This window comes from Agrobacterium sp. ST15.16.055, from assembly GCF_027956555.1.
Classification (GTDB): Bacteria; Pseudomonadota; Alphaproteobacteria; order Rhizobiales; family Rhizobiaceae; genus Agrobacterium; species Agrobacterium salinitolerans.
The window spans coordinates 1-230,139 of the sequence record NZ_JAQKGN010000005.1 but is presented as its reverse complement, the minus strand read 5'-3'; the positions used below and the strand labels follow the sequence as shown (position 1 = coordinate 230,139).

Annotated in this window: 211 protein-coding genes, 3 tRNA genes, 1 pseudogene and 1 riboswitch; of the genes and pseudogenes, 91 read left to right on the top strand and 124 right to left on the bottom strand. The window is 59.7% G+C overall.

The window, feature by feature from the left end; all coding sequences use genetic code 11:
• Positions 1-96: 96 nt before the first annotated feature.
• The 18 genes from PL599_RS10815 to PL599_RS10730 all read left to right on the top strand — a co-directional run bounded on the left by PL599_RS10815 (position 97) and on the right by PL599_RS10730 (position 29,567).
• The gene (locus PL599_RS10815; RefSeq protein ID WP_269823938.1) at positions 97-1,398 is read left to right on the top strand and encodes an MFS transporter; all 1,302 of its coding nucleotides are present in this window, start codon (positions 97-99) and stop codon (positions 1,396-1,398) included.
• Positions 1,399-1,663: 265 nt separating this feature from the next.
• Entirely contained in the window at positions 1,664-2,743 is a 1,080-nt protein-coding gene (locus tag PL599_RS10810; RefSeq protein WP_269823939.1) for an efflux RND transporter periplasmic adaptor subunit, read from the top strand.
• Positions 2,740-5,862: an efflux RND transporter permease subunit gene (locus PL599_RS10805; RefSeq protein ID WP_271359055.1), complete on the top strand. Its 3,123-nt coding sequence runs from the start codon at positions 2,740-2,742 to the stop codon at positions 5,860-5,862. The genes PL599_RS10810 and PL599_RS10805 overlap by 4 nt, the downstream gene beginning before the upstream one ends.
• Positions 5,862-6,623, top strand: coding sequence for a 4'-phosphopantetheinyl transferase family protein (locus PL599_RS10800; RefSeq protein ID WP_191218290.1), 762 nt, complete (start codon positions 5,862-5,864; stop codon positions 6,621-6,623). Before PL599_RS10805 ends, PL599_RS10800 begins: the two co-directional genes overlap by 1 nt.
• Before the next feature lie 23 nt (positions 6,624-6,646).
• On the top strand, positions 6,647-7,426 hold the full coding sequence (locus PL599_RS10795) for an amidohydrolase (protein ID WP_137410295.1): 780 nt from the start codon (positions 6,647-6,649) through the stop codon (positions 7,424-7,426).
• Positions 7,427-7,562: 136 nt separating this feature from the next.
• Entirely contained in the window at positions 7,563-8,222 is a 660-nt protein-coding gene (locus PL599_RS10790; protein WP_269823941.1) for a TetR/AcrR family transcriptional regulator, read from the top strand.
• A 405-nt stretch (positions 8,223-8,627) separates the two neighbouring features.
• Positions 8,628-15,749 (top strand): type I polyketide synthase, encoded by a 7,122-nt coding sequence (locus PL599_RS10785; protein WP_271359054.1) that lies wholly within the window; start codon positions 8,628-8,630, stop codon positions 15,747-15,749.
• A gap of 142 nt (positions 15,750-15,891) precedes the next feature.
• A complete protein-coding gene (locus tag PL599_RS10780; protein WP_269823943.1) occupies positions 15,892-20,055 on the top strand; it encodes a hotdog fold thioesterase in 4,164 nt (1,387 codons plus the stop codon).
• Positions 20,052-21,716, top strand: a complete 1,665-nt coding sequence (locus tag PL599_RS10775) for a PfaD family polyunsaturated fatty acid/polyketide biosynthesis protein (protein ID WP_269823944.1) — start codon at positions 20,052-20,054, stop codon at positions 21,714-21,716. Before PL599_RS10780 ends, PL599_RS10775 begins: the two co-directional genes overlap by 4 nt.
• Positions 21,717-21,742: 26 nt before the next feature.
• Positions 21,743-23,107 (top strand): aspartate aminotransferase family protein, encoded by a 1,365-nt coding sequence (locus PL599_RS10770; protein ID WP_217004753.1) that lies wholly within the window; start codon positions 21,743-21,745, stop codon positions 23,105-23,107.
• Positions 23,104-23,871: an SDR family NAD(P)-dependent oxidoreductase gene (locus tag PL599_RS10765; protein WP_269823945.1), complete on the top strand. Its 768-nt coding sequence runs from the start codon at positions 23,104-23,106 to the stop codon at positions 23,869-23,871. The genes PL599_RS10770 and PL599_RS10765 overlap by 4 nt, the downstream gene beginning before the upstream one ends.
• 13 nt (positions 23,872-23,884) lie before the next feature.
• Entirely contained in the window at positions 23,885-25,114 is a 1,230-nt protein-coding gene (locus PL599_RS10760; RefSeq protein WP_269823946.1) for a thioester reductase domain-containing protein, read from the top strand.
• A gap of 102 nt (positions 25,115-25,216) precedes the next feature.
• Positions 25,217-25,570 (top strand): ArsR/SmtB family transcription factor, encoded by a 354-nt coding sequence (locus tag PL599_RS10755; protein WP_269823947.1) that lies wholly within the window; start codon positions 25,217-25,219, stop codon positions 25,568-25,570.
• An 83-nt stretch (positions 25,571-25,653) separates the two neighbouring features.
• Entirely contained in the window at positions 25,654-26,181 is a 528-nt protein-coding gene (locus PL599_RS10750) for an arsenate reductase ArsC (RefSeq protein WP_077982309.1), read from the top strand.
• Positions 26,181-27,239 (top strand): ACR3 family arsenite efflux transporter, encoded by a 1,059-nt coding sequence (arsB, locus tag PL599_RS10745; RefSeq protein ID WP_269823948.1) that lies wholly within the window; start codon positions 26,181-26,183, stop codon positions 27,237-27,239. Before PL599_RS10750 ends, arsB begins: the two co-directional genes overlap by 1 nt.
• 2 nt (positions 27,240-27,241) lie before the next feature.
• A complete protein-coding gene (gene arsC / locus PL599_RS10740; RefSeq protein WP_142912211.1) occupies positions 27,242-27,664 on the top strand; it encodes an arsenate reductase (glutaredoxin) in 423 nt (140 codons plus the stop codon).
• Complete coding sequence (gene arsH / locus PL599_RS10735) at positions 27,621-28,367, top strand: arsenical resistance protein ArsH (RefSeq protein ID WP_269823949.1); 747 nt, start codon at positions 27,621-27,623, stop codon at positions 28,365-28,367. Before arsC ends, arsH begins: the two co-directional genes overlap by 44 nt.
• A gap of 189 nt (positions 28,368-28,556) precedes the next feature.
• Positions 28,557-29,567 (top strand): IS30 family transposase, encoded by a 1,011-nt coding sequence (locus PL599_RS10730; RefSeq protein ID WP_269823950.1) that lies wholly within the window; start codon positions 28,557-28,559, stop codon positions 29,565-29,567.
• A gap of 98 nt (positions 29,568-29,665) precedes the next feature.
• Here the strand turns inward: PL599_RS10730 and PL599_RS10725 are convergent, their stop codons facing one another.
• Entirely contained in the window at positions 29,666-30,118 is a 453-nt protein-coding gene (locus PL599_RS10725) for a DUF5680 domain-containing protein (RefSeq protein WP_269823951.1), read from the bottom strand.
• Positions 30,119-30,284: 166 nt separating this feature from the next.
• Between PL599_RS10725 and PL599_RS10720 the strand changes: the two genes are divergently transcribed.
• Genes PL599_RS10720 through fghA form a run of 3 tightly spaced genes read left to right on the top strand, consistent with a single transcriptional unit; the run spans position 30,285 to position 32,289 of the window.
• Positions 30,285-30,740 (top strand): YaiI/YqxD family protein, encoded by a 456-nt coding sequence (locus PL599_RS10720; RefSeq protein WP_077982316.1) that lies wholly within the window; start codon positions 30,285-30,287, stop codon positions 30,738-30,740.
• 25 nt (positions 30,741-30,765) lie between these two features.
• Positions 30,766-31,425 (top strand): DUF1345 domain-containing protein, encoded by a 660-nt coding sequence (locus tag PL599_RS10715; protein WP_077982317.1) that lies wholly within the window; start codon positions 30,766-30,768, stop codon positions 31,423-31,425.
• Between the two features lie 30 nt (positions 31,426-31,455).
• The gene (gene fghA, locus PL599_RS10710) at positions 31,456-32,289 is read left to right on the top strand and encodes an S-formylglutathione hydrolase (RefSeq protein ID WP_269823952.1); all 834 of its coding nucleotides are present in this window, start codon (positions 31,456-31,458) and stop codon (positions 32,287-32,289) included.
• Between the two features lie 59 nt (positions 32,290-32,348).
• Here the strand turns inward: fghA and PL599_RS10705 are convergent, their stop codons facing one another.
• The 6 genes from PL599_RS10705 to crcB form a co-directional block, all read right to left on the bottom strand.
• On the bottom strand, positions 32,349-32,738 hold the full coding sequence (locus PL599_RS10705) for a RidA family protein (protein ID WP_142912207.1): 390 nt from the start codon (positions 32,736-32,738) through the stop codon (positions 32,349-32,351).
• Positions 32,739-32,987: 249 nt separating this feature from the next.
• Entirely contained in the window at positions 32,988-33,476 is a 489-nt protein-coding gene (locus PL599_RS10700) for a hypothetical protein (protein WP_269823953.1), read from the bottom strand.
• A 60-nt stretch (positions 33,477-33,536) separates the two neighbouring features.
• Positions 33,537-34,331 (bottom strand): ATP12 family chaperone protein, encoded by a 795-nt coding sequence (locus PL599_RS10695; RefSeq protein WP_269823954.1) that lies wholly within the window; start codon positions 34,329-34,331, stop codon positions 33,537-33,539.
• Positions 34,332-34,360: 29 nt separating this feature from the next.
• A complete protein-coding gene (locus PL599_RS10690) occupies positions 34,361-35,029 on the bottom strand; it encodes an HAD family hydrolase (RefSeq protein WP_077982321.1) in 669 nt (222 codons plus the stop codon).
• Positions 35,030-35,035: 6 nt separating this feature from the next.
• A complete protein-coding gene (locus PL599_RS10685) occupies positions 35,036-36,025 on the bottom strand; it encodes an RluA family pseudouridine synthase (RefSeq protein WP_269823955.1) in 990 nt (329 codons plus the stop codon).
• A 66-nt stretch (positions 36,026-36,091) separates the two neighbouring features.
• Positions 36,092-36,469, bottom strand: a complete 378-nt coding sequence (gene crcB / locus PL599_RS10680; RefSeq protein ID WP_269823956.1) for a fluoride efflux transporter CrcB — start codon at positions 36,467-36,469, stop codon at positions 36,092-36,094.
• A gap of 197 nt (positions 36,470-36,666) precedes the next feature.
• Between crcB and PL599_RS10675 the strand changes: the two genes are divergently transcribed.
• Positions 36,667-36,957: a hypothetical protein gene (locus PL599_RS10675; protein ID WP_269823957.1), complete on the top strand. Its 291-nt coding sequence runs from the start codon at positions 36,667-36,669 to the stop codon at positions 36,955-36,957.
• 143 nt (positions 36,958-37,100) lie between these two features.
• On the top strand, positions 37,101-37,529 hold the full coding sequence (locus tag PL599_RS10670) for a plastocyanin/azurin family copper-binding protein (RefSeq protein ID WP_269823958.1): 429 nt from the start codon (positions 37,101-37,103) through the stop codon (positions 37,527-37,529).
• 61 nt (positions 37,530-37,590) lie between these two features.
• Here the strand turns inward: PL599_RS10670 and PL599_RS10665 are convergent, their stop codons facing one another.
• Together PL599_RS10665 and PL599_RS10660 are read right to left on the bottom strand one after the other, a co-directional pair.
• Entirely contained in the window at positions 37,591-38,577 is a 987-nt protein-coding gene (locus tag PL599_RS10665) for a copper chaperone PCu(A)C (RefSeq protein WP_269823959.1), read from the bottom strand.
• An 87-nt stretch (positions 38,578-38,664) separates the two neighbouring features.
• A complete protein-coding gene (locus PL599_RS10660) occupies positions 38,665-39,045 on the bottom strand; it encodes a hypothetical protein (protein WP_269823960.1) in 381 nt (126 codons plus the stop codon).
• Between the two features lie 172 nt (positions 39,046-39,217).
• Between PL599_RS10660 and PL599_RS10655 the strand changes: the two genes are divergently transcribed.
• The 5 genes from PL599_RS10655 to PL599_RS10635 all read left to right on the top strand — a co-directional run bounded on the left by PL599_RS10655 (position 39,218) and on the right by PL599_RS10635 (position 45,157).
• Entirely contained in the window at positions 39,218-39,403 is a 186-nt protein-coding gene (locus tag PL599_RS10655) for a DUF3008 family protein (protein WP_269823961.1), read from the top strand.
• A gap of 159 nt (positions 39,404-39,562) precedes the next feature.
• Positions 39,563-39,650, top strand: a riboswitch (glycine riboswitch).
• Positions 39,651-39,801: 151 nt separating this feature from the next.
• A complete protein-coding gene (gene gcvT, locus PL599_RS10650; RefSeq protein ID WP_269823962.1) occupies positions 39,802-40,941 on the top strand; it encodes a glycine cleavage system aminomethyltransferase GcvT in 1,140 nt (379 codons plus the stop codon).
• A 28-nt stretch (positions 40,942-40,969) separates the two neighbouring features.
• Entirely contained in the window at positions 40,970-41,332 is a 363-nt protein-coding gene (gene gcvH / locus PL599_RS10645) for a glycine cleavage system protein GcvH (protein WP_144574422.1), read from the top strand.
• Positions 41,332-44,196, top strand: coding sequence for an aminomethyl-transferring glycine dehydrogenase (gcvP, locus tag PL599_RS10640; protein WP_269823963.1), 2,865 nt, complete (start codon positions 41,332-41,334; stop codon positions 44,194-44,196). Before gcvH ends, gcvP begins: the two co-directional genes overlap by 1 nt.
• A gap of 154 nt (positions 44,197-44,350) precedes the next feature.
• A complete protein-coding gene (locus PL599_RS10635; RefSeq protein WP_269823964.1) occupies positions 44,351-45,157 on the top strand; it encodes an endonuclease/exonuclease/phosphatase family protein in 807 nt (268 codons plus the stop codon).
• A 38-nt stretch (positions 45,158-45,195) separates the two neighbouring features.
• Here the strand turns inward: PL599_RS10635 and PL599_RS10630 are convergent, their stop codons facing one another.
• On the bottom strand, positions 45,196-45,651 hold the full coding sequence (locus PL599_RS10630; RefSeq protein WP_416172488.1) for a hypothetical protein: 456 nt from the start codon (positions 45,649-45,651) through the stop codon (positions 45,196-45,198).
• Here PL599_RS10630 and PL599_RS10625 point away from each other — a divergent pair.
• Positions 45,650-45,814 carry a hypothetical protein gene (locus PL599_RS10625; RefSeq protein WP_162520359.1) on the top strand — a complete coding sequence of 55 codons (165 nt, stop codon included), beginning with the start codon at positions 45,650-45,652 and terminating at the stop codon, positions 45,812-45,814. The genes PL599_RS10630 and PL599_RS10625 overlap by 2 nt on opposite strands.
• Before the next feature lie 58 nt (positions 45,815-45,872).
• On the opposite strand, the gene PL599_RS10620 is transcribed toward PL599_RS10625, so the two are convergent.
• From PL599_RS10620 to cysG, 5 genes are all read right to left on the bottom strand, one after another.
• Positions 45,873-46,685, bottom strand: a complete 813-nt coding sequence (locus tag PL599_RS10620; RefSeq protein ID WP_137410277.1) for a ferredoxin--NADP reductase — start codon at positions 46,683-46,685, stop codon at positions 45,873-45,875.
• A gap of 146 nt (positions 46,686-46,831) precedes the next feature.
• A complete protein-coding gene (locus PL599_RS10615; protein WP_077982933.1) occupies positions 46,832-47,338 on the bottom strand; it encodes a DUF934 domain-containing protein in 507 nt (168 codons plus the stop codon).
• A gap of 10 nt (positions 47,339-47,348) precedes the next feature.
• The gene (locus PL599_RS10610) at positions 47,349-49,019 is read right to left on the bottom strand and encodes a nitrite/sulfite reductase (protein ID WP_269823965.1); all 1,671 of its coding nucleotides are present in this window, start codon (positions 49,017-49,019) and stop codon (positions 47,349-47,351) included.
• Positions 49,020-49,027: 8 nt separating this feature from the next.
• Complete coding sequence (locus PL599_RS10605; RefSeq protein ID WP_077982333.1) at positions 49,028-49,342, bottom strand: DUF2849 domain-containing protein; 315 nt, start codon at positions 49,340-49,342, stop codon at positions 49,028-49,030.
• Complete coding sequence (gene cysG, locus PL599_RS10600; RefSeq protein WP_269823966.1) at positions 49,335-50,798, bottom strand: siroheme synthase CysG; 1,464 nt, start codon at positions 50,796-50,798, stop codon at positions 49,335-49,337. The genes PL599_RS10605 and cysG overlap by 8 nt, the downstream gene beginning before the upstream one ends.
• A gap of 218 nt (positions 50,799-51,016) precedes the next feature.
• On the opposite strand from cysG, the gene PL599_RS10595 reads away from it, so the two are divergent.
• The gene (locus tag PL599_RS10595; RefSeq protein WP_373692757.1) at positions 51,017-51,649 is read left to right on the top strand and encodes a deaminase; all 633 of its coding nucleotides are present in this window, start codon (positions 51,017-51,019) and stop codon (positions 51,647-51,649) included.
• A gap of 77 nt (positions 51,650-51,726) precedes the next feature.
• On the top strand, positions 51,727-52,572 hold the full coding sequence (gene mazG / locus PL599_RS10590; protein ID WP_137410271.1) for a nucleoside triphosphate pyrophosphohydrolase: 846 nt from the start codon (positions 51,727-51,729) through the stop codon (positions 52,570-52,572).
• 229 nt (positions 52,573-52,801) lie between these two features.
• Here the strand turns inward: mazG and hflX are convergent, their stop codons facing one another.
• The 8 genes from hflX to dusB all read right to left on the bottom strand — a co-directional run bounded on the left by hflX (position 52,802) and on the right by dusB (position 63,558).
• Positions 52,802-54,238 (bottom strand): GTPase HflX, encoded by a 1,437-nt coding sequence (hflX, locus tag PL599_RS10585; RefSeq protein WP_173989050.1) that lies wholly within the window; start codon positions 54,236-54,238, stop codon positions 52,802-52,804.
• A gap of 92 nt (positions 54,239-54,330) precedes the next feature.
• Complete coding sequence (gene hfq, locus PL599_RS10580; RefSeq protein ID WP_003496145.1) at positions 54,331-54,573, bottom strand: RNA chaperone Hfq; 243 nt, start codon at positions 54,571-54,573, stop codon at positions 54,331-54,333.
• A 184-nt stretch (positions 54,574-54,757) separates the two neighbouring features.
• Positions 54,758-56,134, bottom strand: a complete 1,377-nt coding sequence (gene trkA / locus PL599_RS10575; RefSeq protein WP_077982336.1) for a Trk system potassium transporter TrkA — start codon at positions 56,132-56,134, stop codon at positions 54,758-54,760.
• A 48-nt stretch (positions 56,135-56,182) separates the two neighbouring features.
• The gene (ntrX, locus tag PL599_RS10570) at positions 56,183-57,547 is read right to left on the bottom strand and encodes a nitrogen assimilation response regulator NtrX (protein WP_003521348.1); all 1,365 of its coding nucleotides are present in this window, start codon (positions 57,545-57,547) and stop codon (positions 56,183-56,185) included.
• Positions 57,537-59,798 (bottom strand): sensor histidine kinase NtrY-like, encoded by a 2,262-nt coding sequence (locus PL599_RS10565; RefSeq protein WP_271359053.1) that lies wholly within the window; start codon positions 59,796-59,798, stop codon positions 57,537-57,539. Before PL599_RS10565 ends, ntrX begins: the two co-directional genes overlap by 11 nt.
• Before the next feature lie 150 nt (positions 59,799-59,948).
• Entirely contained in the window at positions 59,949-61,400 is a 1,452-nt protein-coding gene (gene ntrC, locus PL599_RS10560) for a nitrogen regulation protein NR(I) (RefSeq protein WP_077982338.1), read from the bottom strand.
• Positions 61,397-62,545, bottom strand: coding sequence for a two-component system sensor histidine kinase NtrB (locus PL599_RS10555; protein WP_077982339.1), 1,149 nt, complete (start codon positions 62,543-62,545; stop codon positions 61,397-61,399). The genes ntrC and PL599_RS10555 overlap by 4 nt, the downstream gene beginning before the upstream one ends.
• On the bottom strand, positions 62,542-63,558 hold the full coding sequence (gene dusB / locus PL599_RS10550) for a tRNA dihydrouridine synthase DusB (protein WP_269823967.1): 1,017 nt from the start codon (positions 63,556-63,558) through the stop codon (positions 62,542-62,544). Before dusB ends, PL599_RS10555 begins: the two co-directional genes overlap by 4 nt.
• A 276-nt stretch (positions 63,559-63,834) precedes the next feature.
• On the opposite strand from dusB, the gene PL599_RS10545 reads away from it, so the two are divergent.
• Entirely contained in the window at positions 63,835-65,022 is a 1,188-nt protein-coding gene (locus PL599_RS10545) for a bifunctional 2-C-methyl-D-erythritol 4-phosphate cytidylyltransferase/2-C-methyl-D-erythritol 2,4-cyclodiphosphate synthase (protein ID WP_269823968.1), read from the top strand.
• The gene (locus PL599_RS10540; RefSeq protein ID WP_269823969.1) at positions 65,019-65,528 is read left to right on the top strand and encodes a CinA family protein; all 510 of its coding nucleotides are present in this window, start codon (positions 65,019-65,021) and stop codon (positions 65,526-65,528) included. Before PL599_RS10545 ends, PL599_RS10540 begins: the two co-directional genes overlap by 4 nt.
• Here PL599_RS10540 and PL599_RS10535 read toward each other — a convergent pair.
• Both PL599_RS10535 and PL599_RS10530 read right to left on the bottom strand, forming a co-directional pair.
• Complete coding sequence (locus PL599_RS10535; RefSeq protein WP_269823970.1) at positions 65,510-65,965, bottom strand: type II toxin-antitoxin system RatA family toxin; 456 nt, start codon at positions 65,963-65,965, stop codon at positions 65,510-65,512. The genes PL599_RS10540 and PL599_RS10535 overlap by 19 nt on opposite strands.
• A gap of 9 nt (positions 65,966-65,974) precedes the next feature.
• Positions 65,975-66,544, bottom strand: a complete 570-nt coding sequence (locus tag PL599_RS10530) for an AAA family ATPase (RefSeq protein WP_137410264.1) — start codon at positions 66,542-66,544, stop codon at positions 65,975-65,977.
• A 240-nt stretch (positions 66,545-66,784) separates the two neighbouring features.
• On the opposite strand from PL599_RS10530, the gene PL599_RS10525 reads away from it, so the two are divergent.
• From PL599_RS10525 to PL599_RS10515, 3 genes are all read left to right on the top strand, one after another.
• Positions 66,785-66,961: a hypothetical protein gene (locus PL599_RS10525; RefSeq protein WP_003496171.1), complete on the top strand. Its 177-nt coding sequence runs from the start codon at positions 66,785-66,787 to the stop codon at positions 66,959-66,961.
• A gap of 126 nt (positions 66,962-67,087) precedes the next feature.
• Positions 67,088-67,822 (top strand): helix-turn-helix transcriptional regulator, encoded by a 735-nt coding sequence (locus tag PL599_RS10520; protein WP_269823971.1) that lies wholly within the window; start codon positions 67,088-67,090, stop codon positions 67,820-67,822.
• A gap of 94 nt (positions 67,823-67,916) precedes the next feature.
• Positions 67,917-68,846, top strand: a complete 930-nt coding sequence (locus PL599_RS10515) for a DMT family transporter (protein ID WP_269823972.1) — start codon at positions 67,917-67,919, stop codon at positions 68,844-68,846.
• A 181-nt stretch (positions 68,847-69,027) separates the two neighbouring features.
• Here the strand turns inward: PL599_RS10515 and lipA are convergent, their stop codons facing one another.
• The 11 genes from lipA to PL599_RS10460 all read right to left on the bottom strand — a co-directional run bounded on the left by lipA (position 69,028) and on the right by PL599_RS10460 (position 80,410).
• Positions 69,028-69,999, bottom strand: coding sequence for a lipoyl synthase (gene lipA, locus PL599_RS10510; protein WP_142912188.1), 972 nt, complete (start codon positions 69,997-69,999; stop codon positions 69,028-69,030).
• Positions 70,000-70,101: 102 nt separating this feature from the next.
• On the bottom strand, positions 70,102-70,350 hold the full coding sequence (locus tag PL599_RS10505; protein WP_063949028.1) for a GlsB/YeaQ/YmgE family stress response membrane protein: 249 nt from the start codon (positions 70,348-70,350) through the stop codon (positions 70,102-70,104).
• A gap of 95 nt (positions 70,351-70,445) precedes the next feature.
• A complete protein-coding gene (gene lpdA / locus PL599_RS10500) occupies positions 70,446-71,891 on the bottom strand; it encodes a dihydrolipoyl dehydrogenase (RefSeq protein ID WP_022556103.1) in 1,446 nt (481 codons plus the stop codon).
• Positions 71,892-71,948: 57 nt separating this feature from the next.
• A complete protein-coding gene (locus PL599_RS10495; RefSeq protein ID WP_142912187.1) occupies positions 71,949-72,593 on the bottom strand; it encodes an SGNH/GDSL hydrolase family protein in 645 nt (214 codons plus the stop codon).
• A gap of 12 nt (positions 72,594-72,605) precedes the next feature.
• A complete protein-coding gene (locus PL599_RS10490) occupies positions 72,606-73,967 on the bottom strand; it encodes a pyruvate dehydrogenase complex dihydrolipoamide acetyltransferase (protein ID WP_269823973.1) in 1,362 nt (453 codons plus the stop codon).
• A 14-nt stretch (positions 73,968-73,981) separates the two neighbouring features.
• Positions 73,982-75,403: a pyruvate dehydrogenase complex E1 component subunit beta gene (locus PL599_RS10485; RefSeq protein ID WP_269823974.1), complete on the bottom strand. Its 1,422-nt coding sequence runs from the start codon at positions 75,401-75,403 to the stop codon at positions 73,982-73,984.
• Between the two features lie 17 nt (positions 75,404-75,420).
• On the bottom strand, positions 75,421-76,464 hold the full coding sequence (gene pdhA, locus PL599_RS10480) for a pyruvate dehydrogenase (acetyl-transferring) E1 component subunit alpha (protein WP_077982350.1): 1,044 nt from the start codon (positions 76,462-76,464) through the stop codon (positions 75,421-75,423).
• A 153-nt stretch (positions 76,465-76,617) separates the two neighbouring features.
• Positions 76,618-76,935 (bottom strand): FtsB family cell division protein, encoded by a 318-nt coding sequence (locus PL599_RS10475; RefSeq protein WP_077982351.1) that lies wholly within the window; start codon positions 76,933-76,935, stop codon positions 76,618-76,620.
• A gap of 313 nt (positions 76,936-77,248) precedes the next feature.
• Positions 77,249-78,523 carry a phosphopyruvate hydratase gene (gene eno, locus PL599_RS10470; RefSeq protein WP_077982352.1) on the bottom strand — a complete coding sequence of 425 codons (1,275 nt, stop codon included), beginning with the start codon at positions 78,521-78,523 and terminating at the stop codon, positions 77,249-77,251.
• Between the two features lie 136 nt (positions 78,524-78,659).
• Positions 78,660-79,505 carry a 3-deoxy-8-phosphooctulonate synthase gene (gene kdsA, locus PL599_RS10465; protein ID WP_269823975.1) on the bottom strand — a complete coding sequence of 282 codons (846 nt, stop codon included), beginning with the start codon at positions 79,503-79,505 and terminating at the stop codon, positions 78,660-78,662.
• Positions 79,505-80,410: a VOC family protein gene (locus tag PL599_RS10460; RefSeq protein WP_271359059.1), complete on the bottom strand. Its 906-nt coding sequence runs from the start codon at positions 80,408-80,410 to the stop codon at positions 79,505-79,507. Before PL599_RS10460 ends, kdsA begins: the two co-directional genes overlap by 1 nt.
• A 242-nt stretch (positions 80,411-80,652) precedes the next feature.
• On the opposite strand from PL599_RS10460, the gene PL599_RS10455 reads away from it, so the two are divergent.
• Positions 80,653-81,132: a MarR family winged helix-turn-helix transcriptional regulator gene (locus PL599_RS10455; protein WP_137410256.1), complete on the top strand. Its 480-nt coding sequence runs from the start codon at positions 80,653-80,655 to the stop codon at positions 81,130-81,132.
• The gene (locus PL599_RS10450) at positions 81,122-81,997 is read left to right on the top strand and encodes an amidohydrolase family protein (RefSeq protein WP_077982354.1); all 876 of its coding nucleotides are present in this window, start codon (positions 81,122-81,124) and stop codon (positions 81,995-81,997) included. Before PL599_RS10455 ends, PL599_RS10450 begins: the two co-directional genes overlap by 11 nt.
• 287 nt (positions 81,998-82,284) lie before the next feature.
• On the opposite strand, the gene ligM is transcribed toward PL599_RS10450, so the two are convergent.
• Positions 82,285-83,700 carry a vanillate/3-O-methylgallate O-demethylase gene (gene ligM, locus PL599_RS10445; protein WP_217004722.1) on the bottom strand — a complete coding sequence of 472 codons (1,416 nt, stop codon included), beginning with the start codon at positions 83,698-83,700 and terminating at the stop codon, positions 82,285-82,287.
• 156 nt (positions 83,701-83,856) lie between these two features.
• Positions 83,857-84,591 carry a GntR family transcriptional regulator gene (locus PL599_RS10440; protein WP_077982356.1) on the bottom strand — a complete coding sequence of 245 codons (735 nt, stop codon included), beginning with the start codon at positions 84,589-84,591 and terminating at the stop codon, positions 83,857-83,859.
• 284 nt (positions 84,592-84,875) lie between these two features.
• Between PL599_RS10440 and PL599_RS10435 the strand changes: the two genes are divergently transcribed.
• Entirely contained in the window at positions 84,876-85,796 is a 921-nt protein-coding gene (locus PL599_RS10435) for a methylenetetrahydrofolate reductase (protein ID WP_269823976.1), read from the top strand.
• Positions 85,797-85,854: 58 nt separating this feature from the next.
• Here the strand turns inward: PL599_RS10435 and PL599_RS10430 are convergent, their stop codons facing one another.
• A complete protein-coding gene (locus PL599_RS10430) occupies positions 85,855-86,652 on the bottom strand; it encodes a crotonase/enoyl-CoA hydratase family protein (RefSeq protein WP_142912178.1) in 798 nt (265 codons plus the stop codon).
• Positions 86,653-86,795: 143 nt separating this feature from the next.
• On the opposite strand from PL599_RS10430, the gene PL599_RS10425 reads away from it, so the two are divergent.
• The 9 genes from PL599_RS10425 (at position 86,796) to PL599_RS10385 (ending at position 97,831) form a co-directional block, all read left to right on the top strand.
• Entirely contained in the window at positions 86,796-88,631 is a 1,836-nt protein-coding gene (locus PL599_RS10425) for a feruloyl-CoA synthase (protein WP_269823977.1), read from the top strand.
• Positions 88,628-89,389, top strand: a complete 762-nt coding sequence (locus PL599_RS10420) for an SDR family oxidoreductase (protein WP_142912176.1) — start codon at positions 88,628-88,630, stop codon at positions 89,387-89,389. Before PL599_RS10425 ends, PL599_RS10420 begins: the two co-directional genes overlap by 4 nt.
• Before the next feature lie 4 nt (positions 89,390-89,393).
• Entirely contained in the window at positions 89,394-90,986 is a 1,593-nt protein-coding gene (locus tag PL599_RS10415; RefSeq protein ID WP_142912175.1) for an acyl-CoA dehydrogenase family protein, read from the top strand.
• Positions 90,987-91,053: 67 nt separating this feature from the next.
• A complete protein-coding gene (locus tag PL599_RS10410; protein WP_269823978.1) occupies positions 91,054-92,202 on the top strand; it encodes an ABC transporter substrate-binding protein in 1,149 nt (382 codons plus the stop codon).
• A 150-nt stretch (positions 92,203-92,352) separates the two neighbouring features.
• Positions 92,353-93,387 carry a branched-chain amino acid ABC transporter permease gene (locus PL599_RS10405; RefSeq protein WP_269823979.1) on the top strand — a complete coding sequence of 345 codons (1,035 nt, stop codon included), beginning with the start codon at positions 92,353-92,355 and terminating at the stop codon, positions 93,385-93,387.
• A 1-nt stretch (position 93,388) separates the two neighbouring features.
• Positions 93,389-95,161: a branched-chain amino acid ABC transporter ATP-binding protein/permease gene (locus PL599_RS10400; RefSeq protein WP_269823980.1), complete on the top strand. Its 1,773-nt coding sequence runs from the start codon at positions 93,389-93,391 to the stop codon at positions 95,159-95,161.
• The gene (locus tag PL599_RS10395; RefSeq protein ID WP_269823981.1) at positions 95,158-95,880 is read left to right on the top strand and encodes an ABC transporter ATP-binding protein; all 723 of its coding nucleotides are present in this window, start codon (positions 95,158-95,160) and stop codon (positions 95,878-95,880) included. The genes PL599_RS10400 and PL599_RS10395 overlap by 4 nt, the downstream gene beginning before the upstream one ends.
• A 298-nt stretch (positions 95,881-96,178) precedes the next feature.
• Positions 96,179-96,901: a transcriptional repressor LexA gene (gene lexA / locus PL599_RS10390; RefSeq protein WP_077982364.1), complete on the top strand. Its 723-nt coding sequence runs from the start codon at positions 96,179-96,181 to the stop codon at positions 96,899-96,901.
• Between the two features lie 252 nt (positions 96,902-97,153).
• Positions 97,154-97,831, top strand: a complete 678-nt coding sequence (locus tag PL599_RS10385) for a glutathione S-transferase family protein (protein ID WP_142912172.1) — start codon at positions 97,154-97,156, stop codon at positions 97,829-97,831.
• Positions 97,832-97,850: 19 nt separating this feature from the next.
• On the opposite strand, the gene PL599_RS10380 is transcribed toward PL599_RS10385, so the two are convergent.
• Positions 97,851-100,280 (bottom strand): ComEC/Rec2 family competence protein, encoded by a 2,430-nt coding sequence (locus PL599_RS10380; RefSeq protein WP_269824031.1) that lies wholly within the window; start codon positions 100,278-100,280, stop codon positions 97,851-97,853.
• Positions 100,281-100,587: 307 nt separating this feature from the next.
• Between PL599_RS10380 and gltA the strand changes: the two genes are divergently transcribed.
• Complete coding sequence (gene gltA / locus PL599_RS10375; protein ID WP_003502585.1) at positions 100,588-101,877, top strand: citrate synthase; 1,290 nt, start codon at positions 100,588-100,590, stop codon at positions 101,875-101,877.
• Between the two features lie 77 nt (positions 101,878-101,954).
• Here the strand turns inward: gltA and PL599_RS10370 are convergent, their stop codons facing one another.
• The 19 genes from PL599_RS10370 to PL599_RS10280 form a co-directional block, all read right to left on the bottom strand.
• The gene (locus tag PL599_RS10370; RefSeq protein WP_269823982.1) at positions 101,955-102,689 is read right to left on the bottom strand and encodes an amino acid ABC transporter ATP-binding protein; all 735 of its coding nucleotides are present in this window, start codon (positions 102,687-102,689) and stop codon (positions 101,955-101,957) included.
• Positions 102,667-103,326: an amino acid ABC transporter permease gene (locus tag PL599_RS10365; protein WP_003521390.1), complete on the bottom strand. Its 660-nt coding sequence runs from the start codon at positions 103,324-103,326 to the stop codon at positions 102,667-102,669. The genes PL599_RS10370 and PL599_RS10365 overlap by 23 nt, the downstream gene beginning before the upstream one ends.
• The gene (locus tag PL599_RS10360) at positions 103,323-103,994 is read right to left on the bottom strand and encodes an amino acid ABC transporter permease (protein ID WP_269823983.1); all 672 of its coding nucleotides are present in this window, start codon (positions 103,992-103,994) and stop codon (positions 103,323-103,325) included. Before PL599_RS10360 ends, PL599_RS10365 begins: the two co-directional genes overlap by 4 nt.
• An 80-nt stretch (positions 103,995-104,074) precedes the next feature.
• Positions 104,075-104,860, bottom strand: coding sequence for a transporter substrate-binding domain-containing protein (locus tag PL599_RS10355; RefSeq protein ID WP_269823984.1), 786 nt, complete (start codon positions 104,858-104,860; stop codon positions 104,075-104,077).
• A 6-nt stretch (positions 104,861-104,866) separates the two neighbouring features.
• Positions 104,867-105,577, bottom strand: coding sequence for a GntR family transcriptional regulator (locus tag PL599_RS10350; protein WP_077982370.1), 711 nt, complete (start codon positions 105,575-105,577; stop codon positions 104,867-104,869).
• 192 nt (positions 105,578-105,769) lie between these two features.
• Entirely contained in the window at positions 105,770-106,954 is a 1,185-nt protein-coding gene (gene lpxB, locus PL599_RS10345) for a lipid-A-disaccharide synthase (RefSeq protein ID WP_269823985.1), read from the bottom strand.
• Positions 106,955-106,958: 4 nt separating this feature from the next.
• Entirely contained in the window at positions 106,959-107,831 is an 873-nt protein-coding gene (locus PL599_RS10340; protein WP_269823986.1) for an LpxI family protein, read from the bottom strand.
• Between the two features lie 3 nt (positions 107,832-107,834).
• Positions 107,835-108,650: an acyl-ACP--UDP-N-acetylglucosamine O-acyltransferase gene (gene lpxA / locus PL599_RS10335; protein ID WP_269823987.1), complete on the bottom strand. Its 816-nt coding sequence runs from the start codon at positions 108,648-108,650 to the stop codon at positions 107,835-107,837.
• Complete coding sequence (gene fabZ, locus PL599_RS10330) at positions 108,647-109,114, bottom strand: 3-hydroxyacyl-ACP dehydratase FabZ (protein WP_065653924.1); 468 nt, start codon at positions 109,112-109,114, stop codon at positions 108,647-108,649. The genes lpxA and fabZ overlap by 4 nt, the downstream gene beginning before the upstream one ends.
• A complete protein-coding gene (gene lpxD, locus PL599_RS10325; protein WP_269823988.1) occupies positions 109,107-110,174 on the bottom strand; it encodes a UDP-3-O-(3-hydroxymyristoyl)glucosamine N-acyltransferase in 1,068 nt (355 codons plus the stop codon). Before lpxD ends, fabZ begins: the two co-directional genes overlap by 8 nt.
• A gap of 49 nt (positions 110,175-110,223) precedes the next feature.
• Positions 110,224-112,548, bottom strand: coding sequence for an outer membrane protein assembly factor BamA (bamA, locus tag PL599_RS10320; protein ID WP_269823989.1), 2,325 nt, complete (start codon positions 112,546-112,548; stop codon positions 110,224-110,226).
• Between the two features lie 199 nt (positions 112,549-112,747).
• Positions 112,748-113,869, bottom strand: a complete 1,122-nt coding sequence (rseP, locus tag PL599_RS10315) for an RIP metalloprotease RseP (protein ID WP_165691200.1) — start codon at positions 113,867-113,869, stop codon at positions 112,748-112,750.
• Positions 113,870-113,918: 49 nt separating this feature from the next.
• Entirely contained in the window at positions 113,919-114,752 is an 834-nt protein-coding gene (locus PL599_RS10310) for a phosphatidate cytidylyltransferase (RefSeq protein ID WP_077982376.1), read from the bottom strand.
• Positions 114,752-115,495 (bottom strand): isoprenyl transferase, encoded by a 744-nt coding sequence (locus tag PL599_RS10305; RefSeq protein WP_077982377.1) that lies wholly within the window; start codon positions 115,493-115,495, stop codon positions 114,752-114,754. Before PL599_RS10305 ends, PL599_RS10310 begins: the two co-directional genes overlap by 1 nt.
• Before the next feature lie 65 nt (positions 115,496-115,560).
• On the bottom strand, positions 115,561-116,118 hold the full coding sequence (gene frr, locus PL599_RS10300) for a ribosome recycling factor (protein WP_004441558.1): 558 nt from the start codon (positions 116,116-116,118) through the stop codon (positions 115,561-115,563).
• 61 nt (positions 116,119-116,179) lie between these two features.
• Positions 116,180-116,902, bottom strand: coding sequence for a UMP kinase (pyrH, locus tag PL599_RS10295; protein ID WP_077982942.1), 723 nt, complete (start codon positions 116,900-116,902; stop codon positions 116,180-116,182).
• Between the two features lie 97 nt (positions 116,903-116,999).
• Complete coding sequence (gene tsf, locus PL599_RS10290; protein ID WP_077982378.1) at positions 117,000-117,926, bottom strand: translation elongation factor Ts; 927 nt, start codon at positions 117,924-117,926, stop codon at positions 117,000-117,002.
• 358 nt (positions 117,927-118,284) lie between these two features.
• Positions 118,285-119,052 carry a 30S ribosomal protein S2 gene (gene rpsB / locus PL599_RS10285; RefSeq protein ID WP_003496241.1) on the bottom strand — a complete coding sequence of 256 codons (768 nt, stop codon included), beginning with the start codon at positions 119,050-119,052 and terminating at the stop codon, positions 118,285-118,287.
• 193 nt (positions 119,053-119,245) lie between these two features.
• On the bottom strand, positions 119,246-120,088 hold the full coding sequence (locus PL599_RS10280; RefSeq protein WP_269823990.1) for a cell envelope integrity EipB family protein: 843 nt from the start codon (positions 120,086-120,088) through the stop codon (positions 119,246-119,248).
• Between the two features lie 116 nt (positions 120,089-120,204).
• Here PL599_RS10280 and PL599_RS10275 point away from each other — a divergent pair, with 116 nt between their 5' ends.
• From PL599_RS10275 to PL599_RS10260, 4 genes are read left to right on the top strand one after another with little or no spacing between them, the layout of a single operon-like run.
• A complete protein-coding gene (locus PL599_RS10275) occupies positions 120,205-120,675 on the top strand; it encodes a RidA family protein (protein ID WP_137410241.1) in 471 nt (156 codons plus the stop codon).
• A complete protein-coding gene (locus PL599_RS10270; protein WP_269823991.1) occupies positions 120,672-121,412 on the top strand; it encodes a glycerophosphodiester phosphodiesterase in 741 nt (246 codons plus the stop codon). The genes PL599_RS10275 and PL599_RS10270 overlap by 4 nt, the downstream gene beginning before the upstream one ends.
• Positions 121,409-122,602, top strand: coding sequence for a GNAT family N-acetyltransferase (locus PL599_RS10265; protein WP_269823992.1), 1,194 nt, complete (start codon positions 121,409-121,411; stop codon positions 122,600-122,602). Before PL599_RS10270 ends, PL599_RS10265 begins: the two co-directional genes overlap by 4 nt.
• A 22-nt stretch (positions 122,603-122,624) precedes the next feature.
• On the top strand, positions 122,625-123,056 hold the full coding sequence (locus PL599_RS10260; protein ID WP_077982382.1) for an HIT family protein: 432 nt from the start codon (positions 122,625-122,627) through the stop codon (positions 123,054-123,056).
• 125 nt (positions 123,057-123,181) lie between these two features.
• On the opposite strand, the gene PL599_RS10255 is transcribed toward PL599_RS10260, so the two are convergent.
• Complete coding sequence (locus PL599_RS10255) at positions 123,182-124,033, bottom strand: urea carboxylase-associated family protein (RefSeq protein ID WP_269823993.1); 852 nt, start codon at positions 124,031-124,033, stop codon at positions 123,182-123,184.
• Between the two features lie 110 nt (positions 124,034-124,143).
• Between PL599_RS10255 and PL599_RS10250 the strand changes: the two genes are divergently transcribed.
• A complete protein-coding gene (locus PL599_RS10250; RefSeq protein ID WP_271359052.1) occupies positions 124,144-125,007 on the top strand; it encodes a LysR substrate-binding domain-containing protein in 864 nt (287 codons plus the stop codon).
• A 12-nt stretch (positions 125,008-125,019) separates the two neighbouring features.
• Here the strand turns inward: PL599_RS10250 and PL599_RS10245 are convergent, their stop codons facing one another.
• The 5 genes from PL599_RS10245 to cckA form a co-directional block, all read right to left on the bottom strand.
• A complete protein-coding gene (locus PL599_RS10245; protein WP_020810566.1) occupies positions 125,020-125,364 on the bottom strand; it encodes an AzlD domain-containing protein in 345 nt (114 codons plus the stop codon).
• A complete protein-coding gene (locus tag PL599_RS10240) occupies positions 125,361-126,119 on the bottom strand; it encodes an AzlC family ABC transporter permease (RefSeq protein ID WP_269823995.1) in 759 nt (252 codons plus the stop codon). The genes PL599_RS10245 and PL599_RS10240 overlap by 4 nt, the downstream gene beginning before the upstream one ends.
• 167 nt (positions 126,120-126,286) lie before the next feature.
• Positions 126,287-128,800: an ATP-dependent Clp protease ATP-binding subunit ClpA gene (gene clpA, locus PL599_RS10235; RefSeq protein WP_142912160.1), complete on the bottom strand. Its 2,514-nt coding sequence runs from the start codon at positions 128,798-128,800 to the stop codon at positions 126,287-126,289.
• A gap of 10 nt (positions 128,801-128,810) precedes the next feature.
• On the bottom strand, positions 128,811-129,167 hold the full coding sequence (gene clpS / locus PL599_RS10230; protein WP_003502541.1) for an ATP-dependent Clp protease adapter ClpS: 357 nt from the start codon (positions 129,165-129,167) through the stop codon (positions 128,811-128,813).
• A gap of 283 nt (positions 129,168-129,450) precedes the next feature.
• Positions 129,451-132,039 carry a cell cycle histidine kinase CckA gene (gene cckA, locus PL599_RS10225; protein ID WP_269823996.1) on the bottom strand — a complete coding sequence of 863 codons (2,589 nt, stop codon included), beginning with the start codon at positions 132,037-132,039 and terminating at the stop codon, positions 129,451-129,453.
• A 687-nt stretch (positions 132,040-132,726) separates the two neighbouring features.
• Between cckA and PL599_RS10220 the strand changes: the two genes are divergently transcribed.
• Positions 132,727-133,974 (top strand): flagellar biosynthetic protein FliO, encoded by a 1,248-nt coding sequence (locus PL599_RS10220; protein WP_269823998.1) that lies wholly within the window; start codon positions 132,727-132,729, stop codon positions 133,972-133,974.
• A gap of 111 nt (positions 133,975-134,085) precedes the next feature.
• On the opposite strand, the gene dksA is transcribed toward PL599_RS10220, so the two are convergent.
• A complete protein-coding gene (gene dksA / locus PL599_RS10215) occupies positions 134,086-134,505 on the bottom strand; it encodes an RNA polymerase-binding protein DksA (RefSeq protein ID WP_003496274.1) in 420 nt (139 codons plus the stop codon).
• A gap of 302 nt (positions 134,506-134,807) precedes the next feature.
• On the opposite strand from dksA, the gene PL599_RS10210 reads away from it, so the two are divergent.
• From PL599_RS10210 to PL599_RS10195, 4 genes are all read left to right on the top strand, one after another.
• Positions 134,808-135,284, top strand: coding sequence for a SixA phosphatase family protein (locus PL599_RS10210; protein WP_269824032.1), 477 nt, complete (start codon positions 134,808-134,810; stop codon positions 135,282-135,284).
• Between the two features lie 128 nt (positions 135,285-135,412).
• Positions 135,413-136,891, top strand: coding sequence for a YcjX family protein (locus tag PL599_RS10205; protein WP_269823999.1), 1,479 nt, complete (start codon positions 135,413-135,415; stop codon positions 136,889-136,891).
• Positions 136,888-137,967, top strand: coding sequence for a YcjF family protein (locus PL599_RS10200; protein ID WP_269824000.1), 1,080 nt, complete (start codon positions 136,888-136,890; stop codon positions 137,965-137,967). The genes PL599_RS10205 and PL599_RS10200 overlap by 4 nt, the downstream gene beginning before the upstream one ends.
• Before the next feature lie 129 nt (positions 137,968-138,096).
• Positions 138,097-138,657, top strand: a complete 561-nt coding sequence (locus PL599_RS10195) for a hypothetical protein (protein WP_077982391.1) — start codon at positions 138,097-138,099, stop codon at positions 138,655-138,657.
• A gap of 15 nt (positions 138,658-138,672) precedes the next feature.
• On the opposite strand, the gene folK is transcribed toward PL599_RS10195, so the two are convergent.
• From folK to folP, 3 genes are all read right to left on the bottom strand, one after another.
• The gene (gene folK / locus PL599_RS10190) at positions 138,673-139,188 is read right to left on the bottom strand and encodes a 2-amino-4-hydroxy-6-hydroxymethyldihydropteridine diphosphokinase (RefSeq protein WP_170985571.1); all 516 of its coding nucleotides are present in this window, start codon (positions 139,186-139,188) and stop codon (positions 138,673-138,675) included.
• A 4-nt stretch (positions 139,189-139,192) separates the two neighbouring features.
• Positions 139,193-139,558, bottom strand: a complete 366-nt coding sequence (gene folB / locus PL599_RS10185; RefSeq protein ID WP_063951134.1) for a dihydroneopterin aldolase — start codon at positions 139,556-139,558, stop codon at positions 139,193-139,195.
• A 75-nt stretch (positions 139,559-139,633) separates the two neighbouring features.
• The gene (folP, locus tag PL599_RS10180) at positions 139,634-140,419 is read right to left on the bottom strand and encodes a dihydropteroate synthase (protein ID WP_269824001.1); all 786 of its coding nucleotides are present in this window, start codon (positions 140,417-140,419) and stop codon (positions 139,634-139,636) included.
• Positions 140,420-140,598: 179 nt separating this feature from the next.
• On the opposite strand from folP, the gene PL599_RS10175 reads away from it, so the two are divergent.
• Positions 140,599-141,225 carry a DUF922 domain-containing Zn-dependent protease gene (locus PL599_RS10175; RefSeq protein ID WP_269824002.1) on the top strand — a complete coding sequence of 209 codons (627 nt, stop codon included), beginning with the start codon at positions 140,599-140,601 and terminating at the stop codon, positions 141,223-141,225.
• 302 nt (positions 141,226-141,527) lie between these two features.
• On the opposite strand, the gene PL599_RS10170 is transcribed toward PL599_RS10175, so the two are convergent.
• Both PL599_RS10170 and PL599_RS10165 read right to left on the bottom strand, forming a co-directional pair.
• Positions 141,528-141,848: a 2Fe-2S iron-sulfur cluster-binding protein gene (locus PL599_RS10170; protein ID WP_003502527.1), complete on the bottom strand. Its 321-nt coding sequence runs from the start codon at positions 141,846-141,848 to the stop codon at positions 141,528-141,530.
• Positions 141,849-141,978: 130 nt separating this feature from the next.
• Positions 141,979-142,347 carry an Hpt domain-containing protein gene (locus PL599_RS10165; protein WP_142912154.1) on the bottom strand — a complete coding sequence of 123 codons (369 nt, stop codon included), beginning with the start codon at positions 142,345-142,347 and terminating at the stop codon, positions 141,979-141,981.
• A 477-nt stretch (positions 142,348-142,824) separates the two neighbouring features.
• On the opposite strand from PL599_RS10165, the gene PL599_RS10160 reads away from it, so the two are divergent.
• Positions 142,825-149,157 carry a hypothetical protein gene (locus PL599_RS10160; protein ID WP_269824003.1) on the top strand — a complete coding sequence of 2,111 codons (6,333 nt, stop codon included), beginning with the start codon at positions 142,825-142,827 and terminating at the stop codon, positions 149,155-149,157.
• Between the two features lie 113 nt (positions 149,158-149,270).
• Here PL599_RS10160 and PL599_RS10155 read toward each other — a convergent pair whose 3' ends face one another.
• Complete coding sequence (locus PL599_RS10155) at positions 149,271-150,188, bottom strand: PhzF family phenazine biosynthesis protein (RefSeq protein WP_077982947.1); 918 nt, start codon at positions 150,186-150,188, stop codon at positions 149,271-149,273.
• 304 nt (positions 150,189-150,492) lie between these two features.
• On the opposite strand from PL599_RS10155, the gene PL599_RS10150 reads away from it, so the two are divergent.
• Both PL599_RS10150 and PL599_RS10145 read left to right on the top strand, forming a co-directional pair.
• On the top strand, positions 150,493-151,266 hold the full coding sequence (locus tag PL599_RS10150; protein ID WP_271359051.1) for an NAD kinase: 774 nt from the start codon (positions 150,493-150,495) through the stop codon (positions 151,264-151,266).
• A 21-nt stretch (positions 151,267-151,287) separates the two neighbouring features.
• Positions 151,288-151,788, top strand: coding sequence for a hypothetical protein (locus tag PL599_RS10145; RefSeq protein ID WP_137410228.1), 501 nt, complete (start codon positions 151,288-151,290; stop codon positions 151,786-151,788).
• 27 nt (positions 151,789-151,815) lie between these two features.
• Here the strand turns inward: PL599_RS10145 and PL599_RS10140 are convergent, their stop codons facing one another.
• The 4 genes from PL599_RS10140 to PL599_RS10125 all read right to left on the bottom strand — a co-directional run bounded on the left by PL599_RS10140 (position 151,816) and on the right by PL599_RS10125 (position 157,625).
• Positions 151,816-152,286 (bottom strand): cysteine hydrolase family protein, encoded by a 471-nt coding sequence (locus PL599_RS10140; RefSeq protein ID WP_077982399.1) that lies wholly within the window; start codon positions 152,284-152,286, stop codon positions 151,816-151,818.
• Positions 152,287-152,360: 74 nt separating this feature from the next.
• Positions 152,361-153,492 (bottom strand): peptide chain release factor 2 gene (gene prfB, locus PL599_RS10135; RefSeq protein ID WP_162520364.1). Its coding sequence is split into 2 segments (ribosomal slippage): positions 152,361-153,422 and positions 153,424-153,492, totalling 1,131 coding nucleotides; the frame shifts between segments, so codons are not numbered across the junction.
• Positions 153,493-153,590: 98 nt separating this feature from the next.
• A complete protein-coding gene (locus PL599_RS10130) occupies positions 153,591-156,038 on the bottom strand; it encodes a penicillin-binding protein 1A (RefSeq protein WP_077982401.1) in 2,448 nt (815 codons plus the stop codon).
• 327 nt (positions 156,039-156,365) lie between these two features.
• The gene (locus PL599_RS10125) at positions 156,366-157,625 is read right to left on the bottom strand and encodes an N-acetylmuramoyl-L-alanine amidase (RefSeq protein ID WP_077982949.1); all 1,260 of its coding nucleotides are present in this window, start codon (positions 157,623-157,625) and stop codon (positions 156,366-156,368) included.
• Positions 157,626-158,270: 645 nt separating this feature from the next.
• Between PL599_RS10125 and PL599_RS10120 the strand changes: the two genes are divergently transcribed.
• Positions 158,271-161,159, top strand: a complete 2,889-nt coding sequence (locus tag PL599_RS10120) for an Rne/Rng family ribonuclease (RefSeq protein WP_269824004.1) — start codon at positions 158,271-158,273, stop codon at positions 161,157-161,159.
• Positions 161,160-161,298: 139 nt separating this feature from the next.
• Here the strand turns inward: PL599_RS10120 and PL599_RS10115 are convergent, their stop codons facing one another.
• From PL599_RS10115 to PL599_RS10105, 3 genes are all read right to left on the bottom strand, one after another.
• On the bottom strand, positions 161,299-162,003 hold the full coding sequence (locus PL599_RS10115; RefSeq protein WP_077982403.1) for an SDR family oxidoreductase: 705 nt from the start codon (positions 162,001-162,003) through the stop codon (positions 161,299-161,301).
• 131 nt (positions 162,004-162,134) lie between these two features.
• Complete coding sequence (locus PL599_RS10110; protein WP_077982404.1) at positions 162,135-162,494, bottom strand: antibiotic biosynthesis monooxygenase family protein; 360 nt, start codon at positions 162,492-162,494, stop codon at positions 162,135-162,137.
• Complete coding sequence (locus PL599_RS10105) at positions 162,491-162,817, bottom strand: NIPSNAP family protein (RefSeq protein ID WP_003521451.1); 327 nt, start codon at positions 162,815-162,817, stop codon at positions 162,491-162,493. Before PL599_RS10105 ends, PL599_RS10110 begins: the two co-directional genes overlap by 4 nt.
• A 74-nt stretch (positions 162,818-162,891) precedes the next feature.
• On the opposite strand from PL599_RS10105, the gene PL599_RS10100 reads away from it, so the two are divergent.
• Positions 162,892-163,575 carry an ArsR/SmtB family transcription factor gene (locus PL599_RS10100; protein WP_269824005.1) on the top strand — a complete coding sequence of 228 codons (684 nt, stop codon included), beginning with the start codon at positions 162,892-162,894 and terminating at the stop codon, positions 163,573-163,575.
• A 24-nt stretch (positions 163,576-163,599) separates the two neighbouring features.
• Here PL599_RS10100 and PL599_RS10095 read toward each other — a convergent pair whose 3' ends face one another.
• A complete protein-coding gene (locus PL599_RS10095; protein WP_269824033.1) occupies positions 163,600-164,757 on the bottom strand; it encodes a pyridoxal phosphate-dependent aminotransferase in 1,158 nt (385 codons plus the stop codon).
• A 173-nt stretch (positions 164,758-164,930) separates the two neighbouring features.
• Here PL599_RS10095 and PL599_RS10090 point away from each other — a divergent pair, with 173 nt between their 5' ends.
• The 5 genes from PL599_RS10090 (at position 164,931) to aat (ending at position 168,758) form a co-directional block, all read left to right on the top strand.
• Positions 164,931-165,698: a DsbA family protein gene (locus PL599_RS10090; RefSeq protein WP_269824006.1), complete on the top strand. Its 768-nt coding sequence runs from the start codon at positions 164,931-164,933 to the stop codon at positions 165,696-165,698.
• 125 nt (positions 165,699-165,823) lie between these two features.
• Positions 165,824-166,261 carry a type II 3-dehydroquinate dehydratase gene (gene aroQ / locus PL599_RS10085; protein ID WP_077982408.1) on the top strand — a complete coding sequence of 146 codons (438 nt, stop codon included), beginning with the start codon at positions 165,824-165,826 and terminating at the stop codon, positions 166,259-166,261.
• Between the two features lie 25 nt (positions 166,262-166,286).
• Positions 166,287-166,778, top strand: coding sequence for an acetyl-CoA carboxylase biotin carboxyl carrier protein (gene accB, locus PL599_RS10080; RefSeq protein ID WP_269824007.1), 492 nt, complete (start codon positions 166,287-166,289; stop codon positions 166,776-166,778).
• Between the two features lie 12 nt (positions 166,779-166,790).
• The gene (gene accC, locus PL599_RS10075) at positions 166,791-168,137 is read left to right on the top strand and encodes an acetyl-CoA carboxylase biotin carboxylase subunit (protein WP_077982410.1); all 1,347 of its coding nucleotides are present in this window, start codon (positions 166,791-166,793) and stop codon (positions 168,135-168,137) included.
• A 6-nt stretch (positions 168,138-168,143) separates the two neighbouring features.
• On the top strand, positions 168,144-168,758 hold the full coding sequence (gene aat / locus PL599_RS10070) for a leucyl/phenylalanyl-tRNA--protein transferase (RefSeq protein ID WP_173988968.1): 615 nt from the start codon (positions 168,144-168,146) through the stop codon (positions 168,756-168,758).
• Positions 168,759-168,773: 15 nt separating this feature from the next.
• On the opposite strand, the gene PL599_RS10065 is transcribed toward aat, so the two are convergent.
• The 5 genes from PL599_RS10065 to gatB all read right to left on the bottom strand — a co-directional run bounded on the left by PL599_RS10065 (position 168,774) and on the right by gatB (position 172,533).
• Positions 168,774-169,211, bottom strand: coding sequence for a DUF2155 domain-containing protein (locus tag PL599_RS10065; RefSeq protein WP_269824008.1), 438 nt, complete (start codon positions 169,209-169,211; stop codon positions 168,774-168,776).
• A gap of 132 nt (positions 169,212-169,343) precedes the next feature.
• Positions 169,344-169,742 carry an NADH:ubiquinone oxidoreductase subunit NDUFA12 gene (locus PL599_RS10060; RefSeq protein ID WP_269824009.1) on the bottom strand — a complete coding sequence of 133 codons (399 nt, stop codon included), beginning with the start codon at positions 169,740-169,742 and terminating at the stop codon, positions 169,344-169,346.
• Positions 169,743-169,851: 109 nt separating this feature from the next.
• Positions 169,852-170,325, bottom strand: a complete 474-nt coding sequence (locus PL599_RS10055) for a GNAT family N-acetyltransferase (protein ID WP_269824010.1) — start codon at positions 170,323-170,325, stop codon at positions 169,852-169,854.
• On the bottom strand, positions 170,322-170,819 hold the full coding sequence (locus PL599_RS10050) for a GNAT family N-acetyltransferase (protein ID WP_137410219.1): 498 nt from the start codon (positions 170,817-170,819) through the stop codon (positions 170,322-170,324). Before PL599_RS10050 ends, PL599_RS10055 begins: the two co-directional genes overlap by 4 nt.
• 208 nt (positions 170,820-171,027) lie before the next feature.
• Positions 171,028-172,533, bottom strand: coding sequence for an Asp-tRNA(Asn)/Glu-tRNA(Gln) amidotransferase subunit GatB (gatB, locus tag PL599_RS10045; protein ID WP_191217642.1), 1,506 nt, complete (start codon positions 172,531-172,533; stop codon positions 171,028-171,030).
• A 151-nt stretch (positions 172,534-172,684) separates the two neighbouring features.
• On the opposite strand from gatB, the gene PL599_RS10040 reads away from it, so the two are divergent.
• The gene (locus tag PL599_RS10040) at positions 172,685-173,017 is read left to right on the top strand and encodes a DUF1294 domain-containing protein (protein ID WP_077982417.1); all 333 of its coding nucleotides are present in this window, start codon (positions 172,685-172,687) and stop codon (positions 173,015-173,017) included.
• Here PL599_RS10040 and PL599_RS10035 read toward each other — a convergent pair.
• Positions 172,999-173,508: a GNAT family N-acetyltransferase gene (locus tag PL599_RS10035; protein ID WP_173988957.1), complete on the bottom strand. Its 510-nt coding sequence runs from the start codon at positions 173,506-173,508 to the stop codon at positions 172,999-173,001. The two genes, PL599_RS10040 and PL599_RS10035, sit on opposite strands and share 19 nt — an antisense overlap.
• A 275-nt stretch (positions 173,509-173,783) precedes the next feature.
• Here PL599_RS10035 and PL599_RS10030 point away from each other — a divergent pair, with 275 nt between their 5' ends.
• Positions 173,784-174,041, top strand: coding sequence for a YjhX family toxin (locus PL599_RS10030; RefSeq protein WP_142912140.1), 258 nt, complete (start codon positions 173,784-173,786; stop codon positions 174,039-174,041).
• A 58-nt stretch (positions 174,042-174,099) separates the two neighbouring features.
• Here PL599_RS10030 and gatA read toward each other — a convergent pair whose 3' ends face one another.
• The 3 genes from gatA to PL599_RS10015 all read right to left on the bottom strand — a co-directional run bounded on the left by gatA (position 174,100) and on the right by PL599_RS10015 (position 176,755).
• On the bottom strand, positions 174,100-175,581 hold the full coding sequence (gene gatA, locus PL599_RS10025) for an Asp-tRNA(Asn)/Glu-tRNA(Gln) amidotransferase subunit GatA (protein ID WP_137410216.1): 1,482 nt from the start codon (positions 175,579-175,581) through the stop codon (positions 174,100-174,102).
• A 56-nt stretch (positions 175,582-175,637) separates the two neighbouring features.
• Positions 175,638-175,925, bottom strand: a complete 288-nt coding sequence (gatC, locus tag PL599_RS10020) for an Asp-tRNA(Asn)/Glu-tRNA(Gln) amidotransferase subunit GatC (RefSeq protein WP_077982421.1) — start codon at positions 175,923-175,925, stop codon at positions 175,638-175,640.
• 125 nt (positions 175,926-176,050) lie between these two features.
• The gene (locus PL599_RS10015) at positions 176,051-176,755 is read right to left on the bottom strand and encodes a metal-dependent hydrolase (RefSeq protein ID WP_269824011.1); all 705 of its coding nucleotides are present in this window, start codon (positions 176,753-176,755) and stop codon (positions 176,051-176,053) included.
• Positions 176,756-176,839: 84 nt separating this feature from the next.
• Here PL599_RS10015 and PL599_RS10010 point away from each other — a divergent pair, with 84 nt between their 5' ends.
• Both PL599_RS10010 and ruvX read left to right on the top strand, forming a co-directional pair.
• A complete protein-coding gene (locus PL599_RS10010) occupies positions 176,840-177,142 on the top strand; it encodes an alkylphosphonate utilization protein (protein WP_269824012.1) in 303 nt (100 codons plus the stop codon).
• Positions 177,143-177,156: 14 nt separating this feature from the next.
• The gene (gene ruvX / locus PL599_RS10005) at positions 177,157-177,636 is read left to right on the top strand and encodes a Holliday junction resolvase RuvX (RefSeq protein WP_269824013.1); all 480 of its coding nucleotides are present in this window, start codon (positions 177,157-177,159) and stop codon (positions 177,634-177,636) included.
• Here ruvX and PL599_RS10000 read toward each other — a convergent pair.
• From PL599_RS10000 to PL599_RS09970, 7 genes are all read right to left on the bottom strand, one after another.
• Positions 177,588-177,905: a DUF6105 family protein gene (locus PL599_RS10000; protein WP_003521478.1), complete on the bottom strand. Its 318-nt coding sequence runs from the start codon at positions 177,903-177,905 to the stop codon at positions 177,588-177,590. The two genes, ruvX and PL599_RS10000, sit on opposite strands and share 49 nt — an antisense overlap.
• A complete protein-coding gene (locus PL599_RS09995; RefSeq protein ID WP_269834315.1) occupies positions 177,902-178,036 on the bottom strand; it encodes a hypothetical protein in 135 nt (44 codons plus the stop codon). The genes PL599_RS10000 and PL599_RS09995 overlap by 4 nt, the downstream gene beginning before the upstream one ends.
• A gap of 276 nt (positions 178,037-178,312) precedes the next feature.
• Positions 178,313-178,957 (bottom strand): TetR/AcrR family transcriptional regulator, encoded by a 645-nt coding sequence (locus tag PL599_RS09990; protein ID WP_269824014.1) that lies wholly within the window; start codon positions 178,955-178,957, stop codon positions 178,313-178,315.
• A gap of 154 nt (positions 178,958-179,111) precedes the next feature.
• Positions 179,112-179,483 (bottom strand): type II toxin-antitoxin system RelE/ParE family toxin, encoded by a 372-nt coding sequence (locus tag PL599_RS09985; protein WP_269824015.1) that lies wholly within the window; start codon positions 179,481-179,483, stop codon positions 179,112-179,114.
• Entirely contained in the window at positions 179,480-179,776 is a 297-nt protein-coding gene (locus PL599_RS09980) for a type II toxin-antitoxin system ParD family antitoxin (protein WP_137410213.1), read from the bottom strand. The genes PL599_RS09985 and PL599_RS09980 overlap by 4 nt, the downstream gene beginning before the upstream one ends.
• Positions 179,777-179,839: 63 nt before the next feature.
• Positions 179,840-180,451, bottom strand: a complete 612-nt coding sequence (locus PL599_RS09975; protein ID WP_269824016.1) for a GNAT family N-acetyltransferase — start codon at positions 180,449-180,451, stop codon at positions 179,840-179,842.
• A 137-nt stretch (positions 180,452-180,588) separates the two neighbouring features.
• On the bottom strand, positions 180,589-182,241 hold the full coding sequence (locus PL599_RS09970; RefSeq protein WP_077982425.1) for an acyl-CoA dehydrogenase family protein: 1,653 nt from the start codon (positions 182,239-182,241) through the stop codon (positions 180,589-180,591).
• A gap of 336 nt (positions 182,242-182,577) precedes the next feature.
• On the opposite strand from PL599_RS09970, the gene PL599_RS09965 reads away from it, so the two are divergent.
• The 5 genes from PL599_RS09965 (at position 182,578) to dprA (ending at position 187,308) form a co-directional block, all read left to right on the top strand.
• Positions 182,578-183,009 carry a DUF4440 domain-containing protein gene (locus PL599_RS09965; RefSeq protein ID WP_077982426.1) on the top strand — a complete coding sequence of 144 codons (432 nt, stop codon included), beginning with the start codon at positions 182,578-182,580 and terminating at the stop codon, positions 183,007-183,009.
• A 238-nt stretch (positions 183,010-183,247) separates the two neighbouring features.
• Positions 183,248-184,189 (top strand): aspartate carbamoyltransferase catalytic subunit, encoded by a 942-nt coding sequence (locus tag PL599_RS09960; protein ID WP_173986855.1) that lies wholly within the window; start codon positions 183,248-183,250, stop codon positions 184,187-184,189.
• Positions 184,186-185,478 carry a dihydroorotase gene (locus tag PL599_RS09955; RefSeq protein WP_173988940.1) on the top strand — a complete coding sequence of 431 codons (1,293 nt, stop codon included), beginning with the start codon at positions 184,186-184,188 and terminating at the stop codon, positions 185,476-185,478. The genes PL599_RS09960 and PL599_RS09955 overlap by 4 nt, the downstream gene beginning before the upstream one ends.
• A 48-nt stretch (positions 185,479-185,526) precedes the next feature.
• Positions 185,527-186,144: a glycerol-3-phosphate 1-O-acyltransferase PlsY gene (gene plsY, locus PL599_RS09950; protein WP_269824018.1), complete on the top strand. Its 618-nt coding sequence runs from the start codon at positions 185,527-185,529 to the stop codon at positions 186,142-186,144.
• Between the two features lie 21 nt (positions 186,145-186,165).
• Complete coding sequence (dprA, locus tag PL599_RS09945) at positions 186,166-187,308, top strand: DNA-processing protein DprA (RefSeq protein WP_191217650.1); 1,143 nt, start codon at positions 186,166-186,168, stop codon at positions 187,306-187,308.
• Here the strand turns inward: dprA and PL599_RS09940 are convergent.
• The gene (locus PL599_RS09940; protein ID WP_142912129.1) at positions 187,261-187,494 is read right to left on the bottom strand and encodes a hypothetical protein; all 234 of its coding nucleotides are present in this window, start codon (positions 187,492-187,494) and stop codon (positions 187,261-187,263) included. The genes dprA and PL599_RS09940 overlap by 48 nt on opposite strands.
• Before the next feature lie 259 nt (positions 187,495-187,753).
• Here PL599_RS09940 and topA point away from each other — a divergent pair, with 259 nt between their 5' ends.
• The 6 genes from topA (at position 187,754) to rpmG (ending at position 195,405) form a co-directional block, all read left to right on the top strand.
• Positions 187,754-190,438, top strand: coding sequence for a type I DNA topoisomerase (topA, locus tag PL599_RS09935; protein WP_269824019.1), 2,685 nt, complete (start codon positions 187,754-187,756; stop codon positions 190,436-190,438).
• Positions 190,435-192,789 (top strand): ribonuclease R, encoded by a 2,355-nt coding sequence (rnr, locus tag PL599_RS09930; RefSeq protein WP_269824020.1) that lies wholly within the window; start codon positions 190,435-190,437, stop codon positions 192,787-192,789. Before topA ends, rnr begins: the two co-directional genes overlap by 4 nt.
• Before the next feature lie 42 nt (positions 192,790-192,831).
• Positions 192,832-193,275: a DUF983 domain-containing protein gene (locus PL599_RS09925; protein WP_269824021.1), complete on the top strand. Its 444-nt coding sequence runs from the start codon at positions 192,832-192,834 to the stop codon at positions 193,273-193,275.
• Between the two features lie 62 nt (positions 193,276-193,337).
• Positions 193,338-193,964: an NUDIX hydrolase gene (locus PL599_RS09920; RefSeq protein ID WP_077982953.1), complete on the top strand. Its 627-nt coding sequence runs from the start codon at positions 193,338-193,340 to the stop codon at positions 193,962-193,964.
• Positions 193,965-193,981: 17 nt separating this feature from the next.
• Positions 193,982-195,148, top strand: a complete 1,167-nt coding sequence (locus PL599_RS09915; RefSeq protein ID WP_162520391.1) for an MFS transporter — start codon at positions 193,982-193,984, stop codon at positions 195,146-195,148.
• A gap of 89 nt (positions 195,149-195,237) precedes the next feature.
• Complete coding sequence (gene rpmG / locus PL599_RS09910) at positions 195,238-195,405, top strand: 50S ribosomal protein L33 (RefSeq protein WP_003496403.1); 168 nt, start codon at positions 195,238-195,240, stop codon at positions 195,403-195,405.
• Positions 195,406-196,299: 894 nt separating this feature from the next.
• Here rpmG and PL599_RS09905 read toward each other — a convergent pair.
• Both PL599_RS09905 and PL599_RS09900 read right to left on the bottom strand, forming a co-directional pair.
• Complete coding sequence (locus PL599_RS09905; protein WP_142912124.1) at positions 196,300-197,670, bottom strand: PleD family two-component system response regulator; 1,371 nt, start codon at positions 197,668-197,670, stop codon at positions 196,300-196,302.
• 18 nt (positions 197,671-197,688) lie between these two features.
• Positions 197,689-198,060, bottom strand: coding sequence for a response regulator (locus tag PL599_RS09900; RefSeq protein ID WP_003521498.1), 372 nt, complete (start codon positions 198,058-198,060; stop codon positions 197,689-197,691).
• A gap of 131 nt (positions 198,061-198,191) precedes the next feature.
• On the opposite strand from PL599_RS09900, the gene PL599_RS09895 reads away from it, so the two are divergent.
• From PL599_RS09895 to PL599_RS09885, 3 genes are all read left to right on the top strand, one after another.
• Complete coding sequence (locus tag PL599_RS09895) at positions 198,192-198,500, top strand: DUF3572 domain-containing protein (RefSeq protein WP_077982437.1); 309 nt, start codon at positions 198,192-198,194, stop codon at positions 198,498-198,500.
• 69 nt (positions 198,501-198,569) lie between these two features.
• A complete protein-coding gene (locus tag PL599_RS09890) occupies positions 198,570-199,853 on the top strand; it encodes a DNA polymerase IV (protein WP_269824022.1) in 1,284 nt (427 codons plus the stop codon).
• A 167-nt stretch (positions 199,854-200,020) separates the two neighbouring features.
• On the top strand, positions 200,021-201,259 hold the full coding sequence (locus PL599_RS09885; RefSeq protein ID WP_137410199.1) for a L,D-transpeptidase family protein: 1,239 nt from the start codon (positions 200,021-200,023) through the stop codon (positions 201,257-201,259).
• 22 nt (positions 201,260-201,281) lie between these two features.
• Here the strand turns inward: PL599_RS09885 and dnaE are convergent, their stop codons facing one another.
• The 25 genes from dnaE to PL599_RS09760 form a co-directional block, all read right to left on the bottom strand.
• On the bottom strand, positions 201,282-204,782 hold the full coding sequence (dnaE, locus tag PL599_RS09880) for a DNA polymerase III subunit alpha (RefSeq protein WP_269824023.1): 3,501 nt from the start codon (positions 204,780-204,782) through the stop codon (positions 201,282-201,284).
• 433 nt (positions 204,783-205,215) lie between these two features.
• Positions 205,216-205,899: an ABC transporter ATP-binding protein gene (locus PL599_RS09875; RefSeq protein WP_077982441.1), complete on the bottom strand. Its 684-nt coding sequence runs from the start codon at positions 205,897-205,899 to the stop codon at positions 205,216-205,218.
• A gap of 15 nt (positions 205,900-205,914) precedes the next feature.
• Positions 205,915-207,222 carry a lipoprotein-releasing ABC transporter permease subunit gene (locus tag PL599_RS09870; protein ID WP_077982442.1) on the bottom strand — a complete coding sequence of 436 codons (1,308 nt, stop codon included), beginning with the start codon at positions 207,220-207,222 and terminating at the stop codon, positions 205,915-205,917.
• A gap of 125 nt (positions 207,223-207,347) precedes the next feature.
• Entirely contained in the window at positions 207,348-208,670 is a 1,323-nt protein-coding gene (gene proS, locus PL599_RS09865) for a proline--tRNA ligase (protein ID WP_137410197.1), read from the bottom strand.
• A 636-nt stretch (positions 208,671-209,306) separates the two neighbouring features.
• Entirely contained in the window at positions 209,307-209,612 is a 306-nt protein-coding gene (locus PL599_RS09860) for a DUF1467 family protein (protein ID WP_162520361.1), read from the bottom strand.
• Between the two features lie 131 nt (positions 209,613-209,743).
• Complete coding sequence (locus tag PL599_RS09855; RefSeq protein ID WP_142912119.1) at positions 209,744-211,411, bottom strand: ribonuclease J; 1,668 nt, start codon at positions 211,409-211,411, stop codon at positions 209,744-209,746.
• Positions 211,412-211,614: 203 nt separating this feature from the next.
• Entirely contained in the window at positions 211,615-212,355 is a 741-nt protein-coding gene (locus PL599_RS09850) for a biotin--[acetyl-CoA-carboxylase] ligase (RefSeq protein ID WP_165691158.1), read from the bottom strand.
• A gap of 26 nt (positions 212,356-212,381) precedes the next feature.
• On the bottom strand, positions 212,382-213,824 hold the full coding sequence (nuoN, locus tag PL599_RS09845; protein WP_271359050.1) for an NADH-quinone oxidoreductase subunit NuoN: 1,443 nt from the start codon (positions 213,822-213,824) through the stop codon (positions 212,382-212,384).
• 18 nt (positions 213,825-213,842) lie between these two features.
• The gene (locus tag PL599_RS09840; RefSeq protein WP_063951192.1) at positions 213,843-215,354 is read right to left on the bottom strand and encodes an NADH-quinone oxidoreductase subunit M; all 1,512 of its coding nucleotides are present in this window, start codon (positions 215,352-215,354) and stop codon (positions 213,843-213,845) included.
• Positions 215,354-217,351: an NADH-quinone oxidoreductase subunit L gene (gene nuoL, locus PL599_RS09835; protein WP_142912116.1), complete on the bottom strand. Its 1,998-nt coding sequence runs from the start codon at positions 217,349-217,351 to the stop codon at positions 215,354-215,356. Before nuoL ends, PL599_RS09840 begins: the two co-directional genes overlap by 1 nt.
• 7 nt (positions 217,352-217,358) lie before the next feature.
• The gene (gene nuoK, locus PL599_RS09830) at positions 217,359-217,667 is read right to left on the bottom strand and encodes an NADH-quinone oxidoreductase subunit NuoK (RefSeq protein WP_003521516.1); all 309 of its coding nucleotides are present in this window, start codon (positions 217,665-217,667) and stop codon (positions 217,359-217,361) included.
• Positions 217,668-217,694: 27 nt separating this feature from the next.
• Entirely contained in the window at positions 217,695-218,309 is a 615-nt protein-coding gene (locus PL599_RS09825) for an NADH-quinone oxidoreductase subunit J (protein ID WP_003521517.1), read from the bottom strand.
• Positions 218,310-218,445: 136 nt separating this feature from the next.
• The gene (gene nuoI, locus PL599_RS09820) at positions 218,446-218,937 is read right to left on the bottom strand and encodes an NADH-quinone oxidoreductase subunit NuoI (RefSeq protein ID WP_077982447.1); all 492 of its coding nucleotides are present in this window, start codon (positions 218,935-218,937) and stop codon (positions 218,446-218,448) included.
• 36 nt (positions 218,938-218,973) lie between these two features.
• Positions 218,974-220,020: an NADH-quinone oxidoreductase subunit NuoH gene (gene nuoH, locus PL599_RS09815; protein WP_077982448.1), complete on the bottom strand. Its 1,047-nt coding sequence runs from the start codon at positions 220,018-220,020 to the stop codon at positions 218,974-218,976.
• A gap of 13 nt (positions 220,021-220,033) precedes the next feature.
• Complete coding sequence (gene nuoG, locus PL599_RS09810) at positions 220,034-222,115, bottom strand: NADH-quinone oxidoreductase subunit NuoG (protein ID WP_142912115.1); 2,082 nt, start codon at positions 222,113-222,115, stop codon at positions 220,034-220,036.
• A gap of 148 nt (positions 222,116-222,263) precedes the next feature.
• Complete coding sequence (nuoF, locus tag PL599_RS09805) at positions 222,264-223,568, bottom strand: NADH-quinone oxidoreductase subunit NuoF (RefSeq protein WP_077982450.1); 1,305 nt, start codon at positions 223,566-223,568, stop codon at positions 222,264-222,266.
• 10 nt (positions 223,569-223,578) lie between these two features.
• Positions 223,579-224,676, bottom strand: a complete 1,098-nt coding sequence (locus PL599_RS09800; RefSeq protein WP_269824024.1) for an NADH-quinone oxidoreductase subunit E — start codon at positions 224,674-224,676, stop codon at positions 223,579-223,581.
• A 16-nt stretch (positions 224,677-224,692) separates the two neighbouring features.
• The gene (locus tag PL599_RS09795; RefSeq protein WP_142912113.1) at positions 224,693-224,953 is read right to left on the bottom strand and encodes a hypothetical protein; all 261 of its coding nucleotides are present in this window, start codon (positions 224,951-224,953) and stop codon (positions 224,693-224,695) included.
• Positions 224,953-226,143, bottom strand: coding sequence for an NADH-quinone oxidoreductase subunit D (locus PL599_RS09790; RefSeq protein WP_006312711.1), 1,191 nt, complete (start codon positions 226,141-226,143; stop codon positions 224,953-224,955). Before PL599_RS09790 ends, PL599_RS09795 begins: the two co-directional genes overlap by 1 nt.
• Position 226,144: 1 nt before the next feature.
• The gene (locus PL599_RS09785; protein ID WP_142912112.1) at positions 226,145-226,573 is read right to left on the bottom strand and encodes a GFA family protein; all 429 of its coding nucleotides are present in this window, start codon (positions 226,571-226,573) and stop codon (positions 226,145-226,147) included.
• The gene (locus PL599_RS09780) at positions 226,570-227,172 is read right to left on the bottom strand and encodes an NADH-quinone oxidoreductase subunit C (protein WP_003496465.1); all 603 of its coding nucleotides are present in this window, start codon (positions 227,170-227,172) and stop codon (positions 226,570-226,572) included. The genes PL599_RS09785 and PL599_RS09780 overlap by 4 nt, the downstream gene beginning before the upstream one ends.
• Positions 227,173-227,193: 21 nt before the next feature.
• Complete coding sequence (locus tag PL599_RS09775; RefSeq protein ID WP_271359049.1) at positions 227,194-227,778, bottom strand: NuoB/complex I 20 kDa subunit family protein; 585 nt, start codon at positions 227,776-227,778, stop codon at positions 227,194-227,196.
• On the bottom strand, positions 227,769-228,134 hold the full coding sequence (locus PL599_RS09770; protein ID WP_003496469.1) for an NADH-quinone oxidoreductase subunit A: 366 nt from the start codon (positions 228,132-228,134) through the stop codon (positions 227,769-227,771). The genes PL599_RS09775 and PL599_RS09770 overlap by 10 nt, the downstream gene beginning before the upstream one ends.
• Positions 228,135-228,568: 434 nt before the next feature.
• Positions 228,569-228,645 (bottom strand) — tRNA-Asp (locus tag PL599_RS09765).
• Positions 228,646-228,686: 41 nt separating this feature from the next.
• Positions 228,687-228,763, bottom strand: a tRNA-Asp gene (locus PL599_RS09760).
• Between the two features lie 153 nt (positions 228,764-228,916).
• Between PL599_RS09760 and PL599_RS09755 the strand changes: the two genes are divergently transcribed.
• From PL599_RS09755 to PL599_RS09745, 3 genes and pseudogenes are all read left to right on the top strand, one after another.
• A complete protein-coding gene (locus PL599_RS09755; RefSeq protein WP_271359048.1) occupies positions 228,917-229,195 on the top strand; it encodes a hypothetical protein in 279 nt (92 codons plus the stop codon).
• 15 nt (positions 229,196-229,210) lie between these two features.
• Positions 229,211-229,286, top strand: a tRNA-Val gene (locus tag PL599_RS09750).
• A gap of 677 nt (positions 229,287-229,963) precedes the next feature.
• A pseudogene (locus PL599_RS09745) lies at positions 229,964-230,139 on the top strand (IS5/IS1182 family transposase); the annotation flags it as partial.

Sequence of the window (230,139 nt, the reverse complement as noted above, 5' to 3'; positions counted from 1 at the left end):
CGCACCCGTCCGGTCCCGAAGCTCGAGTGGCCAGATATTTTTGACTGCCTTCATTCTTATCTGCAGCACGGGAGCCGATGAAACTTGGAGAAAACGATGCCTTCAAAAAGCAGCACGGTTGGGACGACGCCTTTTGCGGCGCCCTGCGGCGAACTCGAAATGGTTTCGGAGCCCGGGTTTCGCGGGCTCGGTCTTCCGCATCGCCGTGCGCCGCTTTATGGCGTCATCGTTGCCGGGGGGCTGTCGCTTTTCGGCAATGCGGTGGCGGCCGTTGCGCTGCCCTGGATCGTGCTGTCCCTGACCGGCAATGCCGCATGGACGGGGATAGCGGCGGCGGCGGGCATGATACCGCTGGTTATCGGCGCTTTCTGCGGCGGCCCCGTCGTCGACCGTTTCGGTTCGCGCATCGTTGCGGTAACCGCCGATCTCGCTAGCGCCCTGAGCGTCGCGGCCATTCCCTTTCTCATGATGACCGGGCAGATGGATATAGGCCTGCTACTCTGCCTGATCGTGGTCGGGGCGCTGCTCGACGGTCCGGGTATGATCGCCCATGATGCAAGGGTGCCGGAACTTGCTCGCATCGCCCGGATGCCGATCGAGCGGGTCACCTCGATAGATGAGTTGCTTGATAATGCGGCGATGATTTTCGGCCCGCCGGTCGCGGGGATCGCCATTGCCGCTTTCGGGATGGAATATGCCTTGATGATCACGGCGGCCTGTTCGCTGCTCGCTGCCGTGATCGGCGCGATCTGTTTGCCGCGTCATAGGCGCAAGTCCGTCGATGCGGATCGCGGCGATGCGACTTTTGCGGGTCTGCGCTTTCTGCTCACGGAGCCGATCCTGCGTCTTCTGCTCATCGTCGCCATGGTGATGCTGGCGGTTTTCGGGGCGCTCAACGCCGTTGTCCTGCCGGTGCTGTTCAAGGCCAGCGGAGCGGATGCCCTCGATCTGGGGCTGTTTCTCTCGGTTTCCGGGGCGGGGGCGGCTTTGTCGGCGGTGGTTTTCGCCATTCGCGGCCACTCCTGGAACGGCCGGGCCGTCCTGCTCGCAGGCATATCCGGCGCGACGCTCTCCATCGGCCTCGTCGCTTTCCTTCAGAGCGGTCCCTTGCTGCTCATCGCGGCGGCCCTGGTCGGTCTTTCCACCGGGGCGCTCGGCCCGCTCGCCAATGCGATATTTCTGAAACGCGCGCCGGCTGCAATCCGCGGCAGCGTGCTTGGAACCACGGCGGCGATTGCGATGACGGCGACGCCGCTTGCCGTGCTGATCGCCGGTTTCGGCCTTGAGGCCGCCGGCGCTGCCCGGTTCTTGTGGGGGCTCAGCGCCACGCTCTGTCTGCTGCTGCTCTGGGTTTTCCTCAACCCGGTCGCGCGCGCGCTGAAGAAATCGCCGCCATGATCGGGCCTCCACCTTTTTTGCGATGCAATCAAACCATCCGTGCGCCGCAGTTTTTGCCACACCCGATGTTCGAACCCGGACCCGTCCTGCCATGAACGACCTGAATTCCTCTTTCCCAAACCACCAGCCCACAAATCCTCGGCCATTGCTCGGAGAAACGACAGGACGACGGCCTTCCAGACGCCTGCTCTGGTGGACGCTGCTAGCCATTGGACTTGCAGGCGGTGCTACCTGGCTGATATCGCCGGTTGAGGAGGCGCCCGCCGTGAGTCAGACCATGACGCCTGTCAAGGTACGGCCGCATGTGTCCGTCGTCACCGCAGCGCCTTATGGTTTCAACGCCGGGCAGGATGTTGCCGGGCTTCTCGCCGCCCGCAACGATATTTCCATCGGTACGGCCGTCACTGGCCAGCGCATCGTCGAGGTTTTCGTCGATGTCGGCGATACGGTTGCGGCCGGGCAATTGCTGGCGCGGCTGGAAAGCAAGACACTCGCGGCCCAGGTTGAACAGACAGAAGCAACCGTCGCCCGCGCCCGCGCCGCACTTGCCGAGGCCGAGGCGGCTGAGATAGAGGCGAGCGAGAATCTGCGCCGCGCCGAAGGGCTTTCCGGCTCCAGCGTCAGCAAGGAACAGCTTGGCCAGCGCCGCGCCGCCGCGGCCATGGCGCAGGCAAAGATCGAGGGCGCCCGTGCCGAACTGGCGGGTGCGCAGGCGCAACTGACCCAGCACCGTCTCGAGCTGGAGCGGACCGAGATTCTTTCGCCGAAACCCGGCCTCATCACACAGCGCCATGCACGTATCGGCGCGATGCCCGATGGTACGGAGCCGCTGTTTCGCCTGTTGCAGGATGGCGAACTGGAGTTTCTGGCCGAAGCGCCGGAACGGGTGCTGCCGTCCCTGCAGACCGGCCAATCCGTAGCGATCGCGGTCAATGGCGTCGGCCGCGCCATTCAGGGGACCATCCGGGTCGTCGAACCGGCGGTCAACACACAAAGCCGTCTCGGCATCGTGCGCATCGCCGTTCGACCGGCCGCCGATCTGAGGGCAGGTGCCTTCGCGCGCGGCAAGGTCGATCTCGGCGAGCGCCGCTTCCTCGTCTCCGTTCCTGAAGCAGCATTGCGGCTGCGCCGCGAAGGTGCGGCCCAGCTTGTGGTGGTCGATGGTGAGAACAAGGTGGCGCGCCGTGCCGTTCGTGTGGGGCAGGCGCAGAACGGCGTCGTTGAAATCCTTGAAGGGTTGAGCGCGGGCGAGCGCATCGTGGAAAGCGCCAGCGCCTTCCTGCGCGACGGCGATGAGATCGTCGGCATCAGCGAAATCGCACAGAAAGAAGAGGGGCGCCGATGACCAATATTTCCTCATGGGCCATCCGCCGTCCCATCCCCACCATCGTCCTTTTCCTGCTTCTGACGCTTATCGGCATCCAGTCCTTCATGAAGCTGCCGGTCAACGCCAATCCGCGCGTCGATTTTCCGATTGTCACGGTCTCCATCGTTCAGGCGGGCGCGGCCCCGGCGGAGCTTGAAACGCAGGTGACGCGGCGGGTCGAAGGTGCGATTTCGGGCCTTGCCGGCATAAGGCATATCCAGTCGACCATCGGTGACGGGCTTTCCACCACGACGGTGGAATTCCAGCTCGGCATCGATACGGCCCGCGCCACCAACGATGTGCGTCAGGCCGTCTCGCAGATCCGCTCCGAAATGCCGCGCGATATCGAGGAACCGACAATCGCCAGCCTCGATGTCGAGGGTGGCGCGATCCTTTATTTTGCGGTTCGCGCCCCGCAAATTTCGCCCGTCGATCTCTCCTGGTTCGTTGACGAGGCCATCGGCCGCGAATTGCTGACGACCAAGGGCGTGCAGCGGGTGCAGCGCATTGCCGGCGTCAGCCGTGAAATTACCGTCCAGCTCGATCCAGACCAACTCACCGCTTTCGGCATCAATGCCGAGGATATCAACAATCAGGTTCAGGCCTTCAACACCAATGTGCCCGGCGGCAGAAGCCGGCTCAACGAGAAGGAACAGTCGATCCGCGCCGTCGGCGGCGCGATCAGCGCCAGCGAGCTGGCGGAGCGGCCGATCAGCCTGCCGAACGGCCAATGGACGACGCTCGCCACGCTCGGAAAGGTGACGGATGGCGCGGCTGAGCCGCGTGAACTGTCACGCCTCGACGGTGAGCCGGTGGTCGGCTTTTCGGTGTTCCGCGCCAAGGGGTCGAGCGACACGGCAGTCGAAGACGCCGTCAATGCCACGATTGCCCGGTTGGTCGCCATCTATCCCGGCGTCGAGATCAACCGGGTGCTTTCGACCGTCGATTATACCCGGGCGAGTTATCAGGTCGCTATGGAGACACTGATCGAAGGTGCTGCGCTGACCGTCGTCGTTGTCTTCCTCTTCCTGCGCGACTGGCGGGCGACGCTGATTGCGGCCGTGGCCATGCCGCTTTCGATCCTGCCCACCTTCACGGTAATGTTGTGGTTCGATTTCACTCTCAACAGCATCACCCTCCTGGCGCTGACGTTGGTGATCGGCATTCTCGTGGATGATGCGATTGTCGAGGTGGAAAATATCGACCGGCATCTGCATATGGGCAAGCGGCCGTTTCAGGCATCCATCGATGCGGCCGATCAGATCGGTTTTGCGGTTCTTGCCATCACCGCCACCATCGTCGCGGTGTTTCTGCCGGTCAGCTTCATCGGCGGCGTCATTGGCCAATATTTCAAGCAGTTCGACCTGACCGTGTCGGTTGCCGTGCTCGCCAGCATGCTGGTGGCGCGTCTCGTGACGCCGCTGATGGCCGCCTATATTCTCGTACCGAAGGCGGTGAAGCACGAAGAACGCGGTGCGCCGAAGTCCCGCATGGGCCGGGGTTACGTAGCGCTTCTGGAACTTGCCCTTCGCCATCGGCTGAAAACCTGCGGCATCGGCGTTCTGGTGCTCGTCGGTTCCTTTCTGCTGGTGCCGCTTCTGCCCTCAGGCTTCCTGCCGAGCGACGACCGCAGCCTGTCGCGTATCCTGATCGAGCTGCCGCCGGATTCGACGCTGCGCGATACCGACAGTGCCGTGCAGTCGGTAACGACGGCGCTCCGGGAAATGCCGGAGGTTAAAAGCGTCTTCGCCTCCATCGGCAGGACGGATGACGGCCCCGACGTTGCCCGCGCCTCCCTGCTGGTCAATCTCGTGCCGGCCTCCGAGCGTACGCTTTCCCAGCGTCAGTTCGAGCTTGGTGCAGCAGACCTGATTGCTCGCACACCCAATATCCGCTTCGCTTTCCAGAATGAAAATGCGGCGCGCGATATTTCCGTCATCCTCGTCGGCGACGAGCCGGAGAAGCTGGCCACTGCGGCTCTTGCCGTGGAAACCGGCATGCGCGGCATCGAGGGAATTGCCAATGTGCAGACCGCCGAACCCCTGCCGCGGGCGGAATTGCAGGTCAGGCCGCGTTTTGACGAGGCGGCTCGGCTTGGCGTTTCCACGCAATCCATCGCCGCCGTCACGCGTATTGCCACAACTGGCGATACGGACGCCAATTCCGCCAAGTTCAATATCGGCGACCGACAGGTGCCGATCCGCGTGATGATCGACCGGCGCGCGCAGAGCAATCTCGATACGCTCGGCATGCTCAGGGTGTCGGTGGCGGATGGCAGCCTGCCGCTGTTATCGGTGGCCGATCTTTCGGTCTCGGAAGGGCCGGGGCAGCTCAACCGCTTCGACCGCATGCGCCGGGTGACCGTCAGCGCCGATCTCGCGGGCATTCCGCTTGGCGTCGCGCTGGAGCGCATCAATGCGCTCGACGCCGTGACCTCGCTTCCGGCCGGCGTGCGGCAGGTGCAATATGGCGATGCCGAATATATCGGTGAGATGTTCCAGAGTTTCAGCGCCGCCATGCTGTTCGGCCTCATGATGGTGCTGGCCGTGCTGATCGTTCTCTTCAAGGATTTTCTTCAGCCGATCACCATCCTCGTGGCATTGCCGCTTTCGGTGGGCGGCGCAATTGTCGGTCTGCTGCTTTATGGCGGCGCGCTCGATCTGCCGGCGGTCATCGGCTTGCTGATGCTGATGGGCATTGTCACCAAGAACTCCATTCTGCTGGTGGAATTCGCCATCGAGAAGCGCAAGGGCGGGCTCAGCCGCCAACGGGCGCTGGTGGAATCCGGCGTCGAGCGCGCCCGTCCGATCATCATGACCACGCTTGCCATGGTTGCTGGCATGATGCCGGCGGCGCTGGGGGTGGGGGCGGATGCCGGTTTCCGCGCGCCCATGGCGATTGCCGTGATCGGCGGCCTCATTACGTCCACCCTGCTGAGCCTCGTCTTCGTGCCCGTCGTCTTCACCTATATGGACGATCTGCGCGGCTGGCTCAGCCGCAGGCTGCAACGTCTCACCTCCGTGACCGCCGCAGACCGGGCAGCGGCGGAGCGCCGGATAGCCGCTGGCGTGGCTGAAACTGCGCAGGGGCATGGATGATGACAGACGCTCCGGTCTCAGGCCTGACGGCGACCGCCATACACGAGCATATCGCCGCCGCCGGGCGATCCGAGGGGTTTCTGTCCGGCCCGGTTTTTCTCGATACCGGATCGGAAGACGTCATCGCGCTCGAGGTGCAATATCACCTGCCATTCTACCGGATGGCCCTGTTCGACCGGCTGGACGTGGCGATGCCGAAACTGCTGGCGGAAGCGGTTCCCAAGCGGCAGGCGGAGTTTCTCGCGGGCCGTTTTCTGGGGCAGGCGGCGCTCACGCTTTTCGGGCATGACCCTCAGCCGATCGGCATCGGCAACAGGCGCGAGCCGGTATGGCCTTCAGGCATAAGCGGCTCGATCAGCCATTCCCACGGCATCTGCGTGTGCATGGTAACGCAGGAGCACGATGTCAGGGTCGGTGTCGATATAGAAAAGATTGAGCCAGGGGCGGTAACGGAGATCATCCTGAAGCGCGCCCTGGCGCCGCTGGAGCGCAGGCTGATTGCCGAACTGGAGGAATGTGACGCAAGCATACTGCCTTTTCTGGTGTTTTCCGCCAAGGAGACGCTGTTCAAGGCGCTTTATCCGGTGGTTGGACGCCATTTCGATTTCCAGGCGGCGCGTCTTTTCGAAAAACCCGGTCGCGATGAACTGCGGCTGGAACTGACGCGCCCGCTACATCGCTCACTTCCGGCGGGACGCCGTTTTTCCATACGCTTTTCGGTGGCGGGCAGTTTTGTCCGCACCTGGCTTGTTTGTCGTTAAACCCATATTTCAGGGAGATATAGATGAGTGACAGGGATCTTCGCGTAACGCTTGTGCAGGCCGATCTGGCCTGGGAAAACATCGAGCGGAATTTGCAGCAGTTCGACCGGCATCTCAATGAGATCGAGACGACGGATCTGATCGTCCTGCCGGAGATGTTCACCACAGGTTTCAGCATGAACCCGAAGGCCGTGGCGGAACCCATGGACGGGCAGGCAGTAAATTGGTTGCTGGAAACTGCACGCCGGCATGACGCGGATATCGTCGGCAGCGTGGCGATTGCCGAAGACGGCCGCTATTTCAATCGGCTGATCTGGGCGCGTCCCGACGGCACGCTCATTCATTACGACAAGCGGCATCTGTTCACCTATGCAGGCGAGCACGAGCATTATACGCCGGGGCAGGCGCAGCAGTTGATCGAGCTAAAGGGCTGGAGCATCGCGCCTTTCATCTGTTTCGATCTGCGCTTCCCGGTCTGGTCGCGCAATCGCGGCCAATATGATGCTGCGATCTATATAGCGAGCTGGCCCGCCCGGCGGGCCTCCCACTGGAAAACGCTGCTGCCGGCCCGGGCCATCGAAAACCAGTCCTATGTCATCGGCGTCAACCGCATCGGTATCGACGGCAATGATCTCTCCTATGACGGCGACAGCATGGTCATCGACCCCCTGGGCGAGACATGTTTTCACGCCAATGTGAACGCAACCGTGCATCAGCAGCGGCTCTCCCGTCAATTGCTGGATGAAACCCGGACGAAACTGCCTTTTTTGCGCGAATGCGAACGCTTTGAATTGACCGCCTGATGCCGCTGGCAACCGAAATTCGGTCGGGGCGGGTGCTCCTCCGCCCTCCATTCGCCTCTTACGGGTAAGAGCGGGTTGACAAGGGGCCGCGATATAATTAATGGACTAAGCGCTCAATTAATTTATGGGAGCAATCATGGCCCGCAAGCTGGATCCAGCCAAGCATGAAGCCAAGCGGCAGCAGATTCTTGAAGCCGCCATTACCTGCTTCGCGCAAAACGGCTTTCACCAGACCACCACGGCGCAGATTTGCGCGGCGGTTGGCATGAGCTCCGGCAATCTCTTCCACTATTTCGACAGCAAGGAAGCGATCATTGAAACGATCGTTGCCGAAGAACGTCGGGAAACCGCTGACTATTTTGCCGAACTCGGCGCGGCGGACGATCAGTTCGGTGCGATTTTGGGTTTCGTCGACGCCTCGCTGGAGCTTGCGACCGATCCGACCTATGCCCGGCTGGTGCTGGAAATCGCTTCCGAAGCCATTCGCAACCCAGCCATTCATGCGCTTGTACGCACCGCAGATCAGGAAATTCGCGCGGGCATCGCCGATCTCGTGCGCAAGGGAATGGAACGGGGACAGATCGACACCAACCTCGACGCCGAGCGGGCCGCCACCTGGATCGCGGCGTTGATAGACGGTGTTTTCTCGCGTCTGGCGGTCGATCCCGATTTCCAGCCACTTAAAGAAGCTGAGATGATGCATCTGATCGTCGGCCGCTTCCTATCGGCACGGCGATATTCCAAAGCAGCGGATGAAACCTGCCAATGTGCGATGCCGGCAACGGCTGGGGCATAGGCCCGTACCGAATAGTCCTGGAAAACCGGACTGCGGTTTTCATTTTATGTCTCCGGCAGCCGCCGACATGCGGCGGCAGGCTCGCTTGTATCTATGAGAAATCCGATCGTTGATGCGTGGATTTTGACAGCCAGTTTTCACCAACTCAACTAAAGATGTCTGAATTATGAAATTTCAACGTAAAGTATATTAATGCTTTTCAATTGAATGAATATGTGTTTTATACGGTATCAGACACTTAAGTTCGAAATTAACTTACGAATATACTTAATAAATATTCCGATAGCGGAGTATTGATTTCGCCTATTTACGCGCTAAGACGCGATTATTTCGAATTACATCCTGATTTTTCTTGTCTCTGACGGGAGCGTTGCTTTCCGTCCCCAGGGAAGGACTATTATTGTGATGCTGCAGAACCACACACCTACACCGCCCCCTCTGGATATCGCGATCGTCGGCATGGCCAGCCATTTTCCCGATGCGGCCGATCTTTATGATTTCTGGTCCAATATCGTGAACGGTCACGACGCGATCCGCGACGTCGAAACGGTCGATCCGGTGGAATATTGGAAACCGGAGGATTATTACGATCCCGATCCACGCGCTGCCGACAAAGTCTATGGCCGCAAGGCCGGCTTTGTGCCACCGATCAATTTCGATCCGGTCGGTTTCAAGTTGCCGCCGCTGATGCTGCAATCGATCAGCACGGCGCAGCTTTTCGCGCTGCATGTTGCGAAACAGGCCATGGCGGATGCTGGTCTCCTGGGGCCGGGGGCCGACAAGGTCGACCGCGACCGGATCGGCGTCATTCTGGGCGGCTCCGGCAACGGCAATACGGCGTTTTCACTGGCGGTGCGTCAGCAAATCCCGTTCCTGCGTAATATCCTCCTCAATAGCGGTTTGTCCGCGGAGGTGGCGGAAGACACGGTCGAGCGATTGCAGGGCCTGTCGCTGGAATGGAACGAGGATAGTTTTCCCGGCTTTCTCGGCAATGTGGCCTGTGGCCGCATCGCCAGCTATTTCGATCTCGGCGGCACGTCCTACATGGTCGACGCCGCCTGCGCGAGCAGTCTCGCCGCCATCAAGGCCGCTATCGGTGAATTGACGGATGGCAGCTGCGACGCCGTGCTGACCGGCGGCGTCAATCTCGAAAATTCGATTTTCTCTTTCCTGTGCTTCAGCAAAACGCCGGCTTTATCGAAAAGCAACCGATCGCGGCCCTTCGACAAGAAATCGGACGGCATGATGCTGGGCGATGGCGTCGGTTATCTGGTGCTGAAGCGGCTTTCGGACGCCGAGCGTGACGGCGACCGCATCTATGCGGTGATCCGGGCGCTCGGCGCTTCCAGTGACGGCCGCGCCAAGAGCATTTTCGCGCCGCGTTCGGAAGGTCAGGTAAAGGCGCTGAAGCGCGCCTATGCCCAGGCGGGATTGACGCTGGCCGACATTCAGTTGATCGAAGCGCATGGCACCGGCACGGAATCCGGCGACGAGACCGAGATCAAGAGCCTCATCAGGCTGTCCGAGGAGCAGGGTATCGATGGGAGCCATTCCATCGCCATCGGCAGCATCAAATCGCAGATCGGCCATACGCGTTGCGCGGCCGGCGCGGTGGCGATGATGAAAGTGGCGCTCGGCCTTTATCACAAGGTTCTGCCGCCGACGATCAATGTGGAGGAACCGACAGAGGCTCTGACCCGGCCGTTATACATCAATACGCTGGCGCGCCCGTGGATGCGCCCGCCGGGCGGCGAATTGCGGCGCGGGGCGCTCAGCGCCTTCGGTTTCGGCGGCACCAATTTCCACGTCATTCTGGAAGAATATGAAGCGGAAACGCGCGAAGAGGCCTACAGGCTGAGCCGGTCGGCGCAGGTTCTGGCGTTTCATGCGCCGACACCCGCCTTGCTGAAGGCGACGTGCCTAGGCGCTCTTTCGCAGCTTTCCGGGGAGGCGAAGGCTGCCTTTTTCGAGGCACATCTGGCGGATGGCGGCAGGCTCGCCCCTGCGCCATCCTCCGCCCGTCTCGCTTTCGCGGCAGCGACGCCGGAAGAAGCGCATGAACTTCTGGCGCAGGCCGTGCCCCTGCTGCAATCCGGGTCTGACAAGGCGTTCGAACATCCGGCTGGCATCTATTACCGGCCCGAGGCGGCGCCGGTTGCAGGCCGTATCGTTGCGCTTTTCCCGGGGCAGGGCGCGCAATATGTCAATATGGGCGCGGGCGTGACCCTTGATTATCCTGAGCTGCGTCAGGCGGTGGAGGAGGCCGATGCCGTGGCGCTCGCTGCCGGCTTTCCGCCTTTGTCGGCTGTCATTTACCCCCAGCCGGCCTTTTCCGATGAGGAAACTCTCGCGCAGGCCCGCGAGCTGACCCGCACCGCCAATGCGCAACCGGCCATCGGTGCGGTGAGCGCCGGCTACTTCCGGCTGCTGCGACGTCTCGGCTTTGCGCCTGATTTTGTCGCCGGGCACAGCTATGGCGAGTTGACCGCGCTCTGGGCGGCGGGCGTGCTTTCGGATGCGGATTTTCACCGTGCCTCGATAGCGCGCGGCCGCGCCGTCGAGATGCCGAGCGGCTTTGCCGATCCGGGTGCGATGCTCGCCGCGCAGATGCGTCAAGAGGAGGCAGGAGAATTGCTAGCCGCCGTCCCGGATATCGTGATCGCCAATGACAATGCACCGGAACAGCTTGTTTTCGGCGGTTCCACGGAAGCCATTGCGCGCGCTCATGCCTGGCTTTCGCAGCGTGGCCGCCGCAGCCAGACCCTGCCCGTTTCGACAGCCTTCCACACGTCCTATGTCAGCCATGCGGCCGATCCCTACCGGGAAGGTATTGCCGGCGTCGAATTCACAAGACCGCGCTGTGCGCTTTATTCCAGCGCGACGGCCGAACCCTATGGCGATGACCCCGCGCAATATCGCGATGCGCTGGTCGGGCAGCTTGTGCAGCCCGTGCGTTTCCGCGAAATGATCGAGCGGCTCTACGCCGATGGCGGTTATCTGTTCGTCGAGGTCGGTCCCAAGGGCATTCTCGGCAAACTGACCGCCGACATTCTAAAGGGCAAGCCGCATGCGGTGGTTTCGCTCAATCCAAGCGCCAATGGCGAAGAAGCAGTGCAATTGCACAGGGCGCTGGCGAAGCTGGTGGTGGAGGGCGTGCCCCTTTCCGCGGCTGACCCTTACGCCCGCAAGCGTTCGCCGGAGGAGCGGCCGGCCAGGCAGGCTTCCAGCTTTACCCTTCAGGGCGGTTTTTACCTGACCGAGAAGAACCGCAAGCGGCGCGAACATGCGTTGCGCCACGATACGCGCGTGGTGGAGAAATTCCTCGCCGAGCGCACCGCACGAAACACGCCCGGCCCGGCTGTTTATCCGGACCCTGAGGCCGGACCTCAGCCCGTACAGAACGCTCCCGCACTGGTTGCAGAGCCCGTCTCCCCCCATTTGTCCTCCTCCACTCAGCCCTCCCATGCCACTGACAGGATCGAGATAACAATGACGCGCCAATCCGAGAATATTCCGAAGCCGGACCAGATGGACAGGCAGATCGAAAGCCAGAATTTGCTCAGCCAGCTTCACCAGCAGTTCCAGACCAACCAGAAAGATTATATCGACATGCTGGGGTCTCTGGTCAGCAAGCAGCACAGCCTGCTGGAGAAGTTCCATGGCCATCCGCAGATGGAGAGCATGACCGCAAGTCTGGCCCGTAGCCTGCAATTGCTGGAGCGCAATCAGGAACTCTACCATTCCAACCATGAGCGATATTTCGACAACCAGATGTCGCTGATGAGCGGCGAGGCGGTCCGCAGCCGTGCGCCTGTGCCGGCCCTTTTGCCGAACACGCTGGAGATGCCGAATCCGGCGGAACCGCTGGCATTGCCGCATCATCAGAGTTTGGCGCCCGCGCCGCAGACGGAGACAAAGCCCGCCATTGTGTCGGCTACGCAGCCGTCCGCTGCCCCGGTTACGGCCATTGTCGCTCCGAAACCGCTTGTGCCGACAATGTCCGTTCCTCAGTCAATGCCGGTGGCTGCTCAGGCTCCGCTTCTCAGCGCCGAGGATCAGTCGCGAATCGCAGTCCTTGAAGCCATAACCGAAGAGCGGCTGATCCGCGAATTGACGGAAATCGTCAGCGAGCGCACGGGATATCCGGTCGACATGATCGGCGATCAGATGGATCTCGAGGCTGATCTCGGTATCGATTCCATCAAGCGTCTGGAGATTTTCGGGGCGATGTTCGACCGTCTGTCGAATGGCACCCGGCTTCTGGAAGATGCGGACAAGAACCGCAACGACGAGAATTTCGATATCGAAACCATGAGCAATATCGCCAAGATGACGCAGTTCTTCCTGCGCACGGTCGAAGAATTGCTCGCCGGCATCAAAGGCTCGTCGCCCGCCGTCACACCCGCCGCAGAAGTCGTAACGCCGTTAGCGGTGGCGGCTCGGACTCTCAGCCCCGAGGATCAGGCGAGAATTGCGATGCTTGAAGGGATCACCGAGGAGCGGCTGGTGCGTGAATTGACGGAAATCGTCAGCGAGCGCACGGGCTATCCGATCGATATGATCGGCGACCAGATGGATTTGGAGGCCGATCTCGGCATAGACTCCATCAAGCGTCTGGAAATTTTCGGCGCGATGTTCGACCGTCTGTCGAATGGCACGCGGCTTCTGGACGATGCGGACAAGAACCGCAACGACGAGAATTTCGATATCGAAACCATGAGCAATATCGCCAAGATGACGCAGTTCTTCCTGCGCACCATCGGCGAATTGCTGGCCGATATCAAAGGCGTGTCACCCGTGACCGCCGTTACGGAAACGCCGAAGCCTGCCGCCCCCGCCAGCGCGTCTGCCGCGGTCGGTGCTTCCGTCGTTACCCTCCAGCGTCTAGGCGTGGTGACATCCACGAAGCTCTCCGGCACGGGCGACGAGGAGGACTCCCAACCAAAAAAAGCTTTGGCTGAGCAGGATGCATTCGCGCCTCTTGCTCAGCCGGTTATCGCCGCCCCTGTCGTCTATCGTCACCTTGTGGTGCGTCAGGACCTTTCGCGGCCTGACAGAATGCCGCTGGCGCTCGCCGCCGGCCGCATCTGGCTTATCGTCGATGACGGCAAGGGATTGAGCGAGATATTGGCCGCGCGCCTGATGGGGCAGGGGCAGAAAGTCACCCGTATTCAATTGTCCGCGCCGGCAAAACCGGCAAAGGGCAAAAGAACCGCAAAGCAGCAAGCTGCCAGAACGGCCGTGGAAGGTGTGAGAGATTACAGTCTCCAGGACCGAGGCAAAGCGGCCATCGAGACTTTGATCGCCGAAATCGAACAGGCAGAAGGTCCGATTGGCGGCTTCATCCATCTGCAACCTGCAACTGGAGCGGCATCGCTCGGTGAAGTCTTTGCCGAGGTCGGTTATGACGCCGCCGAGACGCTATTCACCATGGCCGGCGTCCTGCAACCGCGACTGACGCATGCAGAGGGGCGCAGCACCTTCTTTGCCGTCAGCCAATATGACGGTGGGCTGGGAACGGCGGGCAGGGGCCTCTTCAACGCGGCCGGCGCGAGTGTCGGCGGATTGGCGAAATCGCTCGCCGTCGAATGGGAAGACGTCTTTTGCCGCTGGGTGGATATTGATCCGGACCTCACGGCTGAAGAAGCGGCCGACCTCATCATCGAGGAACTGGAAGACCCGCAGACGGCGCTGGTGGAGGTTGGACGCGGTTCTGAAGGATCCCGTATGACCCTGACAGGCCGCGCCGAACCGGTGACAACCCAGCAGGAGACCGGGCTCAATGCGGACAGCGTGCTGCTCGTCAGCGGCGGAGCGCGCGGAATTACCGCCGATTGCGTGATTGCATTGGCCGAACGTCACCCGGTCCGTTTCGCCCTGCTGGGACGCACGGATATCGATGCGCCGCTGCCCGAATGGGCCGAGGGCATCGAGGGCGATGAGGCCCTCAAGGCGGCGGCGATTGCGGCCATGCAGGCCGAAGGCGAACAGCCGACGCCGGTAAAAGTGGAAAAAATGCTGAATGGCCTGCGCCATGCGGCACAAATCCGCCAGACCTTGGTCAGGATCGAAGAACTGGGCGGCAAGGCGGCTTATTTCGCCTGCGATATCGCCAACGCGAATGATGTCGAGCGCACGGTCGTCGCCGTCGAGGAAACCCTCGGCAAGGTTACTGGCATCATCCATGGCGCTGGCCTTTTGGCCGACAAGCGTATCGAGAAAAAGACCGCTGAGGATTTCACCGCGGTTTTCGATACCAAGGTGCGCGGCCTGCAAAACCTCATGCAGGCGCTCCGGCCGGAGGCAATAAGGCATCTGGTGCTGTTTTCGTCCGTCTCAGGTTTCTTCGGCAATGCCGGGCAAACCGACTACGCCATGGCGAACGAGGCGCTGAACAAGTTCGCGCATAGGTTCAAGGCGAACTATCCCGATGCTTTCGTCCGCAGCATCGGCTGGGGTCCGTGGGATAGCGGCATGGTCAATGACGTGCTCAAGAAGGCGTATAGTGAGCGCGGGCTGGCGATCATTCCGGTGGAAACGGGTAGCAGGTTCTTCGCCGACGAGTTCGGCTCCGGCGAGGCTGCGCAGATCCTGGTGGGCGGCGACAGCTACAAGGTGGCGTACACAGTCAAGACGATAACGGCCTCGCGCATTGTCGAACGCGTCGTCAATCTCGATACCGCGCCCTTCCTCGCCGACCATGTGGTCGACGGGCGGTTCGTCCTGCCGGCGACGGCGGCAGCGAGCTGGCTGGTGAAGCTAGCGGAAGACATGTTGCCCGGCTACCGTTTCGAGACCCTGCTCGGCTTCAAGGTTATCAAGGGCGTTGCTTTGCATAGCGGGGAAACCTGCCTTCTGGAGGCGCAGATCGAACCGGCGGTGGCGACCCATGGCCTGGCTGCCGGCGACCGGCATGCGCTGACGATCTCGGTTTTCAGCGGGTCGGGTTCCGAACGTCACAACCGCTATATCGGCACCGTGGTCCTGAGCCGTGAAATGAGCCTTCGCCCGCGCCTCGGTTCCTTCGATCTGCGCAAAGATGATGAGCCGCTGGGTTATCCGCTCTATGGCACGCCGCAGGAAGGCCCGCTGCTGTTCCACGGTCCAAGTTTCCGGGGGCTGCGGGAGGTGCTGAATGGCGGCGACCATGGCCTGACGCTCGCCTGTAAACTCACGCCGGTGGAAGAAGCGATGCAGGGGCGGTTCCGCACCACATCCTTCAACGCCTATATCGGTGACGTCTTCATGCAGGCGCCGTGGCTGTGGTTGATCCTCGGCAGCGACTATGCCGGATTGCCTTCCGCCATCGGCCGTGTCGACCGGTTCGCCACGCTCGGTTTCGGTGAGCCGTTCTTCCTCTCCATGACGATCAAATCCCTCACACAGGCAAGCCTGCTGGTGGATATCGCCGTGCATGACGAGGTGGGGCAGCTTCATTTCCGGCTGTCGGATGTCCAGTTCACCATTTCCCGGCAATTGCGCGCGCGGCTGGTGGGACGTGAAGAAAAGGTCGAGGCGGCTGAATAGCCGCCCGACAATTCTTCGGAAAAGCGAAGGCTTTCCGGGGCACCCGTAACAACAGGCAGAGAGACGCATTCCACATTCCGCTTCTGGTCGTTCAGGCCGGGAACGCTCTCTTCTGCGCGCAATTTGACGAAGGACTATGGCGATGGGACAGATAGCAATCACGGGGCTCGGATGCGTTTTCCCAGGAGCGGATTCGCCGGACCGTTACTGGCGCAATCTGGTCGAGGGCAGGGACTGCACCTCCCCGCTTTCCGCCGTCGAACTGGGCGTCGATCCCGCCCTTTATCATCATCCCGAGCCGGGAACGCCAGACCACATCTGCTATACTAGCAATGGACATGTGCGTGACTTCCGTTTCGATGCCGAGGGTTACCGGCTGCCGGCCAATGAGCTTCGCGCGCTCGATCCGCTGTTTCACTGGACGATGCATGCCGCACGTCAGGCGCTAGAGGATAGCGCCGCGTTGCCGAAGCGCTGCGGCCTGATCGCCGGCAATATCGGCATGCCGACCCATTCGGGCAAACGCCTGATGTCGGGTTTCTATCATCGCATTCTCGAACCCTATCTGCGCGAATTGCTCGACAGGCCGGATTTTTCCTTTGCTTCCTATTGGGATGCCTCGGGGCTTTCCGGTCTCAACCTCATGACCGGCAGCCACAATGCCACCATCGCGGCTCTGGCGCTCGGCCTGTCCGGCCCGACCTATGCCATCGATGCGGCCTGCTCCTCGGCGCTTTATGCGATCCGCGTCGCGAGTTCCTACCTTCTCGACGGCAGCGCCGACATGATGCTGGCCGGGGCGGTCTGCCATGCCGATCATATTTATCTCGACCACGGCTTCAACGTGTTGCAGGCGTTTCCGTCCGATGGGCGTTCCGTTCCCTTCGACCGCGCTTCGCAGGGGCTGAAGGCCGGGGAGGGCGCTGGCATCGTGGCGCTGAAACGTTACGAGGATGCACTCCGTGACGGCGACCGGATTTACGGCGTCATCGAGGCGATCGGCATTTCCAACGATGGCGGCGCCAAACATATGCTGCTGCCGGACCCGCATGGGCAGATGCTGGCGCTGCAGCGCGCCTATGCCGGCATTTCGCCCGACATCGACTATCTGGAATGTCATGCGACCGGCACGCCGGCCGGCGATCAGGTGGAGCTTTCCACCATCGAGCGTTTCTTCGGCGAAACCAAGCTGCCGCTTCTTGGCGCAAACAAGGCCAATAACGGCCACAGCCTCACCGCATCCGGCATGGCTAGCCTTCTGAAAGTGCTTCTGGCCATGCGCCATGATCTGATACCGGCGACGCTGGATATCGAGAACCTCGTCGCCACGCCGAAGGGCCTCGTCAACCGCGACCATATCGTGCGGGAAAACCACCCCTGGGCAAAGGGGGGAAAACCACGCCGCGCCGGCATCAACGCCTTCGGTTTCGGCGGCGTGAACGGCCATATGGTGCTGCGCGAACATGTTGCCGATGGGGCTGTTCCGGTCGCCGCGAGCACGCGGGTCGTGGCTACGGCAGAACTGGATATTGTCGGCATCGCCATGGCCCTACCGGGAACTGACAATGTGGAAATCTTCCGCGAGACCATCACCACCGGACGCCAATGGTTCCAGCCCCTGCCGCGCACGCGCTGGCTCGGCCTCGAGCAGCGCCGCGATATTCTCGCCATCGGCGGCATGGATGAAGCGCCGGAGGGCGGTTATATCGAGAGCTTCGATTTCGATTGCCGCCATTTCAAGCTGCCGCCCAAGGTCATCGGCAATCATCTTCTCGCCCATGCCTTCTTGTTGCCAGTGGCCGAGCGGGCTTTTCTCGATGCGGGTTATGCGCTCGACGGGCAGAGACGTAATATTGCGGTGATCGTCGCAAGGGATGTCGATCATAGTTGCCTGCGCTATCAGGCGCGCAACGAGATCGGTTGGCAATTGCGCGATAGCCTCGATCGGTGCGGCATTACGCTTTCCGCCGAGCAGATGCAGGCGCTGCAGGGGATCGTCAAAGACAGCCTGTTTCCGGAACCCTTCCCCGAAGGGATCACCGGCGGGGTCGGCAATATTGCGGCAAGCCGTGTCGCAGCGCATCTGCGGCTCGACGGTCCGGCCTTCGCACTCTGCTCGCATGAAAGCTCGGCTTTCAAGGGGCTGCAACTGGCACGCTACATGCTCTCCGAACATATGGTCGACGCCGTCATTCTGGCCAGCAGCGCCTGCGATGGCGGGCTGGAAAACATGGTCTATGCCACACCCCATCGCAGCCAGCCGGTGGGCGAGGGCTGCGGCGTCCTGATGCTGGAAAAGGCTGGGAGCGGGGCGGCGGGCCGGGCCTATGCACGTCTGCGCGCGCTTGAAATACAGCATGACACGACCCCCGGCGTGAGCTTCCTGCCATCGGCGGATGCGGTGGCCCGTACGGCGCAGGCCTGCCTGCAAAAAGCGGGCATCGCACCTGCGGATATCAGCTATATCGAGCGCTACAGCATGGCGCAGGTCGCGGAGGCGCGCGTCGAGGCGGATGGGCTGGAAAAGGTCTATGGCACGTCGGTTCCGGTTGGAAGTTCCAAGAATAATTACGGACATCTCGGTGCGGCGTCCGGCATGCTCAGCCTGATCAACACGGCGCTGGCTCTACATTACGGCCTGTCGCCGCGATCCACCAACGGGCGGCAGCTGGCGGCCGTCAGCGGCATGGGTGTCGACCGGGCCTATGCGCATATCGTGCTCGAAAGTCCGGCCTTGGCGCGGCCGCATGCCACGGGTCCATCGGTGAAGGCGCCGGCGGCCGATCCGCTGCTGGTCAGGGTTTTCACCGGACGGGAACGCACCATCCCCGAGGTCATTCTCGATCCCGCCAATATCGCCCTCTTTCAAAAATCACGGTTCGGGACGCCGCATCGGCCGTCCCCGGCGGTGGTGGCCGAATCTTTCCCCAAACCGGTTACCGACTGCCTCCAACGCCTGCCGCTGGACTGGCAGCAGAGGCAGGCGGTCCGCAATGCCCGCACAAATCTGCGCTTCATGCAAACGGAACAGGTGTTCTATCGTCGCCTGCGCCATATGATAGCCAGCGAAACGGTCGTGCCTTCGCGCCCCGTGCTGTTCGACGAAGCGCAACTGGTCGAGCTGACGGACGGTTCGGTGAGCCGCGTGCTCGGGCCGGATTATGCACTGGCCGATAGCTACGCGATCCGCACACGTATGCCGTCACCGCCCTATATGTTCGCGTCCCGCATCACCGATACGACCGCAAAAGCAGGAGCGCTGGAGCCGTGCCGCATCGAATGGGAACTCGATCTGCCTGACGACGCCTGGTTCATGTGCGAGGACAAGGTTCCGGCGTTCGTGGCGCTGGAATCCTCGCATGCGATGATCGTCGCCTTCACGCTCATCGGCTGCGACCAGCTCTTCAGGGGCGAGTTGCGCTATCGGGCGGTGGACAGCCGCACCTTCGTTTACGGCGAAATGCCGCGCACCGGCGAATTGCTGCGTGGGCGGGTGGATATCAAATCCTTCCTCAAGGTCGGCCGCAATATTCTGGTCTCCTATGAATATTGGTGCCTTGCGGATGAGCGGCCCGTCTTCCGTCTGGAGGCGAATTCCGGCTTCTTCCTGCCGCGCGATCTGGAACGGTCCAAGGGCGTGGATCCAGCGCCTTTCCTCAAGAATGACGGCCCGGTGCGAAACCCGTTCACGCCGCTTCTCACCTGCGCGAAACAGCATTTCGGCAATGCCGAGATCGAGGCGCTGGGCGCTGGCGATCCCGTCGGCTGCTTCGGACCCGACTATCGAACCGACGCCGTTCCGCCAAAGCTCTGGACGCCAATGGCGCGGATGCTCGACCGGGTCGTCTCCGTCGACCCGAAAGGCGGGGCGTTTGGCCTCGGCTTGGTGGTGGGCGAGCGCAATATCGATCCCGACCATTGGGCTTTCAGGGCGCATTTCAAGAACGACCCCTGCCTGCCCGGAACGCTTCTGGTGGAAGGCTGCGAACAGCTCCTCAAATTCTACCTTGCCTATCTCGGGCTTTATTCGGCTCCCGGCCTCCATGGCCACACGCTGACCGATCACCAATACAGCGCCAAGTTCCGCGGCGAGGTGAAGCCGCAGCGCGATATGCTGCGCTACCGGCTGACCTGCAAATCGATCGACGTCGCCTATGGCGAGGATGGCGTCACGCTGGAGGCCGCATCCTTCGTTTTCGTCGCCGAGATCATCCACAAGGACAATGTCATCGGCATTTGCGACAATCTCGGCGCCGGTTTTTCCCGTCGCCGCAACGACCAATCATCATGGGTGGCCGCAGCATGAACGAGAACCTGCACATGAATTCCAAACCGCTTCTGCGGGCATGGCGAAAACAGGCCGGTAGCCCCGCTTCCATCGAGACGACCGGCGGGCTTCTCGCCGATCTCGGCCGCCGGCTCTATGTGGTGAATGCCGGCGACCGGCTGTCGCTTGAAACGACATGCAACGACGCGCAGGCGTGCAAGGGCATGGTGCCGGCGCTGGAACCGCAGCAGCTCGGCGATCCAGCCTTCCTTCACGATTACGGCGTGCGCATGGCCTATTACGCCGGCGCAATGGCGAATGGCATCAATTCCGAGGACATGGTGATTGCGCTAGGCCGGCAGGGGCTTCTCGGCTTTCTCGGTGCGGGCGGGCTCGGCCGCGAGCGTGTCGCATCGGCGCTGGCGCGCATCGGCGCGGCTCTCCCACATGGCCCCTGGGGCGTGAATCTTCTTCACAATCCCGGCGATGCCGAATGGGAGATGGACGTGGTGCGCCTGTGCATCCGCCACGGCGTCAGGGTTGTGGAAGCATCAGCCTATATGAACCTGTCGCCGGCCGTTGTTTACTGGCGTGCGTCCGGGCTTGCCCAAAATGGGCAGGACGGCATCGACATCCGCCACCGCATCATCGCCAAGGTTTCGCGGCGCGAGGTGGCGCAGCATTTCATCCATCCGGCCCCGGAAAAAATATTGGCGAGGCTGGTGGAGGACGGCCTGATATCTGCCGATCAGGCGGAGATGGCGGGCGAGGTGCCGATGGCAGACGATATCACCGTCGAGGCCAATTCCGGCGGCCATACCGATAATGGCGTGCTGAGCTGCGCCTTTCCTTCCATTGCGGCGTTGCGTGACGACATCGTCGAAACCCGCGGCGAGGCGTTCCGCGTCCGTATCGGTGCGGCGGGCGGTATCGGCAATCCGCAGGCGGTTTACGCCGCTTTCGCCATGGGCGCGGCCTATGTCTGCACCGGTTCGATCAACCAGGCCTGCATCGAGGCAGGCACCTCGCCACAGGTGAAAGCGCTGCTCGGACGCGCCAAAATGGACGATGTGGCGATGGCGCCATCCGCCGACATGTTCGAGATCGGCTCCAAGGTGCAGGTGCTGAAGGGGGGCACCATGTATGCCATGCGTGCGCAGAAACTCTATAATCTCTACAAGCAATATGACGGCCTCGAAGATATTCCGGCCGCCGAGATCGCCGGTCTGGAGAGCGTGATTTTCCAGAAATCGCTGCCGCAGGTCTGGGAGGAGACACGGCAGTTTTTCAAGGCGCGCGGCAATCCCAAAATTCTCGAAGCGGCGGAAGCGCATCCGAAGAAACGTATGGCGCTGGTCTTCCAGTGGTATCTCGGCCAATCCTCCCGCTGGGCGATTTCCGGGGCGAAAGCCCGCGCGGTCGACTACCAGATATGGTGCGGCCCGGCCATGGGCGCGATCAACGAGTGGCTGCGCGGCAGCCCCTATGAGGCGGTTGAAAGCCGCTCAGTCTTCACAATCGCTGATCTTATGATGCGCAATGCGGCCTATCTGGCGCGGCTTGCCGCCCTTAAACATGCGGGCATGCCGGTGCCGGAAGCGCTTTATCGTTACCGGCCTTGGGCGGGCCATTCCGCGCCGCACCTCATGCCGTCCTCACCAAACTCCTCCCTGCCAATCGGAACCGTCCCGGCAGCATAGCCGGCCCAACTGGAGAAAGCACAGCCATGATCACAGATACAGACAGCAAGCTGACGCTGAAGATTTCGCGCGATTTCTACAAGCGGCTCTGGGAACTGATGCCGGGCGGCACCCACTATAATTTCGGCGATGCCGAGCGCGCCTTCGTCGTGCCCTTCAACAAGGGCCGCAATTCCCGCGTATGGGATCTGGATGGCAACGAACATCTGGATTTGTTCTGCAAATTCGGCGCGCTTTTCGTCGGTCACCACAACGAGGCCTATAATGAGGCGCTGATCCACTACATGGAAAAGGTCACGTCCGTCGATACCTGCGATCTGGAGATCGAGGTGGCGGAGTTGATGATCAAGCACATCCCCTGCGCCGAGATGGTGCGCTTTTGCCTCAGCGGCACGGAGGCGGTGCAGAATGCGCTGCGGCTGGCGCGCGGTTTTACCGGCAAGAACCGTTTCATCCGCTTCCATGGCCATTATCACGGTAATGCCGACAACGTCATGGGTTTCCGCAAGAAGGACAATCTCGATTTTCCCGTGCCGGAGAAATACCAGGGCGACATGCTCGATACGCTCGGCCGTGCGGAAGGTGTGCTTGAAAGCCAGAGCTTCATGCTGCCGTGGAACGATATCGATGCGCTGGAAGCCACCATCCGCCGTTACGGTAATGAGATCGCGGCCGTGCTGATGGAGCCGATCTGCATCAATGGCGGCGGTATCTTCCCGGTCGAAGGTTATCTGGAGCGGACGAAGGAACTGTGCGAAGAGAATAATATCGTTCTGATCTTCGACGAGATCATTACCGGCGTGCGCCTCGGCCTCGGCGGTGCGCAGGATATTCTCGGTGTGACGCCGCATCTCGCCACCTTCGGCAAGGCGCTCGGCGGCGGTTCGATGCCGATTTCCGCCATCGCCGGCCGGCGCGACATCATGGACCTCTATACGCGCGGCAAGGTCATCCATGCCGGCACGTTCAACGGTTATCCGCTGGGTCTCGCTGCGATCAAGGCGACTTTCGACATCGTTGAAAAGGATCCCGGTTGCTACGACCGGATGCGCCGCTACACCGAGCAGATCTCGGGCGTCTTTACAAGGGCGGCGAAGGCTGCCGGCATGCCGCTCGTCATTCAGGGCATGCCGACGGCGCTGGTCTATCACTCGCAGGAAGAGCCGGTGGATCGTTCCGAGGGCTATTCGCACAAGGTGAAATTCTGCGACATCATCATCCGCGAGGTGAGCAAGCGCCACGGCATCCAGTTCTCGCCGCTTTCGCGCATCTATTCCAACCTCCTGATGAACCAGGACGATGTGCATTTCTTCGAGGAACGCATTTCCGATGCGCTCGTCAATGCGCGCAAGGTCATGGAAATCGCCTTCAAGGACGAGGAAGTCGCGTGAGCCAGCAAATTGCGGTCGTGACAGGTGCTTCCGGGGGCTTCGGCGCCGCCATTACCCTCTCATTGCTGGAGGTGGGTTATGCTGTGGCGGCAACGGATATCGACGTCGCCGCGCTGCAACGCCTTGCGCGGGAGGCCGGCAATCCCGAGCGGCTCGGCATTTTCGCCATGGATGTGACGAACCATGGCAGCGTCGAGCAGGCGTCGGGCGCTATTGCCGATAAAATGGGACTGCCGGTGACCGTGCTGGTCAATAATGCCGGCATTCTCGACCGCACCTATTGCGTCAATGATCGCAGCCAGACGCAGTCCCGCAAGGTCATCGACGTCAACCTTGCGGGCGCGTTCAACTGCACCGGCGTATTCACGCGCTCCATGGTGCGCCAGCGTTACGGGCGCGTCATCAATATTGCATCGATTGCGGGCATCTGGGGGGCAGGGGGCGGGGCGGCTTATGCCGCCTCCAAGGCTGGCCTCATCAAGGCTTCGGAATCCTGGGCGCAGGAGCTTGGCCAGTTCAACATCAGCGTCACGGCGATTGCGCCGGGTATCTGCAAGACCAACATGTCGAAGCCTTTCGAACAGGAAGGCATCAACGACACGGTGGCCGATGAACGTCTGGTGCGCTCCATCGTGCCGGTCGGGCGCTGGGGCACGCCTGAGGATGTGGCGGAAGTCGTGACTTTCCTTGCCACCTGCAAAACCAATTATCTCAATGCCGCGGTGATCCCCATGGATGGCGGCATGCGGGTCGGAACGCTGTGAACGGAGATCGGCGATGACATATGGGAACGATGTGGAAAACATCCTGCTGACCGGCGCCACCGGCGTGATGGGCGGCCGTTTGCTGCAGGAACTATTGAGCGCGACGAAAGTGACGATTTATTGCCTTGTACGCGCGGCCGATGCGGCAGAGGCAAAAAGCAAGATTGAAAGCGTTTTGTTCTGCTACGATGAGGAGCGAAGCCTGAAGCAGGAGGCCGACGCGCGCATCGTGCCGGTTCTCGGCGATGTTTCCCGGTCCAACCTAGGCTTGCAACGGCAGGTGTGGCGCGATCTTGCCGCCAGGATCGACCTTGCGCTGCATTGCGCGGCCAATGTCAATCTGATCGCCTCCTATAGCAGGATTGCGCCGGTCAATGTCGGCGGTTCGGCTAACATGGTGGAGCTGTGCCTCGAGGGGAAAATTCCCCTTTTGCACACATCGAGCTTCAGCGTCATTGGCGACAAGATCTATGAGGATTTCACGCTTTATGAGGATGCGCTCGATGTCGGTCAGCGTTTTCCCGACATGGATTATGAACGCTCCAAATTCGAGTCGGAAAAGCTGATGCATGCCGCCGGGCAAAAGGGCCTCGATTTCATTATCGTGCGGCCGGGCAATATCTGGGGCGACAGCCGCACCGGGCGTTATCCGTTGACGCAGACCAAGGTGAAGGGCATTTATTACGAAGCCGTGCGCGCCATCGTGGAAACCGGCTTCACCTTCGCGTCTGATGAGGATTTCGACATCACGCCGGTCGATTATGTGGCGCGGGCAAGCCTTCACCTCGCCATGAACTGGCGTGCGCATAACCACCGCACCTTCAATCTCGTCAACCCGAAGCCCATCGACTGGAATACGTTGGTGGAACAGGTGCGCGATTGCGGCTACGTGATCCGCGAACTCTCGCGCGACAATTATTTCGATGCGCTCAATCAGGGCCGGATGCTGCGGGAGGGCAAGGCATACAGCTCGGTCTTCACCGATCTGCTGTCAATGCTGGGAAATGGCGACTATGTACGCGACAGCGGCAAATACGATACTGCCAACACCCGGAAGGCGCTCGCGGGAAGCGGTATAAGCTGCCATGAATGCGATGTCATGCTGATGATGCGCTATCTCGACTATGCCTTCGAAAAAGGTTTTCTGCCGCTCGCCGGTAGCGGCTTTCCGCTGGCCGAAATTTCCAGGACCGTCGTGCCGCGCGGTTTCATGGAACGGCTTTACGACGCGAAGCTGGTTTAAGCGCGTGCAGGGGCAGGGCGAGGGGGGATTCCTTCGCCCAACCTGTCGACCATGACGATATTCGGTACTTGACACATTCAATATATCCATTATTCTGGATTTATGGATAACAGTAGTGCAATCACCGCGCTTGGCGCGCTCGCCCAATCTACCCGACTGGAGACCTTCCGGCTTCTCGTGCGCCACGAGCCGGATGGCATTCCGGCCGGTGAGCTTGCGCGTCTTCTCGACGTTCCCCAGAACACGATGTCGGCGCATCTCGCCACGCTTTCCCGGGCCGGTCTGGTCAAGAGCGAGCGGCAAAGCCGGTCTGTCATCTATCGTGCCGATCTTGACGGGTTGCGCCTGCTGACCCTGTTTCTGCTGAAGGATTGCTGCGGTGGTTCGACCGAGCTTTGCGCGCCGTTGATTGCCGAGCTGACGCCCTGCTGCAGCCTGCAGGCGACGCCGTCATGAACGCCGCCTGGCTGGTGTCCACCATCTCTTCTGCTTCGATCGCGGGGCTTGCCAGGCCACCGATCTAACCACGGACCGAAACCATGACCGATAAGATCTATAACGTGCTCTTTTTGTGCACGGGCAATTCCGCTCGCTCCATTCTTGCCGAATCCATTCTCGCCAAGGAAGGTGAGGGGAGGTTCAATGCCTATTCGGCCGGTAGCCAGCCGAAGGGAGAGGTAAATCCTCACGCCCTGAGGGAACTGGCCGTGCTGGGTTATCCGACCAGCGGGTTCACCTCGAAAAGCTGGGACGTGTTTGCCGGACCTGATGCGCCACGGATGGATTTCATCTTCACGGTGTGCGACAGCGCCGCCGGCGAAGCCTGTCCGGTCTGGATCGGCCATCCGATGACTGCCCATTGGGGGATAGAGGATCCCGCCGCTACGGTCGGCTCTGAGATCGAGGTTCAGCGCGCCTTCGCGCAGGCCGCTCGTTTCCTCAAGAACAGGATCGCGGCTTTCGTCAGCCTGCCGCTGCAATCCATCGATCGTATGGCGCTGGAGACCCGGCTTCGACAGATCGGTGCATTGGATGGAACCACCAATCCTGAAGGAAAGTCGGCCTGATGTCCCTGTTCGAACGTTATCTGACCGTCTGGGTGTTTCTGTGCATTGTCGCCGGTGTGGCGCTCGGCCATCTGATGCCCGGTGTCTTTCAGCTCATTGCTGCGGCCGAGATCGCCAAAGTGAACATTCCGGTTGCGATCCTGATCTGGCTGATGATCATTCCGATGCTGCTGAAGATCGATTTCCGGTCTCTTTCGCAGGTCGGCATGTTCTGGCGCGGCATTGGCGTGACCTTGTTCATCAACTGGGCCGTCAAGCCGTTCTCGATGGCGCTGCTCGGCTGGTTTTTCATCGGCTGGCTGTTCCGCCCTTATCTTCCGGCCGGTGAGATCGATTCCTACATTGCCGGGTTGATCATCCTTGCCGCGGCTCCTTGTACGGCCATGGTCTTCGTCTGGAGCAACCTTACGCGGGGTGAGCCGCTGTTCACGTTGTCGCAGGTCGCGCTCAACGATGCGATTATGGTCGTGGCTTTTGCTCCCGTGGTCGGCCTGCTGCTCGGTCTTTCCGCCATTACAGTGCCGTGGGCTACGCTTCTTCTTTCCGTTGCGCTTTATATTGTCGTTCCGGTCATCCTCGCGCAACTGGTCAGGCGCCGGCTCATGGCTGACGGAACCTCACGGACGCTGGATTACGTTCTCGCGAAATTGCAGCCGATTTCGCTGGCGGCGCTGCTTGCGACACTGGTTCTTCTCTTCGCTTTTCAGGGCGAGCAGATCATTGCCCAGCCGGCCGTCATCGGCCTCCTCGCCATCCCCATCCTCATTCAGGTCTATCTGAATTCGGGGCTCGCCTACGTCCTGAACCGCATGACGGGTGAGCGCCATTGCGTCGCTGGGCCTTCCGCACTCATTGGCGCCAGCAACTTCTTCGAACTCGCGGTCGCGGCCGCCATCAGCCTGTTCGGGTTTCAGTCGGGTGCGGCGCTGGCAACCGTTGTCGGCGTCCTCATAGAAGTTCCGGTCATGCTTTCGGTCGTCTGGATCGTGAACCGCTCGAAGGACTGGTATGAGGCTGCACCCGCCGTTTCCCGAATGATAACGACCGAAAGGCAATGACCATGGACGCCACCATCTATCACAACCCGTCCTGCGGGACGTCGCGCAACACGCTGGCGCTGATCCGCGCGGCAGGGATCGAGCCGACCGTGATCGAATATCTGCGGGAACCGCCGACACGCGAGCAGCTTGCACGCATGATTGCGAATGCGGGGCTGACGGTGCGCGAAGCCATGCGCGAAAAAGGGACGCCTTATGCCGAGCTCGGTCTCGACAATCCGGACCTGACTGACGATCAGTTGCTCAATGCGATGATGGAAACGCCGATCCTCATCAATCGTCCCTTTGTCGTAACGCCACTCGGCACCAGGCTCGCCCGTCCTTCAGAGGTCGTGCTGGATATTCTGCCGAACACATTCAAAGGGCCGTTCTTCAAGGAGGATGGCGAGCAGGTCTTCGACAGTGAAGGAAAGCGCGTTGCCTGATAGTTTTCCCGCGTTGCAGGGGCATCACCTGCACAGCATCGACCCGGTGGCTCTGCGTCCGGCGTTTTCGACCCATAAACCACGCATCCTGATCCTTTACGGCTCGCTGCGCGAAGTCTCCTATAGCCGTCTGCTGGCATTCGAGGCCGGGCGGCTGCTCGAACGGCTCGGTTGCGAGGTTCGGATATTCGATCCGAAGGGCTTGCCTTTGCCCGATGAAGCGCCGGTCAGCCACGCCAAGGTGCAGGAATTGCGTGAACTTTCAGAATGGTCGGAAGGACAGGTCTGGGTAAGCCCCGAACGCCATGGCGCGATGACCGGCATCATGAAGTCGCAGATCGACTGGATTCCTCTTGCAATCGGTTCTGTACGGCCGACGCAGGGCAAGACACTCGCCGTCATGGAAGTGTCTGGCGGCAGCCAGTCCTTCAATGCCGTGAACCAGATGCGAATTCTCGGCCGATGGATGCGGATGATTACCATTCCAAACCAATCCTCGGTGGCAAAGGCCTATCAGGAATTCGACGCGGAAGGCCGGATGAAGCCGTCATCTTATTATGATCGGGTCGTCGACGTCTGTGAGGAACTGGTGAAATTCACGCTGCTGACGCGTGACGCTTCCAGCTATCTCACAGACCGATATAGCGAACGCAAAGAGTTGACAGATGAACTTGAGAAACGTGTTTCGCTAAAATCAATCTGACGGGCTGGGTTCGGTTCAACGTTTCGTGCTTTTCAATCGTGGTTGAATGCGGCTGAAATCCAGAGCCACAGCATCAAATAAGTTCCATAATCTATCTTATGCGATTAACAGCCTGGCTGAGGGTGGGTTCAAGGATGAAGTGCGACTTGCGAATGATACCAATGGGTTGTCACTCGCAAGGAACCTGCAATGAAACGCACCTACTCCCATATCGACATGGATGAAAGACGCAAGATCGCCCGCTGGCGTACGGCTGGCCTGACTGTTGACATCATCGCCGAGAAGCTTGGACGCCATCGCTCGACAATTTTCCGCGAGATCCGGCGCAATATGTTCATCGATGACGCGATCTCCAATCTGAACGGCTATTATTGTGTCACGGCGCATGACATGGCTTGCGAACGGCGGACCAAACTGCGCAAGCTGATGCGCTTCTCGCATGTCCGGCAATCTGTCATCGACCGGATCATGCACGGCTGGTCGCCACAGCAGATCGCTGGCCGGATGCGCCTTGAGCGGCATCCAGTGTCGGTTAGCCACGAAACCATCTACAAGTTTGCATACTCACCTGACGGCCAAGCGATCAAGCTGTGGCGGCACCTGCCGGAGCATCGAGCTCGGCGGCGACCGCGACATGCCAGACGCAAGCATGGCCAACGGTTTAGTCCGGAACTCAACATCCTGCGCCGCCCGGATGTGGTCGCCGATCGCAAGCAGTTCGGGCATTGGGAGTGTGACCTGATCCAGTTCCGAAAGAAGTTTGGAAAGGCCAACGTCACATCACTCGTTGAACGGGTCAGTCGCTTTGCAATCTTTCTGCGCAACAATGATCGGCAGTCTCGACCGGTCATGAACGGCCTTGTGCAAGCACTTCAGACCCTGCCCCACCTCGCCCGTCGTTCCATCACGTTCGACCGTGGCACGGAGTTCACCGACTGGCCTTACCTACAGGCGAGCATTGGCACCCAGACCTGGTTCTGCGACCCTCAATCGCCGTGGCAAAAAGGAACCGTCGAAAATACCAACAGGCGGGTACGGAAATGGCTTTCGAGAGAGGTCGATCCCTTATCCGTAACCGACGCGGATCTGATCGCGATCTGCAATCAGCTCAACGAGACGCCTCGTAAATGCCTCGGCTATCGGACACCAGCAGAGGTCTTCCGCAAGAAGCTGCTCGCACAACTAAGGCATACCGGATAGCTTCGTCCTGCCCGCAAGTCGCGCTTCAGCATGAACTCACATGATTTGAAGCCTGGAGATGGAGCGTTGAAACATCATCGTCCCATCCTTCGCCTCTTTCACGGCTTTATCATTCCGCCATGATAATCGAGCCGGTATGTCTCGACGTGTCCCCGGTAAATGCGCTCCAAGCCGGTGAAGGACTGGAACTCTCCGGCATTCGTGTCGACATAGACCAAATTCTCCACCGGGTGGGTGAAGCCGCCGAGAAAGCGGCCCTCACGATAGAGCGTGGAAAGCGACCTCTGGATGACCCTGCCGGCCGTGGCGCCATCGATCATGTCGGGCCGGAGGATGCGGCCGTAATAACTCATCGCCCACACCGCCGTTCCCTGATGCCAAACGACCTCCTGACCTATGAAATCGGTTCCCCCGAAATAGCTGTCGATATAGTGCCAGTCGCCGTTCCTATAACCGAGATCGTGCGATCCCTTGCGAGTGGGCGTCGCGGAGTTGTTGCCGCCGCCAACATACGTCGCGGACTTGGCCTGCACGATGAAATCTTCCAGCATGGGAAACCTTTGGGAAATAAGAACATAAAGTGAACATAGGTGATTTTTGGGATGTTCGCAAGTGCGCCCCTGCCCTGTGTCGAACCCGCATTTCAACAATGGCGGGCTTGGTAATCGCGGCGTTTGCGCTTAGAAGCATGGCAGGAATTATCCGAAAAGAGTGTCCATGCCGCAAAACCCGCAGATCTATGTCGATGCCGATGCCTGCCCCGTGAAGCCGGAGATTCTCAAGGTGGCGGAGCGGCATGGGCTGGAAGTGACCTTCGTTGCCAATTCCGGCCTGCGTCCGTCGCGCGATCCTATGGTAAAAAACGTCATCGTATCCGCCGGTTTCGACGCGGCGGACGACTGGATCGCCGATCATGCAGCCGAAAACGACATCGTCATCACCGCCGATGTGCCGCTGGCCGGCCGCTGTGTCGCCAAGGGTGCGCTGGTGACCGGGCCGACGGGCCGCGTTTTTGACCAGTCGAACATCGGGATGGCGACGGCGATGCGCGATTTTGGCGCGCATCTGCGCGAAACCGGTGAAAGCAAGGGATATAACGCGGCTTTTTCACCGCGCGACCGCTCGGCTTTTCTGGAGACGCTTGACCGTTTCTGCCGCCGTGTCAAAAAATGACGGCGACAACGGAGAGGCGCCACCCATGAACCCGGCCGCTATGAAAAGCAACAGCTATCGTCGCCATCAACCTTTCGTCATTGCTTTTTTGGTCGGCGCCGTGAGCCTTGGCCTGGCGCTGGTTTTTGCGCCGCCGCTGGCGATCGAGATCGCGGCCGTTCTGTTCTTCCTGACCTATCTCACCTTGATTGCATTTCGCCTGTCGGGGTTGACGGCGCAACATCTGAAGGCCCATGCCGATAGCGATGATCTGCCTGCGGTCGCCATCATCGCCGTCACGCTGCTTGCCGTTGCCGTCGCGGTGGTATCGCTGTTTCAGGCCCTCAATCATACGGGCGAAACGGTCTGGGCGCTGCTCATCGCCTTCGCCTCGGTGATCTTCGGCTGGCTGACCATACACACCATGACCGCCCTGCACTACGCTCATCTTTACTGGCGGCCGGCGATGGCCGACGGCAAGCCCCAGCATCGCGGCGGCATGGATTTTCCGGGGACGAAGGAACCCTGCGGCTACGACTTTCTCTATTTCGCCGTGGTGATCGGCATGACGGCGCAGACGTCGGATGTGGGCGTAACCACGACCGCCATGCGTAAGGTCACGTTGCTGCACTCCATCGTTTCTTTCTTTTTCAATACGGTTCTGGTAGCGGCGGCGGTGAATGCCGCCGTCTCGCTTGCGGGCTGAACCGATTTTCTTTTCAAGAGGACTGTCTTCATGAATATTATTTCGCAAAATACGGCCTTTGGCGGCATGCAGGGCGTGTTTTCGCATACATCGGAAACCCTGAAATCTGAGATGACCTTTGCGGTTTATGTGCCGCCGAAGGCGATCCATGAGCCCTGCCCGGTTGTCTGGTATCTCTCGGGCCTCACCTGCACCCACGCCAATGTCATGGAGAAGGGCGAATATCGCCGCATGGCGTCTGAACTCGAACTTATCATCGTCTGCCCGGATACCAGCCCGCGCGGCAATGACGTGCCGGATGAGCTGACCAACTGGCAGATGGGCAAGGGCGCCGGTTTTTATCTCGACGCCACGGAGGAGCCGTGGTCGGAGCACTACCAGATGTACAGCTATGTGACGGAAGAGCTGCCTGCCCTAATCGGCCAGCATTTCCGCGCGGATATGAGCCGCCAGGCCATTTTCGGTCATTCGATGGGCGGTCATGGCGCGATGACCATTGCGCTGAAAAACCCCGAGCGTTTCAAGAGCTGCTCGGCTTTTGCACCCATCGTTGCCCCCTCTTCCGCAGACTGGTCGGAACCGGCGCTGGAAAAATATCTCGGTGCTGACAGGACCGCATGGCGTCGCTATGACGCCTGCTCGCTGGTCGAGGATGGCGCACGGTTTCCCGAATTTCTGATCGATCAGGGCAAAGCCGATAGTTTCCTGGAAAAAGGCCTGCGCCCCTGGCTGTTCGAAGAGGCGATCAGGGGCACGGATATCGGCCTGACGCTGCGCATGCACGATCGTTACGACCACTCCTATTATTTTATCTCCACTTTCATGGATGACCATTTGAAGTGGCATGCGGAGCGGCTGGGGTAAGGATAGAAAGAAGGTTGGCGGCGCCCTTTAAGCGCCGCCGCTTCATATCTAACCTGACATTACGGGATACGGGCAATGACCTTGATCTCGAAATCGAAGCCGGCAAGCCAGTTGACGCCGACGGCGGTCCAGTTCGGGTAAGGCTTTTGGCTGAAAATCTCCTGCTTGACGGTCATGATCGTGCCGAACTGGTTTTCCGGATCCGTGTGGAACGTCGTCACATCCACAATGTCGTCGAAGGTGCAGCCCGCCGCCTCAAGCGTTGCCTTGAGATTTTCGAAGGCCAGCCGGACCTGTCGCCCAAAATCAGGTTCAGGCGTTCCATCGGCACGGCTGCCGACCTGGCCGGAAACGAAAAGAAGGTCACCGGATCGGATAGCTGCGGAATAGCCATGCTCCTCGTAAAGCGCATGCCTGTTAGCGGGGAAAATTGCTTCGCGTGCGGTCATTGTGAATCTCTCTTTTGGCTGGAGTGGTCATGGACGCGAGAAGCGTTGCTCTTATTCAAAGAAGGCTTCGGACGTCCATTTACATACGTTACGTATGCCAGATAATTACATACGCGTCGCATGTCAATTATATATACGCGACGTATGTGAGCTTAGAGGCACAGAAGATGCGCCCGATTGAAGCTTGAGATATTTCTGAAGCTGAGATGCGGACGAATAGCCGTCACGCCCTCGCCTTTTGTGTCCTGCTTATGGAAACAGAGCCGTCGCAAGCGTCGTCGGAGCGCGCCGGTTCAGCCTGAATTCGCGGATCACGCGTTCGGCGACGCCATAGGCAAGTTCCTGCTCTATTGACTGATCGTCGAAGCTGACGACGGTGGCGGTGAATTTGGCTTCTGCAATTACCTCTCCCGTCGCAACGGCGGCGGCGCGGACGATAATCTTGGCTGACGCCCTTTCCCCGAACAGGAAGGGACCGCGTGTAACGGATGCAAGTCGGATGGTCAGCACCACGCGCGGCCTTGTTTCTCCACGCGCCGTGGTTTTGATCGCATTTTGCACCTGCGCATGGATGGACTGCATCAGCGCCGGGGCGACATCCGGGCGTGCCGCGACGAACGCGCCGCGCACGTCATAAAGCAGCCGGTCGGTATTAGTCGCTTCCGGTTCCAGCCTGAAAGACATGAGCACGAAACACGCCAGCACAAGAATGCCAAGGCGTTTTAGCGTGGTAATCATGATCAGCGGCTCCCCTAACGTGAGGTAGCCACATGTTCGACGATCAGGGTTAGAAAAGCGTTAAGAGGCGCTCTTCAGCGACTCCAGAACATTGAGGGCCGCGCGCATGTCGACAAGCCTGACGGCGCGGCGCTCCAGCGCCTCCTCGTCCTCGCCCCATTGCTCGGCGGTCCAGTCCTCGTCCAGATGGGCGAGCGCCCATGTTTCTTCCAGCTTCAGCTGCCCTTCCGCGAGCGCCAGCGCCAAAATGGCTGAGCCGGTCAGAGACGTCATGGTGTGTAGAGCGGCAAGCGCAATCGGTGTGTCGTATTTCTTCAGCGTTACCGCAAAAGCGGCGATGGCTTCGCGCGGCTGGTCCTGATGCATCACGCCTTCTACGAGAAGGAAACGCGCGCCGAGCACATTGGCCGCCCAGTCCAGCACGGGATCCCAGTGGTCCGCCTGCCGCGCAACCAGCGCTTCCGGGTCGCCGGCCCTGTAGCAGAGGAGATCGGAAGAAGAAAAACGAAGTACGTCCTCAAAAACCGCCTGCGTGTCGTTGGCGACGCCATCAATGGCCGTGTTCACATGCCGAGAGACGGGCATGACCACCGGATTGACCACGTCTTTCTGGGCGTCCCATTCATCGCGAAGCAGTTCCGCCAGCGCACGCGTCGGGACGGTCAGCGGCTTCTTGGCTGGAGTGCGCAGCGGCTTGCCATCGAGAAGGATGGTAAAACCGCCCTCCTCCGCCCCGCCGAAGGTGACATCCTTGTAGAACCGCTTCGGCAGAGGCTTCTGCATCTGGATCTGCGCGCGCAGGATCGGGTCGGGATGGCTCAGGCCCTCCGAAAGGTCGTTCAGGAGATCACGCATGGCACGTCCTCGTCAGTCGGATAGAAAGGTTATTCAAGAATATCGGCCGGAACATAGGCCTGAATTTCGCGCGGGTGGTTGACCACCGCATCGGCGCCCGCCTTCCAGAGATCGTCGACCGAGGCATAGCCCCAGGCGACGCCGATTGCTTTTGCGCCCGCAGCCTTGGCCATCTGCATGTCGTAAATCGCATCGCCTATTACGACAGTATCGGCCGGAACCATGCCGGTTTCATGGCAGCATTCCATCACCATGGCCGGATGCGGCTTGGAGGGGCAATCATCCGCCGTACGCGAAACGATGAAGTGATCGGCAAGGCCGTGGGTCTGCAGTATATGGGTAAGACCGCGCCGGCCCTTGCCGGTCACCGCCCCGATCAGCACATCGTCACGTTTCGAAAGCGCATCGATCAGCGGGGCGATACCGTCGAAAAGCGGCACGGTCATTTCCGAGCGCTCCCGCAGGGGATGATAGATTTCCCTGTAGCGTTCTGTCATCGCCTGCGCCTCGTCATCCACATGTGTCTTGCCGAGCATGCGGGCGATGGCAATATCGAGCGTCAGTCCGATGATCGCCTTGGTTTCGGAGATATCGGGGCGCGGCTTGCCGAAATCAGCGAAAGTGTCTGCCATGACGGCATGGATCAGGCCGGCGCTATCCACCAGCGTTCCGTCGCAATCGAAAAGAACCAGTTTCATGGGCTGTCAGTCTTCCCTATCGCCATCGGCCACGTCGAGACCGAGCAGGTTCCAGGTTTGCACCATATGCGGCGGCAGGGGTGCGCTGACCCGAAGCCGGCCGCCATTCGGATGCGGAATATCGATGTGGCGCGCATGCAGATGTAGGCGCTTCTGGATGCCGCCCGGAAAATCCCAGTTCGGATCGTCGATGTAATATTTGGGATCGCCGATGATCGGGTGGCCCATATGCAGCGCGTGCACGCGAAGCTGATGGGTGCGGCCGGTATAGGGTTCCATTTCCAGCCAGGCGAGATTCTGCGCGGCGGTATCGATGACGCGGTAATAGGAGACGGCGTGATCGGCCCCCTCCTCGCCATGGATGGCGATACGCATACGGTCGCCATCCATCGTCTGTTCCTTGACGAGCCAGGTGGATATCTTGTCCTGATGTTTGCGGGGCACGCCCTTGACCAGTGCCCAATAGGTCTTCTTGGTGTCGCGCTCGCGGAAGGCGGCGGTCAGCTTCTGCGCAGCGCCGCGGGTGCGGGCAACCACCAGCACGCCCGACGTGTCGCGGTCCAGGCGGTGTACCAGACGCGGCTTTTCGCCCTTCTGGTTGGTCCAGGCTTCCAGCAGCCCGTCAATATGGCGAGTGACGCCGGAGCCGCCCTGCACGGCGATGCCGGCCGGCTTGTTGAAAACGAAGACCTTGTCGTCTTCATGCAGCAGCATGCGCGCGAGAAGCTCCCCATCTTCGGAATGTTTGAGATCCTTCGATCCGATCGGGCCGCTTTTGACCTTGAGATCGGAATCGACCGGCGGAACGCGCACCATCTGTCCCGGCTGCACGCGCGCATCCGTCTTCACCCGGCCGCCGTCCACACGCACCTGGCCGGAGCGCAGAAGCTTCTGCAGCTGCCCGAAACCAAGTCCCGGATAATGAATCTTGAACCAGCGATCGAGGCGCATACCGGCCTCGTCGGCCCCGACCTTGATGTGCTCGATACCTGCCATGAAATTTCCAGTCTTTCTGTCCTGATCGCGCGCCCTGTTCGCCAGCGCGCCGTTTGGACCAAGCCTTTAGAACAAACTGCGGCCCAAGGCCAGCCCGGCGAAAACCGCAGCGATGGAAACCACAAGGCTTGCAAGCACGTAAACGGCGGAAAGCCCGAGTGTGCCGCGTTCGAACAGCGAGACCGCATCGAGCGAAAACGACGAGAACGTCGTAAAGCCGCCGAGCACGCCGGTGACGAGAAACAGGCGCATTTCCATTGACGCGTTCAGCCGTCGCGCCACCAGCTCCACCAGAAAGCCGATCATGAAAGAACCTGCCACGTTGACAGCCAGCGTTCCCCACGGGAAGTGCGCTCCCGCCAGCCGAACGCTCCAGACGCCGACGAGATAACGGAAGACGGAACCGATTGCGCCGCCTGCTGCGACAAGAGCGATATTGATCATGGGATGATGTCTCCGGGAGTTGCCGGACCGGGCAGTCCGACGCATTTCTAGACCAAGGCAACCGCTGGCGAAACCCCCTCGTCGGCTGCTTTCATCGATTAAAATACGATTAAATTGCAGTGTCGCGATTTAGCCTTCCAACAAGATGCGAGTGCTAATATTCGGTTTTCAGGGTCGCCAAGATGACCGGGGGTTGGATGACACAGGTTCTTTCTGTTTCTGCGAATACGGCAGCCTACGCGCTGGAAGCCGTGAAGCCGTCGCAGCGCGCTCCGCGCAAAACCGAAATCGAAGACGCCATTCACGAATTGGCACGCAAGGCCGAACGTGGAGAGGACTTCCAGCTTCGCGGCATGATGACGGCAATCAAGCCGCCGGCCTTGGCACTCTATTTCCTGACGGTTGCCAGCCAGCGCCAGGAGCAACAGGCAACGCTGGAACAGGCCCAGCAGGCATATGAGGATAATGAAGGAAATAAATTTATTTAATATCACGTGTTTATAATAATTTCCGTATCCATTTTATGATAAATTTCCGTATCCATTTTATGATATATGTCAGTTTGATTTCACGCGTTCAGGTTGCCGTCAGTTAGATTTCCTAATCCTCCGACATCCACTGGAGGAACATCATGACATCATTGATCCGTTACGCCACCGTCTTCGCAGCAGTGCTGACAGTCTCTGCGCCGGCTTTTGCTGCCACCACCATCAAGGTAACCGAAGGCGGTGAAGGCGGAGGTCCCATGACGCTCGTCTTGGACCAGAAGACGGTCAAGGCAGGGGACGCGGTATTCCAGGTCCATAATGACGCAATGAGCGAACAGCACGAGATGATCCTCGTAAAGCTGAAGTCGGCCGATGAGAAAATCCCTCTCAACACAGCCAAACATCGCGTCGATGAAAAGCAGTTGAAGAGCCTTGGCGAGGTGGCAGACCTCAAGCCCGGTGGCGATGGGCAGTTGAAGGCGAAGCTGACGCCCGGGGCCTATCTTCTCTTCTGCAACATCAAGGGTCACTACGAAGCAGGCATGCAGGCCAGGCTAACCGTTACAAAATAAGAATGGCCGACTAACTGAGGCTGCCGGATGGGTATTGCGTTCCGGCAGCCTCTTTTTATCGTCAGTTGTGCTGGTGTTCGCCCTTGGCCTCACCGCCCTTGGCTGCGCCCGTCGAGAGGGTAATCTCGACTTTACCGGCCTTCTCAAAGACCAACGTCACCGGCACCTTGTCGCCTTCGGCAAAGGGTTTCTTCACATCGAAGAACATCATGTGCAGGCCGCCGGGCTTCAGTTCCACCGTCTGGCCGGCGGGAATGACGATGCCGTCATCCAGCTTGCGCATTTTCATGACGTCGTTGACCATGGCCATCTCGTGGATTTCAGCGCGACCGGCGGAAGAGGATTCGACCCCAACCAGCTTGTCGTCGCTGTCGCCGGTGTTCTTGATGGTGACGTAACCGCCTCCGACCGGCTGGCCCGGTAGCATCGCCTTGGTTGCGCCATCGGATACTTCGAGGTTGCCGGCCTTCACGACATCCATATCCATGGCCATGGCGGAATGATCGTGCCCACCGGCATGTTCCGACTTCGCGGTTACCTTGATGGTCGGCGCCGGGCTTTTCAGCGAATGCGGATCGACACCGGCGGCTGCGACTTCATCCCAGGAGACCTTGCCCTTGTCGTCGCAAAGCTGCGTCACCTTGAACGGCAGGTCCTGCCCCACTTCAACGCCGGAGATTTTGCCCTGCACGGCGAAGGTGTCGTAGAACTCGTCCGGCAGGTTGCCACCTTTCCAGCGGATCTCGACCGGTCCGCTTTTAATCTCCTTGCCGTGGTTCTTGTAGGTCTTCTGGTAGTCGCCCTTGATGATTTCCAGTTCCCAGCCGGCCTTGGGCTGCGGCTTGGCGGAAATGAATCCTTCCGGCAGCTTGATCTGAACTTCGGTCGTGGCGAGCCCGCCGTCGCAGCCATGCGGCACCTGGAGGGCCGCGACGACGGTGCTTTCCTGTTCGGCCGAACCGTCAACGAAGGTGGCGTGGGCGAAAGCCTGCGCGGTCGATAACGAAGCGACGAAAAGGCTGCATGTGATGATCTTGGTAGTTTTCATTTGCTTGTCCCTGCGACTGCTCTCCCTCTGGGTCCGCGCAGCCGCTCCGTGCCGCCAAAGGCGGCGATGATACCGTAAAACGAATAATCAGTCGGACAGGGTTGGCGGGCCGCGCGCGGCGGGTTTCTGGATCGTCAGCACGGAGCGGAAGCTCCATTCCGAAGGCAGGCGATTGTCGAGCCAGGCAAATTCAGTCCTCAGCCAGCCAGCCGTATCGGGCGTCGGCAGAAGAATGGACGAGGCCAGGAGGCAGGCCTCGCAGAACAGGATGGCGTCGCGGGAATGGGCGGGGCCTTCCTTGGTATGGGAAGCGTTGACGCCGTCGCTATGACCAAAACAGATTTCCGCCAAGGTGCCGTCCGGCAGCCGGTAACTCTCGTCAAGGACAACCTGAGAGCTGAGGGCAAGCGCGGGCTTGTGGGCAAAACCGAGCGACAACATCAGGGCAGCGCAGAAAATGCGAAGCATCTTCTCCAATTCTGCCAGCCGTCTCTTTCGATCTGTATCCATACTCTACGCGATATCTCGCTTTCCTGCCGATTTCAAAGGGGAATTTTGCCGCAGGCTCGATAGTTGCGAGGGAACAATCAATGCAAGCCGGCATTTTTCTGCTGGAGCCATCGTTTCAAAGGAGGCAACCATGCCAGCCAAATCGAAAGCCCAGCAGAAAGCCGCGGGTGCAGCTCTCGCCGCCAAACGCGGCGAAGTGAAAAAATCAAGTTTACAAGGCGCTTCAAAAAGCATGGAGAAGTCTATGACAGAAAAGGAACTTGAGGATTTTACCTCGACGAAACGGAAGGGCTTGCCGGAGAAAAAATCCGATTAGCATTGCATCTTTACGCTGGCCGAATCCCGGTCGCTGAAACGCATCTGCAAACCTTTCGACGAGACGGCTGCTATGACGATGGCGCAGATGGAGCAAGAATCTGTTCAGATGCGTCATTTGGTCCTTGCCAATAGCCGGGCTTCGAAGATAATGAGCGTCGCATCATCGTTGGGAGAAACCGCTTCACTGCGGTGCCGAAGGAGCAACCGCCCCGGAAACTCTCAGGCAAAAGGACCAGCGGTGACGACGGAACTCTGGAGAGAAGCCACCTTGATCTAAAGGACGGCTCGCCGAAGGGATAACAATCTCAGGCGACAAGGACAGAGGGGGCTCTTGAACCGGCGCTTCGCGCCATGACCTGAGCCCGCGCGATATATCGCGCAACCCTGGAGGCGTCCTTGGACGATACCGCCGCGCTGAAAACCACGCCGCTGCATTCCCTGCACCTATCGCTTGGCGCCCGCATGGTGCCCTTTGCCGGTTACGACATGCCGGTGCAATATCCGACCGGTGTGTTGAAGGAGCATCTTCAGACCCGCACCTCCGCCGGCCTGTTTGACGTGTCCCATATGGGCCAGGTGATCGTGAAGGCGAAGTCCGGCAACAATGAAGATGCCGCGCTCGCCCTCGAAAAACTGGTGCCGGTGGATATTTTCGGCCTGAAGGAAGGCCGGCAGCGGTACGGTTTCTTCACCGACGAAAACGGCGGTATCCTCGACGACCTGATGATCACCAATCGCGGCGATCATCTTTTTGTTGTCGTAAACGCCGCCTGCAAGGATGCCGATGTTGCCCATATGAAGGCGCATCTTTCCAATGCTTGCGAAATAACGCTTCTCGATGACCGGGCGCTGATCGCGCTTCAGGGACCGCGCGCGGAAGAGGTGCTGGCGGAGCTTTGGACAGGCGTATCCGACATGAAATTCATGGATGTGCAGGAAGTGCCGTTGCATGATGTGCCCTGCATCGTCTCCCGCTCCGGTTATTCCGGCGAGGACGGTTTTGAAATCTCCGTGCCTGTGGACAAGGCAGAAGAGATCGCCAAGGCCCTGCTCGAACATCCCGATTGCGAAGCCATCGGGCTTGGCGCGCGCGACAGCTTGCGTTTGGAAGCTGGCCTTTGTCTTTATGGCAACGATATCGATACCACGACCTCCCCCATCGAAGCCTCGCTCGAATGGGCGATCCAGAAGGCGCGCCGCGCCGGCGGTGATCGCGAAGGCGGTTTTCCGGGGGCGGAACGCATTCTTGGCGAACTCAAGGACGGCACATCGCGCCGGCGTGTCGGTCTGAAGCCGGAAGGCAAGGCCCCGGTGCGTGGCCATTCGAAGCTTTTTGCGGATGCCGAAGGCAAGACGGAAATCGGTGAAGTCACCTCAGGTGGTTTCGGCCCCTCGGTCGAAGGTCCCGTCGCCATGGGTTACGTGCCAACGGCTTACACAGCTCCCGGCACGGTGATCTTCGCGGAAGTGCGTGGCAAATATCTGCCCGTCACGGTCGCCGTCCTGCCCTTCATCAAGCCCACTTATAAACGCTAATCCTCATTCCATCTCCGGAGAGAACACGATGCTGAAATTTACCGCAGAACACGAATGGCTGAAGTTCGAAGGCGACGTCGCCACCGTTGGCATTACCAGCCACGCCGCTGAGCAGCTTGGCGATCTGGTTTTTGTCGAATTGCCGGAAGTGGGCGCCACCTTCGCCAAGGATGGCGATGCTGCGACCGTTGAATCCGTTAAGGCTGCGTCCGATGTCTATTGTCCGCTGGATGGCGAAGTGGTGGAAATCAACCAGGCCATCGTTGATGATCCCTCGCTCGTCAATTCCGATCCGCAGGGCGCCGGCTGGTTCTTCAAGCTGAAACTCTCCAATCCGGCCGATGCCGAGACGCTGCTCGACGAAGCAGCCTACAAGGAGCTGATCGCGTAATGACGACGCCCACCGAATTCCATTTTACCGACTACCAGCCCTATGATTTCGCCAACCGGCGTCACATCGGGCCGTCGCCGTCGGAAATGGCGGAGATGCTGAAGGTTGTCGGCTATAAGAGCCTCGACGCACTGATCGACGCCACCGTCCCCTCCTCCATCCGCCAGAAGGTGCCGCTGACCTGGGGTGCCGCGCTGACCGAACGCGAGGCGCTCGACCGCCTGCGCGAAACGGCCAACAAGAACCAGGTGCTGACCTCGCTGATCGGCCAGGGTTATTACGGTACGATCACGCCCCCGGTCATCCAGCGCAACATTCTGGAAAACCCGGCATGGTACACGGCTTACACGCCCTACCAGCCGGAAATCAGCCAGGGCCGCCTTGAGGCGCTCTTGAACTACCAGACTATGGTCTGCGATCTGACCGGTCTCGATGTCGCCAATGCATCGTTGCTCGATGAAGCGACGGCCGCCGCCGAAGCCATGTCCATGTGCCAACGCGTCGCGAAATCCAAGGCGACCGCCTTCTTCGTGGACGCCAATTGCCACCCACAGACCATCGCGTTGATTGAGACCCGTGCGGCGCCGCTCGGCTGGAAGGTGATCGTCGGCAATCCCTTTACCGATCTCGATCCTGTCGACGTGTTCGGCGCGATCTTCCAGTATCCCGGCACACACGGCCATGTCAGCGATTTCTCGGGCCTGATTTCCCGTCTGCACCAGACGGGCGCGATCGCCGCGGTTGCCGCCGATCTGCTGGCGCTGACGCTGCTGAAATCTCCCGGCGAAATGGGTGCTGACATCGCCATCGGCACCTCGCAACGTTTCGGCGTTCCTGTCGGTTACGGTGGCCCGCATGCGGCTTACATGTCGGTCAAGGACGCGCACAAGCGTTCCATGCCCGGCCGTCTGGTCGGCGTCTCCGTCGATGCGCGCGGCAATCGCGCCTATCGCCTGTCGCTGCAGACGCGCGAGCAGCATATCCGTCGCGAAAAGGCCACTTCCAACATCTGCACGGCGCAGGTGCTGCTGGCCGTCATGGCCTCCATGTACGGCGTCTTCCACGGCCCGCAGGGCATCAAGGCGATTGCCCAGCAGACCCACCAGAAGGCCGTTTTGATGGCCAAGGGCCTGGAGAAACTTGGCTACGTCATCGAGCCGGAAACCTTCTTCGACACCATCACCGTCGAAGTCGGCCATATGCAGGGCGTCATCCTGCGCTCGGCCGTTGCGGAAGGCGTGAACCTGCGCAAGGTCGGCGCGACCAAGATCGGCATGAGCCTTGACGAGCGCACGCGTCCCGCGACGCTTGAGGCGGTCTGGCGCGCATTCGGCGGCAATTTCTCGATCTCGGATTTCGAGCCGGAATATCGCCTGCCGAAGGAACTGCTGCGTACCAGCCAGTACATGACGCATCCGATCTTCCACATGAACCGTGCCGAAAGCGAGATGACCCGGTACATCCGCCGTCTTTCGGACCGCGATCTGGCGCTCGACCGCTCGATGATCCCGCTCGGTTCCTGCACCATGAAACTGAATGCGACAGCGGAAATGCTGCCGATCACCTGGCCGGAATTTTCCGACATCCATCCCTTCGTGCCGGCCAATCAGGCGCTCGGTTACAAGGAGATGATCGACGATCTCTCCGAGAAGCTTTGCTCGGTGACCGGTTACGACGCCTTCTCCATGCAGCCGAATTCCGGCGCGCAGGGGGAATATGCGGGGCTTCTGACCATCCGCAACTATCACTTGGCCAATGGCGACAGCCATCGCGATATATGCCTCATTCCAACGTCCGCCCATGGCACCAACCCGGCCTCGGCGCAGATGGCCGGTATGAAGGTGGTGCCGGTGAAGGCACGCGATAACGGCGACATCGATATCGATGATTTCCGCGCAAAAGCAGAGCAGTATGCAGAAAACCTCTCATGCTGCATGATCACCTACCCGTCCACCCACGGCGTGTTTGAGGAGACTGTTCGCGAGATTTGCGAGATCACCCACAAGCATGGTGGACAGGTCTATCTCGACGGGGCCAACATGAACGCCATGGTCGGCCTCGCCCGTCCCGGCGATATCGGCTCTGACGTTTCGCACCTCAACCTGCACAAGACCTTCTGCATTCCGCATGGCGGCGGCGGCCCGGGCATGGGACCTATCGGCGTCAAGGCGCATCTGGCGTCGCACCTGCCCGGCCATCCGGCGACGGACGGTCGTGAAGGTGCGGTGTCTGCCGCGCCGTTCGGCTCGCCGTCGATCCTGCCGATTTCCTGGAGCTATTGCCTGATGATGGGCGGCGAAGGGCTGACGCAGGCGACCAAGGTGGCGATCCTCAACGCCAACTACATCGCCGAACGGCTGAAGGGCGCTTACGACGTACTCTACAAGTCCGAAACCGGACGTGTGGCGCATGAGTGCATCATCGACACCCGGCCCTTAGCGGACAGCTGCGGCGTGACGGTGGACGATGTCGCAAAGCGCCTCATCGATTGCGGTTTCCATGCACCGACCATGAGCTGGCCGGTTGCCGGTACGCTGATGATCGAGCCGACCGAATCCGAGACCAAGGCGGAAATCGACCGTTTCTGCGATGCCATGCTGGCGATCCGTGAGGAAGCCCGCGACATCGAGGAAGGCCGTGCGGACAAGAGCAACAATCCGCTGAAGAACGCGCCGCACACGGTGGAAGACCTCGTCGGCGAATGGGATCGTCCCTATAGCCGAGAAAAGGGCTGCTTCCCGCCCGGCGCCTTCCGCATCGACAAATACTGGTCGCCGGTCAACCGCATCGACAACGTTTATGGCGACCGCAACCTCATCTGCACCTGCCCGCCAATGGAGGCCTACGCCGAAGCGGCGGAATAAGGCAACGGTGCAAGCCGACACGCGAAGGCCCGGAGCAATCCGGGCCTTTTCCGTCAAGGCGACATTTTCGCTATCTGGCTCACGCTTCCACATGGTTGATCCCGGCATGTCCCGTGTTAAACAGATGACGCTGCGACATGGGGATGGAGTTGGAATGCGTCTGATTTGCCTGAACGGTTGGGGCGGAAAGCTCCACGATGAACTTGTCCCTTATATTATCTCGTCCGACCCCGATATCTTATGTCTGCAGGAAGTGGTGCACACACCGGTCGCCACACAGGACTGGCTGAGTTACCGTGATCACGGCATCGAACTACCGCAGAGGGCGAATTTCCTGCGTGATGTCGCCGAGGCCTTGCCGGATCATGTGGCGATATTTTGCCCTGCGGCGCAGGGCGATCTCTGGCAGGGCGAGACTCGATATTCTTCCCAATGGGGACTGGCGACATTCGTACGCAAGTCCATAGCCATCGTTGCGCAGGCGCAGGGGTTTGTGCATGGAGCCTTCTCCGCGGATGGATATGGCGATCATCCACGTTCACGCACGGGCCATGCCATCAGGGTTTTTGACTTCACGACCGGTCAGCCCGCCGTTATCGCCCACATGCACGGCCTGCGAGATCCCAACAACGGCAAGCACGACACCTCCGACCGTCTGGCGCAGGCAAAACGTCTCGTCCAACTTGTAAAAAACATTGCGGAGGATGGCGACAGGATCGTCGTCTGCGGCGACTTTAATGTCCTGCCAGAGAGCGAAACCTTTGCCATACTCGAGGAGTTGGACCTCGTCGAGCTTGTCACCACACGCGGCTTTACCGATACTCGGACGTCACACTACCCCAAACAGACCCGCTATGCGGATTACGTGTTGGTCAATGAGGCCGTGAAAATCGACTACTTTGACGTGGTGAAAAGGCCGGAAGTATCGGACCACTGCCCCCTGCTCCTGGAATTCCACTGACAATTGGGTTGCCTTTCTCGACATCGTCATTTGCTCGATCAACGCACCAGCCTTATATCGCTCGTTACCACCGTCTTGCCTGTCTTTCCATCCTTGTCCGTGGTGCGCAGCCGCAGGCCGTTATCGCCGATTTTCTCTATGGTCATGGCGGCGGTACGGTCACCATTGATGTCGCGTTGCCAGCGGACAGTGAGATTGATCGCATTTCCCCGGCGATTACCAGCGAGCGCGGAAGGGCGGCCGGAAGGTCCCGTGTAAGTGCCGCTGTAACGCGCACCGCTTGCTGCCAGATCGGCGGCGATGGAGCGTTTTACCACGAGGAGTCCGCGGCAGGTTCCGGACATGCGCAGCGCCGTTTGCCGAGCGTTGGAATTCAGCGTGCAATTTACGGTGATTGCCGGCCTGCCTATGCGGGTTATCACCGTCCCCTTCCCGATCCACGTGCCCTGAAGCGACGACAGAAAGGTGCTTTCATCGGCGGCGGCTGGCCGCATGGCAAAAAAACCTGCCGTAATGGCAATGATCGTGGCCCTGATTGTTCCTGTTCTCATCATGGAGCGGTTACGTCGGTTTGGTTTCGTTCAAACGCTAACGCGCCATCGCGCTCGGATGTTCCATCGCGATGATGCCGCACAGGTCACCCAATCGGCTTTATAAACAAAAAAGGAGGCCCAAAGGCCCCCTGGTCTTTATTCAATTGTATGGAAATCCGGCGTCAACCGACGAATGCCCGCTCGATCACGAATTCGGCCGGCTTGTTGTTGGCGCCTTCGTTAAGGCCTGCCTTTTCAAGCAATTCCTTGGTGTCCTTGAGCATCGCCGAAGAACCGCAGATCATGCCGCGATCGACGTCGGGATCGAGCGTCGGCACACCAAGATCAGCAAACAGCTTGCCGTTCTCGATCAGCGTGGTGATGCGGCCCTTGAAGGGGTAATCTTCGCGGGTGACGGTCGCATAATGCTTCAGCTTGTCGCCGACGATCTCGTTCAGGAATTCGTGGTTGCGGATTTCCTCAACCAGATCGAAGCCGTATTTCAGCTCGGCCACGTCACGGCAGGTATGGGTGAGGATGACTTCCTCGAACTTCTCATAGGTCTCCGGGTCACGGATCAGGCTCGCAAAAGGCGCGATGCCGGTGCCGGTGGAGAACATGTAAAGCCGTCTGCCGGGCGTCAGCGCATCCAGAACCAGCGTGCCTGTCGGCTTCTTGCGCATCAGGACGGTATCGCCGGGCTTGATCGCCTGAAGATGCGATGTCAGCGGGCCATCCGGAACCTTGATCGAGAAGAATTCCAGTTCCTCGTCCCAGGCGGGGCTGGCGATGGAATAGGCGCGGTAGATCGGCTTGTCGCCGACCATCAAGCCGATCATGGCGAATTCGCCGGAACGGAAACGAAAACCCGCCGGACGCGTCATGCGGAAACGGAACAGGTGATCCGTATAATGCTCCACCGATAAAACCGTCTCGGCGTAAACACCGTCAGGTATCTTGATCGCGAAATCTTCCGTCTTGGCTGGCGCGTTCATTTCAGGTTCCGTCCATTCTTATTGGATGCGACATTCTCCGACCGGGCAATTATACCATTTTTGCTCCGGTTTGAAGGCATGAGAATGTCAATACTGCCATGTGCGTAGGAAATATGTATATAACACTCATATTTCCACGCAACGTGTCATAGAGACGCACGACGACGCCAGCTATAGGCCTCGCCGCCACTCGCCGGCTTGGCTGTCGGCTGATAATAAACCGGAATTTCCGGCAGGCGATTTTCGGACAAACGGCTGATGGCCGTGCCGTTCGTCACCGCAAAGCTGGTGAATCCGGTGCGTAGCATCAGCGGCACCTGATCGATCAGGACGTCGCCAACCGCCCTCACCTCGCCCGCAAAATTAAGACGGCTGCGCAGCAACGAGGCGTGGCTGAATCCGCGACCGTCATTGAAGGCCGGGAAGCTTACGGCGACAAGGTCGATACGGTCGAGATAGGGTCCGAGCCGCGTCACATCGTCGGCGGGCGTGATCAGAACACCGAGGCCGATATCGTTGCTTTCGGCGGCACGAACCAGAAAATCGGCAAGCGGCAGCACCGGCTTCTGCTCCGCTGTCGCTTTCACTTCTTCCGTTTCAATCACCCAGGGATCGTTTTCCACGAAGCCGTCGCGGTTCCAGATTTTTGTCATGGCATTCTCCTCAGGCGGCTTCTGCGGCGGAACCGTAAAGCGCGTGCTTGAACGGCTGCGGTCCAACGCGGCGATAGGCTTCAAGGAAGTTTTCTTCCTTCGAAAGGCGAAGCCCGAGATAGGTGTCAACGATGGTTTCGATGGCGTCGGTGACTTTTTCCGGCTCGAAGCCGCGGCCGATGATTTCACCGATCGAGGTGTTTTCATCACCCGATCCGCCAAGCGTGATCTGGTAGAGCTCCGCACCCTTCTTCTCAACACCCAGAAGGCCGATATGGCCGACATGGTGGTGACCGCAGGCATTGATGCATCCGGAAATCTTGATCTTCAGCTCACCGATTTCCGCCTGGCGCTCCGGCGAACCGAAACGGGTGGAAATTTCCTGCGCCACCGGAATGGAGCGCGCATTGGCGAGCGCGCAATAATCCAGCCCGGGACAGGCAATGATATCGGTGATGAGCCCGGCATTGGCGGTCGCAAGGCCAGCGCCTACCAGCGCGCGATAAACCGGCTCGAGATCGGCCAGCGCCACATGCGGCAGTATGATGTTCTGCTCATGGCTGATGCGGATTTCGTCGAAGGCATATTCCGCGGCGATATCGGCGACGAGTTCCATCTGCTCGTCGGTCGCATCCCCCGGAATCCCGCCGATCGGCTTCAGTGAGATCGTCACCATGCCGTAATCGGGATGCTTGTGCGGCGCGACGTTCTGCTCGACAAAACGGGCAAAGCCTTCATCTGCCCGTTTCCAGCGCGCCAGGCTCTCCCAGCCTTCCGGCCGGTCCTTCAGTGCCGGCGGCGCGAAATAAGCGGTGATTGCCGCGATATCGGCATCCGGAAGCTTCAACTCGGTGTTCTTGAGTTCGGCGAATTCGACCTCGACCTGGCGGGCCAATTCTTCAGTACCGGTCTCGTGCACGAGGATCTTGATGCGCGCCTTGTATTTGTTGTCGCGACGGCCATGCAGGTTATAAACGCGCATGATAGCCGTGGTGTAGGACAACAGGTCCTCTTCCGGCAGGAAGTCGCGGATTTTCTTGGCGATCATCGGCGTGCGGCCCTGTCCGCCGCCGACATAGACGGCGAACCCGATCTCACCCTTGTCGTTCTTTTTGAGATGCAGGCCGATATCGTGAACCTGAATGGCCGCACGGTCGCGTTCGGCGCCGGTGACAGCGATCTTGAACTTGCGCGGCAGGAAGGAGAATTCCGGGTGCACGGAAGACCACTGACGCAGGATTTCCGCATAGGGGCGCGGATCGGCGACCTCATCGGCAGCCGCGCCAGCGAAATGATCGGCGGTGACGTTGCGAATGCAGTTGCCGGAGGTCTGGAGCGCATGCATCTCCACGCCCGCCAGTTCGGACAAGATGTCCGGCGTATCGGAAAGGCGCGGCCAGTTGTACTGGATGTTCTGACGGGTGGTGAAGTGGCCGTAACCCCGGTCATATTTGCGGGCGATATGGGCCAGCATCCGCATCTGCTTCGAATTCAGCGTGCCGTAGGGAATGGCGACGCGCAGCATATAGGCGTGCAGCTGAAGATAGACGCCGTTCATCAGGCGCAGCGGCTTGAACGCATCTTCGGCCAGTTCGCCGGACAACCGGCGTTCGACCTGGTCGCGAAACTGCGCCACGCGGCCTTCAACAAATGCGTGATCGAACTCGTCGTAACGGTACATATTCTTCCTCAGACTGCGATGAATGCTGCATCGGCCGGCTTGTAACCGGCGGCATAGTGCATGGTCGGGCCGGCGGCGCGGATGCGTTCGCGAAGACGCGTCGGCCAAAGCTTGCCATTCTCCTCGACGACGTCGATGATGGCCACATCAACGACCTTGTTGGCGGAAAAATCCCGCTTGCCGATTTCCTCGAGCGAGGCGACCGCCTCCGCATGGCGGGCAACGATTGCGCCCTGCAGGTTCTCCGTCCACTCCCCGTTGGCATCGAGCCAGACGGCGATGCCATCGCTCAGCCGGTTGGCGGTCAAAACCTTGTCAGCCATTTACATACTCCCGTTTGAAATCCGCCGGCCGCACTGACGATGCAAGCGCCTCGGACCTGTCAAAATTAGCGCCCGCCACCGCATCGCCAATGATGACCATGACCGGGCCGGTCAGTTCATCGTGATATTCGAGTTCGGGCAGATCGTTCAGTGTGCCATGCAGCAGGCGGCGATCCGCGCGGCTGGCGTTTTCGATGACGGCGACGGTGGTTTCCACACCAAGCCCTGCATCGATCAGCCGCTTCGCGACCGAAGCAGCAACACTGCGGCCCATATAGACGGCGATGGTGGCGCCGGAAACCGCAAGCCGCGCCCAATCGGGCAGAACATCGCCCGCCAGATCGTGGCCGGTTGTGAAAATCAGAGATGAAGCGACACCGCGCAGAGTCAGCGGCAATTCGAAATCCGCAGCCGCGGCAAAGGCCGAGGTGATGCCGGGCACGATCTCATAGGCAATACCGGCCTCGCGCAGCGCCGCCATTTCTTCGCCCGCCCGGCCATAGACCAGCGGATCGCCGGATTTGAGGCGCACGACGCGCTTGCCATCTTTGCCGAGGCGCACCAGCAGGCGGTTGATCTCATCCTGCGATTTGCTGTGGCAGCCCTTGCGCTTGCCAACGGAGAGGCGCTCGGCGTCGCGGCGACCCATATCGACAATCGCCCGCGGCACAAGCGCGTCGTAAACGATCACATCGGCTTCCATCAGTACGCGCTGCGCGCGCAGCGTCAGCAGATCTTCAGCGCCCGGCCCCGCGCCGACGAGCCAGATACGGCCTTCGCTGCGTTCGGGCGATTGCAGCAGGCGGCCGACGGCCTGACGAGCGGAGAACGTGTCGCCAACAGCGACGGCATCCGCCACCTCACCTGAAAAGAACCGTCGCCAAAAATTGCGCCGCAAGGCGCCCTTCGGCACGTTCTCCTCGGCCGCATCACGATACTGCACGGCAAGGCGCGCAAGCTTGCCAAGCGAAGGCGACAGCATCTGGTCAATGCGGGCGCGGATCATCTGGGCGAGAACAGGCCCTGCCCCTTCCGTGCCGATAGCCACGGCGACGGGCGCGCGGGCGACGAGCGCGGGGGTAAAGAAATCGCAGAATTCCGGCTGATCCACCGCATTGGCAGGGATTTTCGCGGCGCGCGCGACGGTGACGATCTCACGGTCCAGCGCCTCGTCGCCGGTAGCGGCGAAGACCAGCGTGGCGCCTTCGACCAATTCGCCGGCGAAAGCCAAAGCCCGATGATCAATGCCGTTTTCGCTGATATAACGGGCAAAATCGGCTTCCGGCTGGTCGGCATAGGCAATGATATGCGCGCTGGTATTGGCGAGAAGCCTTACCTTCGCGAAGGCTTCATCGCCATTTCCGAAAACAGCGACCTGCTGCCCCTCGACCCGGAAGAAAGCGGGGAAGGTTGAAAGGCGGTCGCCAGCAGCGGAAAAATCATGTTCGTTGTGCATTGGATATATATCCCGCATTGCGGTGCAAGATTGAAGAAACAGAAATTCAAGCCTTTCCGGCACCTGGATTTTTATTTCTCGAAGACCCCGGTTTTGGAGGAAAACAAACCGGCGATGCTTTTCCACACCCGCGCTAGCCCTGAGAATCCCCTCGCAATCCCTTGACAAAGCGGGTCCCCACGCCGAACAAGGAGCGACAATCGACTGTCGATTTCCCCATGCGAAGACCGCTTTTTCTTAAAGCGGCACGAAGGAACAGACCCTTGACCAACCCCACCCTCGCCGCCCGCCTTCTCGATGTCATCGAACACGATATTCTGCCCTTGACGTCGAGGGGCGTCAGCCTTGGCAACAAGGTTTTCGGTGCGGCGATCCTGCGAAAATCGGACCTGTCGCTGGTTATCGCCGAGACCAATAACGAGCTGGAAAATCCGCTCTGGCATGGTGAAGTGCACACGCTGAAGCGGTTTTACGAGCTGGGCGAAAAGCCGAACACGAAGGAACTGATTTTTCTCTCCACCCACGAACCCTGCACCATGTGCATGTCCGCCATCACCTGGGCCGGTTTCGACAATTTCTATTCCTTCTTCAGCCACGAAGATTCCCGCGACGCTTTCGCGATCCCGCATGACCTGAAAATCCTCAAGGAGGTCTTCGGACTGGAACCGGGCGGCTATCGCCGCAACAATGCGTTCTGGAATTCGTATTTCATCGCCGATCTGGTGGAGCGTGAAGAGGACCCGCTGAAAACCGCGTTGAAAACGCAGACGGCCCGTATCAAGACCGCCTATGACGATCTTTCCACCAGCTACCAGTCGTCCAAGAGCGGCAACGATATTCCATTGAACTAAAGCTTTTCCGGCGGACGTGCGTGGCGGTTTTCCGTCCGGGCGATGCGCGGAAACAAAGAACGAAGGTTTGAGACATTATGGAAGCCTCGAAGGATATTTCCCGCCTGATCGAGATCATGGAAGCGCTGCGTCAGCCGGAAACCGGCTGCCCCTGGGACGTCGTGCAGACCTTCGAGACAATCAAGCCATATACGATCGAAGAGGCTTATGAAGTTGCCGACGCCATTGAGCGCAAGGATATGGACGATCTTTGCGAGGAGCTGGGCGACCTGCTGTTACAGGTGGTTTTCCATGCCCGTATTGCCGAAGAGCTGGGCGAATTCGCCTTCGGCGATGTGGTGCAGGCCGTCACCGCGAAGATGATCCGCCGTCATCCCCATGTCTTCGCCGTATCCGACGCCGACACGCCGGACGGCGTCAAACTGCAATGGGATCGCATCAAGGCGGAAGAGAAACGCGAGCGTGCAGAGCGACGCGCGCGACGGGGCATCACCGAGGATTTCAAGGCAGGCTTTCTGGGCGGCGTACAGCGTAGCCAGCCGGCGCTGACCGAGGCCCTGAAGCTACAGGAACAGGCAGCGCGTGCCGGTTTCGACTGGTCGAACCCCGCTCCCATTCTCGACAAGATCGAGGAGGAAATCGCGGAACTGCGTGAGGCGCTGGCGGAAGGAAAACCGGAAAAGGTCTCGGACGAGCTCGGCGATCTCATCTTTGCTCTCGTCAATATCGGCCGGCATGTCAAAGCCGATCCGGAAGATGCGCTGCGCGGTACGAATACGAAATTCCGCAGACGTTTCAATCACATCGAAACGTCGCTCACCCAAAATGGCGAAACGCTGGAAGAAGCGAGTCTCGAGAGAATGGAAGATCTCTGGCAGGCGGCGAAACGCATCGAACGTTCGCTTGATACGGTTTCTTCCTGATCGCAGGGATATGCGGTGGATCCGGTAAGGCACAGCTTTTCCACTATGACTGCCGAATGCATCTGGCAGCAGCGCAGCATCCGCAACCGTCACCCCGGATTTAGAGCGAGGTCCAGCGCGACCAGGTCTTTGATCGCAAAAGACTCTTCTCACAGCGCAGACGCGATAAGGCTGTATTCCGGCTCAAGGCCGGAATGACGGAGAGAGTTTGGCACAATGCAGGGAGCGCTCAGCGCTCCCAGTCTTCCCGCTCGCGAACCGTCGCTTTTCCAAGCTTCCGTTCCAGTTCGGCCGCTTGCGCTTCCGACAAGCGCACATCGAGCGCGACCGATCCGTCCTCGTGATCTTCACGATTGTCGACGATGGAATTGCTGTAGACCCAGGATATCAGCGGCAACTGCTCAACGGAAAGAACCACGGTGGTTTCCGTCAGAACACCGGAAAGACGCTTAGAAATCTCGTCCATCAGGGCATCGACGCCCTCACCCGTGATGGCCGAAACGGCGCGGATATCGGAACGACCTTCGGCGCGCTGCATGATGGCGTCATGCGCTTCCGGCTCCAGACGGTCGACCTTGTTCCAGACCTCGATGATGCGCTTTTCCGCTTCCTTCTCGTCAATGCCGAGGTCACCGAGAATACGCAACACATCCGCAGACTGGGCAGCATTGTCCGGATCGGACATATCGCGCACATGCAAAACGAGATCGGCTTCCAGCACCTCTTCCAGAGTGGCGCGGAAAGCGGCGACCAGATGCGTCGGGAGATCGGAAATGAAACCGACCGTATCGGACAGGATGACGGTGCGGCCATGCGGCAGCTTCATGCGGCGCAAGGTCGGGTCGAGCGTGGCGAACAGCATATCCTCCGCCAGAACGCCAGCGCCGGTGATGCGGTTGAACAGCGTGGATTTGCCGGCATTGGTGTAACCGACCAGCGCGACGATCGGATGCGGCACCTTGCGGCGCTTGGCGCGGTGTAGCTGCCGCGTGCGCACCACCTGCTCCAGCTCGCGCTCCAGCTTGACGATGCGTTCCTGCAAAAGCCGGCGGTCGGCCTCGATCTGTGTTTCACCCGGACCGCCCATGAAGCCCGCACCGCCGCGCTGGCGCTCAAGGTGGGTCCAGCTTCGGACGAGGCGGCCCTTCTGGTAGTTCAGATGCGCAAGATCGACCTGCAGCGTGCCTTCCTTCGTGGAGGCGCGGCGGCCGAAGATTTCAAGGATCAGACCCGTGCGGTCGATGACCTTGCAATTCCACTGCTTTTCGAGATTGCGCTGCTGCACCGGGGTCAGCGGATGATCGACGATCACCAGGCCGGAATCGGTCTCATCGAGAAGATGACCGATTTCTTCGATCTTGCCGGTTCCGAACAGCGTGGCCGGGCGCGGCTGGTTCACCGGAACGATGAGACCCTGCGTCACTTCCAGATCGATGGCGAGCGCCAGTCCCTTTGCTTCCTCAAGCTTGGCTTCGACCGAACGGCCGGGGGTAGCCGGGCCGGCAGCCGCATCGCGGGTTTCGCGCTGCTTGAGGACCGGCACGAGGACGACCGCACGCATGTCGTCGCGGCGCTTTTCCTGCTCCGGAATAATCGATTCGTTCGAGGTGTCGCGCGTTGAAATGGGTTCAGCCTTGTCCAGAAAGAGGATTGAGGCCGACCGCATCCGCGCGGGCGGCCATGGGAATTAACCTGACGGCACGGGAAATGTTCCCGGTCCGGGTCAGTCTATGTCGAATATTCGTCGAGGGAGCCCGATCAGGCAGCGCCTTCTTCGCTTTCGAACATCTGCATAGGCTGGCCGGGCATGATGGTGGAGATCGCATGCTTGTAAACAAGCTGCGAATGACCGTCACGGCGCAGAAGCACGCAGAAATTGTCGAAGGAGGTGACAACGCCCGTCAGCTTGACGCCGTTGATCAGGAAAATCGTGAGCGAAATCTTTTGCTTACGAACGGTATTGAGGAAGAGATCCTGAAGGTTTTGAGAACGTTCCGCCATGGCGCCGCTTCTTTCTTTTTTGCCGGCAGGGATACCGGAAAATAATCAATCAATAATAAGCCGGCCGAGTCTTGTCCCCCGCTTGGCCGACCTCAAACTCTGGTATCAAATCGTGTTCCGTTCCGCAACGGTCAAAACAGCCGAATGAGTACGAGTATTGACCCACATTTTCAATTCGGGACAGTCAAAAATATTGTATCGACACACGGAAGAGTTGTTCAACATCGCGCACCGCATCGGCGGATGCAAACAGCACGACGCGGTCCTTCGCCTTGATTTTCGTGCTGCCATCCGGGCGGATCACCACGCCGTCGCGATAGATCGCCCCGATGCGCACACCCTCCGGCATGTCGATGTCGCGGAAGGACTGGCCGACCAGCGGCGACGTTTCCAACGCTTCCGCTTCGATCACCTCTGCCGAGCCGCGCTGGACGGCATAGACTGAGCGGATGCGCCCCTTGCGCACGTGCTGAAGCACGCGGGAGATCGTAACGGCCCGCGGGTTGATATAGGCATCGAGGCCCAGGGAGCGGGAGACATCGTGGAACGACGTACTGTTCAACAGCGCCAGATTCGATTTGCAGCCGAGTTGTTTGGCGATCACCGCAGCCAGAATATTGGTCTGGTCGTTATTGGTGAGCGTCACGATAAGATCGGCATCCTGAATATCGGCCTGCATGAGGATTTTCTGGTCAAGCGCCGAGCCATGCATGACGATGGTGTGGCTTAAGTGTTCAGATGCGGCAACCGCCCTGTCGCGGTCCGCCTCGATGATCTTCACCCGCGTTTTCGGCTGCAGTTCCTCGATCTTGCGCGCGACGAAGTGTCCGATATTGCCGGCGCCCGCAATCACGATTCGCTGCGCTTCCTGCTCCTCATGGCCGAAAAGACTTAAGGTGCGGCGGGCGTGATGGCGCTGGCAAATGACATAGGCAAGGTCGCCCACCCGCAATTGCTCGGAGGAATGCGCAACCTTGAGAACGCCGCCCCGGTAGACGCCCACTACCGTGGCGATGAGGTCGGGAAAGAGGCTGGAAAGCTGGTGCAGCGGCGTGTTGATGACCGGACAATCCTCCATGCACTCGATTGCCAGCATGGAGATCGTATCGTCTGCAAACCGAACCACATCGGTCGCGCCCGGAAAGGCGATGCGCCGCAGCACCATCTTGCCAACTTCGACTTCCGGGGAAATCGTTACATCGATGGACATGTTCTCGCGGCTGAAGAGATCGGCATATTCCGGCTTCAGATAGCTCTGGTCGCGGATGCGGGCGATTTTGGTCGGCACGCTGAACAGGGCATGCGCCACCTCGCAGGCGACGATGTTGATCTCGTCATGCAACGTCACGGCGATGATCATGTCGGCCTGATCGGCGCCGGCCTTGGCCAGCATGTCGGGATGGGCGCCATGACCGACGTAACCGCGCACATCCAGCGTCTCGGTAATGGCGGTGATGAGCGGCGCGGCGGTATCGATCACCGATACTTCGTTGTCCTCTCGAGACAATTGTTCGGCGATGCCGTAACCCACCTGCCCTGCGCCGCAAATGATAACTTTCATGCTGTCTCTCTGACGGAATAATCGGTTACGCCGAAGCGCCTTCTTCCCTTATACGCCGAGAGATTTCAGTTTGCGATGCAATGCAGACCGTTCCATGCCGACAAATTCCGCCGTTCGCGAAATATTGCCGCCGAAGCGGTTGATCTGCGCCATCAGATAGTCACGCTCGAACATCTCACGGGCCTCGCGCAGCGGCAGGGTCATGATGTGCTGATCGCCCTGCGCCGAAATCTTCGGCAGCATGTCGCCAATATCCGAGGGGAGCATGTCGGCCGAGATAGGCGCTTCGCCGCCTTCGGGACGGGCAAGAATCATCAGCCGTTCGATATTGTTGCGCAACTGCCGGATGTTACCCGGCCAGTCATGTGTCTGGAGAACGGCCATGGCGTCGTCACCGATCTTGCGCGGGCGGATGCCGGCCTGCTCGGAAATCTGGCGCATGAACATGTCCACGAGGAAAGGAATATCCTCGCGTCGTTCGGAGAGCGCCGGGACCTTCACCGGCACGACAGCGAGTCGATGATAAAGGTCTTCGCGGAACTGGCCTTCGGCGATCAGGCTTTCGAGGTGATGGGCGGTTGAGGAAATGATGCGCACATCCACCTTCACCCGCTTGCCGCCGCCGACGCGCTCGAACTGTTGGTCGACCAGCACCCGCAGGATCTTGTTCTGCGTTTCGCGCGGCATCTCGCCGACTTCATCAAGATACAGCACGCCGCGATGGGCTTCTTCCAGAGCGCCGACCTTGCGCGGCTGCCCGGGAAGTCCTTCCGTGCCAAAAAGCGCGATTTCCATGCGGTCCGGCGTGATCGTCGCGGCGTTAAGGGCGACGAAGGGTCCGCTCGCACGCGAGGACTTCTTGTGCACCATGCGCGCCACGAGCTCTTTGCCGGAACCGGAAGGACCGAGGATCATTATGCGGCTGTTGGTGGGAGCAACCCGGTCGATAGTCTGGCGAAGCTGCGACACCGCAAGCGACGCGCCGACGAGTTCAACCGCGTCACCGGTGCGCTTCTTGAGTTCCTGAACCTCACGCTTGAGCTTGGAGTTTTCCAGCGCCCGCTCGGCGATCAGGATGAGGCGGTCGGCCTTGAAGGGCTTTTCGATGAAGTCGAAAGCGCCGCGCTTGATGGCGTTGACAGCGGTTTCGATATTGCCGTGACCGGAGATCATGACGACAGGAATTTCGGGGTGACGGCTCTTGATTTCGTCCAGCAGCGCCAGGCCGTCGAGCTTCGAACCCTGCATCCAGATGTCGAGAAATATCAGGCGCGGCACCCGCTCCGAAATGGCGGCCAGCGCGCTGTCGCTGTCAAACGCCATGCGGGTCTCGTGGCCTTCGTCGGAAAGAATGCCTGCTACGATTTCGCGAATGTCCGCCTCGTCATCCACGACCAGAATATCAGACGCCATATGCTGCTTCCTTGTTATTTTCGCCGCCGACCGCCTCGATATAGGGCAGCAGCACTCTGATCATGGCGCCGTGGCCGTGATCGAACTCAGGCGGGGCATCGTGGAGTTCCAGATACCCGCCATGCTCTTCGATGATTTTCTTGACGATGGCCAGACCGAGGCCCGTGCCCTTGTCACGCATCGTCATATAGGGTTCGAGAATGCGGTGACGGTTCTCGACGGGCAGACCACGGCCATTGTCGATGATATCCGCCACGAAACGCGAATTGGCCTCGTCGAAGGATGCGCGCACCAGGATTTTCCCCGGCCGTTTTTCGCCTTCCACCGCCTCAATCGCCTCCGTCGCATTCTTGATGAGATTGCCGAAGGCCTGACCCAGCATGCGGGCATCAAACATGCCCTCCAGCGGGACATCGCCGAGCTCGGTCGAGAACTTCGTATCGGCCGCGCTGATTTCGCGCAGGAATGCCGCATCCTTCAAAATCGCCCGCAGGTCCGATTTCTCCTTCGTCGGCTTTGGCATGCGCGCAAAGGCCGAGAATTCATCGACCATACGGCCGATATCGCCTACCTGCCTGACTATGGTGTCGGTACACTGATCGAAGATGGCGCGGTCGTTTTCATCGATCTGCTTGCCGAAACGGCGCTTAATCCGCTCTGCAGAAAGCTGGATCGGCGTCAGCGGGTTCTTGATCTCATGCGCGATGCGACGCGCCACATCCGACCATGCGGTCGAACGCTGAGCGATGACGAGATCGGTGATGTCATCAAGTGTGATGACGTAGCTGTCACGGCTGTCGCGAGCATCCTCACGGGTCACCTGCACATTCAGCGTCCGCTCCTTGCCGCGCCGCATGATATTGATCTGCTTGCGGAAGTTGCCGCGAGACCAGGTATTCGCCTCGTTGACGACCTGTTCGATTTCAGGCGCGATCTCCGACAGTTGCGCGCCGATAAGCTGTTCGGAGGTCTGCGCCAGAAACCCTTCGCCCGACGGATTGACGATGGTGATCCTGCGGCTCTCATCGACACCGATGACGGCGGCGGTGACGCCCGACAGCACGGCTTCGATGAAGCGGCGACGGTCGTCGATATCGTCCTTGGCCTCAATGATCTGTTCCTGCTGACTGCGCAGTTCAGAAACCATCTTGTTGAAGGTACGCGACAGACGCCCGACGTCGCCATCGACAGCGCGAACGGGAACCAGCACATGCATGTTGCCGGTAGCGACGCTGTCTGCAGCACTGATGAGCAGGCGGATGGGCCGCACGATACGGTCAGCCACCGCGATCGCCGTCCAGATGGCCGCCAGAAGAACGATCAGCGCAAAACCGAGATAGAGGATCGCAAAAGCGATCTGCAGCGGCGCACGGCCCGCCTCCATAGCCTTGTATTCGGCGCGGTTCTCCTCCATCAGCCGCATGGCGCCCATCACCTTGGGATCGACGGCGCGCACTGTGTAAAGGAAGGTGCCGCTGATGCCTTCAAGCTTGATGATTGCGCCAACGAGGTTGGTGATACCGGGCGGGATCAGCGTCGGTTGGCCGGCGGCTGCTTTTTCAAGCGCGTCGTGCGGTATGGCGGGAAGCGGTTTTTCGGTCTTGATGTCGGCCTGGGCGACGGCATCACCGTCTTCCTGCACCAGAAACGCGCCAAGAAGACCGCGCCCCTTGGCCTGACGGGTCATCAGATCGACGAAGCCGGTGCGATCCAGATAAAAAAGCGCACGGTTGCGGTCGAGGTCGGTCGCCATCGACAGGGTCTGCCCCTGAAGATAACCGGCATTCTCCATCATATAGGCTTGGGCGATATTGCTCGATGAATCGACAATCGACTGCGTGCGCAGCGAAAACCAGCGGTCGAGGCCCACATTCAACGTCAAGCTGGCGAAGATGGCGACGAGGACCGCGGGCGTAATCGCCACGATGGAGAAAAGCACGACGATGCGGACGTGCAGGCGCGCCGCCGCCCTGCCCTTTTTGCGCGCTTTCAGCAGCCGGTTGATTTCGCGCCCGATAAGGAACATCAGGCCGATCACGAAGATCGAATTGATGACGACAGAGGCGATGACGACGTTCGATGTCGGTGCGATTGGCGTGACGCCCAGAAGCACGAACAGGGTGATGATGGCGCAAACGAGAGCGACGCCGGCGAGCACCAAACCCGGCAGAGCGAAAGACATCCTGCGATCGGCAACCACCATGCCCGCTGCTTCGTCGGCAACGGCGTTTTCGGCGGCGGGTTTCCGCATGCACTACTCCCAATCGCTGGCCAGCCAGCACCACATTTCTGAAGTCAGGCGAGACGCGCCTCAGACCGGCGAATCTCTTCCCTTCCTAGTGTTTTTCAAGCAACACAATGTGGCGAAAGTGCAACGATAAAGGCGGCCTTGTCAACATTCTCAGGTAGGACGGGAACTACGATAAACGGAAACGCCAAGCTCGCGGATTTTCTTGCGCAGTGTATTGCGGTTCAGGCCAAGAAGATCGGCGGCCTTGATCTGGTTGCCGCGCGTCGCAGTCAAGGCGGCGAGAATCAACGGATATTCGAGTTCCCGCAGAACGCGGTCATAAAGACCGGGCGGCGGCAGGCCATCGCCGAAACTGGCGAAATAATCCCGCATATTTTCCTCCACCGCCTGTGAAATGGTGAGAGAACCTGTGCGGACCGCCATCTTGTCGAGCGGGCTGTCCGGGACATCCGACTGCAATTCCTGCTCGATGATCTCGCGGGTGATGACTTCCTGCGGATAAAGCGCCATCAGGCGGCGGATCAGGTTTTCCAGCTCGCGCACGTTGCCTGGCCAAGCATAGGCCTTCATGACCTCCAGCGCCTCGCTCTCGAAACGCTTGCCTTCCAGCCCTTCCTTCTCGCCATGCTGGATGAAATGGCGCACCAGATCGGGAATATCCTCGGCGCGGTCACGCAGCGGCGGCAGCCGCAGCGGCACGACGTTCAGGCGGTAATAGAGGTCTTCGCGGAAAAGGCCTTGATTGATCGACTGCTTCAGGTCCTTGTTGGTGGCCGCGACGATGCGGACATCGGTGCGGATCGGCGTGCGACCGCCGACCGTCGTATATTCGCCCTGCTGCAACACGCGCAACAGCCGTGTCTGGGCGTCCATCGGCATGTCGCCGATTTCGTCGAGGAACAGCGTGCCGCCCTCGGCCTGTTCAAAACGGCCGGTCGAGCGGTTCTGCGCGCCGGTGAAGGCGCCCTTCTCATGGCCGAAGAGTTCGGATTCAATGAGGTCGCGCGGGATGGCCGCCATGTTGATCGCGACGAAGGGTCCGTTGCGACGCTTGCCGTAATCATGCAGCGCGCGCGCCACCAGTTCCTTACCCGTGCCGGATTCGCCGGTGATCATCAGCGTCAGGTCCGTCTGCATCAGGCGCGCAAGAACGCGGTAGATTTCCTGCATCGCCGCCGAGCGGCCAACGAGCGGCATGCCGTCCTGCATGTCGTCATCGAGCTTCGCCGGCTTGCGCTTCGGCTCAGACAAAGCGCGGCCGATGATGGCGATCAGTTCCGTGAGGTCGAAGGGCTTCGGCAGGTAATCGTAAGCGCCTTTTTCAGAGGCCTTGATGGCTGTCATGAAGGTGTTCTGCGCACTCATGACCAGAACGGGCAGGTCCGGGCGGGCCTTCTTGATGCGCGGCAGCAGGTCAAAGGCATTTTCATCCGGCATCACGACATCGGTTACGACAAGATCACCCTCACCCGCCGACACCCAGCGCCAGAGCGTTGCAGCATTGGAGGTGATGCGCACGTCATAACCGGCGCGGCTCAGCGCCTGATTCAAAACGGTGCGGATTGCGGCATCATCATCGGCGACGAGGATCGTAGCTGTCATCTGTCATTTCCTGTCGAGTTCGGCAAAGAGCTGTCGTCGAGCGCCACTTCCGGCGAGACGGGCATCAATACGCGGAAGGTCGTGCGGTGGTTCTGGCTGTCGCATTCGACGATGCCACCATGGGCGCCGATCAACTTCGCGACCAGCGCCAGCCCGAGGCCGGAACCATTCGTCTTGGTGGTGATGAAAGGATCGAAGAGGTGCGGCAGAAGGTCGGCCGGGACGCCGGGGCCATTGTCATGTACGCAGAATTCGAGCGGCAGCGAGATGCGTTCGCGGCTGCCGGCAACCGAAAGACGGATGCCGGGGCGATAGGCGGTCGTCAGCACGATTTCGCCATCCGGCTGATTGCCCACGGCTTCCGCCGCATTCTTCACGAGATTGAGAAAGACCTGCACCAGCTGGTCGCGATTGGCATAAACCGGCGGCAGCGACGGGTCGTAGTTCTCGGAAATCTTGATATTGCGGGCAAAGCCGGCCTTGGCGATGGCCTTCACATGATCCAGCACGGAATGGATGTTAACCGGCACGCGATCCACCGGCCGCTCGTCGGAAAACACCTCCATGCGGTCAACCAGCGAGACGATGCGGTCGGTCTCATCGCAGATCAGCCGCGTCAGCGCCCGGTCCTCATCGGCAACCGAGGTCTCCAGCAACTGGGCAGCGCCGCGAATGCCGGAGAGCGGGTTCTTGATCTCATGCGCGAGCATGGAGGCAAGGCCGGTAACGGAGCGTGCCGCAGCGCGATGCGTCAGTTGCCGGTCGATCTTGTCGGCCATCGACCTTTCCTGGAAGACGACGACCACCGATCCCGGTTCGCTGACAACAGGCGCAACGTAAAGATCGACCAGCTTGTCCTGGCCGAGACGCGGCGAACTCAGATCGACGCGATATTCGTTGACCGGCGCGCGGCGCTCGCGCACCTGATCGATCAGCGCAAGCAGCGGGCTGCCGAAGGGAATGAAGGTGGAAACACGGTAGCGCGCGAGATGGGAGGCGCTTGCCCCGAAAAAGGCTTCGGCTTCCCAATTGGCGAAGGCGATGAAACCTTCGGCATCCACGAGGATGACGGGGTTCTGCACCGCGTTCAAAACCGCCATGGCAAGCGGGTTTCCATCTGCCGGGCTATGTTTGTCAGCGCTCATGCGGCCTTCCTTGCGGCGTTTTCGCCCGCATTTGCGCAAAGGGCGGTGCGCAGCAGATCCGCCACCTCTCCCGTGTCACGCGATGTCATGATTTGAGCCTTGTCGGAGGTGGCGAACTCAGGTGCAAAACGGTCGAGATACCAGCCCAGATGTTTGCGGGCGTGCCTAAGACCGGCTTCCCTTCCGTAGAATTCCAGCATCATCTCGTAATGTTCGATGGCGATGGCGGGAATATCGTCGTGGTGCGGGGCTGAATGTCCGGCGAGCACCGCCGGCAGCCATGGCTGCCCCTGCGCGCCGCGACCGACCATGACGGCATCCGCACCCGAACGGCGCAGGATTTCGCGTGCAGCATCGGCCGTTTCCACATCGCCATTGGCGATCAGCGGCACGGAAATCACCTCGCGCACGGCGCGGATGGCATCCCAGTCTGCCCGTCCCTCGTAAAACTGCATACGGGTGCGGCCGTGAATGGTGATGAGCTGAACGCCAGCGGCTTCGGCACGGCGGGCGATCTCCGGCGCATTGATGGTGTTCTCGTCCCAGCCGAGCCGCATCTTCAGCGTCACAGGCACGTCGACTGCATTGACCGTTGCCTCGATGAGCGAGAGTGCATGATCGGGATCGCGCATCAAAGCTGAGCCGGAATAGCCACCCGTCACCTTCTTGGCAGGACAACCCATATTGATGTCGATGATTCCAGCGCCGTTATCGGCAGCGATCTTCGCCGCCTCAGCCATGAAATGCGCCTCGCGGCCGGCGAGCTGCACCATATGCGGACACATGCCGGCGTTTTTCAGCCGCGCCCAGGATTCGCCTCTGTTAGCGACGAGTTCACGGCTTGCCACCATTTCCGTCACGACAAGGCCTGCGCCATAACGCCAAGCCAGTTGCCGGAACGGCAAATCCGTCACGCCCGACATGGGCGCCAGCACGGCACGATTACGGATCGTAACTGGGCCGATGCTGAACGGTTCTGACAACTCCGGAAGATGCAATTGATGATCTTTCATGCAGAAGGTTTATTTGCATTATTTTTAGACAGTGTTTGTGCGGTTGCCAAGCACTTTTAGAGGGTTGCACCTTTTATTTGCTGGGCGATTGCCTGCCTGTTTTGCTGTCGGCAGCAATTTGTGCAGGTTTGAACGCGCAATGGCTGCTGATCCTGCGGCATGCAGGGGCGAATGCGCGTCATATCGGGCTGGCCATCCGGGTTTTGAAACGCTAGAGCAAGACTGTCAACCGCTAAGGGTTGCGCGCAAAGCATAAGACCAATGCAGGAAAGTACTATGAAACTCGGCATCGTCATCGTCGCCGCCGGACGCGGAGAAAGAGCGGGCTCTCCCGAGGAAGGGCCGAAACAATATCGCCCGATCGGAGGCCGGGCCGTGATCGAGCATACATTGTCCACCTTCCTCGATTGGGATCATGCCTCCGCCATCGTGATCGTCAGTCATGCAGACGATGCAGCACTGCTGTCGCCAATCCTCCAGCGGCTTGATTCCGGCGGGCGGATCGTCACCGTCACGGGCGGCTCAACACGCCAGCAATCAGTGCTTGCCGGGCTGGAAGCGCTTGCCTCGGAAGAGTTGACGCATGTGATGATCCATGATGCCGTGCGGCCTTTCGTCCCCGTGGACATGCTGGAACGTATCGTCGCCCTGCACCGGGCCGGCGCCAGCAGCGTCCTGCCCGCCCTCCCCGTCACTGACACGCTGAAGCGCGGTGCGGGTAACGTTGTTGCAGAGACTGTTTCACGCCAGGGACTTTATGCTGCGCAGACGCCACAGAGTTTCACCTTCGGCGATATTCTTGGAGCACATCGCGCCGCTTCCGCATCTGGCAAAACCGATTTCACCGATGATGCATCGATCGCCGAGTGGGCAGGACTGACGGTGACGCTGACAGAAGGTTCGGTCGATAATGTAAAACTCACTCTCAAGCGGGATATCGCCATGGCCGATGAAAAGCTCTCCAACGGATTGCCGGACGTGCGCACCGGCAATGGTTACGACGTGCATCAGCTGGAGGCCGGCGATGGCGTGACGCTCTGCGGCATCTTCATCGAGCATGACCAGAGACTGAAAGGCCATTCGGATGCCGATGTGGCGCTGCATGCGCTGACGGACGCCCTGCTCGCCACCTGCGGTGCCGGCGATATCGGCGATCACTTCCCGCCTTCCGATCCACAATGGAAGGGTGCAGCCTCGCGCATCTTCCTGGAGCATGCGGCAAAGGTCGTACGCGACAATGGCGGCACGATCATGAATGCCGATGTTTCGCTGATTGCGGAAGCACCGCGCATCGGTCCTCACCGCCAGGCCATGCGCGAAGCACTCTCGGACATGCTGGACATCGCGCTGGAGCGCTGCTCGGTGAAGGCGACGACCAATGAAACTATCGGTTTTGTGGGCCGCCGGGAAGGCATTGCTGCAATCGCCACAGCTACGGTCGTCTACAGGGGCAGACCGTTATGAGCCTTTTTCCCGCGGACATAGAAGAGTTGGCGCGGCGGATCATTGCCGATTTCACCGCGCATGGTTTGATGGTCTCGACCGCGGAAAGCTGCACGGGCGGCCTGATAGCCGGCGCGCTGACGGAGATTGCCGGCTCCTCTGCTGTCGTCGACCGCGGTTTCGTGACCTACACGAACGAAGCCAAGAGGGACATGCTGGGAGTTGGCGCCGACACCCTGACAACATTTGGTGCGGTCTCCCGGCAGACGGCGCTGCAGATGGCGCATGGCGCCCTCTTCCGCTCACGCGCGGATTGCGCCGTGGCGGTGACCGGGATCGCCGGCCCGGGTGGCGGCTCAGCCGAAAAACCGGTGGGGCTTGTGCACCTGGCCGCCAAAGCGCGCAACGGCAACCTCCTGCATCGCGAAATGCGCTACGGAGAAATCGGCCGCACCGAAATCCGGCTTGCGACCGTCAGGACGGCGCTTGAGATGCTGATCGCCCTCAATCAGGCGGGTTCGGTGTAAATTTTGTCGGCGCGGGTCTCGAAGGCTTCCGCAAACATGCGGAAAGCCCGATCAAACATCGAGCCCATCACCGCGCCAAGCAGGCGGTTCTTGAATTCGTAATCGATGAAGAAATGAATGGCTGAGCCGCCCTCGTCCGAGGCCTCGAAACGCCAGCGATTGTCGAGATATTTGAAAGGGCCGTCGATATATTTCACGTCGATGGCGCGCTCTGCCGGGTTCAACAGCACCTGCGTGGTGAAGGTTTCGCGAATGGCCTTGTAACCCACGGTCATATCCGCCACCAGTAGCACCTTGCCATCGCGCTCCTTGCGCGAGCGGACGGTGAGCGCCTCGCAAAGGGGCAGAAACTGCGGATATTTCTCCACATCGGCGACGAGGTCGTACATGCGGTCGGGCGAGTGTTTGACGTGGCGATGCGTTTCGAACTGTGGCATGAGCGGCAGTTAATCCTCGATACGCAGAAGATCAAGAAGGCGGCGAAACTGTTTTCGGCTTTTCAGCTGGAATACCGGCACATCAGGACCATACAACGCGAAATTCCGCTCGAAGATCGGCGTATGGCGCCGCTCGAAATTCCAGATGTAGCGCAGGAATTCGACGTCTATTCTTTCAGGGCACCCCTCCGCCATTTCCGGGCGGGCCTTGCCATAACCCTTGATCGCCCGGCTGACGGCGCCCCACAGGCAGAGCCAGCGCGGCATGCGCACCCACAAAACGATATGGGATCGCGGCAGCCGCATATCGAAAGACGACGGATTGCTGCCGTCCATCAGCCAGCGCTCTTCGGTAATGATGGCGGCTATCCTTTCTCGCTGCTCTTCGCGCGGGCGCGCCCGCCAGCCGGGCAGCCAGAAAACATCCCGATCCATGGAGATGTAGCGAAGCCCGAAATTGTGCGCGAGCTTCTGCGAAAGCGTCGATTTGCCGCCGCCGGAACAGCCCACGACCATGATTCGCTGCGCCCCGGCGATGATCGCAGCAGCATCCTCCACCCTGTGAAGATAATTTGGCATTTCTGACACCTCATCTGACTGCCGGATATTTTCTGCCATCTCCTCGCAGCGATATCGTCACCGCGCATGACAGTTACGGAAAATTGACTATTGTAACCCCGTCGCAGGGATTGCTATTTATTTGCGACTAATATTACACCCATTGGATGTAACGACGCTGGAAGCTCCCGATTTCACCCAGCGTATTCATCCTTGGGTTCAGACCCGACATATAACCGCTTTGAGCCACTGAGTGAGCCGATGGACGATTTTTCCAACATCATCAACCTTCTCGAATCCGCCAAGCAACTCGCATCGATGAACGGCATGCCGGTGCTTGCTTATCTGATCGACGTCGCGAAATGCGAAGCGAGAGAGAACAAGCCGGTTCTGCGCAAGCGCAAACGCGGCGAATCGACCGCCAAGGAAGACTGTTAATTGCCGGCGCGCAGAGCCGACCGATAAAGCCGACTGGCCCATTCTTCAAGACGATGTCATAATCAAGTGATGAACTGGCCGCTTTTTCGAGGCGGCCATTTCTTTGCAAATGGAAACGACAGCGTCATGACAGCCGCATCCGCCGATATCAGAATCTACAGGGAAGAAAGACCGAAGGAACGTCATGGCTTCGTTCAGATCGTTCTTCCTGTCTCCGGGCGTCTGCTGATCGATGTGGCCGGACGGCAGGACGAATTGTCGACCGGACGCGGCGTGTTCATCCATCGCGATGCGCCGCATACGCAGGAAGCGACGGCAAGCAACCACTCGCTGGTGGTCGATATCGATGAAGGCGCCCTTCCCGAGCAAACGCTCGAGAAATTCGTCCGCTCGCCGTTTGTCGACATAGCGCAGGATACGCGGCAGTTGATCGCCTATATGCGCGGCGTCATCGGAAAAGAGGGGCGACGCGACGATATCGCCAGCCTGTGGACGCCACTTCTGGTCGACAGCCTTGCCAACGAGAAAGTCGACATCCGCCAACGCCTGCACAGGCTCGTTGCACTGGTCAGGGCTGAGCCGTTCTTCCCCTGGACTATCGAGATGCTCGCCTCCTGCGTGACGATCAGCGACAGTCGCCTGCATGCGCTGTTTCTCGAGGAATTCGGCCTCCCTCCTCACCGTTGGCTGGCCGGGCTGCGCATGGGCAAGGTCTGTGCCTTGCTCACCAATTCCACCCTGCCTATTGCCGAGATCGCTTTGCGGGCCGGTTTTTCCGACCAGACTGCACTGACGCGGGCCATGCGCAACGCAGTGGGTGAAACGCCCGCAGCCTACCGTCGAACCTACGGGGTTCATTAAAACCGCCAGCGCATCAGGTCAGGAGTTTTTGTCAAGACAGCCGCAGAGGGCTGTGGCACATCGCAGGAAAATACGAATGCGGATGTGACATGACATGAACAGAACAGGTCTCGGTGTTTTTTACGGCATGCTGGCAGGTGCGCTCTGGGGCGGTATATTCCTCGCGCCGAAACTCGTGCCGGATTTTTCCGCGCTGCAACTCTCGACGGCGCGTTACCTCACCTACGGGCTGATTTCCCTCATCATCATCGGGCCGCGACTGAAAAAGGTATCGGCCCATTTCGGTACGCGGGAATGGATCGCGCTCGGCTGGCTGAGCATGATTGGCAACATCGCCTATTATGTCTTCATATCGACGGCAGTGAAGCTGAGCGGTGTCGCCTTCACGTCGATCATTATCGGCTTCCTGCCGGTTGCCGTCACGATTATCGGCAGTCGCGATCACGGCGCGGTGTCGCTGAAGCGGCTATGGCCATCGCTCGTTTTTGGCGCAATCGGCATTGTCGGCATTTCCTGGCAGTCGCTGACGGAAAGCGACGCTGGGCTGGACATGTCACGTATCATCGGCCTTGCCTGTGCGCTGGGTGCGCTGGCGTCGTGGACGGCTTTCGCGGTTGGCAATGCCCGCTGGCTCTCCCGCCTCCATGACGTCAGCGCCGACGACTGGAACATGATGACGGGTGTGGTGACCGGCGCTCTTGCGCTCGTGCTCGCCGTTCCCGCCTTCGTGTTTGGTGAAAAGACGCATAGTTCAGAGAGTTGGCTGCATTTTGCCGCAATCGCCGCCGGCCTCGCCTTCACCGCTTCCATTCTGGGAAATGCGCTCTGGAACAGGATGAGCCGTCTTCTACCGCTCACCATGGTCGGACAGATGATCCTGTTCGAAACGCTGTTTGCGCTGCTTTATGGTTTTGTCTGGGAAGGCCGTGGCCCGACGCTGGTTGAAGTCGTCGCGATCTGCTCGGTGGTGCTGAGCGTGATCTTGTGCATGCGGGCGCATCGGCCTGAGAAGATTTTGGTGTGAGCGAGGCAAGCTAAAACAGACAGCCAACGTATCCTGACGAGCCCGCCCCACTTAACGTCGTCCTCCAGCTTGACCCGAGGATCCACCTTGGTGGTGGCCAATGGATCCTCGCCTCAAGGGCGAGGATGACGAAGGCGAGAGATTGCGCCCTTGCCGGGCAATCCAGCCAAACTACCCCTGCCTACTCAGCAGCAGCCAGCAGCTTCTTTTCGCGGGCCGCGCGCAGGCGTTCGAAATCGTCGCCGGCATGGTGGGAAGAGCGGGTCAGCGGGCTGGAAGAGACCATCAGGAAGCCCTTGGTATAGGCCACCGTCTCGTAAGACTTGAATTCCTCCGGCGTAACATATGCCTCGACCTTGTGGTGCTTGCGGGTCGGCTGCAGATATTGACCGATGGTCAGGAAATCCACGTCGGCGCTGCGCAGGTCGTCCATCAACTGCAGCACTTCGTTACGCTCTTCACCGAGGCCGACCATGATGCCGGACTTGGTGAACATGGTCGGGTCCAGTTCCTTGACCCGCTGCAATAGACGCACGGAATGGAAATAACGCGCGCCGGGGCGAACGGTGAGGTAATTGCCGGGAACGGTCTCCATGTTATGGTTGAAGACGTCGGGCTTGGCGGCCACGACACGCTCCAGCGCGCCGGGCTTCTTCAGGAAGTCGGGCGTGAGGATTTCGATGGTCGTCGTCGGAGAGGCGGCGCGGATCGCCCAGATGACCTTTTCGAAATGTTCAGCACCGCCATCGGCGAGATCGTCACGGTCCACCGAGGTAATGACGACGTGGCTGAGCCCCATCTGTCTGACGGCCTTAGCGACGTTCTCGGGCTCGTCCATGTCAAGCGGATTGGGCTTGCCGGTGGCGACGTTGCAGAAGGCGCAGGCACGGGTGCAAATCTCACCCATGATCATGAAGGTTGCGTGTTTCTTGTCCCAGCATTCGCCGATATTCGGACAGCCGGCTTCCTCGCACACTGTTACCAGCTTGTGGCTACGCACCAGCTCGCGCGTCTCGTGATAGCCCTTGGAGGTCGGCGCCTTGACGCGAATCCATTCCGGCTTGCGCATGACCTCGGTATCGGGCTTGTGCGCCTTTTCCGGGTGGCGGATACGCTTTTCGTCGGACGACGTCCTGTCGAGAATAGTGACCATAAAAACCTGCTTCCATCGCCCTTGGCGATCCAGACATCTTTGGTGCGATGCTTTAGAACAATTCCAGAAAAAGCGTAAGCCCCTTCCGGTCACGAAGCCTTGTCAGCGCCGCACGAGCTTTGCCATGAACAGCAACAGGCTTGCACCAAGGAACGACGTCACGAAATAACCGAGCCTGCTATCCTGCACGAAAACATCGAAGGTTCGCAGCACGGCGACAGCGACGACCGAACCGACAATACCAAGCACGATGTTCATGAAAATGCCGAAACGCATGTCCATGAGCTTGCCCGCAAGCCAGCCGGCGAGGCCGCCGATGATGATTGCTGCAATCCAGCCTACACTTTCCATTCCCACGCTCCCTGAAACAACAGCCCGCCTTAAGGCTGCATCGAGACATATGGGACACCCGGCAAGGTTAGACAATGCCGGGCATCACGCGGCGCTTATGCGTTGAGCACACGCCCATAGGCGTCGAGCACGCTTTCCTTCATCGACTCCGAAATGGTCGGATGCGGGAAGATCGTGTGCATCAAATCTTCTTCTGTCGTCTCCAGATTCATGGCGACGACGAAGCCCTGGATGAGTTCGGTGACTTCAGCGCCCACCATATGCGCGCCGAGCAGCTCGCCGGTCTTCTTGTCGAAGATGGTCTTGACCATGCCCTGATCTTCGCCGAGCGCGACAGCCTTGCCGTTCGCCGCAAAGGAGAAACGGCCGACGCGGATGTCGCGCCCCTGTTCCTTTGCCTTGGCTTCGGTGAGGCCAACCGAGGCAACCTGCGGGTTGCAATAGGTGCAGCCGGGGATCTTCAGCTTGTCCATCGGGTGTACATTCGGCAGACCGGCGATCTTTTCGACGCAGATGACAGCCTCGTGCTCCGCCTTGTGGGCGAGCAGCGGCGGACCGGCGACGTCGCCGATGGCATAGATGCCCGGCACGTTAGTCTTGCCGTAACCGTCGATGACGATGAAGCCGCGATCCGTCTTCACGCCGGCAGCCTCAAGGCCGATACCTTCGATATTGGCGACGACGCCAACGGCGGAAATCATCCGGTCGGCGGTGATCTTCTCGGAAGAGCCGTCCTTCTTCTCGAGCGTCGCGGTGACAGAGTTCGCGCCCTTCTCCACCTTGGAAACCTTGGTCTCCAGATGAATTTTCATGCCCTGCTTTTCGAGCTGCTTCTTGGCGAAGGTGGAGATTTCCGCATCTTCAACCGGCATGACCTGGCTCATGATTTCAACGACGGTCACGTCGACGCCCATGGTGCGGTAGAAGCTGGCGAACTCGATGCCGATGGCGCCCGAGCCCATGACGAGCAGCGACTTCGGCATTTCTTCCGGCTTCATCGCCTCGAAATAGGTCCAGATCAGCTTGCCATCGGGCTCGATGCCGGGCAGCGCGCGCGGGCGCGCACCTGTCGCGACGATGATGTGCTTGGCAGTGTAAGTGCCCTCGCCCAGCGTGTTCTTCGGAACCGGACCCTGCGGCTGAACCACCGGCTTGGTGGACTTGCCGACGACGATCTCGCCCGGCTTGGTGATCTTGGCTTCACCCCAGATGATATCGACCTTGTTCTTCTTGAACAGGAAACCGACGCCGTTGTTCATGCGAGCGGCAATGCCGCGCGAGCGCGCGACGATGGCCTTCACGTCCGGCTTGATCGAGCCCTCCAGCGTCAGGCCGTAATCCTTGGCATGGGTGGCGGTGTGCATGACATCGGCGGTGCGCAGCAGCGCTTTGGTCGGAATGCAGCCCCAGTTGGAGCAGATGCCGGCCAGATGCTCGCGCTCGACGACGGCAACCTTCATGCCGAGCTGGGCTGCGCGGATCGCGGCAATGTAACCGCCCGGTCCCGAACCGATGATGATGACGTCATAAGATTGAGCCATTGGAAATCCTGCCTTGTCCTATCGGGTCGGGAGCAGCGCCACGACCGGGAATTGTTCCTAAAGTCCGAGCATCATGCGGACGACGGGCTCCAGCCCTCGCCCGATGGCCCGCGTGTTTTCAGCATCGAGATGGACGCCATCCACCGGCGTCGTCCGGGCCACGGAACCCGCATCGAAGAAGCCGCAATCGAGCTCGTCGGCGAGATCGCGGTAAACGGACGCGAGCATTGCTGATTCATCGATCGCATCGCGAAAGATCGCGCCCATCACGGGGTTGGCCGTTTCGCAAAGTTGCGGCGGGGCGACGACCAGCACATCAGGCGCCTCCCAATCGGCCACCTGCCAGATGTGGTTGCGCGTGAGTTTCACAAGCCGCTCCACGCCCTTCATGGCAACAATCGCCGACCCATGGATCGCCGGCTTCATATCGTTTGTGCCAAGCATGATAATCACGAGATCCAGCGGCGCATGGCTGTGCAACAATGTCGGAAGAATCCGCGCGCCGTTGCGGTCGCAATCGGCGGTGTTGTCGTCATAAGCGGTGGTGCGACCGCCTAGACCTTCGTGGATCACATGCACATCAGGACCGAGCGCCTTTTGCAGGACGCTCGGCCAAAGATCGTCATGGCTGTGCCGGCCACCCGTTTCCGCATTTGATCCCCAGGTGAGGGAATCGCCAAAGCAGAGGACCGATTTCACCATCTTACTCTCCGATCAAACCAGCATACCCATCGGGTTTTCGATGTAGCGCTTGAACGCACCGATCAGCTCGGCTCCGAGCGCGCCATCGACGCAGCGGTGGTCGGTGGAAAGCGTGACCGTCATGACATTGGCGATCTTGATCTCGCCGTTCTTCACGACTGCCCGCTGTTCGCCCGCGCCAACCGCCAGAATGGTGGCATGCGGCGGGTTGATGACGGCGGAGAAGCTCTTGACGCCCATCATGCCCATGTTGGACACGGCGGTCGTGCCGCCCTGATACTCCTCGGGCTTCAGCTTGCGCTCCTTGGCGCGCTTGCCGTAGTCCTTCATCTCGTTGGAGATGGTGGAGAGCGACTTCTCTTCCGCCTTGCGGATGATTGGCGTGATCAGGCCGCCCGGAATGGAAACGGCAACGCCGACATCCGAGTGCTTGTGCTTGACCATGGCGCTTTCGGTCCAGGAGACGTTGGCGTCAGGCACGTCACGCAGCGCCAAGGCGAGCGCCTTGATGACCATGTCGTTGACCGACAGCTTGTAGACCGGCTTGCCATCCTTTTCAGGAGCAGCGGCGTTGAGCTGGGCGCGCAGTGCCAGAAGCGTATCCAGTTCGCAATCGACCGAAACGTAGAAATGCGGAACCGTCTGCTTGGATTCGACCAGACGCTTGGCAATGACCTTGCGCATGCCGTCATGCGGCACGAGCTCGTAGGAGCCCTCTTCGAACAGCTTGAGCACCGCTTCGTCCGACTGGCCCTTGGCAAGTGCGGGAGCCGGTGCGCCCGCGGATGCGGCAGCCGCGCCCGGCGCAGCCTTTGCACCGCCGGAAGCGGCAGCCTTTTCCACGTCGGTCTTGACGATGCGGCCATGCGGGCCGGAACCGGAGACGGCCGAAAGGTCCAGACCCGCTTCCTTGGCGAGACGGCGTGCAAGCGGCGACGCGAAGATGCGCTCGCCGGACTTGGAAACCGGGGCCGGGGTGGAAGGTGCCGCTGCCTGATCGGCCGCCGGCTTTTCAGCCTTGGCCGGCGCAGCTTCTTCCTTCGGCGCTTCGGCCTTGGCAGCTTCCTGCTTCGGAACTTCCGCCTTGGCAGGCGCGGCATCGCCGCCCTTTGCCGCCTCGGCCACATCCTCGCCATCAGCGGCGAGGATTGCAATGAGGGCATTGACCTTGACGGCTTCGGTGCCGGCCGGAACGACCAGCTTGGCAACGGTGCCCTCGTCGACAGCTTCCACTTCCATGGTTGCCTTGTCGGTCTCGATCTCGGCGATCACGTCACCGGGTGCGACCTTGTCGCCTTCCTTGACCAGCCACTTGGCCAGATTGCCCTCTTCCATCGTCGGAGAAAGGGCAGGCATGGTGATGTTTATCGGCATCGAAACGCCTCCCCTTACTTGTAGCAGACGGTTTTGACGGCCTGAACGACTTCATCGACGTTCGGCAGAGCCAGCTTTTCGAGGTTTGCCGCGTAAGGCATCGGAACATCCTTGCCGGCGATCGTCAGGATCGGCGCATCGAGATAATCGAAAGCGGCGCGCATGACCTGGTTGGCAATGAAGTCACCGACCGATGACTGCGGGAAACCTTCCTCGACCGTGACCAGGCGACCGGTCTTCTTGACCGATTCGATGACGGTGGGCAGGTCCATCGGGCGGATGGTGCGCAGGTCGATCAGTTCGACATCGATGCCGAGCTTTTCGAGTTCCGCAACCGCCTTGATGGCATAGGTCATGCCGATGCCGAAGGAAACGATGGTCGCATCCTTGCCCTTGCGGTGAATACGCGCCTTGCCGATCGGCAGCACGAAATCATCGAGCTTCGGCACTTCGAAGCTCTGACCGTAGAGAATTTCATTCTCAAGGAAAATGACCGGGTTCGGATCGCGGATAGCTGCCTTCAGGAGACCCTTGGCGTCGGCTGCCGTGTAAGGCATGACGACCTTAAGACCCGGAATATGGCTGTACCATGCGGCGTAACATTGCGAGTGCTGCGCGCCAACGCGGGCAGCAGCACCGGACGGACCACGGAATACCATCGGCGCGCCCATCTGGCCGCCCGACATATAAAGCGTCTTCGCAGCCGAGTTGACGATCTGGTCGATCGCCTGCATGGCGAAGTTGAAGGTCATGAATTCGACGATGGGGCGCAGCCCTGTCATCGCAGCGCCGACACCGATACCGGCAAAACCGTGCTCGGTGATCGGGGTGTCGATGACGCGGCGCTCGCCGAATTCCTGCAACAGGCCTTGGGTAATCTTGTAGGCACCCTGATATTCGGCGACTTCTTCACCCATGACGAAGACTTTTTCGTCGGCGCGCATTTCTTCGGCCATGGCGTCGCGCAGCGCTTCACGCACGGTCGTCATCACCATTTCCGTACCGGCAGGAATATCCGGATCGGCAGCGACTTCGATCTTCGGGGCTGCCGGAACCTTGGCGGATTCCTTGGCAGCGCTCGGCTCTTCGGCCGCTTCGCGGGTCTTGCCGCCGGCGGCATCAGACCCGGAATTTGCAGCTTCAGCCTTCGGCTCTTCCTTCTTGGCAGAGGAAGAGATGTCGTCGGCGCTTTCGCCTTCCTGGATCAGAACGGCGATCGGCGTATTGACCTTGACGCCTTCGGTGCCGGCATCGATCAGCAGCTTGCCGATAACGCCTTCATCGACGGCTTCCACTTCCATGGTCGCCTTGTCGGTCTCGATTTCGGCAATCACGTCGCCGGAGGTGACCTTGTCGCCTTCCTTTTTAAGCCACTTGGAAAGCGTGCCTTCCTCCATGGTCGGGGAAAGGGCAGGCATAAGAATTTCTACAGGCATGGGTTTCCCTTTCCCGATCAGAGCAGAATGTCGGTGTAGAGCTCGGATACATCCGGCTCGGGGTCGTTCTGGGCGAAGTCGGCGCTGTCGGCAACGATATCACGGACATCCTTGTCGATGGCCTTCAATTCGTCTTCGCTTGCCCAGCCCTGCTCCAGAAGCCGTGCCTTGACCTGCTCGATCGGGTCATGTTCGGAGCGCATCTTCTGCACTTCATCCTTGGAACGATATTTCGCCGGGTCGGACATGGAGTGACCACGGTAACGGTAGGTCAGCATTTCCAGAATGATCGGGCCCTTGCCGGAACGGCAATGTTCCAGCGCCTGATCGGCGGCGGCCTTGACGGCACGCACATCCATGCCATCCACCTGAACGCCGGGAATGCCGAAGGACTGGCCACGCAGCGAATAGTTCGACTGGGCGGTAGCGCGGGCGGTCGAGGTGCCCATGGCGTAACGGTTGTTCTCGACGATATAGATGATCGGCAGTTTCCAGAGGGCAGCCATGTTGAAGCTCTCGTAGACCTGACCCTGGTTGGCCGCACCGTCACCGAAATAGGTCACGGAGACGTTGTCGTTGCCGCGATATTTGTTGGCGAATGCGAGACCGGTTCCAAGCGAAACCTGCGCACCAACGATGCCATGGCCGCCGTAAAAATGTTTCTCTTTCGAGAACATATGCATCGAGCCGCCCTTGCCCTTCGACAGGCCGCCGCGACGGCCGGTCAATTCGGCCATGACGCCACGCGCGCTCATGCCCAGAGCCAGCATATGGCCGTGGTCACGATAAGCGGTGATGACCTGATCGCCTTCCTTCTGCGACATCTGCATGCCGACGACAACGGCTTCCTGGCCGATGTAGAGGTGACAGAAACCACCGATAAAGCCCATACCGTAGAGCTGGCCGGCCTTTTCCTCGAAGCGGCGGATGAGCAGCATTTCACGGTAGGCGTGAAGTTCGTCTTCCTTGGAGAAGTCGGGGCTGTTCTTGCCGGTGAATTCGGTTGCAGCCTTTGCCGTGGTCTTGCGGCCGGATACGGTCGCTGGTTTTCGCGGCGCCATTCATCCCTCCCTGAGTTGCCATTTGAATGGATAGAGTGGCGCGTACCATATGCAAGAAAATGCCATGCAGCAATGCTTTAAACGCATGGCACATATTCACGCTAAGATGCTGTGAATAAATCACAAATGTTAAATTAACTCGATTTCGGTTAATCAGAAATATGCGTTCATGATGACGATTTCGTCCGTTCGGGACATATTCAGCTGGTAACGCGAAATCTCGTCGATCATATCCCGTTCCAGCGAACCGTCACTCAGCAATTCCACCTGCCGCTCCAGTGCCACACGCGCCTGCGTAAGCTTTTGAAGCTCGGCAGTACGAGTAATACGCTGCCGCTCCAGCCGCTCCGTCGCCTGCAGGCCGAAGTCACCGTGGATGGAATGATATCCGAAGTAGGAAAGAAAAGCGATCGTGATGGCCGGAACGATCAAACGGCCGAATCGTCTCTTTTTATGATGTCTGGTCCACATGCCGGAGAGAAGCCTTAAAACGCATAACGTGAGTCTCAAGACTAAAGCGGATTGTTTAACTATCCGTTGACCTTAAATTCCAATCGGCGCATCGGCATGAAAAAGCCCGCCGGAAGGCAGGCTTAAGAGGGAGATGAGACCGTCAAACTCTCCTTCGTCATGCTCGGGCCTGTCCCGAGCATCTGCAACGTATCGAATTGACGAGACGTTGGCAGATCCTCGGCACAAGGCCGAGGATGACGTCGAATGTGTTGCCAGGCCTGATACCAATCCCGTCACGGGCAGTAACGACCTCCCTCAAAATGAGGGCGAATTAACCGCGCAGGATCGAACGACCGGCGTAAGCAGCCTGCGGGCCCAGCATTTCCTCGATGCGGATCAGCTGGTTGTACTTTGCGAGCCGGTCAGAACGGGCAAGCGAGCCGGTCTTGATCTGACCGCAATTGGTGGCGACCGCGAGATCGGCGATGGTGGAATCTTCGGTTTCGCCCGAACGGTGCGACATAACGGCGGTGTAACCGGCTTTGTGTGCGGTTTCGACCGCATCCAGCGTCTCGGAGAGCGAACCGATCTGGTTGACCTTGACGAGGATGGAGTTTGCAACGCCCATCTTGATACCGTCACGAAGACGCGCAGAGTTGGTGACGAAGAGATCGTCGCCGACGAGCTGGCACTTGTTGCCGATGAGATCGGTCAGCGTCTTCCAGCCTTCCCAATCGTCTTCGGCCATGCCGTCTTCAATGGAAATGATCGGATATTTGGCGACGAGTTCCGCCAGATATTCCGCCATAGCGCCTGGCTCCAGAGTGCGGCCTTCACCTTCGAGAACGTATTTTCCGTCCTTGAAGAATTCGGTCGAGGCACAGTCAAGACCGACGAACATGTCGTCGCCCGGACGGTAACCGGCCTTTTCAATCGACTTCATGATGAAATCGAGCGCGGCCGGTGCACTTTCGAGACCCGGTGCGAAACCGCCCTCGTCGCCGACATTGGTGTTGTGACCCTGGGCAGCCAATTCTTTCTTCAGCGTATGAAACACTTCAGAACCCATGCGCACGGCTTCGCGGATGTTTTCCGCGCCAACCGGCAGGATCATGAATTCCTGGAAATCGATGGGGTTATCGGCATGGGCACCGCCGTTGATGATGTTCATCATCGGAACCGGCAGCAGATGCGCGTTCGGGCCGCCGACATAACGATAAAGCGGCAGGCCGGAGGCTTCAGCGGCAGCCTTGGCAATGGCGAGCGAAACGCCGAGGATGGCGTTGGCGCCGATGCGCGACTTGTTCGGCGTGCCGTCGAGCGCGATCATCATCTGATCGATCTGGATCTGGTTCTCAGCATCGAAGCCGCCGATGGCGTCGAAGATTTCCGTGTTGACGGCTTCAACAGCCTTTTCCACGCCCTTGCCGAGATAACGCTTGCCGCCATCGCGCAGCTCAACCGCCTCATGCGCGCCGGTGGAGGCGCCGGAAGGAACGGCCGCACGGCCCATGGAGCCGTCTTCGAGGTAAACATCGACTTCGACGGTCGGGTTGCCGCGGCTGTCGAGAATTTCGCGCGCGATGATATCGGTAATGGCAGTCATGGTCTCTCCCTTGGGAATGGAACAGATATTTTCCGTCGCCTGTCTTAGACGATGACGAAGAAATTACAATGACGGCGGGCGGCAGAAACGGAGCGCCCGCCATTAAAATCGATTGGCACAAACCAAACGCACAATCTCAGGCTTTGGTGATGGCGTCGAAGGCGAGGAGCTTTTCAAGCAGTTTCGGCATGTCCTTCAAATGCACCATGTTGGGGCCGTCGGACGGCGCGTTGTCCGGGTCCTCATGGGTTTCGATGAAGAGGCCTGCTACGCCGACAGCAACCGCCGCCCGCGCCAAAGTCTCGACGAATTCGCGTTGGCCGCCCGTGGAGCCGCCCTGCCCGCCCGGCTGCTGGACCGAATGGGTTGCATCAAAGATGACAGGTGCACCGAGCGAAGCCATGATCGGCAGCGAGCGCATGTCGGAAACCAGCGTGTTGTAACCGAAGGACGCGCCGCGCTCGCACAACATCACATTCGGGTTGCCGCTTTCATTCAGCTTGGCCAGCACGTTCTTCATGTCCCAGGGGGCAAGGAACTGACCTTTCTTGACATTGATGACGCGGCCGGTCTTGGCGGCAGCGACGAGAAGATCGGTCTGGCGGCTGAGGAAGGCCGGGATCTGCAGCACATCAACCACTTCGGAAACGATGGCGCATTGCTCTTCCGTGTGGATGTCGGTCAGAACGGGAAAACCGAACTCCTTCTTGAGATCGGCGAAAACCTGCATCGCGCTATCAAGGCCGATGCCGCGCTTGCCGGAAAGCGAGGTGCGGTTCGCCTTGTCGAAGGAGGATTTGTAAACGAGGCCTATACCCAGCTTATCGCAGAGTTCCTTGAGTACACCGGCGATCATGAAGGCATGGTCGCGGCTTTCCATCTGGCAGGGGCCGGCAATCAGCGAAAAACGCTCGCTGTTGCAGAAGGAGACCTTGCTGTCGCCGTCGCCGGCGGTGACTTTGAGATTGTTCGTAACGCTCATCATTTTTCCTCGAAGGCGAAGGCAACGCCCTGACCCGGTGCTACGGGCGCCACCAGACGACCGCCCGCTTCCATGCTGGAAACGCCATTAGCAGCAAGCACCGCCGCTGTCACGGCAAGATCGCGAACGGAAAAGACGATGCCCGCGCCGCGCAATCCGCCTGCGCTTTGGCTGGACGCATCTATGGATGCGTCGCCGAAGGCAGGTTTTTCCGTCAATCTTATTGCGGCATTTGCCGTCGCAAACGTTCTGTCGCCGCTGGGGGACAAGGTGGATGAAAAACCAAACACCGCCTCGGCCAGCGCCCCTGCCCTCGCATCCGCGCCTGGGATCAGGATGATTTCTGAAAGCCCTGTGACGCCGTTGGCATGGCGCTCCAACGCTGACCGGTCACCCGGCAGGGCCTTGATCCGCTGGCAACTGAACATAAAAAAAACCGCAGCAGATCCGCTTGCCGCAAACGCCAATCGAAACGAGGCTTCGCTTCTCGATCCGTCGGGCATCTGCACGGGTCGCGAAAATTCGAAAATATCGCCGGCGGATAAGTTTGCGGAGATAAACCGCTGATGATCGTCAAAGGCGTCTTTCGTTCCAGCGACAAGGGCGGAGAAACCTTCTCCGTGGCTTGCCCTGAAGTCGCGATCCCGGCGGGTGAATACATCGCCATTCCCCACTGATTCACGATACTTAGCCGGATCATGAACAGCAAGCGGTTCAAGATAGGTGCCGTCCGCGAAGAAGACGCACGCATTCATCGTGCCGAACGGATGGATCGCCTGAGGCGCAACTGTGAAACCGAGGTTTGCCAGGCGCGCCGTGGCGACATCAATGTGGGCAACGGGCAGGACAAGATGATCAACGGGATAAGGGTTCAACTGAACGGCCTCCGCAGCTGGGAAATCCATCGGGCCAGAAAAGCACGGCGAGGATGAAGAGGCAAATGGTCGGCTCGGAACAATAGACGTTATCTCGAACTCCTTCCATGTGTGCATCAGGCATAATTGTTGACTTGTAAACAATCTATATATAGATTTTATCGTCGACTTACTGGGTTTGAAGAGGCTTTATGTGGGGGATATGATGCGGGCGGCCGTGCTCCACTTGAGAGAAACGGTTTACCTCTGGCAAAGCATGAAACGGGAATAACATGGATCAACTCCCCCGCAGGGCGACTGACGTCAATATCGACCGGCTGGAGACGGCGCTTGGTTTCCTCATCCGCCTCGCCCAGCTCAAGACCTATGACGATTTCTTCACGGCGCTCGGGGATTCGGGCATGCGGCCGGGGGAATTCTCCGTGCTTTTCGTCATCATGCATAACCCCGGCATTCGTCAGACGGCGCTCGGCCAGCGACTGATGATCAAGCGCGCGCACATGACCAAACTGATCCGTGCTTTCGAAGACAGGGGCCTGGTAACCCGCCGTGTTCCCGATGACGATCGCCGGGCCATCGAACTGACGCTTTCGGCGGAAGGCGTGGCGCATGTGCGCAAGGAGAGCGAGTGGTTCTTTTCGCACGAGGCGACGCTCGGCGCGGGCCTGACCACGGCCGAGCGCGATCAGTTCATCGCCCTGCTACATAAATTTCTGGGCATGAACTTGGGAGAAACAGGCCGTGAATATTGATGAACTCGTCGCCATAGATGTGCATACTCATGCCGAGGAGCCGTGCTGCGGCCCCCGCGACGACGGTTATGATGAATTTCAGGCGGGTATGGCGAAATATTTCAAGAACCCCGCCGGCCACAAGGGCATGTTGCCGACCGTGCAGGAAACAGCCGCCTATTATCGCGAGCGTAAAATCGGCTGCGTGATTTTTCCGGTCGATGCGGAACGGGAAACCGGTTTTCGCCGATATGAAAATGAAGAGGTGGCGAAGATCGCTGCCGACAACAGCGACATCATGATCCCTTTCGCGTCGATCGACCCCGCCAAGGGAAAGGCCGGAGCGCGCGAAGCGAGGCGTCTGGTGCGTGACTTCGGGGTGAAAGGCTTCAAGTTTCACCCGACGATGCAGGGCTTTTACCCCAACGACCGCATGGCCTACCCGCTTTATGAAGCCATCGCCGAGGAAGGCGCAATCACGCTTTTCCACACCGGGCAGACGGGCGTCGGCGCGGGCTTACGCGGCGGCATGGCAATGCGGCTGAAGTTTTCAAATCCCATCCATCTCGATGACGTCGCGGTCGATTTCCCCGACATGCCGATCATTCTCGCACACCCCTCCTTCCCCTGGCAGGAAGAAGCGCTCTCCGTCGCCACCCATAAGCCGAATGTCTACATCGACATGTCGGGCTGGTCGCCAAAGTATTTCCCGCCGATCCTGGTGCAATATGCCAATTCGCTGCTGAAACATAAGATGCTGTTCGGATCGGACTGGCCGGCGATGACGCCGGAGCGCTGGCTCAACGATTTCGCCAATATTCCGATAAAAGACGAGGTTCGTCCGCTGATCCTCAAGGAAAACGCAAAAAGGCTGCTGAAGCTCTAGACCTTAAGGACTACTGTCATTTTATGGGCCTCGGTTTTGAACCGGGGCTATCGTTTGCACGAATAAGCGCTCGGAAGGCGTCGGCAATCATCGCCAAAAGACAAAGGCCCACCGTTTCCGGCAGGCCTTCTTCATGAGCTCAAGCGTTTCTAACGAAAAAACTGGAAGCCTCACGGCTCCGGCTCCATCTCGTTGTCCGCGTCCTCGGGCTGCAAAACCCACTGACGCGCGTTTACCGGCCCTTCGCCGGGTCCGCCGCGTCATCTGCACGGCGCTACCCGAACCTGTCAGGACGCTTTTTTGGTACGCCAGCTGTCCGCGTAATTGTCACGTGCTTCGGCCGCATAAGGCGTCGGCGAGACGCGGACACGGATTTCTTTCTGCTTGTGGCGCTCCGTCGAGGTCTTGCCAGAACCGCCGTTCGGCTCTCCCCAGACAAGGGTGAGAACGTCGCCGACCTGAATATCGTTATCGACGATACCAAGCGAGAGCATGCAGCGCTCATTATACGAGTAGCCGGTGAACATCGACATGCCGACCTGCTTGCCCCCCTTCAAGATGATATCTGCTCCGGTCGAAGCGTAATTGGCCTGCGGGAAGTCGATCCATTTGTAATGGTCTTCGCCCGGACGGAACGCGGATGCGATGACATCCACCACATCTTCGGCGTTCCACTCGAAGGTGACCTTCTTGCGCTGCGTCTTGCCTTTCATGATCTCCAGCGCCGACTTGCCGATGAAGTCGTCTTTTTTCCAACCAATATAGAAGTCGTAACCCAGCTCGAACGGGTTAACGTAATAATCCTCGATATTATCGGAAACGAAGCTGCCGCCGATCGCACCCGTCGCCTCATAGCTATCGGCGCCCAGCCAGTCGCGATAGTCCTTCAACATGCCGTCGCCGGTGTAGATGCCCGGCAGTGGCGACGGGATCCAGCCCGATTCAAGCGTGTTGGTGGAATAGGCGCGGCTGCCGCAACGCACGAGATTGACGCCGGCTTCGTTGGCCGCGGCCAGAATGCAGGAGAGGATGTAGCTCTTGTCCTCATAGGGTCCCCAGACCTCGAGGCCTGGCGCGCCAGACATGCCGTGGCGCAACGCCTGCACCTTCTTGGAGCCGATATTGATCCAGTCGACGTGGAAGAACTTGATGTCCGGGATAGGGCCGCGGTTCAATTTCTCGAAAACTTTCGGCGCATCGGGGCCCTGTATCTGATAGCGGTAATGGGTGCGCAGCACGCGCTCGCCTTCCGGCCGCGACGGGGACCGAGGATCGTGTTTGATGCGAACGTTCCACTTGCCATAGGCCGCGCAGAACATCAGCCAGCTGGAGGTCGGCGCACGGCCGACGAGAATGAACTTATCCTGGCGCTCACGGAAAATGATGTGGTCGCCGATGACGTGGCCATCAGGCGTGACCGGCACGAAGTGCTTGGCGCGATTGAGATCGAAATTCGAGAAAGAGTTGATGCCGTGATGGGCGAGAAATTTTTCGGCGTCGGGGCCTTCGACGATCAGCTCATCCATATGATGGGACTGGTCAAACAGGACCGCGCCATCGCGCCAGGCAGCCTGCTCGGAGCGCCAATTGCTGAACTCTCCGGCAACGACAGGGTATACATACATGCCAATTTTTGAGTTTCGAAGCATTTCAACCGGGTTCGGATATTGCTTCAAAACCTCGGTCAGACTGGAATTCGCCATTCTAATCTCCTCCCTGGAAATCGCGTCTATGTATACATAGAAACGCCGGGCATTGATAAATTGCAAGCGGAAAATTTCGTCCTTTACGAGCGCATCGGCAAAAATAAAGGCGGCTCCGCAAGGGGCCGCCCTCATAATTCCCGCGTTCTCCGGGGCTTAGTCGCTGATCAGCGCCAGACCCGGCATCTGCGCGATCAATTCAGGCGCTTCGCGGATCATGTATTCAAGATTGGTGCGCGCTGTGCGGGAATGCTCCCGCGCGATCGCCTCCGCACGTGCGCCCTCCCGCGCAGCAATGGCCGCCACGATTGCCTTGTGCTGCTCCTGCGCACCCCTTAGCGAACGGCGAAACGCGCCGATATTCGCCTTGTCGGGGAGAAAAGCGGAGGGGGAAGCAAAAGGCAGCGAACTTGCCCGTTCCACCTCACGGCGAATCATCTCGCTGCCGCAGAGCGCCGCAAGCTGATGGTGAAACACCTGATTGAGCGCGGAATAGCGATCGAAATCGACGTCATCGACACGGTCGCCGAAGCATAGATCCAGCTCGCGTATCGTGTGGCCAATCTCCTCAAGCGCCCCCCTGGAGGCGCCACGTTCCGCAGCCAGCCGGGCCGCCGTGCCCTCCATAACACCTCGAATTTCAATGGCATCCACGACGTCCGCAAAACCGAACCGACGCACGACAAACCCGCCGCCCGGCAGACGGTTGAGCAACCCTTCCTCCGTCAGGCGTGAAAGCGCTTCGCGTACGGGCGTGCGGGAAATATCCAGAAGTTCGGCGGTCGGCACCTCAAAGAGCCGCATACCTCCTGGAAGCTCGCCACTCAGAATCTTCTCCCTGAGTTCGATCACCGCCCGACCGCCATGTGTTGCCGCATCGCCCTGCTTCATGCCACCCCTCCAACCTGCCGCCATCGCGTCGCAGCACCTGTTCTGCGATGTATACACCGCCTCCCGATCGTTGCGAGACACAATCTTCGCCATGGGTCTCAATCAAACAGGACAGCACAAGGTTTTCATTAAGCGATTGGAATCCCGCTACAGACCCGATCAGTGTATTCATTTACACTAATCAACGAAGCGGAGAAGATCAATATTTTGGGTATTTGGCAAATTTTCGATTGAACCAGCGAACCTCATGTATACATAATCAGACCTCGCTAAGGGAGAAAGCGATGGGATGGTCAAGTTTCTGGGAGAATCAGGCTTCGGTGGAACACACGGTTACGGCCGGCGACATAGTGAGCGGCTGGTCAATCGAGGTCATGCCACGCACGGCTGCAAAGATCGGCAACTTCAGAGATATTCTGCCTGAGGGAACGCGGGTTTATATCGCCCACATAGAGGGCACGCCGATTGCCGACATGATATCGACCGCAAAACGCCTGCACCATGAAGGCTTTCCGGTCATACCGCACATTCCGGCCCGGGGCATCGGGGGGAAAAGCGATCTGGAGGAATGGCTGAAGCGCTATCGGGGCGAGGCCGGCGTGACGCAGGCCCTGCTGCTCGGCGGCGGCCAGAAAGAAGCGATCGGAAGCTTCTCGAGCTCGATCGACATGATCGAAACCGGCCTTTTTGACGAGATGGGCTTCACGCACCTTCATCTGGCCGGTCATCCCGAGGGCAATCGCGACATCGATCCCGACGGCTCATCCCGCGCTGTCGATCAAGCCCTGCTGTGGAAGCAGAATTTTGCCGACCGGACAGACGCCCGGCTCGCTTTGACCACGCAGTTCGCCTTCGATGCCGATGTCGTCACGGAATGGGCGACGCGGATCCGCGCGATGGGCGTCACGATCCCGATCCATGTCGGCGTTGCCGGCCCGACCAAGCTGCAGACGTTGATCAAATTCGCCGTCGCCTGCGGTGTTGGGCCGTCCCTGAAGGTGCTGCAGAAGCGAGCGCTCGATCTTTCGAGGCTTTTCGTTCCCTATGAGCCGACCGATGTCATCGCGGGGCTCGTTGCCCATAAGGCGGCTCATCCGGACAGCCTGATCGAGCAAGTTCATATCTTCCCGCTGGGTGGCATTACACCTGCCGCTGAGTGGATGAAGAAGCATACATCATCAAGGACTTTCGCCCATGTCGCCTGAGAAAACATCTCTTCAGGCGACATTGCCCTGTTGCGACGTGATCGCCCTTTCGAACAGATCAGGCCGTCGCATCCGGCGCTTTCAGCCTCGTAGCACGCTTTTCAAGGAAGGCGCGCAGGCGCTCCTCGGCTTCGGGGCTGGCTGCCGTGAAAGAGGAAATGAAGGATTCCACGAACAATCCGTCTTCCTTGGCCATATCCTGGATACGGGGAAGCGCATTGATTACCGCATAGTTCGACAGCTGCGCATTGGACGCGGCCGCGGTGGCCAGCTGGTGCGCCCTGACTAATGCCTCACCGCGCGGCACCACATATTGCACGAGGTTCCATCGCTCGGCTTCGACAGGCGAGGCAACGCGGCCCGTCAGCATCATGTCGCTCATGCGGGCAACGCCCATCAGTCGGGCGATGCGCACCGACCCGCCGCCTCCGACGAAAATGCCGCGCTGCCCCTCTGGAAGGGCAAAAAAGGCGCTCTCATCGGCAACGCGCAGATGGGTGGAGGCCGCAAGCTCCAGTCCGCCGCCGACCACGGCGCCGTGCAGCGCCGACACCCAGGGAATGGTGCCATGTTCGATCTGCGAGAAGACGGCATGCCAGCGGCGCGAGCCGCGCACACCTTCAATCGGCGTCTTGGAAATATGCTCGCCAAGATCGAGCCCGGCGCAAAAATGATCGCCATGCCCGAAGATAACGGCAGCGCGCGCTTCATTTTCCGCCCTCGCCGCGGCACCGGCAATGGCTTCAACGAAACGGTCGCTGATGGCGTTGCGTTTTTGCGGCCGGTTCAGCCCCACAAAGGCGATGTCGCCGCGCAATTCATAGGTGACGAATTCGTCTGTCGTTTTTTCGCTCATGGCGACGTCTCCGATAGTCCAGGCAAATGTACAATTAACTTTCCGCATTTTGTTTACAAGGATATTATTTTCTTGTAATCATTTTTTTGACAAAAGATTATTTGCATGGTCGCGTGAATGACGTCTGGGAGGAGGTCGTGACGATGAAGGTGAAGCTTTGGTCGCCCGATGTCGCATGGGAGAAGCGGCCGAACGGCGAGATCATGATCTGGCGGAACGATCCGCTTGGCCCCTACCCGCGCAAACTCAATGAGCGCCTCATTCACTGGGCGGTGACAACGCCTGATCGCACCTGGATGGCGGATCGACAGGGGCGTGAGCCGTGGCGCGAGGTCAGCTATGCGCAGGCCCTCGACAAGGTCCGCCGTATCGCCCAGTTCCTGCTCGACAAGGATCTCTCGGTCGAAAAGCCGCTTCTGGTGCTTTCGGAAAACTCCATCGAGCATGCGCTGATGGTGCTTGCGGCCCAGCATGTCGGCATTGCCTCGGCGGCGATCACCCCGGCCTATGCAACCTCGTCCGATCTCGGCAAGCTTCACGATATCCGCAGGCAGATCACACCCGGAATGGTTTTTGCCGAGGATGCGGCACCGTTCCACCGCGCGCTGCAAGAGGTGTTCGATGACGGCACGCCGCTCGTCGGCCTCAGCAATCTGCCGGAAGATCATCCCAACACATTTCGGTTCGACGCGTTGCTCGAGACCGTACCCACGCAGACGGTGGATCAGGCCTTCGATTCGGTCGGCCCGGATACCGTCGCCAAATTCCTTTTCACATCAGGCACCACCGGTTCGCCCAAAGCCGTCATCCAGACACAGCGGATGCTGTGCTCCAATCAGGAGATGATTGCCGACTGTTATGCCTATTTTCGCGATGAGCCGCCCGTGGTCGTTGACTGGGCGCCGTGGAACCATACGGCGGCCGGCAACAAGGTTTTCAACCTCGTCATCTATAATGGCGGCACCTATTACATCGACCGCGGCAAGCCGAGCCCTGCCCTGATCGGCCAGACCATCGATAATCTGCGCGACGTTTCTCCTACCTGGTATTTCAACGTTCCCGCTGGCCACGAGATGCTGGTTCAGGCGATGCGTAAGGACGAGGCGCTGTGCCGCACCTTCTTTCGTGACCTGAAATTGCTGATGTATGCCGGCGCCGGCATGGCCCAGCACACCTGGGATGCGCTGATCGAGCTTTCGGTTGCGACGGTCGGCCATGCGGTTCCGATGGGTGCCGGCCTCGGCTCGACGGAAACCGCCCCCTTCTCGCTGTTCTGCACCGAACCGCAGGATAAACCCGGCAATATCGGCATCCCGGCGCAGGGCGTGACAATGAAGCTCGTGCCGGTCGATGATCGATATGAGCTGAGGCTGAAAGGCCCCAATATCACGCCGGGTTACTGGCGTAACGCCGAACTGACGGCAGCCGCTTTTGATAAGGAGGGCTTCTACCGCATCGGCGATACCGTGAAGTTCGCAGTTCCTGACGATCCGCGCCGGGGGTTTTATTTCGATGGCCGCATGGCCGAGAATTTCAAGCTACAGACAGGCACCTGGGTTGCGGTCGGGCCTTTGCGTGCTCAATTCGTCAACATGTTTTCGGGCCTCATCCGTGACGCCGTCATAACCGGCGAAAACCGCTCTGAACTGGGGGCGCTCGTCGTTCCCTTCATGCCGGCCTTGCGCGAGCTTGTTCCGGGCTCGCATCAGCTGTCCGATGCAGAGATCATCCAGCATCCCAATGTCAGGGTCCAGATTGCCGCAAGGCTTTCCGCTCACCAGAAACAGGCAAGCGGTTCGGCAAGTCGCATCATGCGCCTTCTGGTCATCGAAGACCCGCTTCGCTTCGAAAAGGGTGAGGTGACCGACAAGGGGTCGATCAACCAGCGTGCCGTGCTTCTGCATCGCAGGGATTTGGTCGACGCACTCTACGGCGATACGCCCCAGGTCATCACGGTCAGCAAAGAGGTGGCAGCATGAACATCGAAGGCGCAGGCGCTCTTGTGACAGGCGCGGCATCGGGCCTTGGCGCGGCAGTGGCCAGAATGCTCGCGGCGCGTGGGGCTGCGGTCACCATCTTTGACCGTAACGGCGAAGCCGGCCAGAAACTGGCGACGGAAATCGGCGCTACGGCCGTTCAGGGCGATGTGGCAAGCGATGCCGATGCGCAGCTCGCGATCAACGCGGCAGCCTCCGCCAAGGGCGGGCTTCGCATTCTCGTCAATTGTGCGGGGGTGGGCACGGCCGGCCGCATTCTCGGGCGCGAAGGCCCTCAGACGCTTGGTGATTTCGAAAAGGTTATCCGCGTCAACCTGATCGGTACGTTCAATATGATGCGGCTTGCCGCCGCCCGTATGGCGCAGACCGAGCCGATGGACGGCGCAGACAACGGCGTGATCGTCAATACCGCCTCGGTTGCCGCCTTCGAAGGTCAGGTCGGACAGGCAGCCTATGCGGCATCGAAAGGCGGCATCGTTTCACTGGCCTTGCCCGCGGCGCGTGAACTTGCCCGCTTCCGCATTCGGGTCAACACCGTCGCGCCGGGCATTTTTATGACGCCCCTGCTTCAGGGTTTGCCACAGGAAGTTCAGGAAAGCCTTGCGAGCCAGATACCCCATCCGTCCCGGCTCGGCGATCCCGCCGAATTCGCCGACGCGGTCCGGTTTCTTATCGAAAACGATTACATGAACGGCGAAGTCATCCGTCTGGATGGCGCGATCCGCATGCAGCCGCGGTGATGCGATGAGTTTTTCAACGCAGGCGACAAGCACATTAGAGCTTCTGAAAGCAACGCCGGGCTGGCGTCGTATCCAGTCGATTCGCGGCGATTGTGACGATGCTCTCGTAGAGGCCGTTCTCGATGAAGCGGCGCGCTTTGCTGAAACCGTTCTTGCGCCGCTGAACACAGCGGCTGATCGTCAGGGCTGTACTGTCGTCGATGGCCGCGTTCTTGTTCCCGACGGTTTCGGTGATGCTTTCAGCCAGCATGCAGGCAATGGCTGGCTCGCCATGGACGTGCCGGAACGCTTCGGTGGCCAGGGCCTGCCGCTTTCGATCCAGACCGCCTGTGCACCGCTTTTCGAACGCGGCTGTGTGGCGTTGATGATGGCCTCCGGGTCTACCCGTGCGGCCTGCCATTTGATCGCCGAGGTGGCGGATTATGCCGTTGCGAAGGAATGGGTTCCGTATCTTGCACGCGGCGAATGGGCGGCGACCATCTGCATCTCCGAGCCGGATGCCGGTTCTGATCTCGCGCGGCTGCGCAGCCGCGCTGCCTTGAGAGACGGTGCGTGGCGCATCACCGGTTCGAAAATCTGGATATCTTTCGGCGATCACGACATGTCGACCCGTATCTGCCACTGTCTGCTTGCCCGTACAGGTGAGGAAACCGGGACACGCGGCCTCAGCCTGTTTCTTGTGCCCGATGAAATCGACGGGCAACGTAACGGCATCAGCGTTGACCGCATCGAGGAAAAGATGGGCCTGCACGGCTCGCCCACCTGCGCCCTGCGCTTTGAAGCTGCGCGCGGCATTTTACTCGGCGAGGAGGGACGCGGTCTTGCCCAGCTGTTTGCAATGATCGAGTTGATGCGCCTGCAAACGGGATGTCAGGGGCTGGGACTCGCCTCGGCCGCCATCGACATTGCGGAGAGCTACGCGCAGGAGCGTCACCAGGGTGGCGATCCGGCAAAACCGGCCATCCCGATCGCACACCATCCCGATGTTCGCCGCCAGCTCGAAGAGGCACGGCTGCGCACGGAAACCCTGCGTGCTGCAACGCTCGAACTTGCCACCGTCATGGACCTCGCGCGCCTTGAGCCGGACGAGAATTTGCGCGACGATTTGCAGGCGCTGTCGCGCTGGCTCTTGCCGCTCGTCAAGAATTTCGGCGCGGATGCCGGCTTCACAGTCTCCAATCAGGCCATACAGATCTTGGGCGGGGCGGGTTACACGCGGGAATGGCCACTGGAGCAATATCTGCGCGATGCGCGCGTGATGACCATTTACGAAGGCACCACCGGCATGCAGGCCATCGACCTTCTGACCCGTCGGCTGTGGCGAGAAGGCGGAAAAGGCCTCGACGTTTTTCTGAAACGCGCCCGCGAGGATCTCGCCAATTGTCCGGCTGCAACAGCAAGAGCCGCGGAGGCAACGCTTAACGCGTTCGAGGCCGAGAGCCAGCGCATGGCCGCACTCGCGGATCAGCCTGAGGCGGGCCTCTGGCAGGCCAACGCCTATCTGAACGCCGCATGGGACGCTTTCGCCGCCTGGCTGGCTGTTCGGGTGGAGGCCGTTTCAGCGCTGCAGCAATCGACGGCGGGAGAAGCGGCCTGATCTCGACAATATATTGAAATGCATTTTCCGGGCGTTCGTGAACGTCCGCTCATTGGGAGGAGAGACAATGAAAAAGCGTATAATGACATGGATGGCAACGGCTGTTGCCCTGACGATGACGGCAGGCTCGGCTTTCGCCGATATCACCATTGGTGTGACCATACCCACGACCGGACCGGGCGCTGCGCTGGGTATACCGCTCAAACAGTCGATCGAATTGTGGCCGTCCGAAATCGACGGTGAAAAGCTGAAGGTCATCCTGCTCGACGATGCCGGTGATCCCTCGGTTGCAACCACCAATGCGCGTCGCTTCGCCAGTGACGACAAGGTGGATGTCATCGTCGGTTCCGCCCTCACGCCGGCCGCGATTGCTGTCGCAGGCGTGGCGAATGAGACGGAAGTGCCGCATTTCGCGCTCTCGCCAATACCGCCAACGGCCGCGAAGAAATGGAACTTCGTCATGCCGCAGTTCTCCACCGTCCTGGTGAAGAGCATGTTCGCCCGCATGCAGAAGGACGGTATCAAACGTGTCGCCTTTATTGGTTTTGCCGATTCCTACGGCCAGCAGTGGGTCGATGCGCTGAAGACCACGGGTAAGGACTATGGTCTCGAACTGGTTGCGGAGGAGCGTTATGCCCGCGCCGACACCTCTGTTTCCGGCCAGGTACTGAAATCGCTTGCCGCACGTCCGGATGCCGTCTTCATCGGCGCATCGGGCACGGGTGCCGCCCTGCCCCAGATCGGCGTGCGCGAACGCGGCTTCAAGGGCAAGATTTATGTCGTTTCGGGTGCAGTCACCTTCGATTTCCTGCGGATCGCCGGCAAGGCCGTTGAGAACACCGTGTTTTCCTCCGGCCCGGTCATGGTCGCGGAAGATCAACTGGATAGCTCGCCCACCAAGGAACAGGGCCTTGCCTATCTCAAGGCTCTCGAGGCCAAGTTCGGCGCAAACGCCCGAACCCAGTTCGGCTCGCATGTCTGGGATGTGATGGTGATTCTCAAGAAGGCCGTTCCGGTTGCGCTCAAGAAGGCAAAGCCCGGCACGCCCGAATTCCGCATGGCACTGCGCGATGCCATCGAAACAAACGGGCCGTATAACGCCACGCACGGTGTCTACGAATTCACGGCCGACGATCATTATGGCCTCGACCAGCGGGGCGTCGTGCTGCTGACGGCGAAAGACGGAAAGTTCGTACTGCTGCCCGACGATAAATAATCCGCGGGACTGGAAAAACCGTCGGGGAGCCTGTCTCCCCGGCCTACCCCACGAGGGAAAACGCCGCGTGCCGTGGCGAAACCGGCCCCGGATCGCCTGCACTTGAACTATTCGTCACGCCTTACCGAGAGCCAAACCAAAGGGTGCATTTTGGACGCGACTATTGCCACATTCCTGATCCAGGACGGCGTCACCAATGGCGCGATCTACGCGCTGCTGGGGCTCGCTATCGTTCTGGTCTTCGCCGTCACCCGGGTGATCTTCATTCCGCAAGGTGAGTTTGTCGCCCATGGCGCGCTGACGCTGGCGCTGCTCGATGCCGGGCGCGTGCCTGGCACGCTGAAGCTGCTGTTGTGCATGGGCGCTGTGGCCCTCGTTCTCGACCTTTGGGGAATGCGGCGGGGCATGCGCCTTTCGCCGCTGCTGCGCGCGATGGCCATCAACCTTGCGCTCCCGGGTCTGATCTATGGGCTGGTCGCCATTCTGGCTCCCATGCAGCTGCCATCGTTCCTGCGCGCCCTCATCACCATCGCCATCATCGGCCCGATGGGATATTACGTCTATCGTATCGCCTACCGACCGCTTGCCGACGCCTCCGTGCTTGTGCTTCTCATCGCTTCCGTTGGCGTGCATCTGGCGCTGATGGGCCTCGGGCTTGCCTTTTTTGGTCCGGAGGGGCTGCGTGCAGCGCCATTGAGCGATGCCGGTTTCACGCTTGGACCGATGCTCGTCAGCGCGCAAAGCATCTTCATCTATCTCGCGACGATCCTCGTGATGGTCGGCCTCTACTTCTTCTTCGAAAAGACGTTGCTTGGCAAGGCCCTGAAAGCAACGGCCATCAACCGGCTCGGCGCGCGACTTGTCGGTGTTCGAACGGAACTGACCGGTGTCACCGCCTTTGTGCTTGCCGCCGCAATCGCGGCCATCTCAGGCGTGCTGATCGGTCCAATCACCACCATCTTCTACGACACGGGCTTCCTGATCGGCCTCAAGGGCTTCGTTGCTGCCATTCTCGGCGGCATGGCGAGCTTTCCCGTTACTGCCATTGCCGCGATCGGTGTCGGGCTGATTGAGGCCTTCGCGTCCTTCTTCGCCAGCGATTTCAAGGAAATCATCGTATTCGGTCTCATCGTGCCGGTGCTGATCTGGCTTTCCTTCGGCGCCAGCCATCATGAGGAAGAGTGATATGACCCTCGGCAGACACCTTTATCCCGCCATTGCCGCGCTTCTTCTCGTCGCCGCCTTCCCGCTGCTGCCGGTTCCACCATTCTGGGTGACGCTCGCCAACAATATCGGGCTTGCATCTCTGGTCGCCATCGGGCTCGTGCTGTTGACCGGCGTTGGTGGCATGACCTCCTTCGGCCAGGCGGCCTTTTGCGGTTTCGGCGCCTATACGACGGCGGTTCTGACCACGGCCTACGGCTTTTCACCCTGGCTCACGCTACCGCTGTCTCTCGTTGTCGGCGTCATCGTGGCCCTGCCGCTAGGGCTGATGACAGTCAGGCTTTCCGGACACTACCTGCCGCTCGGCACCATCGCCTGGGGGCTTGCGATCTATTACCTTTTCGGTCGCATCGAGCTCCTCGGCCGGTATGACGGGATCTCCGGCATTCCACCACTCTCGGTCGGCAACGAACCGCTGATGAGCAGCAGCTCGATCTATTACGTGATCTGGATATTCGTCGTTGCCGTGGCGATCGGCGCGCAGAACCTGCTCGACAGCCGTGTCGGGCGCGGCATTCGCGCCCTGCGTGGCGGCTCGCAGGCAGCGGAGGCGTTCGGCGTGAATATCGAGCGGGCCAAACTAACCGTCTTCGTCTTCGCAGCCGTTGTAGCAGCGCTGTCCGGCTGGCTTTACGCCCATATGCAGCGGTCGATAAACCCGACGCCTTTCGGGCTCGACATGGGCATCACCTATATGCTGATGGCCGTCGTCGGTGGTTCGGGCCGGGTTGTGGGCGCCATCTTCGGCGCAGCCGTGGTGCTGGTGTTGAAAGAGGTGCTGCAACGGGTCCTGCCCGGCCTTGTCGGCACCTCGGTGAATGTAGAAATGATCGTGTTCGGCGTGCTGCTCGTCCTGATCCTGCAGCTCTCCCGAGACGGTCTTTGGCCACTTCTGGAAAAATACCTGCCTGCCCGGCCGCCGCGCGCCATCCGCCGCGACGGCGCCAGTCTTGAAACGCGGCACATGCCTGCGCCCGGCAGTCCGCTGGTCCGGGTCGATCGGGTGCGGAAGACATTTGGCGGACTGACGGCGGTCAACGATGTCAGCTTCGATATCAAGGCCGGGCAGATCGTCGGCCTGATCGGCCCGAACGGCGCCGGCAAGAGCACGACTTTCAATCTCATCACCGGCATCCTCGGCCTTTCCGGCGGCAACGTCACCTATCAGGGACAGAAGCTTTCAGGCCTCAATCCCCGGCTGATCGCCAAACGCGGCATCGCCAGAACCTTTCAGCATGCCAAGGTCCTTCCAACCATGTCGGTGCTCGAAAATGTCGCTCTCGGCGCGCATCTGCGTGGCAATGCCGGCGTTTTCCGGAGCTTCTTCCGGCTGGAGCGAAAACAGGAGCAGGCGCTGCTTGCCGAAGCCGCCCATCAGCTCGATCGCGTCGGTCTCGGTGCTCATCGCGACCGTCCCGCCGGCGACCTCGCTCTCGGGCAGATCCGAATTCTGGAAATCGCCCGCGCGCTCTGCCTCAACCCGACGCTTCTGCTGCTCGACGAACCGGCGGCCGGTCTGCGCCACGGCGAAAAGCAGGAGCTCGCCACACTGCTGAAAAAACTGCGGGCCGAGGGCGTGAGCGTGCTGCTCGTCGAGCATGACATGGGTTTCGTCATGGGGCTGGTCGATCACATCGTCGTCCTCGATTTCGGCACCCTGATCGCCGAAGGCAAGCCGGCTGAAATCAGGCAACATCCAGCCGTGATCGCGGCTTATCTTGGGGGTGCAGCGTGAGCGGACATCTACTCGACATCAAAGACATCCACGTTGCCTATGGCCGGGCGGAGGTGGTGCATGGCATCTCGCTTTCCATGACGTCCGGCAGCATCGTCACGGTCATCGGAGCAAACGGGGCAGGCAAGACCACGCTGCTCAACGCCATCATGGGCGTCGTGCCTTCGCGCGGGACCATTCTTTACGACGGCGCGCCAGTGCCCGATACCATCGAGGCCCGGGTTGCCGCTGGCCTTTGCCTTGTGCCGGAAAGGCGCGAATTGTTCGGGTCGATGACCGTCGAGGATAATATCGAGCTCGGCGGATTCCTGCGCTCACGCCAGGAGCGCAACTCAACCCGTGAGGAAATACACGCACTCTTTCCACGCCTTCGCGAGCGCAGCAAGCAGCTTGCCGGAACGCTTTCCGGCGGCGAAAGGCAGATGCTGGCGCTCGCCCGGGCACTAATGAGCCAGCCGAGGCTTTTGCTGCTGGATGAGCCTAGTCTCGGGCTTGCGCCGTTGATCGTCGCCGAAATCCTGCGCATCGTTGCCGAACTGCGTCGTACCGGTGTCTCCATCCTGCTGGTCGAACAGAACGCCCGCGCCGCGCTTGAAATCGCCGACGAGGCCTACCTCGTCGAACTCGGCGAGGTCCGCCGCTCAGGCCCGGCCGCCGAACTCGCCGTCGATCCGGCACTGATGGCGAGCTATCTCGGACCGGGCGAACACGCCCTCTAAGAAAATCCTCGTAACGGATATGAGCGATTTGCCGTCTTAGACGGACGGATCGTCGTACCGGATGCCTGAAACACAGAGCTGCCTTCAATTGCCCACTTCAGACAGCAGTTCCTCCGATTGTAAAAATAGTCACCAACCCTACCGGCTCTCGGCAGTTCACGCTTTCGAATATCAAATCACGATCTGAGATGCACCCTTCACGAAATTTTAGGGGATTGCGGAACACATATGGAACATATAGTGTTCGTTCTGTATTTGTTTCGCGACCTCAACGACGATTCTCAAGGGTGTTTTCCTCATGCTCACGCGCAAACAGCAGGAATTGCTTCTCTTCATTCATGAAAGAATGAAAGAGTCCGGCGTGCCGCCCTCCTTCGATGAAATGAAGGACGCACTCGATCTTGCTTCCAAATCCGGCATCCACCGGCTGATTACCGCACTCGAAGAGCGCGGGTTTATTCGCCGGCTACCCAACAGGGCGCGAGCGCTGGAAGTGATAAAATTACCTGAGGCCTATACGCCGGGCGCAAGGCCGCAGCGTGGTTTCTCACCGAGCGTCATCGAAGGCAGCCTGGGCAAGCCGAAGGCGCCGGAGCCGGCCGCGACCCCCAAGGCGCCTGCCAATGATCTCGGCGGTGCCGTCACCGTGCCGGTCATGGGCCGCATCGCCGCCGGTGTGCCGATTTCCGCCATCCAGAACAACACCCATGATGTGGCCGTACCTGTGGACATGCTGGGTTCGGGCGAACATTACGCTCTGGAGGTCAAGGGTGATTCGATGATCGAGGCCGGCATTTTTGATGGCGATACCGTCATCATCCGCAACGGCAATACGGCCAATCCGGGTGATATCATCGTCGCGCTGGTGGATGATGAAGAAGCGACCCTGAAGCGTTTCCGCCGCAAGGGAGCCTCCATCGCGCTGGAAGCTGCAAACCCGGCCTATGAGACCCGAATTTTCGGGCCTGATCGGGTGAAGATACAGGGCAAGCTGGTGGGATTGATCCGCAGATATCATTGATGCCGCCGCCGGTTTGGATAAGCCAAATCGGTTGAACGGCGGCATATTTGGCCTGGAAGATGAAGGGCGCGTCATTTCGTTGAATTGATGCGCCTTTTCTTTTTTAAATGGCAAACGCGCTCGTCGTTGCGAAAATGCGGTTGTGCACGACGATCCATCCATCAATTGGCGTTATGGGAGCCATGGATTCTTTGCGATATTCCAAGACCATTCGCAGATATAGAAATGCGCATCCTATCGGGGGAAAACGCCATGTACGATCTTTATATTGCCAACAAGAACTATTCCTCATGGTCTCTGCGGCCCTGGGTTTTGATGCGCACCCTTGGCATCGCCTTTGATGAAAAACTCGTTCCCTTTGGCGAAGGTGTTGCCTTCTCCAGCTTTTCGCCGACGGGCAAGGTGCCGTGCCTTGTTGATGAGGGCGTGACGGTTTGGGAATCGCTGTCGATTGCCGAATATCTGGCCGAGAGACATCAGGGTGTCTGGGCAAGTGACAAGCAGGCACGGGCCTGGTCACGCTCGGCGGCAAGTGAAATGCATGCGGGCTTCTCTTCGCTGCGCAATCTCTATCCCATGTCGGTCGGTATCCGCGTAAAACCGAAGGGCGGCGATGCCGGGCTTGCGGCCGACATAAAACGCATTGATGCGCTGTGGAGCGAAGGCCTCGCAAAATTCGGCGGACCGTTTCTCGCCGGTCAAAAATTCACGGCGGTCGATGCCTTCTTCTGCCCGGTGGCGTTCCGTTTCCAGACCTATGGCGCCGATCTTTCGCCAGCGGCGAAGGCCTATTGTGACAGGCTGCTCGCCCTGCCCGCCATGCGCGAATGGTATGAGGCCGGGCTGAAGGAAATCTGGCGCGATCTGCCGCACGAAGAGGAAATCGGCAGCATTGGCGAATTGACCGCGGATTTGCGCGCCAAGGCCTGATAAATCATGCTGGCAGCACTCACTGCGATGCCGTCAGCACCTGAGTGACGGCTTCAGGCACCTCATGGTCAAAGCGCCCGCTCTTCCAGTCGTAGAAGCGATGTTCGCTCCACGGCCTGTCGGTGCTGGCGGTTGCCGCGCGCATCCGCCCCACCACCCCCGCCTGTTCGCTGCCGGCGAAATTTATCTCTACCGAGCCGATGCGTCTTAATGTGTCGCGATTGAGCAGCAGGGCGCCCGAGCGGCATTGCGCAAACGAGGTTCTGCGGGAGACGATGACAATATCGGCGATGTCACAGGCTTTCCCGGCAAACCGGCCGTCTTCCAGCACTATGATAAATTCGCCGCTTCCCGCGCGCGCCGCACACCAGATGCCTGTTCTGCAGGTGAAGACACCGGGTGCGGCATCTCTCAGCGTCGTTATCATCTCCCGCGCCACGGCCTTCATGTCCTCCGGCGCCAGCTTGGATTTGGTGGTGAGAGCAACGGTTGTTGTCGGAGCCCCCATCTTGAGAAGGACCGGTGGGAGCGGTTTGTCAGGCAACAGCAGCGCCCTCTGCCATTGCTCATAGATGAAGCCCTGCGGCCGCGTTTTTGTGGTGTAGACCCTGCCCTCGTCCAGAAGCGCCACCAGCTTGCCTTCCTCATGGACAAGCAGATCAGGCAGACCGCGTTGGGCGACGGCTCCAGAGAGGCCGAAGGCCAATATCAGAGGTGGCAAACCGAGTAGCGCCAAACGGGTGCGCAGCAATGTCAGCAGCAGGAAACCCACGGAGGCGATGCCGATGAACCAGCCATGCGGCCGCCCGGTCGCAGCGCTGCCGCCCCAGGACGCCACTTCCTGCGCAACCTCGATAACAAGCGCCATGCCGTAACCCATGACCTTCAGAAATGGTGCATCCAGCCCGAAGGGCATCAACAGCATGGCGATGAGGCCGAAGGGCATGACGACCAGCGACATCAGCGGCATGGCTGCCAGATTGGCGAAAAGTCCATAGGTGGTGACACGCTGGAAATGCTCGGCGGAATAGATCGCCGTCGAAAGCCCGCCGATCAGCGATGTAGTGACGACACCGCCGATGACGGCGCCTGCCGTTCCCGCCACCGTCATCCACGCCGGTTTGCGCCCGATAAACAGACGCTCCCGGTCGGTGCGCCATCGGCTCCAGGCGGCATAGGCCGCAACGAGCGCGATCGTTGCGGCGAAGGACATCTGGAAGCTCGGCCCCATGATTTCCGAAGGAGACAGCGCGAGGATGACGAGAGCGGACAGCGCAACATTTCTGAGGCTGAGCGACGGCTGATCGAACAGTACCGCAATCAGCATCACCGACATCATCAGCCAGGCGCGTTCGGCAGAGACGGCAAAACCTGATATCAGGTAATAGGCGAGCGTCATCAGCAGCGCCGCAAAAGCGGATATCTTCTTCACCGGCCAGCGTTGAGCAAAGGCCGGAAACAGGCTGAAGGCGAGCCGCAATCCCACGAAGAATATGCCTGACGCCAGCGCCATGTTGAGCCCGGATATGGCAACGATATGGGCGAGGCCGGAAAGCCGCAGGGCTTCCATTGTTTCCGCCGATATGGCCTGTCTCTCATCGGTGACGATGGAGGCGGCAAAAGCGCCGGCGTCACCGCCGATGGTGCTGCGGATGCGCTCGGCAATGGCGGTGCGCAGGCCGTAAAGCCGCATATCGGCCCATTCCAGCCAATCATCCTTTGCGTCGATATCAGGGGCAGTGATCGTCTGCGGCGGCTTGTAAAAAAAGCCGGTCGCGCCTATGCCCCTGAAATAGGAGGCGAAGGCGAAATCATTGAGACCGGGCAAGGCCGGACCGGATGGCGGCGAAAGCCGCGCCTTGCCGCGAATGATCGCACCGAGTGCCACCGGCTTTCCGCCGCCGCGGGCCAGCAGCGAAACCTTTCCAGGCAGGCGTGACAATGCCGGCGCTTTTGTCGCAGCCAGCTGCACCACATAACGCCAATCGCCGCGGGCATCGACCTCTCGGCGCATCACAGTGCCGGTAATAGTGGTGGTAACGGGCGCATCCAGCACCACCGTCCCTGCCCTCCGCGTTTCGAATTCGGCAAAAAGCATGCCCAGCAACAGCAGTGCGACGAGGCTGCACGCCGTGGCCACCAGAGTCGCGTGATATCGGGTGGCGAATGCCAGGCCGGCGGCGAGCGAAAATAGAACAACAAGAAGCGGCAATGAGGGTGCTGCATCAAGGGAAAACCAGAGGATCGCTCCACAGCCGATGAAGACCGGCACGAAAAGAAAATCATGGCCGAATGCGCGTTCTTCGGCGAGGCAGTTGGTGATTTTACGGATAATAGCCGCTTGCGGTTTCGGCCTGCTGGCAAGGGCCGGCAGACCATACGTCGCGATCTCGCCGGTCCGGCGCAGCGGTGACAGGATATCCGCCGTGCGGGGCAAGCCGCCCTGCATCGTTTCGGCATATCCGAAATGCTGTTTTTCCCCTTGATCAAGCAATCTGCGCCGCGCCCCTGCCGCACCGGAAACAGGTTTGCAGGTGGACGCGCGGGATTGCAATGTTTTCCTTTAACCCTGCGTTGACCGAGATTGAGTTGCCATGATCGATAAAGCGAAAAGCAACGCAATTGCGTTTGCCGCAATGCACAATTTGACCTTTGGATAGCTTGGCATCGGCGCAAGGATCATATAGCTAATCGGTAGACGCTTAACCGCGGGGTGTTTCTCAACGCCCCCACCCGCATGTTTTCGGAGGATCAGTATGACGGAAAAAAGCGCTACAGTGACACTTGGCGAAAAGCAGGTGGAACTCCCGGTCAGGGAAGGCACGATTGGACCAAGCGTCGTCGATATCGCCACGCTCTACAAGCACACGGGCTCCTTCACCTACGACCCGGGTTTCACGTCGACGGCCTCCTGCGAATCCAAGATCACCTATATCGACGGTGACGAGGGCGTTCTCCTGCACCGTGGTTTCCCCATCGAGCAGCTCGCCGAACAGGGCGATTTCCTGGAAACCTGCTATCTGCTGCTCTACGGCGAATTGCCGACGGCTGCGCAGAAGAAGGACTTCGACACCCGCGTCACGCGCCACACCATGGTGCATGAGCAGATGAGCCGCTTCTTCACCGGCTATCGTCGCGATGCGCATCCGATGGCCGTCATGTGCGGCACGGTCGGCGCGCTCTCGGCCTTCTATCACGACTCTACCGACATCACCGATCCGCACCAGCGCATGGTCGCTTCGCTGCGCATGATCGCGAAGATGCCGACGATCGCCGCCATGGCCTACAAGTATCATATCGGCCAGCCCTTCGTTTACCCGAAGAACGATCTGGATTACGCCTCCAACTTCCTGCACATGTGCTTTGCCGTGCCTTGCGAGGACTACAAGGTGGATCCGGTTCTGGCCCGCGCCATGGATCGCATCTTCATCCTGCATGCCGATCACGAGCAGAACGCCTCCACCTCCACGGTGCGTCTCGCCGGTTCGTCGGGTGCAAATCCGTTCGCCTGTATCGCGGCTGGTATCGCCTGCCTTTGGGGTCCCGCTCACGGTGGCGCCAATGAAGCGGCGCTCAATATGCTCAACGAAATCGGCACGGTTGACCGTATTCCGGAATATATCGCCCGCGCCAAGGACAAGAACGATCCGTTCCGCCTGATGGGCTTTGGCCACCGCGTCTACAAGAACTACGACCCGCGCGCCAAGATCATGCAGAAGACGATGTACGAAGTGCTGGAAGCCACCGGCAATTCCGACGATCCTATCATGCAGGTCGCGCTGGAACTGGAAAAGATCGCCCTTTCCGACCCCTACTTCGTCGAAAAGAAGCTTTACCCGAATGTCGACTTCTATTCCGGCATCACGCTGAAGGCGCTGGGCTTCCCCACGACCATGTTTACCGTTCTTTTCGCTCTTGCCCGCACCGTCGGCTGGATCGCACAGTGGAACGAGATGATCGAAGATCCGCAGCAGCGTATCGGCCGTCCGCGCCAGCTCTATACGGGCGCCGGCAAGCGCGACTACGTCCCGGTTTCCAAGCGCTAAGCCGCGAAACCCTGTAAAATCAAAGGCCGGCAGGTTTTCACCCGCCGGCCTTTTTTTGTTGTTGGTCCTGATGGTTCTCAGTGGCGCGCCGCAACGCCCAGAAACTGCTTGAGCTCGGGTGTGGAGGGATTAGAGAACACCTCCTCCGGTGGGCCGATTTCATGCACCCTGCCCTCATGCATGAAAACGACGCGTGAGCAGACGTCGCGCGCAAACTTCATCTCATGCGTCACCATCAGCAGCGTCATGCCTTCGCCGGCGAGTTCCCGCACCACCGCCAGCACCTCCGAGACCAGCTCGGGATCGAGCGCCGAGGTGATCTCGTCGCAAAGAAGTGCAATGGGCTGCATCGCGAGTGCGCGGGCAATGGCGACGCGCTGCTGCTGGCCACCGGATAATTCGTCCGGATAGGCGTCGAACTTATGCGCCAGCCCCACCCGCTCAAGCATCTTGCGGGCAACAGCTTCCGCGTCCGGCTTCGGTGTCTTCTTCACCACGGTCTGAGACAGCATGACGTTGCCGCCAACCGTCTGGTGCGGGAAGAGGTTGAACTGCTGGAAGATCATGCCGACCTTCAGCCGCAGGGCTTTCAGATGCAGATCATCGTCGAGAAGCTGCGCGCCGGCAACCGATATGGAGCCGGCCGAAATCGTCTCCAGCCCATTGATGCAGCGAAGCAGGGTGGATTTGCCCGATCCGCTCTTGCCGATGATGGCGATGACCTCACCGGGCTCCACATCGAGGTTGATGCCTTTCAAAACCTCGTTGCTGCCATAGCTTTTGCGGACTTCAGTGATTTCGATGAGCGACATTGAGCTTCCTTTCGAGGATCTGGCTGCTCTTCGACAGAGGCCAGCACAGCGCGAAATAGATGAGGGCGACGAGGCCATAAACGGTGAAGGGCTGGAAGGTGGCGTTGGTGACGACCGTGCCGGCCTTGGACAGTTCTACGAAGCCGATGATTGAGGTCACCGCCGTTCCCTTGATGACCTGTACGAAGAAACCCACAGTTGGCGGAATGGCCACCCGCATGGCCTGCGGCAGGATGACGTAGCGCATCTGTTGCAGGCGTCCCATGGCAAGGCTTGCCGACGCTTCCCATTGGCCTTTCGCAACGGATTCGACGCATCCACGCCAGATTTCGGTGAGAAAGGCGGCCGCCCACAGGATCAGCGTCAAGCCCGCCGCCAACCAGGCCGGCACATCGATGCCGAACAGGCCGAGGCCGAAAAAGGCGATGAAAAGCTGCATCAAAAGCGGCGTTCCCTGGAAAAGCTCGACATAATAGCGTGCGAAAGCCCGCATCGATTTTTTGCGGGAAATGCGCATGAACAGCAGAAGCAGCGCCACCAGACCACCGCCGGCAAAGGAGACGAGCGACAGCAGCACGGTCCAGCGCGTGGCGAGCAGCAGGTTTCTGAGAATATCCCAGGTGGAGAATTCAATCATCGGACACTCCTGCGGGGAAAGATGAGGTTGCCGCCCATGACAAGCACCTGCCTCAACAGAATGGCCAGCACGAGATAGATGACGGTGGAGACCATGTAGGCTTCAAAGGCGCGGAAGGTGCGCGACTGGATGAAATTGGCCGCGAAAGTCAGGTCCTCGGCGGCAATCTGCGACACGACCGACGAGCCAAGCATGACGATTACCACCTGCGAAGATAGCGCTGGCCAGATGCGTTGCAGTGAGGGCACCAGCACCACATGCCGGAAGGTTTCGAAACGGGTCATGGCAAGGCTTGCCCCGGCCTCGAACTGGCCCTTGGGCGTCGCCTGAATGCCGGCACGGATGATCTCGCAGCTATAGGCTCCGAGATTGACTACCATGGCGATATTGGCCGCGCTCAATTCCGACAGTTGCAGGCCAAGCGACGGCAGGCCGAAGAAGATAAAAAACAATTGTATGAGAAATGGCGTATTGCGAATGAGCTCTACATAGGTCGCAACCGGCGGCCTCAGCCATTTGGGGCCAAGCGCGCGTACCCAGGCGCAGAATATGCCGAGCGCGATGCCAAGAACGCCGCCGACGGCGATCAATTCCAGCGTGATGGCAATGCCCTTGGCGATCTGCGGGTAATAATCGAGAAGCCACCCAAAATCGAATTTGTATTTCACCCGATATTTCCTTTCGGGGAGGACAAACCATGCGCCGGGCCGCGATCAGGCACGGCCGGCGCCTGGATTTGCCAGGTTGGTCAGAGATCCTTCGGAAGATCGGTTTTCAGCCATTTCTGCGCGATCGTGTTCAGCGAACCATCGGTCTTTGCAGTCGCAATGATGGCGTTGACCTTTTCCAGAAGCGCCGGCTGTTCCTTGTTCAGGCCGATATAGCAGGGGGAATTCTTGATCAGGAATTTCAGCTCGGGACGCTTCGGCGGGTTCTTCGCCAGAATGGCAGCGGCCACGACATTGCCCGTGGCCACGGCTTCCACCTGGCCGGCAAGGAAGGCGGAAATCGTGCCGTTATTGTCCTCGTAGCGCTTGATGGTGGTGTCGGCCGGAGCAACCTTGGTCAGTTCCAGATCCTCGACCGCGCCACGGGTAACGCCGATGGTCTTGCCGGCTAAATCTTCCGCCTTGGTGACGGCAAGCGAGTCTGGGGCAAAGACGCCATTATAAAAAGGCGCATAGGCGGTCGAGAAGTCGATGACCTTTTCACGGTCCGGGTTCTTGCCGAGGCTCGAGATGACGAGATCGACCTTGTTGGTCTGAAGATAGGGAACGCGGTTGGCACTTGTCACCGGCACGAGTTCAACCTTCACGCCGAGCTTCTCGCCGATCAGATTGGCGACATCAATATCGTAACCCTGCGGCGCCATATCCGTGCCGACGCTGCCGAAGGGCGGGAAATCCTGTGGAACCGCAACGCGGATCGTGCCGCGGGACGTGATATCACCGAGCGCATCGGCAAAGGCTGCCGGCGAAAAACCGAGTGTTGCGGAAATTGCGGCGATGGCAAGCAATGAACGTCTGGAAAACATTGGGAATTACTCCTTGAGGCTTGAGGAAAGGGGCTGCATTGAAAGGGAATTGCGAAGCTCGTAGAGCGGGTCCGGCCTGCGGGTGAGATCGAGACCCGTTTCAACTTCGTCGAGATGGCGGATGGCGAGTTCAGCGGCGCCATGAAAATCGGCCGCCTTGATCGCTTCGAAGATACGGCAATGTCCGTCGTGCGACTGCTGCGCATGGAAATCGGACTGGTAGAGCATGGAGATGAGGATGGTTCTGGCGGTCAGGTCGCGCAGCGTTTCGACGATGATATCGTTTCCGGCGATTTCGGCGATACGGATGTGAAAATCACCCATCAGGCAGGTCAGGCGCTGGCGATCGCCTTTGGCAATCGCCGCCTTCTCCTCATCGAGATGATTGGCGAGGATTGCGATGCCTTGCGCGCTGACGCCGGAAAGATTGCGCAACAGTCCGTATTCTATGATTCGCCGCGCCTCATAGACCTTGATGGATTCTTCGGCAGAAGGCTCCACCACGAACCAGCCGCGGCGCGGACTGACGGTGACGATGCCACGCGTCTCCAGCCGCATCATCGCCTCGCGGATGCGCGTGCGTGACACGCCGAAAAGGCTGGCGAGCTGGTTCTCGCTGAGGCGGGTGCCCGGGCGGATGCGCGCGGAAAGAATGCCGGAGATGATGGCGTCTTCTACCGCGCTCTGGGCGCTTTCTGATGTATGGCTATCTTGCATACAAGATTGAAAGCAAGAGGTGTGCCAGATGGAAATTTAGCGGTTCTCGGGCGCCTGATGATCAGTTGCTTGCCGCCCTAACGATCAAATGCGTTAAAACAGAGCCCTCGCCTGCCTTGATCGGCGGCAGGTGGAGCCGAGCGTTACCTGCCCACGAACCGAAATTCCGACGCCCGGACAAGAGAAATATGATCAGGCTGAGCGGCTGTTTTTGTTCTTCAGGATATCGAGAAGAATGGCTGCACCAGTTTCCCCGGGAGGAACATCCGTATGCAGACGCTGCTGCACCAGCGCGTAACCTTCCAGCATCGCCCGCCGTTCGGTGGTATCGGAAGACAGGCGCTCGGCCCAGCGCAGCATCGACCCTGCTCGCACCACCTCGTTGAAATATTCCGGTATGATGGCGTAATCGGCAATCAGATTCGGCAAAGCGCCCGTCCAGGTCTTCACCCGCTTGCTCAGAATGGTGAAAATCCAGTCGGTCTTGTAGACCGAGATTGTCGGCACGCCAGCCAGCGCCAGTTCGAGAATGACGGTGCCGGAAGCGGCAATGGCCGCATCGGCCTGCGCAAAAGCGTTCCATTTAAAAGCAGAGTCGATACCGATTTCGGGCCTGATATCGTCCGGCCACGCCGCTGCCATTTCGCGGACGCGATGTTCCTGACGCGGTACGGTGGGCAGCAGGAACCGGGTGGGGCCGTTGCGGCTCACGAAGGCCTTCGCCGCTTCCTGAAACGGCTCCATCAACCGCGTCGTCTCAGTGGAGCGCGATCCCGGCAGGAGAAGGATGGTTCTCGGCTGGCCCTGTTCCGGAAGAAGCCGCTCTGTCCGCTTCTGCCGCACGGCGAGCACGTCGGGATCGACGCTGAGCCGGTGGCCGACGAATGTCGTCGGTGGGCCGCCAAGACGCTGCATGGCCTCAGGCTCGAAAGGCAGCAAGGCCAGAACGTGGTCGACATAGGAGAGCATCGCGGTGGCGCGATATTCCTTCCAGGCCCAGACACTGGGACAGACGTAATTGACGACCGGCAGATGCGGTAATTGTTTGCGGACTTTTTTCGCAACGCGATGGGTGAAATCCGGGCTGTCGATGATCAGCAGAATATCGGGCTTTGCGGCAGCGATTGCCTGAGCGGTCTGGTTGATCCGCGCAATGAGCTTCGGCAGTTTTTTCAGAACCTGCGTGAAGCCCATGATGGAGAGCTCGGAATAGTCGAACAGGGAAACCAGTCCCTGCGCTTCCAGCATTTCGCCGCCCACACCCACCAGCTCGACAGGCCCCGCATATTGGGCCTTGAGCGAGCGGATCAGATCCGCGCCTAAAAGATCGCCGGATACCTCCCCGGCTATGACCGCCACTTTTAATGCCGCCGTCATCCGATCAGGCCTCCCCCATCATATCTCCGCCAAGTGACGTATCGATGCCGCAGACGAATATGCCCGCCTCATCGGCCGCTTTCAACATCGCCTCGCGATCGAGTACCAGCGCCCGCCCGGCTTCGACGGCGATACCTGCCAGCCCGGCCTTTCGCGCATTCTCAACCGTTTCCACACCGATTGTCGGCAGGTCAGCGCGCACATCCTGCTGCGGCTTGCACAGCTTTACGAGCACGCCCTTGCGGCGCGGGGATATCCGTCCCTCCGCACGCAATGCCGCGACGCGCGCCAGCATGGCATCCGTTCCCTCAACGCCTTCCAGCGCGACGATACGGCCACCGACGGCGACCGCGCCCTGCCCCACATCGAGCTTGCCAAGCGCGAGCGCAGCCTCAGCCGCCTTGCGTATATCTCGCAGATCATCCTCGGCAGGTTTTTGCGTACCGAAAGGGCCTATCGCGGCCAGCAGGCCGGGTGCGATTTCGTGGGCACCGATGACTTTTGCGCCGAGCGTGCCGATGATCTTGATAACCATCTGAAGAACGGCGTCGTCGCCGCTCGACAGCAGCGTCCTGACAATCGAAGGCAGTTTGAGCAGGATGCCGACTGTGGGTCGAATCTCCCGCCATTCCGGACGCCGCGCCACGGCGCCGGATAGCACGACACGGTCTACCCGGTTTTCACGCAGCAGACGGCCTAGCCCGGCGACATCGCCGACACTGATCACGGCATTGTCGAAACCGCTCCAGTCCAAACGGGAATCATCGCGCAGGCGCACGATGAAAGGGTTCTCGCCCATCTCACGGGCGGCAGCGGCCACATATAGCGGCAGCTGGCCGCTGCCGGCCACAATGGCGAGACGCCCGCCGCCTGTCACGGCTCACTTGCCCCGGTTGGGCGAGGAGATTGCGCGGTCGCTATCCGCACCGATGAAATCGATGACTTCAAGCGCCTGCGGGCAATCCAGATAGTCGTTACGGTCAATGGCTGCGGCATTGCCGCGGATCGTGCCTTCGGCCTCGAAAATCGCCTTGTAGACGCGTCTGACCTTGTGGATATCGGCGCGCTCAATGCCGGCGCGGGTCATGCCGACGACGTTCAGACCGCCAAGGATGCCGGGATTGCCATTCAGCATGCCATAGGGAATGACATCGTAATTGACCGCCGACAGCCCGCCGATGAAGGCCTGGCGGCCGATGCGCGTGAACTGGTGCACGGCGCAGCCGCCGCCCAGAATCGCGCGGTCCTCGATGGTGACATGGCCCGCCAGCATCACATTGTTCGACAGGATGATATGGCTGCCGAGGCGGCAATCATGCGCCACATGCGAATTGGCGAGGAAAAGATTATCGTCGCCGATAACGGTCTTGCCGCTGCCATCGGAACTGCCGGCATTCATCGTCACGCCTTCACGCATGATGCAGCGCTCACCGATCTCGAGCGTCGTTTCCGAACCGTCGTGGCGAACCGCCTGCGGCGCGCCGCCGATGACCGCCATGGGATGGACAACCGAGCCACGGCCGATCACGGTCAGGCCGGAAACAACGGCGTGATTGTGCATCTGGACATCTTCATGCAGCGTGACTTTTGCACCGACATAGCTCAGCGCACCGATGACGACGTTTTCACCGATCACCGCACCGTCTTCGATCACGGCGCTTGGATGAATTCTGGCCGAGGCGGCAATCGTGCTCATTGCTGATCCTCGGGGATCATCATGGCGCCGACATCAGCCTCCGCCACCAGCGCGCCGTCCACCTTCGCTTCGCAATGGAATTTGAAGACATTGCCGCGCTGGCGCTGCTTGACGACGTGAATTTCCAGACGATCGCCGGGGACCACGGGTTTGCGGAAACGCGCATTGTCGATTGTCATGAAATAGACTAGGTGACCGCCCTCACCCTGGCTGCGAGCGCAGATCGCACCCGCCGTCTGGGCCATGGCCTCAACGATCAGAACGCCGGGCATGATCGGCCGGTCCGGGAAATGACCGGTGAAATGCGGTTCGTTGACAGTGACGTTCTTGATGCCGATCGCCGAATTGTTACCATCGATCTCAATGATCTTGTCGATCAGCAGGAACGGGTAACGATGCGGCAGAAGCTTCATGACTTCCAGAATGTCAGCCGCGCCGAGCGCCGTCTTCGTTTCTTCAGTCATTTTTTTTCTCTCCTGTTTTTTTATCACGCCCTTCAGCGCGCGCCAGAATTTCGGCCATGTCGCGCAGGAAATATTTCATCGGACGCGCAGGCGTGCCGCCATAACGGGCGCCTGCCGGCACGTCCGCCACAACACCGCTCATCGCCGCAATCTGTACGCCGTCGCCAATGTTGATATGGCCATTGATTCCGGCCGCACCGCCAATCATCACACCGTCGCCTATGCGGGTGCTGCCCGCGATGCCAACCTTGCTGACGATGCCGCAATGGCGGCCGATGCGCACGTTGTGGCCGATCTGGACCTGATTGTCGATCTTGGTGCCTTCGCCGATGACCGTGTCATCCATGGTGCCGCGATCAATCGTGGTGTTGGCGCCAATCTCGACATTGTCCTGAATGATGACCCGGCCGATCTGCACGATCTTCAGCATGCCGCGCGGACCGGGCGCATAACCGAAACCATCCTGACCGATGCGCGCGCCGTTATGGATAATCACATTATTACCGATGAGGGCCGCAAGAACGCTTGCGCCGCCGGCAATGGTGCAATCGCGCCCGATCTGCACATCCTGCCCGATGATGACCCCAGGACCGATGCGCGTACCCGCGCCAATATGGGCGCCAGCTCCAATCACGGCGAGCGACTCGACGATGACGCCCGCCTCCAGCTTCGCGGATGGATCGACATGCGCAGCATGGGAAATTTCAGCGTCCATACGCGCAATCGGACCAGGACGCATGGCGGAAGGATGCAGCAAGGCACCAACCTGCGCAAACAGCGTGTGCGGGTTTTTCGATATCAGCGCAGGGGTGTGAGACGGAAGCATATCCACAAGTGCGGCGTCACAAATCACGGCGCCAGCGTCGCAGGTCTGCAGCTCGTCGCGGTTCTTGCGCGAAAGAATATAGCAGAGCTGATCGGGTTTTGCCCGGTAGACCGGCGCGACGGAGCGAATGATCCGCTCTCCCGCTACGTCATCAGACAGTTCCGCCCCAAGACGGTCTGCGATATCTTTCAATCGCAGTCCCTCGTGGGGCGGAAAAAAGGCGTTGTATTCCATCAGCCGGAAACTCCAGAACGTTCAAAGTTGCAGTTCTGGACTGCCGATATCAGAAAGTATTGGACATGCCAAACCGGAAACGCTGTTCCTCGTCGTAGTCTTCCTTAGCGAAAGGCACGGCGTAGTCGACACGGATCGGACCGAAAGGCGATGCCCACATCACACCCACACCGGCGGATGCGCGGATGGAGTTGTCGTCCTTCACACCGGCGCTGTTGGCAACCTTGTTGCCATAGAGCGTGCCTGCATCCACGAAGCCAGCAAGGCGCAGGCCGAAATCTTCCGGAACCCCAGGCATCGGAGCCGAGACTTCAGCAGAAGCGGCGAAATAGGTCGTGCCGCCGATGGAGTCGGAACCGATGCGCGGACCGATACCATCGTTCTTGAAGCCCCGAACCTGACGACCGCCGAACTTGAACTGATCGAACACAAGCAGATTGTCGCCTGTCGGCACCACGTGACCGGCCTGGCCGGTCAGAGAGCCGATGACATCGTACTCATCGGAAAGCGTGTAGAAGAAGCGAGCCTTGGCGTAAATCTTGTAATATTCGGAATCGCCGCCGAGACCTGCAAATTCGTTCGTCAAAGCAGCCTGCCAGCCTTCGCGCGGCATGTTGCGGTCGTCGAGCGTATTGTAGTTCAGCGTGTTCGAAATAATGGACTGTGTCCAGTCACCGCCACGGATCAGGTCCTTGTAGGGTTCGGCAAGGTTGCTGCCGGTTTCCCAGTCGCCCTCACCGTCATAATTGATCTGCTTGTAGGTGTACTTGAACGTCGTTGAGAGGTCCTCGGTAATCGGCGCGGTCACGCGCAGCGAGAAGCCCTGCTCGTCGTAGTCATAATAGTCTTCGCTGCGGCTCTGGCTCTTGAACAGGTCAAAACCTGCTGCCAGACGGTAGCCGAGGAAATAAGGCTCCGTGAAGGACAGCGTATAGCTGCGTGCATCGTCTTCACCCGCACCGGCGGCGAGACGGATGTATTGGCCGCGGCCGAGGAAGTTCTTCTCTTCGATGGAGGCTTCGAGCAGCACACCGTCGTTCTGCGAGTAGCCGGCGCCGATACCGAACGAACCCGTCGACTGATCTTCAACGTCAACCACGATCACGACACGGTCAGGCGCGCTGCCGCCGGCGGTCGAAATATTGACCTTCGAGAAATAGCCGAGCGCTTCGAGACGGCGCTTTGCAGCCGTGATGACCGTCTGGTTGAACGCATCGCCTTCGGAAATATCGAATTCGCGACGGATGACATAGTCACGCGTGCGGGTGTTGCCACGGATTTCGATACGTTCGACGTAAGCGCGCTCACCCTGGTCGACGATATAGGTCACACCGATGGTGTTGCCCGCCATGTCGCGGTCACCGCGCGGGGTTACGCGGGCGAAGGGATAACCTTCGCCGGCCACGCGCTTGGAAATCGCCTCCATGCTCTGCTGAACTTCCTTGGCGCTGTAGCTTGCACCCTGGCGGGTTTCAACGAGACCCTGCAATTCCGCACCATCAACACCCGGAACGGTCGATTCGACAACGACGTTGCCGAAATCGTATTTCTTGCCTTCATCGACCGTGATCGAGATGGTGTATTCGTTCTTGGATTCGTCCAGCACCGCGTCAGACGACACAACCCGGAAGTCGGCATAACCGCGGTTATAGTAGAACTGGCGCAGCGCCTCTTCGTCGGCGCGCAGCTTGTCCTCGTTATAAACGTCCTTACGCGTCAGGAACGACAGCATGTTGGACTTCTTGGTATTGATGACGGCGGCCAGACGACCATCGCTATAGGCATTGTTGCCGACGAAATCGATGCGACCGATCTTCGTGCGCTCGCCTTCATTGATGACGAAAGCAATGTTCACCCGGCCCTGACCGACAGAAACGGTCTGCGTGGTGATTTCGACATCGCTGCGACCAATGGCTGCGTAAGCTTCCTTGATACGAGCGATATCCGCCGTCACGATTGCCTGATTGAACGGACCCATCGACTGGGTCTGCACGATGCCGGCGAGCTTGTCGTCCTTGATCTTGCGGTTGCCGTTGAAGACCACCTGATTGACCAGTTGGTTCTCGTCGACCGTCACGACCAGCGTGCTGCCGGAAACGCGCATGGAGACATTCGAGAAATAACCTGTGGCGTAAAGACGCTTCACCGATTCATCGATGTCCGAATTGGAAAAGTTCTTACCCGGCGCAATGGTGATGTTGGAACGCACGGAGTCCGCGCCCGACCTTTCGGCCCCGCGAACATCGATCCTGCTGATGACGGCTGCATGTGCAACGCCAACAGAGGCAAGCACACCAAGGCCCGCAACCGAAGAAACACCGGCAGACAGAGCAACCGCCGACACAGCGTTCAAAAATCTTGAACCAGCCTTCATTTCAATTCTTACCTTTTTACGTTGTCCCTCAGCGGGCGGAACCCGACTCCGGCCATGTGCGTCGTTTTACCTGCTTTTCCCCTACAAGCAAGCGTGAACGTTAAATTCTGTTTACTTCGTGCTTCAGAGTGGCTCATTCGCCACTTCGGCATATAAACACGGTAAACAAGTCACTAACAAAACCGTTAAAACACAATCATCAGCCGATCAAGCTGCTGATATCGTTCCATGTTGCAAAAACCATCAGGCCCAAAATCATCATCATTCCGATACGGAACGCGACTTCCTGCGCGCCCGCACCGAGCGGCCTGCCGCGAATGGCCTCGATGGCGTAGAACACAAGGTGCCCGCCGTCCAGAACCGGCACAGGCATCAGGTTCAAAAGACCGATGGAGACGGAAAGAACGGCGGCAAGCTGGATAACGGCGGAAATACCGAGTGTCGCCATCTGGCCGGACGCCTGCGCCACCCGGACCGGACCACCAAGCTGATCGGCATTCATGCGCCCAGTCACGAGATTGCCGATATAATTGAAGGTGCCGGTGATAACGTGGCCGGTTTCGCGCACACCTTCGGCCAGCGCCTCAGACGGTGAATATTCAATATGGCGAAAGTTACCGCTGGTCTGGTCGGTGACGATGCCGATAATACCCATTTCCAACTTGTTGCCGAACTGGTCCGTTGTCTCCGTGCGGGTCGGAACCATCGGCAGCTTCAGCTCCTCGCCCGCCCTTTCAACCGTTACGGTGATCGGCGTGCCCGGGCGGATGCCGACATAACGGCGGACATCCTCGAAGGTCATCACTTTTTCGCCATCGATCGCCACCAGCCTGTCACCGGGTTGAACGCCGGCTGCGGCAGCAGCACTGTTTTCGCGGACTTCCGCCACGACCGGATCGGCGATCATCCGGCCATAAATGCCAAAGAGCACCGCAAAGATGAGAATCGCGAGAATGAAATTCGCGATCGGGCCTGCGGCAACCGTGGCCGCCCTCTTCCACAGCTTAGCACCGGAAAGCGTCTGCGCCCTCTCCTCCAGCGACATATGCGACAGGCCGGAACTATCCGGCTTGCTCGCCGCATCCTCATCGCCGAAGAACTTGACGTAACCGCCGAGCGGAATCGCCGAAATTTTCCATCGCGTGCCGCGCTTGTCGGTGAAACCGATCAGCTCCGGGCCGAAACCGATGGAAAACGCGGTGGAGCGGATTCCGCACCAGCGACCAACAAGATAGTGGCCCATCTCATGCACAAAAACGAGCAGCGACAGCACCAGGATGAAGGGCACGATATAGCCGGTCAGAAAACCGGTCGCCGCCATTACTGTGTTCATGACAATCTGCCCTTTGTGTCGTGACCTTTCGCGCCGCTCAGAAACCCGGCAACAGACCGCCGCCCGATCCGGGCACGTCGCCGGTTGCCGCCGCATGCACGAAAGCTATGAGGAATACCGCAAAGCAGGCGAAAACAAGACCGTCAACTCGGTCCATGAAGCCGCCATGGCCTGGAATGAGATGGCTGGAATCCTTGACCTGGAAACGCCGTTTCACGAAGGATTCGAAGAGATCGCCTATCTGGCTGAATACCGAAAGAATAAGAGCGAGCACCAGCACCAGCACGCTGATCCTGCCGTGATAGGCCATAGACACCGCGCCGCCGCCGATCACGGCCGCCACCGCCCCGCCGATGGCGCCAGACCAGGTCTTGCCGGGCGAGATCGAAGGTGCGAGCTTCGGCCCGCCAATGGCGCGCCCTACGAAATAGGCAAGAATATCCGTCGACCAGACGACGGCAAAGATGAACAGGATGGACACGAAGCCCGTCAGCTCGTCACCACGGATGGCCGAGAGCGATATGCCGCTCAGGCCCGCATAAAAAATACCACCCACCAGCCACCAATTTTTGCCGCGCAGGATCGGAAACAGCGCAGCGGTCAGCGTGAAGCCGGATAATAGAGGCAGATCGAGCGAGGATTCGCCGAAGATCGTGTTACCGGCGATGACGGCAACCGCGAACCAGCCCCAGGCGTTGCCTGTCGGGTTCGACTCCGACAACCGGCTAATCGTCGACCATTCATAATAGATGAGAATCGCCAGAAGGCCCGCAACGATGCGGAACAGAATGCCGCCATACCAGGTCGCGGCCAGAATGACCGCCGCCATGACGATTGCGGACACAATCCGCAGTCTGAGTTCACGGCTCATCAGGCGCCTGCCACGGCAACCTGCTCGGTGAGTGCACCGAAGCGGCGGTCACGCGTTGCATATTGCTCGATTGCGGAAAAGAATCGCTGGCGGTCGAAGTCCGGCCAATATTCGGGAACGAACAGAAACTCGGAATAAGCAGCCTGCCAGAGCAGGAAGTTCGACAGGCGCTCTTCGCCGCTGGTGCGGATAATGAGATCCGGATCGGGCATACCGGACGTGTCTAGTCTGGCCGAAATCATCTCCGGCGTAATGGATTCGGCATTAATCCTGCCTTCGGCGACATCGCGCGCAATCGCCGCTGTCGCACGCGCAATCTCGTCGCGACTGCCGTAATTGAAAGCGATCACCAGAGTCAGCTTGGTATTGTCCGCCGTCATCTGCTCCGCCTCTTCGAGGAGCGCGCGTATGTCGTGCTTCAGCCCTTGCCGGTCGCCGATGATCCGCACGCGGACATTTTCGCGGTGCAGTTCCGCAAGATCACGCCGGATGAAGGCTTTCAAAAGCCCCATCAGATCGCTCACCTCGGATTCGGGTCTACGCCAGTTTTCCGAGGAGAAGGCAAAGAGCGTGAGATAGCGTATTCCGCAGTCGCCGGCCGCGCGAACGGTCTCGCGCACGGCCTCCACACCGCGGCGATGCCCCATCACGCGCGGAAGACCGCGCTGCTTTGCCCAGCGTCCATTGCCATCCATGATGATGGCAACGTGCTCGGGAATGGAGGAACGTGTCGTCGTCGGCATATCGATCCAGTAACAGGGCAGCGCGGAATTAAAACGAATAAAATACAGGTCTATCGCGAACGATGTCAGACCTGCATGATTTCCTTTTCCTTCTCGGCAAGCAAGCGGTCAATTTCCGAAATCGTGTCATCGGTCATTTTCTGAACCTTTTCCGACTGTCCACGGCTTTCGTCCTGACCGATGTCACCGTCCTTTTCGGCTTTTTTCAGACCATCCATGCCATCACGACGCACATGGCGAATCGCCACCTTGGACTTTTCGGCATAATCATGGGCGACCTTCACGAGCGATTTGCGGCGCTCCTCGTTGAGTTCAGGCAGAGGAATGCGCAGGTTCTGGCCGTCGACGATGGGGTTGAGGCCGAGATTGGATTCGCGGATCGCACGGTCGACGGCGTTGACCATCGACTTGTCCCAGATGTTGACGCCGAGCATGCGCGGCTCCGGAACTGTGATGTTGGCCACCTGGTTGAGCGGCACACGCGAGCCATAGGCGTCGACGGTGACCGGATCGAGAATATTGGCCGAGGCGCGGCCCGTGCGCAGCGACGCGATATCGCTCTTGAAAGCATTGATGGCGCCATCCATACGGCGCTTGATATCGTTGAGGTCAACACCACTCATCTTGATACTCCATCTTGTCGGCCAGCGGCCGTAATCGCCCCTTCAGGCGGCATCGTTTTGATTATTTGTCGTGCACGATGGTCTTGCGGCCGCCGCCGGTCAATATCTGCGCAAAACCGCCCTTCTCGTGGATCGAGAAAACAATGATCGGAATGTGGTTTTCGCGGGCCAGCGCAACGGCGGCGACATCCATAACCGCCAGCCCCTTGCCGAGCACTTCACTGTGGGTCAGTTCGTCGAAACGGGTCGCCGTCGGGTCCTTCTTCGGATCGGCGGAATAGATGCCGTCCACCTGCGTGCCCTTGAAGATCGCTTCGGCGCCCATTTCGGCCGCGCGCAGTGCAGCAGCGGAATCAGTGGTGAAGAACGGGTTGCCCGTACCGCCGGCGAAAATCACCACGCGCCCCTGCGCAAGATGATGGAGTGCCGCACGTTGCGAGAAGCTTTCACAGATTTCAGGCATGGCGATTGCGGAAAGAACGACGGTATCGATGCTGAGCTTGCGTAGCGAGGTTGCGAGAGCCAGCGCGTTGATGACGGTCGCCAGCATGCCCATATGGTCGCCGGTAACGCGGTCGCCGCCCTTGGAGGCCACGGCGACACCGCGGAAAATATTGCCGCCCCCGACGACAACACCGACTTCGACGCCCATCGCCCTCGCCTGCGCGATATCGGAAGCGATGCGGTCAGCCACCGCCACATCGATACCGAAACCCTGATCGCCCATGAGGGCTTCACCGGAAGCCTTGAGAAGAACACGTTTGTAGATCGGCTTGGAAGACATCATGACTCCTCGGAAATGTAACCGAAACGCGGATACACGAAGGGCACCGCGTTGTCACGCGATGCCCTCCCGTTTTCCCAAGATTGGGTAAATATAATCAGCCCTTGGCGACGGCTGCGACTTCTGCTGCGAAATCGCTTTCTTCCTTCTCGACGCCTTCGCCGAGCAGCAGGCGAACCATACCCGTCACTTCGATGGAAGCGCCGGCTTCCTTTTCGGCTGCCTTGACGGCGTCGCCGACGGTCAGGTCAGGGTTGATGACGAAAGCCTGCGACAGAAGGGCGACTTCTTCGAAGAACTTGCGCATGCGGCCATCGACCATCTTTTCGATGATGGCTTCCGGCTTGCCGGATTCGCGGGCCTGTTCGATGAAGACGTTGCGCTCGCGCTCGGCAACAGCGGCGTCAACTTCTTCAGCGCGGATGGCGAGCGGGTTGGTCGCAGCGATGTGCATGGCAACCTGACGGCCGATGGAGTTCAGAACGGCCTTGTCGCCTTCCGACTTCAGGGCAACGAGAACGCCGAGCTTGCCGATGCCGTCGCCGGCAGCGTTGTGAATGTAGGTCGCAACAACGCCGTGCGGCACTTCGAGTGCAGCCGAGCGGCGCAGCGTCATGTTCTCACCAATGGTGGCGATTGCATCCTTGATGCTGTCGGCAACGGACTTGCCGGTTGCCGGGTAGGTGGCGGCGGAAACGGCGTCAACGGTGCCATCGGTGGTGAGGGCGACCTGGGCGATACCGCGGATGAGGTCCTGAAACGCATCGTTGCGGGCAACGAAGTCGGTTTCGGAGTTCAGCTCAACGACAACAGCCTTGTGACCCATGGTGGCGACACCGACCAGACCTTCGGCAGCCGTGCGGCCGGACTTCTTGTCGGCCTTTGCGATGCCCTTGGCGCGCAGCCAGTCGATTGCCGCTTCCATGTCGCCATTGGTCTCAGCAAGAGCCTTCTTGCAGTCCATCATGCCTGCGCCAGACTTTTCGCGCAGTTCCTTCACCATTGCGGCTGTGATTTCGGTCATTGTGTGCCTCTTATCGGTTCGATCGGTCAGCCGGCTGAATTCGCCGTGCCGAAGTTCTGGGTGATGACTGTACCCGGCCGCACACCCTTTGAAACCCGGAAGTCCGGCAAGGGGCATGCGCATTCCCAAGTGCTGCGGCGTCGCCAAACATCGAAATGATGGGTGCCGCTCTAGTGTGACAGCGTTATGAAGACTGCCTGCCGTTCCAACCACATCGGACGCCTGCGGTTTTTAAAAACCCATGGCGGAGCGGTTAGAAACGAACAAGGCCGTCAACCCATTGAAGGTCTTTGACGGCCTTGTCATATCCTGGTCGAGGAGACGGCGATTAAGAAATCGCCGCCAGACAGGGCCTAGATCAGGCGCCAGCCTCGTCTTCGAGAGCGGGCTCGATCGGAGCTTCTTCGGAAGCGCCGATGTCGCGGCCGGAAGCGCCCTGCTGACGTGCGATACCGTCGATGGCAGCGCGGGCGATCAGGTCGCAATAAAGCGAAATGGCGCGCGACGCATCGTCGTTACCGGGGATCGGGTAGTCGATGTGATCCGGGTCGCAGTTGCTGTCGATGATCGCAACGACCGGAATGCCAAGACGCTTGGCTTCTTCGATCGCGATCTTTTCCTTGTTGGTGTCGATGATGAACATCAGGTCAGGTACGCCGCCCATATCGCGGATACCGCCGAGAGCCTTTTCGAGCTTTTCGCGCTCGCGCTCAAGGTTCAGGCGTTCCTTCTTGGAGTAGCCGGAAGCTTCCGAGTTCAGGATCTCGTCGACCTTGCGCAGGCGCTGGATCGAGTTGGAGATGGTCTTCCAGTTGGTCATCATGCCGCCGAGCCAGCGGGAGTTGACGTAGTACTGGGCCGAACGCTTTGCGCTGTCGGCAATGATTTCGGACGCCTGGCGCTTGGTGCCGACGAACAGAACGCGGCCGCCACGGGCAACGGTGTCGGACACGACCTGAAGGGCGCGCGACAGCATCGGAACGGTCTGAGCCAGGTCGATGATGTGGATGTTGTTACGGTCGCCGAAGATGTACGGCTTCATCTTCGGGTTCCAGCGGTGCGTCTGGTGGCCGAAGTGAACACCAGCTTCCAGAAGCTGACGCATAGAAAAATCGGGCAATGCCATGCCTTGTTACTCCTTTTCCGGTTTAACCCCCGCGAAGCGAACAGCGCCAATTTTCATCGACACCACCGGGCGGAACGAACCGGATTTCTCCCGGAACATCCCAAGCTTCGCGTGTGGAATGGTGAGCCGCATACAGTTGCCCGCATGAAAATGCAAGCATTTATGCGAAAAAACCGCGAGAACGGCCCGCGTTTCAGCGAACCGGCTTGTTTTCGCAGGTTTCTGGCTTGAGAATATCGAGCTTCGTAAGCTTTCCCGTCAGAACGAAATCGCCGTAATCCATCGTCAGATCGCGGGTGATTCCGTTTTCGTAAAGCTTGAACGACATGCGGTAAATCGGCAGGGCGTCGGTGCCGGTCTTGTCGTTATAATAGGCGATGGTCACCGGCCAGAATGCCGCTTTGGCGAATTCGCCAGCCTTGCCGGCATCGGCATCGCCATCCTTCGGCATCTGCGACTTGCCGACCAGGGTGGACGTGATCAGGCTTTCATCGCCATCATCGGAACCGTCGAAAATGCGGGATTCGAAGATGCGTTTTCCCTGCTTTGCATGTTCGATGACCTGAAACATATGCTGCGTCGGGAATTCGCTGGCGACGAGGCTGACCTGGCGGGCATCCGGCCGGGTCAGATCGACCTTCACGCCGTCAGTGCCGTCGATCGCCGCCCCCTGCACTTCCTTGTCCAGCTTGTCGTCGGTGTAGGACTTGGTCTCGAAGGTAAATTTCTTGGCCGCGAGATCTTCGAAGGTGGTGGTCTGCTGGTCGGTCATGCGCACGGCGTCGCCAGTGCTGATCTGCGTCACGAAACGGAAATCCGTCTTGTAACCCTGACAGGCAGAGCCGGTGAATTCATAGACCATGCGGCCGGTCATGCCCTCGATGCCGGAACGGTCAGACGCATCCTTGAGTTCGAGATCGTAGACGGCGCGGTGCGATACGAGATCAGGAACCGCGACGGGCAAGGCATTGGCAGCGTTTGACAGGCCGGTCATAAGCCCTGTTGCGGCAACGAAACCCAGCGTCCTGACAAACATACAATATCTCCTGTTGGACTCGCTGCTCATATTGTACAAGCAACCACCCGGCTTTTGGATCAACATCTTCTGAATGCCGGATTCTTGAAGGATTTACAACAAAACCGGAGACGAAAATGTCTGACGTCATCGAAGGCCGCCTCAAGGAACTTGGCTTTACGCTTCCTGTCGCCGCAGCACCAGCCGCAAACTACGTTCCGTTCACCATCAGCGGCAATCTTCTTTATGTATCAGGTCAACTGCCGATGGAATCGGGCAAGATTGCGGTGACGGGCCTTGTTGGCCGTGATGTCGACGTTGCCAGCGCCCAGCGCGCGGCAGAATTATGCGCCGTCAACATTCTCGCACAGGTCAAGGCCGCTTTGAATGGCGATCTCTCGAAAATCCGTCGTGTCATCAAGCTGAATGGCTTTGTCGCGTCGGTTCCGGAGTTCGTGGAGCAGCACCTTGTCATCAACGGCGCTTCCAATCTCATTGCCAATGTTCTCGGTGAGCCCGGCAAACACGCCCGCGCCGCCGTCGGCATGGCTTGCCTGCCCTTCAATGCCGCTGTCGAAATCGACGCCATCGTGGAAATCGACGTATGACGCTGAAACTCTCCTGGTTGACGGCTCAGCCCGTCGCCCATCGCGGTTATCATGATCTCAACAAGGCGGTCTGGGAAAACACGCTTTCCGCGTTTTCCCGCGCCATCGAAGCCGGTTTCGCCATAGAATGCGACGTTCAGCTGGCAGCGGACAGCGTGCCGGTGGTTTTCCATGACCACGACCTGGAGAGGCTGACCGGCATCAAAGGCGATGTGCGTGAACGCACCTCGGCAGAGCTGGCGATGCTTTCCGTTGGGCAAACCAAGGATCGCGTCCCTACCCTCAAGCAACTTCTGGTGCTCTGCGCCGGCAAGGTGCCGCTCGTCATCGAGCTGAAGGGCCGCGAAGGCGAAGGCGTCGACGACGGTTTTGCCGAGGCGGTGCTGGAAGACCTCGAGGGCTATAAGGGCCACGTCGCGCTGATGAGCTTCGACCACCATCTGCTGAGAGATCTGAAGGCGGCCGGCTCGCCCTGGCCGCTCGGGCTCACGGCCGAAGGCGACAAGCCGGAGGACTTCTTTAAACATGACGAAGCGATGCAGATGGGGCTCGATTTTATCTCCTATCATTGGGGTCATCTACCCAACAGCTTCATCGAGGCGCAAAGAAAACTTGGCCTTCCGGTGATTACCTGGACGGTCAGGGATGAAAATGCGCGCAAGACTACTTATAAATATGCGGACCAGATGACATTCGAAGGTTTCGACCCGAGAGAGAACCCATCCGCTACGGCATGACAGAAGACTATTCCATCAGCATTGCGCAATCCTTCAGGGATATCGATCCGGAAAGCTGGAAACGGCTTTCCGGAACCTCGCGCAATACGTCAGGAAAAATCTACAACCCCTTTATTTCCCATGAATTTTTATCATCCATGGAAGAATCGGGATCGGCGACAGCCAAAACCGGCTGGCTCGGGCACCATCTGCTTCTTGAAAACGCCTCCGGTGTTCTCGTCGGAGCGGTGCCGGCCTATCTGAAGAACCACAGCAAGGGCGAATATGTCTTTGACCACGGGTGGGCGGATGCTTTCGAACGGGCGGGCGGGCATTATTACCCTAAACTGCAATGTTCAGTGCCCTTCACACCCGCAACCGGGCCACGTCTGCTCGTTTCAGAAATCGAGGACGAGACCCGATTCAAGACGTTACTGGCCTCCGGTCTTGCCCAGGTGACGGAGAAGATCGGCGTCTCCTCGGCACATGTGACATTTCTGGAAGAGGGCGATCTGTCCGCCCTTCTGCCCCGCGATTTCCTGCACAGGACTGACCAGCAGTTCCACTTCATCAATGACGGTTATCGCGACCACGATGATTTTCTTGACGCCCTTTCCTCACGCAAGCGCAAGGGGCTGAAGAAAGAACGCCGCGCCGCACTCGAAAAAGGCATCGAGATCGACTGGCTGACGGGAAGCGACCTGACCGAGGATATCTGGGACCAGTTCTTCGCCTTCTATATGGATACCGGCAGTCGCAAATGGGGCCGGCCATATCTGACCCGGGAGTTTTATTCGCTGATCGGCGAACGCATGGCCGATGATGTGCTGCTGGTGATGGCGAAACGCGAGGGACGTTATATTGCCGGTGCGATCAATTTCATCGGCTCGGACGCGCTTTATGGCCGCCACTGGGGCTGCATCGAGGATCACCCCTTTCTGCATTTCGAGGTCTGTTATCATCAGGCGATCGATTTCGCGCTGGCGAAGGGATTGAAACGCGTGGAGGCCGGCGCCCAAGGCGAACACAAGTTGGCGCGCGGTTACGTGCCAGTCACCACCCACTCGGCGCATTTCATTGTCCACCCAGGCCTGCGCCGCGCCATTGCCGATTATCTTCAGCGGGAGCGCGAAGAGGTCGAGCATATCGGCGATTATCTTGATGAACACACGCCCTTCCGCAGGGGCGAGAGACAGGAACCGGACATATAGTCCGCCATGAGGAGAGATCACGATGACGGCCAGCGCCTATGACGACAACAATATCTTCGCAAAAATCCTGCGCGGCGAAATTCCGTGTCACAAGCTTTACGAGGACGAGCATACACTTGCTTTCATGGATGTGATGCCGCAGGCCCCCGGCCATCTGCTCGTTGTTCCCAAGACCGGCTCCCGCAACCTGCTCGATGCCGACCCGGAAGTGCTGGCGAGGACCATTCCCGTCGTGCAGAAACTGGCGGTGGCGGCAAAGGAAGCCTTCGATGCCGATGGCGTCTTCATCGCGCAGTTCAACGAGCCGGCGGCTGGCCAGACCGTTTTCCATCTGCATTTCCACGTCATTCCGCGCAAGGAAGGCGAGCCGCTGAAGCCGCATTCCGGCGTGATGGCCGATGGCGACATATTGAAGGCCCACGCGGAGAAGATAAAGGCCGCGCTTGCTTCGTGATGGTTGCCTGGTATGCGACTTTATCCTCGGCCTTGCGCCGAGGACCCAACCTCGTATCGGAAATCAATCGGTTGCAAATGCTCGGGACAGGCCCGAGCATGACGCAGGAGCGGTTTTCGGACTGATCATTCCGGAGAGCGGTAAGCATTCCTCTCCGGCCACGGCCAGCCTTCAAGCGCCGTCATATCGGGCCGGAATATTTCCACCTTCAGCGGATAACAGGCCGCCGTATCGCTTGAATGCGTGGCGCTGCAATCACCGCCCGGACAGGCGGAAAGCGCGCCGATAAGATCGATCTCGGCGAAAAGCTCCAGATAATCACCCGGACGCACCGGGCTCGCCTTCATGAAATATTGGCGTGTGTCGCGGGTGAAACCCGTGCACATGAAGACATTGAGGACGTCATGCACATGCGGTTCCGCCTGCCGGAATGACAGGCCCCTTGAGGAGGCCAGCGCATTGGTCAGATTGGAATGGCAGCAATGGTGGTAATCGCCGCCGCTCAGGAGCTTGTTGGTATAGGGATCGCAGCGTGTGCCGATTACGTCATGCACACCGCCGCCGTCTTCATCGAAACCGTACCACGATAGCGTGTCATGGGTGATCGTCGCCATCGGCCGCAGGGACGGCAGGTTGCTCCACAGCCGGTTGCCGACCGAAACATGGGTGGCGTGCAGGGCGCGGGTCTTGCCGCTGAAAAACCGCTCGGTCAGATCATGGGCGTTCCAGAGGTTCAGGTCTCCGACCTGCGGACCTTCAACGCTTACGATGCGAAAAAAATGCCCCTTCGGAACGTTGAAGGTGCGGCCGTCACGCGGCGGCACGATGACCTCATCGATCTTTTCCATGCTTCGTTTGGCTTCTTCCAGACGTGCAAGGTCCGGCATTTCAAGCGTCCCGTTCGGATAAACGACAACAGGACGGACGGCGCGGCGTTCAGCGGCGTCGACGGGTTCGGTGGCGGTCAAGGGGGTCATGAAATCCTCGAGCAATCAAAATCTCGAGGCGAAATTGCGCCATGTGTGCGCGCCTGACAAGACGGGTTTTTCTTGCGCTCAGGCCAAGTCTTACTTACCCTTGAGACACCATGAAATTACCGCCGCTCACCACCCTCCGGGCATTCGAAGCCGCAGCCAGAAGAACGAGTTTTTCTCTGGCTGCGCAGGAACTCGGCATGACGGCAACTGCCGTCAGCCAGCATGTGCGCAATCTGGAGGCATGGCTCGGTGTAGCGCTGTTCGAGCGGCATGCGAGGGGTGTGAGGCTTACCCCGGCCGGAAAGGAATTCGGCACGACGGTTTCGACTGCCCTACGCCAGATTGCCTCTGGCGCCGCCCGGATCCGTCAGGGCCGTGACCGCATGACCGTTCGCCTTGCCAGCCTGCCCTCAGTCGTCGCGCATTTTCTGACGCCCCGCCTGCCTCGCTTTCGGGCGCTTTACCCCGATATACAGGTATCCATCAGCTATTCCGGTGCGCATCAAGCAATACCGGCCGATCTCACCATAGGGCATGGCGTCGCGTCCGGGGAAAATGCGGTCGCGCTTTTCAGCGCAGAGACGCGACCGACATGCGCGCCGGGCTATGTCGCTAAATTCGGTCCTTTCGACAATATTGACAGCCTCTTAGGAGCGGAATTGCTGCATGACGACACCGAGGCGGCTTGGCAGAACTGGTTCGCAGCCGGGGGAATATCCCTGCCCGATAACGCCGGTCCGGTTTTTGCGGATTTCAATCTGCTCGTGACCGCGCTCAAAGCCGGTCAAGGTATTGGCCTCTGCCCGACGGCGCTGTTTAACAAAGAGATCGCCGAAGGTCAACTGATCGTCCTCTTCGATCGGGCGACGGATACGGAGAAATATTACTGGCTGATGGAAGCAGACGAGATGACCGCACCGGCTAGACTTCTTGCGGATTGGCTTGTTGCGGAAGCCCGCCGGAGCGGTCTCTGACGTAAACCAATCTCAGAAACCGAGCGCGAACAACCCACCCGCCAGAAGCAGGATCGGCACCGCCACACCGACGATGACCCGCTGGCCTGCCATCAGAAAAGCGATGAAACCGAGTGCGGCAGCGCCGATGCGCAGCCACAGGGGGGATGCTTCCAGCGTTCCGGTTGGAAAGACGATCAGCTTGGCGGTGACGGCCATAACGAGCGCCGTGGCGACCGCCCTCACCCAGTGCAGCGCTTCGGAATCCTCCTTCAGGCGGTTACCGGCGAGAACGCCGAGCCACCGCCAGAGATCGGTCGCCAGCCAGCCGGCAATCGCGATGAAGAGATAGGGCGCCCACCAATGTTCGGTCATCATGGTTCGCTCTCCGGTGAGACGGGTTTTATCCGGCGGCGGAACACGAGGCGGTCGATCAGATAGGCAGCCGTGCCCCCGCCTATCCCGGCATAGAGAATATCGAATTCCGGTGCGATGACCGCGAAGGCGGGCCCGGCGATGACGCCGATGACGAAGGCGACCTTGACGACGGAATGACGGGCCGAAGCCCAGATCGATGCCACGAAATAGACCGGTGTGAGAAAAAACAGCACGCCGGCGACGAGTGGTGGAAAGGCGGCGACGACGCCGTAACACAGGCCGACGATGATGGCATTGACCACGGTGAGCGTCATGCCAAAACCAGCGAACCAGGCGGCGCGGGCTTCACGCGGCACCCTGGAGAGGTTCTGCGTGGCAAAGACCCAGGCCGTGATCGCAACGAAATGCGACAGAAACAGCAAAATCCATGTCGGCGTCTTCGCGCCGCGCATTTCCGGAACGATGGAGGCGACCATCGGCATCATCCGGACCGACGACAGCGTCACCGCCAGAAAGCAGGCAGCAAGATTGGCGCCGCCGACCATGGAGCCGATCAGGATCATCTTGGCCGGCAGGGCCCAGATCATCAGCGTCATGAACACGGCTTCACCGCGCGCGACACCGGATTCCAGCGCGAAGGCGCTGAAACCGACAAAAGATGTCATCAGAATGAGCGAGGGCAGCGAAAATATGCCCCGCATTCCCCGGAAAAACCAGCCACTCATGGGGATGGTATCGCTGTCGGCAGTCTGCATTGCTGACCCACTTGTGCATATCACCCGAAACTGTGCCGCAGCTTCGGGGTAACGTCATGCATAAAATAAAAAAGAGCGTCGCAGGCATCAGGGAAAAACGCGACGCGCTTCATACATGAAAATGCCGGGCTTTCGCCCGGCATCGGTTTATCGGTCGAAGACCTCGATCATTTCTTCTTCGGCACTTTCGGCACCGCATTGGTCTTGCGCCGCGGCTTGCTGTCATCGTCCGACTTGTCGGCCTCGGCAACAAGAACATCCGCCTCTTCATTGGCCTTAGCCGCCTTGGATGCAGGTTTCGTCTTGGCCTTTGCCTTGCCGGGCGATTTGGCCGCCTTCAACTCGGCCTCCGGCTGCGGCTTCACGGGTGCGGTCTCCGGCAGAACCTCGAGTATGAGACCTTCGGAGCCGTCATCCTTCTTACCGACGGTGACGCTGACGACGCCGCCCTTCTTGAGCTTGCCGAAGAGGATTTCATTGGCAAGCGGCTTCTTGATGTTTTCCTGGATCACGCGCGACAGTGGGCGGGCGCCCATCTTCTCGTCGTAACCCTTCTCCGCCAGCCAGGAGATCGCATCTTCATGCAGATCGAAGGTGACGTTGCGCTCAGACAGCTGGGTTTCCAGCTGCATGACGAACTTCTGCACGACCTTGTGGATAACGGCGGTCGGCAGCGGCGAGAACGGAATGATCGCATCCAGACGGTTGCGGAACTCCGGCGTGAACAGGCGGTTGATCGCCTCTTCGTCCTCTCCCGTGCGGCGCGAAGAGCCGAAACCGATCGCCGATTTCGCCATCTCGGATGCACCCGCATTGGTCGTCATGATCAGGATGACGTTGCGGAAGTCGATCTTCTTGCCGTTATGGTCGGTCAGCGAGCCATGGTCCATCACCTGCAACAGGATGTTGTAGATATCAGGGTGCGCCTTTTCGATTTCGTCCAGCAGTACCACGGAATGTGGATGCTGATCGACGCCATCGGTCAGGAGACCGCCCTGATCGAAGCCGACATAACCGGGAGGCGCACCGAGCAGGCGCGAAACGGTATGACGCTCCATATACTCCGACATATCGAAGCGCAGCATCTCGACGCCGAGCGAAGCGGCAAGCTGCTTGGCCACTTCCGTCTTGCCCACGCCCGTCGGGCCGGAAAAGACATAGGAGCCGATTGGCTTGTTCGGTTCTCGCAGGCCCGCACGCGCCAGCTTGATGGCCGTGGCGAGCGCCTCAATGGCGATGTCCTGACCATAAACGACCGAGCGCAGTTCTTTTTCAAGATTGGCGAGGACCATCTCGTCATCCTTGGAAACCGTCTTCGCGGGAATACGGGCCATCGTCGCGATGGTGGCCTCGATTTCCCGTTCGGTGATCAGCTTGCGACGCTTGGAAACAGGCAGCAACATCTGTGCGGCACCGGTCTCGTCGATCACGTCAATCGCCTTATCCGGCAGCTTGCGGTCCGAAATATAGCGGGCCGACAATTCGACGGCAGCCTTGATCGCCTCGTTGGAATATCTGAGGTGGTGGTAGTCCTCGAAATAGGGTTTCAGGCCCTTCATGATGGCGATTGCGTCATCGATCGACGGCTCGTTGACGTCGATTTTCTGAAAACGACGAACGAGCGCACGGTCCTTTTCGAAGAACTGGCGATATTCCTTATAAGTGGTCGAACCGATGCAGCGGATCGCGCCAGAAGACAAGGCAGGCTTCAAGAGGTTGGATGCATCCATCGCGCCGCCGGAAGTGGCGCCGGCACCGATGACGGTGTGGATTTCATCGATGAACAGAACCGCGCCCGGAAACTCCTCGAGTTCCTTGACGACCTGCTTCAGCCGCTCCTCGAAATCACCGCGATAGCGGGTGCCGGCCAGCAGCGTGCCCATGTCGAGAGAGAAGATGGTGTCATTGGCAAGCGCTTCCGGCACCTTGCCTTCGACGATACGCTTGGCCAAGCCTTCGGCAATCGCCGTCTTGCCCACGCCCGGATCACCCACATAAAGCGGGTTGTTCTTGGAGCGGCGGCAGAGGATCTGGATCGTGCGGTTGACCTCGTCGTGTCGGCCGATCAACGGGTCGATCTTGCCGTTCTTGGCCTTCTCGTTGAGATTGACGCAATAAGCCTTCAGAGCATCCTGCTGCTTTTTGGCGGACGAACCGTCCTCTTCCGGATTGCTTCGGTTCGGCTTGTTCTCGCTTTCCGGCTCATCGGCGCCGCGCGGCGGGCGCGTCTGCGACGTGCCGGGGCGCTTACCAATGCCGTGGGAGATGTAGTTGACCGCGTCGTAACGGGTCATTTCCTGTTCCTGCAGGAAATAGGCGGCATGGCTTTCGCGCTCGGCAAAAATGGCCACAAGCACGTTCGCGCCCGTCACTTCCTCGCGGCCGGACGATTGAACATGGATGACGGCACGCTGGATGACACGCTGGAAGCCGGATGTGGGCTTGGAATCCTCGTCATAACCGGTGACGAGGTTGGTCAATTCATTGTCGACGTAATCGCTGACAGTCTTGCGAAGAGCATCCAGATCGACATTGCAGGCGCCCATGACGGCTGCGGCATCCGCGTCGTCGATCAGCGCCAGAAGGAGATGTTCGAGCGTCGCATATTCGTGGTGACGCTCATTTGCAAAGGTCAGTGCCTGGTGCAGCGCCTTCTCGAGACTCGGGGAAAAAGTTGGCACGTTGCGATCCTCATTTCTTTTCCATGACGCACTGCAGCGGGTGCTGGTGCTGTCGGGCGAAATCCATGACCTGGCTTACTTTCGTCTCTGCGACCTCATATGTAAACACCCCACATTCGCCCACGCCGTGCTGGTGCACGTGCAGCATGATGCGGGTTGCAGCCTCGCGATCCTTCTGGAAAAACCGTTCCAGAATATGGATGACGAATTCCATGGGAGTGTAATCGTCATTCAGTAAAAGAACACGGTACAAATTCGGTCTTTTCGTTTTCGGCTTGACGCGGGTGATAACAGACGTTCCGCGGTTGGTGCCGCCGCCGTCTTCCCCTTCGCCTTCGCCCTGCATGTAGATCGGCTTAGCGATCATCTTTCATCATTCTCCAAACTGTTCTCAAACCGACAGCTGATTGCCAGGAGGGAGAACTTCGCCTCTCCATATCTAGGTCGTTGAGATGCGATTTTAAGCCCCTTGCGCAAGGGTGCAATCACTATTGCGTTTGCAAAGAGGCAAACCTCGGGAAAAGTGCGAATATGGGGGCAGCGAGGGCGCAGGAAAAAACGAACCTGCCGTCGAGGTGCATTTTTCAAGCCCGATGCCAATGGACGCGACAGGTCGCGGCGCAGCCGAATCCGGTTCGCCGCCGCGGACCTTATTCCTTTTCGTCGAGCATTTCTCGAACGGCGATGGCCAGCTGCTTGAGCGAGAAGGGCTTCGGCAGGAAACCGAACTTGGCGTCGGCAGGCAGGTTCTTTGCGAAGGCATCTTCGGCATAACCCGAAACAAAGATGAATTTCAGGTCCGGATAGGATTTGCGCAGTTCTCGCAACAGCGACGGACCGTCCATTTCCGGCATCACGACGTCGGAAACGACGATATCGACCTTGCCTTCCAACTCCTCCATCACCTCCAGAGCTTCGGTGCCGGAGCCGGCCTCGTGCACGGTATAGCCGCGGGTTTCCAGCATGCGCTTACCGCCGCGCCGCACCGCTTCCTCATCCTCCACCAGAAGCACGATGGCGGATTTGCCGGTGAGGTCCAGCGGCTCTTCCTTCACCGGCTCGGCTGCGATGGCCGGAGCAAGCGCCGCTGCGCCGGGCTGCTGCCCGTTGTTCTGAACGGCCTCCACCACATGGCGCGGCAGGTAGATGCGGAAGGCGGTGCCCTTGCCCACCTCCGATTCGGGATAGATGTAACCGCCCGACTGTTTGACGATGCCATAGACCATGGACAGGCCAAGGCCGGTGCCTTTGCCGACTTCCTTGGTGGTGAAGAAGGGCTCGAAAATCTTGTCCATGATCTCCGGCGGAATGCCCGTACCGTTATCGGCGACTTCCACCATCACCATGTCCTCGGCCGGGAATTCCGGACGGCCAAGCGCTGCTATTTCCTTCGCGTCGACGTTACGCGTCCGGATGGTGATCTTGCCGCCGTCGGGCATGGCGTCGCGCGCATTGACGCAGAGATTGATGAGCACCTGCTCAAATTGCGAGAGATCCGTCTTCACGGGCCAGAGATCGCGGCCATAATCGACCTCCAGCTTGACATTCGTGCCGGAAATAAGCCTGTCCACCAGCATGCGCAGATCGCCGATCACATCCGTCAGGTTGAGGATGGCCGGACGCATGGTCTGCTTGCGCGAGAACGCCAGAAGCTGGCGCACCAGCACGGCCGCGCGGTTGGCGTTGCGCTTGATCTCCATGAGGTCGGCGAAGCTCGGGTCGGCGGGCCGCGCCTGCAGCAGCAGATGATCGGACGACAGCAGAATGGCGGTGAGCACATTGTTGAAATCGTGGGCGATGCCGCCCGCCAGCGTACCGACCGCATTCATCTTCTGGGTCTGCGCCATCTGGGTCTCGAGTGCCTTCTGCTCCGTCACCTCGATGGCATAGACGATCGCCACTTCTTCCGGCGCTTCATCGTCCTGATCGATGACAGCGTTGACGTAGAATCGGAAATGCCGGCCTTCGTCGCTCGGGTGACGGGAATCGAAGGGGGCAATATCGCCCTGGCGGTCCTTTGCCTCGGCCAGCGCCTGCTCGAGCCTCGGCTTCTCATTGTCGTGAAGAATGGTCTCAAGCGCCACGCCGCGGTCGATATCATCGCGTCCGACGACGCCGGAAAACAATTTCAGGAAGGGCGCGTTGATCCGCAGGATGCGGCCTTCGCCGTCAAGCGAGGCGATCGCCATCGGCGTATTGTTGAAAAAGCGGGTGAAACGCATGGCGGAGGAGGATTCCGTATCCTCCTGCCCCTTGGGGCGCTTCAGGACGATGGTGCGGCTCTCACCGGGCGCGCCATCCTTCGAGGTGACCTGATGCACGAGGCGAGCCGGCATGCTCTGCCCGTTCACCCGTCGCATGTCGAGGTCGAGGATTTCAGTGCGCTTCGCCGTGCCCTGCGGATGCACCGATTCGATAAGCGCCATGCCCTCGCCGGCGACGATATCGGAAACGGTCATGGAACCGGGTGAAAACTGTGCGAGATCGATGCCGAGCCATTCTGACAGGGTGGCGTTCAGATAAACGATCTCGCCCTTGCGTCCGGCGGAAAAGAAACCGGCCGGGGCGTGATCGAGGTAATCGATGGCGTTCTGCAATTCGCGGAAAAAGCGCTCCTGATCCTCGCGCTCCGGCGTGATATCGGCGATCTGGAAGACGTGCAGCCCCTCGCCGCCCGCATCCTTTAGCACCCGGCCCTTCAGCCTGTACCAGTGCGGACCCGCATTGGATTCCTCGCCCAGCGGCTTCAGCAACCGGAACTCTTCGTAGCCTTCGCGGCCTTCGCGCAGCACGTTGATGAGCCGGTAGAGCGCTTCGGTCGATTCCCGGCTGCGCGACAGGAGCGTTTCGAGACTCTGGATATCGCTCGCCTTGGTGGTGCCGCTCATCCGGCAATAGGTGGCGTTGGCGTAGACCATATGCCCCTTGGCGTCGGTGATGAGCGTGCCTTCCGGGTGCGCCGAGAGAAACCGGCGGGCAAGGCCGTCCGATTGCGACTGCGGCATGACCTCGATGAAACCGATGATTGACGAGACCAGAAAGAAAATGCCCATCATGGCCAGCACGCCGAGTATGCCGAGCACGATTTCGTTTTCCAGCTGATCCCTGAAATAGACGAAGGCGGCGGCGGCGGCGATCAGAACCAGCGCCAGAAGCAGAATGCGCAAGACGGTGCCGGAACGGGCGCGCCTGTCCACCAGCGGAAGGTCGTTGTCGCTTGTATCGCGCACCCGTGTCATCTTGGCCTCGCAGTCGTGCAGGTCGTCATTCGGTCAGCCCTATTCCCTTGACGGAATCGGACACTAAAATTTCTTGTAGCAACTCGGTTGACCGGCAAAAAGCTCCGCCAGGCCACAAAGGCTTAAAAACGCACAGCGAAAACGGCCTGAAAGGTGTATAAAAGCCTTAAAAGACTACGGCCTGGTACAGGTCAACGCCTTTACCTGACATTGAATGCGTGGCGCGGAACAGACGATCTTGCCATCGGTGACGGTGCAAACCGAGCATCCGTCCGTGAAGTCGACACAGGAAGGATTGTCGCGCACGAACTCCGCCATGGTCGCTGCGCTATCCGGCGCCTTGTCTTCGGCCCACGCCATCGAAGATAGAAACGCGTAAAACGATGGCAACAGAAAAACAATACGCATCAAACGCAGCGCTCGGGAGCTATCGATGCGTAATGACTGTGACATCCCGGAACGCTCCTTCGGCAAAAGAATTGCAACTTTCACTGTCTTTCAGCATTGAAGGACGAGATCTGGCGCGTTGGTGGCGTCGTTACGGTTGAGGCGGCAATCCTGTGGGCGAAATCAATAAACCTTGTATCGGGCCTAAAAAAATCGTCTTTTCCTGCTTGATGTTCACATTATAAGAACCACGGCAATATTAATTGCCCAAGAAACGAAAAAGCCAAAAAATCTGAAGGGATGATCTCCATGATGGAAGATTTTATCGGCGCTTATGGAAACCGTCTCATCGTCGCCGTTGTTGGAGTGGGTGTGGCCCTGCTCATTCTGGCGATTGCGCTGTGGCTTCTGCGCAGACGCAGCGGTTCGGCCCCTTTCATTCGAGGCGGCCGCAACCGGCAGCCGCGCCTGCAGGTCCTCGATGCGACAGCCGTGGACGCACGCCGCCGTCTGGTGCTGGTGCGCCGTGACAATGTCGAGCATCTCGTCATGATCGGCGGCCCTACAGATATCGTCATCGAGAGCGGTATAGGCGCGATCCCCATTGTCAGGGACGTGCAGGAGCCGGAATTGAAGGCGCTCCCGCGCCAGGAAAGCGAGCAGAAGAGAGCCGAGCCGGCGATCCAGCCGGAACGTCGCCCCGCCCTGCCGCAACAGCAGCCCGTTGCGGCTGCGGCTCCCGTTTCCGTGCCTGAAGAACCCGTGAAGCAAGCACAGCGGCCGGAGCCGTCGGCACCTGCGCCGTCCCCGCGTCCAGCACCCGTTGCGGCGGCCGCCGCTCAGCTTCCTCCACGCCCATCGACCCAGCCGCAGCCCGTACGCACGCCTGCACCGGCGCGCGAAACCGCGCCGCCGGCACGACAGGCGGCACCCGAGCGGGAGACCGCGCGCGCCACACCGCCGCCGATACCGGTTGCAACGGCTCCGGTCGCTGCCGTCTTGCCGATGGCGGCGGCATCGCTCGACATGGCGGCGGCCCGAACGGAGCCAAGGCGTGCCGAGCCCGTCGTGCAGGCTCCGGCGCCGGTCGCACCGCCGATACCTGCACCGGCGCCCGTCGAGGCAAAGGCGGAAGAACGGACTGCGGAATTCGCCCCGCCGGTCTTTGCCGCGCGAGAGCCGGTGATCGACCAGTCCATCGCCGCCGATTTTCTCGACGCTGCGCGGGAGCGCGTCCTTCCAGACCTGAAGCCGGGACAGACGACGCCGCCCGCACCTTTCCCGCCCAAGCCTGAAAATCCGGCAGTGGCTTCGAACGACGCCGAGCCGAAATTTTCCGATGAGCTCGCCAGCGATTTCGAAAGCTTCCTCGAGGCGGAGATCGCCAAGAGCAAGGCGGATAACGAACCGTCCATCGCCCCTGTCGGGGAAAAGCAGATCAAGCCGCAGCCAGCTTCCCCGCCTGTCACCGGCGCTTCACCGGATGGAGACATGCAGAAGGAAATGGCGCGTATCTTCGGGGAACTTTCCGTGACCCGCGACCGCTGACGGGCGCAGGTCTTCCGGCCAGAAATTTGAAATAGAAAAAGGGCACGGAAGCGATTTCCGTGCCCTTAATTTATTTGTCATGCGATTCGCCGACCTGCCGGCCGCAGCGCCTTATTCGTCGCGATAGACTTTTTCGCGACGCTCGTGACGCTCCTGCGCCTCGATGGAAAGCGTTGCAATCGGGCGGGCGTCCAGACGCTTGAGGCCGATAGGCTCACCCGTTTCCTCGCAGTAACCGTAAGTGCCGTCTTCGATCCGCTGAAGAGCCGCATCGATCTTGGAAATCAGCTTGCGCTGACGGTCACGGGCGCGAAGTTCAATCGCACGGTCCGTTTCGGAAGAAGCCCGATCGGCAAGATCAGGGTGGTTGGCGCTTTCTTCGGCGAGATGTCCGAGGGTCTCGCGCGCTTCTCTCAGGATGTCATTTTTCCAGGCGACCAGCTTCGCGCGGAAGTAAGCCCGCTGGCTGGCATTCATGAACTCATCGTCTTCCGAGAGCACATATTTGCTAAGATCGATCTTCTCACTCAACGCGATTCTCCTCGAAGAACATCTCAATGCGGCGGTGTATACTCCAATGATAGTCAACGATTCAAGTCTGCAGATCAGTTTTCAGGCATTTTTAAAACTGACACAAAAATCATCTAAATGACTATTTTTTATCCTTTATTCGTATTGAAGCGAACTCTTCTTCAATCACTTCAACGCGACTTACCAACAGGAAAGAGGACTTGCGGTCCTGCAACCCTATCCTGTAGCATTCAACCTGTGCCCTGACATTCGAACGCCGGTCCCCGCCCTTGACAGCATCTTCCCCGAGCCGAGTTTACCTTCTGCGTCACGCCAAGGCCGCTTGGGCGGCGCCGGGAGAGCGGGATTTCGACCGGGGATTGAACGAAGCGGGTTTTGCCGAGGCGGAGGTCATCGCCGACCTTGCCGCCGACCGGCGCTACCGTCCCGATCTGCTTCTGTCATCCACCGCCGCGCGCTGCCGGCAGACTACGCAGGCCTGGCAGCGTGCCTTCAACGAAGCCGTAAACATCTTCTACGTCGATGAGATGTATAATGCCCGCAGCGAGACCTATCTGTCGCTCATCGCCGCGCAGACGGAGGTGCAGTCGGTGATGCTGGTGGGGCACAACCCCACCATGGAAGCAACGCTGGAAGCCATGATCGGCGAGGATCTGCTGCATGCCGCCCTGCCCTCGGGTTTTCCCACATCGGGTCTTGCGGTTCTGGATCAGGACGACAGCGCCGCAATCGGTAAAAATCGCTGGCGGCTGATCGATTTCCTCGCACCGGGTAAATAGCTGCCGCCGCGGGCAACAGCGGCGCCGGCAGGCATCGCTGCCGAAAACCCGCTGGAGCGCTTCTTTTTTGGCCAGCCGCAACTTCCTATATGAAGCCGTGACCGTGAAAAACAGCCAGGAAACTGCCATTGCCGCCTTCCCTTACGTCCCTGACAGACAGCGCGTTGATCGCTCTCGACAATCTGGCCGACCGTGCGAGCAACCTCACCCATCCGACATTGCGGCTTGGCGTCACCGGCCTTTCGCGGGCGGGCAAGACGGTTTTCATCTCCTCCCTCGTCCATAACCTCCTGAATGGCGGCCGGTTGCCGCTGTTCGAGGCCATGCGATCCGGGCGCGTCTCGAATGTTCGCCTCGAACCGCAACCGGACGACGCCATACCCCGCTTCCAGTATGAAGACCACATCCAGGCGCTGGTACGCGACAGGCTCTGGCCGGATTCGACACGGGCGATCTCGGAATTGCGGATAACGCTGGATTATCAGAGCGCCAGCGGTTGGGGCCGATGGTTTTCGGCCGGCAAGCTCTCCATCGATATCGTCGATTATCCCGGCGAATGGCTGCTCGACCTCCCGCTTCTGTCGCAGGACTATAAACAGTTCAGCGACTCGACGGTCGCCCTTGCCGGGAGCGGCATCCGCGCCGAACTGGCGCAAGAATGGCTGGCTATCGCCTCCTCGCTCGATATCAACGCGCCCGCCGATGAAATGACGGCCCGTCGTCTGGCCGAAAGCTTCGCGGCCTATCTGAAGGCCTGCAAATCCGACGAGAGGTCGCTTTCCACCTTGCCGCCCGGCCGTTTCCTGATGCCCGGCGACCTGGAGGGATCGCCGGCGCTGACCTTCGCACCGCTTCCGGGCCTGACAGACGAAAAGGCGCCCAAGGGCTCGCTGCGCGCCATGATGGAACGGCGCTACGATGCCTATAAGTCGATTGTGGTCAAACCCTTTTTCCGCGAGCATTTCGCCCGCCTCGACCGTCAGATCGTGTTGATCGACACGCTGCAGGCCGTCAATCGCGGACCGGAAGCTGTTCAGGATCTGGAACGGGCGCTCGGCGATGTTCTTGCCTGTTTCCGCCCCGGCACCAACAGCCTGCTGTCATCGCTGATCGGCCGACGCATCGACAAGGTGCTGATCGCCGCCACCAAAGCCGATCACCTGCATCACGAAAGCCATGACCGGTTGGAGCGCCTGACCCGACGTCTGGTGGACCGCGCCATCACCACTATAGGAATGAATGGCGCCGGCATCGAGGTCATGGCGCTTGCCTCCGTGCGCGCCACCCGTGAGGCAAGCGTGCGGCAGGACGGCCACGAGCTTCCCGTCATCGTCGGCACGCCGATGGCGGGTGAAACCATCAATGGCGAGACGTTCGACGGCAATCGCAAGACGGCGATCTTCCCGGGCGACCTGCCCGACGATCCGGAACCGCTGTTCCGCAGCATCGACCAGGATGGCGACAAGGCGACACTGCCTGACGTCAATGTCGTGCGTTTTCGCCCGCCCAATATCGACGAGCCGGGCAGTGGCGGCATCCGGCTTTCCGTTCCCCATATCAGGCTCGACCGCGCCATGCAGTTCCTGTTCGGAGACAAGCTCGCATGAAGGTTCCCACACAAAACGATCCGCAGACACGCCGTCCCGCCGCTTTCTCGCTCGAGACCGAAGACGCGGCGCGACCGTCCGCCGCGCAGAAACGCGCGCCGCGCAGCTTCGACACCGAAATTTCGCTGACGCCCGACGAGGACGATCCGTTTCTGGCGCCTGAGGAGATTGATGCGGCCACGCTGCCGGTGGCGTCTCCGAAGAAAAGCCGATTCTCCTTCGGCAAGCTTGCGCTCGGCGCGCTTGGCGTCCTGTTCTCGCTTGCCTTCGGGCTGTGGGCGGATCAACTCATCCGCAACCTGTTCTCCCGTTCCGACTGGCTGGGTTACACAGCCACTATCGCTCTTATTGTGGCGCTTTTCGCCGTTCTCGCCCTTGTCGGCCGCGAGGTCTTCGGCATCATGCGGCTCAACGCCGTGCAATCCTTGAAGGCCGATGCCGAGACGGCGACACTCGACAAGAGCCCGAAACCCGCACGCGCCATCGTCACCCGCCTGAATGCCGTCCTCTCCCACCGGGCTGAAACGGCAAAGGGACGTGCGGCGCTGAAGGAAACGGAAAACGACGTGATCGACGGCCCGCATCTGATCGAGCTTGCCGAACGTGAATTGCTCGTTCCGCTCGACCGGCAGGCCCGCGCCCTCATTCTCAATTCGTCCAAGCGCGTCTCCGTCGTCACCGCCGTCAGCCCGCGCGCGGTGGTCGATCTCGCTTATGTGCTGTTTGAAGTGACGCGGCTGGTGCGCGCCATGGCGGAGCTTTATGGCGGCCGTCCCGGCACGCTCGGCATGTTGAAGCTCCTGCGCGATGTCGTCGCCCATCTTGCCGTCACCGGCTCGATCGCCGTTGGCGACGGGCTTGCCCAGCAGGTTCTCGGCCATGGCCTTGCCTCGAAACTCTCCGCCCGCCTCGGCGAAGGCGTCATCAATGGCCTGATGACGGCGCGAATCGGCATCGCCGCCATGGACCTTTGCCGTCCGCTGCCGTTCAGGGCGGTGAAGCGGCCGGGCATCGGCGATTTCATGTCCGACCTCACACCTGATTTAAGCGGTGGAAAAAACACTGAAAGAGCCTGATCCGCCGGGCATTCGCGGTTCAAAAGGTTACGGATGAAGCCGTAAATGAGAGCGAAATAAACCAAGCATTAACCATTCCACCGGTAGATTGCAGCCTATCGAACAGGCTTCTTCGCCGGGGAAAGTATCATGTATTCGCGCTTCTTTTCGCTTGTGGGCGGGCTTGCCGCCATTTTGTCCGTCAGCGGCGGTTTCGGCATGTCTGATGTGCAGGCAGCATCGCGCGATCGCGACGACGTGTTCTTCCGCTCGGTCGCCGGTGTCTGGAAAGGCCCGGGCGAAATCGTCGCCGGCAAATACAAGGGGACGAAGTTCACCTGCGATCTGACGGGCGAACCGCTCGACGACAAGCAGACCGGCATCAAGCTCGGCGGCACCTGCCGCGTCGGCGTCTTCAGCCAGCCCATGTCGGCCGTCATCAGCCAGAAGGGCAATTCTTACGAGGGCAAGTTCCTCGACGGCGCCGAAGGCAAGGGACTGGACATCACCTCAGGACAGGTCAGCGGCGACAAGGTCGTCGTCGGCATCAATCGCGCCAAGCTGAATGGCGCGATGGTCGCACGCGTCTCCAAAGACAATTCGATGAATATCACAATTTCCGTCAAGGTCGCCGATCAGATGATCCCGGTCATCGGTGTGACGCTGGCGCGCGATATAGACCAGCTCGCCGTCGGTTCGATCAAGCCGTAAAAAGCCATACTCTTCTCAGCCATCGCCAAGCGGGAGTGTCCACCACTCCCGTTTTTCGTTTGCGCTGACAATGCCGGTCTTGTCCGCCTGCTGAAGCCATTCCCGCACGGGCTTACCTTTTACCTCAAGATCGGGCGCGATATCGGCAAGCGGCATCAGCACGAAAGCGCGCTCCGCCATGCGCGGATGCGGCACTTCGATGCTCTCTGTAACGATAGTATCATTCCCATAGGTCAACACATCGATATCGATGATGCGCGGACCCCAGCGCTCCGTGCGCACCCGCTTCATGCCCCTTTCGATATCGAGGCAGAGTTGCAGCAGCGCGGGCGCGCTCAGCGAGGTCTCGACCAGCGCGCAGCAGTTGAAGAAATCGGCCTGATCGGTCTTTCCCCAGGGCGGCGTGCGGTAGAGGCCGGAAACAGCTTGCACCCGGCATCCATCATGTGCGTCAAGTTCGCGCAGCGCGCGCGCCATGGCAGCGGCTGGATCACCGATATTGCCGCCGAGGCCCAGTGCGGCGACGGTCATCTTTTCAGGCACGGTGTTCAACGCTCACCTGCGCATAGTCGAGAATTCCGGGAACCGGCGCCGAGGGTTTACGCACCGTGATCTTGAGCCAGACGATCTGCGGATAACGCGCCCGCAGCGCCTTGGCGATATCGTTCGCCAAAGCCTCGATGAGATAACGACGCTGCCCGACGACGATTTTTTCGATGACGGCGAAGGCCACCCCATAATCGACGGTATTTTCGATATCATCGGTTTCCAGCGCATCACCTGCTTCGACCTCCATCTCGGCATCGACGAAAAAGCGCTGGCCCAGCACCTCCTCCTGCTCGAGAAGGCCATGACGGGCGAAAAAGGAACAGTTTTTCAGGATGATGGTATAGCGGCTCATCGCCTCGCCTCCATGGCAGGATTGTTCACCTGAAAGCCGCGCATCTTCGGACACGGCATTCCGGCACTCATTAATCTACGCATCGGCCTTTGCCGACGATTTGGCAAGAACCGCATCGGCAATAGCCAATGCATCGCGGGTCGCGGCGACATTATGCACGCGAAAAATCGAAGCACCCGCAAGCCTCAGGATCGCGGTGGTCGCAGCCGTTCCGATATCGCGTTCTTCCGCCACATCCCTGCCCGTCAGCGACCCGATGAAACGCTTGCGCGACGTGCCGGCAAGAATCGGCAGGCCGAAAGCGGCAAGCTCGCCGAAACGTGCCATCAGCTCGACATTTTCCCGCTCGTCCTTGGCGAAACCAAAACCGGGATCGAGCACCACGGCGTCGCGGGCAATGCCCGCATCCTCGGCGATCTCGAGCGAGCGATTGAGGAATTCGAACTGGTCGGCGATGACATCGGCAAGCTTCTGCCGGTCGCGGCCGGTATGCATGATGCAGACACCGGCGCGGGTGGCAGCAACCACGCCCGCCATCTCCGGGTCCTTCTGCAGGCCGAAGACGTCATTGACGATATGTGCGCCAGCGCCAATTGCCAGCCTTGCCGTCGAGGCACGATAGGTATCGACGGATATCAGTACATCGGTCTCGCGGCGCAATTTCTCGATGACCGGCAGCACCCGGTCCTGTTCCTCTGCCTCAGTGACAGCGGCAGCACCCGGCCGCGTGGATTCGCCGCCGATATCGATGATGTCAGCCCCCTCTTCCACGCAGGTCAGCGCATGGGAAAAAGCCGCATCGACGGCGAGATAACGGCCGCCATCGGAAAAGGAATCAGGCGTTGCGTTGACGATGGCCATAATACGGCCACGCCCATCAAGTTTCAGGGAGCGACCATGGGCCGCTTGCCACGCGTTGCTGCCGACTGTTATCACGTAACACGCGCCTTTCGGGAATAACGGAGTGTTATGTCAATTCTTATAAGTTCCGCTCCGCCTATGCAGCAAACCTTTTTCGAGTTCAACCGGAAGGCCGGGTCATGACCAAATCATCACGTGCTCTTTGCGCCGCTTTAGCGGCCGCACTGGCGCTTTCCCTGCCCGGATCGGCTTCTTCCGAAACAATCGTCCGCAAGACCTATTCCTATTTTTCGATCAGCGGCAAAACCGCCGCCGATCTCGACCAGCAGCTTTCCAGACATGGTCCGCTGACGCGCAATACCGGCGCGCGCCATCCTGGCGCCACCGAAATCAAATTCGGCGGCGAGCTCACTTATGTGGAAAAAAACGGCCTTTGCAGCGTCGGAACCGCCAAAGTAGTGTTGAACACTCGCATCCTCCTGCCGAAATGGAAAAACCGCCGCCGCACCACGGAGGAACTGGCCTTCATCTGGGATACGCTGCTTGCCGATATCAAGCGCCACGAGGAGCGCCACGCGGAAATCGCCCGCACCCATGCCCGCTCGCTTGAAAGGCAGCTGACGGGGCTTCGGCCGCAGAAAAGCTGCGAGACGCTGCAGAAAATGGTCGGTAAGATCACCCAGACGGTGATGGACGAACACGACCGCGATCAGTTGCGCTTCGATGTGGTGGAATCGAAAAATTTCGATGCCCGCATGACCCGGCTTTTGAAGAACCGGCTCGAACAGGGTCAGAACCGCCGCTGATCGGTCTCACACCCTATGCCATTCGCTTCACATCGAGCACGGACATGACGTTACGTCATGTCCGATATCACCCGTGAATTCTCGTCATGGTGCCGTCGCCAAGACTCATTGTACGTTCTTCGTACGGTATGGGATCATTCGGCCAAGCGGCTTGAGGCTCCAGCCGTCTCCGGTTCTCCCGGTGCGCACTTGAGGGCTCGCAGGTGTTTCCTCCCTCGCCTGCATGCTGCGTACCCGCCTCGCCCCGCTCCCCGCTACCAGGTGAGCGGGGCTTTTTCTGCGTTTAGCAATGACGAAAGATTTCAGCCCTGACGTTCGGGAACATGGACGACGAGACCATCAAGCTCGTCGTTCATCTTGATCTGACAGGAAAGGCGCGAGGTTGGGCGCACGTCGAAAGCAAAGTCCAGCATGTCCTCTTCCATCGGTTCCGGTCCGCCGACGCGCTCAGCCCAGGCGTCGTCGACATAGACATGACAGGTCGCACAAGCGCAGGCGCCGCCGCATTCCGCATCGATGCCGGGAATGGAGTTGCGCACCGCATTCTCCATGACGGTGGAGCCGTTGCTCACGTCGAGTTCATGGGGCGTGCCGTCAAAGGCAACGATGGTCAGTTTTGTCATGCCGGAAATCCAAAATGTGATCTAAGAACTGTTCTAAACACATAGAAAGGCCGGTCCGCCTTGGCAACCCGCTTCAAGGGCGCGCAGACGCAACCGGCCTTGCAAAATGACAAATTTGATATGTTACGCCTCAGCGGCAAAGCTTGAGGATGAAATTTTCAGCTTCGACAATGGCCGCCGCAAGTTTTGCAATCGCCGCGCTGTCATTGCCCTTGTCCTCCACCACGGCCGCGGCCGCGGAAACGGCGGAAGCGCCGACGGCCTGGGCCGACCCTTTAAGACGGTGCGCTGTTGCCATGACGGCCTTGTCATCGGCGTCCGCCATGTCATGCAGGGCGGCGCGGGCGTTGCGGCTGAAAAGTTGCAGCACCTCGATCTCCAGATCCTTGTCGCCCATTGTCTGGCGGGCAAGATGATCGAAATCGATAGGTTTTTTACCGGCGGCGGGTGCGCCGCCGCAATTGTCGGGAGCTTCGAAAGCAATACTGACCGCTGCCATGAATGAAATTCCTGTCTCGCCGTTTCCTGTTTCGTGTCACATCTGTGTCGTATTCACGCATCCGGACCGCTGCTATCGGCTTAAATTACGGCGTGACGCAGGCGAAAATCTTCTGCTATGGTTAATTTATGTTAAACTTATGCGAAACAAGGCGTTCAGCGTGAAACTCAGGTTTAAAAACTGTTAAAAAGCCGACACTTCGCCGCCGCCGCAAATCCGCATTAATTGTTTCGAACACCTAAATGTGTCACTACGGTACTGCCGTTCTCGCAGGGCTTAAGCTCAAGCTTTGTTATTACGGCACAGTGATGTAATTTCGCCCGAAAGCTGGGCCACCAGCAATTCGGGATTTGGTAAATGGCGAGACTCTCCTCTTTTGAGGGAAAGTTTCGTTGGCATGATGGCGGCAGTCCGCTTGCTGATCGCAAGCGGGTCAACGGCATGAAGCCGGGCGTATGTGTAACGAGGCGTAACCGCATGGCGAATAACAAGATCAGCGACTCTGTCGACGAGACTGCATTTCAGGCATTGGAAGATGCCTTGCAGCTTGGCGCTTTCGAAGAAAAGCCGGAGACGCGGAAAACTGCAAAGCCGAAGCAGCCGGAGGCCAGAGTGAAGGAAGCAAGCAGACAGACCCCTGCTCCCGAGGCCGCCCGCGCGCCTGCCGAACAGACGCCCAGATCCCCCAATCTCGAAGCCGCCAATGACGGCTCCAAGCGCAGCCCGGCGATGATCCTGAAATCGCTGGAAGGCGGCTCCATCGGCGGCGCATTGCGCAACGCCACGATCATGTCGGTCATCTGGGCGCTTGGCGGCCTTGGCATCGCCCATCTTCTTTACGGCAATGCGCTTTGGAACATCGGATCGGTCGCCGATCTCACCGCGATCCCCGGACTGATGGCGATCGTCGTCGGCATTCTCGTTCCCGTCATGCTGTTCTTTGCCTTTGCGATCATGATGGCGCGCGCCCGCGATCTGCGAAATGCCGCCCGATCCATGGCCGAAGTCGCCCTTCGCCTCGCGGAACCGGAAACGGTCGCGTCCGACCGCATCATGTCCGTCGGCCAGGCGGTTCGCCGCGAAGTTTCGGCCATGAATGACGGTATCGAGCGCACCATTGCGCGAGCGACGGAACTCGAAACCCTCGTTCATTCCGAAGTCAATGCGCTTGAGCGCAGCTACGCCGACAACGAACTGCGCGTGCGCAGCCTCGTCCAGGAACTGACCGCCGAGCGCGACGCTATCGTCAACCATGCCGAGCGCATCCGCTCCTCCATCGTCGGCGCGCAGGAACAGATCAAGGAAGAACTGTCCATCGTCGGCGAAGAGCTTTCGATGCGGATCGCCACGACCGGCGAGGCCTTTGCCTCGATGATCGACACGCGCTCGGCCGCGCTGCTCGAAAAATCACGCGCTTCGACCGAAGCGATGGGCAGTCTGATCGCCGCCAAGACCGAAAATCTGTTGCAGGCGTTGAACTCCTCCGGCTCGACGATATCAAACGAATTCGACATGCGTCTTCATAACCTCACCTCGACGCTGGACGAGCGCGGTGAAGTGCTGCTGGAGCGTTTCGCGATCCATGCATCGACGCTGGATAGCGGTGTGGAAAGCCTCAACAGCGCGCTTGAGGAACGCACCCGTCAGCTCAACGAGACGCTGTCGACGCGCTCGCTGGAACTCAACCGCAATATCGAACGCGGCCAGCAGGTCATCGGCGGTTCGCTGGATACGGTTCTCGACAAGCTGTCCACGACGCTTGAGGAAAAAGGCCTGTCCTTCCGCCAGAGCCTGCAGAGCACCGCCGACGATGCGATCATGGATCTCGATCTTCGTTCCGGCCTCTATGAAGAGCGCATGCAGGCGACGGTCGGCCAGGTCAATTCGGCCTTCGACGAGCATGTGGCGCAGTTCGCCAGCGCCTTCGACCAGCGCGCCGGCAGCCTCGACAGCAAGTTGATGGAAAGCCTCGCCCGCATCAACGAAACCGTTGCCGGCGGCTCCGAAGCGCTTGACACCATGCTGAATGTCGGTCTTGAGCGGATCGGCACCACCATGACCGACCAGTCGCTGGCGCTGGCAACCGCGCTGGGCACGGGTCAGGAAATGCTGGAAAGCGCACTTGACAGCCGGACCCAGGCCTTCAGCGATGCCATCGGCCAGCGCACCGCCGAAATCACCGATGCCTTCGCCAATTCGCATGCGAAGATCGACACCGTTCTGGCGGAACGCAGCAACGCCCTGTTCGGCGCGCTTTCGGCCAGCCAGGACCGTTTCGACGAAGCGCTCGCCAGCCGCTCCCTCGCCATTACCGGCGCGGTTTCCGGCACGGCCGAACACCTCGCCGCGATGCTCGACGAACGCGCCGCTGCGATCAACAGCGTTGTTGCCGATGTGGAACGCCGTCTTGCCGAAACGCTCGAAACCCGGGCAGCAGCCATCACCGGTGCCGTCTCCGGCATTGAGGACCGCATCTCCGACACGCTCGAAAGCCGCACGGCCGCCCTGCATGATGTCGTTTCCGGTGCGGAAAGCCGTATCGCCGATACGCTTGACGGCCGCACCGCCGCTCTTTCCAGCGCGATTTCCGGTGTCGAGGAACGTATTGCCGACACGATGGACAGCCGCGCGCTGTCTCTCGACATGACCTTCGCCAATGTCGAGGAACGGCTTTCCGAGACGCTCGACAACCGCACCTCCGCCCTGACAGGCATTGTTGCCAGCGCCGAAGAAAAAATTGCCGGCGCGCTCGACAGCCGCACGGCCACCTTCGGAGACGTGGTAGCGGGTGCGGAAACCCGTATCGCGGAAACGCTGGACGGTCGCACAGCCGCTCTCAACGCCGTTGTTTCGGGTGCCGAGGAACGCATCGCCGATGCGCTCGACAGCCGTACCATGGCTCTTGACATGACATTCTCCGGCGCGGAAGAAAAAATCAGCGAAGCGCTCGAGACGCGCACTGCGGCCCTTGGCGAACTCGTGGCCGGTGCCGAGATCCGGATTGCCGGCGCGCTCGACAGCCGCACAGAGACGCTGAAGACTGTCGTGTCCGGCGCCGAAGAGCGGATCACAGATGTGCTCGACAGCCGCACCATGGCGCTCGATATGAGCTTCTCCGGTGTCGAAGAAAAGATCGCCGATATTCTCGACGGTCGCACAGCCGCTCTCAATAACGCCGTTGCCGGTGTTGAGGACCGCATCGCCGGCGCTCTGGACACGCGTACTGCTGCACTTTCCGGCATTGTTTCCGGTGCCGAGGAACGCATCGCCGATGCGCTCGACAGCCGTACCATGGCGCTCGACATGACGATTTCCGGTGTCGAAGAGCGGATCGCCGAAGCCATGGATGCGAGAGCGTCGTCGCTCTCGCTTGCGGCGGCCGGCGTCGGCCAGCGTCTGGAAGCCACCGCATTCACGCTTGAAAACGCGCTGGCCAGCGGCCACGATCGCCTGGAAACCATGCTCGGCTCGCAGGCCGAGCGCATTGCCGGTTCGCTGGAGCGCAATAGCGGCCTGATCGAACAGAGCGTCTCGGGCGCGGCCGACCGCATCGAAAGTGTCGTCGAAGACGGCAGCAGCCGCTTTGCCCAGACGGTGGAAGAAGGCGTCTCGCGTCTCGAAAGCAATCTGTCGCAATCGCATGAGAATATTCGCACCGCGCTCGACCAGCGTCAGGCAGACCTTGCCGCGACGCTCAACTCCGCCACGGCCCAGATGGGCGACATGCTTTCCGAGCAGGCGATGATGATCGGCACCACTGTCGCCTCCAGCGCCAGCATGCTGGAACTGTCGCTCGAAACCCAGCAGGAAGCGCTGCAGAAGACGATTGACGGCAGTGCTGCGACGCTGGAAGAACGTCTTCGCAACAGCGCCGGCGATATCGCCGTCAAGATCGGCGAAGCAGCCCGCGAAATCGGCGGGGCCACCGACGCCCTCTCCAACCGCATCGAAACCTCAATCGGCAATGTCAACACCCGTCTCGACGAGACCGGCGCACGCATCGAGACCTCGCTCGATACGTTGCAGGCACGCATCGGTGGCGATCTGGCCAATGTGAACACCTCAATCGAGGATTCCGGCCGCCGCTTTGCCGAAGCGCTGGAAGACAAGACGGCCGTGTTCGCCCGCACCAGCGACGAGGCAGCCGAGCGCATCACCGGCATTCTGGACGAGCAGACCACGCGCGTCGCAGACACGTTCGAAAGCCGCACCAGCCGTCTGGCGGAAACCTTCGATAGCGGCACGGCCCGCATCGATGAGCGCCTCGGCACCATGGACCGGGCGCTGACCATCGGTCTCGAAAACGTCAACCGCACCATTGAAGGCAAGGCGACTGATCTAGCGCTGAGCCTGCGCGGCGCGGTCACCTCGGCCACCCAAAGCATCGGCGACGAAGCGGCCCGCTCCTCCGCCCTGCTCTCGAAATCCGGTGCGGAATTCGCAGAACAGGTCCAGGCGCAGAACGACGCCTTCACCAAGGCCATCGAAGAAAAGTCGGGGGAGATCGTCAATCGCATTTCCGATGCGCAGACGCGTCTTTCCGGCCAGGCCGCCGCCGTCGCCCAGACTTTCTCCGAAGCGGGCAACATCATCGTCAACAAGGTCGCGGAAGCCGAAGCCGTCGTGCGCTCGCAGGTCGGCGTCATTTCCGAGACGCTGACGGGTGTCGAATCCGCCCTCGACGCACGCGGTGAATCCATCCGCTCGGCGCTTGATAACCGGACCCGCGAACTCAACTCGATGCTGGCCAGCCGTTCTGCTGAACTGTCGCGCCTGATCGAGGAGAAGGCGAAGCCCGTCGTCGACGAATATGCCACCATCGGCCGCGAAGCCGCCGAAAAGATCGTTTCCGCCGCCCAGCAGAGTGCAGACCTTCTGTCGCAGAGCAACAGCGGTATGGTCGGTATGGTGGAACAGGCGATCAGCGATTACGCCGCTGCCGGAACGGATGCGGCCAGCAAGCTGGTCGCCGCCACCCGCCAGAGCACCGACATGCTGTCGGAAACCCATACGGCCATGGCGGACGCCGTCGAACAGGGCATCGACAAATATGCCCGCGCCGGCAGCGATGCGGCCAACAAGCTGGTTGCCGCCACCCGCCAGAGCACGGATATGCTGTCGCAGACCCATAACAGCATGGCGGAAATCGTCGAACAGTCGGCAAGCAACTTCAACTCCGCTGTCGAGCGCGCCGCACAGGGCTTCGGCGCGGCAGATGAAGCGCTGAACGCCTCGGCGACCCGCTTCTCGGAATCCGCCTCGCAGGCCGCCGACATGGTGTCCAGCTCCAGCCGTCTGCTCGAAGGAAAAATCGACCGCCTGTCGAATATTTCCGGCCAGACACTGGCGCAAGTCGCCGGCATCGTCGGCCGCTTCGAGGAACATTCGAAGGTGCTGAGCCAGGCTTCCGAGCTTCTCAATGCGGCACAGTCGAGCCTCGTCGGCACGCTGGAAGAACGCCAGGATGCGCTTCGCAGCCTGTCCGTCGGCCTCGTCAAGCGCTCCGAGGAAATCGAAAGCGCCATGCGTAACGTCGTCGGCGTGGTGGAAAACACCCTCAACGAGGCCGAGGAGCGTTCGCAGAACGTCGCCGGCAATCTGCGTGACAATCTGCAGGCGTCCTTCTCCGATATCGGCCGTTCGCTTGATGAAACGGAACAGCGCGCCCGTTCGGCGGCCCAGACAATGCGGGGCGCCCTGCTGTCGGCCGGTCAGGATGCCAGCCGTTCGATCGAAAGCACGCTCTCCGACGCGCAGAAATATTCCGACGAGCTGGTCAACCGCCTGCGTGGTGGCGTCGAATCCTCGCTGTCGGAAGTCGACAATCTTCTGGGCACCGCTTCGGAAAAATCGAATGCCGCCGCAGCCAACCTCAAGGAAACATTGCGTCAGGCCGTCGAGGACGCTGTCAGCCGCTTTGCCGGCGCGACGGACGAAATCCGCCGCTCCAGCCACGATATCCGCCGCGAGCTGGATGCGACCCGCGCCGAACTGAAGCGTGGCGCTTTCGACCTGCCGGAAGAAGCCAAGGAAAGTGCGGCCGCCATGCGCCGCGCGGTTTCCGAACAGATCAAGGCGCTTCAGGATATTTCGCAGCTCGTCGGTCGTTCGACCCACCAGATGGAAGTCTCCGAACCGGTCGCCCGCGCCATTGCTGCGACCCAGCCGGCAACCGAGCGCCGTGTCGAGACGCGTCCGCAACCGGCAGCCCCGGCTCCGGTTCAGCAGCGCCCGGCCCAGCCGCAACCGGCCCCCACCTTGCGTGGCGCGCTGCCGCTCGAGAACCGCCAGGCGCCTGCACCGGCGCAGCCGGTCGCAACTAACCCTGCCGGACGCCGTGAAGAAGGCGGCGGCTGGATCAGCGATTTGTTGCGCGGCGCATCACAGGAAACGCCAGCGGCGTCCGCACCTCGCGCCGGCGCGGAACAGCAGCCCACCCGTGCGGCCGACACCCGCAATCCGCGCCACATGGTGGAATCGCTGAACTCGCTCTCGGTCGACATCGCCCGCGCCATCGATCACGACGCCTCCGTGGAGCTGTGGCGTCGCTACCAGCGCGGCGAGCGTGACGTCTTCACCCGTCGCCTCTACACGCTGAAGGGTCAGACGACCTTCGACGAAATCAAGCGCAAATATGAGCGGGAAGCGGAATTCCGCACCGCCGTGGACCGCTACATTACCGATTTCGAGAAGCTGCTCGCCGACGTGGCTCGCACAGACCGCGACCGTACAGTCACGCAGTCCTACCTCACCTCCGATACCGGCAAGGTCTATACGATGCTTGCCCACGCGGCGGGCCGGTTCAATTGAGCCGGTTGACAATGGAGTGACAAAACCCCGGTCAAGACCGGGGTTTTTCTTTTGGCTCCGCTCGTCGTTTCATCGCTCTTCGAAGACATCTAACTGAGCGAGCGACGCTGAAATCAAATCTCGAACGTGCCCGATGCCACCCGCACCGCGTGGCCGCCGATACGGGCGCGGGCGATTTCGCCGTCCTTGATGTCCATACGCAAATGGATATGTGACGGTCGTTCCATCTCCACGCCTTGTTCGATGAGCAGCGGATAATGGCCGTCGGTCAGGCCGTCGAAATGGTGGATGGCGCCGGAGAGAGCGGCCGCGGCTGAACCGGTGGCAGGGTCTTCCGAAATTCCCATATCCGGAGAGAACATGCGGGCGTGGAACTTTGCCGCGTGATTGACGCCGCCGCGACAGTAGATATAGGCCGCCGTCAGGCGTCCTTCCACCAGCGGCGCGGTGCGCAACCACAGATTAGCATCGAAATCCATCTCCCTGATGGCGGCGATATTGTGCAGGGGTACGAGCAGGAACGGCACACCGGCGGTCCAGATCGACGGCACGTGATTCTCAAAGCCGAGATGTCCTTCGCTAACGCCCAACGCATCGGCAAGCGCCGTGTGATCGAGCGGCAACTCGACGCGGGACGATTTGCGCGGCAGGTCGAATTCGGCGAAGCTGACCGCACCGGGGCGCATCTTCACCGCACAACGCACCGGACCCACCTGCTCTTCCAGTACGCAGACCATATCGATGTCGTCATCGCCCTCGCCGCGATTTCGCTCGGCGATGGCCACCGCCGCGCCGACTGTCGGATGGCCGGCAAAGGGTAACTCGCCCGAGGGCGTGAAGATGCGCAGCGAGGCCGCATGGGCCGGATTGCTGGACCGGTTGACGAAAACCGTTTCGGAAAGGTTCATTTCCCGCGCGATCGCCTGCATCGTGGCCTGGGGAAGATCATCGGCGTCATACATGACCGCCAGCGGGTTCCCCGCCATTTTCGTTTCGGTAAAGACATCGTAGATATCGTAGTTCAGCGCCACATCCATCTCCTGCCACTCGTCATTCCGACTGCCTTAGGCAAACTGCATCAGGCCGCCCCGCATCGCAACCCTTGTCCGTGAGTGGAAATCAAGAAGCTGTGGACCGGATCGGGTGCGGTCCGCCGTCCGGGAACGCCTGCGCCTGTGAAAGGCCTTGTCGCCAGCCGCCGTCTTCATGTACCAAGGGTGCGTCTGGCGGTTTGTTATCGACCTCCCTGTCGAGGTTTCAAGATTTCGAGCCGCTTCAACGGTTTACAGCGCTTGCGTGGACGGTTTCCGGTCTGCGCCTTGTCGAGGGAAGCGGATGTCGCATTCTACCTATTCACTGTCCTTCGTCGCCTCCGCAACCGAAGAGGCGCAGGCCGCGCTGAAAGAGCTGAAAGGCATTTACGGCGATACACCTTTCGAAGAGGCTGAAGTGATCGTCGCGCTCGGCGGCGACGGCTTCATGCTGCAGATTCTCAACGAGACGATGAATTCGGGCAAACGGGTCTATGGCATGAACCGGGGGTCCGTCGGTTTCCTGATGAATGACTACCGGGTCGACGGCCTGCTGGAGCGTATCGCGGTGGCGAGCGGCAATGATTTCCATCCCCTGCGCATGACGACGACGGATTCCGACGGCGACGAGTTTACGGCGCTTGCCATGAACGAGGTCAGCCTGTTTCGCCAGTCCCACCAGGCCGCCAAGCTGCGTGTGGAGGTTGACGGCAAGGCGCGGTTGGAAGAGTTGATCTGCGACGGCATGATGGTTGCGACGCCGGCAGGCTCCACCGCCTACAATTTCTCCGCCCATGGACCGATCCTGCCGCTGGAATCGCCGCTGCTGGCGCTCACACCCGTCAGTGCTTTCCGCCCACGGCGCTGGCGCGGCGCGCTTTTGCCGAATAAAGTGACGGTCGATATTCATGTTCTGGAACGCGACAAGCGCCCGGTGAACGCGGTGGCCGACCACACCGAGGTGAAATCCGTTCGTCATGTTCGGATTGCACAATCGCAGGACCGGACGGCAAGGATTCTCTCGGATCCGGACCGTTCATGGTCGGACCGGGTTCTCGCGGAACAGTTCAACAATTGACGCTCGCAATCGACAATGGCCATGCAACTGACAAGACCAATCCTCGCTGCCCTCCTTTTCGCCGCCGCCGTGCTTCCCGCGCGCGCGCAGACGGAAGCGATCGACGCGCTGCCGGTTTCGGCAATCTTCGTCGTCAGCAGCGGCATGTGGGAAGACCGCAATCTTGAGCCGGTGAAAGGCCCCGACGGGCAATTGCGGCCGCCGCCTGCCTCGCCCACGCGCGGCTACTACAAGGTCATCGCCATCCGCCAGGGCGACGGCACGGCAAAAATCTACCTGCAGCGAATCGTCTTTACCGCAGAAGGGCCGAATCTTCTGGAAAATATCGAACTGGAAGAATTCAGCCAGATGAAATCCTATGTCACGGATATTCGTCCCGAAAGTTCGAATGGCGCGCCCGCCTCGCCCGGCTTGTTCGTGACTGTCTACCTGAAAACGGACCCGATGAGCAAGGAAGCTGAAAGCTGGACGATCCTGATCGACGAGCTGGGCGAGATGAAGGTCGAGAAAGCGTCAAACTGATCGGCCCGATGCGCGGGCCGGGAAAGATTACGCTTGCAGCGCCTCCGGGCCGCCAAGAACCGCACCGAAATGATGTTTCCACAATCTCGCCCCGAGTTCACCGCTGCGGTCGAGACTGGAGCCCACCGTAAGCCACGGCAACAGCGTGGGATGCAGCCCCGCATCGAAGAGGGCAAAACCGGCGGCCAGCACGCAGGTATCGGCCTGAATGCCGCAGACCAGCACCCTGTCGAGTTTCAGCGACAGAAGATGGTCGATGACCTCCCGGGGTGGCGCATAACCGTGTTTGATGAATATGCGATCTGCCGCAACAAGCGACTCGTCGTCCCTGCCCGGTTTCCAGCCGAGTTGCCGCTCAAAGGGTGTTACGCTTTCGTCATGGCGCTCGACGGTGGCGATACTGGGCATTGTCAGGGCGAGAGCGGATATTTCCGCCACCAGCGCAGCCGGCGGATTGAAGCTCGACTGGACGTCGACGATATAGAGCGCCTGTTTCATGCTTGTTCTCCAACGAAAAAACCCTCGCAATGGGTTTGCGAGGGTAATCTTCTTCAATCGACGCACTTGAAGCGTCAGTCGATATCCGCGACTTCCACATCCGCGCCGCCGCTGATGCGGTGCGCGAGAGCGGCTTCCATGAACTCGTTCAGATCGCCGTCCAGCACGTTGCCGGGTGCAGTGCTTTCCACACCAGTGCGCAGATCCTTGACCAGCTGGTAAGGCTGCAGAACATAGGAACGGATCTGGTGGCCCCAGCCGATATCGGTCTTGGAGGCGGCCTGCGCATTGGCTGCCTCTTCCCGCTTCTGCAACTCCACCTCGTAGAGGCGGGCGCGCAGCATGTCCCACGCCTTGGCGCGGTTCTTGTGCTGGGAGCGCTCCTGCTGGCAGGCAACGGCAATACCGGTCGGAATGTGCGTGATCCGCACGGCCGAGTCGGTGGTGTTGACGTGCTGGCCGCCTGCGCCGGATGAACGATAGGTATCGATGCGGCAATCGCTTTCGTTGACGTCGATCTGGATCGAATCGTCGACCACCGGGTAAACCCAGACGGAAGAGAACGACGTATGGCGACGCGCATTGCTGTCATAGGGCGAAATACGAACGAGACGATGCACGCCCGATTCCGTCTTCAGCCAGCCGAAGGCATTGTGGCCCTTGACGAGGATCGTCGCGGACTTGATGCCGGCTTCTTCGCCGTCGTGAACTTCGAGCACCTCGACCTTGAAACCTTCACGGTCGGCCCAGCGGGTATACATGCGCAGCAGCATGTTGGCCCAATCCTGGCTTTCGGTACCACCGGCGCCGGAATGCACTTCGAGATAGGTATCGTTGGCATCGGCTTCGCCTGACAGCATGGCTTCCACCTGACGGCGGTTCGCTTCGCTTCTCAGTGCCTTCAACGCGTCTTCGGCATCCTTGACGATCTCGTCGTCGCCTTCCATCTCGCCGAGTTCGATCAGCTCGATATTGTCCTTGAGCTGCTGCTCGAGCGCCCTGACGCCATTGATGCTGTCATCCAGCTGCTGGCGCTCGCGCATCAGCTTCTGAGCCTCAGCGGCATCGTTCCAGAGGGTCGGGTCCTCTGCCTTGTTATTCAACCAGTCCAGTCGTCTTATCGCCTGGTCCCAGTCAAAGATGCCTCCTCAGCAGGCTTATGGCCTGCTTGATTTCGTCGACTACGTTCACGATTTCATTGCGCATTTCGCTGGTTCTTCACCTTCATTGAAACTCGTTGCTCAAATAAATGCGGGGGGCGCGGATGTAAAGACCCGCGCCCCCGCCAAACGTCAGGAGTGATATCAATAAAGACCGCCGCCACCGCCGGTGATGGCCTGCTGCGCCTGCGGCGAGGTCTTCAGAATGTCTTCCTGCGACATGTATCCGTCATCGCCGATGACAGAGAAGGTGGAAGCGGGACCGGTGCCGGGCTTGAAGGCTTCCATGATGGTGTCCGGCTCGCCCTCGACCGCCGCCATGCCGGTCTTGCGGTTAACGGCGACGAAGTTCATGCCAGCAGGAACGATGAACTTGCTCGGCTCCATGTGCTTGGCCGCATCGGCGATGAATTCGCCGAAGATCGGCGCCGACAACGAGCCGCCCGTGCCGCCGCGGCCGAGAGGCGCCGGCGAATCGAAGCCGATATAGAGGCCGGCGACCATGTCCGGCGTATAACCGACGAACCAGGCGTCCTTTTCATCGTTTGTCGTGCCCGTCTTGCCGGCAACCGGCAGATCGACCTTGATCTTGCCGGCCGCCGTGCCGCGCTGCACGACGCCTTCCAGCATTGAGGTCGTCTGATAGGCGGTCATCGGGTCGAGAACCTGTTCGCGATTGTCGACGATCACAGGCTCGTCCTGGTTCTGCCAGCTTGTCGCGTTGCAGCCTTCGCAGGCGCGTTCCTCATGCCGGAAGATCGTCTTGCCGTAGCGGTCCTGAATACGGTCGATCAGCGTCGGTTTGATCTGCTTGCCGCCATTGGCGAGAACCGAATAGGCAGAGACCATACGCATGACGGTCGTTTCACCGGAACCGAGCGACATGGCCAGAAGCGGCGGCATCTTGTCGTAGATGCCGAAACGTTCCGCATATTCCGCGACCAGATTCATGCCCATGTCCTGCGCCAGACGCACGGTCATGAGATTGCGGGATTTCTCGATGCCGAGACGCAGGGTCGACGGACCCGCAGATCCTCCGCCGTAATTCTGCGGCTTCCAGACCTGACCGCCGGAAACGACCTCAATCGGCGCATCGAGTATGACCGATGCCGGCGTATAACCATTGTCGAGCGCCGCCGCATAGATGAACGGCTTGAAGGAGGAACCCGGCTGGCGCATCGCCTGCGTCGAGCGGTTAAATTCCGACTGCGCATAGGAGAAGCCGCCGACCATGGCCAGAACACGTCCGGTATGCGGATCCATCACCACCATGCCGCCCTGCACTTTCGGCGGTTGGCGCAGGCGATATTCATTACCGGACTTGGCAAGCGGCTGCGCATAAATCACGTCGCCGACGGCCAGAACGCCGACCGGGGACTTGGTGGTCGCCTTTTTACCCGTCGCGTCGCGAAAGGCCCAGCGCATATTTTCTGCGGCGATATGGCCACGCGTACGCTTGTCGCCCTCTTCCGTTTCCGCATCCGCCTGCACGCCTATATCGACTCCATCGGCCGCAACAGCGAGGACCACGGCGATTTTCCACTCCGGAACGTCGCGCAAACCCTTGACCTTGGCGAGCGCCGCCGTCCAGTCGCCCGTTGTATCGATCTGCTCTACGGGGCCGCGAAAACCGCGACGCTCGTCATATTGAACCAGACCGTCCTGGAGAGCCTTGCGCGCCTCCATCTGGATCTGCGGATCGAACGAGGTACGGACCGATAGCCCGCCTTCGAGAAGCGCTTCCTCGCCGTATTTCTCGACGATTTGGCGCCGGACTTCCTCGGCAAAATAATCGGATGCGAAAATGTGGGCGCCGCCGCGACGCAGATTGACGCCAAGCGGCTGCTTTTTGGCGTCCGTCGCGTCGTCCACAGTGATATAGCCATTCTCGGCCATACGGTCGATCACCCAGTTACGACGCTCGAGAGCAGCCTTTTCGCGACGGATCGGGTGGTAGTTGGCCGGGCCCTTCGGCAGCGACGCGAGATAGGCGGTTTCCGCAATCGTCAGTTCCGTCACGGACTTGTTGAAATAGGTGAGCGCCGCACCGGCAATGCCGTAGGAGTTCAGGCCGAAGAAAATCTCGTTGAGATAAAGCTCGAGAATCTTGTCCTTGGAATAGGTCTGCTCGATGCGGAAGGACAGAATGGCTTCCTTGAGCTTGCGGTCGATGGTCTGGTCGTTGGTCAGAAGGAAGTTCTTCGCCACCTGTTGGGTGATGGTGGAGGCGCCGACCGGACGGCGGCCGGAGCCGAGATTCTGGATGTTGACGAGAATGGCGCGGCCGAGGCCGAAGACATCCACACCCGGATGATTGTAGAAATTCTTGTCTTCCGCCGAAAGGAAAGCGGCCTTCACGCGGTCGGGAATGGCCTGAATCGGCAGGAAAAGGCGTTTTTCATGCGCATATTCCGCCATCAGCGCGCCGTTGCCGGCATGCACGCGGGTCGTCACCGGCGGCTCATAGGTGCTCAGAACTGCGTAATCCGGCAGGTCCTTTGTCACGCCGTGCAAATAAATTGCACCGGCGGCGGCTGCGCACAGAAAAAGCACGCTGGCCAAGCCGAAAAAATATCCAATCAGTCTGATCATACTAAGCTACCGATAATTCGAATCGTAACCATCAACGCCCGACGATATACGGGCGCATCCTTGCATATCGCGTGCCGTTTTGCACACCATACCTTCTATGACAAGCCGGATACGGCAGCATTCGCTGATATGTTACCGGGCGGCAGTCCGCAATCGCGCTCAGGACGCTTTGCCGATTGCCACCGAATCCGCATTCCGAGTAACGCGGCGAATGTGAGTAAAATAGGGCTTCGCCTTCGCAATCGTCCGCAAGACCCAAGAATTGAACAGGTTTTCAGCGGTCAATGGCAGGTCTGCAACAGCATTGCCGCTTCGCAGGCAGCCCTCTCAGCCGCCATTTGCCATGGCCTTGGCGCGGTATCGCCCAATGGCGGTTGCGAGCGTATCGGCCACCTTCTTGCGCCACTCCCCATCGAGAAGCAGCTTTTCGTCTTCCGGATTGGAGAGGAAACCGAGTTCCAGCAGCACCGACGGCACATCATGGGCGCGCAACACCATGAAACCGGCGTAACGGTGCGGGTTGTTGATGAGCCCTACCTGCCCCTCGAAGGAGGAGACGATGTTTTCGGCCAGCGTCACAGAAAAGGCCTGGGTTTCGCGGCGGGTGAAATCGAGAAGAATATCGGCGACCTCAGGCGGCTCGCTGGAGGCGGCAACACCCGCGATCTGGTCGGACTTGTTTTCGCGCTCCGCCAGTTCCTGCGCCTGCCGGTCCGACGCCCGGTCCGACAACGTATAGACCGTCGCGCCACGGATGCCCTTTTGTCTCAACGTATCCGCATGAAGGGAAATAAAGAGATTGGCGTTGTTCTGACGGGCGATGGTCACCCGTTCGGACAAGGCGAGAAAAGTATCGGAATCGCGCGTGAGGAACGCCTTTATACCAGGTTCGCGGTTCAACCGCTCGGCAAGTTCCTTGGCGAAAGTCAGCGTGATGACCTTTTCCTCGGTGCCGGTAGTGCCGCCGCTGGCGCCCGCATCGATGCCGCCATGGCCGGCATCGACCGCGATGACGAATTCCGCCGGCCGCGACGTCTTGCCGTCGGGCGTGATCGCTGCAGTTGTCACCGGCGCTGGTGTCCGCCACTGCTGATGCTTCACCAGCTCCGCGAACTTGCCCTTGGTGGTGATTTCCGTATCGAGCACGAAATGGAAAGATTGGCCGCCATCAGCTTTCTTGGTTTCGGCAACCGCCACCTGAACCGGCTTTTTCGCCGTCAGCACGATCCGGGCGCTGTTCTGCCCCATGGTGCCGAAACGGATATCCGAAAAAAGACCGGTCGGCTTCAGGTCGGATGCGGGGAAGCTGAAATTCACCGCCGGAAAGTCCACAACGATGCGGGCGGGCGAATCGAGATAGTGAACATCGAATTCCGGCTCCTCGGCGAAGTCTAGAACGATGCGCGTGCGCGCCTCATCGCCGATGATCCGCGCCTGATGGACAACGAGCGGCTCCACGGCATGGGCCGACTGCGCGACGGAGAAAGAAGCGGCGACGGAAAATGCCAGAGCCGACGCAAGCCGCGCGATTCGCGCGCCAAGCCGCCCTCTCCCACAGAATATCGCTGCGTTGCGCGTGAAATTCATGGCCTTCAAGAAATTCCGTATTTCAGTCATTTTCGATAAACGGCGAGGAAAAACGCCGGTAACAGCGCCATTTCAACCACGCCGTACGATAGTTTGCGCGTTTGCGCCCCACAATCGCAGGCCTTGGTGAACCAATTGTTAACCCGGAAATTCCACCAATAATATGGCATATTTAGCCAGCCTATTGCTATTGTGACAGAGAAAACATACAACACGGATGAGGGTTAAAAGTGTTGACGGGATAGATGCCCGCCGGCTGCCAATCGAAAAAGACGCTGGCGCTGCAAATCGGGCAATCATCTGCCGTCGTTACATTTATCCTGAAACTCGATCAATTCCGGCCGTGGCCGGAGACCTACCCGGTGGCGCTGCCACCGCCGCTCTGAGGAGAGCAAATTCATCGGATCCCAAGGGGTCTATATATTATTGTCGTTCCGCCTGGCCAATGATGTCGCAGCAGTTTTCACATGAACCGGATACCAGGAGCAGGCCAAGCGCCTCGCCGTCGGTCCGGATGCTGCCAGTTTACAGACGCCCGGCAGGAGACTTCATTTCCGGCACATCCTTGCACTCATATGAAAGGCTCGTCCGTGTGGCGGGCCTGTTCTCGTATAAAACAAGGCTGCGCCGAGGAGCACAGCTTACATGGCAGACAAAATGCTTATCGACGCCTCCCACGAAGAGGAGACACGCGTAGTCGTTGTCCGTGGGAACCGGATCGAGGAATTCGATTTCGAATCGGAGCACAAGAAACAGATCCGCGGCAATATCTATCTTGCCAAGGTCACCCGCGTTGAGCCCTCGCTTCAGGCGGCCTTCGTCGATTACGGTGGAAATCGCCACGGCTTTCTCGCCTTTGCGGAAATACACCCGGATTATTACCAGATCCCGCTCGCTGACCGACAGGCCCTGCTGAAAGCAGAAGCCGAGGATCATCGCCGCAGCGACGATTTCGAATCTGCAGACGCCCCCGAGCCCGGTGCGCCCATGATCGACCTTTCGCAGGTGGATCAGCCGGATGTCGGCATTGTTTCCGCAAGCGAAACCACCGAGACCGTTGTCACGGAAGAAGCTGCACCCGTTGTGGAAGCGGTTACCGAAGAAGCAGCCGTTGAGGTCGTCGCGGAAGAAACACCCGCTGAGGAAGAAAAGCCGAAGAAACGCACCCGCCGCCCCCGCGCCAAGAAGAAGACGGCGGAAGAAGAAGCCGCTGCGGCCGAGGCCGCCGAAGCGTCTTCCGAAGACGAGGGCAGCACCGGCGGCGAAATGGCCGCCATGGTCGATACCGACACGATTTCCGAGGAAGTCGAGGGTCTTCGCCGCGGCAATGACGACGATGACGACGACGATGACGATCATCACGAGAAGGAAGTGATCGAATCCGTCGGCGCCGAAGACGCCATGGAAGAGGTTCCGGACCGCGTCGCCCGCAAGCCGCGCAAGCAGTATCGCATCCAGGAAGTCATTAAGCGCCGTCAGATTCTTCTTGTGCAGGTTGCCAAGGAAGAACGCGGCAACAAGGGTGCGGCGCTGACCACTTACCTGTCGCTTGCCGGCCGTTACTCCGTTCTGATGCCGAATACGGCGCGTGGCGGCGGTATTTCCCGCAAGATCACCCAGCCGGCCGACCGCAAGCGCCTGAAGGAAATCGCGCGCGATCTGGACGTGCCGCAGGGCATGGGCGTCATCCTGCGCACCGCCGGCGCCAACCGCACCCGCGTCGAAATCAAGCGCGACTTCGAATATCTGATGCGTCTGTGGGAAAATGTCCGCACGCTGACGCTGAACTCCACGGCCCCCTGCCTCGTTTACGAGGAAGGCTCGCTGATCAAGCGTTCGATCCGCGATCTCTACAATAAGGATATCGGCGAGATCATCGTTTCGGGCGAAGAAGGCTATCGTGAAGCGAAAGACTTCATGAAGATGCTGATGCCGAGCCACGCCAAGGTGGTTCAGCCTTACCGCGACATTCACCCGATCTTCTCGCGCTCCGGTATCGAGGCCCAGCTCGACCGCATGCTGCAGCCGCAGGTGACGCTGAAGTCGGGCGGTTACCTCATCATCAACCAGACGGAAGCGCTGGTTTCCATCGACGTCAACTCAGGCCGTTCGACCCGCGAGCATTCCATCGAGGAAACCGCGCTGACGACGAACCTCGAGGCGGCGGAAGAAGTGGCGCGCCAGCTTCGCCTGCGCGACCTTGCCGGTCTTGTCGTCATCGACTTCATCGACATGGAAGAAAAGCGCAACAACCGCGCTGTCGAGAAGAAGCTCAAGGATTGCCTGAAGAACGACCGCGCCCGCATTCAGGTCGGCCGCATCTCGCATTTCGGCCTTCTGGAAATGTCGCGCCAGCGCATCCGCGCTTCGGTGCTGGAATCGACCACGCAGGTCTGCCAGCATTGCGGCGGCACGGGCCATGTGCGCTCCGAATCTTCCATCGCGCTGCATGTTCTGCGCGGCGTCGAGGAATATCTGCTGCGCAACACCACCCACAACATCACCGTGCGCTGCACGCCGGAAACGGCGCTTTACCTGCTCAACCACAAGCGCGGCACGATCGTCGATTATGAAGGCCGCTTCGGTGTGTCCATCATCATCGCTGCCGACGCCGGTGTCGGTGCGCAGCATTTCGCCATCGATCGTGGTGAAGCCGTCGAAAATCCGGTGAAGATCGAAAGCCTCATCCAGATGCTGCCGAACTTCGTGGAAGAGGAAGACGATTTCGTCGCAGAGGTGGAAGAGGACGAAGACGAGGAAGAAATCGTCAAGGCCCAGCCCTCCGAGCCGCGCCAGCAGCAGGGCGACAATGGCGAGGAAGGCAAGCGCAAGCGCAAGCGCCGCCGCCGTCGTCGCGGTAAGGGCGGTCAGAACGACCAGAACGGCTCGCTTGACGCCCAGTCCGAAGGCGACGATGCCGAAGGTGACGACGACGGCGTCGAAACCGATGAGGCCGATGCTGAAAACGAAAATGGTACAGCGGAAGCACTGACGTCCGATGAGGATGGCAAGCGCAAGCGCCGCCGTCGCGGCAAGCGTGGCGGCCGCCGCAACCGTGCGGAAGACGAGGCACTCGACGCCGCGGACGCCGAAGCCGGCGAGGAAGGCGAAAGCGAAGAGGTTTCCGCCGAAGCATCCGTGAATGAAGAACCGACCGCCGCCGAAGTGGTGGAAGGTGTGGTTGCCGACGTCGTTGAGGTTGAAGCACCGAAAAAGCCGCGCCGCACCCGCAAGGCGAAAGTAAAGACTGAAACCGAAGAAGCACCGAAGGCAGAAGCCGTTGAAACGGTAGAGCCGGTGATCGTCAAGGAAACCGTTGTCGACGTCGCCATCGAAGAAGCAGGTGAAGCCTCGGCCGATCTCGCTCCGGAAGCGGAAGCAACGGCGAACGAAGAAAAGGTCCGCGCGAACCGAGGCAGTAATGTCTCGCATTCGGAGCCGGTGGTGACCTCTTCCGGCTCACCCGCAACGCCTGAAGGCGATGAACCAAAGCCGCGCAAGGGCGGCTGGTGGCAGCGCAAAGGCTTCTTCTGAGAGAAGCCACATCTTGGATAAAAGACGCCCGTAACGATGTTGCGGGCGTTTTCTTTTATCGGTGCAAAGAACGTTTTTTTTCGAACCGCTCACAATTCCTGCGACAGGCACGGGATGAGGAATGGGAAAGGTCGGCCGGTCAAACGGACCGCGTCAACCCGCCATCAACGCGGATATTCTGACCGGTAATATATCCCGCCCCCTCAGAGGCAAGGAATGCCACGGTTGCGGCGATTTCCTCGCTCTTGCCGTAACGCTGCATCGGCACGCTCTCTCGGCGCTCCTCCGTTGCCGGCAGGCTGTCGATCCAGCCGGGCAGCACATTGTTCATGCGCACATTGTCGGCCGCATAGGTATCGGCGAAAATCTTGGTATAGGAGGCAAGGCCGGCGCGGAACACAGCGGATGTCGGGAACATGCTGCTCGGTTCGAAAGCCCAGGCAGTCGAGATGTTGACGATGGCGCCCGCTTTCTGTTTCACCATGATGGGGGCGACGATCCGTGTCGGGCGGATGACGTTCATGAGGTAGACATCGAGGCCGATATGCCATTGCTCGTCGGTGATCTCGAGGATGGAGGCGCGCGGACCATGGCCGGCGCTGTTGACCAGCACATCGATGCGGCCGAATTTTTCGAGCGTCAAATCCGTTAGCCGCTGGAGATCGTCATTGGACTGGTTGGAGCCGGTGACGCCGATGCCGCCCAGTTCCTGCGCCAGCGCCTCTCCCTTGCCGGAAGAGGACAGGATCGCGAGTTTGTAGCCATCCGCGGCCAGACGTTTCGCCACGGCAGCTCCCATGCCGCTGCCGCCTGCCGTTACAATCGCTACCTTCTCCGCCGACATCGCTTTTCTCCTTGTCCAATTCTAAGGGTGCCCCGCACCATATTGGCCCATCTATAACGGGTTTCAAAGGCGAGTTCGAACCAGAAAGCCTTGCAGCGGCATGCAGAAAAACTGATGCTGAAAAAGTCAGCCTAGCCATTTCCCCCTGCCGGATGGACTTCCCGGCTGTCGGCTGGCGCTTCCTCCCGTTCCTCCAGGCCGTAGTCGCGGATCACCTGCGCGATACGCAGCCGGTAATCGGAAAAAACGCCGGACCGGCCAAGCGACTGCGCGGCGCGATGCGGCAGGGTGTTGCGCCACGCCCTCACCGCCTCCTCATCCCGGAAGAAGGACAGAGAGAGCATCTTGTCCGGATTGCCGATACTTTGAAACCGCTCGACGGACAGAAAACCGTCGACGGTCTCCAGTTCAGCCCGCAGGCCTGCCGCGATGTCGAGATAATGCTGCTTCTCGCCTTCAGCCGGCCAGACCTCGAAAATAACGGCAATCATTGTCCGCCTCCGGCGTGCGGAGCGGAGGCGAGACGCAGGAAAAGCCGGTCCTCCCTGCGAATGAACTGTTCGCGGCGGGCGAATTCGTAGTTTTCCCGCCCCGCGGGATCGGCGGCGAGCCGTGCCCTGTAGGCTTCGTAGGCGGCCAGATTTTCGATGTTGTAGACACCGTAGGCAATGGTGCTCGATCCCTCCTTCGGCGCATAATAACCGATCAGATCGGCCCCGCAGCGCGGTATCGCCTCACCCCATGTGCGGGCATATCGCTCAAAAGCATCGACCTTGAAAGGATCGATCTCGTAGCGGATGAAACAGGTCAGCATCGTTTGTCTCCTCGTATTTTGCCTCTCTCTTTTACGCCATTGCTTTGCTTTAATGCTTCGGCTAGCATCGAAGCATGAAAGACGGCCCCCTGATCGCCAATGTCGCCGCGCTGATCGGCGACCCTGCCCGCGCCAACATCCTGACGGCGCTGATGGACGGACGTGCGCTCACCGCAAGCGAGCTTGCCGAAGCCGCCGGCGTGACCCTGCAGACCGCCAGCGGGCATCTGTCGAAGCTCTCCGAGGCGCAACTCCTGAAGGCGGAAAAACAGGGACGTCACCGCTATTTCCGTCTTTCCGACGAGGATGTGGCGCATGTTCTGGAAGCGTTGATGGGTCTTGCCCAGCGCACGGGTGCAGTCCGCGTCCGCACGGGACCGAAGGACAAGGCGCTGCGGGAAGCGCGCATCTGCTACGATCATCTGGCCGGGGAAAGCGGCGTGGCGCTGCTAGCCGCCATCACCGCAAAGGGGCTCGTGACGTTAGGTGATGATCCTGCCTTAACGGAGAGCGGACGCGAGTTCTTCTCAAGCTTCGGCATAGACCTTTCACCGCTCGAGAAGGCCCGTCGCCCGGTCTGCCTGCATTGCCTGGACTGGAGTGAGCGCCGCCATCATCTCGGCGGTGGGCTCGGCGCATCGCTGCTTGAAGCCATGCAGCAACGGGACTGGCTGCGGCGCGGAAACGGAAGGATACTGACCTTCACGACAAAGGGCGAAAAGGCTTTCAACAGCACCTTCAGCTGCACGCCCACCTGAGCACCACGAACGGATGATCCCGGCTTATTTCAACCAGCCGGCAATACGTCCAACGGCCTCGGCAATGTCAGATACGGAACCCGCATAGGAAATGCGCAGCGCCCTGTGGCCTTCCTCTGGATCAAAATCCATGCCTGGAGTCGTCGCCACATCGATTTCCGCCAGCATGCGCCTGGCGAAATCCATACTGTCGTTGGAAAAGCGGCTGGTATCGACATAGGCGTAAAAAGCGCCATCCATCGGGGACGCCAGCGGCAGGCCTATCTCCGGCAGGCGCGCCATCAGGAAATCGCGGTTGGTGCGATAGCTTTCCCGGTAGACATCCAGTTCCTCCGCCGCCGAAAAGGCTGCCGTCGCCGCAAGCTGCGACAGTTCAGGCGCGGAAATATAAAGGCTCTGGGCCAGACATTCGACGGGACGGACCAGATTCTCGGGCAGCACCATCCAACCGATGCGCCAGCCCGTCATGCAATAATATTTGGAGAAGGAGTTGATGATCACGGCATTGTCGGTGATTTCGAGCGCGCTCGTCTCTTCCCCGACAAAGGTGAGGCCGTGATAGATCTCGTCGGAAATGAAAGCCATGTCGCGGCTTTCGCAATAGCTGGCCAGCCGCCTCAAAGCCTCGCGGCCGGTAACGGTGCCGGTCGGATTGGCCGGGCTTGCCAGAAGCACGCCCTTCAGCTTGCAGCCGGCCTTTGTCTCCGCCCGCTCCAGACTTGCCGGCGTCAGCGTATAACCCGTTTCGGCCGTGACCGGCACTTCCACGACGTTGAGGCCGAGAGCTTTCAAAATATTGCGATAGGCAGGATAGCCGGGCCTTGCGATAGCGACATAATCGCCCGCATCGAAAAGGCTCAAAAAGGCGAGGTTGAAGGCCGCAGATGAGCCAGTGGTCACGGCGATGCGGGCGGGATCGATGGCGACCTGGTGGCGCAGCCGATAATGGCCGGCGATCGCCTCCCGCAACTCACGCAGGCCGAGCGCATCGGTATAACCGATCCGCCCATGCTTCAGCGCAACCTCAGCCGCCGCAAGCGAGGCTTTCGGTGCAGGATGGGAGGGCTGACCGACCGCCATGGAAATGACGGGGCGGCCCGCCTGCCTGCGCCTGTTCGCTTCCGCCAGAATGTCCATGGCGTGAAAGGGTTCGACGGCGCTCCGCTTCGAGATCGTTATCAAGGGCATGCTCTTTCCTGAACCGTATTTCAGAGACTTGCCGCAGAATCACAATCTTCACAATCATGCGATCATAATGCGGACAAGTATTTTTGCCGTATGGCATTTGGCTTAAAGTAAGGTAATTGCCTTCATAAGATTTCAAGAGGCTCCGGCCGCAAAGAATGAGGACCGATATGGCGCATTTTCTCCGTTCCACCCTTCTTGCCAGCGTGACGGCCCTTTCAACGGTATTCGCCTCCCTGCCCGCCCATGCGCTCGACGAGCAGCAGAAGAAGGAAATGGGCGAGTTCATCAAGCAATATCTGATCGAGAACCCGGAAATCATGCTCGAGGTTCAGGATGCGCTTGAGCGCAAACAATATGCGGCGCGCAACGCCAAGGCGGCGGAAGCCGTTGCCGACAACAAGAAGACCATCTTCGAATCAGAATACGATCTGGCGCTCGGCAACCCGGATGGCGATGTGACGCTGGTCGAGTTCTTCGACTATAATTGCGGTTACTGCAAACGCGCCATGGGCGATATGGACGCGATTTTGGAGGGCGACAAGAAGGTGCGCGTCGTCCTCAAGGAATTCCCGATCCTCGGACCGGAATCGGTTGCGGCCCACCGAGTCTCCAACGCCGTGAAGCTGCTTGCTCCGGCCAAATACGCAGAATTCCAGCGCACCCTGCTTGGTGGTCGCGGACGGGCGAATGAGGACAGCGCCATGGAAGTCGCGACCTCGCTCGGCCTCAAGGAAGCAGACATCCGCAAGTCGATGGCGGAAAACCCGAATGATGCGCAGGTGCAGGAAACCTACAAGCTGGCCAACAGCCTCGGCATCACCGGAACGCCGTCCTATATCGTCGGCGACGAGGCGGTTTTCGGTGCGGTCGGCGCCGACCCTCTGAAGGAAAAAATCGCCAATATGCGCAGCTGTGGAAAAGCCACCTGCTCCTGATTGCTAAAAAAGCCACTGCATTCCCTGTGAGATGCCTGCCCAGCGGCCGGTTTAGGGCTTGCGGGGGCTTTTCCTTGACGGCTGCGCAGTCTATAGGTGTCGCTGATTTTCTTATGGAAACGTGAATGAGCAACATCATCATCGTCATCAACGGCCCCAATCTCAACATGCTGGGAAAAAGGGAACCGGGTATCTATGGTGGCAAGACGCTGAAGGACATCGAGAATGATTGCCTTCAAGCCGGTGCCGATCTCGGTTTCGCAGTGGAATTCCGCCAGTCGAACCACGAAGGCGTGCTGGTGGACTGGTTGCAGGAGGCGGGTGAGCGGGCGGCTGGCGTCGTCATCAATCCCGGCGCCTACAGCCACACATCCATCGCGTTGCATGACGCCATTCGCGCGATTTCCACGCCCGTCGTGGAAGTGCACATTTCCAACATCCACGCCCGCGAAGAGTTCCGTCACAAATCGATGGTATCACCCGCGGCTAAGGGCATGGTCTGCGGTTTCGGACCATATGGATACATCATGGCGCTTCACGCGCTGAAAAACATCACGGCATAAAAAGAAACAAAGAATAGGGTTTGTCATGTCTGAAAAGAAACAGGGTATCGACAAGGAACTGATCCGCGAACTCGCGAATATCCTCAACGATACCGACCTTTCGGAAATCGAAGTGGAGCAGGACGACCTGCGCATCCGCGTTTCCCGCGCCGCTCCCGCCGCCACGGTCTATGCCGCAGCGCCTGCTCCTTATGCGCCCGCACCGGCGGCAGCCCCCCTTGCTGCGCCGGCCGCAGCCGCGCCGGCAGCCTCTGCGTCCTCCGCAGCACCTGCCCGAAACCCGGCCAACACCGTGTCCTCGCCGATGGTCGGCACGGTCTATCTTTCGCCTGCCCCGGGCGCACGTCCCTTCATCGAAGTGGGTGCAACGGTCAAGGAAGGCCAGACCATCCTCATCGTCGAAGCCATGAAGACCATGAACCAGATTCCGGCTCCCAAGTCCGGCAAGGTCGTGGAAATCATCGTCAACGACGCTCAGCCTGTGGAGTATGGCGAAGCCCTCGTGGTCATCGAATAAAGGCGGTTCAGCATGGTTTCGAAGATCCTCATAGCCAACCGCGGCGAGATTGCGCTACGTGTCCTGCGCGCCGCCAAGGAGCTTGGCATTCCGACGGTGGCCGTGCATTCCACGGCCGACGCGGATGCCATGCATGTGCGCCTTGCCGACGAGAGCGTCTGCATCGGCCCGCCGCCTTCGCGTGACAGCTACCTCAACATCCACCAGATCGTTGCGGCCTGCGAAATCACCGGGGCGGACGCCGTTCATCCCGGTTACGGCTTCCTGTCGGAAAATGCAAAGTTCGCCGATATTCTCGACGCGCACGGCATCACCTTCATCGGACCGACCGCCGAACATATCCGCATCATGGGCGACAAGATCACCGCCAAGCAGACGGCGATGGAGCTTGGTATTCCCGTTGTTCCCGGCTCCGACGGCGAAGTGAAGCCTGAAAACGCCCTTGAGATCGCTCGCGAAATAGGCTTTCCCGTCCTCATCAAGGCGACGGCGGGCGGCGGCGGTCGCGGCATGAAGGTGGCGAAGACCGAAGCCGATCTGGAAGAGGCCGTTGCGACGGCCCGCTCCGAAGCGGCGGCAGCCTTCGGCAACGACGCGGTCTACATGGAAAAATACCTCGGCAAGCCGCGCCATATCGAAGTGCAGGTGTTCGGCGATGGCGAAGGTAATGCCGTTCACCTTGGCGAACGCGATTGCTCGTTGCAGCGCCGTCACCAGAAGGTGCTGGAAGAAGCCAATTCGCCGGCTCTGACCGTCGAACAGCGCATGAAGATCGGCGAAATTTGCGCGAGCGCCATGCGCAAGCTGAAATATCGCGGCGCCGGCACCATCGAGTTCCTGTATGAAAACGGCGAGTTCTATTTCATCGAAATGAATACCCGTCTGCAGGTGGAGCATCCGGTAACGGAAGCGATTACCGGCATGGATCTCGTGCAGGAACAGATCAGGGTCGCTTCAGGCCAGGGCCTGTCGGTCACGCAGGCGGATATCGAATTCCATGGCCACGCCATCGAATGCCGAATCAATGCCGAAGACCCGCGCACCTTCGTTCCCTCACCGGGCACGCTGACCTATTTCCACACGCCGGGCGGTCTTGGTGTTCGCGTCGATTCCGGTGCATATCAGGGCTACAAGATCCCGCCCTATTACGACAGCATGATCGGCAAGCTCATCGTTCACGGCCGCGACCGTGACGAGTGCATTCGCCGCCTGCGTCGCGCGCTGGATGAGTTCGTCGTCGACGGCATCAAGACAACACTGCCGCTTTTCCAGGATCTTCTGCAGAACGAAGATATTCTGAACGGCGATTACGATATTCACTGGCTGGAAAAATATCTGGCCGGTGACGCGTCTCACTAAGACGATATGGCTGGGCGGCGCAGCAGAAATAACGACATAACGGTCGATATTCTGCTGCGCGCCTATTCAGCCGGCCTGTTTCCCATGGCCGATTCGGCCGATGATCCGGAACTGTTCTGGGTCGAGCCGGAAATTCGCGGCATCATTCCCCTCCATAGTTTTCACGTTTCCAAAAGCCTCGCCAAAGCGATGCGCAGGAAGCCGTTCGAGATTCGCTTTAACACCGCTTTCGAAGCGGTGATGGCTGGATGCGCGGCGGAAGCGCCGGACAGACCGAGCACCTGGATCAACGCCGTCATCCGCAGGCTCTATAGCGAGTTGCACCAGATCGGCCACGCCCATAGTGTCGAAGCGTGGGAAGGCGAGGAACTTGTCGGCGGGCTTTACGGCGTCTCGCTGGGCGCCGCCTTCTTCGGCGAGAGCATGTTTTCCCGCCGCACCAATGCATCGAAGATTTGCCTCGTGCATCTGGTGGAGCGCTTGCGACAGCAGGGTTTCACCCTGCTCGACACGCAATTTACGACAGAGCACCTCAAGACGTTCGGCGCGATTGACGTACCGAAGCAGGATTATACGAAAATGCTCGACCTTGCCGTCAACCGGCCCAGTCTGCAATTTTGAAGACTTTACGTAAGGTTATCTGCTTGCCGTAGAGGGAGCAGGAACGTCAGAATCCTGCTTGCAGCCCGTCAGCCACACGTCGTAGATCGGGTGTTCCACAGCGTTGAGGCCGGGACTGTCGGCGAACATCCAGCCCGTGAAAATTCGCTTGATCTTGCGGTCGAGCGTGATTTCATCGACCTCGACAAAAGCGTCGATCTTCTGGGCTTCCGTCTGGTCGCGGGAATAACAGACTTTCGGCGTCACCTGAAGCGCGCCGAACTGCACGGTCTCATCGATATAGACATCGAAAGACGTGATGCGGCCGGTGATCTTGTCGATGCCGGAAAACACCGCCACACGGTTTTCGAGACGGGCGGCGGAGACGGGTGATACGAGGAGAACAGCAGAGACCGCTGCAAACAGCGAGACTGTCAGCGCACGCAAAGAACGATCCCGCGTGATTTTCCTCATACGATATGTCTCCAAATATTTGCCTGTGTCGAACCGCCGACCGGATCAACGCCTAAGGGCGGAATGTGGCAAAAACCGGTGAGGGCGGATACAAGCGCGGTGTTTTGCACAACACCGCGCATCACAAGTTGCTTAGTTGCCGGGGTTCCAGGCGTCGTAGTCGCCGGTTACGCGCGGGCGCTCGCCGGCCACAGCCAGCGACCCCTGCGGGCGATAGGCATTGGACGAACCGGTGAGGTTGGGCTGGTGCGGCTTTTGCCAGTCACGCGCAACGTAGCTTTCCTGGCTCGGCGGCACGTCGGTGCGGTAATGCATCCAGCCATGCCAGCCGGGCGGAATGGCCGAGGCCTCAGCATAACCATTGTAGATCACCCAGCGGCGCGGCATGCCCCAGGAGGTGGTGCCGCCTTCGTAATAGGTATTGCCCAACTCGTCCTGTCCTACCTTCTTGCCGAAGCGCCAGGTGTGAAACCGCGTTCCGATCGTCTGGCCGTTCCACCAGGTGAAGATTTGCGTCAGGAGAGTCTTCATTCTACGTTCCTCGGGCTTGAATGCGCCGCAGCGATTTTCCGTGCACGGCACAAGACATGCTTATGCCGCCCCTCACGGCAATTGTCCAGCATTTCGAGATATATCCGCGCTATTTCAGCTTCATCCTGAAGCCCAGATGCCGCTTCTCGAAACCGAGCCGCTCGTAAAAGCGATGCGCGTCTAGCCGGGCCATGTTGGAGGTGAGCTGCGCGGCTTTCAGACCCTGACGGCGGGCTTCTTCCAGGCAAAAATTGATCATCACCGCACCGATGCCGCGACCGCGCATATCGGCCCGCGTCTGCACTGCCTCGATCACCATGGACTTCGCCCCTCGCCCGACGAGCTTGGTGAGGATCGCCGTCTGGAAGGTGCCGACCACCTCGCCATCCAGTTCAGCGACATAAAGCGTTTCGCTCGGCGACGCCTTGATGGCCCGGAAGGCGGCGAGATAATCGGGCTGCGCCGATTCGTCTGCCGTATCGCCGTGGCCCCCGATCTCGTCGGCGGCAAATATGGCGGCAAGCGCCGGCACATCGTTTTCGCGCGCCGTTCGAATTACAAGATTTTCCAAGGTCGCATTCATCGGGTCAGGCTCTTTTCCATAACGATGCCGGGCAGCCCCTCGATGCCAGCCATGCGCTCGATTCGGTCCACCTCGACAAATCCGACGCCTTCATAAAAGGCGATTGCGACAGTATTTTTAGGTTCGACTTCCAGCCGCATGATTTCCGCATCCGGAAAGCAGGTTTCAAGCTCCGCGAAGAGGTCGCGGCCGACACCCTGCCGCTGAAGATCGGGCGCCACATAAAGCTGGTGCAGCAGGGCGGTCTTCGCCATCTTGGTGGACATCGAGCCATAGGCCATGCCGCCGATCCGCTTGCCGTCATCGGCCACCAGAAACTCGCCGCCCTTTTTCTCGACCCGGTCCTTCATGGCCTGCGGCGAATGCCATGCGGCAATCAGCTCGTTCACCTTGTCCGCGCCGTAGATCGCGTCATAGGTGGCGTGCCATGTCGTGGCCAGCAACGTGCGTACGGGCTCGATATCTCGCAGACCTGCCGTGCGGATGAAAAACATGATTTGGCTCCGTCTCAGAATAGAAAAAGCCGGGCGTTGATCCCGGCAGAAGTGATGTCAGTCCTTCGTACTCGACGTCATCCTCGGGCTTGTCCCGAGGATCTGAGCACGTTTGACCTTGTGGGTCGTTAGATCCTCGGGACAAGCCCGAGGATGACGGATGAGAGCTGTCGGCCTCAATGCTTCTACGGCAAGAGGCAGCCTCCGCTTACTCGTCTTCAATGCCAAGCTTGGCCTTGACCAGCGCCTGCACCGCCTGCGGGTTGGCCTTGCCGCCCGTCGCCTTCATGACCTGACCGACGAACCAGCCGGCGAGCGTTGGCTTCGCCTTGACCTTCTCGACCTGGTCCGGGTTAGCGGCGATGATTTCATCGACGGCCTTTTCGATGGCGCCGGTATCGGTCACCTGCTTCATGCCGCGGGCTTCGACGATCTCAGCCGGATTGCCGCCCTCGTTCCAGACGATCTCGAACAGGTCCTTGGCGATCTTGCCAGAAATGGTCTCGGCCTTGATGAGATCGATGATACCGCCGAGCTGTTCTGGCGAAACCGGGGTCGTCTCGATATCCTTGCCCGATTTGTTCAGTGCACCGAGCAGATCGTTGATGACCCAGTTGGCAGCGGCCTTCGCATCGCGACCGGCAGCAACCGCCTCGTAATAATCGGCAATTGCCTTTTCCGAAACGAGGATCGAGGCGTCATAGACCGACAGGCCGAGATCGGCCACGAAACGTGCCTTTTTGTCGTCAGGAAGCTCCGGCAGATCGACCTTCAGCGCCTCAACGAAAGCATCGTCGAATTCAAGCGGCAGCAGATCAGGGTCCGGGAAATAGCGGTAATCATGCGCGTCTTCCTTGGAGCGCATGGACCGCGTCTCGCCCTTGCCGGGATCGAACAGGCGGGTTTCCTGATCGATCACGCCGCCATCTTCCAGAATGGCGATCTGGCGACGCGCCTCATATTCAATGGCCTGACCGACGAAGCGGATGGAGTTGACGTTCTTGATTTCGCAGCGCGTGCCGAAACCTTCGCCGGGACGGCGCACGGAAACGTTGACGTCGGCGCGCATGGAGCCTTCATCCATGTTGCCGTCGCACGTGCCGAGATAACGGACGATGGAGCGCAGCTTGGTGAGGTAACCCTTGGCCTCATCCGAAGAGCGCATATCGGGCTTGGAGACGATTTCCATCAGCGCCACGCCCGAACGGTTGAGGTCCACGAAAGACATGGTCGGGTGCTGGTCGTGCATCGACTTGCCAGCGTCCTGCTCCAGATGCAGGCGCTCGATGCCGATCTCGATGTCCTCGAAATTGCCCTGACGGTCTGGACCGAGCGAAATGGTGATGGTGCCTTCACCGACGATCGGGTCCTTGAACTGCGAAATCTGGTAGCCCTGCGGCAAATCCGGATAGAAGTAATTCTTGCGGTCGAAGATCGAACGGTTGTTGATCTTTGCCTTCAGGCCGAGACCGGTACGTACCGCCTGCTTGACGCACTCCTCGTTGATGACGGGCAGCATGCCGGGCATGGCGGCATCGACCAGCGACACGTTGGAGTTCGGCGCATTGCCGAAGGTGGTGGAGGCACCGGAGAACAGCTTGGAATTGGAGAGAACCTGCGCATGCACCTCCATGCCGATCACGATTTCCCAATCGCCGGTGGCGCCGGGAATGAAGCGTTTCGGGTCGGGGGTGCGCACGTCTACAAGGGTCATCTGAAGCTCACGATATACGGGTTCTTTGGCCTTGGTGGGTAGAACAAATGCAGCGCGGGCGCAAGACATGTTGCGCCCTCTCGCCACCGGCCTACGATTTTCGCCAATGCCGGACACGCCTTTTTTACGCTTGCCGGTTTCAAATCACGCTATGGACACGATGACCTTCTGCCTCATCGCCTATATCGGCTTCAATCTCTTCGTTTTCCTTGTCTATTGGTGGGACAAGGAAGCCGCAAGACAGGGCGGATGGCGTATCCGGGAAAGCACGCTGCTCCTGCTTGCTCTCGTCGGCGGCAGCCTGGGGGCCGTGTCGGCCCAACATCTGTTACGGCACAAAACACGCAAGGAGCCGTTCCGCAGTATCCTGCTGTCCATCGTGATATTGCAGAGTGGCCTTCTCGCATCGCTCGCCATCATGCCGGACTGGCCGGTGCGGTTGGCGGTTGCGCTGAAAACGCTGTTTCAGAACCCGGGTCCGTAAAGGCCACTCTCGATCTCGGCCAACTGTTTTTGCAGCCCCACCGATTGCACCTCGCGGTCCAGCTTCGGCGCATAAGAAACGGAAAGCCAGCGCACGCTATAGCCATGGTGGCGGAAAAAGGCGACTGCCGGTTCGTTCTGGGCATGTGTCTCAAGCCGGATGGTCTCGAAGCCCTTGTCCTCTATCAGTCTTTCAATATCTGCAAGCAGACGGCTGCCGACGCCCCTCCGTTGAAAATCGGGATCGATCCAGAAGTCGGAAATAACCTCGTCAAAATGCTCCCGCGCGGCCCACCCTGCAACCGAGCCTCCAAGTTCCGCGACGCGGATGGCAAGCCATGATGAGCGGGTGAAATTGGAAAAGGCGCTGGCCGCATTGTCGTAAAGCGTGGAGGTGATTCCCAGCGCCGCGGTCGCCTGCCGCCACGCCCTGACGCCGATGGCCGCAAGGACTTCCGCTTCCCGCTCATGCGCATTGCGAATGACGATCAAACCGCGCCCTCCTTGGCCGTAAAAATTAAACCATTGCGAGTGTGATTCGGCCAGCGTGCTTTTGCTGGGCAAGCCACCGCCTTGACCCTGCTGGACTTGCCCGCTATCCAAAAGAAGCAAGAACGGAGTTTTTATGTTCGCTCAATCGGAGTCCCGGTAAAGGCCCTGCCCGCAAGTTTCTTGCGCGCCGGGCCAGATGAAACCGAGCCGGCTGCCTTAACGGCACCCGGGTTTGCTTTCACGCGTCCATGTGACGCCGACCGGACTTCCAAAAAATGGACATTTCCCGCGCCGAACAGCGCATTCTTCACCTGCTCGCCCAGGGCGGCAGAATTGAACTCGTTCGAGACGATGCCCGTAAAATCGAAAAAATCTCGCTCTTCACGCGCGAGGGCTGGATTTTCAGCGGCCTCGATCTCCTCACCTTCCGCAAGCTGAAACGGAAGAGAGCGATCGCCTCTTCCGGCGGCAAGCCCTACCGCATCACCACGCGCGGGCTGGAGCTCGTGCGCGGTGAGTTGGACAATCGCTGAAAACAAAACGGGCGGCACTTGATGCCGCCCGTTCTTGTACAAAACTTGGTGGATGGATTCACCACCACTTGGCGGGGGTAAACTTGCCGGCAGCCTGCTCGATGGCATGGGCCGTCTTGAACAATGTCTCTTCCTCGAAAGGCTTGCCGATGAGTTGCAGGCCGAGCGGCAGGCCCTTGCCGTCGAGACCGGCAGGCACCGAGAGGCCCGGAAGGCCGGCCATGTTGACGGTGATGGTGAAAACGTCCTGCAGGTACATCTTCACCGGATCCGAGGCGAGTTCCTCGTCACCCACTGCGAAAGCAGAAGATGGGGTGATGGGCGCTAGGATCGCGTCAACGCCCTCATGGAAGACGTTTTCGAAGTCGCGCTTGATGAGCGTGCGGACCTTCTGCGCCTTCAGGTAATAGGCGTCGTAATAACCGGCCGACAGCACATAGGTGCCGACCATGATGCGGCGCTGCACTTCCTTGCCGAAACCGGCAGCGCGGCTTTTTTCGTACATGTCGGCAATGTCCTTGCCATCGACGCGCAGGCCGTAGCGGACACCGTCATAACGGGCAAGGTTGGACGAGGCTTCCGCCGGTGCGACGATGTAATAGGCGGGAAGCGCGTATTTGGTGTGCGGCAGCGAGATATCGACCACCTCGGCACCGGCATCACGCAGCCATTCCACGCCCTTGGCCCAGAGCTTTTCGATTTCGTCCGGCATGCCGTCAACACGGTATTCCCGGGGGATACCGATCTTCAGGCCCTTCAGCGATTGACCGATGGCCTTTTCGTAATCCGGCACAGGAAGGTCAACAGAAGTCGTGTCCTTGGCGTCAACGCTTGCCATGGTCTTGAGCAGGATTGCGGCGTCGCGTACGTCACGGGCAATCGGTCCTGCCTGGTCGAGCGAGGAAGCATAAGCGACAATGCCGTAACGCGAGCAACGGCCGTAAGTGGGCTTGATGCCGACGGTGCCGGTGAAGGCCGCTGGCTGGCGGATGGAGCCGCCGGTGTCGGTTGCGGTTGCGCCGGCGCACAGATGCGCGGCCACGGCTGCGGCGGAACCGCCAGAAGAGCCGCCGGGCACCAGCTTCTGCTCGGAGCCATTGGCGCGCCAGGGGTTGATGGCGGGGCCGTACCAGGAACTTTCGTTCGACGAGCCCATGGCGAATTCGTCCATGTTGAGCTTGCCGAGCATGACGGCGCCCTGATCCCAGAGGTTCTGGGTGACGGTGGATTCATACTTCGGCTTGAAGCCGTCGAGGATGTGCGAGCAGGCCTGCGTGTGAATGTCGCGCGTGGCAAAAAGGTCCTTCACGCCGAGCGGAACGCCTTCCAGCTCGCCCGCGGCACCGGAGGCGATACGGCCATCAGAGGCCTTTGCCATGTCGCGCGCCTTTTCCGGCGTCGTTGCCACATAGGCGTTCAGCGCGCCGTTGGCCGCATCGATGGCGGAGAGATAGGCGTCGGTCAGCTCTAGGGCGGAGAATTCTTTGCCTTTCAGCTTTGCGCGGGCTTCGGCAATGGTCAGGCTCGTCAGGTCGGTCATGGTCGGCAACGGCTTTCGAAAATCTCGGAAAAATCAGGCGGCAAACGGCGGTCGGGTTATTCGACCACTTTCGGGACCATAAAGAAGTCCCGGTCGGTCGCAGGCGCATTGGCGACAATGTCTTCCGCCTTGTTGCCGTCGGTCACCACGTCGGCGCGCTTTTTCATCTCCACCGGGGTGACTGACGTCATCGGCTCGACGCCGTCGACATTCACTTCCGAAAGCTGCTCCACGAAACCGAGTATGCCGTTCAACTGGCCGAGCATATTCTGCGCTTCATCTTCGGTGACAGCGATACGGGCAAGGCGCGCAACGCGCTTTACGGTGGCGAGATCGACGGACATGGTTTTACTCCGGTAGGAATTTTCCTACCCGCTATAATCACCATGTCCGTCCTTCGCAACGGTAGAAAGCATGTCGTGTCAAACTGCAGAGCGGTTTTGCGGCAACGACATGCTCTCACGCAGCTTCAGAAGGACAGCGTATCGCCGGCCTTCGGCGTTTGGACACGCGCTTGCGCCCCTTCCATGCCGGCCACGAACTTTTCCGGTGTCGGGTCGATGATCGGGAAGGAACCGTAGTGGCAGGGAATGACATTGCCGAAATTGAAGAAGCGCTGGCAGGCGAGCGCCGCGACGGCACCGCCCATGGTGAAGCGGTCACCGATCGGCACGAGGCCGATATCCGGCTGGTGCAGTTCGTTGATGAGTTTCATGTCGGAGAAGATGTCGGTATCACCCATGTGATAGACGGCCGGGCCGTCCTCGAAATGCAGCATCAGGCCATTGGCATTGCCGAGCGAATGAGAGACGCCATCTTCGGTAATCTGGGCGGAGGAATGCAGTGCATTGGTGAAGGTGACGGAAAAGCCGTCGAAATGGACCGTGCCGCCGGTATTGCCCATATCGACCTTGGCGACGCCCTTGGCGGACAGCCAGGCGGCAAGATCGGCATTGGCCAGCACGGTCGCGCCCGTTTCGCGGGCAAGCTGCACGGTATCGCCGACATGGTCACCATGGCCATGCGTGAGGAGAATATGGGTGATGCCTTCGGCCGCCGACTTCGCATCCTGCCCGGCAAAACCGGGATTGCCGGTGAAGAACGGATCGATGAGGATCTTCGCGCTGCCGTTTTCAAGGCGGAAGGCGGAATGGCCGAGCCAGGTGATTTTCATGGGAAGTTCTCCTTTGTATTGCCGGTATAGTATGACATAGGACGGCCTGAACAACCGCACTACCAATATTTAAGAGAGGCGACCATGGCCGCAAATGATGACGAGTACGTGTATGACGAGGCGACCGGTGAATGGCGACCCGCTTCCGAACTGGCTGCAGAAGCGGCGCGTGCGAATGAAGTACGCGATGCGGCGGGCAATGTGCTTGAAGATGGCGATTCCGTCACCCTGATCAAGGATTTGAAGGTCAAGGGCACCAGTACGGTCATCAAGCAGGGCACCGTCATCAAGTCGATCCGCCTGACCGACAATCCCGAAGAGATCGATTGCAGGCATGATGCGGTCAAGGGTCTGGTGCTGCGCACCGAATTCGTCCGGAAGCGGTAAGGACAGCGCGAGACATGGCGACACTCACCATTGAGGAACTGGCGCAGGTGCTTCAGCCCAGCCAGGCTATTGCCGGCCTAGACCTCGGTACGAAGACAATAGGGCTTGCCATGTCGGATCTGTCACGGCGTTTTGCGACACCGCGCCCGGTGTTGAAGCGTGTAAAATTCACACAGGACGCCCAGGTGCTGCTGGCCTTCGCTGAAAAGGAAAAGGTCGCCGCCTTCATTATCGGCCTGCCGATGAACATGGACGGCTCCGCCGGACCCCGCGTGCAGGCAACCCGCGCCTTCGTGCGCACCATGGGCGAAAAAACCGCCCTGCCCTTCGTTTACTGGGATGAGCGGCTTTCAACCGTTGCGGCAGAGCGCGCGCTTCTGGAAATGGATGTCTCACGCGCCAAGCGCGCCGAACGCATCGATTCAGCCGCCGCAAGCTTTATTCTTCAGGGCGCGCTGGACAGGCTTTCCGCACTCACCCGCGCCGCCGACTGACGGCCCTGCCACCAGGCAGCAATCTGCTTTCTTTTGCGAAATGCGAGAATTGCAAAAACGATCAGGCTGTCGACCGCGATGGCGCGCGCCACCAGCGGCGGCAGGCTTTCCGGCGGAAGACCGAGAATATTGCCGTAAATCTCGAACACAAGATCATGGGTCTGACGCGTCAGCATGTAGAAGCCGAAGCTCATGTCGTAATAGGAGAGCCAGTACCAGCTGCCCAGCAATGCGACGGGACCGGCCCATAGGATAAGAAACCACTTCATGCCGCCTGCCCCCGTATAAACATCGTATCGGGAAAGCCGGCAAGCACCGCCCAGCGCACCGCAGCCATCAGGCAGAGGTTCAGCGCCGGCGCGTCGATATCCAACGGCAGCATCACAAAAAACGTCATCATGACGCCTAAAGCTGTCCAGCGGCTCACTTGCGGCTCCCTTATGCGCAGTCATTGCGCATGGTTAACATTTCGTTAATCCACACTGGACCGGCAGCCAGGGCGAGGCAAATGAAAGCTGTTATTATGGTTAATGGCGGTCGGGCGAGTTGTGGAAAAGAATGTGTTCCTGTGAACGGACGGAAGCACCGGGCGGTTGCGCGCCCGGTGAAAACATGGCTGATTTTTCGTTAATTTCGGGCTTGCCTCGGCTGTTCCCATCAGCTCCGGCAACGCGTGTCAGCCGTAAACGCCGCGCACCAGTCTTTTGACGGCGGTGGTGATCTTGTCCCAGTCCCGATCTGATTTGAGCGGCACGCCAGCGAACTGACCGCTGGTGGCAGCAGAAATGACGAGGTGCTGAATTGCGGCGAACAGGACAGCATTGACGGCGGCGGTATCCACACCCTTCGGCGCAGCGAGCGAGCCTCGCATGCGCTCCAGCCATTTGCCCAGCGACTTGGCGCGGGCTTCGGCCAGTTGACGCACCTGCGGTGACCCGTCAGACACTTCCCAGGCGATGATCTTGCAAACGAGAGCATCGCTGCGCAGCGCATCCATGAAATAAAGCGCCAGCTTTTCCATGAGATCGCCATAGGTCAGCAGAAACATGCCGCCAGTGTCTTCGGGAATGCGATCTTTCACCCAGGAACCGAGATCCTCGCCGATCGCCTCGATCAGACCATCAAGGCCGCCGAAATACCGATAGATGAGCTGCTTGTCGCAGCCGGCGCGGCGGGCAACGGCGTTGATGCCGAAGCCTTGAAACCCCTCTTCGGCAAGCAGCGACCGTGCCGCATTAAAAATCGCCTTCTCGGTCTGAGCGCGATCCTTGATGCGCTTTTCCGGTCTGTCGGCTGAAATCGCCTCTGCGGTCGCCAGCATGATTCCCTACCCGTTTTCTGAAAGGCCTCTCTCAACGGGTTAACAAAGCGTGTGCGGAAGAACAACGTGGCGGGATGGATGGTGAGAAGGTTCCTGTGGATGACGAGTCCGCCATACCGTTTTCGGCACAGGACAGGGACGCCTCCAGACATTCTTAGGAGGTATCACCATAGTCGGCCGGAAGATGACGTTCGATTTCCATCGAATCATGAAGAACGCGACCGACGCCCACCAAACCGGGTCGTAGTGCACGATAAAGTAACAAATGTCTCGGGGTTTTAACGAGACCTGTTTCGCTTTTTGCCCGCTCACGACTATAACGAAGGTGATAACAGCGCACGTCATCACCAAGTTCAGCGCGAATAGTCGTGCCGGCACGCAGGGGATCGCGAGCAACATCACGCAACGCAGTTGCTAGCAACTTTTCGTAGCGTTTTCTCGCTGCAACTCCAAATGTCGCGTGGGTCCATCCAAGGATTTCGATGATGTCCGATTGTGCGGCGTCGGACAGACGATATGTCGTCATCCGTCGTCGGACTTGCCGAGCTGCACTTCAGCCTCGCGCCCAAAAGCGGAAATGAAATCGTCAAGGTCATCATCCGAAACATCAGTATAACGTCCCTGGTCAAGGTCGGCGAATCCCTGTTGCGCCGCTACCTTCAAGGCCTCCACTCTGGCTGCCTCGAGGCGCTCCCGCCTCTCAATTAACCGCAAGCCTTCACGTAGCACTTCACTGGCGTTTTGATAGCGGCCGGATTTGACGAGCTCGTCTATAATCTCTTCGTGATGCTGTGTCAGGACGACGTTACGCGTTGGCATCGGAGACTCCACCGGACTTCATTTATGCCTATCCATACCATCGATTGGCATAATCTGCCAATCTCACTCCAGCGCCATCCCAAACCAGACACTACCCGGCGTTTCGTGGCTTTCGAGGCGTTTGAACCCACGGGTTTCCCAGAAGCGCATGCCCGCATGGTTGCGTTCGCTGGCGCCGAGGTGGATGCCGTAGACGTTGTTCTGTCTAGCCATATCGAGCCAGCGCGACAGAAGCCGGGTGCCGCCGCCCTTGCCCTGTGTACGCGGCAGGAGGTTCATGTGGATATGCGCCGGAAACGGATCGGTGAGCCAGGCGGGCGTGCGGCGCGGATGGTGGATGAACTGGGCGCGACGCTGGTCGGCGTCCCATGTCCGCTGGTCACCGCCGGGATCGGGGTAAAGGCTGCGCAGATGCGGCCACCATTCCCGCTCCAGCCGCTCTTCGTGCATCGCCGTATCGAGTGCGCCGACGATATAACCGCACACACCTTCCTCATCCTCCGCCACGAAAACGGCATCGGGCCAGAGATGCAGATAGGGCACGGAATAGATATGCCCGACCATGCGGCCATCCTTGTAAAGGGCGGCGGCGTCCTGCCCGGCATCGCCGGTGGCGAGGCTTATGGCGTAGAGCGCGTCTTCATCCTCGGCGCGGGCGGAACGGAAGGTCAGCATTGGCAGCCGCCTTCCCTTGCCGCGCATCGACGCGCGAGGACATCATGACAGATAAGAACACGCCTCACGCCATTGCTATTTTTCAAATCCGAGACCCCTCCCGCCGGGACTGCAAAACCTTCATCCGCATGCATCGGTCAAGATGCAGGCGGATAAAGAAGATCGATTATATAATTCGGATCGAAGCGGGAATCGAGCATGCCGTAAGTGTGCCGCCAGCCGCCAGCCAGGCGGGTCTCGAGGAAGGCATCGGCGATCTTGCCGGCGCCAAGGCGGCAAAGCTCGGCGGCAGCCGCCGCGAGTGCAAACTGCTCCACCAGCAGGCGGGCCGCACCCTCGTCACGCTCGGCAAGGGCGATCGCGGCGCGCAGCACGTCGGTGGTCTTCTTGCCGGCCGCTCCAAGATCGCGCTCCAGCGTCTGGAAGACGAGATCGAACAGGTCCTTGCCGCGCTGGAGAACCCGCAGCACATCCAGCGCCATGACGTTGCCGGAACCTTCCCAGATGGCGTTGACGGGCGCTTCGCGGTAGTGGCGGGCAATCGGCCGCTCTTCCACGTAACCATTGCCGCCAAGGCACTCCATGGCCTCATAGATAAGCGCCGGCGCGATCTTGCAGCACCAGTATTTCACGATGGGCGTCATCACCCGCGCATAGGCGGCCTCAGCCGGATTGTTACGGGCGGCGTCGAATGCCGTCGCCAGCCTGAAGGAGAGAGCAGTGGCCGCCGCCACATCCAGCGCCATGTCGGCGAGAACGCGCGTCATGATCGGTTGCGTGACCAGCATCTTGCCGAAAACAGAACGGCCGCGGGCATAGTGCACGGCTTCGGCAAGCGAGGCGCGCATCATGCCGGCCGATGCGAGCGCGCAGTCGAGCCGCGTCAGCGTCACCATGTCGAGAATGGTGCGAATACCACTGCCGGGATCGCCCAGCAGATAACCGAAGGCATCGGTGAATTCGACTTCGGCGGAGGCGTTGGAGCGGTTGCCGAGCTTGTCCTTCAGGCGCTGGAAATGCAGGCCGTTCTTCGAACCGTCTTCGAGATAACGCGGCACGAGGAAGCAGCCCATGCCGTCGCCCATCTGGGCGAGCATGACGAAACCGTCGCTCATCGGCGCAGAAAGGAACCATTTGTGACCGGACAGGCGATAGATTCCCTCGCCCACTCGCTCCGCCGTGGTGCGGTTGGCGCGCACATCCGTGCCGCCCTGCTTTTCCGTCATGCCCATGCCAATGGTGACGGCGGTTTTCTGCAGGGCCGGCTTCTGCGAGCTGTCATATTTGCGCGAGAGTATCTTCGGCGCCCATTCCTTCTGCACGCGCGGCGAGGCCATGATGGCGGCGACGGAAGCGCTGGTCATGGTCAGCGGGCAGAGATGCCCCGCCTCCAGCTGCGAGGTCAGATAGAATTTCGTGGCGCGGGCCTTGTGCTCATTGCCGCGCGTATCGGGAGAATTTTCCCAGACGCTGGAATGCAGGCCGGACGACATGGAACGGCGCATCAGCGCGTGCCAGGCGGGGTGGAATTCCACCTGATCCAGACGCTCGCCGCGCGGACCGTGTGTATGCAGCTGCGGCACGCCCTGATTGGCCATGCGCGCCAGTTCCTGCGCCTCATGCGACGTGACATAGCGGCCGAGCTGGTCGTACTCGTCCCTCAGATTGCGCGACAGGCCGGAGGTGAGGTCGACGATCAGCGGATCGGAACGATAGGCGTTGATACCGGACCAGAGGTTTGGCTGGTTCAGTTCGGCGAGCGTTTCTTCTATCCGGGAATTCTGGGTCATCCGCTGCTTCTAGCTGTTTTGTACTGGCGTTGCATAGTGGGGTGATATTGCATAATTCCACCCGCAGGAAGCGATTGGGACGATTAAACCGCCGCTATCAGCAATTTTCGGGAATGACCCTGATCTAGGTATCCGACCCGACGAATGCCAGACACGTTTCCGGCAAGACCGGCGGCAACGTCCGAAACAGCCCTGAGCGGCGGCGCGCAGAGATTGCGGCCACGACTGACGTGGCATGACAGATAAAGCATTCCCCAAAATCCGCAGCCAGATGTGGAACCCACGACGGGCTTTTTCGGTTGGCGACTTGATGAACGGCTGCACAGGGAGGGAACCATGGAGGCCAGCGCAAGAAAGCTTTTCGAGCGATATGAGCGATTTTTCAACAAGTCTCTTGAGGGTGACATGGATGTGGAGGAGATAGCCGAGCTCTACGCCTCCGACTTCATCGCCGCATCCCCCGCCGGGGTGATGACCGGAAAGAACGATGACCACTTAAAGCAGGTCATGATGAAGGGTTACGAGCGCTATCGGATGATCGGAACGAAGGAGATGCGGATACGCAATCTCCGTATCTCGCCCATCGATGAACATCATTGTGTGGCACATGTCGCCTGGACTGCGACCTTTGCCCGTAAGCGGCAACCGGATGTCGCAATCGATTTCGATGTTCACTACTTCGTCCAGAGGCTGGATGGAACACCGAAGGTTTTCGGTTGGGCGTCAGGCGACGAACAGGCTCTTTTGAAAGAACACGGTATCGTCTGATGTCTGTTCCTTCCGTCTTAGGACCCTTTGCCCTCGAGGATTGGGGAAACATCGCCATGTTTTCATTTCAGGAGTTGCGGGCGCTTGCCCCGCGACCATGCAGTCTCTATAGAGCGCAGGACCGAATTCCGCCGCACTCCTGAGGCGTGTTCACAGCGAAGGGGAGCGCGCGGATCAGCATTCGGGCGTTCCGGGCATTTTCACGGGAAAATGCGACGCCCGTCAGGAGGCAAACCGCATGGTCTTCTTCCCCCATCGCCATCTCCTCGGCATCAAGGGGCTTTCCCATCAGGATATCACCCTGCTTCTCGACAAGGCCGACGAGGCGGTAAAAATCAGCCGCCAGCGCGAGAAGAAGACCTCGACGCTCCGGGGGCTGACGCAGATCAACCTGTTCTTCGAAGCCTCGACGCGGACACAATCTTCCTTCGAGCTGGCCGGAAAGCGCCTCGGCGCCGATGTGATGAACATGTCGGTCGGCAATTCCTCGGTAAAGAAGGGCGAAACGCTGATCGATACGGCAATGACGCTGAACGCCATGCGCCCGGATGTGCTGGTGGTTCGCCATTCGTCGGCCGGTGCGGCCGCGCTTCTCGCGCAAAAGGTCGCCTGCTCCGTGGTCAATGCCGGAGACGGCCAGCATGAGCACCCGACACAGGCGCTTCTCGACGCGCTGACCATCCGCCGCGCCAAGGGCGAGCTTTCGGGTATCACAGTGGCAATCTGCGGCGATGTGCTGCATTCGCGCGTTGCCCGCTCCAACATCATCCTGCTCAACCAGATGGGTGCGCGAGTGCGCGTCGTTGCCCCCGCCACGCTGCTTCCCTCCGGCATTCGCGACATGAGCGTGGAGGTTTTCCACGACATGAAGGAAGGATTGAAGGACGCCGATGTGGTGATGATGCTGCGCCTTCAGCGTGAGCGTATGTCCGGCTCCTTCGTCCCTTCGGTGCGCGAATATTTCCACTATTACGGTCTGGATGCCGAGAAGCTGAAGGCAGCGAAGGAAGATGCGCTGGTCATGCATCCCGGCCCGATGAACCGCGGCGTGGAAATCGCCTCCGAAGTGGCAGATGGTCCGCAGAGCGTCATTGAAAGCCAGGTGGAAATGGGAGTTGCCGTGCGCATGGCTGTCATGGAAACCCTGCTTGTTTCGCAAAATCAAGGTGAGCGCGTATGAGTGCCGCGACCGTTCTCAAGAACCTCCGCATCGTCGATCCTTCCCGCAATCTCGACGAGACCGGCAGCATCGTCATCGGCGCCGATGGCACCATTCTGGCGGCTGGCAAGGACGCACATAATCAGGGCGCTCCGGAAGGGGCGACGGTTCGCGACTACAAGGGTATGCTGGCCGTTCCCGGTTTGGTGGATGCCCGCGTCTTTGTCGGCGAACCCGGCGCCGAGCACCGCGAAACCATCGAATCCGCCTCACGCGCGGCAGCGGCCGGCGGCGTCACCAGCATCATCATGATGCCGGATACCGATCCTGTGATCGATGACATCGCGCTTGTCGAATATGTGAAGAAGACGGCGCGCGACAAGGCAATCGTCAATGTCCATCCCGCAGCCGCTTTGACCAAGGGCCTGCGGGGCGAGGAAATGACCGAGTTCGGCATGTTGAAGGAAGCCGGTGCGGTGGCCTTCACCAATGGCCGCAAGGCGCTTTCCGACACGCTGGTGCTGCGCCGCGCCATGACCTACGCCCGCGAACTCGGCGCGGTGATCGCGCTCGAGACGCGCGACAAATATATCGGTGGCGGCGACATGAACGAGGGGCTTTTCGCGAGCTGGCTCGGCCTGTCAGGCGTTCCCAAGGAAGCCGAGATCATTCCGCTGGAGCGCGACCTGCGCATTGCTGGACTGACGCAGGCGATCTACCACGCCGCCAAGATTTCCGTTCCGGAATCGGCAGAAGCGATCCGCGTTGCGCGGCAGCGGGGCGTGAAGGCCACCTGCGGCATCTCGATCAATCACCTCACGCTCAATGAGAACGATATCGGCGAATACCGCACCTTCTTCAAGCTCTCGCCACCGCTGCGCGCTGAAGACGACCGCAAGGCGATGGTGGAAGCGCTGAAGGACGGCACGATCGATATCATCGTCTCATCGCATGATCCGCAGGATGTCGACACCAAGCGTCTGCCGTTTTCGGATGCGGCGAGCGGCGCGGTGGGGCTCGAAACCATGCTGGCGGCGGCGTTGCGCCTCCATCACAGTGGCGACGTTCCGCTGATGCGGCTGATCGATGCGCTCTCCACCCGCCCAGCCAAGATTTTCGGACTGGATGCAGGAACGCTCAAAGCCGGTGCGAAGGCAGATATCACGCTGATCGACCTCGATGAGCCGTGGCTCGTGGCGAAGGAACAGCTGGTCTCGAAATCCAAGAACACGCCGTTCGAGGATGCCCGTTTCAGCGGCCGCGCTGTCGCCACTTATGTGGCTGGCAAAGCCGTTCATTCCTTGGCATAAGATCACGAACAGAGATCACGCTGACGGCGGGACAGAGGGGACATTGGAATGAGTGCTTTGACTGAGTGGCAGACCGCGCCTGCCCTTCTCGCGCTGGCGGCGCTGCTCGGCTATCTATTGGGCTCCATTCCGTTCGGCCTCCTTCTTACCCGCATGGCCGGTCTGGGCGACGTGCGCAAGATCGGCTCCGGCAATATCGGCGCCACCAACGTGCTGCGTACCGGCAACAAGAAGCTCGCCGCCGCAACCCTTTTGCTCGACGCGCTGAAGGGCACGGCGGCGGTTCTGGTCGCCAATGCGCTCTGGGGTTACGAAGCCTCGCTGGTCGCCGGTTTCTTCGCATTTCTCGGCCACCTGTTTCCCGTGTGGCTGGGCTTCAAGGGCGGCAAGGGTGTGGCCACCTATATCGGCGTTCTTCTAGGCGCGGCTCCCCTCATGATGCTTGCCTTTGCGCTCATCTGGATCGCGACCGCCTTTATCACCCGTTATTCGTCGCTCTCGGCGCTGGTGGCAATGGTGATCGTCCCCGTAGCGCTTTGGGTGCTCGGACCCGAGAAGACGGCGCTTCTCGTGACGCTGCTCAGTGTGATTTCCTGGTTGAAACACCACGAAAATATCAGACGTCTGATTGCGGGCACGGAAAGCAGGATCGGACAGAAGAGCTAAGGTTCACCTTGGGGACATGTCATGCCGAATACGGAAACTACACGGCAGGGCATAGAGCTTTCCGCGCGGCAGCGGGTGGCGTGGCTACGGTTGATCCGCAGCGATAATATCGGTCCCGTGACCTTTCGCGAACTTATCAATCATTTCGGCAGTGCTGAAAAGGCGCTCGATGCCCTGCCCGAACTGTCGCGCCGTGGCGGTTCTTCGCGCAGTCCGCGCATTGCCACCCAGGCGGAAGCGGAAAGCGAGATCGAAACCGCCGATAAATTCGGCGCGCGTTTCGTCGGCATTGGCGAACCGGATTATCCGCCAGCCCTGCGGCAGATGGATGGGGCGCCGCCGCTGATCGCCATGAAGGGATCGGCGGATGCGGCGACAAGAGCCTGCGTCGGCATCGTCGGTTCACGCAACGCCTCCATCAACGGCGCGAAATTCGCCGCCATGCTGGCACGCGACTGTGGGCGGGCCGGTTATACGATTGCATCGGGACTGGCGCGGGGCATCGATGCGGCCGCGCACAGGGCAAGTCTTGCAACCGGCACAGTGGCTATGCTGGCCGGCGGTCTCGACCGCCCCTACCCGCAGGAAAATTTCGGACTTTTGCAGGAAATATACGATCAGGGCGGCGCGACAATCAGCGAAATGCCGTTTGGCTGGGAGCCTCGCGCGCGGGATTTCCCGCGCCGCAATCGGCTGATCGCGGGCGTCTCGCTCGGCGTCGTCATCGTGGAAGCGGCGGAACGTTCGGGTTCATTGATTACGGCGCGGCTTGCAGGTGAAGCCGGACGACTGGTGTTTGCCGTGCCCGGCTCGCCGCTCGACGCGCGCTGTGAAGGCACCAACCGGCTGATCAAGGAAGGCGCCATGCTGACCACGGGTGCAGCCGATATCCTCGACGCACTGCGACCGCTGATGGAGCCGCAATTGCCCTATGACCGCAAGATCGAGGAACCGAGATCCGACACCGAGATGTCACCACCGGGGGACGACGAGCGTAGCATCATCGCCGCCGCTCTCGGTCCCTCGCCTGTGGAAACGGACGATATCATCCGTCACACGGGTTTCTCCGCTGCCACCGTTCACCTGGTGCTGCTGGAGCTTGATATTGCCGGACGTCTAAACCGGCATGCCGGGGGGCGTGTTTCGCTCTTCATCGCGGATTGACAGCTTGCGCCGTCCGCTCTGGATATCGCCGACTTCGACATAGGCCATCTCGATCAGATAACACAGCATGTCGGCGCCTTCCCGGTGCGCTACCTGCCGCAGTTCCGCCAGCATCTGGCGGATGTATGCCAAGCTCTCTCTGGTCCCTTCATTTTCGGCATTATTGTTTGTCGCGTTCGGGACCATATATTTATCCTGGAAATTCAGCCTGAAACGGGAAGCATTAAGTCTGTTCAAATGATGTTGCCCATCATAACCAATTTACCAAAGATTGCAATACAACAATAGATTATCCATAGGTTGCACTCATCTTGAAGCGAGAAAATCGGGCTTGCCTCTTGACCAGCGGGCATTACCTGTCCATGTCGAATTATAAAGAAGGCCAATTGCGGCACCACGCTGCAACCGGGGCCACGTTAACGGACCAGTTCCAGAGAAGAACAATATGAATGTCGTCGTCGTAGAATCTCCTGCCAAAGCCAAGACGATCAATAAGTATCTTGGCTCGGGCTATAAGGTTCTTGCATCCTTTGGCCACGTCAGAGACCTTCCTGCCAAGGACGGATCGGTGCTGCCCGATCAGGATTTCGAAATGTCCTGGGAGGTCGATAGCGCGTCCGCCAAACGCATGAAGGATATTGCCGATGCGGTAAAATCCTCCGACGGCCTTTTTCTCGCAACCGACCCGGATCGCGAAGGCGAAGCCATTTCCTGGCACGTTCTCGATCTCCTGAAGAAGAAGCGTGTGCTTGGCGACAAGCCGGTGAAGCGCGTGGTCTTCAACGCCATCACCAAGAAGGCGGTTCTGGACGCCATGGCCAACCCGCGCGACATCGATGTGCCGCTGGTCGACGCCTATCTCGCCCGCCGTGCGCTGGATTATCTCGTCGGTTTCAACCTCTCCCCGGTCCTGTGGCGCAAGCTGCCCGGCGCGCGTTCCGCCGGCCGCGTCCAGTCGGTGGCGCTGCGCCTCGTCTGCGACCGCGAATCCGAGATTGAGCGTTTCATTTCCGAAGAATACTGGAACATCAGCGCGCTTCTGAAGACACCGCGCGGTGACGAGTTCGAGGCCAAGCTGGTTTCGGCCGATGGCAAGCGCCTGCAAAACCGCTCGATCAAGACCGGAGACGATGCGAACCGGCTGAAGGCGCTGCTGGAAGGCGCGACCTATGTCGTGGATACGGTCGAGGCGAAGCCGGTCAAGCGTAATCCCGGCCCGCCCTTCACCACCTCGACGCTGCAGCAGGCCGCGTCTTCGCGCATGGGCTTTGGCGCATCGCGCACCATGCAGGTGGCGCAGAAGCTTTATGAAGGTATCGATATCGGCGGCGAGACCGTCGGTCTGATCACCTATATGCGTACCGACGGCGTACAGATGGCCCCGGAAGCGATCGATGCCGCCCGAAAGGCCATTGGCGAGCAGTTCGGCGACCGTTATGTGCCGGAAAAGGCGCGCTTTTACTCCACCAAGGCAAAAAACGCCCAGGAAGCGCACGAAGCAATCCGCCCGACCGATTTCAACCGCACGCCGGATCAGGTGAAGCGTTACCTCGATGCCGATCAGTTGCGTCTTTACGATCTGATCTGGAAGCGCGGTATCGCCAGCCAGATGGCGTCGGCAGAAATCGAGCGGACCACAGTGGAAATCCTTGCCACCAATGGCGGCGAGAAGGCTGGCCTGCGCGCCGTTGGCTCTGTCATCCGCTTCGACGGCTTTATCGCCGCCTATACCGACCAGAAGGAAGATGGCGAGCAGAGCGACGATGGTGACGATGAAGGCCGTCTGCCGCCGATCAATGAGCGCGAGAACCTCGCCAAGCAGAAGATCAACGCCAGCCAGCACTTCACCGAACCGCCGCCGCGTTATTCGGAAGCCTCGCTTATCAAGAAGATGGAAGAACTCGGCATCGGCCGTCCTTCCACCTATGCTGCGACGCTGAAGACGCTGAGCGACCGCGAATATATCGTCGTCGACAAGCGCAAGCTGATCCCGCATTCGCGCGGCCGGCTTGTGACGGCTTTCCTCGAAAGCTTCTTTACCAAATACGTCGAATATGATTTCACCGCCGCCCTTGAAGAAAAGCTCGACCGCATCTCCGCCGGCGAGTTGGACTGGAAGCAGGTTCTGCGTGATTTCTGGAAGGATTTCTTCGCCCAGATCGAAGACACCAAGGAACTGCGTGTCACCAACGTTCTGGATGCGCTGAACGAGGTTCTGGCGCCGCTGGTGTTCCCCAAGCGCGAGGATGGCTCCGATCCGCGCATCTGTCAGGTTTGCGGCACCGGCAATCTTTCGCTGAAGCTCGGCAAATACGGCGCTTTCGTCGGTTGCTCCAACTATCCGGAGTGCAACTTTACCCGCCAGCTCACCTCCGATGGCTCGGAAGCCGAAGCTTCCGTGTCCAACGAGCCGAAAGCACTCGGTGCCGATCCGATGACCGGCGAAGAGCTGACGCTTCGGTCTGGCCGTTTCGGACCCTATATCCAGCGCGGCGACGGCAAGGAAGCCAAGCGCTCGTCGCTGCCCAAGGGCTGGAAGCCTGAAGATATCGACCACGAAAAGGCCTTGGCGCTCATCAATCTGCCCCGCGATATCGGCAAGCACCCGGAGACGGCCAAGATGATCTCCGCCGGCCTCGGCCGCTATGGGCCGTTCCTGCTGCATGATGGTTCCTATGCGAACCTTGAAAGCATCGAGGACGTGTTCTCGATCGGTCTCAACCGAGCCGTGACCGTTATTGCCGAAAAGCAGAGCAAGGGACCAGGACGCGGCCGCAGCGGCACGCCGGCTGCTCTCAAGGAACTGGGCGACCATCCCGATGGCGGCGCCATCACCGTCCGCGACGGGCGGTATGGCGCTTACGTCAACTGGGGCAAGGTCAATGCCACCATTCCGAAGGGGCAGGATCCGGCTTCCGTGACGCTGGACGAGGCGCTAGTGCTGATTGCCGAGCGCATTGCCAAGACCGGCACAGGCGGCAAGCCTGCCAAGGCGAAGAAAACCACCGCCAAGAAGGCCGATGGTGAGGCAGCGGCAAAGCCGAAAACCACCAAGGCCAAGGCGGCAACCAAGAGCAAGGCGGCCGCCAAGCCGAAGGCAGCGGCCAAACCCAAGAAGGCAGCAGAGTGAGCAAGGCGCCACGTCAGAGACAGGGTTCCGCCAGTGACGGTTTCGGACGCACCGGGCGCGGCAAGCGGGTGAGCGAAGGTGAAGGCATCATCCATGGCGAGGTGCCTTCCCGCGAAGTGCTGCTGAAATTCATCGCGGACCATCCGCAGCAGGCCTCCAAACGCGAAATCGCCAAGGCTTTCGGGCTGAAGGGCGAAAACCGCATCGTTCTGAAAGCCCTGCTGAAGGAACTCGAAGTCGACGGCATGGTGCACAAGAGCCGCAAGTCGCTGACGCGACCGGGCGGCCTGCCGCCCGTGACGGTTCTCGACATCACCACCCGCGACAAGGACGGCGAATTGATCGGACGCCCGGCGGAATGGCCCGAGGATCTGGGCGCAGCGCCGGCCGTGCTCATCCGCCAGTCCTCGCAGGACCGCGGCAAGAAGGCTCCGGCAGCGGGTCTCGGTGACCGTATTCTGGCGAAAATCTTCCCCTCCAAGGAAAACTCCGGCCCGGCCTATACGGCCCGCGTCGTGAAGCTCATCGACCGTCGCCAGAACGCGCTGCTCGGCGTCTTCAAGGAAGCGCCCGGTGGCGGTGGACGGCTGATGCCGATCGATCGCCGCGGCGAAGAAATGGTGATCGATCCCGATGGCGTCGGCGATGCCAAGGATGGCGATCTGATCGAGGTTGAAACCTCGCGCAACAGCGGCCGTTATGGCCTGACCCGCGCCAAGGTGCTGTCGGTCATCGGCTCGGTGGCCTCGGAAAAGGCGATCTCGATGATCGCGATCCATGCGCACGGCATCCCGCATATCTTCCCGCCGAATGTTCTGGCGGAAGCGGATGCGGCCAAGGCAGCGACCATGTCGCACCGCGAGGACTGGCGCGACCTGCCGCTCATCACCATCGATCCGGCCGACGCCAAGGACCATGACGACGCAGTTTATGCCGAACCTGACCACTCGCCCGACAATCCTGACGGTGTCATCGTCACCGTCGCCATTGCCGATGTCTCCTGGTATGTGCGGCCTGGCGCGCCACTCGACCGCGAGGCGCTGAAGCGCGGCAACTCCGTCTATTTCCCGGATCGGGTCGTACCGATGCTGCCGGAGCGCATTTCCAACGATCTCTGCTCGCTGAAGGAAGGCGTCGATCGCCCTGCCCTTGCGGTGCGCATGACGTTTTCAAAGGAAGGCCGCAAGGCGAGCCACACTTTCCATCGCATCATGATGAAAAGTGCCGCCAAGCTGTCTTACCAGCAGGCGCAAGCCGCAATCGACGGTACGCCTGACGACAAGACCGGCCCGCTGCTGGAACCGATCCTGAAGCCGCTGTGGCACGCCTATGAGGTGATGAAGCGCGGGCGCGACCGCCGCCAACCGCTGGAACTCGATATGCCAGAGCGCAAGATCCAGCTCAGGCCCGACGGCACGGTAGACAAGGTCGTCATTCCCGAACGCCTCGATGCGCACAAGCTGATCGAGGAAATGATGATCCAGGCGAATGTCGCCGCCGCCGAGACGCTGGAAAAGAAGAAGCAGCCGCTGGTCTATCGCGTCCACGATGCGCCCACACTTTCCAAGCAGGAAGTGCTGCGCGAATTCCTCGGCACCATCGGCATTTCCATGGCCAAGGGTGCGGCCATGCGCGCCAATTCCTTCAACGGCATTCTGGCGCGCGCCATCGATACGCCGCACCAGATCATGGTCAACGAGATGGTGCTGCGCAGCCAGAGCCAGGCGATCTACAGCCCCGAAAATATCGGCCATTTCGGCCTCAACCTGATGAAATACGCCCATTTCACCTCACCGATCCGCCGTTACGCCGACCTCATCGTGCATCGCGCGCTGGTGGGCTCGCTTGGCCTCGGTGAAGGCGGCATCACGCCGCAGGAAGAGGCGACACTGGACGATATCGCCGCCGAAATCTCGACCTTCGAGCGCCGCGCCATGGCGGCGGAGCGAGACACGGTCAATCGCCTCATCGCGCATCACCTTTCCGAAAGGGTCGGCGAGGAATTCGAGGGCCGGGTCGGCGGTGTCACCAAGGCGGGACTATTTGTCGCGCTTCCGCAATTTGGCGCTGATGGATTCGTTCCTATATCTACACTTGGAACCGATTATTTCCTGTACGACGAAGCCCATCAGGCCCTCACGGGGGAAAAGACCGGTCTCGGTTATCAGCTTGGTGACACGGTGCAGGTGAGGCTCGCGGAAGCGGTGCCGCTGGCGGGTGCGCTGAGATTCGATATGCTGAGTCCGGGGCGCAAGATGCCGATGGGCGTACGCTCGTTCCATAAGGCCGGACGGCGGACAGCACGGGCTGCCGCCAAGCCCGGAACACGGCCGCCGAGAAGGCGACGATAACAAGGCCGCCTCGGCGGTTGAACGGACGGGAAGGACTTAAGGATGAGTGCACATCGGGGCTCGGAGACCGTTACCTTCGGAGACGACAGCGCCGAACGGCCGCTTGGCCGGTCCATCATGCGCGGCATGGCAAACCGTTGCCCGGCCTGTGGCAGCGGTCGCCTCTTCCGTGCCTGGCTAAAGCCGGTGGATACCTGCGCGGCCTGCGGCGAGGAAATGCACCATCACCGCTCGGACGACCTGCCACCCTATATCTCCATCGTCATCATCGGCCATATCGCGGTCGGCGGCTTCATGATGACCGACATGGTCCTCAACATTCCCATGTGGGCCCATTTCGCCATCTGGGTGCCGATCACCATTCTGGCAGCACTTCTGACGCTGCAACCGATCAAGGGCGGTGTCATCGGCTTGCAATGGGCGCTGAAGATGCACGGATTCGACCGAAAACAACAGAAAGTGCAGATCGACGGCTCTTCTCACTGACGGCGGACGGGACCTTGCACGTGCCTCCGCCTCCCCGGCGCGCCGAAACGACGAACACGCCCATGCGGCCGCGCGACGCCGCCTCCATGATTTTGTTCGACCGGTCCGGCTCGCAACTCAGGGTGTTGATGGGCCGGCGCAGCAGCGCCCATGTCTTCATGCCGGGCGCTTATGTGTTTCCAGGCGGCAAACGCGATCCGCGCGACCATGCGCTGCCCTTTTCGAGCGATCTGCATCCGACCGTTCTCCACAGTCTCACTGCCTCCGCGGCACGGCGGCTCAGCGCCGCCGGCGCAAGAGCGCTGGCGCTTGCCGCAGCGCGCGAGCTTTTCGAGGAAACTGGCGTGGATCTTGGCTTGAACACCAGGGGTCCCGATCTTTCCCGTTTCCGATATGTGGCCCGTGCCATCACCCCGCCCGGCAATGTGCGGCGCTACGACACGCGATTCTTCTGCTGTTATGCAGATGAACTGCACCTCGATATTAGCCTCACACGCGATTCCGACGAACTCTCCGACGTGCAATGGCTTGACATGACAGACCTTTCCAGTCTGAACATGCCGAAAATCACGCGCACGGTTCTCGAAGATGTCACAAAGCTCATGATAGGTGATCCCTCATTGCCCTTTGAAAGCCCCGCGCGGCTCTATGTCACGCGCCACGGCCGGTTCATTCGAGACTTTGTATAAAGGCCGTCATGTCACAAATGAAATGCGAAGAAGCGGACGCCATCCACTGGCCCTCACTGATCGCCGCCATTTCCGCCATCAGTGCGGTCGGCGTCGCCATCGGCCTCGGCCTTCCGCTCCTGTCGATCATCCTTGAGAAGCGCGGCATCTCTTCCACCATGATCGGGGTGAATTCGGCTATGGCCGGCGTCGCGGCGATGATGGCGGCCCCCGTGACCACCAAGATCGCCCATGATTTCGGCGTGGCGCGAACCATGCTGTTCGCAGTCGTCGTTTCGGCACTGAGCGCGCTCGGTTTTTATTTCGCCGAAGCCTTCTGGATGTGGTTTCCGCTGCGAATCGTTTTCCACGGCGCCACCACCACGCTGTTCATTCTTTCCGAATACTGGATCAACATGACGGCGCCGCCCAGGAAGCGCGGCATGGTTCTCGGCATCTACGCCACCGGCCTTGCGGTCGGATTCGCGGTTGGTCCGCTGCTGTTTTCCGTGGTGGGCAGCGAAGGCATATTGCCGTTTCTGGTCGGTGCGGCGATCATCCTGCTCGCCGCGATCCCGATCTTTATGGCGCGCGGCGAAAGCCCGGAGCTGGACGAGCGGCCCAACCACCATTTCGTCCGTTATGTCTGGCTGGTGCCCATGGCGTCCGCGGCGGCCTTCGTCTTCGGTTCGGTGCAGGCCGGCGGCCTTTCGCTGTTTCCGATCTATGCAACGCGGGAAGGCTTCAACGAATCGCAGGCAGCGCTTCTCCTTACCGTGATGGGCATCGGCAATATGGTCTTCCAGATACCGATCGGCCTGCTTTCGGACCGGATGAAGGACCGGCGGACGATGCTGGGGCTGATGGCCTTTGCCGGCGTCTGCGGCACGCTGGCGCTACCTTTCCTGGTGGAAAACTGGCTTCTGGTGGCGGCCCTGTTGCTGTTCTGGGGCGGCCTGGTCTCGGGAATGTATACTGTCGGCCTCACCCATCTCGGATCGCGCCTGAAAGGCGCCGATCTGGTCGCCGCCAATGCCGCCTTCATCTTCTGTTACGCCATTGGCACGATTGCGGGGCCGCAGGCCGTGGGCATTTCCATGGACATTGCCGGAACCGACGGGTTTGCCTGGTCGCTGGCGGTATTTTTCGGGCTTTACGTGGTGCTTTATATCGTCCGTTTTGTTTTCCGGGCGAAACAGGCTTGACTTTTCGGGCGCGATACGTAGTTTCGCGCCAGATTTAGCCGAGGTCAGAAGCGCCTGCGGCTTCTCTTTTGTTTAAAGGCAGGACGACCATGGCGAAAGCTACAACAATCAAGATCAAGCTGCTGTCGACAGCCGACACCGGTACTTTCTACGTCACCACCAAGAACAGCCGTACGTTCACGGACAAGATGACGAAGACGAAGTACGACCCGGTTGTACGCAAGCACGTTGAATTCAAGGAAACCAAGATCAAGTAATTTCTTGATCTGTCTCCGACAAAAGCGCGCCCAACGGGCGCGTTTTTTGTTTGCGCCGAAGGAAGATGCTGCCGCCAGCCTCTTCGCGCCCAGACGCCTTCCAAGGGGCAAGCAAGGCCCCGTCTCCTCTGCTGTCCGGGGAATTGTAGCCGTCAATAACAAAGCACGAGAGCAGCCATGGGTAAGTCCGACCACATGGTTTGACGCCCCGGCCGATGCAGCAATCATTCAGGTGCTCTGAAGACACATCCCCAAGGCTCCGTCCGCCCCTGCCCCGTATCGCAGCTTCGCACGTGACGTTAACAAAGACGGATTGCATGCGTCGCGAAGCCGCGACGCGCACACCACGAAACGGCAATTTTTAGGAAGAAGGCGGTCGGCCAACGATGTGACTACGGCACGAGGAACCGATTCGAACATCGTCAGCCGACCGACCCCACGATTCAGGAGATGCGGCGGACCTGAGCATCATGGGGCATTCAAACTACGCAATACCAGCCCCTGACGAACGAAATCGCGACGGCTAAAGCCGCTATCATTCATCATCAAAAGACGGATAAGCCGCCGGAAGAACTGTTACTCTCAATAAGGAGTGTGCGCAGAAGTGAAATAAAAATCAACAAATTCTTAAGCCAGGGACACATCACCTGGGAAACATGGTTAAGTATACGAAGCTGACACACTATAGTTGCCGGAGAGATTGAATTCAACGTATTTTTCAACTTGAACTCTATTTATATCGTCGATCTGCATCTATTCATTGCAAAGTGATAAAATACATACAAGGTCAATGGCTTGCAGCCTTACGACGATCAACTTGCTTCGTGAATAATTACTTCGCCGGAACACGACGGCAAGATTGCCGCAATATTTTAGTTAATCGGCCATTAGGGTTCAGGCAGCGGCAGCGACGACGCGGTTGCGTCCGGCGTGTTTCGCCTCGTAAAGCGCTTTGTCCGCCTGCTTCAGGATTTCGTCCGGAGCGCCGAAGGCGCCGCTGCTGGTGGCGATGCCGAGGGAAGCGGTAATGCTCAATTCCCGGTCGATGGAACGAACATAAAAAGGCTTGTCTTCCACGATCGCCCGCAGGCGCTCGGCGACGCTTGCCGCAAGCTCCATCGGCGTATCGGGCATGACCACCACGAACTCCTCCCCACCATAACGGCAGGCGAGATCGGCACCGCGCACGGTGCTGCGGATGCGCGCTGCAAATTCCCGCAGCACCTCATCGCCCACATCGTGGCCATAGGTATCGTTGACCAGCTTGAAGCGGTCTATATCGGTCATGCAGATGGAGATCGGGCGGCCACGAACGGCGGCGCGGTCGAACAGTATCTTCAGGTGGCTGTCGAGGTAACGGCGATTGTTGAGGCCGGTCAGCCCGTCGACAATGGCAAGTTCCATCGTGTGCTGGAGATTGAGCCGCAGATGCTCGTTATAGCGCTTGCGCCTGATCTGCGTCAGCGTCCGGGCGACGAGTTCGTTCGGATCGATCGGACGGAGAATGTAATCATTCACGCCAAGATCGAGCGCCCGCGCCACCATATCGTCCGCCCCCTGCTCCGCCACCAGAAGCAGCGGCAGGAAACGGGTGCGTTCCAGCGAGCGAAGCTGTGAACACAGCCGCAGCGGATCGTAATCCTCGAAATTGGAATTGACGATGACGAGCTCGAAAGGATTGCTCGCGGCCTTGAGCAGCGCCGCCTGCGGTTCCGTGACGGCGTCGACCTCGGCAACCGGCTTCAGCGCCCGCACAATACGTTCCTGCGAGCTGGCGCGGCCATCCGCAACCAGCACGCGGCCCGGCGTCTGCATCAGCCCGTCGCTGCGCAGCATCTCCTCGATGCCGATCTGACGTGCGGTTTCGGCGCGCAGCCGCAATTCATCGCTGACGGCCTTGAGCCGCACGAGGCTTTTGACGCGGGCGATGAGTTGAAGGTCGTTGACCGGCTTGGTGAGAAAATCGTCAGCGCCGGCCTTGAGGCCACGCACGCGGTCAGATGGTTGATCGAGTGCGGTGACCATGACCACCGGAATATGGGCGGTATTCGGATTGGCCTTCAGCCTTTCGCAGACCTCGAAACCGTCCATGCCCGGCATCATGATATCGAGCAGGATGATATCGACCTGCTCCTTGTCGCAGATCGCCAGCGCCTTGAAACCATCCTCGGCGGTGACGACATCGAAATATTCCGCCAGAAGACGGGCTTCGAGAAGCTTCACATTGGCCGGAATATCGTCAACAACCAGAACTCTCGCCGTCATAACCGTTCCCCAGTCGCCTCAAGCATCGCCCAGATAAGTCTTGATGACTTCGATGAATTTTGGAACGGAAATCGGCTTAGACACATAGGCCTCGCATCCGCCCTGGCGAATGCGTTCCTCGTCGCCCTTCATGGCGAAAGCCGTGACCGCGATGACCGGAATGACATGCAGCTCGTCATCTTCCTTCAGCCACTTCGTCACCTCAAGCCCTGAAACTTCCGGCAGCTGGATATCCATGAGGATGAGGTCCGGGCGGTGCTTGCGGGCAAGATCGAGCGCTTCCATACCGTTGCGCGTCTGGATCGTCGTATAACCAGACGCCTCGATCAAGTCGCGAAAGAGCTTCATGTTCAGCTCGTTGTCTTCGACTATCATGACCTGCTTGGGCATGGTGAGCAGTCCCCGTTTCGCTTTGAAACCTTCACCCAGACATATAAGTTGTCAGAGAGCCGATTCCATCGTCCATTTGTTGCGCAAGGCTAGAGGGATTTGGTTTCAAAATAGGTAACTTCGGGGAAGAAATGCTGCGCGATACAAAAAACAAAGGCAATGTCGGTCAGGATCCGCAAGAAACGGCGGCCGCCATACTTGGCTGGCTGGCAAACGAACCGGACATGCTGGCGCGTTTTCTGGCGCTGAGCGGGCTGCAGGCCAACATGCTGCGCCAGGCTGTCAACGATCCCGGCTTTCTGGCAGGGCTGACGGATTTCCTGATGAGTCACGAGCCGGACCTGATGGCCTTCTGCGCCGCCACCGATACATCCCCCGAAACCGTGGCCGCTGCCTGGAACCATTTTTCCGGACCGGGGCTGGATTCAGGTGTGTATTGACGAGACGCCCCTTGAGTGGCCATCGCAGCCGGAGTATGGTCGGCAACGTTCTGGTTTTGTTTTCGACCCATGTCCACGTCGCACCGCTATGATCCCGGTTTTTGCCGTGACTGTCTGGCCGGCCAGCCAGAAGGGCTGAGGCGTTGCCGCGCCTGCGGCAGCCCGCGTCTTCTCTATCATTCCGAACTCTATGATCTGAGCATCGCCCATATCGATTGTGACGCCTTTTACGCCTCGGTCGAAAAGCGCGACAATCCGGAACTGGCCGACAAACCAGTGATCGTGGGCGGCGGCAAGCGCGGGGTGGTTTCCACCGCCTGTTATATCGCCCGTATTCACGGGGTGCGTTCCGCCATGCCCATGTTCAAGGCGCTGGAAGCCTGTCCCGATGCTGTCGTCATCAAGCCGGATATGGAAAAATACAGCCGTGTCGGGCGCGAAATCCGCGCGATGATGCAGGAACTGACGCCGCTCGTGCAGCCGATTTCCATAGACGAAGCGTTTCTCGATCTTTCCGGCACCGAGAGGCTGCATCACGATCCACCGGCTCGTGTGCTGGCGAAATTCGCCCGGCGGGTGGAAAAGGAAGTGGGGGTGACTGTTTCCGCCGGGCTTTCCTATTGCAAGTTTCTCGCCAAGGTCGCGTCCGACCTGCAAAAACCGCGCGGTTTTTCAGTTGTCGGTGAAGCAGAGGCGCTGTCCTTTCTGGCAGCAAGGCCCGTCACCACCATCTGGGGCGTCGGCAAGGCCTTTGCGGCGACGCTGGAGGCGGACGGTATCCGCATGATCGCGCAGCTGCAAGAGATGGAGGAAAGCGAGCTGATGCGCCGCTATGGCGTGATGGGGCAACGCCTCTTCCGGCTTTCGCGCGGCATTGATGAGAGGCATGTGCACAATAACGACCCCGTCAAAAGCGTGTCTTCCGAAACCACCTTCTTCAACGATATTTCCCGCCATGAAGATCTCGTACCGATCCTGCGCTCGCTTTCCGAAAAGGTTGCCTGGCGGTTGAAGAAGAACGGCATCGCCGGCCAGACGGTGGTGCTGAAGATGAAGACAGCAGACTTCAAGCTCCGCACCCGCAACCGCAAGCTGGACGATCCGACGCAGCTCGCCGACCGGATTTTCCGCACCGGCCTTTCGCTGCTGGAAAAAGAAACGGACGGCACCAGGTTCCGCCTCATCGGCATCGGCGTCAGCGATTTGCACGATGCGGGGCTGGCCGATCCTCCCGATCTCGTTGACAGAGAGGCCGGCCGTCGGGCCGCGGCGGAAGCGGCGATGGACAAGCTGCGCGACAAGTTCGGCAAGGGCAGCGTCGAGACCGGCTATACGTTCGGAACACGCAAATAACAGTGGCGGGATTGTGCGACAGGTCGCAATCCTATCCTAGCCGCCTCGCTCCGGATATATTTTAGATTTTACACAAATTAGTGATGTTGCGAAGGAGCGGTCCTTAAGCTTCATTAAACTTCGCATGATTGAGTGAGGCAAGTTTTGTACATGTGGTGTATTGCGTCATGTCCCTTCGCCTCCGTCTTATGGCCGGCATGCTGTCGGCCAGCATTCTTGCCTTTCCGGCGCTTGCCGCTGACAGCAGGTCTCTGCAGATACTGGTATCGAAAAGCGATCAGTCGCTCTCGCTTTATGAGAACGGCGAAATCGTCGCCACCTCGAAAGTCTCCACCGGCAAGGCCGGACATGAGACACCGAGCGGCATATTCTCAATTCTGGAAAAGCGGAAATACCACGAGTCGAATATCTACTCGGCCGCACCCATGCCCTTCATGCAGCGGCTGACCTGGTCCGGCATCGCGCTGCACGAAGGCAAGGTGCCGAACTATCCGGCCTCGCATGGCTGCGTGCGCTTGCCGTCCAAATTCGCCAAGTCCCTTTTCGGCGACACCCGGACCGGCGTGCATGTCATCATCACCGACCAGCCGGTCTCGCTGCGCTTTGTGCAGCATCCGGCGTTGTTTCAGCCGCGCGACGATGCCGATGACGGCAAGCTTCTTCTGTCGGATGTGGAATTGCGCCCGGCAACGTTCGATGCAGCCTTGGGGACGGTCGAAGTTGCCGTCAATGAAAAGACCCAGGCGCTCAAGCCGGCGGTAAAGACCAGGGAGCCCTCGCCCCTGCGCATTCTCATCACCCGGCGCGGCGAACGGGAAAAGGTGATGGATATCCAGACCATGCTGAGCCGCCTCGGTTTCGAAGCGGGTGCAGCCGATGGTTATGCCGGGGAGATGACGATCAGCGCCATCAATGGTTTCAAGCGCTGGAAAGGGCTGAAAACCACCGGGCCGCTTCTGACAGACGCCTTCGTGACGGCGCTTTATGCCTCCGCCGGTGAAGACCACCCACTGAGCGGCCAGATCATGGTGCGGCAGGATTTCAAGCCGCTGTTTGAAGCAGCCATCGACATCAAGGACCCGGAAGTGGCGCTCGGAACCCATTTCTTCGAAGCCGTGTCCGTGGATCGCGCCGCCGGAAACGCCGAATGGAACGGTGTGACGCTGGAAAACCATCTGCCGGCGGCTGCCCGCAAGCGGCTTGGCATCTCCGTTACCGAACCGCCGGGCGGTTTCGATCAACTGAGCGCCGTGCTCGGCCGCCTCGAAATTCCCGCGGAAATACGCAGCCGGATCGAGCAGGAGCTTTCAAGCGGCAGCTCGATCACCGTTTCGGATATCAGTCACCAGCTGGAGACAGGCACTGGAACGGACTTCATCACCGTGACCAAAGAAGGGCCGGTATGAGCGACGTGTGAGGCCTCAAGCCTCACACCAGTTCCACATCGACGACACCGGGCGCGGACCGCAGCGCAGCGGCGATTTCCGGGGAAATGCGGTATTTCTCCGTCAGCTCCACCTCGATCTCACGGCTGCCCTCATCCTTGATGACGATGAAATAGACCGAGCCATCACCCTTTGTGTTGAGGTGGCGGGCAACGGTCTTCAGCGGGCCGGAATCGCGCACATAAACACGCAACGCCTTCTGCATCTGCACGGATTTTTCTTCCAGCGACTGCGCCGTCTGGATACGCAGGCCGATACCTTCGGGGCGTTCTTCCGCCTGCACGGTGATGACTAGCGATTTGCCGACTTCGAGCAGATCGCGGAACTGGCCGAGTCCTTCGGAAAACAGCACAGCCTCATATTGGCCCGACGCGTCCGAGAAGGTGACGATGCCCATCTTGTTGCCGGTGCGGGTTTTGCGCTCCTGCTTACCGGTCACGGTGCCGGCCAGACGCCCGGCAGTCGCGCCCTGTTTCACCGCGGCGGAAAAATCGGCGAAATTCTGCACCCGCAGCTTTTCCAGCACGGGGCGATAGGTATCGAGCGGATGGGCGGTGAGGTAAAAACCGAGCACCTGATACTCGCGCAGCAGCTTCTCGGAGGCAAGCCAGGGCTGGAAGGCCGGAAGAACCAGTTTTTCCGGCCCGCTTCCGCTACCGGAGCCGAACATGTCCGATTGTCCAATGGTGCGGTTATTCTGTGCCATCTGCGCATAACCGATAATGCGGTCCAGCCCGCCGATCAGTTCCGCGCGGTCGCGGCCGAAACAGTCGAAGGCGCCCGCATTAATCAGGCTTTCCAGCACACGCCGGTTGATCTGCTTGGGATCGATGCGCAGGCAGAAATCCTCAAGGCTCGTGAACGGCTTGCCGTCGCGTACCTGGACGATGTGCTCCACCGCCCCCTCGCCCACGCCCTTGATGGCGGCGAGCGAATAATAGATGCGGTTCTCACCCGTTTCGAATTGCCGGAACGACGTCTGCACCGAAGGCGCGACGACCTCGATGCCAAGGCGGCCCGCATCCTGACGGAAATCGTTGAGCTTTTCCGTGTTCGCCATATCGAGCGTCATGGAGGCCGCCAGGAACTCCACCGGATAATGCGCCTTCATATAGGCGGTCTGGTAGGACACGATGGCGTAGGCCGCGGCGTGGCTCTTGTTGAAGCCGTAATTGGCGAATTTTGCCAGCAGGTCGAAGATGGTGTTGGCCTGCGGCTTCGAGACGCCGTTCTTGATGGCTCCGTCGACGAAACGCTCGCGCTGCTTGTCCATCTCCTCCTTGATCTTCTTGCCCATGGCGCGGCGCAGAAGATCGGCTTCGCCGAGCGAATAACCGGAGAGGACCTGGGCGATCTGCATCACCTGTTCCTGATAGACGATAACGCCCTGCGTTTCCTTGAGCAGATGGTCGATGGTCGGGTGGATCGATTCCAGCTCCTCCTCGCCATGTTTGCGGGCGTTGTAGACCGGGATGTTTTCCATCGGTCCGGGGCGATAAAGCGCCACCAGCGCGATGATGTCCTCGATGCAGTCCGGTCGCATGCCGATCAGCGCCTTGCGCATGCCCGCACTTTCCACCTGGAACACGCCGATGGTTTCGCCGCGCGACAACATCTCGTAGGTTTTGGCGTCGTCCAGCGGAATGGCCGCGAGATCGACCTCGATGCCGCGCTTGGCGACAAAATCGACGGCGACCTTCAGCACCGTCAGCGTCTTCAAGCCGAGAAAGTCGAATTTGACGAGGCCCGCGCTTTCCACCCATTTCATGTTGAACTGCGTAACCGGCATATCGGATCGCGGATCGCGATACATCGGCACCAGCTTGGAGAGCGGTCGGTCACCGATGACGATACCCGCGGCATGGGTGGAGGCGTGACGGTAAAGTCCTTCGATCTTCTGGGCGATATCCAGGAGGCGGGCGACGACCGGCTCCTTGTCCGCCTCCTCCTGCAGGCGCGGCTCTTCCTCGATCGCTTTCGACAGGGGTGTCGGATTGGCCGGGTTGTTGGGCACCAGCTTGCAAATCTTGTCCACCTGCCCATAGGGCATTTCCAGCACGCGGCCAACGTCGCGCAGGGCCGCGCGCGCCTGTAGCGAACCGAAGGTGATGATCTGCGCCACCTGCTCCCGGCCATATTTGGCCTGCACGTAACGGATCACCTCTTCACGGCGGTCCTGGCAGAAGTCGATATCGAAGTCGGGCATCGAAACACGTTCGGGATTGAGAAAGCGTTCGAACAGCAACGAGAAGCGCAACGGATCGACATCGGTAATGGTCAGCGCATAAGCGACGAGCGAGCCCGCACCCGAACCGCGGCCCGGGCCGACCGGAATATCATGCTGCTTTGCCCATTTGATGAAGTCGGCAACGATCAGGAAGTAACCGGGGAACTTCATGCGCGAGATGACGCCGAGTTCGAAATCCAGCCTTTCGCGATAATCCTGTTCCGTATAACCGGGCGCCATGCCAAGCGCGGCAAGCCGCTGATCCAGCCCCTCCACCGCCTGTCGGCGCAGTTCCTCGGTTTCGGCCAGCTCGGCTGCTTCCGGATCGTCGCTGGCGCCGGTGAAACGCGGCAGGATCGGCCCGCGCTTTTTCAGCACATAGGAGCATCGGAGCGCGATCTCGACGGTGTTCTCCAGCGCCTCGGGAAGATCGGCAAACAGCGCCGTCATCTCGTCACGGCTTTTGAGGTAGTGATCGGGTGTCAGGCGGAACCGGCTGTCATCGGACACGATGGCGTTATGCGCCACTGCCATCAACGCGTCATGCGCCTCGTAGTCGGCCTTGGAGGGGAAGAACGCCTCGTTGGTGGCAACGAGTGGAATATCGTGTTCGTAAGCCAGACCAATCAGGCGCCGCTCATGGGAGCGGTCGTAACCGGACTGGCGCTGCAATTCGATATAAAGCCTATCACCAAAGAGTGACTTCAGCGTCAGCAGCCGCTCTTTCGCCTGCGCGGCGTGGCCTTCCTTCAGGGCCATATCGACGGGGCCGCCGGAAGCACCGGTCAGCGCTATGAGGCCGGCATTGGAGGCCTCCTCCAGCCATGCGCGGGTAATATGCACGGAATGGCTGCCGCCCTCACCGTCCAGATAGGCGCGGCTGACGAGATCCACCAGCCGCTCATAGCCTTCCGCATTGGCGGCAAGGAGAACGATGGCGGGAAGTTTCTGAAGATGGCTGTTGTGGTTGCGGCGATCCTCCGCCGCATCCTGCATGTCGATGGACAGCTGGCAGCCGATGATCGGCTGCAGACCCTCGTCCCGCGCCTTTTCGGAAAATTCCAGCGCGACGAAAAGATTGTTGGTATCGGTAATGGCAATGGCCGGTTGACCGTCCGCGACGGCCTTGGACATGATTTTCTTGAGGGGCAAGGCCCCCTCAAGCAGGGAATAAGCGGAATGAACCCGAAGATGGACAAAACCGGGCGTCTTCAACGTTTCGCCAGAGATCTCTCCACGCATAACCGCATCGCCCATATCATCATCCCGTTACTCTGAATCACGAGGGCGATTTTCCGATTTCCGGCGCTTAATGTCCACCGCTTTGCGGCGTCCATACAGGCTTCTGCGCCGGTGTCTTCTTCACAGGGCGGTGAGGATCACCGAAAAGCTGGCAACAAAGACAGCGATGGAAGCGAAAGCAGCAACGTCACGGATGAAATCAGTCATTGGTCTCTCCTTACTCGTTATGTTCCAATTTTGTTCTCTTTTTGTTCGATTGTCAACAGGGTTCTGGCGATATTCCTCTTGTCAATGCGGCAGAATCGCCTTCGGTTCCCGCGTGGGGAACAGCAAGCCACTGACTCCAAAACGAAAAAACCCGGAGGTAAAACACCGCCGGGTTCGGAAAAAATTCAAATGGGGAGAACCGGTGTTCTCTGAAAAGCACCGGATGGATCGGCTTGCCAGTTCAGAAATCGACGATCTTGCCGTCGGCCAGCGTCACGCGTCTGTCCATGCGGGCGGCAAGTTCATGATTGTGGGTGGCAATCAGCGCTGCGAGGCCGGATTGTCGCACCAGTGCCTCCAGCGCGTCGAATACGTAATGCGCGGTTTCCGGATCGAGATTGCCGGTCGGCTCGTCGGCGAGCAGCAGGAGCGGCGCGTTGGCGACAGCGCGGGCAATGGCGACACGCTGCTGTTCACCGCCCGAGAGTTCGGCTGGACGGTGTTCGCCGCGATGCCCCACGCGCATATAGTCTAGCAGCGCGCTTGCACGCTTGCGGGCCTCCACCTGGGTGAGACCGGCAATGAGCTGCGGCATCATCACATTTTCCACTGCCGAGAATTCCGGCAGGAGGTGATGGAACTGATAGACGAAACCGATATCGCTGCGGCGGATCGCGGTGCGCGTTTCATCCGGCAGGCCGTTGCAGGGCGCGCCGTTAATATAGACCTCGCCTGCATCGGGATGTTCCAGCAACCCTGCCAGATGCAACAGCGTCGATTTACCAGTGCCCGAAGGGGCGACCAACGCCACCATCTCACCGCTTTTCAATTCAAAATCGGCCTTGCGCAGAATGGAAAGCGACGTCTCGCCCTGACCATAGGTTCTCTCGACGCCGGTGAGCCGCAGCACTGTTTTTTTTGCCATATTGCGAAGCGGTCCTTATTCGTAACGCAGGGCCTGCACCGGATCGAGCTTGGAAGCCCGCCAGGCTGGAAAGATCGTTGCCAGGAAAGAAAGGGTCAGCGCCATGATGACGACGGTGATGGTCTCGCTCAAATCCATTTCGGCCGGTAGCTGGCTCAGGAAATAAAGCTGCGGGTCAAACAGCACTGTGCCCGATACCCATGAGAAGAACTGCCGGATCGATTCCACGTTCAGGCAGACGATGACACCGAGCGCCACGCCGGCAAAGGTGCCGACCGTGCCGATGGCAGCCCCCGTCATGAAGAAGATGCGCATGACCGCGCCAGAGCTGGCGCCCATGGTGCGCAGGATGGCGATATCGCTGCCCTTGTCCTTCACCAGCATGATGAGGCCGGAGATGATGTTGAGCGCCGCCACCAGAACGATGAGCGTGAGAATCATGAACATCACGTTTCTTTCCACCTGCAGGGCGGAGAAGAAGGTCTGGTTCCGCTGCCTCCAGTCGGTAATGTAGACCTGCCGTTCGGCGGCCTGCTCCACCAGCGGCCGGATGCCATCGACATCATCCGGGCGGCTCACATAAAGCTCGATGGACTGCACGAGGCCTTCGGCATTGAAATAAAGCTGGGCTTCGGACAGAGGCATATAGATCATCGACGCGTCATATTCCGACATGCCGATCTCGAAGACGCCTGATATCTTGTAGGATTTGACGCGCGGATTGACGCCCATCGGCGTCACGTCGCCTTCCGGCGAAATCAGCGTGATATCGTCACCGGCAGTCACGCCCAGCTGGGCTGCAAGCCTTGAACCGACGAGAACGCCATCACCTGCCATGAAGCCGACGAGGTCGCCGGTCTTGATGTTGGTGGCGACTTCCTTGACCTTGTCGATATCCTCCTGGCGCACACCGCGCACCAGAGCGCCGGAACCCGCACCGCCGCGCCCGGAGGCCAATGTCTGGCCCTCCACCAGCGGCAGAGCCATGGTGACGCCCGGAACGGCTGCGAATTTCTTCGCCAGCTCATCATAATTATTGAAGGGCTGGTCGATCGGCTGAACGATCATATGTCCGTTGATGCCGAGAATACGGGAAATCAGCTCCGTGCGGAACCCGTTCATGACGGCCATGACGATGATCAGCGTCGCCACACCCAGCATAATGCCGACGAAAGAGAAACCGGCGATGACGGAGATGAAGGCTTCCTTGCGCCGCGACCGCAGATAACGCCATGCCACCATACGTTCAAAAGCAGAAAACGGCCGAGCGGTCTTTGCCCCGGCTGAAACAGCCGCACCCTTGTCAGCCTCGGCTTGTGCCATGTCGTCTCCCTGATCTCAAACTATAAGGCCGGTCTTTTCCGAAAACCGGCCTACATTTCCACGGCATCTGTCTTACGAAAACCGGAGCGGACTTCGCGTGAAGCCGCTCCGTCTTCCGCTCGCTTTTAGCCGAGCACCCTGTTCATCGCCGCCTCGATCGTCACGGTTTCCCGCTCGCCGGTCTTGCGATCCTTGACTTCGACTTCGCCATTCGCGACCGAACGCGGCCCGACGATGATCTGCAAAGGCACGCCAATCAGATCGGCAGTCGCGAATTTCTGGCCAGCACGGTCGTCCGTATCGTCGTAGAGAACATCCTTGCCGGCGTTGGAGAGCTGATAATACAGCTTTTCACAAGCCGCATCGCAGGCCGCATCTCCAGCCTTCATATTGATGATCACGACGTCGAAAGGAGCGACCGAGGCCGGCCAGATGATTCCATTCTCGTCATGCGATGCTTCAATGATGGCGGGAACAAGGCGTGTCGGTCCGATACCATAAGAACCCATGTGGACAGGGTGTTCCTTGCCATCCTTACCCTGCACTTTCGCGCCCATCGGCTCGGAATATTTGGTACCGAAATAGAAGATGTGGCCAACTTCAATGCCGCGCGCAGAAAGGCGCTCGCCTTCGGGAATGGCGTTATATGCCGCTTCGTCATGCATTTCGGACGTGGCGGCATAGTCGGCCGTCCACTCGTCGAATACGCCCTGCAAGGCTGTGACATCGTCGAAATTGGTGTTTTCAGCGGGAATCGCGCGGTCGAGGAAGCTCTTGTGGCAGAAGACTTCGGATTCGCCGGTATCGGCCAGAATGATGAATTCATGGCTGTGGTTGCCGCCGATCGGGCCGGTATCGGCGCGCATGGGAATAGCGCGAAGGCCAAGGCGCTCGAAGGTGCGCAGGTAAGCCACGAACATCTTGTTATAGGAATGGATCGCGTCTTCCTTGGTAAGGTCGAAGGAATAGGCGTCCTTCATCAGGAACTCGCGCGAACGCATGGTGCCGAAACGCGGACGCACCTCGTCGCGGAACTTCAGCTGGATATGATAGAGGTTCAGCGGCAGGTTCTTGTAGGACTTCACATAGGAACGGAAGATGTCGGTGATCATCTCCTCATTGGTGGGGCCATAGAGCATCTGGCGGTCCTGGCGGTCCTTGATGCGCAGCATTTCCTTGCCGTAGTCATCGTAACGACCGCTCTCCTGCCAGAGCTCGGCGGTCTGCAGCGTCGGCATCAGAAGCTCGATGGCGCCGGAACGATCCTGCTCCTGGCGGATGATCCTGTTCACCTTGTCCAGCACACGCTTACCGAGCGGCAGCCAGGAATAGATGCCAGCCGATTGCTGCCGGATCATGCCGGCGCGCAGCATAAGGCGGTGAGAAACGATCTCCGCTTCCTTGGGATTTTCCTTCAGGATGGGCAAAAAGTAACGGCTGAGACGCATGACGGCTTCCATTGATGCGGACGACAGCGCCACAGGCGCGGGAATCGCCCCGAATAGAGGGATATTGGCGCCGGATATAGCCGTTTCCGGCCCAGATGAAAACCCGCCATGAAAAGAGCGATAAAGGCCATTTCAAGGTATTTTCGCGATAGCTAATTCGCGTCAAAACGCTTTGATCGGAATAATATTCTTGATCCGGTGCGACAAATTGCACCACAGAGAATTTTTTGCCGACTGTAACAAATATGCAAAAAATGAGATGACAAGCATGGGGGTTTGAGCTAGCCTTAGCTTACAAAAGAGGCAGGAAGTTTAAATTCTTGTCATTTTCGCGGTCAGTCTTGGGAGGATCAGATCTTAGGCGCGCTCGTTCGCAGCCCCGGCAACGGTTACAGATCACGCGAAACCTGGAAAACAAGGCTGAAAGGCCTTGTTTTTTTTTGCTTATGCACAAAGAAACACGCTCATAGCGATATTCCGGTAAAATTATGGCGTTGAATCAGGCACCGGAATGTTCCTGCTGTGTGCACGACGGATATGACATCCATATGACAGAACATCGGTCATATCCGCGGCAAATCGCCGTCAGTCTGAGCGTACGGATGCGCGCGGAATGGCGATTATCTGTGCAACTTTTCAATCGAAAACAGGAATAATTCTCGGAAGATCATCAAGGCTGACGCCGAACCACCAGGTCCCGCCGTACCAGAGCCCACAGATCAGGGCCGAGATCAGGGTGGTCCACAAAACGATCCGCCCACCTCTGAACCTTGATGGCGCACTGGCGACCGTGCCCAGCGCCACATCGCCCTCCTCATCCTGAGTACGTAGGCCAATCGGCAGCACGATGAAGAGCACCGTCCACCAGACGATGAAATAAACGGCGAAGACCGAAAGAAGCGGCATGTGATCCTCCTGCACAATGGGGTTCTTGTAACGCATTCATCCGCAGATCGGAATCACTTCTCCGCAAGAAAGCCGAAAGAAAAAAGAAGAGCCGCGCTTTGCGGCGCGGCCCTGAAATCGACGGAGAAGAGGCAGACACCCAGGCCGATTGCCGGGAAGCTACCCGCTCAAACCTTGGTCACAAAAACCGTCACGATCGGCTTCTTACCCCAGCTCTGGTTGGCGGCGGCGCGCACGGCGCGGCGCACCGATTCGCGCAGCAGTGCGAGGTCCTTGCGACGGGCACGCGGAATGCTCTCGACGGCGCCGAGTACAGCATCATAAAGCGTGTCTTCCATCGCCTCATCCTCGTCGTCGAATTCCGGCAGGCCGAAAGGCACGACGTCGGGATCGCCGAGGAAGTCGTAACGGCTATCCAGCACGACGTTGACGGCGACATGGCCGGCAAAGGACAGCTTGCGGCGGTTGCTGATGCCCATTTCATCCATGTCACCGACGAGATTGCCGTCCTTGAAGACGCGGCCGTGCGGGACGTCATCGATGACTTCCGCAGGACCCGGCGCAAGGCGCAGAACGTTGCCGTTGCGCACCTTCGGCACCTGCGAAATACCGGCTTGTTCGGCCAGTTCCTTCTGCGCCACCAGATGCGCCGCCTCGCCATGGACGGGCACGACGATCTGCGGCTTCGTCCATTCATACATCCGCAGAAGCTCGTTGCGGCGCGGATGGCCGGACACATGCACCAAAGCCTCATTGTCCGTGACAATGTGCACGCCCTGTTCGATCAGGCCGTTCTTGATCTCGATGATCGCCTTTTCGTTGCCGGGAATGGCGCGTGAGGAAAAGACGACAGTATCTCCCGACGCGAGCGCCACATTGCGCATCTCGTCGCGGGAAAGCTTGGCGAGCGCTGCACGCGGTTCGCCCTGCGAACCGGTCAGGATCAGCACCACACGATCACGCGGAATATAGCCGAATTCATCTTCAGCGAGGAACGGCTTGATGCCTTCCATGATGCCGAGATCCTGCGAGACGTTGACGACGCGCTTCAGTGACGAGCCGAGCAGCAGCACCTCGCGGCCGGCAGCTTCCGCAGCCTGCGCAATCGAGCGGATGCGCCCGACATTCGAGGAGAAGGTGGTAACGGCAACGCGGCCTTCAGCACTTTCGATGATCTGACGCAGGCCTTCGGACACCTCGTGTTCGGAGGGCGACACGCCATCGCGCAATGAATTGGTGCTGTCGCACATCAGTGCCAGCACGCCCTCTTCACCGATGGCGCGGAAGCGGGCTTCATCCGTCAACGGCCCAAGCGACGGCGCTTCGTCGATCTTCCAGTCGCCGGTGTGGATGACATTGCCGAGCGGTGTGCGGATGACCAGCGACATAGGCTCCGGTATAGAGTGGTTGACGCCAACGGCTTCGATTTCAAAGGGGCCAACGTTGATCCGGTCACCAGCTTTGAAGATCGTCACCGGAATTTCAGCGCGCGTGCCCTCATAGGCGCGCTTCGCCTCCAGCATGCCGGCCGTGAATGGCGAGGCATAGACCGGCACATTGAGGCCGGGCCACAGATCGTTCAGCGCGCCATAATGATCCTCATGTGCGTGGGTGATGATGATGCCCTTGAGGTTCTTTTTCTGCTCGGCGATGTAACTGATATCGGGCAGCACGAGATCGACACCAGGAAGATCGAGACCGGCAAAGGTCACGCCGCAATCCACCATGATCCATTCGCGCTTGCTTGCCGGCCCGTAGCCGTAAAGCGCCAGATTCATCCCGATTTCACCCACGCCGCCGAGCGGCACAAAGACCAGTTCGTCCTGTTTAGCCATTGTTTTTCTTATCCATTCACGAAAGCGCGCAGGCAACGGCAATTGGCCGTGCCCGCCGCTCTCTCAAGCATCGGACCTGTTGAACCATCTGATCGACCGGGCCGATGCGGAACCGGTTTGTCACCCTGCATTTCATGAGCCGCAGGAAAGCTCCAACCTCTGGGACAGGGTTCGGCGCGGCCCTTCAGCCATCACCGTTCACCTCATCCGAAAAACACATCGCCGGCGGCGATCGAGCGTCTTGCGCCCTCGTCCTCATCCAGCAGCAGATAACCATTATCATCAATGCCGACAAAACGCCCGCCAATCGAACGGTCAGGGAAATTGACGGTGATATGTTCACCAATACCGCAGGCCGCTGCCCGCCAGCTGGCAATGATGCCAGATACGCCCCTGCCCTCATCCCATTCGCGCAGAACCTCGGCCGTCTCACGGAAGAGATGTGCAAACAGTTCATCGGGCGAGCAAGACGCACCATGTTCTGACAGCATCGTAACGGGATAAAGCGGGTTATCCGGCTTATGGGCGATATTGATACCAATGCCGATGACGATGGCGCGCCGGCCGTCAGGCAAAAGCTCCGCTTCCATCAGAATGCCGCAGGTCTTGCGCCGGCCGATCAGCACATCGTTCGGCCATTTGATTTCAAGCGCTTCACCGCCCGGCGGCAGCACCGCGCGAATGGCGCGATAGACAGCCAGCGCAAAAGCGAGCGGCAGGGAGCCGATGCGTTCCATCGGTGCGGGATCGATCAGAAGAAGCGAAGCGTAAAGATTTCCGGGTTCCGAAACCCAGGGCCTGCCACGGCGGCCGCGGCCGCCGGTCTGGCGGATGGCGGTAACCCACAGGTTGCCGCCATCACCCGCCCGCGCCCGAGCGAAACATTCCAGATTGGTCGATGGCGTTTCCGCCATCGCCTCGTGCCTGATATCATCGATGGACATCCGGCCCGTATTCCTTCGTGTATTGCTCAAAAGAAGGTCTTCGCCGCAGCAGTGACGGCGTTGCCAAGCGCACCGCCGAAGACGATGAAGGCGACGGTGAAGAGAGCCGAAAGCGCGTAAACCACCTTCAATTCACCCGACGGACGCTCAAATTTGTCCTTGGCCTCATCGAACCACATGACCTTGACGACGCGGATATAATAATAAGCGCCGACGACCGAGCCGATCACACCGATGATGGCGAGCGGATAGAGCTTCGCTTCGATGGCGGCCAGGAAGACGTAGTACTTGCCGAAGAAGCCGGCGAGCGGCGGAATACCGGCAAGCGAGAACATCAGGATGGTCAGAACAACCGCCATGAAGGGGTTGGAGGACGACAGACCGGCCAAATCCTCGACGGTTTCGACATTGCCGATCTCCTTGCGGCGCATGGAGAGAATGCAGGCGAAGGTGCCGAGCGTCATGACCATGTAGATGGTCATGTAGAGAATGACGCCAGCAACACCGGCTTCAGTGCCCGCAGCAAGACCGACCAGCGCATAACCCATGTGACCGATCGAAGAATAAGCCATCAGGCGCTTGATGTTCTTCTGACCGATCGCGGCAAAAGAGCCGAGCAACATGGAGGCGATGGAGATGAACACGACGATCTGCTGCCAGTCGGCGAAGACCGGCTGGAACGCCTCGATGACAATGCGAACGAGGATCGCCATGGCGCCGATCTTCGGTGCAGCCGACAGGAAGGCCGTAACCGGGGTCGGTGCGCCTTCATAAACATCCGGCGTCCACATATGGAACGGCACAGCGGAAATCTTAAACGCCAGACCGGCGAGAACGAAGACCAGACCGAAGACGAGGCCGAGCGAACGGGTTTCCGATGCCAGAACCTGCGCGATTTCGGTGAATCCGGTATTGCCGGTGAAACCATAGACCAGCGACATGCCGTAAAGCAGCATGCCGGAAGACAGCGCGCCGAGCACGAAATACTTCAGGCCTGCTTCCGTGGAGCGCAGGCTCTCACGGTTGATGGCGCAGACGACGTAAAGCGCCAGCGACTGCAGTTCCAGCGCCATGTAGAGCGAGATCAGGTTATTGGCCGAGATCATCAGCAGGATGCCGAGCGTCGCGAGCACCAGCAGCACCGGATATTCGAAACGGCCGATGGGTTCGAAACGGCCCTGGCCGACGGCCAGGATCAAGGCGGTGATGGAGCCGATCAGCGCCAGCACCTTCATGAAATTACCGAAGGCATCGGCGATGTAGACACCGCCGAAGGCCACGCCCGAAGCGGGGGCAAAGATGATCCAGAGACCGACGACGAGCAGGAGGGCAACGGCAAGGCCGGTGACCGTCGTTGTCGACTTGTCGCCCGAGAAGACGCCAATCATGAGCAGCGCCAGCGCGCCGACCGCAAGGATCAGCTCGGGCGTCGCGATGTGCAGACTGGCAAAAAGGATTTCAGCGGTCATGTCCAACGGGTCCTGTCGTCAATTCATAGAGAGCGCAACATTTTGCGCCGCCTGCAGTGCAGCCGAATAGTTGTTTACCAGAAGATCGACCGATGCGGCTGTCGCATCGAACACCGGTGCCGGATAGACACCGAAGAAGATCGTCAGCACGACCAGCGGATAAAGGATGACCTTTTCGCGGGTCGACAGATCGAGCAGGCTCTTCAGGCTTTCCTTCTCCAGCGCACCGAAAATCACGCGGCGGTAAAGCCACAGCGCGTAGGCAGCCGAGAGGATGACGCCGGTGGCGGCAAAGAGTGCGACCAGCGTGTTGGCGCGGAAAACACCGATCAACGTCAGGAATTCACCGATGAAGCCGGACGTGCCGGGCAGACCGACATTGGCCATGGTGAAGATCATGAAGGCCACGGCATATTTCGGCATGTTGTTGACGAGGCCGCCATAGGCCGCGATCTCGCGGGTATGGAGACGGTCATAAACAACGCCGACGCAGAGGAAGAGTGCGCCCGACACGATACCGTGCGACAGCATCTGGAAGATCGCGCCCTGCACGCCCTGAACGTTGGCGGCAAAGATGCCCATGGTCACATAACCCATGTGGGCAACGGAGGAATAGGCGATCAACTTCTTGATGTCGTCCTGCATCATCGCAACCAGCGAGGTGTAGATGATGGCGAGAACCGACAGCGTGAAGACGAAGGGAGCGAAATAATCCGACGCCAAGGGGAACATCGACAACGAGAAGCGGATGAAACCGTAACCGCCGAGCTTCAGCATGACGCCGGCCAGAATGACCGAACCTGCGGTCGGAGCCTGAACGTGGGCATCCGGCAGCCAGGTGTGCACCGGCCACATCGGCATCTTGACCGAGAAGGCGGCGAAACAGGCAAGCCACAGCCAGGTCTGCATTCCCGCCGGGAAGCCGTATTTCAGCAGTTCCGTCATGTCGGTCGTGCCGGCCTGCCAATACATGGCCATGATGGCGAGCATGGTCAGAACCGAGCCGAGCAGCGTGTAGAGGAAGAACTTGTAGGAGGCGTAAACGCGATCCTTGCCGCCCCACACGCCGATGATGATGAACATCGGGATCAGCGTCGCTTCGAAGAAGACGTAGAAGAGAACGGTATCCAGTGCCACGAAGACGCCGATCATGACGACTTCCAGAAGCAGGAAGGCGATCATGTATTCCTTGATGCGCTTCTCGATCGAATCCCAGCTTGCCAGCACGCAGAACGGCATGAGGAAGGTGGTGAGGATGACGAAGAGCATGGAGATGCCGTCGACGCCCAGATGATAGGCGGCGATGTTGCCGAACCATTGATGCTTTTCGACCATCTGGAAACCGGGGTTCGAATTGTCGAACCCGATCCAGATGAACAGCGACACGATGAAGGTGAAGACTGTCGTCAGCAGCGAGACGTTGAGAATGTTGCGGCGACCATAGGGGCCGTTCTCATTCGTCAGAAGCAGGAGCACCACGCCGACGAGCGGCAGAAAGGTGACCGTTGAAAGAATGGGCCAATCGGTCATCAGAGGGCACTCCCGAGCATCATCCAGGTGACAAGCGCCGCGATGCCGATCAGCATCGCAAAGGCATAGTGATAGAGGTAACCGGATTGCAGGCGGACCATGCGGTTGGTCACGTCAACCACACGCGCTGCAATGCCGTTCGGTCCGTAGTGGTCGATGACGGCGACGTCGCCCTTCTTCCACAGGAAGCGGCCGAGCGCCTTTGCGGAACGAACGAAGAGGAAGTCATAGAGTTCGTCGAAATACCACTTGTTCAGAAGGAACTGGTAGAGGCCACGATGGGTCGCTGCCAGACGCTTCGGCGTCTCGGGCGACTTGATGTACATGTACCAGGCGGTCACGAAACCAAGCGTCATTGCGACGAACGGACTCCACTTCACCCACAGCGGAACGTGGTGGAACTCTTCGAGGATCTCGTTTTCCGGAAGTGTGAACAGAGCGCCCTTCCAGAACTCGGCATATTCGTGGCCGAAGAAATAACCTTCGAAGGCAACACCGGCAAAGATCGCGCCGACGGTGAGGATGAAGAGCGGGATCAGCATGACCATCGGCGATTCATGCACGTGGTGCATGACGTCAGCGGAAGCGCGCGGCTTGCCGAAGAAGGTCATGAACGCCAGACGCCAGGAATAGAAGCTGGTGAACAGCGCGGCGATGACCAGCAGCGTGAAGGCGAAGCCCGACAGAATCGAGTGCGACGCATAAGCGGATTCGATGATGACGTCCTTCGAGAAGAAGCCGGCAAAACCGATCATCGTGCCCGGAATACCAACGCCGGTCAGCGCCAGCGTGCCGACGGTCATGGTCCAGAAGGTGATGGGGATATGCTTGCGCAGGCCGCCCATGTAACGCATGTCCTGCTCGCCATCGACGGCATGGATGACCGAGCCGGCGCACAGGAACAAGAGCGCCTTGAAGAAGGCGTGCGTGAAGAGGTGGAACACGGCAGCGCCATAAGCACCGACGCCGAGCGCCACGAACATGTAACCGAGCTGCGAGCAGGTCGAGTAGGCAATCACGCGCTTGATGTCGTTCTGCACGAGGCCGACGGTTGCCGCAAAGAAGGCGGTGATCGCGCCAATCAGCGTCACGACGGTCAAGGCATCATGCGACAGCTCGAACAGCGGCGACATGCGAGCGACGAGGAAGACACCGGCGGTGACCATGGTTGCGGCGTGAATGAGGGCAGACACCGGGGTCGGGCCTTCCATCGCGTCCGGAAGCCAGGTGTGCAGCAGGAACTGCGCCGACTTACCCATCGCGCCCATGAAGAGCAGCAGGCAGACGCCGGTCATCGCATTGGCCTTGTCCAGATGCATACCGAACAGGTTGATGACCGTATCAGTGGAAGCAGCACCCTCAGCCGGCAGATAGGTCGCGGCGGCAGCGAAGATCGTTTCGAAATTGATCGAGCCGAATAGCACGAACACGCCGCCAATGCCGAGAATGAAACCGAAGTCGCCGACACGGTTGACGATGAAGGCCTTCATGGCGGCGGCCGATGCGGACGGCTTCTTGAACCAGAAACCGATCAGCAGATAGGACGCCAGACCCACGCCTTCCCAGCCGAAGAACATCTGCAGCAGGTTGTCGGAAGTCACCAGCATCAGCATGGCGAAGGTGAAGAGCGACAGATAGGCGAAGAAGCGCGGACGATGCGGATCGTGATGCATGTATCCGATCGAATAGAGGTGCACGAGCGTCGAGACGGTGTTGACCACGACGAACATGACGGCCGTCAGCGTATCGATGCGGAATGCCCATTCGACATCAATGCCGCCGGACTGGATCCAGCGCAAAACGGTGACCTTGATCACCTCGCCCGGCTCGCCATGGGCGAGCGCTACGGAGAAGAAGACGATCCACGACAGAATGGCGACCACGATCATCAGACCGGTGGTGACATATTCCGAAGCCTTGGCGCCGATGGAGCGGCCGAACAGGCCGGCGATCAGGAAGCCGATCAGGGGAAGAAAGACGATAGCCTTGTAGATCATAGCCTTATCAGCCCTTCATCATATTGACGTCTTCGACGGCGATCGATCCGCGGTTGCGGTAGAAGACAACGAGTATTGCAAGACCGATGGCCGCTTCGGCTGCCGCGACGGTCAGAATGAACAAAGCGAAGACCTGGCCGACGATATCGTTCAGGAACGCCGAGAACGCCACCATGTTGATGTTGACCGCCAGCAGGATAAGCTCGATCGACATCAGGATGACGATGACGTTCTTCCGGTTGAGGAAGATGCCGAAGACGCCGATCGTGAAGAGGATGGCGCTGACCGTCAGGTAGTGGGAAAGACCGATTTCCATATTCTGTTTCCTTGGATCCGTTCGCCTTCAGATGCCCTGACCCGGCTTGACCTTGACCGTGGTAACGGCGGTCTTCGGGTCGCGGCCAACCTGCGTGGAGATATCCTGCCGCTTGATGTCGGTGCGATGACGCAGGGTCAGCACGATGGCGCCGATCATGGCCACCAGCAGCACGAGACCGGCGAGCTGGAAGAAGTAGACATAATTGGTATAGAGCACATCGCCGAGTGCGGCCGTATTGGTGCGTTCGGTCACAGGCGGGATGGGCATAGTGATGGACTTTGCCGCAATCGGGTTCAGCATGCTGCCGCCGACCACAACGATCAGCTCCGCAGCCAGGATGACGCCGATCAGCGCGCCGACAGGTGCATATTGCAGCACCCCGGAGCGCAGCTCGGCAAAATCCACGTCCAGCATCATCACGACGAAGAGGAACAGCACCGCCACCGCGCCGACATAAACCACCAGCAGGATCATGCCGAGGAATTCGGCGCCCGTCAGCAGGAACAGCGCGGCCGCGTTGAAGAAGGTCAAAATCAGAAACAGCACCGAATGAACAGGGTTCTTCGATGCGATGACCATGAACGCAGACGCCACGGCGACGAAAGCGAATATATAAAAGAATACAGCGTGCAGACCCATGTTGGTGCCTTCTTGTCCTCATCGGGCAAAGATGGCTCGAAGGCCCCTCACCCGTTTCGTCCCCGCCGGCGAAAACCGCGCAGGCATTTTACTTTTCATCGCTCTCCGGGGTCGCCCCCGGAAAGACGGTTGCACCTTAACGGTAAGGCGCATCCAGTGCGAGGTTGCGCGCGATTTCACGCTCCCAGCGGTCGCCATTGTCGAGAAGCTTCTGCTTGTCGAAATAAAGCTCCTCGCGGGTTTCCGTCGCGAATTCGAAGTTCGGGCCTTCGACGATGGCATCGACCGGGCAGGCTTCCTGGCAGAAACCGCAATAAATGCACTTCACCATGTCGATATCGTAACGCACCGTGCGGCGGGTGCCGTCATTGCGGCGCGGACCGGCTTCGATGGTGATCGCCTGGGCAGGACAGATCGCTTCACACAGCTTGCAGGCGATGCAGCGTTCTTCACCGTTCGGATAACGGCGCAACGCGTGTTCACCACGGAAGCGCGGCGAGACCGGACCCTTTTCGAAAGGATAATTGATCGTCGCCTTCTGTTTGAAGAAGTGGCGCATCGTCAGCAGGATCGCGCCGACGAATTCCTTGAGGAACAGCGAGTTGACGGCTTGGGAGAGGCTTGCCATCTCAGTCTCCAGATCTTTGAGCGAGGAGTTCAGACATCAACCGGCCCACCCCGTCAGCTTCAATACGAATGCAACAATAACGACCATGGCGAGCGACAGCGGCAGGAACACCTTCCAGCCAAGACGCATGAGCTGGTCATAACGGTAACGCGGAACGAATGCCTTGGTGAGAGCGATCATGAAGAAGACCATGCAGCCCTTCAGCGCGAACCAGACGATGCCCGGAACCCAGTTCAGGAACCATACATCCACGATCGGCAGCCAGCCGCCCATGAACAGGATCGTCGTCAGGCAGCAGATCAGGACGATCGCAGCATATTCGCCGAGCATGAACATCATGTAGGGCGTGGAGCCGTATTCGACCATGTGACCGGCAACCAGCTCCGACTCCGCTTCCGGAAGGTCGAAGGGCGGACGGTTGGTTTCGGCAAGGCCCGAAATGAAGAACACGATGAACATCGGGAACAGCGACAGCCAGTGCCAGTCGAGGAACGATGGCGGCAGGCCGAGCATGGTGCCGAGGCCAGTCTTCTGGGCAAGCACGATGTCCGTCAGGTTCAGCGAGCCGACGCAGAGCAGAACGGTGACGATGACGAGGCCGATCGAGACTTCATAGGACACCATCTGCGCAGCGGAACGCAGCGCGCCGAGGAAAGGATATTTCGAGTTCGAAGCCCAGCCGCCCATGATGATGCCGTACACTTCAAGCGACGAAATCGCGAAGATGTAGAGAATGCCGACATTGATATTGGCGACAACCCAGCCATCGGCGAAGGGAATGACCGCGTAGGTGGAAAGCGCCAGCGTCACCGCAACCAGCGGCGCCAGAAGGAAAACGGCCTTATTGGCGCCGGCCGGAATGACCGGTTCCTTCAGGATGAACTTCAACAGGTCGGCGAAAGACTGGAAGAGACCGAAGGGACCAACGACGTTCGGACCACGGCGCAGCTGCACGGCCGCCCAGACCTTACGGTCGGCTAGCAGCAGGAACGCGATGGATACCAGAAGGCAAACGAGAAGCAGCAGGGACTGGCCGACCATGATCAGCGCGGGCCAGACGTAGCTCCAGAAAAACTGTTCCATAAATCCCCTACCCTTACTCTGCCGCAGCCTGGAAATTGTTGCGGGCCAATGCGGAGCACTCGGCCATGACGGCGGATGCGCGCGCAATCGGGTTCGTCAAATAAAAGTCTTTTACCGGCGAGGCAAACGCCGACTTGGTGAGCGAGCCGCTTTTACCAGCCAGCGCCTCGATATCGGTAGCCTTGCCGGCAACGATCTCGTCGGTTTCCGCCAGATGCGGATACGCGACATAAAGCTGGCCGCGCAGGGCAGACAGTGAATCGAACGGCAGCTTCTTGCCGAGAACGTCGGACAGCGCACGCAGGATCGCCCAGTCTTCGCGGGCTTCGCCCGGTGCGAAACCGGCGCGGTTGCCCACCTGAACGCGGCCTTCGGTGTTGACCCAGATACCGGATTTTTCGGTATAGGCCGCACCCGGAAGGATGACGTCGGCGTTCATCGCGCCCTGATCGCCATGGCTGCCGATATAGACGGTGAACTTCGCACCCTTGTTCGACAGGTCGATTTCATCGGCGCCGAGCAGGAAGAGAACGTCCATGGACGTTACCATTTCGGCAGCAGCAACACCGCCCTCGCCCGGCACAAAACCGATATCGAGACCGCCAACGCGAGCAGCGGCAGTGTGAAGCACCGAGAAACCATTCCACTCTTCGGTGACAGCGCCGACCGACGTAGCGAGCTTGGCAGCGGCGGCCAGTACGGCAGCGCCATCCGTACGGGACAATGCGCCCTGACCGACGATGATCAGCGGGTTCTTGGCGGACTTCAGCTTGTCAACGAAGCTGTGCGAACCATTGGCCAGATCGGAGAGCGTTTCAGCACCCGAGCCGAGATATTCGTAATTGTAGCGCAGTTCACCGGCCTCACCGATCACACCGATCGGGAAACCGCCACGACGCCAGCGCTTGCGGATGCGGGCGTTGAGCACGGCCGCTTCGAAACGCGGGTTGGAACCAACGATCAGCAGAGCGTCGGCCTGTTCGATACCTTCGATGGTTGAATTGAACAGGTAGCTGGCGCGGCCGAGCGAAGGGTCAAGCGCTGCGCCATCCTGGCGGCAATCGACATTGGCCGAACCGAGCGACGCGAGAAGCGACTTCAGCGCGAACATTTCTTCAACGGAAGACAGATCGCCGGCGATCGCGCCGATCTTGGAACCGGATGTCGCAGCCACTGCGTTCTTGATCGCGCCAAAAGCTTCGCCCCAGGTTGCGGGCTGCAAACGGCCATCCTTGCGGACGTAAGGCCGGTCGAGGCGCTGCGTCTTCAGGCCATCCCAGATGAAGCGGCTCTTGTCGGAAATCCACTCTTCGTTGATCGCCTCGTTGACACGCGGCATGACACGCATGACTTCGCGGCCACGGGTATCGACGCGGATGGCCGAACCGAGAGCATCCATCACGTCGACGGTTTCGGTCTTGTTAAGTTCCCACGGACGGGCAGTGAAAGCGAAAGGCTTGGAGGTGAGCGCGCCGACCGGGCAGAGGTCAACGACGTTGCCCTGCAGCTCCGAGGTCATCGCCTGCTCGAGATAGGTGGTGATTTCGGCATCCTCGCCGCGGCCGATGAGGCCGAGTTCGGCAATGCCGGCCACTTCGGTCGTGAAACGGACGCAGCGCGTGCAGTGGATGCAGCGGTTCATCACCGTCTTGACGAGCGGGCCGATATATTTGTCTTCAACCGCGCGCTTGTTTTCCGCGTAGCGCGATCCGGCGATACCGAAGGCCATGGCCTGGTCCTGCAGGTCGCACTCGCCGCCCTGGTCGCAGATCGGGCAATCCAGGGGGTGATTGATCAGCAGGAATTCCATCACACCTTCGCGGGCCTTCTTGACCATCGGCGTGTTGGTGAAAACTTCAGGCAATTCGCCGTTCGGGCCGCCGCGAACGTCGCGCACGCCCATGGCGCAGGAAGCGGCCGGCTTGGGCGGTCCGCCCTTCACCTCGATGAGACACATGCGGCAGTTACCCGCGACCGACAAGCGCTCATGAAAACAAAAGCGCGGAACTTCGGCGCCAGCCTCCTCGCACGCCTGCAACAGCGTGAAATGATCCGGAACCTCGATCTCTTTACCGTCAACCTTGAGCTTTGCCATGGTTCTACTTACGTCCTGTTGCCTGTTCGTCCCATGTCTCACACGGTCCGCAACAAATCCTTAATCACACCCGGCACTCGTGTCGTATGCCAGACGCTTCATGGTGTCGCGAGGCCGGAAATTCCGGCTCCGCTCGAAGCCTCAACGCTTATTCAGCGGCTTCCAGAACAGCGCCATCATCCATGGCCCTGTAGGTATATTGGTCGATGCGCTTTTCGATTTCCGGACGGAAATTGCGGATCAGCGCCTGTACCGGCCATGCGGCGGCGTCGCCGAGCGCACAGATGGTATGGCCTTCGATCTGCTTCGTCACTTCGAACAGCATGTCGATTTCGCGCTTCTGCGCGTTGCCCTTGACCATGCGTTCCAGCACGCGCCACATCCAGCCGGTGCCTTCGCGGCACGGCGTGCACTGGCCGCAGCTTTCGTGCTTGAAGAAAGCCGCGATGCGGGCAATCGCCTTGATGACGTCGGTCGACTTGTCCATGACGATCATGCCGCCGGTGCCGAAGGAAGACTTCACTTCGCGCATGCCGTCAAAGTCCATGATGGCGTCCTTCATGTCCTCACCGCGCACGATGGGGCAGGATGCGCCGCCCGGGATGACGCCGAGCAGATTGTCCCAACCGCCGCGAATGCCACCGCAATGGTGTTCGATCAGCTCACGGAAGGACAGACCCAGCGCATCTTCGAAGGTGCACGGACGCTCGACATGGCCTGACACCATGAAGAGCTTGGTGCCGACATTGTTCGGACGGCCGATGGACGAGAACCATGCAGCGCCACGTCGCAGGATGGTCGGCGCAACGGCGATCGATTCAACGTTGTTGACGGTCGTCGGGCAGCCGTAAAGACCCATATTGGCCGGGAACGGCGGCTTAAGGCGCGGCTGCCCCTTCTTGCCTTCAAGGCTTTCGAGCAGAGCCGTCTCTTCGCCGCAGATATAGGCACCGGCGCCGTGATGGACGTAGATGTCGAAATCCCAGCCGTTCTTGTTGTTCTTGCCAAGCAGGCCGGCATCGTAGCACTCGTCGATAGCCGCCTGAAGCGCTTCACGCTCGCGCATATATTCGCCGCGCACGTAGATATAGGCGGTATGCGCGCCCATGGCGAAACCGGCGATCACGCAGCCTTCGATCAGCGTATGCGGATCGTTGCGCAGAATTTCGCGGTCCTTGCAGGTGCCGGGTTCGGATTCGTCGGCGTTAACGACGAGATAATGCGGACGGCCGTCATTCTCCTTCGGCATGAAGGACCACTTGAGACCCGTCGGGAAGCCAGCGCCGCCGCGACCGCGAAGGCCGGAAGCCTTCATCTCGTTGATGATCCAGTCACGGCCCTTTTCGATGATCTGCTTGGTTCCGTCCCAGTGGCCGCGCGCAAGCACACCCTTCAGGGACTTGTCCTTGAGGCCGTAGAGATTGGTAAAGATGCGATCCTGATCTTTTAACATGCTTCACCTCTTACCGCGGCTTCTTGCCGAAGACCCTGATATACTCGGCTTCGCCACCCTTGGCGAGCGCCTCGGCCTGCTTGATCCACTCATCGCGTTCGATGCGGCCCTTGAAATTCAGATAACCGTCGACCCAGTCGCATTCGGCCTTTTTCCAGCCGGCGATCTGCGCATAGGTGAAGATGCCGAGCTCGTGCAGCGTGCCTTCGATCTTCGGACCGACGCCGGAAATGAGCTTCAGGTCGTCGGGCGTTGCGGGCTTTTCGATAGCGGCCGGACGATCCTTGGAATCGAGCGACGGCTTCGCAGATCCCGAAGCTTCCTTTTCGACGGTCTTTGCATTCGCTTCGGCAGCCTTCGGTGCGGTCGCAGGCGTCTTCAGCTTCGGATCGGTTTCCGGGGCGTCCGTCTTCGGCTTGGCGGCATTGGACGGCGGAACCGACGCGGCGTCCGCAGGCGCTTCGGCCGGCTTGTCGAGATTGGAACGGTCCGGCTTGATCTCCTCCGTCAGCGTCGTCAGGCCACCGACCGGGACCGACTGGTGGCGGTCGATCTGAGGGCCGGTCTTGACCGTGTCGCCCTTGCCTGCCTCGAACGTGTCGATGATCTCTTCCAGACGCTCGGGCGTCAGGTCCTCATAGGCATCCTTGAAAATGATGACCATTGGCGCGTTGACGCAGGCGCCCTGACATTCCACTTCTTCCCAGGAGAGCGTTCCGCTCTCGTTGGTGTGCAACGGATCGTGGTGGATCTTCTTGCGGCAGACATCCATCAGCGCTTCCGAGCCGCGCAGCATGCAGGGCGTGGTGCCACACACCTGAACGTGGGCGCGCGTGCCAACCGGCTTCAGCTGGAACTGGGTGTAGAAGGTCGCCACTTCGAGAACACGGATATAGGCCATATCCAGCATGTCGGCGATTTTCTCGATGGCGGCGCGGGTAACCCAGCCGTCCTGCTCCTGCGCACGCATGAGCAGCGGGATAACCGCCGATTGCTGGCGTCCCTCGGGATATTTCTTGATCGTCTTTTCAGCCCATGCGGTGTTTTCCGCATTGAAGGCAAAAGCCACGGGCTGGAACTGATCTTCGGCTAGTCGACGAACGGACATACTTCCTCACGCCTTTTCAGTTTAACGTCTCACACCGCGATCTCGCCACCGTGACGAATTCGCAGGCATAAGCCGCCTTGTCTTTTTGCATGAACACGATGAACTTGCTGCCATTGGGAACCGAGGCCTTGATCTCGTATCCCGAAGACAGAAGCTGCTTGATGGTCGAAGAGCCGCCGCTCGACAGCGATACTCCGCCCTCGTCCGTCGCCGTCTGGGCGAGAACGGGAGTAGACATCGCAGCGAGAAAAGCCGGAATGGCCAGCGGCAGACGCATCAGCGGTCGACCTCCCCGAACACGATGTCGAGAGAGCCGAGTACGGCTGTAACGTCGGCAAGCTGATGGCCCTTGCACAGGAAATCCATCGCCTGCAAATGGGCGTAACCCGGCGCGCGGATCTTGCAGCGGTAGGGCTTGTTCGAGCCATCGGCAACAACGTAAACGCCGAATTCTCCCTTCGGCGCTTCGACGGCGGCGTAAACTTCGCCGGCGGGAACGTGATAACCTTCGGTATAGAGCTTGAAGTGATGGATCAGAGCTTCCATCGAACGCTTCATCTCGCCGCGCTTGGGCGGAACCACCTTGCCATCCAGCGAGGAGACCGGGCCGATGCGATGCTTGCCGGACAGACGATCGACGCATTGCTTCATGATCTTTACCGATTCTCGCATTTCCTGCATGCGGATCAGGTAACGGTCGTAGCAGTCGCCGTTCTTGCCGACCGGAATGTCGAATTCGAGATCGGAATAGCACTCATAAGGTTGCGAACGGCGCAAATCCCAGGCAGCGCCGGATCCACGCACCATCACACCCGTGAAGCCCCAGGCAAACGCATCTTCCAGCGACACGACGCCGATATCGACGTTACGCTGCTTGTAGATGCGGTTGTCCGTCAGAAGACCTTCGATATTGTCGAGAACGGTCAGGAACGGATCGCACCACTTGCCGATATCATCAACCAGTTCCGGCGGCAGGTCCTGATGGACGCCGCCCGGACGAACGTAAGCCGAGTGCATGCGGGCGCCACAGGCGCGCTCGTAGAACACCATCAGCTTTTCGCGTTCTTCAAAGCCCCAGACCGGCGGCGTCATCGCGCCGACGTCCATGGCCTGCGTGGTGACGTTCATGATGTGCGACAGGATGCGGCCGATTTCCGAATAGAGAACGCGGATCAACTGGCCGCGCATTGGAATTTCGAGGCCCAGCAGCTTTTCGACGGCGAGCGCGAAAGCATGTTCCTGGTTCATCGGCGCGACGTAGTCGAGGCGGTCGAAATAAGGAACGGCCTGCAGATAGGTCTTGGTCTCGATCAGCTTTTCAGTGCCGCGATGCAGCAGACCGATATGCGGATCGACGCGCTCAACGATTTCGCCGTCCAGTTCCAGAACCAGACGCAGCACGCCGTGCGCGGAGGGATGTTCCGGACCGAAGTTGATCGTGAAATTGCGGACGTTATGCTCAGTCATTCTAGTGCTCCGCCGAGGTGATCATGGCGATGAATTCGGGGCCGGTCATGTTCTGCGTGGTCTGCGCGAACGAATAGCTCGAGGGCTTCTCATCCGTGAAAATCTGCTGCGCGAATGTGAAGCTGGACGGCTTGTCGAACGCCTGCAGCGAAACGGCAAAATGTTTGCCATCCTTGGAACGCCACAACAGCGTGCTGCCACAATTCTTGCAGAAACAACGCTCACCCCACTCCGACGAAGAATAAACGCCGAGGCTATGCTCGTTTTCAAAGGCGATATCAATGCATTCGACAGCCATAAACGCACCGCCGGACCAGCGGCGGCACATGGAGCAATGGCAGACGCCGAATTCGCGGGCACCGAGCGTGGCTGTGAAGCCGACGGCGCCGCAAAGACATTGTCCATGCTCTGTCGCGGGGGCTTCGCTCATTGCTTGGCCTTTTCGTCACCCGGGAGAACATATTCCGTTCCTTCCCAAGGGGAAAGGAAATCGAAATTGCGGAATTCCTGCTTCAGTTCGACCGGTTCATAAAGAACCCGTTTCAGAACGTCATCGTAACGCACTTCCACAAAGCCGGTAACCGGAAAATCCTTGCGCAGCGGATGGCCTTCGAAACCATAGTCCGTGAGGATGCGGCGCAGGTCCTTATGGCCCTCGAAAGGAATGCCATACATGTCCCAGGCTTCGCGCTCGAACCACTCCGCGCCCATGTAGACGGACGTCGAAGACGGCACGCCCTCGTCTTCCGCCACCTGCAGCTTGACGCGCACGCGCAGATTCTGGCGCGGCGACAGCAGATGGTAGACGACATCGAAACGCTTTTCGCGCTGCGGCCAGTCAACGCCGCAGATATCGATGATGTTGACGAAACCGCACTGCACGTCGTCACGCAGGAAGGTCAAAAGCGCGATCACGCTTTCAGGCGTCGTGTTCAGCGTCAGTTCGCCATAGGCGATATCGGCAGACACCACGAGGGAACCGCGCGCTTCCTTAACGTAAGCAGCAAGATCGTTGAGAGCTTCGCTCATTACTTAATCCGTCCTTTGCCCTTAGCGCTCGATCGTACCGGTACGCCGGATTTTCTTCTGCAGCAGAAGCACGCCGTAAAGCAGCGCCTCCGCGGTGGGGGGACAGCCCGGAACGTAGATATCCACCGGCACGACGCGGTCGCAACCGCGCACCACGGCGTAGGAATAGTGGTAATAACCACCACCATTGGCGCAGGAACCCATGGAGATGACGTAACGCGGCTCAGGCATCTGGTCATAGACCTTGCGCAGAGCGGGCGCCATCTTGTTGGTCAGCGTGCCGGCAACGATCATCACGTCCGACTGGCGCGGTGAAGCGCGCGGAGCAACGCCGAAGCGCTCCATGTCGTAACGCGGGCCGGAAGCCTGCATCAGGCCTTCGACGGCGCAGCAGGCAAGACCGAACTGCATCCACATCAGCGAGCCTGTGCGCGCCCAGGTGATCAGCTCGTCGGTCGATGTCACGAGGAAGCCCTTGTCGGCCAGCTCGTCATTGATTTCCGTGAAGTAGGCATCGTTGCTGTCAACCGGCTTGCCGGTCGAGGGATCGATGATCCCCTTCGGCTGCGGCGCAACGAGCGTGCTGTTGTTCCGGCTCATGCCCATTCCAGCGCTCCCTTCTTCCACTCATAGATAAAGCCGATGGTGAGGACGAGAAGGAACACCATCATCGACCAGAAACCGAACCAACCCATCTCGCCGAAAGACACCGCCCAAGGAAACAGGAAGGCGACTTCCAGGTCAAAGATGATGAAAAGAATCGAAACCAGATAAAAACGGATATCGAACTTCATGCGGGCGTCGTCGAAGGCGTTAAAACCGCACTCGAAAGCCGAAAGCTTTTCCGGGTCCGGCGCCTTATAGGCGACAGCGAAAGGCGCGATAAGAAGCGCCAGGCCGATGACAAGAGCGATACCGATGAAGATTGCGATCGGAATGTAGGAACTGAGGAGTTCAGTCATGGTCTCTTCCTTGCCCGGCCGGGCGCCGGGCCTGCCTTTGCGACCCAAGTCTCAAAGAACGGACAAATATGTTGCAACGCCAAAGTGGTTAGCGCAGCCGCGCCCTCTCTGCAAGAGTTTAGGCACCATTTCAAGACACCTGCCGCATTGATTGGCAACAATATTGCCGGAATTGACGCAAATTTGGGCCACAATTCCGGCCTAAGCCACTCAAATACAATAATAATCGATTGAACGACGCAACCGCAAAAAAGTCACACGAATTTTACGTCCGGAAGGCGGCGAAGTGACGATATCGGGAAATCGAAACTTGATAAAAAAAGGCAGGAAAAATCACGACTGGAGAGCCCGGAATCAGACGCCGGAACGGTCAAAAACAGAGACGCGCGACGAGCGCTTTATTTTCTTTTAAGAGACATTTCATGAAGAAGAAATGGCGCGAGTGACGGGGCTCGAACCCGCGACCTCCGGCGTGACAGGCCGGCACTCTAACCGACTGAGCTACACCCGCGCTCCACAGACATTCGCCTGCGTATTTTCCGAGGAACAGGATGGCGCGAGTGACGGGGCTCGAACCCGCGACCTCCGGCGTGACAGGCCGGCACTCTAACCAACTGAGCTACACCCGCTTATCCTGACCGACAGAACCTTGGTTCCGCCGTACGAACCAGCCTCGGCTGTTCGTTGAGCGGCTAACTACGGCGTTCGTGCGGGGGTGTCAAGCAGGTTTCACGACAAAAGAATAAGCTTCTTCATTTTGATCATGAAAAACCGGACGGGCTGTGAACGCGATTGCTGCAAACGCCCTGTTTTGCGGGCTTTTCCCAATGAAAACAAAAAACTTGTCCACAGGCGGCGGCTTCTCCAACGGCATTTCCCCAAGGCCAGAATGGCGTCGTCGGCTTCTGGTTTTGGCAAAAAGCCCGCAGTTCCAGGCTTTTTACCCCTCCTCTTTGGCGGAGGGAAAAACCTCCCCGAAAAAAAACAAAAAAACTTCACAAAAGCCCTTGCGGTTTTTTTCCGATCCGAATACATCACGGCCACCGACGCGGCGGACATGATCCGCAAGACGCGAAGGGCGATTAGCTCAGTTGGTAGAGCGCCTCGTTTACACCGAGGATGTCGGGAGTTCGAGTCTCTCATCGCCCACCATTTTTCCAGAAGATTTAAATAACAGTTCGTGAATCAACGCGCATCTCGGTTTTTGCGAGCGATTCTGGCGCGGGGAATTATTGCCCCCTGCCCTCAATGCGATCCATGAAGCATCGTCATGATTGCCGACAGGTAGAATCGCTTCTCTTCAGTTGCGCCATGCCAAATCGGAACTGCTGTTCCATATTCCGACAGCTGCCCGCCCCTCCTGTATCACCCCGCAACATACCGGAAAATAAGGAAGATTCAGACTTTCTAAAGAGATTTCAGGCATTGTTTGCGCACCGTTTCATGATGAACGGTTGAACTGATGGATGAAGCCATGTCGATTGACGCGTTTGTAACACTCGCGCTTATTGCGCTGCCTGTTTATATTTTTTTCCGCTGGGTCCAGCAGGATTCGGAAAAACAAGACACTCCCAAAAGTCCAAAGTCCATGGGGCGGTGATCCGTCAGGATCGGTCCGCGACATTTTTAGGGACGACATCTGGACGAAATTTACCAAGATTCGATACTGAGAGAGCGATACCGATGTTACGGCTTGCCTCATGACAGATCGTTCAGGAGTGGCGATAGCCCTGGTGGTTCTCTTCGCCAAATAAAAAGCCGGGCATCGCCCGGCTTCAGACTGCTGACAAACCCCTGGCGTGAGCTGGGGGTTTATGATTCATTGGGACATGTTGAAGAAACCTGCTCCTGAACAGACCGCTCTCGAGATGGTGACGATCGATAGCCTGGTCCCGAAAGATCACCTGCTTCGCAAGATCGACGCGGTGATCGACTTCTCATTTATCCATGATCGTGTTGCCGGTCTTTACTGTGCCGACAACGGCCGTCCGCCGCTCGATCCCAC

Excerpts from the sequence above, each read along its gene's own strand:
- PL599_RS10780 (WP_269823943.1), top strand. The coding sequence starts at position 15,892 with ATGGGACAGATAGCAATCACGGGGCTCGGATGCGTTTTCCCAGGAGCG.
- nuoL (WP_142912116.1), bottom strand. The coding sequence starts at position 217,351 with ATGATCTACAAGGCTATCGTCTTTCTTCCCCTGATCGGCTTCCTGATC.
- PL599_RS10595 (WP_373692757.1), top strand. The coding sequence starts at position 51,017 with ATGCGAAGACCGCTTTTTCTTAAAGCGGCACGAAGGAACAGACCCTTG.
- PL599_RS09940 (WP_142912129.1), bottom strand. The coding sequence starts at position 187,494 with ATGGTCCCGAACGCGACAAACAATAATGCCGAAAATGAAGGGACCAGA.
- PL599_RS10665 (WP_269823959.1), bottom strand. The coding sequence starts at position 38,577 with ATGAAAACTACCAAGATCATCACATGCAGCCTTTTCGTCGCTTCGTTA.
- PL599_RS10485 (WP_269823974.1), bottom strand. The coding sequence starts at position 75,403 with ATGCCTGTAGAAATTCTTATGCCTGCCCTTTCCCCGACCATGGAGGAA.
- nuoF (WP_077982450.1), bottom strand. The coding sequence starts at position 223,568 with ATGTTAAAAGATCAGGATCGCATCTTTACCAATCTCTACGGCCTCAAG.
- PL599_RS10520 (WP_269823971.1), top strand. The coding sequence starts at position 67,088 with ATGACAGCCGCATCCGCCGATATCAGAATCTACAGGGAAGAAAGACCG.
- PL599_RS10460 (WP_271359059.1), bottom strand. The coding sequence starts at position 80,410 with ATGGATTTCCCAGCTGCGGAGGCCGTTCAGTTGAACCCTTATCCCGTT.
- lpdA (WP_022556103.1), bottom strand. The coding sequence starts at position 71,891 with ATGGCTCAATCTTATGACGTCATCATCATCGGTTCGGGACCGGGCGGT.
- gcvP (WP_269823963.1), top strand. The coding sequence starts at position 41,332 with ATGACGACGCCCACCGAATTCCATTTTACCGACTACCAGCCCTATGAT.
- proS (WP_137410197.1), bottom strand. The coding sequence starts at position 208,670 with ATGCGTCTCAGCCGTTACTTTTTGCCCATCCTGAAGGAAAATCCCAAG.
- PL599_RS10145 (WP_137410228.1), top strand. The coding sequence starts at position 151,288 with ATGCAACTGACAAGACCAATCCTCGCTGCCCTCCTTTTCGCCGCCGCC.
- PL599_RS10750 (WP_077982309.1), top strand. The coding sequence starts at position 25,654 with ATGACCGATAAGATCTATAACGTGCTCTTTTTGTGCACGGGCAATTCC.
- crcB (WP_269823956.1), bottom strand. The coding sequence starts at position 36,469 with ATGATCAATATCGCTCTTGTCGCAGCAGGCGGCGCAATCGGTTCCGTC.
- hfq (WP_003496145.1), bottom strand. The coding sequence starts at position 54,573 with ATGGCGGAACGTTCTCAAAACCTTCAGGATCTCTTCCTCAATACCGTT.
- PL599_RS10755 (WP_269823947.1), top strand. The coding sequence starts at position 25,217 with ATGGATAACAGTAGTGCAATCACCGCGCTTGGCGCGCTCGCCCAATCT.
- lpxA (WP_269823987.1), bottom strand. The coding sequence starts at position 108,650 with ATGAGCACGATTGCCGCCTCGGCCAGAATTCATCCAAGCGCCGTGATC.
- PL599_RS09885 (WP_137410199.1), top strand. The coding sequence starts at position 200,021 with ATGTCCCTTCGCCTCCGTCTTATGGCCGGCATGCTGTCGGCCAGCATT.
- PL599_RS10365 (WP_003521390.1), bottom strand. The coding sequence starts at position 103,326 with ATGATTGAATTCTCCACCTGGGATATTCTCAGAAACCTGCTGCTCGCC.
- lipA (WP_142912188.1), bottom strand. The coding sequence starts at position 69,999 with ATGGTCACTATTCTCGACAGGACGTCGTCCGACGAAAAGCGTATCCGC.
- PL599_RS10620 (WP_137410277.1), bottom strand. The coding sequence starts at position 46,685 with ATGAACGCGCCAGCCAAGACGGAAGATTTCGCGATCAAGATACCTGAC.
- eno (WP_077982352.1), bottom strand. The coding sequence starts at position 78,523 with ATGACTGCCATTACCGATATCATCGCGCGCGAAATTCTCGACAGCCGC.
- PL599_RS10350 (WP_077982370.1), bottom strand. The coding sequence starts at position 105,577 with ATGCAAGATAGCCATACATCAGAAAGCGCCCAGAGCGCGGTAGAAGAC.
- PL599_RS10280 (WP_269823990.1), bottom strand. The coding sequence starts at position 120,088 with ATGTTTGTCAGGACGCTGGGTTTCGTTGCCGCAACAGGGCTTATGACC.
- PL599_RS10490 (WP_269823973.1), bottom strand. The coding sequence starts at position 73,967 with ATGCCGATAAACATCACCATGCCTGCCCTTTCTCCGACGATGGAAGAG.
- PL599_RS10705 (WP_142912207.1), bottom strand. The coding sequence starts at position 32,738 with ATGACCGCACGCGAAGCAATTTTCCCCGCTAACAGGCATGCGCTTTAC.
- PL599_RS10165 (WP_142912154.1), bottom strand. The coding sequence starts at position 142,347 with ATGGCAGCGGTCAGTATTGCTTTCGAAGCTCCCGACAATTGCGGCGGC.
- PL599_RS10385 (WP_142912172.1), top strand. The coding sequence starts at position 97,154 with ATGTACGATCTTTATATTGCCAACAAGAACTATTCCTCATGGTCTCTG.
- PL599_RS09985 (WP_269824015.1), bottom strand. The coding sequence starts at position 179,483 with ATGACGACATATCGTCTGTCCGACGCCGCACAATCGGACATCATCGAA.
- folP (WP_269824001.1), bottom strand. The coding sequence starts at position 140,419 with ATGGCCATCGTCAACGCAACGCCTGATTCCTTTTCCGATGGCGGCCGT.
- ntrX (WP_003521348.1), bottom strand. The coding sequence starts at position 57,547 with ATGGCGTCTGATATTCTGGTCGTGGATGACGAGGCGGACATTCGCGAA.
- PL599_RS09915 (WP_162520391.1), top strand. The coding sequence starts at position 193,982 with ATGAAATGCGAAGAAGCGGACGCCATCCACTGGCCCTCACTGATCGCC.
- PL599_RS10120 (WP_269824004.1), top strand. The coding sequence starts at position 158,271 with ATGGCAGACAAAATGCTTATCGACGCCTCCCACGAAGAGGAGACACGC.
- aroQ (WP_077982408.1), top strand. The coding sequence starts at position 165,824 with ATGAGCAACATCATCATCGTCATCAACGGCCCCAATCTCAACATGCTG.
- PL599_RS09960 (WP_173986855.1), top strand. The coding sequence starts at position 183,248 with ATGGTCTTCTTCCCCCATCGCCATCTCCTCGGCATCAAGGGGCTTTCC.
- PL599_RS10495 (WP_142912187.1), bottom strand. The coding sequence starts at position 72,593 with ATGGTGAAATCGGTCCTCTGCTTTGGCGATTCCCTCACCTGGGGATCA.
- bamA (WP_269823989.1), bottom strand. The coding sequence starts at position 112,548 with ATGAAGGCTGGTTCAAGATTTTTGAACGCTGTGTCGGCGGTTGCTCTG.
- pdhA (WP_077982350.1), bottom strand. The coding sequence starts at position 76,464 with ATGGCGCCGCGAAAACCAGCGACCGTATCCGGCCGCAAGACCACGGCA.
- rseP (WP_165691200.1), bottom strand. The coding sequence starts at position 113,869 with ATGGCGGCGACCGGTTTTCTGACCGGCTATATCGTGCCCTTCATCCTG.
- clpS (WP_003502541.1), bottom strand. The coding sequence starts at position 129,167 with ATGATCGCTAAGCCGATCTACATGCAGGGCGAAGGCGAAGGGGAAGAC.
- rpsB (WP_003496241.1), bottom strand. The coding sequence starts at position 119,052 with ATGGCATTGCCCGATTTTTCTATGCGTCAGCTTCTGGAAGCTGGTGTT.
- PL599_RS10140 (WP_077982399.1), bottom strand. The coding sequence starts at position 152,286 with ATGAAACAGGCGCTCTATATCGTCGACGTCCAGTCGAGCTTCAATCCG.
- PL599_RS10685 (WP_269823955.1), bottom strand. The coding sequence starts at position 36,025 with ATGGCAGGTATCGAGCACATCAAGGTCGGGGCCGACGAGGCCGGTATG.
- PL599_RS10105 (WP_003521451.1), bottom strand. The coding sequence starts at position 162,817 with ATGCTGACCTGTTTCATCCGCTACGAGATCGATCCTTTCAAGGTCGAT.
- PL599_RS10515 (WP_269823972.1), top strand. The coding sequence starts at position 67,917 with ATGAACAGAACAGGTCTCGGTGTTTTTTACGGCATGCTGGCAGGTGCG.
- lexA (WP_077982364.1), top strand. The coding sequence starts at position 96,179 with ATGCTCACGCGCAAACAGCAGGAATTGCTTCTCTTCATTCATGAAAGA.
- PL599_RS09955 (WP_173988940.1), top strand. The coding sequence starts at position 184,186 with ATGAGTGCCGCGACCGTTCTCAAGAACCTCCGCATCGTCGATCCTTCC.
- PL599_RS10800 (WP_191218290.1), top strand. The coding sequence starts at position 5,862 with ATGACAGACGCTCCGGTCTCAGGCCTGACGGCGACCGCCATACACGAG.
- PL599_RS10425 (WP_269823977.1), top strand. The coding sequence starts at position 86,796 with ATGAAGGTGAAGCTTTGGTCGCCCGATGTCGCATGGGAGAAGCGGCCG.
- PL599_RS10720 (WP_077982316.1), top strand. The coding sequence starts at position 30,285 with ATGCCGCAAAACCCGCAGATCTATGTCGATGCCGATGCCTGCCCCGTG.
- PL599_RS10625 (WP_162520359.1), top strand. The coding sequence starts at position 45,650 with ATGGCAAAAAAACCTGCCGTAATGGCAATGATCGTGGCCCTGATTGTT.
- cckA (WP_269823996.1), bottom strand. The coding sequence starts at position 132,039 with ATGACACGGGTGCGCGATACAAGCGACAACGACCTTCCGCTGGTGGAC.
- dprA (WP_191217650.1), top strand. The coding sequence starts at position 186,166 with ATGCCGAATACGGAAACTACACGGCAGGGCATAGAGCTTTCCGCGCGG.
- gcvH (WP_144574422.1), top strand. The coding sequence starts at position 40,970 with ATGCTGAAATTTACCGCAGAACACGAATGGCTGAAGTTCGAAGGCGAC.
- PL599_RS10270 (WP_269823991.1), top strand. The coding sequence starts at position 120,672 with ATGACGCTGAAACTCTCCTGGTTGACGGCTCAGCCCGTCGCCCATCGC.
- PL599_RS10160 (WP_269824003.1), top strand. The coding sequence starts at position 142,825 with ATGGCGAATAACAAGATCAGCGACTCTGTCGACGAGACTGCATTTCAG.
- PL599_RS10790 (WP_269823941.1), top strand. The coding sequence starts at position 7,563 with ATGGCCCGCAAGCTGGATCCAGCCAAGCATGAAGCCAAGCGGCAGCAG.
- ligM (WP_217004722.1), bottom strand. The coding sequence starts at position 83,700 with ATGGCGAATTCCAGTCTGACCGAGGTTTTGAAGCAATATCCGAACCCG.
- PL599_RS10015 (WP_269824011.1), bottom strand. The coding sequence starts at position 176,755 with ATGAAAATCACCTGGCTCGGCCATTCCGCCTTCCGCCTTGAAAACGGC.
- PL599_RS10355 (WP_269823984.1), bottom strand. The coding sequence starts at position 104,860 with ATGTTTTCCAGACGTTCATTGCTTGCCATCGCCGCAATTTCCGCAACA.
- PL599_RS10380 (WP_269824031.1), bottom strand. The coding sequence starts at position 100,280 with ATGCAGGGCGGCTTGCCCCGCACGGCGGATATCCTGTCACCGCTGCGC.
- PL599_RS10100 (WP_269824005.1), top strand. The coding sequence starts at position 162,892 with ATGAAAGACGGCCCCCTGATCGCCAATGTCGCCGCGCTGATCGGCGAC.
- PL599_RS10195 (WP_077982391.1), top strand. The coding sequence starts at position 138,097 with ATGTATTCGCGCTTCTTTTCGCTTGTGGGCGGGCTTGCCGCCATTTTG.
- aat (WP_173988968.1), top strand. The coding sequence starts at position 168,144 with ATGGCTGGGCGGCGCAGCAGAAATAACGACATAACGGTCGATATTCTG.
- PL599_RS10040 (WP_077982417.1), top strand. The coding sequence starts at position 172,685 with ATGGACACGATGACCTTCTGCCTCATCGCCTATATCGGCTTCAATCTC.
- PL599_RS09965 (WP_077982426.1), top strand. The coding sequence starts at position 182,578 with ATGGAGGCCAGCGCAAGAAAGCTTTTCGAGCGATATGAGCGATTTTTC.
- PL599_RS10440 (WP_077982356.1), bottom strand. The coding sequence starts at position 84,591 with ATGAAGCAGGGCGATGCGGCAACACATGGCGGTCGGGCGGTGATCGAA.
- nuoG (WP_142912115.1), bottom strand. The coding sequence starts at position 222,115 with ATGGCAAAGCTCAAGGTTGACGGTAAAGAGATCGAGGTTCCGGATCAT.
- PL599_RS10310 (WP_077982376.1), bottom strand. The coding sequence starts at position 114,752 with ATGAGCCGTGAACTCAGACTGCGGATTGTGTCCGCAATCGTCATGGCG.
- PL599_RS10695 (WP_269823954.1), bottom strand. The coding sequence starts at position 34,331 with ATGCGTGATCTCCTGAACGACCTTTCGGAGGGCCTGAGCCATCCCGAC.
- PL599_RS09975 (WP_269824016.1), bottom strand. The coding sequence starts at position 180,451 with ATGCTGACCTTCCGTTCCGCCCGCGCCGAGGATGAAGACGCGCTCTAC.
- PL599_RS10530 (WP_137410264.1), bottom strand. The coding sequence starts at position 66,544 with ATGCCAAATTATCTTCACAGGGTGGAGGATGCTGCTGCGATCATCGCC.
- folK (WP_170985571.1), bottom strand. The coding sequence starts at position 139,188 with ATGACCGTCGCCGCACTGGGCCTCGGCGGCAATATCGGTGATCCAGCC.
- PL599_RS10060 (WP_269824009.1), bottom strand. The coding sequence starts at position 169,742 with ATGAAGACTCTCCTGACGCAAATCTTCACCTGGTGGAACGGCCAGACG.
- PL599_RS10730 (WP_269823950.1), top strand. The coding sequence starts at position 28,557 with ATGAAACGCACCTACTCCCATATCGACATGGATGAAAGACGCAAGATC.
- lpxD (WP_269823988.1), bottom strand. The coding sequence starts at position 110,174 with ATGGAATACAACGCCTTTTTTCCGCCCCACGAGGGACTGCGATTGAAA.
- PL599_RS10725 (WP_269823951.1), bottom strand. The coding sequence starts at position 30,118 with ATGCTGGAAGATTTCATCGTGCAGGCCAAGTCCGCGACGTATGTTGGC.
- PL599_RS09795 (WP_142912113.1), bottom strand. The coding sequence starts at position 224,953 with ATGCGTCTGCCGCTGGCCATTCCGGCTTTTCTCGCTGCGATGTCTACT.
- trkA (WP_077982336.1), bottom strand. The coding sequence starts at position 56,134 with ATGAAAGTTATCATTTGCGGCGCAGGGCAGGTGGGTTACGGCATCGCC.
- PL599_RS10815 (WP_269823938.1), top strand. The coding sequence starts at position 97 with ATGCCTTCAAAAAGCAGCACGGTTGGGACGACGCCTTTTGCGGCGCCC.
- dnaE (WP_269824023.1), bottom strand. The coding sequence starts at position 204,782 with ATGGGCGATGCGGTTATGCGTGGAGAGATCTCTGGCGAAACGTTGAAG.
- PL599_RS10610 (WP_269823965.1), bottom strand. The coding sequence starts at position 49,019 with ATGTACCGTTACGACGAGTTCGATCACGCATTTGTTGAAGGCCGCGTG.
- rpmG (WP_003496403.1), top strand. The coding sequence starts at position 195,238 with ATGGCGAAAGCTACAACAATCAAGATCAAGCTGCTGTCGACAGCCGAC.
- PL599_RS10670 (WP_269823958.1), top strand. The coding sequence starts at position 37,101 with ATGACATCATTGATCCGTTACGCCACCGTCTTCGCAGCAGTGCTGACA.
- PL599_RS09780 (WP_003496465.1), bottom strand. The coding sequence starts at position 227,172 with ATGAGCGAAGCTCTCAACGATCTTGCTGCTTACGTTAAGGAAGCGCGC.
- mazG (WP_137410271.1), top strand. The coding sequence starts at position 51,727 with ATGGAAGCCTCGAAGGATATTTCCCGCCTGATCGAGATCATGGAAGCG.
- PL599_RS09860 (WP_162520361.1), bottom strand. The coding sequence starts at position 209,612 with ATGCGTTACAAGAACCCCATTGTGCAGGAGGATCACATGCCGCTTCTT.
- PL599_RS10565 (WP_271359053.1), bottom strand. The coding sequence starts at position 59,798 with ATGCGGAAACCCGCCGCCGAAAACGCCGTTGCCGACGAAGCAGCGGGC.
- PL599_RS10115 (WP_077982403.1), bottom strand. The coding sequence starts at position 162,003 with ATGTCGGCGGAGAAGGTAGCGATTGTAACGGCAGGCGGCAGCGGCATG.
- PL599_RS10370 (WP_269823982.1), bottom strand. The coding sequence starts at position 102,689 with ATGTCGCTCATCGAAATCACTGAAGTCCGCAAAAGCTATGGCAGCAAC.
- accB (WP_269824007.1), top strand. The coding sequence starts at position 166,287 with ATGTCTGAAAAGAAACAGGGTATCGACAAGGAACTGATCCGCGAACTC.
- PL599_RS10150 (WP_271359051.1), top strand. The coding sequence starts at position 150,493 with ATGTCGCATTCTACCTATTCACTGTCCTTCGTCGCCTCCGCAACCGAA.
- PL599_RS10435 (WP_269823976.1), top strand. The coding sequence starts at position 84,876 with ATGGGATGGTCAAGTTTCTGGGAGAATCAGGCTTCGGTGGAACACACG.
- PL599_RS09900 (WP_003521498.1), bottom strand. The coding sequence starts at position 198,060 with ATGCCCAAGCAGGTCATGATAGTCGAAGACAACGAGCTGAACATGAAG.
- gatC (WP_077982421.1), bottom strand. The coding sequence starts at position 175,925 with ATGTCCGTCGATCTCGCCACCGTAAAGCGCGTTGCGCGCCTTGCCCGT.
- PL599_RS10690 (WP_077982321.1), bottom strand. The coding sequence starts at position 35,029 with ATGAAACTGGTTCTTTTCGATTGCGACGGAACGCTGGTGGATAGCGCC.
- PL599_RS09770 (WP_003496469.1), bottom strand. The coding sequence starts at position 228,134 with ATGACTGAACTCCTCAGTTCCTACATTCCGATCGCAATCTTCATCGGT.
- dusB (WP_269823967.1), bottom strand. The coding sequence starts at position 63,558 with ATGAAAGATCATCAATTGCATCTTCCGGAGTTGTCAGAACCGTTCAGC.
- PL599_RS09855 (WP_142912119.1), bottom strand. The coding sequence starts at position 211,411 with ATGGCTAAACAGGACGAACTGGTCTTTGTGCCGCTCGGCGGCGTGGGT.
- PL599_RS10660 (WP_269823960.1), bottom strand. The coding sequence starts at position 39,045 with ATGCTTCGCATTTTCTGCGCTGCCCTGATGTTGTCGCTCGGTTTTGCC.
- hflX (WP_173989050.1), bottom strand. The coding sequence starts at position 54,238 with ATGCGGTCGGCCTCAATCCTCTTTCTGGACAAGGCTGAACCCATTTCA.
- pyrH (WP_077982942.1), bottom strand. The coding sequence starts at position 116,902 with ATGTCTTCCAAGCCGATCTACAAACGTGTTCTTCTCAAGGCTTCCGGT.
- nuoI (WP_077982447.1), bottom strand. The coding sequence starts at position 218,937 with ATGGCAAGCCTCTCCCAAGCCGTCAACTCGCTGTTCCTCAAGGAATTC.
- PL599_RS09850 (WP_165691158.1), bottom strand. The coding sequence starts at position 212,355 with ATGTCCATCGATGATATCAGGCACGAGGCGATGGCGGAAACGCCATCG.
- PL599_RS10170 (WP_003502527.1), bottom strand. The coding sequence starts at position 141,848 with ATGACAAAACTGACCATCGTTGCCTTTGACGGCACGCCCCATGAACTC.
- PL599_RS10630 (WP_416172488.1), bottom strand. The coding sequence starts at position 45,651 with ATGCGGCCAGCCGCCGCCGATGAAAGCACCTTTCTGTCGTCGCTTCAG.
- plsY (WP_269824018.1), top strand. The coding sequence starts at position 185,527 with ATGAGTGCTTTGACTGAGTGGCAGACCGCGCCTGCCCTTCTCGCGCTG.
- PL599_RS10090 (WP_269824006.1), top strand. The coding sequence starts at position 164,931 with ATGGCGCATTTTCTCCGTTCCACCCTTCTTGCCAGCGTGACGGCCCTT.
- PL599_RS10200 (WP_269824000.1), top strand. The coding sequence starts at position 136,888 with ATGAAGGTTCCCACACAAAACGATCCGCAGACACGCCGTCCCGCCGCT.
- nuoN (WP_271359050.1), bottom strand. The coding sequence starts at position 213,824 with ATGACCGCTGAAATCCTTTTTGCCAGTCTGCACATCGCGACGCCCGAG.
- PL599_RS09800 (WP_269824024.1), bottom strand. The coding sequence starts at position 224,676 with ATGTCCGTTCGTCGACTAGCCGAAGATCAGTTCCAGCCCGTGGCTTTT.
- tsf (WP_077982378.1), bottom strand. The coding sequence starts at position 117,926 with ATGACCGAAATCACAGCCGCAATGGTGAAGGAACTGCGCGAAAAGTCT.
- PL599_RS10635 (WP_269823964.1), top strand. The coding sequence starts at position 44,351 with ATGCGTCTGATTTGCCTGAACGGTTGGGGCGGAAAGCTCCACGATGAA.
- PL599_RS10415 (WP_142912175.1), top strand. The coding sequence starts at position 89,394 with ATGAGTTTTTCAACGCAGGCGACAAGCACATTAGAGCTTCTGAAAGCA.
- topA (WP_269824019.1), top strand. The coding sequence starts at position 187,754 with ATGAATGTCGTCGTCGTAGAATCTCCTGCCAAAGCCAAGACGATCAAT.
- PL599_RS10760 (WP_269823946.1), top strand. The coding sequence starts at position 23,885 with ATGACATATGGGAACGATGTGGAAAACATCCTGCTGACCGGCGCCACC.
- PL599_RS09775 (WP_271359049.1), bottom strand. The coding sequence starts at position 227,778 with ATGGGCATGAGCCGGAACAACAGCACGCTCGTTGCGCCGCAGCCGAAG.
- accC (WP_077982410.1), top strand. The coding sequence starts at position 166,791 with ATGGTTTCGAAGATCCTCATAGCCAACCGCGGCGAGATTGCGCTACGT.
- PL599_RS10715 (WP_077982317.1), top strand. The coding sequence starts at position 30,766 with ATGAACCCGGCCGCTATGAAAAGCAACAGCTATCGTCGCCATCAACCT.
- PL599_RS10265 (WP_269823992.1), top strand. The coding sequence starts at position 121,409 with ATGACAGAAGACTATTCCATCAGCATTGCGCAATCCTTCAGGGATATC.
- PL599_RS09905 (WP_142912124.1), bottom strand. The coding sequence starts at position 197,670 with ATGACGGCGAGAGTTCTGGTTGTTGACGATATTCCGGCCAATGTGAAG.
- ntrC (WP_077982338.1), bottom strand. The coding sequence starts at position 61,400 with ATGACAGCTACGATCCTCGTCGCCGATGATGATGCCGCAATCCGCACC.
- cysG (WP_269823966.1), bottom strand. The coding sequence starts at position 50,798 with ATGCACAACGAACATGATTTTTCCGCTGCTGGCGACCGCCTTTCAACC.
- PL599_RS10110 (WP_077982404.1), bottom strand. The coding sequence starts at position 162,494 with ATGATTGCCGTTATTTTCGAGGTCTGGCCGGCTGAAGGCGAGAAGCAG.
- PL599_RS09925 (WP_269824021.1), top strand. The coding sequence starts at position 192,832 with ATGAGTGCACATCGGGGCTCGGAGACCGTTACCTTCGGAGACGACAGC.
- PL599_RS10175 (WP_269824002.1), top strand. The coding sequence starts at position 140,599 with ATGACCAAATCATCACGTGCTCTTTGCGCCGCTTTAGCGGCCGCACTG.
- PL599_RS10400 (WP_269823980.1), top strand. The coding sequence starts at position 93,389 with ATGACCCTCGGCAGACACCTTTATCCCGCCATTGCCGCGCTTCTTCTC.
- PL599_RS10615 (WP_077982933.1), bottom strand. The coding sequence starts at position 47,338 with ATGACAAAAATCTGGAACCGCGACGGCTTCGTGGAAAACGATCCCTGG.
- arsC (WP_142912211.1), top strand. The coding sequence starts at position 27,242 with ATGGACGCCACCATCTATCACAACCCGTCCTGCGGGACGTCGCGCAAC.
- PL599_RS10420 (WP_142912176.1), top strand. The coding sequence starts at position 88,628 with ATGAACATCGAAGGCGCAGGCGCTCTTGTGACAGGCGCGGCATCGGGC.
- PL599_RS09825 (WP_003521517.1), bottom strand. The coding sequence starts at position 218,309 with ATGGGTCTGCACGCTGTATTCTTTTATATATTCGCTTTCGTCGCCGTG.
- PL599_RS09840 (WP_063951192.1), bottom strand. The coding sequence starts at position 215,354 with ATGACCGATTGGCCCATTCTTTCAACGGTCACCTTTCTGCCGCTCGTC.
- PL599_RS10125 (WP_077982949.1), bottom strand. The coding sequence starts at position 157,625 with ATGAATTTCACGCGCAACGCAGCGATATTCTGTGGGAGAGGGCGGCTT.
- PL599_RS10540 (WP_269823969.1), top strand. The coding sequence starts at position 65,019 with ATGAGCCTTTTTCCCGCGGACATAGAAGAGTTGGCGCGGCGGATCATT.
- PL599_RS10700 (WP_269823953.1), bottom strand. The coding sequence starts at position 33,476 with ATGATTACCACGCTAAAACGCCTTGGCATTCTTGTGCTGGCGTGTTTC.
- PL599_RS10475 (WP_077982351.1), bottom strand. The coding sequence starts at position 76,935 with ATGTGGACCAGACATCATAAAAAGAGACGATTCGGCCGTTTGATCGTT.
- lpxB (WP_269823985.1), bottom strand. The coding sequence starts at position 106,954 with ATGACGGCGGCATTAAAAGTGGCGGTCATAGCCGGGGAGGTATCCGGC.
- PL599_RS10255 (WP_269823993.1), bottom strand. The coding sequence starts at position 124,033 with ATGACCCCCTTGACCGCCACCGAACCCGTCGACGCCGCTGAACGCCGC.
- PL599_RS10805 (WP_271359055.1), top strand. The coding sequence starts at position 2,740 with ATGACCAATATTTCCTCATGGGCCATCCGCCGTCCCATCCCCACCATC.
- PL599_RS10030 (WP_142912140.1), top strand. The coding sequence starts at position 173,784 with ATGGACATTTCCCGCGCCGAACAGCGCATTCTTCACCTGCTCGCCCAG.
- ruvX (WP_269824013.1), top strand. The coding sequence starts at position 177,157 with ATGGCGACACTCACCATTGAGGAACTGGCGCAGGTGCTTCAGCCCAGC.
- nuoK (WP_003521516.1), bottom strand. The coding sequence starts at position 217,667 with ATGGAAATCGGTCTTTCCCACTACCTGACGGTCAGCGCCATCCTCTTC.
- PL599_RS10240 (WP_269823995.1), bottom strand. The coding sequence starts at position 126,119 with ATGCAGACTGCCGACAGCGATACCATCCCCATGAGTGGCTGGTTTTTC.
- PL599_RS10130 (WP_077982401.1), bottom strand. The coding sequence starts at position 156,038 with ATGATCAGACTGATTGGATATTTTTTCGGCTTGGCCAGCGTGCTTTTT.
- PL599_RS09790 (WP_006312711.1), bottom strand. The coding sequence starts at position 226,143 with ATGACTGAGCATAACGTCCGCAATTTCACGATCAACTTCGGTCCGGAA.
- gltA (WP_003502585.1), top strand. The coding sequence starts at position 100,588 with ATGACGGAAAAAAGCGCTACAGTGACACTTGGCGAAAAGCAGGTGGAA.
- nuoH (WP_077982448.1), bottom strand. The coding sequence starts at position 220,020 with ATGGAACAGTTTTTCTGGAGCTACGTCTGGCCCGCGCTGATCATGGTC.
- PL599_RS09920 (WP_077982953.1), top strand. The coding sequence starts at position 193,338 with ATGCGGCCGCGCGACGCCGCCTCCATGATTTTGTTCGACCGGTCCGGC.
- PL599_RS09980 (WP_137410213.1), bottom strand. The coding sequence starts at position 179,776 with ATGCCAACGCGTAACGTCGTCCTGACACAGCATCACGAAGAGATTATA.
- PL599_RS10455 (WP_137410256.1), top strand. The coding sequence starts at position 80,653 with ATGGATCAACTCCCCCGCAGGGCGACTGACGTCAATATCGACCGGCTG.
- PL599_RS10260 (WP_077982382.1), top strand. The coding sequence starts at position 122,625 with ATGACGGCCAGCGCCTATGACGACAACAATATCTTCGCAAAAATCCTG.
- PL599_RS10605 (WP_077982333.1), bottom strand. The coding sequence starts at position 49,342 with ATGGCTGACAAGGTTTTGACCGCCAACCGGCTGAGCGATGGCATCGCC.
- arsH (WP_269823949.1), top strand. The coding sequence starts at position 27,621 with ATGGCGAGCAGGTCTTCGACAGTGAAGGAAAGCGCGTTGCCTGATAGT.
- PL599_RS10410 (WP_269823978.1), top strand. The coding sequence starts at position 91,054 with ATGAAAAAGCGTATAATGACATGGATGGCAACGGCTGTTGCCCTGACG.
- PL599_RS10305 (WP_077982377.1), bottom strand. The coding sequence starts at position 115,495 with ATGCCGACGACGACACGTTCCTCCATTCCCGAGCACGTTGCCATCATC.
- PL599_RS10795 (WP_137410295.1), top strand. The coding sequence starts at position 6,647 with ATGAGTGACAGGGATCTTCGCGTAACGCTTGTGCAGGCCGATCTGGCC.
- PL599_RS10675 (WP_269823957.1), top strand. The coding sequence starts at position 36,667 with ATGACACAGGTTCTTTCTGTTTCTGCGAATACGGCAGCCTACGCGCTG.
- arsB (WP_269823948.1), top strand. The coding sequence starts at position 26,181 with ATGTCCCTGTTCGAACGTTATCTGACCGTCTGGGTGTTTCTGTGCATT.
- PL599_RS09990 (WP_269824014.1), bottom strand. The coding sequence starts at position 178,957 with ATGCTGGCGACCGCAGAGGCGATTTCAGCCGACAGACCGGAAAAGCGC.
- PL599_RS09875 (WP_077982441.1), bottom strand. The coding sequence starts at position 205,899 with ATGGCAAAAAAAACAGTGCTGCGGCTCACCGGCGTCGAGAGAACCTAT.
- PL599_RS10055 (WP_269824010.1), bottom strand. The coding sequence starts at position 170,325 with ATGAATGCGACCTTGGAAAATCTTGTAATTCGAACGGCGCGCGAAAAC.
- PL599_RS10655 (WP_269823961.1), top strand. The coding sequence starts at position 39,218 with ATGCCAGCCAAATCGAAAGCCCAGCAGAAAGCCGCGGGTGCAGCTCTC.
- PL599_RS10050 (WP_137410219.1), bottom strand. The coding sequence starts at position 170,819 with ATGTTTTTCATCCGCACGGCAGGTCTGCGAGATATCGAGCCCGTACGC.
- folB (WP_063951134.1), bottom strand. The coding sequence starts at position 139,558 with ATGAGCCGCTATACCATCATCCTGAAAAACTGTTCCTTTTTCGCCCGT.
- PL599_RS09870 (WP_077982442.1), bottom strand. The coding sequence starts at position 207,222 with ATGGCACAAGCCGAGGCTGACAAGGGTGCGGCTGTTTCAGCCGGGGCA.
- PL599_RS10065 (WP_269824008.1), bottom strand. The coding sequence starts at position 169,211 with ATGAGGAAAATCACGCGGGATCGTTCTTTGCGTGCGCTGACAGTCTCG.
- PL599_RS10245 (WP_020810566.1), bottom strand. The coding sequence starts at position 125,364 with ATGATGACCGAACATTGGTGGGCGCCCTATCTCTTCATCGCGATTGCC.
- PL599_RS10430 (WP_142912178.1), bottom strand. The coding sequence starts at position 86,652 with ATGAGCGAAAAAACGACAGACGAATTCGTCACCTATGAATTGCGCGGC.
- fabZ (WP_065653924.1), bottom strand. The coding sequence starts at position 109,114 with ATGACTGAAGAAACGAAGACGGCGCTCGGCGCGGCTGACATTCTGGAA.
- PL599_RS10545 (WP_269823968.1), top strand. The coding sequence starts at position 63,835 with ATGAAACTCGGCATCGTCATCGTCGCCGCCGGACGCGGAGAAAGAGCG.
- PL599_RS09890 (WP_269824022.1), top strand. The coding sequence starts at position 198,570 with ATGTCCACGTCGCACCGCTATGATCCCGGTTTTTGCCGTGACTGTCTG.
- PL599_RS10525 (WP_003496171.1), top strand. The coding sequence starts at position 66,785 with ATGGACGATTTTTCCAACATCATCAACCTTCTCGAATCCGCCAAGCAA.
- PL599_RS10535 (WP_269823970.1), bottom strand. The coding sequence starts at position 65,965 with ATGCCACAGTTCGAAACGCATCGCCACGTCAAACACTCGCCCGACCGC.
- PL599_RS09785 (WP_142912112.1), bottom strand. The coding sequence starts at position 226,573 with ATGAGCGAAGCCCCCGCGACAGAGCATGGACAATGTCTTTGCGGCGCC.
- PL599_RS10000 (WP_003521478.1), bottom strand. The coding sequence starts at position 177,905 with ATGAAGTGGTTTCTTATCCTATGGGCCGGTCCCGTCGCATTGCTGGGC.
- PL599_RS10505 (WP_063949028.1), bottom strand. The coding sequence starts at position 70,350 with ATGGAAAGTGTAGGCTGGATTGCAGCAATCATCATCGGCGGCCTCGCC.
- fghA (WP_269823952.1), top strand. The coding sequence starts at position 31,456 with ATGAATATTATTTCGCAAAATACGGCCTTTGGCGGCATGCAGGGCGTG.
- PL599_RS10770 (WP_217004753.1), top strand. The coding sequence starts at position 21,743 with ATGATCACAGATACAGACAGCAAGCTGACGCTGAAGATTTCGCGCGAT.
- PL599_RS09970 (WP_077982425.1), bottom strand. The coding sequence starts at position 182,241 with ATGACCCAGAATTCCCGGATAGAAGAAACGCTCGCCGAACTGAACCAG.
- kdsA (WP_269823975.1), bottom strand. The coding sequence starts at position 79,505 with ATGAGCGTTACGAACAATCTCAAAGTCACCGCCGGCGACGGCGACAGC.
- gatB (WP_191217642.1), bottom strand. The coding sequence starts at position 172,533 with ATGACCCTTGTAGACGTGCGCACCCCCGACCCGAAACGCTTCATTCCC.
- PL599_RS10555 (WP_077982339.1), bottom strand. The coding sequence starts at position 62,545 with ATGAGCGCTGACAAACATAGCCCGGCAGATGGAAACCCGCTTGCCATG.
- PL599_RS09895 (WP_077982437.1), top strand. The coding sequence starts at position 198,192 with ATGCTGCGCGATACAAAAAACAAAGGCAATGTCGGTCAGGATCCGCAA.
- PL599_RS10250 (WP_271359052.1), top strand. The coding sequence starts at position 124,144 with ATGAAATTACCGCCGCTCACCACCCTCCGGGCATTCGAAGCCGCAGCC.
- gatA (WP_137410216.1), bottom strand. The coding sequence starts at position 175,581 with ATGACCGACCTGACGAGCCTGACCATTGCCGAAGCCCGCGCAAAGCTG.
- PL599_RS10275 (WP_137410241.1), top strand. The coding sequence starts at position 120,205 with ATGTCTGACGTCATCGAAGGCCGCCTCAAGGAACTTGGCTTTACGCTT.
- PL599_RS10785 (WP_271359054.1), top strand. The coding sequence starts at position 8,628 with ATGCTGCAGAACCACACACCTACACCGCCCCCTCTGGATATCGCGATC.
- frr (WP_004441558.1), bottom strand. The coding sequence starts at position 116,118 with ATGAGTGGTGTTGACCTCAACGATATCAAGCGCCGTATGGATGGCGCC.
- PL599_RS09995 (WP_269834315.1), bottom strand. The coding sequence starts at position 178,036 with ATGATGACGTTTTTTGTGATGCTGCCGTTGGATATCGACGCGCCGGCG.
- PL599_RS10775 (WP_269823944.1), top strand. The coding sequence starts at position 20,052 with ATGAACGAGAACCTGCACATGAATTCCAAACCGCTTCTGCGGGCATGG.
- PL599_RS10010 (WP_269824012.1), top strand. The coding sequence starts at position 176,840 with ATGGCCGCAAATGATGACGAGTACGTGTATGACGAGGCGACCGGTGAA.
- PL599_RS10220 (WP_269823998.1), top strand. The coding sequence starts at position 132,727 with ATGATCTCCATGATGGAAGATTTTATCGGCGCTTATGGAAACCGTCTC.